Source organism: Pseudomonas sp. SO81 (assembly GCF_030374125.1).
Taxonomy (GTDB): Bacteria; Pseudomonadota; Gammaproteobacteria; order Pseudomonadales; family Pseudomonadaceae; genus Aquipseudomonas.
The window spans coordinates 1,508,724-1,732,016 of sequence record NZ_CP126126.1 but is presented as its reverse complement, the minus strand read 5'-3'; the positions used below and the strand labels follow the sequence as shown (position 1 = coordinate 1,732,016).

The 223,293-nt window shown below is 65.7% G+C and carries 209 protein-coding genes, 5 tRNA genes, 3 rRNA genes, 1 other RNA gene and 2 pseudogenes (2 of these 220 running past the window's edge); 112 read left to right on the top strand and 108 right to left on the bottom strand.

The features are described 5' to 3' along the window. Window positions 1–83, bottom strand: partial view of a KpsF/GutQ family sugar-phosphate isomerase gene (locus OH686_RS08370; protein WP_289537684.1) — the 5' end (the start) only. The gene continues 892 nt to the left of window position 1, outside the view; only the first 83 of its 975 coding nucleotides appear in the window; its start codon is at window positions 81–83; its stop codon lies off the left edge, out of view. 245 nt (window positions 84–328) lie between these two features. On the opposite strand from OH686_RS08370, the gene OH686_RS08365 reads away from it, so the two are divergent. From OH686_RS08365 to hisC, 10 genes are all read left to right on the top strand, one after another. Further along, complete coding sequence (locus OH686_RS08365; RefSeq protein ID WP_137974941.1) at window positions 329–1,138, top strand: ATP-binding cassette domain-containing protein; 810 nt, start codon at window positions 329–331, stop codon at window positions 1,136–1,138. Then, a complete protein-coding gene (mlaE, locus tag OH686_RS08360) occupies window positions 1,138–1,935 on the top strand; it encodes a lipid asymmetry maintenance ABC transporter permease subunit MlaE (protein ID WP_137974940.1) in 798 nt (265 codons plus the stop codon). The genes OH686_RS08365 and mlaE overlap by 1 nt, the downstream gene beginning before the upstream one ends. Then, complete coding sequence (gene mlaD / locus OH686_RS08355; protein ID WP_137974939.1) at window positions 1,935–2,402, top strand: outer membrane lipid asymmetry maintenance protein MlaD; 468 nt, start codon at window positions 1,935–1,937, stop codon at window positions 2,400–2,402. Before mlaE ends, mlaD begins: the two co-directional genes overlap by 1 nt. Window positions 2,403–2,404: 2 nt before the next feature. Continuing rightward, window positions 2,405–3,052 carry an MlaC/ttg2D family ABC transporter substrate-binding protein gene (locus OH686_RS08350; protein ID WP_137975011.1) on the top strand — a complete coding sequence of 216 codons (648 nt, stop codon included), beginning with the start codon at window positions 2,405–2,407 and terminating at the stop codon, window positions 3,050–3,052. Further along, entirely contained in the window at window positions 3,049–3,357 is a 309-nt protein-coding gene (locus OH686_RS08345; protein ID WP_289537681.1) for an STAS domain-containing protein, read from the top strand. Before OH686_RS08350 ends, OH686_RS08345 begins: the two co-directional genes overlap by 4 nt. Before the next feature lie 145 nt (window positions 3,358–3,502). After that, entirely contained in the window at window positions 3,503–3,742 is a 240-nt protein-coding gene (locus OH686_RS08340; protein WP_137974937.1) for a BolA family protein, read from the top strand. A gap of 28 nt (window positions 3,743–3,770) precedes the next feature. Continuing rightward, window positions 3,771–5,036 carry a UDP-N-acetylglucosamine 1-carboxyvinyltransferase gene (gene murA, locus OH686_RS08335; protein ID WP_137974936.1) on the top strand — a complete coding sequence of 422 codons (1,266 nt, stop codon included), beginning with the start codon at window positions 3,771–3,773 and terminating at the stop codon, window positions 5,034–5,036. A 12-nt stretch (window positions 5,037–5,048) separates the two neighbouring features. After that, the gene (hisG, locus tag OH686_RS08330; RefSeq protein ID WP_289537678.1) at window positions 5,049–5,684 is read left to right on the top strand and encodes an ATP phosphoribosyltransferase; all 636 of its coding nucleotides are present in this window, start codon (window positions 5,049–5,051) and stop codon (window positions 5,682–5,684) included. A 123-nt stretch (window positions 5,685–5,807) separates the two neighbouring features. Beyond that, on the top strand, window positions 5,808–7,118 hold the full coding sequence (gene hisD / locus OH686_RS08325; protein ID WP_289537677.1) for a histidinol dehydrogenase: 1,311 nt from the start codon (window positions 5,808–5,810) through the stop codon (window positions 7,116–7,118). Between the two features lie 56 nt (window positions 7,119–7,174). Next, window positions 7,175–8,230 (top strand): histidinol-phosphate transaminase, encoded by a 1,056-nt coding sequence (hisC, locus tag OH686_RS08320; RefSeq protein ID WP_289537675.1) that lies wholly within the window; start codon window positions 7,175–7,177, stop codon window positions 8,228–8,230. A 56-nt stretch (window positions 8,231–8,286) separates the two neighbouring features. Here hisC and algW read toward each other — a convergent pair whose 3' ends face one another. Continuing rightward, on the bottom strand, window positions 8,287–9,447 hold the full coding sequence (gene algW, locus OH686_RS08315; protein WP_289537674.1) for a Do family serine endopeptidase AlgW: 1,161 nt from the start codon (window positions 9,445–9,447) through the stop codon (window positions 8,287–8,289). 114 nt (window positions 9,448–9,561) lie between these two features. On the opposite strand from algW, the gene OH686_RS08310 reads away from it, so the two are divergent. From OH686_RS08310 to cysN, 3 genes are all read left to right on the top strand, one after another. Beyond that, window positions 9,562–10,320 carry a Nif3-like dinuclear metal center hexameric protein gene (locus OH686_RS08310; RefSeq protein WP_289537672.1) on the top strand — a complete coding sequence of 253 codons (759 nt, stop codon included), beginning with the start codon at window positions 9,562–9,564 and terminating at the stop codon, window positions 10,318–10,320. Window positions 10,321–10,443: 123 nt separating this feature from the next. Next, on the top strand, window positions 10,444–11,361 hold the full coding sequence (gene cysD, locus OH686_RS08305; RefSeq protein ID WP_289537670.1) for a sulfate adenylyltransferase subunit CysD: 918 nt from the start codon (window positions 10,444–10,446) through the stop codon (window positions 11,359–11,361). 12 nt (window positions 11,362–11,373) lie between these two features. Next, a complete protein-coding gene (gene cysN / locus OH686_RS08300; protein WP_289537668.1) occupies window positions 11,374–13,272 on the top strand; it encodes a sulfate adenylyltransferase subunit CysN in 1,899 nt (632 codons plus the stop codon). A 196-nt stretch (window positions 13,273–13,468) separates the two neighbouring features. Here the strand turns inward: cysN and OH686_RS08295 are convergent, their stop codons facing one another. After that, window positions 13,469–13,903, bottom strand: a complete 435-nt coding sequence (locus tag OH686_RS08295) for a Z-ring associated ZapG family protein (RefSeq protein WP_289537666.1) — start codon at window positions 13,901–13,903, stop codon at window positions 13,469–13,471. Between the two features lie 132 nt (window positions 13,904–14,035). Here OH686_RS08295 and OH686_RS08290 point away from each other — a divergent pair, with 132 nt between their 5' ends. From OH686_RS08290 to zapE, 3 genes are all read left to right on the top strand, one after another. Beyond that, the gene (locus OH686_RS08290) at window positions 14,036–14,668 is read left to right on the top strand and encodes an alpha/beta hydrolase (RefSeq protein ID WP_289538878.1); all 633 of its coding nucleotides are present in this window, start codon (window positions 14,036–14,038) and stop codon (window positions 14,666–14,668) included. 11 nt (window positions 14,669–14,679) lie between these two features. Continuing rightward, the gene (locus OH686_RS08285) at window positions 14,680–16,026 is read left to right on the top strand and encodes a tryptophan--tRNA ligase (protein WP_289537664.1); all 1,347 of its coding nucleotides are present in this window, start codon (window positions 14,680–14,682) and stop codon (window positions 16,024–16,026) included. Between the two features lie 74 nt (window positions 16,027–16,100). After that, on the top strand, window positions 16,101–17,195 hold the full coding sequence (zapE, locus tag OH686_RS08280) for a cell division protein ZapE (protein WP_289537662.1): 1,095 nt from the start codon (window positions 16,101–16,103) through the stop codon (window positions 17,193–17,195). Window positions 17,196–17,274: 79 nt separating this feature from the next. On the opposite strand, the gene OH686_RS08275 is transcribed toward zapE, so the two are convergent. Beyond that, window positions 17,275–18,177: a GlxA family transcriptional regulator gene (locus tag OH686_RS08275; RefSeq protein ID WP_171016389.1), complete on the bottom strand. Its 903-nt coding sequence runs from the start codon at window positions 18,175–18,177 to the stop codon at window positions 17,275–17,277. A 221-nt stretch (window positions 18,178–18,398) separates the two neighbouring features. Here OH686_RS08275 and OH686_RS08270 point away from each other — a divergent pair, with 221 nt between their 5' ends. Further along, window positions 18,399–19,535, top strand: a complete 1,137-nt coding sequence (locus tag OH686_RS08270; RefSeq protein WP_289537660.1) for an acyl-CoA dehydrogenase family protein — start codon at window positions 18,399–18,401, stop codon at window positions 19,533–19,535. Window positions 19,536–19,623: 88 nt separating this feature from the next. Then, window positions 19,624–20,331: a deoxyribonuclease V gene (gene nfi / locus OH686_RS08265; protein WP_289537658.1), complete on the top strand. Its 708-nt coding sequence runs from the start codon at window positions 19,624–19,626 to the stop codon at window positions 20,329–20,331. A gap of 3 nt (window positions 20,332–20,334) precedes the next feature. Here the strand turns inward: nfi and OH686_RS08260 are convergent, their stop codons facing one another. Continuing rightward, on the bottom strand, window positions 20,335–21,372 hold the full coding sequence (locus OH686_RS08260; protein ID WP_289537656.1) for an NADP(H)-dependent aldo-keto reductase: 1,038 nt from the start codon (window positions 21,370–21,372) through the stop codon (window positions 20,335–20,337). Window positions 21,373–21,648: 276 nt separating this feature from the next. Between OH686_RS08260 and rplM the strand changes: the two genes are divergently transcribed. From rplM to OH686_RS08225, 7 genes are all read left to right on the top strand, one after another. Continuing rightward, window positions 21,649–22,077, top strand: a complete 429-nt coding sequence (gene rplM, locus OH686_RS08255; RefSeq protein ID WP_137974922.1) for a 50S ribosomal protein L13 — start codon at window positions 21,649–21,651, stop codon at window positions 22,075–22,077. Between the two features lie 14 nt (window positions 22,078–22,091). Next, window positions 22,092–22,484 (top strand): 30S ribosomal protein S9, encoded by a 393-nt coding sequence (gene rpsI, locus OH686_RS08250; RefSeq protein ID WP_137974921.1) that lies wholly within the window; start codon window positions 22,092–22,094, stop codon window positions 22,482–22,484. A 251-nt stretch (window positions 22,485–22,735) separates the two neighbouring features. Then, window positions 22,736–23,329, top strand: coding sequence for a ubiquinol-cytochrome c reductase iron-sulfur subunit (gene petA, locus OH686_RS08245; protein WP_137974920.1), 594 nt, complete (start codon window positions 22,736–22,738; stop codon window positions 23,327–23,329). Next, the gene (locus tag OH686_RS08240; RefSeq protein ID WP_137975009.1) at window positions 23,329–24,540 is read left to right on the top strand and encodes a cytochrome b; all 1,212 of its coding nucleotides are present in this window, start codon (window positions 23,329–23,331) and stop codon (window positions 24,538–24,540) included. The genes petA and OH686_RS08240 overlap by 1 nt, the downstream gene beginning before the upstream one ends. Then, window positions 24,540–25,322 carry a cytochrome c1 gene (locus tag OH686_RS08235; protein WP_137974919.1) on the top strand — a complete coding sequence of 261 codons (783 nt, stop codon included), beginning with the start codon at window positions 24,540–24,542 and terminating at the stop codon, window positions 25,320–25,322. The genes OH686_RS08240 and OH686_RS08235 overlap by 1 nt, the downstream gene beginning before the upstream one ends. Window positions 25,323–25,409: 87 nt before the next feature. Then, a complete protein-coding gene (locus OH686_RS08230; protein WP_192400273.1) occupies window positions 25,410–26,027 on the top strand; it encodes a glutathione S-transferase N-terminal domain-containing protein in 618 nt (205 codons plus the stop codon). Window positions 26,028–26,042: 15 nt separating this feature from the next. Continuing rightward, a complete protein-coding gene (locus OH686_RS08225; protein ID WP_137974917.1) occupies window positions 26,043–26,456 on the top strand; it encodes a ClpXP protease specificity-enhancing factor in 414 nt (137 codons plus the stop codon). Window positions 26,457–26,522: 66 nt separating this feature from the next. On the opposite strand, the gene OH686_RS08220 is transcribed toward OH686_RS08225, so the two are convergent. The 4 genes from OH686_RS08220 to OH686_RS08205 form a co-directional block, all read right to left on the bottom strand. Then, window positions 26,523–27,056 (bottom strand): BON domain-containing protein, encoded by a 534-nt coding sequence (locus tag OH686_RS08220; protein WP_289537649.1) that lies wholly within the window; start codon window positions 27,054–27,056, stop codon window positions 26,523–26,525. Further along, complete coding sequence (locus tag OH686_RS08215) at window positions 27,053–27,646, bottom strand: phosphoheptose isomerase (RefSeq protein ID WP_137974915.1); 594 nt, start codon at window positions 27,644–27,646, stop codon at window positions 27,053–27,055. The genes OH686_RS08220 and OH686_RS08215 overlap by 4 nt, the downstream gene beginning before the upstream one ends. A gap of 127 nt (window positions 27,647–27,773) precedes the next feature. After that, window positions 27,774–28,130, bottom strand: a complete 357-nt coding sequence (locus tag OH686_RS08210) for a YraN family protein (protein ID WP_289538875.1) — start codon at window positions 28,128–28,130, stop codon at window positions 27,774–27,776. Next, window positions 28,126–29,937 (bottom strand): penicillin-binding protein activator, encoded by a 1,812-nt coding sequence (locus tag OH686_RS08205; protein ID WP_289537647.1) that lies wholly within the window; start codon window positions 29,935–29,937, stop codon window positions 28,126–28,128. Before OH686_RS08205 ends, OH686_RS08210 begins: the two co-directional genes overlap by 5 nt. Before the next feature lie 91 nt (window positions 29,938–30,028). On the opposite strand from OH686_RS08205, the gene rsmI reads away from it, so the two are divergent. From rsmI to lpxC, 18 genes are all read left to right on the top strand, one after another. Continuing rightward, entirely contained in the window at window positions 30,029–30,928 is a 900-nt protein-coding gene (gene rsmI / locus OH686_RS08200) for a 16S rRNA (cytidine(1402)-2'-O)-methyltransferase (RefSeq protein WP_289537645.1), read from the top strand. 40 nt (window positions 30,929–30,968) lie between these two features. After that, window positions 30,969–31,318: RNase P RNA component class A (rnpB, locus tag OH686_RS08195), an RNA gene on the top strand. A gap of 297 nt (window positions 31,319–31,615) precedes the next feature. Beyond that, entirely contained in the window at window positions 31,616–32,071 is a 456-nt protein-coding gene (gene mraZ / locus OH686_RS08190; RefSeq protein WP_137974911.1) for a division/cell wall cluster transcriptional repressor MraZ, read from the top strand. Window positions 32,072–32,073: 2 nt separating this feature from the next. Further along, a complete protein-coding gene (gene rsmH / locus OH686_RS08185) occupies window positions 32,074–33,015 on the top strand; it encodes a 16S rRNA (cytosine(1402)-N(4))-methyltransferase RsmH (RefSeq protein ID WP_289537642.1) in 942 nt (313 codons plus the stop codon). Next, on the top strand, window positions 33,012–33,305 hold the full coding sequence (ftsL, locus tag OH686_RS08180; RefSeq protein ID WP_289537640.1) for a cell division protein FtsL: 294 nt from the start codon (window positions 33,012–33,014) through the stop codon (window positions 33,303–33,305). Before rsmH ends, ftsL begins: the two co-directional genes overlap by 4 nt. After that, complete coding sequence (locus tag OH686_RS08175) at window positions 33,302–35,056, top strand: peptidoglycan D,D-transpeptidase FtsI family protein (RefSeq protein WP_289537639.1); 1,755 nt, start codon at window positions 33,302–33,304, stop codon at window positions 35,054–35,056. The genes ftsL and OH686_RS08175 overlap by 4 nt, the downstream gene beginning before the upstream one ends. Next, on the top strand, window positions 35,056–36,519 hold the full coding sequence (locus OH686_RS08170) for a UDP-N-acetylmuramoyl-L-alanyl-D-glutamate--2,6-diaminopimelate ligase (RefSeq protein WP_289537637.1): 1,464 nt from the start codon (window positions 35,056–35,058) through the stop codon (window positions 36,517–36,519). The genes OH686_RS08175 and OH686_RS08170 overlap by 1 nt, the downstream gene beginning before the upstream one ends. Next, the gene (locus OH686_RS08165) at window positions 36,512–37,885 is read left to right on the top strand and encodes a UDP-N-acetylmuramoyl-tripeptide--D-alanyl-D-alanine ligase (RefSeq protein ID WP_289537635.1); all 1,374 of its coding nucleotides are present in this window, start codon (window positions 36,512–36,514) and stop codon (window positions 37,883–37,885) included. Before OH686_RS08170 ends, OH686_RS08165 begins: the two co-directional genes overlap by 8 nt. Window positions 37,886–37,887: 2 nt before the next feature. Next, the gene (gene mraY, locus OH686_RS08160) at window positions 37,888–38,970 is read left to right on the top strand and encodes a phospho-N-acetylmuramoyl-pentapeptide-transferase (protein ID WP_137974905.1); all 1,083 of its coding nucleotides are present in this window, start codon (window positions 37,888–37,890) and stop codon (window positions 38,968–38,970) included. A 6-nt stretch (window positions 38,971–38,976) separates the two neighbouring features. Further along, window positions 38,977–40,323, top strand: coding sequence for a UDP-N-acetylmuramoyl-L-alanine--D-glutamate ligase (gene murD / locus OH686_RS08155; protein ID WP_289537632.1), 1,347 nt, complete (start codon window positions 38,977–38,979; stop codon window positions 40,321–40,323). Window positions 40,324–40,325: 2 nt separating this feature from the next. Beyond that, entirely contained in the window at window positions 40,326–41,543 is a 1,218-nt protein-coding gene (gene ftsW, locus OH686_RS08150; protein ID WP_289538872.1) for a putative lipid II flippase FtsW, read from the top strand. Then, window positions 41,533–42,603, top strand: coding sequence for an undecaprenyldiphospho-muramoylpentapeptide beta-N-acetylglucosaminyltransferase (gene murG / locus OH686_RS08145; RefSeq protein WP_289537631.1), 1,071 nt, complete (start codon window positions 41,533–41,535; stop codon window positions 42,601–42,603). The genes ftsW and murG overlap by 11 nt, the downstream gene beginning before the upstream one ends. A gap of 34 nt (window positions 42,604–42,637) precedes the next feature. Beyond that, a complete protein-coding gene (gene murC, locus OH686_RS08140) occupies window positions 42,638–44,044 on the top strand; it encodes a UDP-N-acetylmuramate--L-alanine ligase (protein ID WP_289538870.1) in 1,407 nt (468 codons plus the stop codon). Next, window positions 44,041–44,982 (top strand): D-alanine--D-alanine ligase, encoded by a 942-nt coding sequence (locus tag OH686_RS08135; RefSeq protein ID WP_289537629.1) that lies wholly within the window; start codon window positions 44,041–44,043, stop codon window positions 44,980–44,982. Before murC ends, OH686_RS08135 begins: the two co-directional genes overlap by 4 nt. Window positions 44,983–44,985: 3 nt before the next feature. Beyond that, window positions 44,986–45,861, top strand: a complete 876-nt coding sequence (locus OH686_RS08130) for a cell division protein FtsQ/DivIB (RefSeq protein WP_289537627.1) — start codon at window positions 44,986–44,988, stop codon at window positions 45,859–45,861. A gap of 22 nt (window positions 45,862–45,883) precedes the next feature. Continuing rightward, on the top strand, window positions 45,884–47,128 hold the full coding sequence (ftsA, locus tag OH686_RS08125; RefSeq protein ID WP_137974899.1) for a cell division protein FtsA: 1,245 nt from the start codon (window positions 45,884–45,886) through the stop codon (window positions 47,126–47,128). Window positions 47,129–47,179: 51 nt separating this feature from the next. Then, on the top strand, window positions 47,180–48,379 hold the full coding sequence (gene ftsZ / locus OH686_RS08120) for a cell division protein FtsZ (RefSeq protein ID WP_137974898.1): 1,200 nt from the start codon (window positions 47,180–47,182) through the stop codon (window positions 48,377–48,379). A gap of 106 nt (window positions 48,380–48,485) precedes the next feature. Continuing rightward, window positions 48,486–49,397, top strand: a complete 912-nt coding sequence (lpxC, locus tag OH686_RS08115) for a UDP-3-O-acyl-N-acetylglucosamine deacetylase (RefSeq protein ID WP_137974897.1) — start codon at window positions 48,486–48,488, stop codon at window positions 49,395–49,397. Between the two features lie 82 nt (window positions 49,398–49,479). Here the strand turns inward: lpxC and OH686_RS08110 are convergent, their stop codons facing one another. Then, window positions 49,480–49,932 (bottom strand): DUF721 domain-containing protein, encoded by a 453-nt coding sequence (locus OH686_RS08110; protein WP_289537623.1) that lies wholly within the window; start codon window positions 49,930–49,932, stop codon window positions 49,480–49,482. 246 nt (window positions 49,933–50,178) lie between these two features. Here OH686_RS08110 and secA point away from each other — a divergent pair, with 246 nt between their 5' ends. From secA to OH686_RS08090, 4 genes are all read left to right on the top strand, one after another. Beyond that, window positions 50,179–52,911: a preprotein translocase subunit SecA gene (gene secA / locus OH686_RS08105; RefSeq protein WP_289537621.1), complete on the top strand. Its 2,733-nt coding sequence runs from the start codon at window positions 50,179–50,181 to the stop codon at window positions 52,909–52,911. A gap of 240 nt (window positions 52,912–53,151) precedes the next feature. After that, window positions 53,152–54,384: a bifunctional glutamate N-acetyltransferase/amino-acid acetyltransferase ArgJ gene (gene argJ, locus OH686_RS08100; protein WP_289537619.1), complete on the top strand. Its 1,233-nt coding sequence runs from the start codon at window positions 53,152–53,154 to the stop codon at window positions 54,382–54,384. A 136-nt stretch (window positions 54,385–54,520) separates the two neighbouring features. Beyond that, window positions 54,521–55,153 carry a glutathione S-transferase family protein gene (locus OH686_RS08095; protein WP_289537617.1) on the top strand — a complete coding sequence of 211 codons (633 nt, stop codon included), beginning with the start codon at window positions 54,521–54,523 and terminating at the stop codon, window positions 55,151–55,153. Next, a complete protein-coding gene (locus OH686_RS08090) occupies window positions 55,150–56,091 on the top strand; it encodes a Nudix family hydrolase (RefSeq protein ID WP_289537615.1) in 942 nt (313 codons plus the stop codon). The genes OH686_RS08095 and OH686_RS08090 overlap by 4 nt, the downstream gene beginning before the upstream one ends. 31 nt (window positions 56,092–56,122) lie before the next feature. Here the strand turns inward: OH686_RS08090 and OH686_RS08085 are convergent, their stop codons facing one another. From OH686_RS08085 to OH686_RS08070, 4 genes are read right to left on the bottom strand one after another with little or no spacing between them, the layout of a single operon-like run. Further along, complete coding sequence (locus OH686_RS08085) at window positions 56,123–56,707, bottom strand: cob(I)yrinic acid a,c-diamide adenosyltransferase (protein WP_289537613.1); 585 nt, start codon at window positions 56,705–56,707, stop codon at window positions 56,123–56,125. Then, window positions 56,707–58,728: a sensor histidine kinase gene (locus OH686_RS08080; RefSeq protein ID WP_502942781.1), complete on the bottom strand. Its 2,022-nt coding sequence runs from the start codon at window positions 58,726–58,728 to the stop codon at window positions 56,707–56,709. Before OH686_RS08080 ends, OH686_RS08085 begins: the two co-directional genes overlap by 1 nt. Before the next feature lie 44 nt (window positions 58,729–58,772). Then, complete coding sequence (locus tag OH686_RS08075) at window positions 58,773–59,684, bottom strand: putative 2-dehydropantoate 2-reductase (RefSeq protein WP_289537611.1); 912 nt, start codon at window positions 59,682–59,684, stop codon at window positions 58,773–58,775. Beyond that, a complete protein-coding gene (locus OH686_RS08070; RefSeq protein ID WP_137974888.1) occupies window positions 59,681–60,646 on the bottom strand; it encodes a GGDEF domain-containing response regulator in 966 nt (321 codons plus the stop codon). Before OH686_RS08070 ends, OH686_RS08075 begins: the two co-directional genes overlap by 4 nt. Before the next feature lie 149 nt (window positions 60,647–60,795). Here OH686_RS08070 and OH686_RS08065 point away from each other — a divergent pair, with 149 nt between their 5' ends. Together OH686_RS08065 and OH686_RS08060 are read left to right on the top strand one after the other, a co-directional pair. Beyond that, window positions 60,796–61,275, top strand: coding sequence for a YajQ family cyclic di-GMP-binding protein (locus OH686_RS08065; RefSeq protein ID WP_289537609.1), 480 nt, complete (start codon window positions 60,796–60,798; stop codon window positions 61,273–61,275). Between the two features lie 107 nt (window positions 61,276–61,382). Continuing rightward, window positions 61,383–62,219 carry a mechanosensitive ion channel family protein gene (locus OH686_RS08060; protein WP_289537607.1) on the top strand — a complete coding sequence of 279 codons (837 nt, stop codon included), beginning with the start codon at window positions 61,383–61,385 and terminating at the stop codon, window positions 62,217–62,219. On the opposite strand, the gene OH686_RS08055 is transcribed toward OH686_RS08060, so the two are convergent. After that, window positions 62,220–63,830 (bottom strand): AmpG family muropeptide MFS transporter, encoded by a 1,611-nt coding sequence (locus OH686_RS08055; RefSeq protein ID WP_289537605.1) that lies wholly within the window; start codon window positions 63,828–63,830, stop codon window positions 62,220–62,222. It lies immediately after the preceding gene. A gap of 38 nt (window positions 63,831–63,868) precedes the next feature. Continuing rightward, the gene (locus OH686_RS08050) at window positions 63,869–64,261 is read right to left on the bottom strand and encodes an MGMT family protein (RefSeq protein ID WP_289537603.1); all 393 of its coding nucleotides are present in this window, start codon (window positions 64,259–64,261) and stop codon (window positions 63,869–63,871) included. Between OH686_RS08050 and OH686_RS08045 the strand changes: the two genes are divergently transcribed. Continuing rightward, complete coding sequence (locus tag OH686_RS08045) at window positions 64,260–65,255, top strand: DUF481 domain-containing protein (RefSeq protein ID WP_289537601.1); 996 nt, start codon at window positions 64,260–64,262, stop codon at window positions 65,253–65,255. The two genes, OH686_RS08050 and OH686_RS08045, sit on opposite strands and share 2 nt — an antisense overlap. Before the next feature lie 107 nt (window positions 65,256–65,362). Next, window positions 65,363–66,370, top strand: coding sequence for a DUF481 domain-containing protein (locus tag OH686_RS08040; protein ID WP_289537599.1), 1,008 nt, complete (start codon window positions 65,363–65,365; stop codon window positions 66,368–66,370). Window positions 66,371–66,375: 5 nt separating this feature from the next. Here OH686_RS08040 and OH686_RS08035 read toward each other — a convergent pair whose 3' ends face one another. From OH686_RS08035 to OH686_RS08010, 6 genes are all read right to left on the bottom strand, one after another. After that, the gene (locus tag OH686_RS08035; RefSeq protein WP_289537597.1) at window positions 66,376–67,128 is read right to left on the bottom strand and encodes a phytanoyl-CoA dioxygenase family protein; all 753 of its coding nucleotides are present in this window, start codon (window positions 67,126–67,128) and stop codon (window positions 66,376–66,378) included. Window positions 67,129–67,428: 300 nt separating this feature from the next. Next, window positions 67,429–68,229, bottom strand: a complete 801-nt coding sequence (locus OH686_RS08030) for a cyclic nucleotide-binding domain-containing protein (RefSeq protein ID WP_137974880.1) — start codon at window positions 68,227–68,229, stop codon at window positions 67,429–67,431. A 106-nt stretch (window positions 68,230–68,335) separates the two neighbouring features. Continuing rightward, window positions 68,336–68,608 (bottom strand): TfoX/Sxy family protein, encoded by a 273-nt coding sequence (locus OH686_RS08025; RefSeq protein ID WP_137974879.1) that lies wholly within the window; start codon window positions 68,606–68,608, stop codon window positions 68,336–68,338. Between the two features lie 26 nt (window positions 68,609–68,634). Beyond that, window positions 68,635–69,396 (bottom strand): class I SAM-dependent methyltransferase, encoded by a 762-nt coding sequence (locus OH686_RS08020; protein WP_289537594.1) that lies wholly within the window; start codon window positions 69,394–69,396, stop codon window positions 68,635–68,637. A gap of 12 nt (window positions 69,397–69,408) precedes the next feature. Continuing rightward, window positions 69,409–69,753: a pentapeptide repeat-containing protein gene (locus OH686_RS08015; RefSeq protein ID WP_137974877.1), complete on the bottom strand. Its 345-nt coding sequence runs from the start codon at window positions 69,751–69,753 to the stop codon at window positions 69,409–69,411. Between the two features lie 56 nt (window positions 69,754–69,809). Then, complete coding sequence (locus OH686_RS08010; RefSeq protein ID WP_289537591.1) at window positions 69,810–71,372, bottom strand: bifunctional aminoglycoside phosphotransferase/ATP-binding protein; 1,563 nt, start codon at window positions 71,370–71,372, stop codon at window positions 69,810–69,812. 118 nt (window positions 71,373–71,490) lie between these two features. Here OH686_RS08010 and mrcB point away from each other — a divergent pair, with 118 nt between their 5' ends. Genes mrcB through OH686_RS07995 form a run of 3 tightly spaced genes read left to right on the top strand, consistent with a single transcriptional unit; the run spans window position 71,491 to window position 74,883 of the window. Next, entirely contained in the window at window positions 71,491–73,809 is a 2,319-nt protein-coding gene (gene mrcB, locus OH686_RS08005; protein WP_289537589.1) for a penicillin-binding protein 1B, read from the top strand. Window positions 73,810–73,831: 22 nt separating this feature from the next. Beyond that, window positions 73,832–74,554: a tetratricopeptide repeat protein gene (locus tag OH686_RS08000; RefSeq protein ID WP_289537587.1), complete on the top strand. Its 723-nt coding sequence runs from the start codon at window positions 73,832–73,834 to the stop codon at window positions 74,552–74,554. Next, window positions 74,554–74,883, top strand: coding sequence for a YqcC family protein (locus tag OH686_RS07995; RefSeq protein WP_289537585.1), 330 nt, complete (start codon window positions 74,554–74,556; stop codon window positions 74,881–74,883). The genes OH686_RS08000 and OH686_RS07995 overlap by 1 nt, the downstream gene beginning before the upstream one ends. A gap of 22 nt (window positions 74,884–74,905) precedes the next feature. Here the strand turns inward: OH686_RS07995 and OH686_RS07990 are convergent, their stop codons facing one another. Continuing rightward, a complete protein-coding gene (locus tag OH686_RS07990; protein WP_289538866.1) occupies window positions 74,906–75,340 on the bottom strand; it encodes a DUF4124 domain-containing protein in 435 nt (144 codons plus the stop codon). 409 nt (window positions 75,341–75,749) lie between these two features. On the opposite strand from OH686_RS07990, the gene OH686_RS07985 reads away from it, so the two are divergent. Then, complete coding sequence (locus OH686_RS07985; RefSeq protein ID WP_289537583.1) at window positions 75,750–77,480, top strand: acetolactate synthase 3 large subunit; 1,731 nt, start codon at window positions 75,750–75,752, stop codon at window positions 77,478–77,480. A gap of 2 nt (window positions 77,481–77,482) precedes the next feature. Then, window positions 77,483–77,974 carry an acetolactate synthase small subunit gene (gene ilvN / locus OH686_RS07980; protein WP_137974870.1) on the top strand — a complete coding sequence of 164 codons (492 nt, stop codon included), beginning with the start codon at window positions 77,483–77,485 and terminating at the stop codon, window positions 77,972–77,974. A gap of 40 nt (window positions 77,975–78,014) precedes the next feature. Here the strand turns inward: ilvN and ilvY are convergent, their stop codons facing one another. After that, window positions 78,015–78,896, bottom strand: coding sequence for an HTH-type transcriptional activator IlvY (gene ilvY / locus OH686_RS07975; protein ID WP_289537579.1), 882 nt, complete (start codon window positions 78,894–78,896; stop codon window positions 78,015–78,017). A 125-nt stretch (window positions 78,897–79,021) separates the two neighbouring features. Between ilvY and ilvC the strand changes: the two genes are divergently transcribed. From ilvC to msrQ, 4 genes are all read left to right on the top strand, one after another. Beyond that, a complete protein-coding gene (gene ilvC / locus OH686_RS07970) occupies window positions 79,022–80,038 on the top strand; it encodes a ketol-acid reductoisomerase (protein ID WP_137974868.1) in 1,017 nt (338 codons plus the stop codon). A gap of 157 nt (window positions 80,039–80,195) precedes the next feature. Further along, window positions 80,196–81,011 (top strand): CDP-diacylglycerol--serine O-phosphatidyltransferase, encoded by an 816-nt coding sequence (gene pssA / locus OH686_RS07965; RefSeq protein WP_137974867.1) that lies wholly within the window; start codon window positions 80,196–80,198, stop codon window positions 81,009–81,011. A 63-nt stretch (window positions 81,012–81,074) separates the two neighbouring features. After that, complete coding sequence (gene msrP, locus OH686_RS07960) at window positions 81,075–82,076, top strand: protein-methionine-sulfoxide reductase catalytic subunit MsrP (RefSeq protein ID WP_289537573.1); 1,002 nt, start codon at window positions 81,075–81,077, stop codon at window positions 82,074–82,076. Continuing rightward, entirely contained in the window at window positions 82,076–82,705 is a 630-nt protein-coding gene (gene msrQ / locus OH686_RS07955; RefSeq protein WP_289537571.1) for a protein-methionine-sulfoxide reductase heme-binding subunit MsrQ, read from the top strand. The genes msrP and msrQ overlap by 1 nt, the downstream gene beginning before the upstream one ends. Window positions 82,706–82,766: 61 nt before the next feature. Here the strand turns inward: msrQ and OH686_RS07950 are convergent, their stop codons facing one another. Next, entirely contained in the window at window positions 82,767–83,093 is a 327-nt protein-coding gene (locus OH686_RS07950; protein ID WP_289533598.1) for a hypothetical protein, read from the bottom strand. Between the two features lie 149 nt (window positions 83,094–83,242). Here OH686_RS07950 and OH686_RS07945 point away from each other — a divergent pair. From OH686_RS07945 to OH686_RS07915, 7 genes are all read left to right on the top strand, one after another. Further along, window positions 83,243–84,779 (top strand): 16S ribosomal RNA (locus OH686_RS07945). A 93-nt stretch (window positions 84,780–84,872) separates the two neighbouring features. Beyond that, window positions 84,873–84,949, top strand: a tRNA-Ile gene (locus OH686_RS07940). 31 nt (window positions 84,950–84,980) lie between these two features. After that, window positions 84,981–85,056, top strand: a tRNA-Ala gene (locus OH686_RS07935). A 231-nt stretch (window positions 85,057–85,287) separates the two neighbouring features. After that, a 23S ribosomal RNA gene (locus tag OH686_RS07930) occupies window positions 85,288–88,179 on the top strand. A 139-nt stretch (window positions 88,180–88,318) separates the two neighbouring features. Then, window positions 88,319–88,434: ribosomal RNA gene (rrf, locus tag OH686_RS07925) — 5S ribosomal RNA — on the top strand. Together the 16S, 23S and 5S rRNA genes with 2 tRNA genes alongside form the textbook arrangement of a ribosomal RNA operon. Window positions 88,435–88,657: 223 nt before the next feature. Continuing rightward, complete coding sequence (locus OH686_RS07920; RefSeq protein ID WP_289537568.1) at window positions 88,658–90,961, top strand: PqiB family protein; 2,304 nt, start codon at window positions 88,658–88,660, stop codon at window positions 90,959–90,961. 77 nt (window positions 90,962–91,038) lie between these two features. Then, on the top strand, window positions 91,039–91,347 hold the full coding sequence (locus OH686_RS07915; protein WP_192396529.1) for a PepSY domain-containing protein: 309 nt from the start codon (window positions 91,039–91,041) through the stop codon (window positions 91,345–91,347). A gap of 171 nt (window positions 91,348–91,518) precedes the next feature. Here OH686_RS07915 and mksF read toward each other — a convergent pair whose 3' ends face one another. From mksF to mksB, 3 genes are read right to left on the bottom strand one after another with little or no spacing between them, the layout of a single operon-like run. Next, window positions 91,519–94,338, bottom strand: coding sequence for an Mks condensin complex protein MksF (gene mksF / locus OH686_RS07910; protein WP_289537565.1), 2,820 nt, complete (start codon window positions 94,336–94,338; stop codon window positions 91,519–91,521). Further along, the gene (gene mksE, locus OH686_RS07905; protein WP_289537562.1) at window positions 94,335–95,039 is read right to left on the bottom strand and encodes an Mks condensin complex protein MksE; all 705 of its coding nucleotides are present in this window, start codon (window positions 95,037–95,039) and stop codon (window positions 94,335–94,337) included. The genes mksF and mksE overlap by 4 nt, the downstream gene beginning before the upstream one ends. Continuing rightward, window positions 95,036–96,286 carry an Mks condensin complex protein MksB gene (mksB, locus tag OH686_RS07900; RefSeq protein ID WP_137974026.1) on the bottom strand — a complete coding sequence of 417 codons (1,251 nt, stop codon included), beginning with the start codon at window positions 96,284–96,286 and terminating at the stop codon, window positions 95,036–95,038. Before mksB ends, mksE begins: the two co-directional genes overlap by 4 nt. A gap of 148 nt (window positions 96,287–96,434) precedes the next feature. On the opposite strand from mksB, the gene OH686_RS07895 reads away from it, so the two are divergent. Genes OH686_RS07895 through OH686_RS07880 form a run of 4 tightly spaced genes read left to right on the top strand, consistent with a single transcriptional unit; the run spans window position 96,435 to window position 99,259 of the window. After that, entirely contained in the window at window positions 96,435–97,232 is a 798-nt protein-coding gene (locus tag OH686_RS07895) for an energy transducer TonB (protein ID WP_289537558.1), read from the top strand. Beyond that, entirely contained in the window at window positions 97,229–97,681 is a 453-nt protein-coding gene (rimI, locus tag OH686_RS07890) for a ribosomal protein S18-alanine N-acetyltransferase (RefSeq protein WP_289537556.1), read from the top strand. Before OH686_RS07895 ends, rimI begins: the two co-directional genes overlap by 4 nt. A gap of 32 nt (window positions 97,682–97,713) precedes the next feature. Then, the gene (can, locus tag OH686_RS07885; RefSeq protein WP_192396535.1) at window positions 97,714–98,358 is read left to right on the top strand and encodes a carbonate dehydratase; all 645 of its coding nucleotides are present in this window, start codon (window positions 97,714–97,716) and stop codon (window positions 98,356–98,358) included. Continuing rightward, complete coding sequence (locus tag OH686_RS07880; protein ID WP_289537553.1) at window positions 98,291–99,259, top strand: DMT family transporter; 969 nt, start codon at window positions 98,291–98,293, stop codon at window positions 99,257–99,259. Before can ends, OH686_RS07880 begins: the two co-directional genes overlap by 68 nt. 4 nt (window positions 99,260–99,263) lie before the next feature. Here OH686_RS07880 and OH686_RS07875 read toward each other — a convergent pair whose 3' ends face one another. The 3 genes from OH686_RS07875 to OH686_RS07865 form a co-directional block, all read right to left on the bottom strand. Further along, window positions 99,264–99,467, bottom strand: coding sequence for a hypothetical protein (locus OH686_RS07875; RefSeq protein WP_289537551.1), 204 nt, complete (start codon window positions 99,465–99,467; stop codon window positions 99,264–99,266). A gap of 263 nt (window positions 99,468–99,730) precedes the next feature. Then, a complete protein-coding gene (locus tag OH686_RS07870) occupies window positions 99,731–100,297 on the bottom strand; it encodes a hypothetical protein (RefSeq protein WP_289537548.1) in 567 nt (188 codons plus the stop codon). Between the two features lie 27 nt (window positions 100,298–100,324). Further along, window positions 100,325–100,903 (bottom strand): hypothetical protein, encoded by a 579-nt coding sequence (locus OH686_RS07865; protein WP_289537546.1) that lies wholly within the window; start codon window positions 100,901–100,903, stop codon window positions 100,325–100,327. Here OH686_RS07865 and OH686_RS07860 point away from each other — a divergent pair. The 7 genes from OH686_RS07860 to OH686_RS07830 all read left to right on the top strand — a co-directional run bounded on the left by OH686_RS07860 (window position 100,896) and on the right by OH686_RS07830 (window position 106,002). Beyond that, window positions 100,896–101,195 carry a hypothetical protein gene (locus tag OH686_RS07860; RefSeq protein WP_289537544.1) on the top strand — a complete coding sequence of 100 codons (300 nt, stop codon included), beginning with the start codon at window positions 100,896–100,898 and terminating at the stop codon, window positions 101,193–101,195. The genes OH686_RS07865 and OH686_RS07860 overlap by 8 nt on opposite strands. Before the next feature lie 380 nt (window positions 101,196–101,575). Further along, a complete protein-coding gene (locus tag OH686_RS07855) occupies window positions 101,576–102,115 on the top strand; it encodes a hypothetical protein (protein ID WP_289537543.1) in 540 nt (179 codons plus the stop codon). Next, window positions 102,108–102,497: a hypothetical protein gene (locus tag OH686_RS07850; protein WP_289537541.1), complete on the top strand. Its 390-nt coding sequence runs from the start codon at window positions 102,108–102,110 to the stop codon at window positions 102,495–102,497. Before OH686_RS07855 ends, OH686_RS07850 begins: the two co-directional genes overlap by 8 nt. A 387-nt stretch (window positions 102,498–102,884) precedes the next feature. Continuing rightward, the gene (locus OH686_RS07845) at window positions 102,885–104,165 is read left to right on the top strand and encodes a phage replication initiation factor (RefSeq protein ID WP_289537538.1); all 1,281 of its coding nucleotides are present in this window, start codon (window positions 102,885–102,887) and stop codon (window positions 104,163–104,165) included. Beyond that, window positions 104,162–105,142, top strand: a complete 981-nt coding sequence (locus tag OH686_RS07840; protein ID WP_289537535.1) for a phage integrase — start codon at window positions 104,162–104,164, stop codon at window positions 105,140–105,142. The genes OH686_RS07845 and OH686_RS07840 overlap by 4 nt, the downstream gene beginning before the upstream one ends. A gap of 94 nt (window positions 105,143–105,236) precedes the next feature. Continuing rightward, window positions 105,237–105,407: a YhfG family protein gene (locus tag OH686_RS23225; protein WP_354005281.1), complete on the top strand. Its 171-nt coding sequence runs from the start codon at window positions 105,237–105,239 to the stop codon at window positions 105,405–105,407. Continuing rightward, window positions 105,400–106,002 (top strand): Fic/DOC family protein, encoded by a 603-nt coding sequence (locus OH686_RS07830; RefSeq protein ID WP_289537532.1) that lies wholly within the window; start codon window positions 105,400–105,402, stop codon window positions 106,000–106,002. The genes OH686_RS23225 and OH686_RS07830 overlap by 8 nt, the downstream gene beginning before the upstream one ends. Window positions 106,003–106,076: 74 nt before the next feature. Here OH686_RS07830 and OH686_RS07825 read toward each other — a convergent pair. From OH686_RS07825 to OH686_RS07780, 10 genes are all read right to left on the bottom strand, one after another. Continuing rightward, a tRNA-Met gene (locus tag OH686_RS07825) sits at window positions 106,077–106,153 on the bottom strand. Window positions 106,154–106,299: 146 nt separating this feature from the next. Next, window positions 106,300–107,400, bottom strand: coding sequence for a redox-regulated ATPase YchF (gene ychF / locus OH686_RS07820; RefSeq protein ID WP_289537529.1), 1,101 nt, complete (start codon window positions 107,398–107,400; stop codon window positions 106,300–106,302). Between the two features lie 37 nt (window positions 107,401–107,437). Next, entirely contained in the window at window positions 107,438–108,022 is a 585-nt protein-coding gene (pth, locus tag OH686_RS07815; RefSeq protein WP_289537526.1) for an aminoacyl-tRNA hydrolase, read from the bottom strand. Between the two features lie 37 nt (window positions 108,023–108,059). Further along, window positions 108,060–108,656: a 50S ribosomal protein L25/general stress protein Ctc gene (locus OH686_RS07810; protein ID WP_137974061.1), complete on the bottom strand. Its 597-nt coding sequence runs from the start codon at window positions 108,654–108,656 to the stop codon at window positions 108,060–108,062. 110 nt (window positions 108,657–108,766) lie between these two features. Next, window positions 108,767–109,708, bottom strand: a complete 942-nt coding sequence (locus OH686_RS07805; RefSeq protein ID WP_289537523.1) for a ribose-phosphate pyrophosphokinase — start codon at window positions 109,706–109,708, stop codon at window positions 108,767–108,769. A 75-nt stretch (window positions 109,709–109,783) separates the two neighbouring features. Continuing rightward, a tRNA-Gln gene (locus OH686_RS07800) sits at window positions 109,784–109,858 on the bottom strand. A 28-nt stretch (window positions 109,859–109,886) separates the two neighbouring features. Continuing rightward, window positions 109,887–109,961 (bottom strand) — tRNA-Gln (locus tag OH686_RS07795). A 26-nt stretch (window positions 109,962–109,987) separates the two neighbouring features. Continuing rightward, window positions 109,988–110,863: a 4-(cytidine 5'-diphospho)-2-C-methyl-D-erythritol kinase gene (gene ispE / locus OH686_RS07790; RefSeq protein WP_289537521.1), complete on the bottom strand. Its 876-nt coding sequence runs from the start codon at window positions 110,861–110,863 to the stop codon at window positions 109,988–109,990. 84 nt (window positions 110,864–110,947) lie between these two features. Then, entirely contained in the window at window positions 110,948–111,562 is a 615-nt protein-coding gene (lolB, locus tag OH686_RS07785; protein WP_289537519.1) for a lipoprotein insertase outer membrane protein LolB, read from the bottom strand. 3 nt (window positions 111,563–111,565) lie between these two features. Beyond that, the gene (locus OH686_RS07780) at window positions 111,566–113,293 is read right to left on the bottom strand and encodes a tetratricopeptide repeat protein (protein WP_289537516.1); all 1,728 of its coding nucleotides are present in this window, start codon (window positions 113,291–113,293) and stop codon (window positions 111,566–111,568) included. A 167-nt stretch (window positions 113,294–113,460) separates the two neighbouring features. Here OH686_RS07780 and hemA point away from each other — a divergent pair, with 167 nt between their 5' ends. From hemA to OH686_RS07750, 6 genes are all read left to right on the top strand, one after another. Further along, window positions 113,461–114,729 carry a glutamyl-tRNA reductase gene (hemA, locus tag OH686_RS07775; RefSeq protein ID WP_289537513.1) on the top strand — a complete coding sequence of 423 codons (1,269 nt, stop codon included), beginning with the start codon at window positions 113,461–113,463 and terminating at the stop codon, window positions 114,727–114,729. Further along, window positions 114,726–115,808 carry a peptide chain release factor 1 gene (gene prfA / locus OH686_RS07770; RefSeq protein WP_137974066.1) on the top strand — a complete coding sequence of 361 codons (1,083 nt, stop codon included), beginning with the start codon at window positions 114,726–114,728 and terminating at the stop codon, window positions 115,806–115,808. Before hemA ends, prfA begins: the two co-directional genes overlap by 4 nt. Before the next feature lie 128 nt (window positions 115,809–115,936). Then, window positions 115,937–116,767: a peptide chain release factor N(5)-glutamine methyltransferase gene (gene prmC / locus OH686_RS07765; RefSeq protein WP_289537508.1), complete on the top strand. Its 831-nt coding sequence runs from the start codon at window positions 115,937–115,939 to the stop codon at window positions 116,765–116,767. After that, entirely contained in the window at window positions 116,764–117,525 is a 762-nt protein-coding gene (locus OH686_RS07760; RefSeq protein WP_289537505.1) for a molybdopterin-synthase adenylyltransferase MoeB, read from the top strand. The genes prmC and OH686_RS07760 overlap by 4 nt, the downstream gene beginning before the upstream one ends. Then, entirely contained in the window at window positions 117,522–118,313 is a 792-nt protein-coding gene (gene murI, locus OH686_RS07755) for a glutamate racemase (protein ID WP_289537502.1), read from the top strand. The genes OH686_RS07760 and murI overlap by 4 nt, the downstream gene beginning before the upstream one ends. A 108-nt stretch (window positions 118,314–118,421) precedes the next feature. Then, complete coding sequence (locus OH686_RS07750; RefSeq protein WP_289537499.1) at window positions 118,422–118,934, top strand: acyloxyacyl hydrolase; 513 nt, start codon at window positions 118,422–118,424, stop codon at window positions 118,932–118,934. Window positions 118,935–119,142: 208 nt separating this feature from the next. Here the strand turns inward: OH686_RS07750 and OH686_RS07745 are convergent, their stop codons facing one another. From OH686_RS07745 to OH686_RS07670, 16 genes are all read right to left on the bottom strand, one after another. After that, a complete protein-coding gene (locus OH686_RS07745; RefSeq protein ID WP_289537496.1) occupies window positions 119,143–119,448 on the bottom strand; it encodes a YkgJ family cysteine cluster protein in 306 nt (101 codons plus the stop codon). 56 nt (window positions 119,449–119,504) lie between these two features. After that, window positions 119,505–120,008 carry a DUF2878 domain-containing protein gene (locus OH686_RS07740; RefSeq protein ID WP_289537493.1) on the bottom strand — a complete coding sequence of 168 codons (504 nt, stop codon included), beginning with the start codon at window positions 120,006–120,008 and terminating at the stop codon, window positions 119,505–119,507. 72 nt (window positions 120,009–120,080) lie between these two features. Next, window positions 120,081–121,358 (bottom strand): SAM-dependent methyltransferase, encoded by a 1,278-nt coding sequence (locus OH686_RS07735; protein WP_289537491.1) that lies wholly within the window; start codon window positions 121,356–121,358, stop codon window positions 120,081–120,083. Beyond that, window positions 121,345–122,136, bottom strand: a complete 792-nt coding sequence (locus OH686_RS07730) for a DUF1365 domain-containing protein (protein WP_137974074.1) — start codon at window positions 122,134–122,136, stop codon at window positions 121,345–121,347. Before OH686_RS07730 ends, OH686_RS07735 begins: the two co-directional genes overlap by 14 nt. Next, entirely contained in the window at window positions 122,133–123,380 is a 1,248-nt protein-coding gene (locus OH686_RS07725) for an NAD(P)/FAD-dependent oxidoreductase (RefSeq protein ID WP_289537487.1), read from the bottom strand. The genes OH686_RS07730 and OH686_RS07725 overlap by 4 nt, the downstream gene beginning before the upstream one ends. Further along, window positions 123,377–124,126, bottom strand: a complete 750-nt coding sequence (locus OH686_RS07720; RefSeq protein ID WP_289537484.1) for an SDR family NAD(P)-dependent oxidoreductase — start codon at window positions 124,124–124,126, stop codon at window positions 123,377–123,379. Before OH686_RS07720 ends, OH686_RS07725 begins: the two co-directional genes overlap by 4 nt. After that, window positions 124,123–124,545: a nuclear transport factor 2 family protein gene (locus tag OH686_RS07715; protein ID WP_289537481.1), complete on the bottom strand. Its 423-nt coding sequence runs from the start codon at window positions 124,543–124,545 to the stop codon at window positions 124,123–124,125. The genes OH686_RS07720 and OH686_RS07715 overlap by 4 nt, the downstream gene beginning before the upstream one ends. After that, entirely contained in the window at window positions 124,538–125,974 is a 1,437-nt protein-coding gene (gene phrB / locus OH686_RS07710) for a deoxyribodipyrimidine photo-lyase (RefSeq protein ID WP_289537478.1), read from the bottom strand. The genes OH686_RS07715 and phrB overlap by 8 nt, the downstream gene beginning before the upstream one ends. Continuing rightward, window positions 125,962–126,888 (bottom strand): MerR family transcriptional regulator, encoded by a 927-nt coding sequence (locus OH686_RS07705; RefSeq protein WP_289537476.1) that lies wholly within the window; start codon window positions 126,886–126,888, stop codon window positions 125,962–125,964. Before OH686_RS07705 ends, phrB begins: the two co-directional genes overlap by 13 nt. After that, window positions 126,885–127,835 (bottom strand): YbgA family protein, encoded by a 951-nt coding sequence (locus OH686_RS07700; protein ID WP_289537473.1) that lies wholly within the window; start codon window positions 127,833–127,835, stop codon window positions 126,885–126,887. Before OH686_RS07700 ends, OH686_RS07705 begins: the two co-directional genes overlap by 4 nt. A gap of 234 nt (window positions 127,836–128,069) precedes the next feature. Next, on the bottom strand, window positions 128,070–128,366 hold the full coding sequence (locus OH686_RS07695) for a winged helix-turn-helix domain-containing protein (RefSeq protein ID WP_289537471.1): 297 nt from the start codon (window positions 128,364–128,366) through the stop codon (window positions 128,070–128,072). 16 nt (window positions 128,367–128,382) lie between these two features. After that, window positions 128,383–128,841 carry an Rv1443c family protein gene (locus OH686_RS07690; RefSeq protein WP_289537469.1) on the bottom strand — a complete coding sequence of 153 codons (459 nt, stop codon included), beginning with the start codon at window positions 128,839–128,841 and terminating at the stop codon, window positions 128,383–128,385. Window positions 128,842–128,890: 49 nt separating this feature from the next. Continuing rightward, window positions 128,891–131,722: a valine--tRNA ligase gene (locus tag OH686_RS07685; RefSeq protein WP_289537466.1), complete on the bottom strand. Its 2,832-nt coding sequence runs from the start codon at window positions 131,720–131,722 to the stop codon at window positions 128,891–128,893. Window positions 131,723–132,022: 300 nt separating this feature from the next. Next, entirely contained in the window at window positions 132,023–132,505 is a 483-nt protein-coding gene (locus tag OH686_RS07680) for a DNA polymerase III subunit chi (protein WP_289537464.1), read from the bottom strand. Window positions 132,506–132,583: 78 nt separating this feature from the next. Next, window positions 132,584–133,000 (bottom strand): DNA polymerase III subunit chi, encoded by a 417-nt coding sequence (locus OH686_RS07675; protein WP_289537462.1) that lies wholly within the window; start codon window positions 132,998–133,000, stop codon window positions 132,584–132,586. Further along, on the bottom strand, window positions 132,997–134,481 hold the full coding sequence (locus OH686_RS07670) for a leucyl aminopeptidase (RefSeq protein WP_289537460.1): 1,485 nt from the start codon (window positions 134,479–134,481) through the stop codon (window positions 132,997–132,999). Before OH686_RS07670 ends, OH686_RS07675 begins: the two co-directional genes overlap by 4 nt. A 139-nt stretch (window positions 134,482–134,620) precedes the next feature. Here OH686_RS07670 and lptF point away from each other — a divergent pair, with 139 nt between their 5' ends. Both lptF and lptG read left to right on the top strand, forming a co-directional pair. Beyond that, window positions 134,621–135,751 (top strand): LPS export ABC transporter permease LptF, encoded by a 1,131-nt coding sequence (lptF, locus tag OH686_RS07665; protein ID WP_289537457.1) that lies wholly within the window; start codon window positions 134,621–134,623, stop codon window positions 135,749–135,751. Beyond that, the gene (gene lptG / locus OH686_RS07660; RefSeq protein ID WP_289537453.1) at window positions 135,744–136,805 is read left to right on the top strand and encodes an LPS export ABC transporter permease LptG; all 1,062 of its coding nucleotides are present in this window, start codon (window positions 135,744–135,746) and stop codon (window positions 136,803–136,805) included. Before lptF ends, lptG begins: the two co-directional genes overlap by 8 nt. Before the next feature lie 51 nt (window positions 136,806–136,856). Here the strand turns inward: lptG and OH686_RS07655 are convergent, their stop codons facing one another. Together OH686_RS07655 and OH686_RS07650 are read right to left on the bottom strand one after the other, a co-directional pair. Further along, on the bottom strand, window positions 136,857–137,060 hold the full coding sequence (locus tag OH686_RS07655; protein WP_289537450.1) for a hypothetical protein: 204 nt from the start codon (window positions 137,058–137,060) through the stop codon (window positions 136,857–136,859). A gap of 235 nt (window positions 137,061–137,295) precedes the next feature. Beyond that, entirely contained in the window at window positions 137,296–138,561 is a 1,266-nt protein-coding gene (locus OH686_RS07650; RefSeq protein ID WP_289537447.1) for an Hsp70 family protein, read from the bottom strand. 150 nt (window positions 138,562–138,711) lie between these two features. On the opposite strand from OH686_RS07650, the gene OH686_RS07645 reads away from it, so the two are divergent. Both OH686_RS07645 and OH686_RS07640 read left to right on the top strand, forming a co-directional pair. Next, the gene (locus tag OH686_RS07645) at window positions 138,712–139,632 is read left to right on the top strand and encodes a substrate-binding domain-containing protein (RefSeq protein ID WP_289537444.1); all 921 of its coding nucleotides are present in this window, start codon (window positions 138,712–138,714) and stop codon (window positions 139,630–139,632) included. Between the two features lie 50 nt (window positions 139,633–139,682). Beyond that, the gene (locus OH686_RS07640; protein WP_289537441.1) at window positions 139,683–140,420 is read left to right on the top strand and encodes a substrate-binding periplasmic protein; all 738 of its coding nucleotides are present in this window, start codon (window positions 139,683–139,685) and stop codon (window positions 140,418–140,420) included. A gap of 6 nt (window positions 140,421–140,426) precedes the next feature. Here the strand turns inward: OH686_RS07640 and OH686_RS07635 are convergent, their stop codons facing one another. Next, complete coding sequence (locus tag OH686_RS07635; protein ID WP_289537439.1) at window positions 140,427–141,146, bottom strand: DUF4198 domain-containing protein; 720 nt, start codon at window positions 141,144–141,146, stop codon at window positions 140,427–140,429. 17 nt (window positions 141,147–141,163) lie between these two features. Then, the gene (locus tag OH686_RS07630; protein ID WP_289537437.1) at window positions 141,164–143,254 is read right to left on the bottom strand and encodes a TonB-dependent siderophore receptor; all 2,091 of its coding nucleotides are present in this window, start codon (window positions 143,252–143,254) and stop codon (window positions 141,164–141,166) included. Between the two features lie 218 nt (window positions 143,255–143,472). On the opposite strand from OH686_RS07630, the gene OH686_RS07625 reads away from it, so the two are divergent. Further along, window positions 143,473–144,336: an oxaloacetate decarboxylase gene (locus OH686_RS07625; RefSeq protein ID WP_280053692.1), complete on the top strand. Its 864-nt coding sequence runs from the start codon at window positions 143,473–143,475 to the stop codon at window positions 144,334–144,336. Here the strand turns inward: OH686_RS07625 and OH686_RS07620 are convergent. Then, window positions 144,326–145,063 carry a substrate-binding periplasmic protein gene (locus OH686_RS07620; protein ID WP_289537432.1) on the bottom strand — a complete coding sequence of 246 codons (738 nt, stop codon included), beginning with the start codon at window positions 145,061–145,063 and terminating at the stop codon, window positions 144,326–144,328. The two genes, OH686_RS07625 and OH686_RS07620, sit on opposite strands and share 11 nt — an antisense overlap. Window positions 145,064–145,181: 118 nt before the next feature. On the opposite strand from OH686_RS07620, the gene OH686_RS07615 reads away from it, so the two are divergent. After that, entirely contained in the window at window positions 145,182–145,448 is a 267-nt protein-coding gene (locus OH686_RS07615) for a DksA/TraR family C4-type zinc finger protein (RefSeq protein ID WP_137974096.1), read from the top strand. Here the strand turns inward: OH686_RS07615 and OH686_RS07610 are convergent. Next, window positions 145,445–146,065 (bottom strand): hypothetical protein, encoded by a 621-nt coding sequence (locus OH686_RS07610; protein ID WP_289537429.1) that lies wholly within the window; start codon window positions 146,063–146,065, stop codon window positions 145,445–145,447. The two genes, OH686_RS07615 and OH686_RS07610, sit on opposite strands and share 4 nt — an antisense overlap. Window positions 146,066–146,231: 166 nt before the next feature. Further along, the gene (locus OH686_RS07605) at window positions 146,232–146,693 is read right to left on the bottom strand and encodes a YMGG-like glycine zipper-containing protein (RefSeq protein WP_289537427.1); all 462 of its coding nucleotides are present in this window, start codon (window positions 146,691–146,693) and stop codon (window positions 146,232–146,234) included. A 140-nt stretch (window positions 146,694–146,833) separates the two neighbouring features. Here OH686_RS07605 and OH686_RS07600 point away from each other — a divergent pair, with 140 nt between their 5' ends. Continuing rightward, on the top strand, window positions 146,834–147,694 hold the full coding sequence (locus OH686_RS07600; RefSeq protein ID WP_289537425.1) for a DMT family transporter: 861 nt from the start codon (window positions 146,834–146,836) through the stop codon (window positions 147,692–147,694). A 10-nt stretch (window positions 147,695–147,704) separates the two neighbouring features. Here the strand turns inward: OH686_RS07600 and ureC are convergent, their stop codons facing one another. The 7 genes from ureC to qhpR all read right to left on the bottom strand — a co-directional run bounded on the left by ureC (window position 147,705) and on the right by qhpR (window position 153,168). After that, a complete protein-coding gene (ureC, locus tag OH686_RS07595) occupies window positions 147,705–149,405 on the bottom strand; it encodes an urease subunit alpha (RefSeq protein WP_289537423.1) in 1,701 nt (566 codons plus the stop codon). Continuing rightward, a complete protein-coding gene (locus OH686_RS07590; protein ID WP_289537421.1) occupies window positions 149,405–149,710 on the bottom strand; it encodes an urease subunit beta in 306 nt (101 codons plus the stop codon). Before OH686_RS07590 ends, ureC begins: the two co-directional genes overlap by 1 nt. Then, entirely contained in the window at window positions 149,707–150,240 is a 534-nt protein-coding gene (locus tag OH686_RS07585; RefSeq protein WP_289537419.1) for a GNAT family N-acetyltransferase, read from the bottom strand. The genes OH686_RS07590 and OH686_RS07585 overlap by 4 nt, the downstream gene beginning before the upstream one ends. Next, window positions 150,237–150,749, bottom strand: a complete 513-nt coding sequence (locus OH686_RS07580; RefSeq protein WP_289537416.1) for a GNAT family N-acetyltransferase — start codon at window positions 150,747–150,749, stop codon at window positions 150,237–150,239. Before OH686_RS07580 ends, OH686_RS07585 begins: the two co-directional genes overlap by 4 nt. Window positions 150,750–150,906: 157 nt before the next feature. Beyond that, a complete protein-coding gene (gene ureA / locus OH686_RS07575) occupies window positions 150,907–151,209 on the bottom strand; it encodes an urease subunit gamma (protein ID WP_137974103.1) in 303 nt (100 codons plus the stop codon). Further along, entirely contained in the window at window positions 151,209–152,048 is an 840-nt protein-coding gene (locus OH686_RS07570) for an urease accessory protein UreD (protein ID WP_289537412.1), read from the bottom strand. The genes ureA and OH686_RS07570 overlap by 1 nt, the downstream gene beginning before the upstream one ends. A gap of 70 nt (window positions 152,049–152,118) precedes the next feature. Next, window positions 152,119–153,168: an AraC-like transcriptional regulator QhpR gene (gene qhpR / locus OH686_RS07565; RefSeq protein WP_289537410.1), complete on the bottom strand. Its 1,050-nt coding sequence runs from the start codon at window positions 153,166–153,168 to the stop codon at window positions 152,119–152,121. Between the two features lie 298 nt (window positions 153,169–153,466). Here qhpR and eat point away from each other — a divergent pair, with 298 nt between their 5' ends. The 5 genes and pseudogenes from eat (at window position 153,467) to OH686_RS23355 (ending at window position 159,148) form a co-directional block, all read left to right on the top strand. Beyond that, complete coding sequence (gene eat, locus OH686_RS07560; protein WP_289537408.1) at window positions 153,467–154,831, top strand: ethanolamine permease; 1,365 nt, start codon at window positions 153,467–153,469, stop codon at window positions 154,829–154,831. 46 nt (window positions 154,832–154,877) lie between these two features. Further along, window positions 154,878–156,272, top strand: a complete 1,395-nt coding sequence (locus OH686_RS07555) for an ethanolamine ammonia-lyase subunit EutB (RefSeq protein WP_289537406.1) — start codon at window positions 154,878–154,880, stop codon at window positions 156,270–156,272. Between the two features lie 5 nt (window positions 156,273–156,277). Next, window positions 156,278–157,093, top strand: coding sequence for an ethanolamine ammonia-lyase subunit EutC (eutC, locus tag OH686_RS07550; RefSeq protein ID WP_289537404.1), 816 nt, complete (start codon window positions 156,278–156,280; stop codon window positions 157,091–157,093). Between the two features lie 63 nt (window positions 157,094–157,156). After that, window positions 157,157–157,762, top strand: a pseudogene (locus OH686_RS23360) (cache domain-containing protein); the annotation flags it as partial. A 258-nt stretch (window positions 157,763–158,020) separates the two neighbouring features. Further along, a complete protein-coding gene (locus OH686_RS23355; protein WP_502942803.1) occupies window positions 158,021–159,148 on the top strand; it encodes a methyl-accepting chemotaxis protein in 1,128 nt (375 codons plus the stop codon). A 9-nt stretch (window positions 159,149–159,157) separates the two neighbouring features. Here OH686_RS23355 and urtE read toward each other — a convergent pair whose 3' ends face one another. From urtE to OH686_RS07495, 10 genes are all read right to left on the bottom strand, one after another. Next, the gene (urtE, locus tag OH686_RS07540; RefSeq protein ID WP_043307117.1) at window positions 159,158–159,856 is read right to left on the bottom strand and encodes an urea ABC transporter ATP-binding subunit UrtE; all 699 of its coding nucleotides are present in this window, start codon (window positions 159,854–159,856) and stop codon (window positions 159,158–159,160) included. A gap of 3 nt (window positions 159,857–159,859) precedes the next feature. Continuing rightward, entirely contained in the window at window positions 159,860–160,711 is an 852-nt protein-coding gene (gene urtD, locus OH686_RS07535) for an urea ABC transporter ATP-binding protein UrtD (protein WP_289537395.1), read from the bottom strand. Further along, window positions 160,708–160,860 (bottom strand): hypothetical protein, encoded by a 153-nt coding sequence (locus OH686_RS07530; RefSeq protein ID WP_289537392.1) that lies wholly within the window; start codon window positions 160,858–160,860, stop codon window positions 160,708–160,710. The genes urtD and OH686_RS07530 overlap by 4 nt, the downstream gene beginning before the upstream one ends. Further along, window positions 160,857–161,960 (bottom strand): urea ABC transporter permease subunit UrtC, encoded by a 1,104-nt coding sequence (gene urtC, locus OH686_RS07525; protein WP_502942778.1) that lies wholly within the window; start codon window positions 161,958–161,960, stop codon window positions 160,857–160,859. Before urtC ends, OH686_RS07530 begins: the two co-directional genes overlap by 4 nt. After that, complete coding sequence (gene urtB / locus OH686_RS07520) at window positions 161,960–163,534, bottom strand: urea ABC transporter permease subunit UrtB (protein ID WP_289537389.1); 1,575 nt, start codon at window positions 163,532–163,534, stop codon at window positions 161,960–161,962. Before urtB ends, urtC begins: the two co-directional genes overlap by 1 nt. Window positions 163,535–163,711: 177 nt before the next feature. Continuing rightward, on the bottom strand, window positions 163,712–164,977 hold the full coding sequence (gene urtA, locus OH686_RS07515) for an urea ABC transporter substrate-binding protein (protein ID WP_289537386.1): 1,266 nt from the start codon (window positions 164,975–164,977) through the stop codon (window positions 163,712–163,714). A 14-nt stretch (window positions 164,978–164,991) separates the two neighbouring features. After that, entirely contained in the window at window positions 164,992–165,762 is a 771-nt protein-coding gene (locus OH686_RS07510) for a GntR family transcriptional regulator (RefSeq protein ID WP_289537383.1), read from the bottom strand. Window positions 165,763–165,766: 4 nt separating this feature from the next. Then, the gene (gene atzF / locus OH686_RS07505; protein ID WP_289537380.1) at window positions 165,767–167,563 is read right to left on the bottom strand and encodes an allophanate hydrolase; all 1,797 of its coding nucleotides are present in this window, start codon (window positions 167,561–167,563) and stop codon (window positions 165,767–165,769) included. A 172-nt stretch (window positions 167,564–167,735) separates the two neighbouring features. Further along, complete coding sequence (gene tspR / locus OH686_RS07500) at window positions 167,736–168,329, bottom strand: type III secretion system genes modulator TspR (RefSeq protein ID WP_371920159.1); 594 nt, start codon at window positions 168,327–168,329, stop codon at window positions 167,736–167,738. 68 nt (window positions 168,330–168,397) lie between these two features. Beyond that, on the bottom strand, window positions 168,398–171,166 hold the full coding sequence (locus tag OH686_RS07495; protein ID WP_289537377.1) for a hybrid sensor histidine kinase/response regulator: 2,769 nt from the start codon (window positions 171,164–171,166) through the stop codon (window positions 168,398–168,400). A gap of 319 nt (window positions 171,167–171,485) precedes the next feature. Between OH686_RS07495 and OH686_RS07490 the strand changes: the two genes are divergently transcribed. After that, window positions 171,486–173,162 (top strand): MFS transporter, encoded by a 1,677-nt coding sequence (locus tag OH686_RS07490; protein WP_289537374.1) that lies wholly within the window; start codon window positions 171,486–171,488, stop codon window positions 173,160–173,162. A gap of 59 nt (window positions 173,163–173,221) precedes the next feature. Here OH686_RS07490 and purD read toward each other — a convergent pair whose 3' ends face one another. From purD to OH686_RS07430, 12 genes and pseudogenes are all read right to left on the bottom strand, one after another. Continuing rightward, on the bottom strand, window positions 173,222–174,514 hold the full coding sequence (gene purD, locus OH686_RS07485; protein ID WP_289537372.1) for a phosphoribosylamine--glycine ligase: 1,293 nt from the start codon (window positions 174,512–174,514) through the stop codon (window positions 173,222–173,224). A 217-nt stretch (window positions 174,515–174,731) separates the two neighbouring features. Next, window positions 174,732–176,339: a bifunctional phosphoribosylaminoimidazolecarboxamide formyltransferase/IMP cyclohydrolase gene (gene purH / locus OH686_RS07480; RefSeq protein ID WP_289537370.1), complete on the bottom strand. Its 1,608-nt coding sequence runs from the start codon at window positions 176,337–176,339 to the stop codon at window positions 174,732–174,734. An 87-nt stretch (window positions 176,340–176,426) separates the two neighbouring features. Further along, window positions 176,427–176,762 carry a DNA-binding transcriptional regulator Fis gene (fis, locus tag OH686_RS07475; RefSeq protein ID WP_043307105.1) on the bottom strand — a complete coding sequence of 112 codons (336 nt, stop codon included), beginning with the start codon at window positions 176,760–176,762 and terminating at the stop codon, window positions 176,427–176,429. Further along, complete coding sequence (gene dusB, locus OH686_RS07470) at window positions 176,759–177,757, bottom strand: tRNA dihydrouridine synthase DusB (RefSeq protein ID WP_289537367.1); 999 nt, start codon at window positions 177,755–177,757, stop codon at window positions 176,759–176,761. The genes fis and dusB overlap by 4 nt, the downstream gene beginning before the upstream one ends. Before the next feature lie 212 nt (window positions 177,758–177,969). Continuing rightward, entirely contained in the window at window positions 177,970–179,403 is a 1,434-nt protein-coding gene (locus OH686_RS07465) for a DUF3426 domain-containing protein (RefSeq protein WP_289537365.1), read from the bottom strand. Between the two features lie 64 nt (window positions 179,404–179,467). Then, window positions 179,468–180,346, bottom strand: a complete 879-nt coding sequence (gene prmA / locus OH686_RS07460) for a 50S ribosomal protein L11 methyltransferase (protein ID WP_289537362.1) — start codon at window positions 180,344–180,346, stop codon at window positions 179,468–179,470. A 131-nt stretch (window positions 180,347–180,477) separates the two neighbouring features. After that, the gene (accC, locus tag OH686_RS07455) at window positions 180,478–181,830 is read right to left on the bottom strand and encodes an acetyl-CoA carboxylase biotin carboxylase subunit (RefSeq protein WP_289537360.1); all 1,353 of its coding nucleotides are present in this window, start codon (window positions 181,828–181,830) and stop codon (window positions 180,478–180,480) included. A gap of 17 nt (window positions 181,831–181,847) precedes the next feature. Then, window positions 181,848–182,309, bottom strand: coding sequence for an acetyl-CoA carboxylase biotin carboxyl carrier protein (accB, locus tag OH686_RS07450; protein ID WP_289537357.1), 462 nt, complete (start codon window positions 182,307–182,309; stop codon window positions 181,848–181,850). Window positions 182,310–182,334: 25 nt separating this feature from the next. Beyond that, complete coding sequence (aroQ, locus tag OH686_RS07445) at window positions 182,335–182,778, bottom strand: type II 3-dehydroquinate dehydratase (protein ID WP_192396604.1); 444 nt, start codon at window positions 182,776–182,778, stop codon at window positions 182,335–182,337. A gap of 122 nt (window positions 182,779–182,900) precedes the next feature. Beyond that, on the bottom strand, window positions 182,901–184,700 hold the full coding sequence (gene dsbD, locus OH686_RS07440; RefSeq protein WP_289537354.1) for a protein-disulfide reductase DsbD: 1,800 nt from the start codon (window positions 184,698–184,700) through the stop codon (window positions 182,901–182,903). Window positions 184,701–184,820: 120 nt separating this feature from the next. Next, window positions 184,821–185,330 (bottom strand): annotated as a pseudogene (locus OH686_RS23350) (methyl-accepting chemotaxis protein); the annotation flags it as partial. 1,532 nt (window positions 185,331–186,862) lie between these two features. Further along, window positions 186,863–188,497, bottom strand: coding sequence for a diguanylate cyclase (locus OH686_RS07430; RefSeq protein WP_289537351.1), 1,635 nt, complete (start codon window positions 188,495–188,497; stop codon window positions 186,863–186,865). 230 nt (window positions 188,498–188,727) lie between these two features. Here OH686_RS07430 and OH686_RS07425 point away from each other — a divergent pair, with 230 nt between their 5' ends. The 4 genes from OH686_RS07425 to speA all read left to right on the top strand — a co-directional run bounded on the left by OH686_RS07425 (window position 188,728) and on the right by speA (window position 193,125). Further along, entirely contained in the window at window positions 188,728–189,798 is a 1,071-nt protein-coding gene (locus OH686_RS07425; protein WP_289537349.1) for a DUF2333 family protein, read from the top strand. After that, on the top strand, window positions 189,798–190,331 hold the full coding sequence (locus tag OH686_RS07420; protein ID WP_289537347.1) for an NUDIX hydrolase: 534 nt from the start codon (window positions 189,798–189,800) through the stop codon (window positions 190,329–190,331). The genes OH686_RS07425 and OH686_RS07420 overlap by 1 nt, the downstream gene beginning before the upstream one ends. 389 nt (window positions 190,332–190,720) lie before the next feature. Then, window positions 190,721–191,092 (top strand): translation initiation factor Sui1, encoded by a 372-nt coding sequence (locus OH686_RS07415; RefSeq protein ID WP_137974131.1) that lies wholly within the window; start codon window positions 190,721–190,723, stop codon window positions 191,090–191,092. A 119-nt stretch (window positions 191,093–191,211) separates the two neighbouring features. Next, window positions 191,212–193,125: an arginine decarboxylase gene (speA, locus tag OH686_RS07410; RefSeq protein ID WP_289537346.1), complete on the top strand. Its 1,914-nt coding sequence runs from the start codon at window positions 191,212–191,214 to the stop codon at window positions 193,123–193,125. 183 nt (window positions 193,126–193,308) lie between these two features. Here speA and OH686_RS07405 read toward each other — a convergent pair whose 3' ends face one another. From OH686_RS07405 to OH686_RS07395, 3 genes are read right to left on the bottom strand one after another with little or no spacing between them, the layout of a single operon-like run. Next, complete coding sequence (locus OH686_RS07405) at window positions 193,309–193,764, bottom strand: DUF2214 family protein (RefSeq protein WP_289537345.1); 456 nt, start codon at window positions 193,762–193,764, stop codon at window positions 193,309–193,311. 9 nt (window positions 193,765–193,773) lie between these two features. After that, on the bottom strand, window positions 193,774–194,811 hold the full coding sequence (locus OH686_RS07400; protein ID WP_289537343.1) for a sensor domain-containing diguanylate cyclase: 1,038 nt from the start codon (window positions 194,809–194,811) through the stop codon (window positions 193,774–193,776). 12 nt (window positions 194,812–194,823) lie between these two features. Then, window positions 194,824–196,170 carry an MATE family efflux transporter gene (locus OH686_RS07395; protein WP_289537341.1) on the bottom strand — a complete coding sequence of 449 codons (1,347 nt, stop codon included), beginning with the start codon at window positions 196,168–196,170 and terminating at the stop codon, window positions 194,824–194,826. A 161-nt stretch (window positions 196,171–196,331) separates the two neighbouring features. Between OH686_RS07395 and OH686_RS07390 the strand changes: the two genes are divergently transcribed. The 3 genes from OH686_RS07390 (at window position 196,332) to OH686_RS07380 (ending at window position 203,926) form a co-directional block, all read left to right on the top strand. Continuing rightward, window positions 196,332–196,796, top strand: a complete 465-nt coding sequence (locus tag OH686_RS07390; protein ID WP_289537339.1) for an aminoacyl-tRNA deacylase — start codon at window positions 196,332–196,334, stop codon at window positions 196,794–196,796. A 237-nt stretch (window positions 196,797–197,033) separates the two neighbouring features. Next, entirely contained in the window at window positions 197,034–198,962 is a 1,929-nt protein-coding gene (locus tag OH686_RS07385; protein ID WP_289537337.1) for a methyl-accepting chemotaxis protein, read from the top strand. 56 nt (window positions 198,963–199,018) lie between these two features. After that, complete coding sequence (locus tag OH686_RS07380; protein WP_289537335.1) at window positions 199,019–203,926, top strand: alpha-2-macroglobulin family protein; 4,908 nt, start codon at window positions 199,019–199,021, stop codon at window positions 203,924–203,926. Window positions 203,927–203,974: 48 nt separating this feature from the next. On the opposite strand, the gene OH686_RS07375 is transcribed toward OH686_RS07380, so the two are convergent. Next, window positions 203,975–204,268, bottom strand: a complete 294-nt coding sequence (locus OH686_RS07375) for a hypothetical protein (protein ID WP_289537333.1) — start codon at window positions 204,266–204,268, stop codon at window positions 203,975–203,977. Between the two features lie 108 nt (window positions 204,269–204,376). Here OH686_RS07375 and pbpC point away from each other — a divergent pair, with 108 nt between their 5' ends. Next, entirely contained in the window at window positions 204,377–206,728 is a 2,352-nt protein-coding gene (pbpC, locus tag OH686_RS07370; protein ID WP_289537331.1) for a peptidoglycan glycosyltransferase PbpC, read from the top strand. 2 nt (window positions 206,729–206,730) lie between these two features. On the opposite strand, the gene OH686_RS07365 is transcribed toward pbpC, so the two are convergent. From OH686_RS07365 to ada, 8 genes are all read right to left on the bottom strand, one after another. Further along, window positions 206,731–207,858, bottom strand: a complete 1,128-nt coding sequence (locus OH686_RS07365; RefSeq protein ID WP_289537328.1) for a GGDEF domain-containing protein — start codon at window positions 207,856–207,858, stop codon at window positions 206,731–206,733. An 84-nt stretch (window positions 207,859–207,942) separates the two neighbouring features. Further along, window positions 207,943–208,386, bottom strand: a complete 444-nt coding sequence (locus OH686_RS07360) for a DMT family transporter (RefSeq protein WP_289537325.1) — start codon at window positions 208,384–208,386, stop codon at window positions 207,943–207,945. A gap of 54 nt (window positions 208,387–208,440) precedes the next feature. Next, the gene (locus tag OH686_RS07355) at window positions 208,441–208,929 is read right to left on the bottom strand and encodes a GNAT family N-acetyltransferase (protein WP_289537323.1); all 489 of its coding nucleotides are present in this window, start codon (window positions 208,927–208,929) and stop codon (window positions 208,441–208,443) included. Next, complete coding sequence (locus OH686_RS07350) at window positions 208,926–209,486, bottom strand: DUF4136 domain-containing protein (RefSeq protein ID WP_289537321.1); 561 nt, start codon at window positions 209,484–209,486, stop codon at window positions 208,926–208,928. Before OH686_RS07350 ends, OH686_RS07355 begins: the two co-directional genes overlap by 4 nt. Window positions 209,487–209,550: 64 nt before the next feature. Continuing rightward, window positions 209,551–210,144: a DUF4136 domain-containing protein gene (locus tag OH686_RS07345; RefSeq protein ID WP_289537319.1), complete on the bottom strand. Its 594-nt coding sequence runs from the start codon at window positions 210,142–210,144 to the stop codon at window positions 209,551–209,553. Window positions 210,145–210,232: 88 nt separating this feature from the next. After that, a complete protein-coding gene (locus OH686_RS07340; protein ID WP_289537316.1) occupies window positions 210,233–210,982 on the bottom strand; it encodes a methyltransferase domain-containing protein in 750 nt (249 codons plus the stop codon). Beyond that, complete coding sequence (locus tag OH686_RS07335; RefSeq protein WP_192396625.1) at window positions 210,979–211,281, bottom strand: nucleotide pyrophosphohydrolase; 303 nt, start codon at window positions 211,279–211,281, stop codon at window positions 210,979–210,981. The genes OH686_RS07340 and OH686_RS07335 overlap by 4 nt, the downstream gene beginning before the upstream one ends. Before the next feature lie 55 nt (window positions 211,282–211,336). After that, the gene (gene ada / locus OH686_RS07330) at window positions 211,337–212,371 is read right to left on the bottom strand and encodes a bifunctional DNA-binding transcriptional regulator/O6-methylguanine-DNA methyltransferase Ada (protein ID WP_289537313.1); all 1,035 of its coding nucleotides are present in this window, start codon (window positions 212,369–212,371) and stop codon (window positions 211,337–211,339) included. Window positions 212,372–212,498: 127 nt separating this feature from the next. Between ada and OH686_RS07325 the strand changes: the two genes are divergently transcribed. Together OH686_RS07325 and OH686_RS07320 are read left to right on the top strand one after the other, a co-directional pair. Then, complete coding sequence (locus tag OH686_RS07325; protein WP_289537311.1) at window positions 212,499–215,999, top strand: response regulator; 3,501 nt, start codon at window positions 212,499–212,501, stop codon at window positions 215,997–215,999. Continuing rightward, a complete protein-coding gene (locus OH686_RS07320) occupies window positions 215,999–217,183 on the top strand; it encodes a response regulator (RefSeq protein ID WP_289537309.1) in 1,185 nt (394 codons plus the stop codon). Before OH686_RS07325 ends, OH686_RS07320 begins: the two co-directional genes overlap by 1 nt. A gap of 75 nt (window positions 217,184–217,258) precedes the next feature. Here the strand turns inward: OH686_RS07320 and OH686_RS07315 are convergent, their stop codons facing one another. Beyond that, complete coding sequence (locus OH686_RS07315; protein WP_289537306.1) at window positions 217,259–217,552, bottom strand: DUF2218 domain-containing protein; 294 nt, start codon at window positions 217,550–217,552, stop codon at window positions 217,259–217,261. A 56-nt stretch (window positions 217,553–217,608) separates the two neighbouring features. Continuing rightward, window positions 217,609–218,250, bottom strand: coding sequence for an NAD(P)-dependent oxidoreductase (locus OH686_RS07310; RefSeq protein WP_289537304.1), 642 nt, complete (start codon window positions 218,248–218,250; stop codon window positions 217,609–217,611). A gap of 101 nt (window positions 218,251–218,351) precedes the next feature. Here OH686_RS07310 and OH686_RS07305 point away from each other — a divergent pair, with 101 nt between their 5' ends. The 3 genes from OH686_RS07305 (at window position 218,352) to OH686_RS07295 (ending at window position 221,179) form a co-directional block, all read left to right on the top strand. Continuing rightward, complete coding sequence (locus tag OH686_RS07305; protein WP_289537302.1) at window positions 218,352–219,242, top strand: LysR family transcriptional regulator; 891 nt, start codon at window positions 218,352–218,354, stop codon at window positions 219,240–219,242. Window positions 219,243–219,308: 66 nt separating this feature from the next. Then, window positions 219,309–220,196 carry a PA4780 family RIO1-like protein kinase gene (locus OH686_RS07300; protein WP_289537299.1) on the top strand — a complete coding sequence of 296 codons (888 nt, stop codon included), beginning with the start codon at window positions 219,309–219,311 and terminating at the stop codon, window positions 220,194–220,196. A 95-nt stretch (window positions 220,197–220,291) separates the two neighbouring features. Beyond that, a complete protein-coding gene (locus tag OH686_RS07295; RefSeq protein ID WP_289537296.1) occupies window positions 220,292–221,179 on the top strand; it encodes an EamA family transporter in 888 nt (295 codons plus the stop codon). On the opposite strand, the gene OH686_RS07290 is transcribed toward OH686_RS07295, so the two are convergent. Then, window positions 221,124–222,047, bottom strand: a complete 924-nt coding sequence (locus OH686_RS07290; protein ID WP_289537294.1) for a LysR family transcriptional regulator — start codon at window positions 222,045–222,047, stop codon at window positions 221,124–221,126. The genes OH686_RS07295 and OH686_RS07290 overlap by 56 nt on opposite strands. A gap of 116 nt (window positions 222,048–222,163) precedes the next feature. Between OH686_RS07290 and OH686_RS07285 the strand changes: the two genes are divergently transcribed. Continuing rightward, entirely contained in the window at window positions 222,164–222,919 is a 756-nt protein-coding gene (locus tag OH686_RS07285; protein ID WP_289537292.1) for an SDR family NAD(P)-dependent oxidoreductase, read from the top strand. Window positions 222,920–223,159: 240 nt separating this feature from the next. Next, window positions 223,160–223,293, top strand: partial view of a bacterioferritin gene (bfr, locus tag OH686_RS07280; protein WP_289537290.1) — the 5' portion only. Its footprint extends 331 nt past the window's final position; only the first 134 of its 465 coding nucleotides appear in the window; the start codon lies at window positions 223,160–223,162; its stop codon lies off the right edge, out of view.

Below are 223,293 nucleotides of genomic sequence, written 5' to 3'. Positions count from 1 at the left end.
CGGCTCAGCAGGCTTTCCACGGCCTCGGCTTCGAGGCGGATGGTGCGCTGTGCGGACTGGATCAGGTCGCTGGTCTGGCTCATGAGATCTTCGCGGTGCTCGGCATAAAAGGCAGGGAGTATACCGACAAAGGCGGTCGGCCTCACCTGGCACTCGGCACGCTCGGTGCATCTTGTGACCAATTGTTGTGAAAAAGTTGCAGCGGCTTGGGCTGCAATAGCCGCCAATGCTATATTCCGCGCCCTGTTCGGCCTGACCGCGGCGCGAGGTGTCCCTGCCGTGGGAACTTGCGTCTGTCCATGGAAGGGCCGCATCACAAGGAGTTTGGATGAGCGCCGAGAATGCCTATGCCGTCGAGTTGAAGGGTCTGACCTTCAAGCGTGGCGCGCGCAACATCTTCGATAATGTCGATATCCGCATCCCGCGTGGCAAGGTCACAGGGATCATGGGGCCGTCCGGCTGCGGCAAGACCACCCTGCTGCGCCTGATCGCCGCCCAGCTCAAGCCGGCCAGTGGCGAAGTCTGGGTCAATGGACAGAACCTGCCGACCCTGTCGCGCAGCGACCTGTTCGACATGCGCAAGCAGTTTGGTGTCCTGTTCCAGAGTGGTGCGCTGTTCACCGACCTGGACGTGTTCGAGAACGTCGCCTTCCCGCTGCGCGTGCATACCCAGCTGTCCGACGAGATGATCCGCGACATCGTGCTGATGAAGCTGCAGGCCGTTGGCCTGCGTGGTGCCGTCGAGCTGATGCCGGACGAGCTGTCGGGTGGCATGAAGCGCCGTGTGGCGCTGGCCCGGGCCATCGCCCTGGATCCGCAGATTCTCATGTACGACGAGCCGTTCGTCGGCCAGGATCCGATCGCCATGGGCGTGCTGGTGCGCCTGATCCGTCTGCTCAACGACGCCCTCGGCATCACCAGCATCGTGGTGTCCCACGACCTGGCCGAGACCGCCAGTATCGCCGACTACATCTATGTGGTGGGCGACGGCCAGGTGCTGGGGCAGGGCACGCCGGCCGAACTGATGAATTCCGATAACCCGCGCATCCAGCAGTTCATGAAGGGCATTCCGGACGGTCCGGTGCCTTTCCACTATCCGGCGCCGGATTATCTCGATGATTTGCTGGGAGCGCGCTGATGCGTAGGAAGTCCCCTCTCGAACGCATCGCCCTACTGGGGCGCGCCGGCATCGACGTGGTCGAGGCCATGGGCCGTTCGACCCTGTTCCTGCTCAGCTCGCTGTTCGGCCGCAGCGGCCTGCGCAATGGCGGCCAGCTGCTGATTCGCCAGCTCTACTCGGTCGGCGTGCTGTCGCTACCGATCATCGTGGTCGCCGGCCTGTTCATCGGCATGGTGCTGGCCCTGCAGGGCTATAACATCCTGACCAGCTACGGCTCCGAGCAGGCGGTGGGGCAGATGGTCGCCCTGACCCTGCTGCGCGAGCTGGGTCCGGTGGTCACCGGCTTGCTGTTCGCCGGTCGTGCCGGCTCGGCGCTGACCGCCGAGATCGGCAACATGAAATCCACCGAGCAGCTGTCCAGCCTGGAAATGATCGGCGTCGACCCGCTCAAGTACATCATCGCCCCGCGCCTTTGGGCCGGTTTCATCTCCATGCCGCTGCTGGCCGCCATCTTCAGCGTGGTCGGTATCTGGGGCGGAGCCATGGTCGCCGTCGACTGGCTCGGTGTGTATGAAGGCTCGTTCTGGTCGAACATGCAGAACAGCGTGGAATTCACCGAAGACGTGCTCAACGGCGTGATCAAGAGCATGGTGTTCGCCTTCGTCGTGACCTGGATCGCCGTGTTCCAGGGCTACGACTGCGAGCCGACCTCGGAAGGCATCAGTCGCGCCACCACCAAGACCGTGGTGTATGCCTCCCTCGCCGTGCTCGGCCTCGACTTTATTCTGACCGCCCTGATGTTTGGAGATCTCTGATGCAAAGCCGCTCCCTGGAAATCGGCGTCGGCCTGTTCCTGCTGGCTGGACTGCTGGCGCTGCTGCTGCTCGCCCTGCGGGTCAGTGGCCTGTCCGCCGCCAGCTCGGGTGATACCTACAAGCTGTATGCGAACTTCGACAACATTGCCGGTCTTACCGTTAGGGCCAAGGTAACCATGGCCGGCGTGACCATCGGCAAGGTCACCGCCATCGACCTGGATCGCGACAGCTACACCGGCCGCGTGACCATGGAGCTGGAGAAACGGGTCGACAACCTGCCGCTGGACTCCACCGCCTCCATCCTCACCGCCGGTCTGCTGGGCGAGAAGTACATTGGCATCAGCGTCGGCGGCGAGGAGGATCTGCTCAAGGATGGCAGCACCATCCACGACACCCAGTCGGCGCTGGTGCTGGAAGACCTGATCGGCAAGTTCCTGATGAACTCGGTGAATAAGGAAAGCAAATGAACATGTTGAAGATCCTGCGCCGCGGCCTGCTGGTCCTGCTGGCGAGTCTGCCGCTGGCGGCCATGGCTGCGCCCAGCGCCCATGATGTGGTGAAGGGCACCACCGACGAGCTGCTCGGTGATCTCGAGGCCAACAAGGCCGCCTACAAACAGAATCCGCAGTCCTTTTACGACACCCTGGATCGTATTCTCGGCCCGGTGGTGGATAGCGAAGGCATCTCGCGCAGCATCATGACCGTGAAGTACTCGCGCGGCGCCAGCGATGCACAGCTGCAGCGTTTCGAGGACAACTTCAAACGCAGCCTGATGCAGTTCTACGGCAATGCCCTGCTGGAATATGACAACCAAGGCATCCGCGTGCTGCCGGCCAAGGCCGAAGGCGCCGACCGCGCCAGCGTTGGCATGGAAGTCACCGACAAGAAGGGCACCGTCTATCCGGTTTCCTACACCATGGTGCTGATCGACGGGCAGTGGAAGCTGCGCAACGTGATCATCAACGGCATCAACGTCGGCAAGCTGTTCCGCGACCAGTTCGCCGACAGTATGCAGCGCAATGGCAATGACCTGGACAAGACCATCGACGGCTGGGCCGAAGTGGTGGCCAAGGCCAAGGACAGCGCCGAAGGCCAGCAGGCGAGCGGCCAGCAATGAGCGAAGCCGCCATCCGTCAGGGTGCCGGCGGCGAGCTGCTGCTCTCCGGCGTGCTCGACTATCGCAGCGGCCCGGCCTTGCGCGAGAGCGGGCGCCAGCTGATCGCCGCCAGTCCGGCCCGCGAGCTGGTGCTGGACTGCGCGGCGGTGGCGAAATCCAGCAGCGTCGGCCTGTCCCTGCTGCTGGCCTTTATGCGCGACGCCGCCAAAGCGGGAAAAAGCCTGAAAGTACGCGGCCTGCCGCAGGACATGCAGGGCATCGCCCGGGTATCCGGCCTGCAGCAGCTGCTCGGCCTGCCGGTCTAAGAATCTACTCACGATTTGTAGATTCTGAGCTGCCGCCAGAGCCCTCCGTCTGCCGGGCTTCGCAGGCGGAGGGCTTTTTTGTATCATTGCCGACCCCGCGAGCCTTGGGCCCGCCAGAATCCTTTTGCGCCGATCGAGGTTGAGCATGCAGGCCGTAGAAGTTAAGAACCTCCTGGAGGCCAAGCTGCCCAACACCCGCGTCGAGGTGGAGGGCGAAGGCTGTAACTTCCAGCTGAACCTGATCAGCGACGAGCTGGCCGCGCTCAGCCCGGTCAAGCGCCAGCAGCAGATCTACGCCCATCTCAACGAGTGGATCGCCAGTGGCGCCATCCATGCCGTGACCATGAAATTCTTCAGCCAGGCCGCCTGGGCCGAGCGTTCCTGAGCCTGCGGGCAACGAGATCGAGATCCGAATGGACAAACTGATTATTACCGGCGGTATCCGCCTCGATGGCGAAATCCGTATCTCCGGTGCGAAGAACTCCGCCCTGCCGATCCTGGCTGCCACCCTGCTGGCCGACACCCCGGTCACCGTGTGCAACCTGCCGCACCTGCACGACATCACCACCATGATCGAGCTGTTCGGTCGCATGGGCGTGCAGCCGATCATCGACGAGAAGCTCAGCGTCGAAGTCGATGCCAGCAGCATCAAGACCCTGGTCGCGCCGTACGAGCTGGTGAAGACCATGCGCGCCTCGATCCTGGTCCTCGGTCCGATGGTCGCTCGCTTCGGTGAAGCCGAAGTCGCCCTGCCCGGCGGTTGCGCCATCGGTTCGCGTCCGGTCGACCTGCACATCCGTGGCCTGGAAGCCATGGGCGCGAAGATCGACGTCGAAGGCGGCTACATCAAGGCCAAGGCCCCGGAAGGCGGCCTGCGTGGCGCGCACTTCTTCTTCGATATCGTCAGCGTGACCGGTACCGAGAACATCATGATGGCCGCGGCCCTGGCCAAGGGCCGTACCGTGCTGGAAAACGCCGCGCGTGAGCCGGAAGTGGTCGACCTGGCCAACTTCATCAACGCCATGGGCGGCAAGGTCAGCGGTGCCGGCACCGACACCATCGTCATCGACGGCGTCGAGCGCCTCGGCGGCGGTCGCTACAGCGTGATGCCCGACCGTATCGAAACCGGCACCTACCTGGTGGCTGCGGCCGCCACCGGTGGCCGGGTCAAGCTCAAGGACACCGATCCGACCATCCTCGAGGCCGTACTGGCCAAGCTGCAGGAAGCGGGCGCCGAGATCACCACCGGCAAGGACTGGATCGAGCTGGACATGAAGGGCAAGCGGCCGAAGGCCGTCAACGTGCGCACCGCGCCGTACCCGGCCTTCCCGACCGACATGCAGGCCCAGTTCATCTCCCTCAACGCCATCGCCGAGGGTACCGGTACCGTCATCGAGACCGTGTTCGAGAACCGCTTCATGCACGTCTACGAGATGAACCGCATGGGCGCGCAGATTCTGGTCGAGGGCAACACAGCCATCGTCACCGGCGTGCCTGCGCTGAAAGGCGCACCGGTCATGGCCACCGACCTGCGTGCCTCCGCCAGCCTGGTGATCGCCGCGCTGGTCGCCGAGGGCGAAACCCTGATCGACCGCATCTACCACATCGACCGTGGTTACGAGTGCATCGAGGAAAAACTGCAGTTGCTCGGCGCCAAGATCCGCCGCGTGCCGGGCTAGTAAGGGCATTTCATGCTGACCATAGCGCTGTCCAAGGGCCGCATCCTCGACGATACCCTGCCGCTGCTCGCCGCGGCAGGCATCGAGCCGACCGAGAATCCGGAAAAGAGCCGCAAGCTGATCATCCCGACCACTCAGGATGACGTGCAGCTGCTGATCGTGCGCGCCACCGACGTGCCGACCTATGTCGAGCATGGCGCCGCCGACCTCGGCGTGGCCGGCAAGGACGTGCTGATGGAGTACGGCGGCCAGGGCCTGTACGAGCCGCTCGACCTGCAGATCGCCAACTGCAAGCTGATGACCGCCGGCAAGGTCGGCGCGCCGGAGCCGAAAGGTCGCCTGCGCGTGGCCACCAAGTTCGTCAACGTGGCCAAGCGTTACTACGCCGAGCAGGGCCGTCAGGTCGACGTGATCAAGCTGTACGGTTCCATGGAGCTGGCGCCGCTGGTCGGCCTGGCCGACAAGATCATCGACGTGGTCGACACCGGTAACACCCTGCGTGCCAACGGTCTGGAGCCCCAGGAGCTGATCGCCCACGTCAGCTCCCGCCTGATCGTCAACAAGGCCTCGATGAAGATGCAGCATGGCCGCATCCAGGCGCTGATCGAGACCCTGCGCAACGCCGTCGAATCCCGACACCAACGCTGATACCTACAGTGCGGCTCTGCGCCGCACGCGCCTATCCGTGTCATAGCCAGAATTCTCAGGTGCCCGCACGGGGCGGCTGGTACTCTACGGGCGCCTGAGCAATAGCCAATCAAGAGGCCCGCTATGACCGCTCCTACCGCCATCCGCCGACTCAATGCCGCTGACCAGGACTTCGCGCGACACCTGGATCATCTGCTGAGCTGGGAAAGCGTGTCGGACGACGCGGTCAACCAGCGCGTGCTCGATATCATCGCCGCCGTGCGCAGTCGCGGCGATGCCGCCTTGGTCGAGTTCACCGAGAAGTTCGACGGCTTGCAGGTCGCTTCCATGGCCGACCTGATCCTGCCGCGCGAGCGTCTGGAGCTGGCCCTGACCCGCATCAGCCCCGAGCAGCGCGCGGCGCTGGAGAAGGCTGCCGAGCGCGTGCGCCTCTACCACGAGCGGCAGAAGCAGGACTCCTGGACCTACACCGAGGCCGACGGCACCGTGCTGGGGCAGAAGGTCACCCCGCTGGATCGCGCCGGTCTGTACGTGCCGGGCGGCAAGGCCTCGTACCCCTCGTCGGTGCTGATGAACGCCATCCCCGCCAAGGTCGCCGGCGTGCCGGAAGTGGTCATGGTGGTGCCGACCCCGCGCGGCGAGATCAACGAGATCGTCCTGGCTGCCGCCGCCATCGCCGGCGTCGATCGCGTGTTTACCATCGGTGGTGCCCAGGCCGTGGCCGCGCTGGCTTACGGTACCGAGAGCGTGCCGCCGGTCGATAAAATTGTGGGGCCCGGCAATATCTATGTGGCCACTGCCAAGCGCCACGTGTTCGGCAAGGTCGGCATCGACATGATCGCCGGTCCGTCGGAGATCCTGGTCGTCTGCGACGGCCAGACCGATCCGGACTGGATCGCCATGGACCTGTTCTCCCAGGCCGAGCACGACGAGGACGCCCAGGCCATCCTGGTCAGCCCGGATGCCGGCTTCCTCGATCGCGTGGCCGAGAGCATCGCCAGGCTGCTGCCGACCTTGGAGCGCGAGGCCATCGCCCGCACTTCCATGGAAGGCCGAGGTGCGCTGATCCAGGTCGCCGACATGGCCCAGGCCATCGAGGTGGCCAATCGCATCGCGCCGGAGCACCTGGAATTGTCGGTGGAGAATCCCGAGCAGTACCTGCCGCAGATCCGCCATGCCGGCGCGATCTTTATGGGCCGCTACACCGCCGAGGCCCTGGGCGACTACTGCGCCGGGCCGAACCACGTGTTGCCGACCTCCGGTACCGCGCGCTTCTCCTCGCCGCTAGGCGTGTACGACTTCCAGAAGCGCTCGTCGATCATCCATTGCTCGGCCGAGGGGGCGTCCGAGTTGGGCAAGGTCGCCTCCGTGCTGGCCCGCGGCGAGTCGCTGACCGCTCATGCGCGCAGCGCCGAGTACCGCATCAAGAACTGAATCGCGCAGGCGCGCGGTGCGCGCCTCACTGAAATCCGAATCGAGGAGAGAAGGGCATGAGCAAATTCTGGAGCCCCTTCGTCAAGGACCTGGTGCCCTACGTGCCGGGTGAGCAGCCGAAACTGGCCAAGCTGGTCAAGCTCAATACCAACGAGAACCCATATGGCCCGTCGCCCAAGGCGATCGCGGCCATGCAGGCCGAGCTGGGCGACAGCCTGCGCCTGTATCCGGACCCGAACAGCGACCGCCTGAAGCAGGCGGTGGCCGATTACTACGACGTGAGCACCGCCCAGGTCTTCGTCGGCAACGGCTCCGACGAGGTACTGGCGCATGCCTTCCACGGCCTGTTCCAGAACGGCAAGCCGCTGCTGTTCCCCGACGTGACCTACAGCTTCTACCCTGTGTACTGCGGCCTGTACGGCATTCCCTACGAGGCGCTGGCGCTGGACGAGCAGTTCCAGATTCGCGTCGAAGACTACGCCCGCTCCAACGGCGGCATCATCTTCCCCAACCCCAACGCACCGACCGGCTGCCTGCTGCCGCTCGAAGCCGTCGAGCGCCTGCTGCAGGGCAGCCCGGACAGCGTGGTGGTGGTCGACGAGGCGTACATCGATTTCGGTGGTGAGACAGCGATCAAGCTGGTGGACAAGTATCCGAACCTGCTGGTGACCCAGACCCTGTCCAAGTCGCGCTCGCTGGCCGGCCTGCGGGTCGGCATCGCGGTCGGCCATCCGGACCTGATCGAGGCGCTGGAGCGGATCAAGAACAGCTTCAACTCCTATCCGCTGGATCGCATGGCCATCGTCGGCGCCGCTGCGGCGTTCGAGGACGAGGCCTATTTCCGCGAGACCTGCCAGCTGGTGATCGACAGCCGCGAGCAGGTGGTTGCCGCGCTTGCCGGTCTGGGCTTCGAGGTGCTGCCCTCGGCGGCCAACTTCATCTTCGCCCGCCATCCGCAGAAGGATGCCGGCGAGCTGGCTGCGGCGCTGCGCGAGCACGGCGTGATCGTGCGGCACTTCAAGCAGCAGCGCATCGCTCAGTTCCTGCGCATCACCATCGGCAATCCTGAGCAGAACCAGGCGTTGCTGGATGCCCTGGGGCAAGTGCTCTAGCTAGACGCCGTAACGAAAAAGGCGCCCCGCGGGGCGCCTTTTTTCATGGCCGCTGCTTAGGGTTGCTGCGGCTGTTGTACTTCGGCCGGGGGGCGCACGCCGATCTCGGCGGTCAGCTCCAGGGTCTCGCCACCGCGCAGCACCTCGATCACCACCTTTTCGCCCGGCTGGGTGCGCGCCACCTGGTTCATCGAGCGGCGGCCGTCGACGGCGGCTTCGTCGGCGATCTTCAGGATCAGGTCGCCCGGCTGCAGGCCGGCCTTCTGCGCCGGGCCGTCGCGGTAGATGCCGGCGACCAGGATGCCGGCGCGCCCCTGCAAACCGAAGGACTCGGCCAGTTCTGGCGTCAGCGGCTGTACTTCGATACCCAGCCAGCCGCGGATCACCTGGCCGCGCTCGATGATCGCCTTCATCACGTCGCGGGCCAGTTTGACCGGGATGGCGAAGCCGATGCCCTGCGAGCCACCGGACTTGGAGAAGATCGCGGTGTTGATACCGATCAGGTTGCCGTGGGCGTCCACCAGGGCGCCGCCGGAGTTGCCGGGGTTGATCGCCGCATCGGTCTGGATGAAGTCTTCGTAGGTGTTGAGGCCCAGCTGGTTACGGCCGGTGGCGCTGATGATGCCCATGGTCACGGTCTGGCCGACGCCGAACGGGTTGCCGATGGCCAGGGTGACGTCACCGATCTGGATCTGGTCGGAGCGCCCCAGGGTCATGGCCGGCAGGTTCTTCAGGTCGATCTTGAGTACCGCGAGGTCGGTCTCCGGGTCGCTGCCGATCAGGCGGGCCACGGTCTCGCGGCCGTCCTTGAGCGCCACGACTATCTGGTCGGCGTCGCTGACCACATGGTTGTTGGTCAGCAGGTAGCCTTCCGCGCTCATGATCACCGCCGACCCCAGGCTCGACTCCATGCGCCGCTGCTTGGGCAGGTTGTCGCCGAAGAAGCGGCGGAACACCGGGTCTTCCAGCAGCGGATGGCTGGAGGTCTTGTTGACCATCTTGGTGGTGTATAGGTTGGCCACCGCCGGCGCCGCGCGGCTCACCGCGTCGGCATAGGACACCGGGCCTTCCTGGGCGATGCCGTAGCGCGGCGCCTGCTGCAGGTGCACCTCGTTGCCGGGCAGGCCGACCCATTGCGGGTAGCGCTGGATCAGCAACAGTGCCAGCAACAGGCCGACCAGCAGGGGCCAGCCAAGGAAGCGCAGGGCCTTGAGCATCTAAGTGAAATCCTGAGGGTTGCGAGGGCCTGGAGCGGCCCTTAAGGTGGCGGCATTATAGAGGTGCCGCCGGCCGGAAGGGCAGCGTCCGCAACAGTTTGATGAGGAAAAACCATGGCCATCGCCCTTACCACCCTGGTCGAGGAAGCCGACCGCTTTCTCGGCGCCGCGCGCATCAGCGACTACTGCCCCAACGGCCTGCAGGTCGAGGGCCGGCCGCAGGTGCGCCGCATCGTTAGTGGGGTGACCGCCAGCCAGGCGCTGCTGGACGCCGCGGTGGAAGCCGAGGCCGACGTGGTGCTGGTCCATCACGGCTACTTCTGGAAGGGCGAGGACGCCTGCATCACCGGCATCAAGCGCCGCCGCCTGCAGACCCTGCTGGGCAACGACATCAGCCTGCTGGCCTACCACCTGCCGCTGGATGTGCATGCCGAGGTGGGTAACAACGTGCAGCTGGCCCGCCAGCTCGACATCACCGTGGAAGGCCCGCTCGACCCGAACAATCCGAAGGTGGTCGGTCTGCTCGGCTCGCTGGCCGAGCCCATGAGCGCCCGTGACTTCGCCCGGCGCGTGCAGGAAGTGCTGGGCCGTGAACCGCTGCTGGTGGAAGGGCAGGGCATGGTCCGGCGCATCGGCTGGTGCACCGGCGGCGGCCAGGGTTACATCGACAACGCCATCGCCGCCGGTGTCGATCTGTACCTGACCGGCGAGGCCTCCGAGCAGACCTTCCACAGCGCGCGGGAGAACGGCGTGGGCTTTATCGCCGCCGGCCATCACGCCACCGAGCGCTACGGCGTGCAGGCCCTGGGCGACTATCTGGCGCGGCGTTTCGCTATCGAACACCTGTTCATCGACTGTCCCAACCCGGTCTGAAAACCGGGCATATGCCTAGATCGTTTCGATCTAACAGGCTGCCTGAATAGAATAGGGTGCTGTGCTAGAGTGCGCGCTCGTCCACGGCCCGCCGGCCGTCCATTCTCAGATCTGTGATAAGCCATGCTCGACAAACTGACGCACCTGAAACAGCTCGAGGCGGAAAGTATCCACATCATTCGTGAAGTGGCCGCCGAATTCGACAACCCGGTGATGCTGTATTCCATCGGTAAAGATTCCGCCGTGATGCTGCACCTGGCGCGCAAGGCGTTCTTCCCCGGCAAGCTGCCGTTCCCGGTCATGCACGTGGACACTCGCTGGAAGTTCCAGGAGATGTACCGCTTCCGCGAGAAGATGGTCAAAGAGTACGGGCTGGACCTGATCACCCACATCAATCCGGATGGTGTGGCCCAGGACATGAACCCCTTCACCTACGGCAGTGCCAAGCACACCGACGTGATGAAGACCGAGGGCCTCAAGCAGGCGCTGGACAAGTACGGTTTCGACGCCGCTTTCGGTGGCGCGCGCCGTGACGAGGAGAAGTCCCGCGCCAAGGAGCGCGTGTATTCCTTCCGCGACAGCAAGCATCGCTGGGACCCGAAGAACCAGCGCCCCGAGCTGTGGAACCTGTACAACGGCAAGGTCAAGAAGGGCGAGTCGATCCGCGTCTTCCCGCTGTCCAACTGGACCGAGCTGGACATCTGGCAATACATCTATCTGGAACAAATCCCGATCGTGCCGCTGTACTTCGCCGCCGAGCGCGAAGTGATCGAGAAGAACGGCACGCTGATCATGATCGACGACGAGCGCATCCTCGAGCATCTGTCGGACGAGGAGAAAGCCCGTATCCAGAAGAAGATGGTGCGTTTCCGCACCCTCGGCTGCTACCCGCTGACCGGTGCGGTGGAGTCTACGGCGACCACGCTGACCGACATCATCCAGGAAATGCTTCTGACCCGTACTTCCGAGCGTCAGGGCCGCGTGATCGACCACGATCAGGCCGGTTCGATGGAAGAAAAGAAACGTCAGGGCTACTTCTAAGGATTCCGCACCATGAGCCACCAATCCGATCTGATCAGCCAGGACATTGTTGCGTACCTGGCCCAGCACGAGCGCAAGGAACTGCTGCGCTTCCTCACCTGCGGCAACGTCGACGACGGCAAGAGCACCCTGATCGGGCGCCTGCTGCACGACACCAAGATGATCTACGAAGACCATCTGGAGGCCATCACCAAGGACTCCAAGAAGGTCGGCACCACCGGCGATGACGTCGACCTGGCGCTGCTGGTCGACGGCCTGCAGGCCGAGCGCGAGCAGGGCATCACCATCGACGTGGCGTACCGCTATTTCAGTACCGCCAAGCGCAAGTTCATCATCGCCGACACCCCCGGCCATGAGCAGTACACCCGCAATATGGCCACGGGAGCTTCGACGTGTGACCTGGCGATCATCCTGATCGACGCGCGCTACGGTGTGCAGACCCAGACCAAGCGCCACAGCTTTATCGCCAGCCTGCTGGGCATCAAGCATATCGTCGTCGCCATCAACAAGATGGACCTCAAGGGCTTCGATCAGGGCGTATTCGAGCAGATCAAGGCCGACTACCTGAAGTTCGCCGAAGGCATCTCGCTCAAGCCGACCTCGCTGTTCTTCGTGCCGATGTCGGCGCTGAAGGGCGACAACGTGGTGAACAAGAGCGAGCAGTCGCCCTGGTACACCGGCCAGTCGCTGATGGAAATCCTCGAGACCGTGGAAGTCGCCGGCGACCGCAACTTCAACGACCTGCGTTTCCCGGTGCAGTACGTCAACCGGCCGAACCTGAACTTCCGCGGTTTCGCCGGCACCCTGGCCAGCGGCATCGTGCGCAAGGGCGACGAAGTCATCGCCCTGCCGTCGGGCAAGGGCAGCAAGGTCAAGTCCATCGTCACCTTCGAAGGCGAGTTGGAACAGGCCGGCCCGGGCCAGGCGATTACCCTGACCCTGGAAGACGAGATCGACGTGTCCCGCGGCGACATGCTGGTGCATGCCGACAACCGCCCGCAGGTGGTCGACAGCTTCGACGCCATGCTGGTGTGGATGGCCGAAGAGCCGATGCTGCCGGGCAAGAAATACGACATCAAGCGCGCCACCAGCTATGTGCCGGGCTCGATTGCCAGCATCGCCCACCGGGTCGATGTGAACACCCTGGAAGAGGGCGCCGCGAGCAGCCTGCAGCTCAACGAGATCGGTAAGGTCAAGGTCGCCCTGGATGCGCCGATCGCCCTCGACGGCTACGCGCACAACCGCACCACCGGCTCCTTCATCGTCATCGATCGCCTGACCAACGGCACCGTCGGTGCCGGCATGATCATCGCCGACCCGGTTGGCGCTGGCGGTGGCAGCCATCATGGCGAACTGGCCCATGTATCCACCGAAGAGCGCGCCGCGCGTTTCGGCCAGCAGCCGGCCACCGTGCTGTTCAGCGGCCTGTCCGGCGCCGGCAAGAGCACCCTGGCCTATGCCGTGGAGCGCAAGCTGTTCGACATGGGCCGTGCCGTGTACGTGCTGGATGGCCAGAACCTGCGCCACGACCTGAACAAGGGCCTGCCGCAGGACCGCGCCGGGCGTACCGAGAACTGGCGTCGTGCCGCCCACGTGGCTCGTCAGTTCAACGAGGCCGGCCTGCTGACCCTGGCCGCGTTCGTCGCCCCGGATGCCGAAGGCCGCGAGCAGGCCAAGGCGCTGATCGGCAATGATCGCCTGATCACCGTCTACGTCCAGGCCTCGCCGCAGGTCTGCGCGGAGCGCGATCCGCAGGGCCTGTATGCCGCCGGTGGCGACAATATCCCCGGCGAGTCCTTCGCCTACGACGTGCCGTTGAATGCCGATCTGGTGATCGACACCCAGAGCGTGTCGGTGGAAGAGGGTGTCAAGCTGGTGCTGGATGTGCTGCGTAGCCGCGGCGCGATCTGATCGCGACGTCGGTAAGCAAAGCCCCGCCTAGTGCGGGGCTTTTTGTTTCACTGCTCGCCGTAGGGTGCCCTGTGCGCACCAAGACAGGCCACGGCAGGTGCGCATGGCGCACCCTACGGATAACTGGCGGGCTTAACCTGCCCCGCGGACGCATAAAAAAGCCCCGCATTGGCGGGGCCTTTGGGTTGAGCCGGCTTCAGCGCTTGAGGCCGAAGGTTTCGTCCAGGGTGCCGGGGCTGTCCGGCTCCTTCGGTGCGTAGTCCTTGGGTGCCTCGTTGCTCTTCGGCGGGGTCAGACGCTCGCGCGGGGCCTTGCTCTCTTCGGTGCTGAGGGCGGCCAGCAGACGCTGGCGGGTCAGCTCGTCGGCGGCCAGGCGGTTGGCGCCCTGGGACAGGTGCTCCTGCACGTCCTGGTAGCTCTGGGTGAGCTTCTTCACCAGGCTGGCGGTGGTGTTGAAATGGGTCACCACTTCGCTCTGGTAGCTGTCGAAGCGCTGCTGCATTTCGTCCAGCTGGCGCTGGGTGCGGCTGGGCGCGGCATTGGGCAGCAGGCGGGCCGCCAGGAAGCCGATGGCGACGCCAACCAGCAGGGCGATGGCGGGCAGCAGCCAGGGGGTGAGCGATTGTTCCACGAGTCCTTCCTCTGAAAGCGGCTTTGTTTTACGGTAGCGGCTCTCGCCGGCGCTGTATACCGCGGCAAAGCCCTGTTGTGCGATGTGCCTAACCAAGACGTGTCGACCCTGTCCGGGGTCACGGAGTTCCTGCTGTTGATCCGCGAAACCCCTCTGCTGCTCGACGGCCCCTGCGGCCAGCTCGAAGCCCTGTTCTGTGAAGTGCCGGACGCCCGCGGCGTCGCCCTGATCTGCCACCCTAACCCGGTGCAGGGCGGCACCATGCTCAACAAGGTGGTTTCCACCCTGCAGCGCGCGGTGCGCGACATGGGCTATCACACCTTGCGCTTCAACTACCGCGGCGTCGGTGCCAGCGCCGGCAGCCACGACATGGGCAGCGGCGAGGTGGATGACGCCGAGGCGGTCGCCCACTGGCTGCGTGGCCAATACCCCGAACTGCCGCTGACGCTGTTCGGCTTTTCCTTCGGCGGCTTCGTCGCCGGCGCTTTGGCCGGGCGTCTGGAAGACCGGGGCGTGGCGACCGAGAAACTGTTCATGGTCGCGCCCGCCGTGCATCGCCTGCAGGCGCCCGAGCACCTGCCGCAAGGCGGCGAGCTGGTGGTGGTACAGCCGGAGCAGGACGAGGTGGTCGAGCCCGCGGCGGTCTACGCCTGGTCGGCAGCGCTTCCCCGTGCCCATGAGCTGCTGAAGGTGGCAGAATGCGGCCACTTTTTTCACGGCAAGTTGCCTGAGCTGAAAGACCTGGTTCAGCCGCGTATCCAATAAGCGAAACCACTATGACCACCCGTATCCTCACCGGCATCACCACCACCGGCACCCCGCACCTGGGCAACTATGCCGGCGCGATCCGTCCGGCCATCGTCGCCAGCCGCGCCGCCGACGCCGACTCCTTCTACTTCCTTGCCGATTACCACGCGCTGATCAAGTGCGACGAGCCGGCACGTATCCAGCGCTCGCGCCTGGAGATCGCCGCCACCTGGCTGGCTCTTGGCCTGGACGTGAACAAGGCGACCTTCTATCGCCAGTCCGACATTCCCGAGATTCCCGAGCTGTGCTGGCTGCTCACCTGCGTCGCCGGCAAGGGCCTGCTCAACCGCGCCCACGCCTACAAGGCCGCGGTGGACAAGAACGTCGAGCAGGGCGAAGACCCGGACGCCGGCATCACCATGGGCCTGTTCAGCTACCCGGTGCTGATGGCGGCGGACATCCTGATGTTCAACGCGCACAAGGTGCCGGTGGGACGCGACCAGATCCAGCACGTGGAGATGGCCCGCGACATCGGCCAGCGCTTCAACCACCTGTTCGGCAATGGCAAGGAGCTGTTCACCCTGCCCGAGGCGGTGGTCGAGGAGGAAGTGGCGACCCTGCCCGGCCTCGACGGCCGCAAGATGAGCAAGAGCTACGACAACACGATTCCGTTGTTCGGCAGCGCCAAGCAGCTGAAGGACGCCATCGCGCGCATCGTCACCGACTCCAGGCTGCCGGGCGAACCCAAGGATGCCGACGGCTCGCATCTGTTCACCCTGTATCAGGCCTTCGCCACCGCCGCGCAGCAGGCCGAGTTCCGCGCCGAGCTGGAAGGCGGCCTGGCCTGGGGCGAGGCGAAGAACCGTCTGTTCCAGCTGCTCGACGCCGAGCTGGGCGAGGCCCGCGAGCGCTATAACGCGCTGATCACCAAGCCGGCCGACCTGGAAGACATCCTCCTGGCCGGTGCCGCCAAGGCGCGCAAGATCGCCACCCCGTTCCTCGGCGAGCTGCGCGAGGCAGTCGGCCTGCGTTCCTTCCGCGAGCAGGTGCAGACCGCCGGTGGCGGGAAGAAGAAGGCGGCCAAGAGCGCGCGCTTCGTCAGTTTCCGTGACGAGGACGGCAGCTTCCGCTTCCGCCTGCTGGACGCCGCCGGCGAGCAGTTGCTACTGTCCAAGTCCTTCGCCGACGGCAAGGCTGCCGGCCAGGCCAGCAAGCGCCTGCAGTCCGGCGAGGCGCTGGATGTGCGTGCCGAGGGCCAGGCCTTCTCCGTGTGGCTGGATGGCGAGTCGGTCGGCAACAGTCCGGCCTTTGCCGATGTCGCCGCCGTGGATGTTGCCATCGCCCGCCTGCGCGAGGCGCTTGCCCCGCAGGAGTGAGACACGGCGTGATTGCCAAGCAACGGGGCCGTCGCTAAAGTGACCGCCCCGTTTTTGTTACCGAAGTTCCCAGCATGACTCCTCTTGAGCGTTATCAGGCCGATCTGAAGCGGCCGGACTTCTTCCACGACGCCGCGCAGGAAAACGCCGTGCGCCACCTGCAGCGTCTGTACGACGATCTGGTGGCGGACTCCCAGGCTTCCTCTGGGCTGTTCGGCAAGTTGTTCGGCAAGAAGCGCCAGGAGCCGGTCAAGGGCATCTACTTCTGGGGCGGCGTTGGTCGCGGCAAGACCTACCTGGTCGATACCTTCTTCGATGCGCTGCCGTTCGAGCAGAAGATGCGCACCCACTTCCACCGCTTCATGAAGCGCGTGCACGAAGAGATGCGCACCCTCAAGGGTGAGAAGAACCCGCTGACCATCATCGGCAAGCGCTTCGCCGAAGAGGCGCGGGTGATCTGTTTCGACGAATTCTTCGTCAGCGACATCACCGACGCCATGATCCTCGCCACCCTGCTGGAGGAGCTGTTCAAGAACGGCGTAAGCCTGGTGGCTACCTCCAACATCGTGCCGGACGGCCTGTACAAGGACGGCCTGCAGCGCGCGCGCTTCCTGCCGGCCATCGCCCTGGTCAAGCAGTACACCGAGGTGGTCAACGTCGACAGCGGCGTGGACTATCGCCTGCGCGCTCTCGAGCAGGCCGAGCTGTTCCACTGGCCGCTGGATGCCGAGGCTGAGATCAGCCTGGAGAAGAGCTTCAACAGCCTGCTGCCCGAGCACTGCAAGGTGGAAGAGAACAAGGCGCTGATGATCGAGAACCGTCCGATCGTGGCGCGCAAGGAAGGCGACGACGTGGCTTGGTTCGAGTTCCGCGAGCTGTGCGACGGCCCGCGCAGCCAGAACGACTACATCGAACTGGGCAAGATCTTCCACGCGGTGATCCTGGCCAACGTGGAGCAGATGGGCGTGGCCAAGGACGACATGGCGCGGCGCTTCATCAACCTGGTGGACGAGTTCTACGACCGCAACGTCAAGCTGATCATCTCGGCCGAGGTGGAGCTGAAGGACCTGTATACCGGCGGCCGCCTGAGCTTCGAGTTCCAGCGCACCCTCAGTCGTCTGCTGGAGATGCAGTCCCACGAGTTCCTGTCGCGGCCGCACAAGCCGTAACGGCAATACGCTTCAACGAGAAGGGCTGCCCATGGGTGGCCCTTCTGCGTTTCTGCGGCCTGCGTAAGGCGGCCTGCGCTCAGGCGCTGTCCTTGTGCTGGAACTGCCGGCGGTACTGATTGGGTGACAGCTCGGCATGCTGGCGGAACAGGCGGGCGAAGAAGCTGGCGTCGTCGTAGCCCACTTCGTAGCTGATGGTCTTGATGCTCTTGCGAGTGGCGCTGAGCAGGCCCTTGGCCGTTTCGATGCGCAGGCGCTGCAGGTAGTGCAGGGGTTTGTCGCCGGTCGCCGCCTGGAAGCGCCGCATGAAGTTGCGAATGCTCATGCCGTGCTGGCGCGCCACGTCCTCGATGCGGAATTTCTCGGCGAAGTGCTCTTCCAGCCACTGCTGTACCTGCAGGATGGCCACGTCCTGGTGCAGCTTCTGTCCGCCGAAGCCGATGCGCCCCGGGCTGTAGCTGCGCTGGGTCTCGTAGAGGATGTCGCGCGATACGCCCTGGGCGATGCCGGCGCCGCAGTAGCGCTCGATCAGGTAGATGTAGAGGTCGCAGGCCGAGGTGACGCCGCCGGCGCAGTACAGGTTGTCGGCGTCCGACAGGTGCTTGTCCTGGTTCAGCAATACCTTGGGGAAGCGCTCGGCGAACTCGCGGAAGAAACGCCAGTAGGTGGTCGCCTCCTTGCCGTCGAGTAGGCCGGCCTGGGCCATCCAGAACACGCCGGTGGCCTCGCCGCAGATGGCGCTGCCGGCGGCGTGCCGTTCGCGCAGCCAGGGGAGGACCTCGGGGCAGCGCTGGCAGAGGGCGTCGAAGTCGCCCCAGAACGCCGGCAGGATCACCACCTCGGCCTCGCCCAGGCTGCCATCCACCGGGATCACCGCCTCGCTGAAGCTGGTCACGGCCTGGCCGTCCGGGCTGACCACACGGATCTGGAACGCCGAGGTGGGGCCCAGGCCCTGCTGCTTGCCGTGGCGCAGTCCGGCCATGTGGAAGAAGTCCCGGGCCTGCATCAGGGTGGCCGCGAAGACGCCGTCGGTGGCGAGTATGGCGATGCGTGTAGGCGACATGTTTGTTGTTCTTGTTGGTGATTAAACGGTCATCAGGTGGCTGGATCGTCTTATTTTTTGTCGCATGTGTCCAGTGCCCCCGATAACGGTGCTGGCCTAGAGTGTGGGCACCCAACGATCACTCAGAAGCAGGTGTAACAATGATTCCAAGAACCCTGTTCAGCTCCGAGCACGAGCTGTTCCGCGAGTCCGTGCGCAAGTTCTTCGAGCAGGAGGCGGCGCCTTTCCACGCCCAGTGGGAAAAGGACGGTCACATCGACCGCGCCCTGTGGAACAGGGCCGGTGATGCCGGCATGCTCTGCTCGCACATTCCCGAGGAATACGGTGGCATGAGCGCCGACTTCCTCTACAGCGCCGTGGTGATCGAGGAGCAGTCGCGCCTCGGCCTGTCCGGCGTCGGCTTCTCGCTGCACTCGGACATCGTCGCGCCCTACATTCTTCACTACGGCAGTGAAGCGCAGAAGCAGCATTACCTGCCGAAGATGGTGACCGGCGAAGTGGTCACCGCCATCGCCATGACCGAGCCGGGCACCGGTTCCGACCTGCAGGGCGTGAAGACCACCGCCGTGCTGGATGGCGATCACTATGTGATCAACGGCTCCAAGACCTTCATCACCAATGGCTGGCTGGCCGACATGGTGATAGTCGTCGCCAAGACCGATCCCAAGGGCGGCGCCAAGGGCATCAGCCTGTTCCTGGTGGATGCCAACACCCCGGGCTTCTCCAAGGGCAAGCGCCTGGAGAAGGTCGGCATGAAAGCCCAGGACACCTCCGAGCTGTTCTTCCAGGACGTGCGCATTCCCAAAGACAACCTGCTCGGCAAGGAGGGCATGGGCTTCGTCTACCTGATGCAGGAACTGCCCCAGGAGCGCCTGACCGTGGGCGTGGGCGCCATCGCTTCGGCCGAGGCGGCGATCAAGTGGACCCTGGACTACACCCGTGAGCGCAAGGCCTTCGGCAAGTCCGTGTCGGACTTCCAGAACACTCGCTTCAAGCTGGCCGAGATGACCACCGAGGCGCAGATCGGCCGGGTGTTCGTCGACCGCTGCCTGGAGCTGCACCTGCAGGGCAAGCTGGATGTGCCGACCGCGGCGATGCTCAAGTACTGGGGCACCGACCTGCAGTGCAAGGTGATCGACGAGTGCGTGCAGCTGCATGGCGGCTACGGCTACATGTGGGAATACCCGATCGCCCGCGCCTGGGCCGACTCGCGGGTGCAGCGCATCTACGCCGGCACCAACGAGATCATGAAAGAGATCATCTCCCGCTCGCTGTAAGCCTCCCCTGGTTTGCCTGCGGTCGTCGCAGGCGAACCAGCCTCTGCCCATGTCGGTCTACCGATCCATTGCGGGATTGGAGTTGCCGATGCATACATCACCCTTCGCCGATTGGGACGGGACCGCGCAACAGGCGCGCGTGCTGCAGAGTACGCTGGCCGAGCGAGTGGTGCTGGAGGATGACTTCGTGCCGCCGCGGATGATCGCGGGAGTCGATGTCGGCTTCGAGGAGCAGGGCAGCATCACTCTGGCGGCCGCCGTGCTGCTCGATGCCGATACCTTGCAGCTGATGGCTCATAGCGTGGCGCGCATTCCCACCAGCATGCCGTATGTGCCGGGCCTGTTGTCCTTCCGCGAGCTGCCGGCCTTGCTGCAGGCATTGCGCGATCTGCCGCAGATACCGGATCTGATCTATTGCGACGGCCTGGGCATCGCCCATCCGCGCCGACTCGGCATCGCCTCGCACCTGGGTGTGGTGACTGGCTTGCCGACCATTGGCGTGGCCAAGAGCATTCTTGTCGGCACTCATGCGGAGTTGCCGCAGGAGAAGGGCGCGCGCGTGCCGCTCAGGCGTGCGGGTGAGCAGGTCGGCTGGATGCTGCGCAGCAAGGATAAGGTCAAGCCGCTGATCGTCTCGCCCGGGCATCGCGTGAGCATGGCCACTGCAGTGGAGCTGGTGCTGGCCTGCTGCCGTGGCTATCGCCTGCCCGAGCCGACCCGTCTGGCGGATCGGCTGGCTTCGCGCCGCGGCGAGATGCCGGCGCCCCAGGCGGGCACGCCGGATCTGTTCGGCTGAGCCTCAGGGCGCCGGGTTGGGCTGCTCGCGATGAATGGCCTCGATGCCCTCCAGAACTCCTGCCGAGAGCTGAAGATCGATGCTGCCCAGGTTCCTCTCCAGCTGCTCCAGGCTGGTGGCGCCGATGATATTGCTGGTAACGAAGGGCTGGCGGGTGACGAAGGCCAGTGCCATCTGCGCCGGATCCAGGCCGTGCTCGCGGGCCAGCTGCACGTAACGGTCGCAGGCGGCCTGCGCCTGTGGGTTGGTGTAGCGCGAGAAGCGGCTGAACAGGGTGATCCGCGCATTGGCCGGCCGGGCGCCGTTGGCGTACTTGCCGGACAGCATGCCGAACGCCAGCGGCGAGTAAGCCAGCAGACCGCATTGTTCGCGGATCGCCACTTCTGCCAGACCCACCTCGAAGCTGCGGTTGAGCAGATTGTAGGGGTTCTGGATCGACACCGCGCGGGCCAGGCCCTGGCTGTCGGCCAGCTGCAGGAACTTCATGGTGCCCCAGGGCGTTTCGTTGGACAGGCCGATATGGCGGATCTTGCCGGCCTTGACCTGCTCGCCGAGCACTTCCAGGGTTTCCTGTAGCGGGGTGGAGTCCTGTTCCTGATGGCGATAGCCGAGCTGGCCGAAGAAGTTGGTGCTGCGCTCGGGCCAGTGCAGCTGGTAGAGGTCGATCCAGTCGGTCTGCAGGCGCTTCAGGCTCTCGTCCAGGGCGGCGACTATATGCTGGCGGTTGTGCTTGAGCTGGCCGCCGCGAATGTAGTCGATGCCATTGCCGGGGCCGGCCACCTTGCTGGCCAGGATCCACTCGGCGCGGTTGCCGCGGGCCTTGAAGTAGTTGCCGATGATGCGCTCCGTGGCGCCGTAGGTATCGCCGCGCGGCGGCACCGGGTACATCTCGGCGGTGTCGAGGAAGTTGATCCCCGCGGCGCGGGCGCGATCGATCTGGGCGAAGCCTTCGGCCTCGCTGTTCTGCTCACCCCAGGTCATGCTGCCCAGGCACAGGGCGCTGACGCTCAGGTCGCTGCGGCCCAGTTGACGGTATTCCATGTGCATTTCCTTGATTCAAGCGGGAGCGCCAAGCATAAAGCAGGTTGCTATTTTCGCAGCAATCGGCATAATTCCGCGGCTTTCTCGGCGGGGATGCCTAGCCCGTACGAGGAGGAAGGTGGGGATGCCTAGCCCACCGAAACCCCGCCGTAGCGGACGCGCTGACCCGAGCCCCCGACAGCGTCTGTTTCCGGCTGTCTTTGACCTTGTCAAAGCAAGCACTATTCAGTAAGATCCGCCGTCTTATTTTCAGGGCGGCCCCTGAGGCTATAGCGAATGAAGACTTTTACTGCAAAACCGGAAACTGTTAAGCGCGACTGGTACGTCGTCGACGCTGCAGGTCAGACCCTGGGTCGTCTGGCCACCGAAATCGCGAGCCGTCTGCGCGGCAAGCACAAGCCGGAATACACCCCGCACGTTGATACCGGCGACTACATCGTCGTGATCAATGCCGAGCAGGTGCGTGTAACTGGTGCCAAGACCTCCGACAAGATGTACTACTCGCACTCCGGTTTCCCGGGCGGCATCAAGGAAATCAGCTTCGAGAAGCTGATCGCCAAGGCCCCCGAGCGCGTGATCGAGACCGCGGTCAAGGGCATGTTGCCGAAGAATCCGCTGGGTCGCGACATGTATCGCAAGCTGAAGGTGTACAAGGGTGCCGTTCACCCGCACACCGCTCAGCAGCCCCAAGAACTGAAGATTTAACGGAATAGTTCATTATGTCGGCGACTCAAAATTACGGCACTGGCCGTCGCAAGACCGCTACCGCACGCGTATTCCTGCGTCCGGGCACTGGCAAGATCTCCATCAACAACCGCAGCCTGGATAATTTCTTCGGCCGCGAGACCGCTCGCATGGTCGTGCGTCAGCCGCTTGAGCTGACCGAGACCACCGAGAAGTTCGACATCTATGTCACCGTTCTCGGTGGTGGTGTCAGCGGTCAAGCCGGTGCGATCCGTCACGGCATCACTCGTGCCCTGATGGATTACGACGAAGGCCTGCGTCCTGCCCTGCGCAAAGCTGGCTTCGTGACTCGCGATGCCCGTGAAGTAGAGCGTAAGAAAGTCGGTCTGCGTAAAGCGCGTAAGCGTCCGCAGTACTCGAAGCGTTAATTCGCTGCTACGTTCAAAGACGCCCAGCCTCTTCGGAGCTGGGCGTTTTTTATTGCTGCCTGTTTTTACTCTGCGACAACCTGTCGCATTGGTGGAAAGCCCGGTCTGCAAGGCCTGCGACCAATTTGTATCCGGTAATTACCTTGTCAGAAAAGGGGCTTTTCTTTACCATTCGGCAAATTTTGTGCGGCCCGATTTATTACTTAGTAGAGGCCTGACCACAGGCCACAAAGCTGATGGGAGACGACTGAATGAGCAATGACGGCGTGAATGCAGGCCGGCGTCGCTTCCTGGTGGCGGCCACTTCGGTGGTAGGTGCTGCCGGAGCGGTGGGTGCTGCGACTCCGTTCGTGGGGTCATGGTTCCCCAGTGCCAAGGCCAAAGCGGCCGGTGCACCGGTGAAAGTGAATATCGCCAAGGTCGAACCCGGCCAGCAGATGATCGCCGAATGGCGCGGTCAGCCGGTATTCATCGTGCGTCGTACCGAGGAGATCCTGGCCAACCTGACCAAGATCGACGGCAACGTTGCCGACCCGGAATCCGCCGCCTCCGTGCAGCCGGAATACGTCGACAAGAAGACTCGCGCGATCAAGCCGGAAATCCTGGTGCTGGTTGGTCTGTGCACCCACTTGGGCTGCTCGCCATCCTTCCGCCCGGAAGTGGCCCCGGCCGACCTCGGTCCGGAGTGGGTCGGCGGTTACTTCTGCCCCTGCCACGGTTCGCGCTACGACCTCGCCGGTCGCGTCTACAAGGCCCAGCCCGCGCCGCTGAACCTGCCGGTTCCGCCGCATTCCTACGAGTCCGATGAAGTCATCGTCATCGGCGTGGACCAGGAGAAAGCATGATGGAAAAATTCATGGCCTGGGTCGATGCGCGCTTCCCCGCGACCAAGATGTGGGAAGACCATCTGAGCAAGTATTACGCTCCCAAGAACTTCAACTTCTTCTATTTCTTTGGCTCGCTGGCACTGCTGGTGCTGGTCAACCAGATCCTCACCGGCATCTGGCTGACCATGAGCTTCACTCCGTCCGCCGAGGAAGCCTTCGCTTCCGTCGAATACATCATGCGCGACGTGGAGTTCGGCTGGATCATCCGCTACCTGCACTCCACCGGTGCTTCCGCGTTCTTCGTGGTGGTCTACCTACACATGTTCCGCGGTCTGCTCTACGGCTCCTACCAGAAGCCGCGCGAGCTGGTGTGGATCTTCGGCATGCTGATCTACCTGTGCCTGATGGCCGAGGCCTTCATGGGCTATCTGCTGCCGTGGGGCCAGATGTCCTACTGGGGCGCCCAGGTGATCATCTCGCTGTTCGGTGCCATTCCGGTGATCGGCGATGACCTGACCCAGTGGATCCGTGGTGACTACCTGATCTCCGGCATCACCCTGAACCGCTTCTTCGCCCTGCACGTGATCGCCCTGCCGATCGTCCTGCTCGGCCTGGTCGTGCTGCACATCCTGGCGCTGCACGAAGTGGGTTCGAACAACCCGGACGGCGTCGACATCAAGAAGAACAAGGACGAGAACGGTGTGCCGATCGACGGCATCGCGTTCCATCCCTACTACACCGTGAAAGACATCGTCGGCGTGGTGGTCTTCCTGTTCGTGTTCTGCGCCATCGTGTTCTTCTTCCCGGAGATGGGTGGTTACTTCCTCGAGAAGCCGAACTTCGAACAGGCCAACCCGTTCAAGACCCCCGAGCACATCGCTCCGGTGTGGTACTTCACTCCCTTCTACGCCATCCTGCGCGCCGTGCCGGACAAGCTGCTGGGCGTGATCGCCATGGGCGCCGCCATTGCCGTGCTGTTCGTCCTGCCGTGGCTCGACCGTAGCCCGGTCAAGTCGATGCGCTACAAGGGGTGGCTGAGCAAGGTCTGGCTGCTGGTGTTCTGCGTGTCCTTCGTGATCCTCGGCGTGCTGGGCGTACTGGCACCGACTCCGGGCCGTACCCTGCTGTCGCAGATCTGCACCGCGCTGTATTTCGCCTACTTCATCCTGATGCCGTTCTACACCCGGATGGAGAAGACTAAACCGGTTCCGGAAAGGGTGACTGGCTGATGAAAAAGCTATTTGCTGCATTTGTTATCGCTGCACTGCCGGCCTTCTCCTTTGCCGCTGGCGGCCATGGCGTCGAGCTGGACAAGGTCGACCTCGACCTGACCGACAAGGCCGCTCTGCAGGACGGCGCGCGTACCTTCGCCAACTACTGCATGGGCTGCCACAGCGCCAAGTTCCAGCGCTACGAGCGTGTTGCCGATGACATCGGCATCCCGCACGAACTGATGCTGGAGAACCTGGTATTCACCGGTGCCAAGATCGGCGACCACATGAAGATCGGCATGAAGCCGGAAGATGCCAAGGCCTGGTTCGGCGCTGCGCCGCCCGACCTGACCCTGGTTGCCCGCGTACGCGGTGCCGACTGGCTGTACACCTACCTGCGCACCTTCTACGAGGATCCGACTCGTCCGCTGGGTGCCAACAACAAGGTGTTCCCGAACGTCGGCATGCCCAACGTACTGGTCGGCCTGCAGGGTCGCCAGGTTGTCGGCTGCAAGCAGGTCCAAGTGGTCGAGGAAGGCAAGAAGCAGTACGACCCGCTGACCGGCGCGCCGATCACCCACGAGGCCTGCGACCAGCTGACCATCGTGCCGAAGACCGGCACCCTGACCGAGGCTGAATTCGACGAGAAGGTGCACAACCTGGTGACCTTCCTCGCCTACTCGGCCAACCCGGTCAAGCTGGAAAGCCAGCGCATCGGTACCTATGTCCTGCTGTACCTGGCCTTCTTCTTCGTGTTCGCCTATCTGCTGAAGCGCGAATACTGGAAGGACGTACACTGATACACTGCGTCACCGTTGTAAACGCACGCGCCCCTCAAGGGCGCGTGCGTTTTTCTGTTTCTGCCATTTCGAAAAGTGAGGGGCGCCATGGCCGCGACCAATAAGCTGGCCTGTTATTCCGACCCTGCCGACCACTATTCCCATCGCGTGCGACTGGTGCTGGCCGAGAAGGGCGTCAGTGCCGAGATCATCGATGTCCAGGCCGGGCGCTGCCCGCCCAAGCTGGCCGAGGCCAACCCCTATGGCGGCGTACCGACCCTGGTCGATCGTGACCTGGCCCTGTACGAATCCACCGTGGTGATGGAGTATCTCGACGAGCGCTACCCGCATCCGCCGCTGCTGCCGGTGTATCCGGTGGACCGGGCCAAGAGCCGCCTGCTGATGCACCGCATCCAGCGCGACTGGTGCAAGCTGGTCGACCAGATTCTCGACTCGCGTACCAAGGAGGCGGATCGTGCCGTGGCGCGCAAGGAGCTGCGTGAGAGCCTGACCGGCGTCTCGCCGCTGTTCGCCGACAAGCCGTTCTTCCTTAGTGACGAGCTGAGCCTGGTGGACTGCTGCCTGCTGCCGATCCTGTGGCGTCTGCCGAAGCTGGGTATCGAGCTGCCGCGCCCGGCCAAGCCGCTGCTGGACTACATGGAGCGGGTGTTCGCCAGCGAGGCCTTCCAGGCCAGTCTATCCACCGTCGAGCGCGACATGCGCTGAGCCGAGGAGGCCGAGATGAACTCCAGTCGCCCCTACCTGGTACGTGCCCTGTACGAGTGGATCGTCGACAACGACTGCACGCCGCACCTGCTGGTGAATGCCGAGTTCCCCGGCGTGCGTGTGCCGGCCGGCTACGCCAACGACGGGCAGATCGTCCTCAACGTGTCGCCCAGCGCTGTGCGCAACCTGCACATGGATAACGAGGCGGTCAGCTTCGAGGGGCGTTTCGGTGGCGTGGCGCATTCGCTGTTCGTGCCGTCCGGCGCCATGCTGGCGATCTATGCGCGGGAGAACGGCCAGGGCATGGTCTTCGAGCTGGAGCCGCCGGTCGACGATGACGAGGAAGGACCGGAGCCCGATGATGACGGACCGTCCGGCGGCGAGCCGCCACGACCCAGCGGGCGGCCCAGCCTGAAGGTGGTCAAGTAGCAATAAAAAAGGCGATCCGAGGATCGCCTTTTTCATGTCCGCCGCAGGGTCCCCCCTGCCGTGGGCTCAGTTGGTGTACTGGTACAGGGTGACGATCTTCTGCACGCCGGACACGCCCGACACCACATTGGTGGCGGCGGCGCCCTCGGCGCGGGTGACCAGGCCGAGCAGGTAGACAATGCCGTTCTCGGTCACCACCTTGACCTTGGCGCTCGGCACCTTGCTGTCGGCCAGCATCATCGTCTTGATCTTGCTGGTGATCAGCGCGTCGTTGCTGCGGGCCAGGGCGCTGGTGGGTTGCAGTACCTGGATCTCGTTGTGCAGCTTCTTCACGCCCTGCACGCCGTTGGCGATCTGTCCGGCCTTCTGCTTCAGGTCGTCACGCGGAGTCTGGCCGGCCAGCAGGATCACGCCGTTGTAACTGGTGACCACGATGTGCGAAGTCGGGCCGGTCAGGTCCGGGTGCGAGCGCGACACGGCGCTGGCCACGTTCGGCTCAAGGAACTGGTCGTCGATCTTGTTGCCGATGCTGCGGTTGCTGCAGCCGCCGAGGGCTAGGCCCAGGGCGAGGGTGGCGAGGATCAGGGTATTGCGGGTCATTCTTCACTCCCGAACAGTTGACGATCAATCAGGTCGCACAGGCAGTGGATGGCGAGCAGGTGCACTTCCTGGATGCGTGCGGTGACCTTGGAAGGCACGCGGATTTCCACATCCTCCGGCAGCAGCAACGAGGCCATGCCGCCACCGTCGCGGCCGGTCAGGGCGACCACCACCATTTCGCGGTCATGCGCGGCCTGGATGGCCTGGATCACGTTGGCCGAGTTGCCGCTAGTGGAGATCGCCAGAAGCACGTCGCCCGGCTGGCCGAGGGCGCGGATCTGCTTGGAGAACACCTCGTTGTAGCTGTAGTCGTTGGCGATCGAGGTGATGGTCGAGCTGTCGGTGGTCAGCGCGATGGCCGGCAGGCTCGGGCGCTCGCGCTCGAAGCGGTTGAGCAGCTCGGAAGAGAAGTGCTGGGCATCGCCGGCCGAGCCGCCGTTGCCGCAGGTGAGGATCTTGCCCTCGTTGAGCAGCGAATGAACCATGACCTGGCTGCCGTGCTCGATGAAGGGTACCAGCACTTCCATGGCCTGCTGTTTGGTGTCGATGCTGGCCTGGAACATCTGGCGAATGCGGTTTTGCATATCCATGGAATGGAACCTTAGGTGTGCTGGCTGAGACAGCCGGAAATGACGAAAGTCGCCGTGGCGCGCGATGAGCGGGGTTGTACCCGAAGACGGCGCCGCGGGTCGACTTGAAATTCTTGATCGGGCCTATTCACGTTTCGAAAGCGTTGCGTAGCCAGTTCAGTCCGGAATCGCCTGGCCCTATTGCCACCACGTCGAAGCGGCAGGGCTGCTTGCCCCAGCGATTCTCGCGCTGCAGGAAAAGCTCGGCGGCGAGAATCAGGCGCTGGCGCTTGCGGGCGTCGACGCTTTCCAGCGCGCCACCCCAGGCGGCGTGCTTGCGGTAGCGAACCTCGACGAATACTACTGTATCGCCGTCGAGCATGACCAGATCGAGCTCGCCGCCGCGGCAGCTCCAGTTCTGCGCCAGCAGGCGCAGGCCCTGTCGCTGCAGGTGGTCGCGCGCCAGGCTCTCGGCGGCGCGACCGCTGTCCTGGCGCGAATTAATTGAGGCTATCCGGCAGGCGCTGGACCTGGCCGTTGCGGAACTCGGCCCAGGGCAGCTGGCGCTCGACGCGCTGGGCCTGGTTCAGGCTGAGGTTGCCGGAGAGGCCCTCGACCTGGCTGTCCGGCAGGGCCTTGAGCTGGCTCAGGCGCGGGGCCAGGCGGAAGGCATCGACGCCCATGGCGTACAGGCGGCCCAGGCTGCCGGCGGCCTGTGGCCATTGCTGGTCGACCTGCTGGCGCAGGGCGTCGTTGCTGTCCAGCAGCCAGGGCGTCTCGCAGAAGCGGATGCCTTCCAGGTCCTGGTACTGCGCCGGGTTCTGCCCGCCGGTGTAGAGATGCGAGGTGGCGTATACCGGCAGGTCGCCGGCGTACTGGAAGGCCAGGGTCGGTTTGATCTGCTGGGCCTGCTGCGGGGTGGCGGCGAGGAAGATGAAGTCGATGTCCTGGCGACGTGCCGGCAGGGCGGCCAGCTGGGTGCCCAGGGTGGTCTGCAGGCGCTTGGCACGTGCCTCGCTCTGACGCAGCTGGAGTAGGTCGGCGATCTGCTGGGCCAGTTCCACCGGCTGGTCGACATGCTCGGCGGCGATCAGGTTGCCACCGGCGGCCTGCCAGCTCTGCTGGAAGGCGGCCAGTACGCGATTACCCCATTCGCCTTGCGGTACCAGGGCTACGGCGCTGCGCATGCCATCGGCCCAGGCGCGGCGGGCCACTTCGCGGGCCTCGTCTTCGGCGGCCAGGCCGAACTGGAACAGCTGGGCCGGCGCCTCGCGACCGGCGTCGCTGTAGTTCAGGGCCAGGGTGGTCAGCGGTAGCTGCGGGCGTTCGCTGAGCTGCTTGACCAGCGGCTTCTCAAGCGGGCCGATCACCAATTGCGCGCCGTCGGCCTGTGCCTGGCGGTAGAAGTCGTCCAGCGAGGACAGGCGCGAGCTGTCATACAGCAGGATTTCCGGCGGATTCTGCCCGGCCTGCTGGGCCTGGTAGTGGGCGGCCAGGAAGCCGTCGCGCAGGGCGCGGGCCACCGAGGCCAGTTGGCCTTCCTGCGGCAGCAGCAGGGCGATCTTCTGCAGGGGCTGACCGGCCAGCTCCTTCAGCTTGTCCAGGGCCAGCGGCAGTTGCTCGGCGGCCGGGTGCTGCGGGTGCTGATTCTTCCAGCCATCGATGGCGGCCAGCTGCTGGTCCGGGGTGCCGGCGCTCTTGGTAGCCAGGGCCAGGCTCAGCCAGCCGTCCAGGTCGCTGTCGCCGGAGCTGATCAGCTGGCTCTGCGGCAGGCTGGAGACCAGGCTCCAGATCGCCTCGTGGTTGGCGTTGGCGGCTTCGCCGGACAGCAGCGGGGCAATGAACACGCGCTCGCGGGCGGCTGCCAGGGTCTGGCCGTCGGCCTCGAGGGCGCGTGCCCGGACCAGCTGGGTGCGGATCTGCTGCTCCACCGGCAGCTCGCCCAGGCGCTCCAGGCTCGGGTGCTGCAGGGCCTTGAGCGCGCTCTTCGGCTTGTTGCGGGCCATGGCCAGTTCGGCATCGAGGGTGGCGGCGAACACCTGCTGGGCCGGCTTCAGGCCATCCAGCGAAATTTCGTCGAGGATGCGCGTGGCGCGGCCGATGTCCTGCTGGCGATAGGCCTGGTCGGCAGCCGACAGGCGCAGCAGGGCGGCTTGCTCCGGCTCGCTGGTGCTGGCTTGCTGCAGCAACTGGTCGATGCTGGCCTGAGGGGTGCGCGGCAGTTCGCCCAGGCTGGACGAGGGCGAACCGGCACAGGCGGCCAGGAGGCCGGCAAGGCAGAGGGCGGAGAGCGGGCGCAGGCAGGCGATCATCTAATACGTTCCTGGTACTGATCAGAAAGAAGGCGGGATTGTACCCAAGCCCCGCGGCGGGCGCGATGTCGGTGCCTGGAAACGGGCTACAATGCGCGCTTTCCGCAATCGAGGTGCGCCCGTGAGTGCTTCCGCTGTTCCCGCCGCCGTCGGCACGCTGTATGTGGTCGCTACGCCTATCGGCAATCTGGACGACATCAGCGCGCGGGCGCTGCGCATCCTCGGCCAGGTGGCACTGATCGCCGCCGAGGACACCCGGCATTCGGTGCGCCTGCTGCAGCACTTCGGCATCGCAACGCCGCTGGCGGCCTGCCACGAGCACAATGAACGCGACCAGGGTGGGCGTTTCCTCGCTCGCCTGCAGGCGGGTGAGGATGTGGCGCTGATCTCCGACGCGGGTACGCCGCTGATCTCCGATCCGGGCTTTCATCTGGTGCGCGCCGCGCGTGCGGCCGGCATTCGCGTGGTGCCGGTGCCGGGCGCCTGTGCACTGATCGCCGCGTTGTCGGCGGCGGGGCTGCCGTCCGATCGTTTCAGTTTCGAAGGTTTCCTGCCGGCCAAGACGGTCGGTCGCCGTGGGCGACTCGAGCAGGTCAGGGAAGATGCTCGCACCCTCATCTATTACGAGGCGCCGCATCGCCTGCTCGAATCCCTCGCCGACATGCGCGACATCTTCGGTGCGGACCGGCTGGCCGTGCTGGGGCGCGAGCTGACCAAGACCTTCGAGACCCTCAAGGGGCTGCCGCTGGGCGAGCTGCACGATTGGGTATCTGCCGACAGCAACCAGCAGCGCGGCGAGTGCGTGATCCTGGTCGCTGGCTGGCATGCGCCGGAGGGCGACGAGGCGGTGAGTGGCGAGGCCCTGCGTGTGCTCGATCTGCTGCTGGCCGAGTTGCCGCTCAAGCGCGCTGCGGCGCTGGCGGCGGAGATCACCGGAGTGCGCAAGAACCTGCTGTACCAGGTGGCCCTCGATCGGCAGAAGGGCGCTTGAGCTTGTCCTGAGTCGCCTGGATCGCTACCCTTGGCGGCGGAGAGTCGATCGGACAGTCGCCGCCTTCCTTATGGGAGGGGGAGGAAAGTCCGGGCTCCATAGGGCGGAGTGCCAGGTAACGCCTGGGAGGCGCGAGCCTACGGAAAGTGCCACAGAAAATAACCGCCTAAGCGTTTCGGCGCCGGTAAGGGTGAAAAGGTGCGGTAAGAGCGCACCGCACGGCTGGTAACAGTCCGTGGCTAGGCAAACCCCACTCGGAGCAAGACCAAATAGGGTTCCATCGGCGTGGCCCGCGCTGGAACCGGGTAGGTTGCTAGAGGCGTGCAGTGATGTACGTCGTAGAGGAATGACTGTCCTCGACAGAACCCGGCTTACAGATCGACTCTCCTCCTTTCTCTTCTATCCGCTTCACCTTCCAATACCGAAAAATTCTTACTCTTAAGAAATTACTTTAAGTTCGAAGATTAGCTTCATGAACTTGAAGAAATTCGCCTCTAAAAAACCTCTGTTTTGCTGCTGCAAAAGCCCCGCTTAGTTCGCTAAATCACCGTCCCATAAGGATTTTTCCTAGTTTTCGCGCCTTGACGCTAGGGTGCGCGCATTCCTATAGTGTGCCGAAGTGGCACAAAGTGGAAAAAAGTGGGTCATAAGGGCATGGAAAGCTAATAACAGTGGGGAAGCGCAGCCTTGTTTCGTGGAGCTAACGCCATCAGTCTCGACGCCAAAGGGCGACTCGCGATGCCGAGCCGGTATCGCGACGAGCTCGTTTCGCGTTGTGCTGGCCAGCTCATCGTCACCATCGATGCCGTAGACCCCTGCCTGTGCGTTTATCCCCTGCCGGAGTGGGAGCTGATCGAAGCCAAGCTCCGCGACCTGCCTTCCCTGCGTGAAGAAACCCGCCGCCTGCAACGCCTGCTGATCGGCAATGCCGTGGATATCGAGCTGGACGGCAGTGGTCGCTTCCTCGTGCCGCCGCGTCTGCGCGCGCACGCGGGGCTGGACAAGCACGCGATGCTGGTCGGCCAACTGAACAAATTCCAACTGTGGAACGAGGATGCCTGGAACGCGCTTGCCGACGCCGACCTAGCCGCCATCAAACAACCCGGCGCTCTGCCGGACGACCTGCGCGACCTGATCCTGTGACCATGACCAGCAGCTTCCGCCACATCACCGTGCTGCTCGACGAGGCCGTCGAGGCTCTCGCCGTGCGCGCGGATGGCTGCTACCTGGACGGCACTTTCGGGAGGGGCGGGCACAGCCGGCTGATCCTCGAAAGGCTCGGGCCAGAGGGCCGGTTGCTCGGGTTCGACAAGGACCCACTGGCAATCGCAAGCGGAAATGCACTGGCGGCCGAAGACGGCCGCTTCGTCGTTGTACAGCGCAGCTTCGCCGACCTCGGCGAAGAGGCGGCCGCGCGCGGCCTGGTCGGCAAGGTCGACGGCCTGCTGCTCGACCTCGGCGTGTCCTCGCCGCAGCTGGACGACGCCGAGCGTGGCTTCAGCTTCCTCAACGACGGTCCGCTGGACATGCGCATGAATCCGGATGCCGGCGTCAGCGCCGCCCAGTTCATCGCCAGCGCCAGCGCCGACGAGATCGCCCGGGTGTTCAAGGAATACGGCGAGGAGCGTTTCGCCAAACGCATGGCCCGCGCCGTGGTCGAGCGCCGCGAACAGAAGCCGTTCGAGCGCACCGCCGACCTGGCTGCCGTGCTGACCGAGGCCAATCCGGCCTGGGAAAAGGGCAAGAGTCCGGCGACCCGCGCCTTCCAGGGGCTGCGTATTCACGTCAACAACGAGTTGGGCGATCTCGAGCGTGGTCTCGATGCCGCGCTGGAGACCCTGGCCGTGGGTGGGCGTCTGGTGGTGATCAGCTTCCACTCGCTGGAAGACCGCATCGTTAAACAGTTCATGAAACGCCAGGCCAAGGGCGAAGCGGACAACCTGCCGCGCGACCTGCCGATCATTCCCAAGGCCTTCGAGCCGCGCCTGAAGCTGCTGGGCAAGCCGATCTACGCCGGCGAGGCGGAACTGAAGGCCAACCCGCGCTCGCGCAGCGCGGTGATGCGCGTGGCGGAGAAACTGCGTTGAGCCGCCTGTACGCCAAGCCCCTGCCGCCCGGCAGCCTTCTGCTGGCCCTGCTGTTCGGCGCCGTGCTGCTGTCGGCTATCGCCGTGTCCTATAGCGCGCACTGGAATCGCCAGCTGCTCAATGCCCTCTATACCGAGCTCAGCGTACGCGACAAGGTGCAGGCCGAGTGGGGGCGCCTGGTGCTGGAACAGAGCACCTGGACCGCGCACAGCCGCATCGAGACCCTGGCCGCCGGCCAGCTGAAGATGCGCATTCCCGAGCCGGCCGAAGTACAGATGGTGGCGCCATGATCGGCCTCGAAGGCGCTCTCTATCCCTGGCGCTTCCGCCTGGTGCTGGCGCTGCTGGCGCTGATGGTCGGTGCCATCGTCTGGCGCATCGTCGACCTACACGTGATCGACCACGACTTCCTGCAGGCCCATGGCGACGCGCGCAGCGTGCGGCATATCCCGATTCCGGCGCACCGCGGCCTGATCACCGACCGCAATGGCGAGCCGCTGGCCGTTAGCACCCCGGTGACCACCCTGTGGGCCAACGGCAAGGAACTGGCCAAGGCGCCGCAGCGCTGGAGCGACCTGGCCGCCGCCCTGGGCCAGGAGCCGAAGGCCTTCGCCCAGCGTCTGGAGCAGGCGAAGGAGCGCGAGTTCATGTACCTGGTGCGCGGCCTGACCCCCGAGCAGGGCCAGCGCATCCTCGACCTCAAGGTGCCGGGTGTTTACGGCCTGGAAGAGTTCCGCCGCTTCTACCCGGCCGGCGAAGTCACCGCCCATGTGGTCGGCTTCACCGACGTCGATGACCGTGGTCGCGAGGGCGTGGAGCTGGCCTTCGAGGACTGGCTGGCCGGCGTGCCGGGCAAGCGTCAGGTGCTCAAGGACCGCCGTGGTCGCCTGATCAAGGACGTGCAGGTCGCCCAGAACGCCAAGGCCGGCAAGGCCCTGGCGCTGTCCATCGACCTGCGCCTGCAGTACCTGGCCCACCGCGAGCTGCGCAATGCGCTGGTCGAACAGGGCGCCAAGGCGGGCAGCCTGGTGATGATCGACGTGAAGACCGGCGAAGTGCTCGCCATGGTCAACCAGCCGTCCTACAACCCGAACAATCGTCGCAACCTGCAGCCGGCCGCCATGCGCAACCGCGCCATGATCGACGTGTTCGAGCCGGGTTCGACGGTCAAGCCCATTTCCATGGCTGCCGCCCTGCAGACCGGGCGCTGGAAGCCGGAAGACAAGGTCGAGGTCTACCCGGGCTCGCTGCAGATTGGTCGCTACACCATCAAGGACGTGTCCAAGACCCAGGGCCCGGTGCTCGACCTGACCGGCATCCTGATCAACTCGTCCAACGTCGGCATGAGCAAGGTCGCCTTTGATATCGGCGGCGAGACCATTCACGACATGATGAGCAAGGTCGGCTTCGGCCAGGACACCGGCCTGGGCTTCCCGGGCGAGCGTGTCGGCGAGCTGCCCAGCCATCGTGAGTGGCGCAAGGCCGAGACCGCGACGCTGTCCTACGGCTACGGCGTGTCGGTGACCGCCATCCAGATGGCCCATGCCTATGCCACCCTGGCCAACAACGGCCAGGTGCTGCCGCTGTCGATGACCCGCGTGGACCACAAGCCGATCGGCGCCCAGGTGGTGCCGGAAGACGTGGCCAAGACCCTGCAGGGCATGCTGCAACAGGTGGTCGAGGCGCCGCGCGGCGTGTTCCGCGCCCAGGTGCCGGGCTATCACGTGTCCGGCAAGAGCGGTACCGCGCGCAAGGCCAGCGTCGGCACCAAGGGCTATACCGCCAACGCCTACCGCTCGATGTTCGCCGGCTTCGCGCCCAGCTCCAATCCGCGTATCGCCATGATGGTGGTGATCGATGAGCCGAGCAAAGCCGGCTACTTCGGCGGCCTGGTCTCAGCCCCCGTCTTCAGCAAGGTGATGGCCGGCTCCCTGCGCCTGATGAACATCACCCCCGACAACCTGCCGCCGCCCGTCGATCCGGCTGCGGCGCCGCAGCCGCAGACTGCCGACGCGGCCGCCAACCCGGGAGGGCGAATCTGATGCCCATGCCCCTCAATCAACTGCTGCCGCAGGCAAGCGGCGCCACCCTGATCCGTGAACTGACCCTGGACAGCCGCAAGGTGCGCCCGGGCGACCTGTTCCTCGCCGTGCCCGGCCTGGCTCAGGACGGTCGCGCGCACATCGCCGATGCCATCGCCCGCGGCGCCACCGCCGTGGCCTATGAGGCCGAAGGCGCTTCCCCCATGAGCGCAAGCAGCGCCGAGCTGGTGCCGATCAAGGGCCTGGCTGGCCAGCTGTCGGCCATCGCCGGACGCTTCTATGGCGAGCCGAGCCGTGGCGTGCGCCTGATCGGCGTCACCGGCACCAACGGCAAGACCAGCGTCAGCCAGCTGCTGGCCCAGGCCCTCGATCTGCTGGGCGAGCGCTGCGGCATCGTCGGCACCCTCGGCACCGGCTTCTTCGATGCGCTGCAGAGCGGTCGCCACACCACGCCAGACCCGATCGCCGTGCAGGCCACCCTGGCCGACCTGAAACAGGCCGGCGCCCGCGCCGTTGCGATGGAAGTGTCGTCCCACGGCCTGGATCAGGGCCGCGTGGCTGCCCTGGACTTCGATGTGGCGGTGTACACCAACCTGTCCCGCGATCATCTGGACTACCACGGCTCGATGGAGGCCTACGGCGCGGCCAAGGCCAAGCTGTTTGCCTGGCCGGAACTGAAGTGCCGGGTGATCAACCTAGACGACGAGTTCGGCCGCCAGCTGGCGAGCGAAGAGCATGAGTCGCGCCTGATCGGTTACAGCCTGAGCGATGCCTCCGCCTACCTGTTCTGTCGCGAGGCCCGCTTCGACGATCACGGTGTGCAGGCCAGCCTGATCACCCCGCAAGGCGAAGGCCATCTGCGCAGCCCGCTGCTCGGTCGCTTCAACCTGAGCAACCTGCTGGCCGTGGTCGGCGCGTTGCTGGGCCTGAACTACGGCCTGGACGAAATCCTCCATGTGCTGCCGCAGCTGCAGGGCCCGATCGGGCGCATGCAGCGCTTCGGTGGTCAGCAGCTGCCGCTGGTGGTGGTCGACTACGCCCACACCCCGGATGCCCTGGAAAAAGTGCTGGAGGCCCTGCGTCCCCACGTGAGCGGCCGCCTGCTGTGCCTGTTCGGCTGTGGCGGCGACCGCGATCGCGGCAAGCGCCCGCTGATGGCCGCCGTGGCCGAGCGCCTGGCCGATGCGGTGCTGGTGACCGACGACAACCCGCGTACGGAAGATCCGGCGCAGATCCTGGCCGACATTCGCGCCGGCTTCGCCAGGCCCGAGGCCGCCGAGTTCGTCCATGGCCGTGGCGATGCCATTGCTCGTCTGATCGCCGCCGCGCAAGTCGGCGATGTGGTGGTGCTGGCCGGCAAGGGCCACGAGGATTACCAGGAGATCGCCGGCGTGCGCCATGCCTTCTCCGACCTGGATGAAACCACCAAGGCCCTGCAGGCCTGGGAGGCCGCCCATGCTTAAGCCGCTGCTGCTGAGCGAAGTGGCCCGGGCGCTGGATGGCTACGCGGTGGGCGCCGACCTGGCGTTCTCCGCAGTCTCCACCGACAGCCGCAAGATCGAGGCCGGCCAGCTGTTCATCGCCCTGGTCGGGCCGAATTTCGACGGCCACAACTACCTGGCCGAGGTTGCCGCCAAGGGCGCCGTCGCCGCCCTGGTGCAGCGCGAAGTGGCCGATGCGCCGCTGCCGCAGCTGGTGGTCAATGACACCCGCATCGCTTTGGGCCAGCTCGGCGCGCTGAATCGCGCCGCCTTCGCCAAGCCGCTGGCCGCCGTCACCGGCTCCAGCGGCAAGACCACGGTCAAGGAAATGCTCGCCAGCATCCTGCGCGCCGGCCTGAACGGCCCGGTGCTGGCCACCCGTGGCAACCTGAACAACGACCTCGGCGCGCCGCTGACCCTGCTGGAGCTCGCTCCCGAGCACGTCGGCGCGGTGATCGAGCTGGGCGCCAACCATGTCGGCGAGATCGCCTACACCGTCGGCCTGACCAAGCCACAGGTGGCCATCATCACCAACGCCGGTCTGGCCCATGTCGGCGAGTTCGGCGGGCCGGAGAAGATAGTCGAGGCCAAGGGCGAGATTCTCGAAGGCCTGGCTGCCGACGGTGTGGCCGTGCTCAACCGTGACGACAAGGCCTTCGCCACCTGGCAGGCCCGCGCCAAGGGTCGCCAGGTGCTGAGCTTCGCCCTGCGCGAGCAGGCGGCCGATGTGCATGCCGCCGAGCTGTGGCGCGACGCCCGCGGCTGCGCCGGTTTCGCCCTGGCAGGCATCGCCGGTGAAGCGCGCATCCAGCTCAACCTGCTGGGCGAGCACAGCGTGGCCAATGCCCTGGCTGCTGCCGCCGCCGCGCATGCCGTCGGCGTGCCGCTGGTCGGGATCAAGGCCGGGCTGGAAAGCCTGCAGCCGGTCAAGGGCCGCGCCGTAGCTGCGCTGGCGCCGAACGGCGTGCGGGTGATCGACGACAGCTACAACGCCAACCCGCTGTCCATGTGTGCGGCAGTGGATATACTCGCCGCCTTCTCCGGCCGCACCGTCCTGGTGCTGGGAGATATGGGCGAGTTGGGCGAATGGGCCGAGCGGGGCCATCGCGACGTCGGCGCCCATGCCGCCGGCAAGGTCGATGCGCTCTATGCCGTGGGTCCGCTGATGGCGCATGCCGTCGCAGCCTTCGGTGCCAATGGCCGCCATTTCGCCGATCAAGCCAGCCTGATCGAAGCGCTTCGCGCCGAGTCCGGCGACACCACCATTCTAATTAAAGGCTCGCGCAGCGCGGCGATGGAACGAATCGTCGACGCGTTGCTGCAACGGGCATCGGGGGAGGCTCACTAATCATGCTGCTGCTGCTGGCCGAGTACCTGCAACAGTTCTACACCGGCTTCGGGGTGGTCCAGTACCTGACCCTGCGCGGGATCCTTGGCGTGCTCACCGCGCTGGCCATGTCGCTGTGGCTGGGTCCGTGGATGATCCGCACCCTGCAGATCCGCCAGATCGGCCAGGCCGTGCGCAACGATGGCCCGCAGTCGCACCTGTCGAAGAAGGGCACGCCGACCATGGGTGGCGCGCTGATCCTCACCGCCATCGCCGTCAGCACCCTGCTCTGGGCAGACCTGACCAACCGCTACGTGTGGACCGTGCTGGCTGTGACCCTGTTGTTCGGCGCCATCGGCTGGGTCGACGACTACCGCAAGGTGATCGAGAAGAACTCGCGCGGCCTGCCGAGCCGCTGGAAGTATTTCTGGCAGTCGGTGTTCGGCCTGGCCGCCGCCGTCTTCCTCTATATGACCGCACAGAGCCCGGTGGAAACCACCCTGATAGTGCCGGTGCTCAAGGACGTGGCGATTCCCCTGGGCGTCGGTTTCGTGGTGCTGACCTATTTCGTCATCGTCGGCACCAGCAACGCGGTCAACCTGACCGACGGCCTCGACGGTCTGGCCATCCTGCCGACCGTGATGGTGGCCGGTGCGCTGGCGATCTTCTGCTACCTGTCGGGCAACATCAAATTCGCCGAATACCTGCTGATTCCCTATGTGCCGGGCGCCGGTGAGCTGATCGTGTTCTGCGCCGCGCTGGTCGGTGCCGGCCTCGGCTTCCTGTGGTTCAACACCTATCCGGCCCAGGTCTTTATGGGCGACGTGGGAGCCCTCGCATTGGGCGCCGCACTGGGCACCATCGCCGTGATCGTCCGCCAGGAAATCGTGCTGTTCATCATGGGTGGCGTGTTCGTCATGGAAACCCTGTCGGTGATGATCCAGGTCGCCAGCTTCAAGCTGACCGGCAAGCGCGTGTTCCGTATGGCGCCGATCCATCACCACTTCGAACTCAAAGGCTGGCCGGAGCCGCGCGTGATCGTGCGTTTCTGGATCATCACCGTGATCCTGGTGCTGATCGGCCTGGCCACGTTGAAACTGAGGTAATAGAGAGTGTCGCTGATCGCTTCCGACCAGTTCCGCATCGTTGTCGGCCTCGGCAAGAGCGGCATGTCCCTGGTGCGCTTCCTCGCGCAGCAGGGCGTGCGCTTCGCCGTGGCCGATACGCGCGCGAACCCGCCGGAGCTGGCGACCCTGCAGCGTGACTACCCGCAGGTGGAAGTGCGCTGCGGCGAGCTGGACGTAGACTTCCTGTGCCGCGCCTCGGAGCTGTACGTGAGCCCCGGCCTGGCCCTGGCCACCCCGGCGCTGCGCGAGGCGGCCGCCCGTGGCGTGAAGATGTCCGGCGATATCGATCTGTTCACCCGCCATGCCAAGGCGCCCATCGTCGCCATCACCGGCTCCAACGCCAAGAGCACCGTCACCACCCTGGTCGGTGAGATGGCGGCAGCGGCCGGGCGCAAGGTCGCGGTCGGCGGCAATATCGGCACCCCGGCGCTGGACCTGCTCAACGATGACGTCGAGCTGTACGTACTGGAGCTGTCCAGCTTCCAGCTGGAGACCACCGAGCGCCTCAATGCCGAAGTGGCCACCTGCCTGAACGTCAGCGAAGACCACATGGACCGCTACGACGGCATGCAGCACTACCACCTGGCCAAGCACCGGATCTTCCGTGGAGCGCGCCAAGTGGTGGTGAATCGCGACGACGCCCTGTCCCGTCCGCTGATCGCCGACCAGGTGCCGTGCTGGAACTTCGGCCTGGGCAAACCCGACTTCAAGCGCTTCGGCCTGGTTGAAGAGAACGGCGAGAAGCAGCTGGCCTTCCAGTTCGAGACGCTGATGCCGACCGCCGAATTGAAGATCCGCGGCGCCCACAACCAATCCAACGCCCTCGCGGCCCTGGCCCTCGGCCATGCCGTCGGCCTGCCGTTCGAGGCCATGCTGCAGACCCTGCGCAACTTCGCCGGCCTGCCGCACCGCTGCCAGTGGGTGCGTGAGTTGCGCGGCGTGGGTTACTACGACGACTCCAAGGCCACCAACGTCGGTGCCGCCCTGGCCGCCATCGAAGGCCTGGGCGCCGATATCGCCGGCAAGCTGGTGCTGATCGCCGGTGGCGATGGCAAGGGCGCCGATTTCTCCGCCTTGAAGGCGCCGGTTGCCAAGTTCTGTCGCGCCGTGGTGCTGCTCGGTCGCGATGCCGAACTGCTCGCCACGGCCCTGGGCGATGCCGCGCCGCTGGTGCGAGTGAAGACCCTGGACGAGGCCGTGCAGCGCGCTGCCGAACTGGCCCAGTCGGGCGACGCCGTGCTGCTGTCGCCGGCCTGCGCCAGCCTGGACATGTTCAAGAACTTCGAAGAGCGTGGGCGCCTGTTCGCCCTGGCGGCGGAGGGCCTGCAATGACCCTGCTGGCTCGCCTGCTCGCCGCTCCGTCGCCGCTGCGCACCCGTCGCGGCATCGACCTCGACTTCCCGCTGCTGGCCGGTTGCCTGGCGCTGCTCGGCCTGGGCCTGGTGATGATCACCTCGGCCAGCTCGGAAGTGGCCGCGGCCATGTCCGGCAATCCGCTGTACCACATGATCCGCCACTTGATTTACCTCGGCTTGGGCATCTCCGCCGCGCTGCTCACCCTGCTGATCCCGATGTCGATGTGGCAGCGCTTCGGCGGCAGCCTGCTGATCGTTGCCTTCGTCCTGCTGGTGCTGGTGCTGCTGCCGGGCATCGGTCGCGAAGTGAACGGCGCCAAGCGCTGGATCGGCTTCGGCCTGTTCAACCTGCAGCCGTCCGAGCTGGCCAAGCTGTTCACCGTGGTGTTCATCGCCGGCTACCTGGTACGTCGCCAGGAAGAAGTACGCGAGAAGCTCTCCGGCTTCCTCAAGCCGATGCTGGTGCTTGGGCCGATGGCCGTGCTGCTGCTGGCCGAGCCGGACTTCGGCGCCACCGTGGTGTTGTTCGGTTCTTGCATCGCCATGCTGTTCCTCGGCGGCATCAACCTGGTGCGCTTCATCCCGCTGGCCGGCGTGGTGCTTGGCCTCGGCGTGCTGGTGATGACCAGCCAGGCCTATCGCCTGGAACGCCTGACCAACTTCGTCGACCCCTGGGCCGACCAGTACGGTGCCGGCTATCAGCTGAGCCAGGCGCTGATCGCCTTCGGTCGTGGCGAATGGCTCGGCGTCGGTCTGGGCAACAGCATCCAGAAGCAGTTCTATCTGCCGGAAGCGCACACCGACTTCGTCTTCGCCGTGCTGGCTGAGGAGCTGGGCATGGTCGGCGCCCTGGCCACCGTCGGCCTGTTCGTCTTCGTCGCCGTGCGCGCCCTGTACATCGGCCTGTGGGCGGAGAAGGCCAAGCAGCTGTTCTCCGCCTACGTGGCCTACGGTATCGCCATGCAGTGGATCGGTCAGGTGCTGATCAACATCGGCGTGAACGTCGGCCTGCTGCCGACCAAGGGCCTGACCCTGCCATTCCTCAGCTACGGCGGCAGCTCGCTGATCATCTGCTGCGTCTGTCTGGCCATGCTCCTGCGCATCGAGTGGGAACGTCGCACCCAGCTGGGCAGCGAGGAAGTGGAATTCACCGAGTCGGACTTCTTCGACAGCGAGGAGGCCGGCCATGCGCGGTAACGTCCTGATCATGGCCGGCGGTACCGGCGGCCACGTGTTCCCGGCCCTGGCCTGCGCCCGCGAGTTCAAGGCGCGCGGTTACGCCGTGCACTGGCTGGGCACCCCGCGCGGCATCGAGAACGAGCTGGTGCCGGCGGCCGAGCTGCCGCTGCACCTGATCCAGGTTTCCGGCCTGCGTGGCAAGGGCAAGCTATCCCTGCTCAAGGCGCCGTTCCAGCTGATCCGCGCGCTGCTGCAGGCGCGCAAGGTGATGCGCGAGCTGCAGCCGGTATGCGTGCTGGGCATGGGCGGCTATGTCACCGGTCCGGGCGGCCTGGCCGCGCGGCTGAACGGCGCGCCGCTGGTGATCCACGAACAGAACGCCGTGGCCGGCACCGCCAACCGCAGCCTGGCGCCGTTCGCCAGCCGCGTGTGCGAGGCCTTCCCGAACACCTTCGGCAAGGGCGACAAGCTGCGCACCACCGGCAACCCGGTGCGCGAGGAGCTGTTCCTCGAGACACCGCGCGATGCCCTGGGCAAACGCCGGCCGCGCCTGCTGGTGCTGGGCGGCAGCCTGGGCGCCGAGCCACTGAACAAGCTGCTGCCCGCGGCCCTGGCCAAGGTGGCCGTCGAGCTGCGCCCGCAAGTGTTCCATCAGGCCGGCAAGCAACATGATCAAGTTACCGCGGAGCGTTATCGCGAAGCCGCGGTCGAAGCCGAGGTCGCGCCCTTCATCAAGGACATGGCCGGTGCCTATGCCTGGGCCGACCTGGTGATCTGCCGCGCCGGCGCGCTGACCGTCAGCGAACTGGCCGCCGCCGGCCTGCCGTCTTTCCTCGTGCCGCTGCCGCACGCGATCGACGACCACCAGACCCGCAATGCCGAATATCTGGCCAAGGAGGGCGCCGCCTTCCTTCTGCCGCAACATGCCACTGACGCGGACAAGCTCGCCGCGCAGTTGACCGAGGTTCTGATGCATCCCGAAAAACTCAAGGCCATGGGCCGCACCGCGCGCAGCCTGGCCAAACCGGACGCCACCCGTACGGTGGTCGAAATCTGCCTGGAGGTGGCCCGTGGCTAAGTCTCCCGCCGCTGCCCGTTCGGAAATCCGCCGCATGCGCCGCATCCGCCGCATCCACTTCGTCGGCATCGGCGGCGCCGGCATGTGCGGCATCGCCGAGGTGCTGCTCAACCTGGGCTACGAAGTGTCCGGCTCCGACCTCAAGGCCTCGGCCGTGACCGAGCGCCTGGAAAGCTTCGGCGCGATCATCTTTATCGGCCACCGCGCCGAGAACGCCGAGCAGGCCGACGTGCTGGTGGTGTCCAGCGCGGTGAACACCAGCAACCCGGAAGTCGCCACCGCCCTGGAGCGCCGCATTCCGGTGGTGCCGCGCGCCGAGATGCTCGCCGAGCTGATGCGCTACCGCCACGGCATCGCCGTCGCCGGTACCCACGGCAAGACCACCACCACCAGCCTGCTGGCCTCGGTGTTCGCCGCCGGCGGCCTGGACCCGACCTTCGTCATCGGCGGCCGCCTGAACGCCGCCGGCACCAACGCCCAGCTCGGCAGCAGCCGCTATCTGATCGCCGAGGCCGACGAGAGCGACGCCAGCTTCCTGCACCTGCAGCCGATGGTCTCGGTGGTCACCAATATCGACGCCGACCACATGAGCACCTATGGCGGCGACTTCAATGTCCTGAAGAAGACCTTTATCGAATTCCTGCACAACCTGCCGTTCTACGGCCTGGCCGTGCTCTGCGTGGACGACCCGGTGGTGCGCGAGCTGCTGCCGCAGGTGGCCCGTCCGACCGTGACCTACGGCTTCGCCGAGGACGCCGACGTGCGCGCCATCAACGTGCGCCAGGAAGGCATGCGTACCTTCTTCACCGTGCTGCGCCGCGACCGCGAGCCACTCGATGTGTCGGTGAATATGCCGGGCAACCACAACGTGCTGAATTCCCTGGCCACCATCGCCATCGCCACCGACGAGGGCATCGACGATGCGGCCATCGTCGCCGGTCTGTCCGGCTTCCAGGGTGTCGGCCGGCGCTTCCAGGTCTACGGCGAACTGCCGGTGGACGGTGGCAGCGTGATGCTGGTGGACGACTACGGTCATCACCCGCGCGAAGTGGCCGCGGTGATCAAGGCCGTGCGCGGCGGCTGGCCGGAGCGCCGCCTGGTGATGGTCTACCAGCCGCACCGCTACAGCCGCACCCGCGACCTGTACGACGACTTTGTCCAGGTGCTCGGCGACGCCAAGGTCCTGCTGCTGCTGGAGGTCTACCCGGCCGGCGAGGAACCGATTCCCGGTGCCGACAGCCGCCACCTGTGCCACAGCATTCGCCAACGCGGCCAGCTCGATCCGATCTACGTCGAGCGTGGCACCGAGCTGGCGCCGATCATCAAGCCGCTGCTGCGCGCCGGCGACATCCTGCTGTGCCAGGGCGCCGGCGATATCGGCGGCGTGGCCCCACAACTGATCAAGCACCCGCTGTTCGCTGTTCAAGGTGAGTCGAAATGAGCCTGCATTCCACCCTCGATCCCAAGGCCTTCGGCCGCGTCGCCGTGCTGTTTGGTGGCAAGAGCGCCGAGCGGGCGGTGTCGCTGAAGTCCGGCGCTGCCGTACTGGAAGCCCTGCAGAGCGCAGGCGTGGACGCCTTCGGCATCGACGTCGGTGACGACTTCCTGCAGCGCCTGAGCAGCGAGAAGATCAATCGCGCCTTCATCGTGCTGCACGGCCGTGGCGGCGAAGACGGCTCCATGCAGGGCCTGCTGGAGTGCGCCGGCATCCCCTACACCGGCAGCGGCATCCTCGCCTCTGCCCTGGCCATGGACAAGCTGCGCACCAAGCGCGTGTGGCTAAGCCTGGGCCTGCCGACGCCGAACCACGCTGCCCTGGCCAGCGAAGAGGACTGCCGTGCTGCGGCTGCTAAGCTGGGCTTCCCGCTGTTCGTCAAACCGGCCCACGAAGGCTCCAGCATCGGCATGGCCAAGGTCGCCGATGTCGAGGCGCTGATCGCCGCCTGGAAAGACGCCAGTCGCTACGACTCGCAGGTGCTGGTCGAGCAGATGATCGATGGTCCGGAATACACCGTCGCCATGCTGCGCGGCCAAGTATTGCCGCCCATCGGGCTGGGTACTCCACACACCTTCTACGACTACGACGCCAAGTACCTGGCCAATGACACCCAGTACCGCATTCCCTGCGGCCTGTCGGCGGACAAGGAAGCCGAGCTCAAGGAACTGACTGCGCGTGCCTGCGAGGCCGTGGGCACCCAGGGTTGGGCGCGCGCCGACGTGATGCAGGACGCCAGCGGCAAGTTCTGGCTGCTGGAAGTGAACACCGTGCCGGGCATGACCGATCACAGCCTGGTACCGATGGCCGCACGCGCCGCCGGTCTGGACTTCCAGCAGCTGGTGCTGGCGATCCTGGCCGACAGCGTAGAGGCGAGGGGCTAAGTCATGGTCGCCACTATCCGTCACCCCGCACAGCCGATGGGAGGCGCCAGCCGGCGTCAGCCTATCGCTGCGCGCGGCGCGAGCCGGATGGTGGCCAAGGAACCGCTGTCCGCACGGCTGCCGAAGGCGGATTTCAGTGGCGTCGGCCGTGGCCTCAAGCGCCTGGGCTGGCCGCTGTTGCTGGTGGCCCTGGGCCTGGGTACCTACGAGGGCGCCCAGCGTCTGCTGCCGTACGCCGACCGGCCGATTGCCCGGGTCAGCGTGCAGGGCGAGTTGAGCTACATCAGCCAGCAGGCCGTGCAGGAGCGCATCGCGCCGTACGTCTCGGCCAGCTTCTTCACCATCAACCTGGCCGGCATGCGTGCCGAGCTGGAGCAGATGCCGTGGATCGCCCACGCCGAAGTGCGTCGGGTGTGGCCGGACCAGGTGTCGATCACCTTGGAAGAGCAACTGCCGGTGGCCCGCTGGGGCAACGAGGCGCTGCTCAACAACCAGGGCCGCGCCTTCGCCCCGCGCGAGGCGGCTAATTACGAACACCTGCCGATGTTGTCAGGGCCACAACGCGCCCAGCAGCAGGTGATGCAGCAATACCAGGTGCTCAGCCAGTTGCTGCGGCCGATGGGTTTCACCATCAGCAGCCTGGAACTGCGCGAGCACGGCAGCTGGTTCATCAGTACCGCCCAGGGCGTGGAAATCCTCCTGGGTCGGGATCACCTAGTCGACAAGATGCGCCGGTTCGCCGGCATCCACGACAAGGTGCTCAAGCAGCAGATCGCGAATATCGCGCGCATCGACCTGCGCTATGCCAACGGCCTGGCCGTGGCTTGGCGCGAGCCGGTGCCGCCGGCGGCAACCGAAGCGACGGTCGCCGTCCAGTGAATCGAGGAGAACAGTAGAGACCATGGCAAGCGTGCAGAGCGGCAAGATGATCGTCGGCCTGGACATCGGCACCTCCAAGGTGGTGGCGCTGGTGGGCGAGGTGACGGCCGATGGCGAGCTGGATATCGTCGGTATTGGCACCAGCCCGTCGCGCGGCCTGAAGAAGGGCGTGGTGGTGAACATTGAATCCACCGTGCAGTCGATCCAGCGCGCCATCGAAGAGGCGCAGCTGATGGCGGGCTGCCGTATCCACTCGGCCTTCGTCGGCATCGCCGGCAACCATATCCGCAGCCTGAACAGCCACGGCATCGTCGCCATCCGCGACCGCGAAGTGAGCCCGGCCGACTTGGAGCGCGTGCTCGACGCTGCCCAGGCCGTGGCCATTCCGGCGGACCAGCGCGTGCTGCACACCCTGCCGCAGGACTACGTGATCGATAACCAGGAGGGCGTGCGCGAGCCGCTCGGCATGTCCGGCGTGCGTCTGGAGGCCAAGGTGCACGTGGTCACCTGCGCCACCAACGCCGCGCAGAACGTCGAGAAGTGCGTGCGCCGCTGTGGTCTGGAAGTGGACGACATCATTCTGGAGCAGCTGGCTTCCGCCTACTCGGTGCTGACCGAGGACGAGAAGGAGCTGGGCGTGTGCCTGGTCGACATCGGTGGCGGTACCACCGACATTGCTATCTTCGCTGATGGTGCGATACGTCACACGGCGGTGATTCCGATCGCCGGCGACCAGGTCACCAATGATATTGCAATGGCATTACGCACCCCGACCCAGTATGCCGAGGAAATCAAGATTCGGTATGCTTGCGCCCTAGCCAAACTGGCGGGTCCAGGGGAAACCATCAAGGTTCCCAGTGTGGGAGACCGGCCACCGCGGGAGCTGTCCCGTCAAGCTCTGGCCGAGGTTGTCGAGCCCCGTTACGACGAGCTCTTCACCCTCATCCAGGCCGAGCTGCGGCGCAGCGGCTACGAGGACATGATCCCGGCCGGGATCGTCCTCACCGGCGGCACCGCCAAGATGGAAGGCGCCGTCGAACTGGCCGAAGAGATCTTTCACATGCCGGTGCGTTTGGGCGTACCCCACAGCGTCAAGGGACTGACCGACGTCGTGCGTAATCCAATTTATTCCACAGGCGTGGGCCTGCTGATGTACGGGCTGCGGAAACAGTCCGACGGCTTCCACGCGCCTGGGATTCAGTATGGCGATGAGCCCAAAACACCGGTACTGGAACGGCTGAAACGCTGGGTCCAGGGCAATTTCTGATGTGAAACCCGCGGTAGCTGTAGGCGATAACTAAAAAGAAGGAGAGGGGAAATGTTCGAACTAGTAGATAACGCTCCACAAAGCGCAGTTATCAAAGTCATCGGCGTGGGTGGCGGCGGCGGTAACGCTGTCAACCACATGATCAAGAACAACATCGAAGGCGTGGAATTCATCTGCGCCAACACCGATGCCCAGGCGTTGAAGAATGTCGGCGCGCGCACCGTGCTGCAACTCGGCCCGGGCGTGACCAAGGGCCTGGGTGCCGGTACCAACCCGGAAATCGGCCGTCAGGCCGCCATGGAAGATCGTGAGCGCATCGCCGAAGTGCTGAGCGGCGCCGACATGGTCTTCATCACCACAGGCATGGGTGGCGGTACCGGTACCGGTGCGGCGCCGATCATCGCCGAAGTGGCCAAGGAAATGGGCATCCTCACCGTCGCGGTGGTGACCCGTCCGTTTCCGTTCGAAGGCCGCAAGCGCATGCAGGTCGCCGACGAGGGCATCCGTGCCCTGTCCGACGTGGTCGACTCGCTGATCACCATCCCCAACGAGAAGCTGCTGACCATCCTCGGCAAGGACGCCAGCCTGCTGTCCGCCTTCGCCAAGGCTGACGACGTGCTGTCCGGCGCCGTGCGCGGCATCTCCGACATCATGCAGCGTCCGGGCCTGATGAACGTCGACTTCGCCGACGTGAAGACCGTGATGGGCGAAATGGGCATGGCCATGATGGGTACCGGCTGCGCCAGCGGTCCGAACCGTGCTCGCGAGGCCACCGAGGCCGCCATCCGCAACCCGCTGCTGGAAGACGTCAACCTGCAGGGCGCGCGCGGCATCCTAGTCAACATCACCGCCGGTCTGGATCTGTCCCTGGGCGAGTACGCCGCGGTCGGCGAGATCATCGAGGCCTTCGCCTCCGAGCACGCCACCGTCAAGGTCGGCGCGGTGATCGATCCTGACATGCGCGACGAGCTGCACGTGACCGTGGTCGCCACCGGCCTGGGCGCGCGCATCGAGAAGCCGGTCAAGGTGGTCGACAACACCATCGCGGCTGCCGCTGTTGCCGTTCCGGCTGCCACCATCAGCGCCGCTCCTCGCGCTGCCGAGCAACCGGCCGTCAACTACAAGGACTACGAGCGCCCGACCGTTCAGCGCCAAAGCCTCGCCGGCAGTGCCGCCGCGGCCAAGCTGAACACTCAGGATGACCTGGACTATCTCGATATCCCGGCCTTCCTGCGTCGTCAGGCTGATTGATGCTGTCTATCAGGAGTATATCGGTGATTGGTGTTCAGCAAAGGGCGGTTCTGCTATCATCGCCGCCCATTGTTGAAAACAGTTCGCAACAAGCGCAGCCAAAACCATGATCAGACAACGCACCCTGAAGAACATCATCCGAGCCACCGGCGTTGGCCTGCACTCGGGGGAGAAGGTTTACCTGACCCTCAAGCCGGCCCCGGTGGATACCGGTATCGTGTTCCGTCGCACCGATCTGGATCCGGTCGTGGAAATCCCCGCCCGCGCCGAGAATGTCGGTGAGACCACCATGTCGACCACTCTGGTCAATGGTGAGGTCAAGGTGGACACCGTCGAGCACTTGCTTTCGGCCATGGCAGGCCTGGGCATCGACAACGCCTACGTCGAGCTGTCGGCGTCAGAAGTCCCGATCATGGACGGCAGTGCCGGTCCCTTTGTATTCCTGATTCAGTCTGCTGGCCTGGAAGAGCAGGAAGCACCGAAAAAGTTCATCCGCGTGCTGCGCGAAGTGACAGTGGAGGAGGGCGACAAGCGCGCCACCTTCCTGCCCTTCGACGGTTTCAAGGTGAGCTTCGAGATCGATTTCGATCATCCGGTGTTCCGTGGTCGCACCCAGACCGCCAGCGTCGACTTCTCCAGCACTTCCTTCGTCAAGGAAGTGAGCCGCGCCCGGACCTTCGGGTTCATGCGCGACATCGAGTTCCTGCGTTCGCAGAACCTGGCACTCGGCGGCAGTGTGGAAAACGCCATCGTGGTCGATGAGTTCCGCGTGCTCAACGAGGACGGCCTCCGTTACGAGGACGAATTCGTCAAGCACAAGATCCTCGACGCCATCGGCGACCTCTACCTGCTGGGCAACAGCCTGATCGGCGAGTTCAAGGGCTTCAAGTCCGGACACGCGCTGAACAATCGTCTGCTGCGCACCCTGATCGAGCAGAAAGATGCGTGGGAAGTGGTGATCTTCGACGACGCCAGCACCGCGCCGATCTCCTACATGCGCCCGGTTGCGGCCGTGTAAGCAATACCCCTCCCTTCTGTTGTATTCAGGCCACCCTCGGGTGGCCTGTTTTTTTTGGCGATTACCTGAGGAAAGCGAACGCTCAGTCGCGCTTGGCGTTGCGCGCCAGGCGCTCAAGGGCGGCGCGCAGCTTGGGGTCGTCGATGCCTTCGGCGGCGCCGCACAGGCTATCGGCCGCGGCCTCGGACAGCTCGGTCTTGTTCGCCTGATAGGTGGCGTGGGTGTTTGGCGGGCGCACCTTGACCTGGATCTTCTGCAGCCCGGCGAACTCCGGCAGTACCTGCAGCAGGCGCTGCAGGCGACGCTGCTGGTAATGCAAGCGAGTGGCCCAGTGACCGTTGCTGGTCAGCAGCAACAGGCAGCCGTCGTGCCAGCTGGCTACCTGGCAGTGCTCGCGCGCTGCCGGCTCCAGCTGTGCCTCGACCAGGGCCTGCAGCTTGCCCAGCCGCTGCGCGGCGCTGAACAGCGCACGCAGCGGCTTGTGATCGCGCAGCAGGGCGTCGGCAGTCTTGGCGGGTGGTGGGCGAAGGCTCATGGCGGGCGGATTCGTGGGCTGGTGCGCCCATGTTAGCAAAGGCCCTTGCAGCTGTCGGTCATCGTCCCATATAAGGTGCACGGCGTGCCTGCGGGCATGCTTGGCGTATCCGGCAGACTCGCAGGAGTTCACCCTTTTCTCGCCAACGTTTCCGAGTAGAATGCCCCCTTTGCACGCAGCCGAGCTGGCTGCCGGGCTGGCCTTCTGCGCCGCCCCCCATCCCCCAGAGTGGAAGAATCTGCCGATATGTTTGCGCCACTGTTGAAGAAACTCTTTGGAAGCAAGAACGAGCGTGAAGTCAAACGCATGCTCAAGACAGTGACCGCGATCAACGCCCTGGAAGAGCAGATGCTGGCGCTCTCCGACGAGCAGCTCAAGGCCAAGACCGAAGAGTTCAAGGCGCGTGTGGCCAAGGGCGAGAGCCTCGACCAGATTCTTCCCGAAGCCTTCGCCGTGGCCCGTGAGGCCGGCAAGCGGGTAATGGGCATGCGTCACTTCGACGTGCAGCTGATCGGCGGCATGACCCTGCACGAGGGCAAGATCGCCGAGATGCGCACCGGCGAGGGCAAGACCCTGGTGGGCACCCTGGCGGTGTACCTCAACGCCCTGTCCGGCAAGGGCGTGCACGTGGTCACGGTGAACGACTACCTGGCCCGCCGCGACGCCAACTGGATGCGCCCGCTGTACGAATTCCTCGGCCTGTCCGTCGGCGTGGTGATTCCCTTCATGCCGCCGGAAGAGAAGCGCGCCGCCTACGCCGCCGACATCACCTACGGCACCAACAACGAGTTCGGTTTCGACTACCTGCGCGACAACATGGCCTTCGCCCTGGAAGAGAAGTTCCAGCGCGAACTCAACTTCGCCGTGATCGACGAAGTCGACTCCATCCTCATCGACGAAGCCCGTACCCCGCTGATCATCTCCGGCCAGGCCGAAGACAGCTCCAAGCTGTACATGCAGATCAACCAGCTGATCCCGCGCCTCAAGCAGCACATCGAGGAAGAGGAAGGCGTGGTCACCCAGGAAGGCCACTACAAGGTCGATGAGAAGACTCGCCAGGTCGAGCTCAACGAGGCCGGCCACCAGTACGTCGAAGAGATGCTCAGTGCCGCCGGTCTGCTGGCCGAGAACGAGAGCCTCTATGCCGCACACAACCTCGGCCTGCTGACCCACGTCTACGCCGGTCTGCGCGCGCACAAGCTGTTCCACCGCAACGTCGAATACATAGTGCAGAACGGCCAGGTCATCCTGATCGACGAGCACACCGGCCGTACCATGCAGGGCCGCCGTCTCTCCGAGGGCTTGCACCAGGCCATCGAGGCCAAGGAGGGCGTGAACATCCAGGCCGAGAGCCAGACCCTGGCCTCGACCACCTTCCAGAACTACTTCCGCCTGTACAAGAAGCTCTCCGGCATGACCGGCACCGCCGACACCGAGGCCTTCGAGTTTCGCCAGATCTACGGCCTCGACGTGGTGGTCATCCCCACCCATCGCCCGGTGGCGCGCAAGGACTACAACGACCTGGTCTATCTGACCCAGGAAGAGAAGTACCAGGCGATCATCACCGACATCCGCGAGTGCCAGGCCCAGGGCCGGCCGATCCTGGTCGGTACCGCCTCGATCGAGACCTCCGAGTACGTCTCCAAGCTGCTCGAGCAGGCCGGCATCGAGCACAAGGTGCTCAACGCCAAGTACCACGAGAAGGAAGCCGAGATCATCGCCCAGGCCGGTCGTCCGGGCGCCGTGACCCTGGCCACCAACATGGCCGGTCGTGGTACCGACATTCTCCTCGGTGGCAACTGGGAGGCCGAAGTGGCCGCCCTGGAAGCGCCGAGTGACGAGCAGGTCGCGCAGATCAAGGCCGACTGGCAGAAGCGTCACCAGCAGGTGATCGAGGCCGGTGGCCTGCACGTGATCGCCTCCGAGCGCCACGAATCGCGCCGTATCGACAACCAGCTGCGCGGCCGTGCCGGTCGCCAGGGTGACCCGGGCTCCAGCCGCTTCTACCTGTCGCTGGAAGACAGCCTGATGCGCATCTTCGCCTCCGATCGGGTGAAGAACTTCATGAAGGCCCTGGGCATGCAGTCCGGCGAGGCCATCGAGCACAGCATGGTCACCAACGCCATCGAGAAGGCCCAGCGCAAGGTCGAAGGCCGCAACTTCGACATGCGTAAACAGCTGCTCGAATACGACGACGTGGCCAACGAGCAGCGCAAGGTGATCTACCACATGCGCAACAGCCTGCTGGCCGCCGACAACATCGGCGAGACCATCATTGAGTTCCGCGAGGAAGTGCTGGCCAACACCATCAACAACCACATTCCGCCGCAGTCGCTGCCCGAGCAGTGGGATATCACCGGCCTGGAAATGGCGCTGTACGGCGACTTCGGTGTGCGTCTGCCGATCCAGCAGTGGCTGGATGACGATGAGAAACTGTACGAGGAAACCCTGCGCGAGAAGATCCTCGCCGAGCTGCTGGCCGCCTACGCCGAGAAGGAGGAGCTGGCCGGCGCCGAGGCCCTGCGCACCTTCGAGAAGCAGATGCTGCTGCGCGTGCTGGACGACCTGTGGAAGGACCACCTGGCCACCATGGACCACCTGCGCCACGGCATCCATCTGCGCGGCTACGCGCAGAAGAACCCCAAGCAGGAGTACAAGCGCGAGTCCTTCACCCTGTTCCAGGACCTGCTCGATTCGATCAAGCGCGACACTATCCGCGTGCTGTCCCACGTCCAGGTGCGCCGCGAGGACCCGGTCGAGGAAGAGGCACGCCTGCGCCGCGAGGCCGAGGCCATGGCCGAGCGCATGCAGTTCCAGCATGCCGAGGCATCGGCGATGCCGGCTGCCGAGGGCGAAGAAGCCGAAGGCGAGCTGGCGGTAGCCACGCCGGTACGCAGTGATCCGAAGATCGGTCGCAACGAGCCGTGCCCCTGCGGTTCCGGCAAGAAGTACAAGCACTGCCACGGCCAGGTCGGCTAAGAGCCTGCCCACGACCCGCTGCGCTTCGGAAAAATTGCGTTGAAAATGACTTCGGAATGCTCATTTACTACACGTAAACTCCGCTTCCTCAGCCATTTTCGCCTGGTTTTTCTCTAGCTCGCGTAGCCGTGAACAGACTCTTGGCGGCTTAGCCTGCTATACCAGAAACGCCGCGACCGGCTCTGCCGCTCGCGGCGTTTTTCCAATTTCTGTGTCACTGTCCAAGTAAGGAGCGCTGCTATGGCCGTCGGTCTCGGTCCCCTGCCCACACTGCACCCGGTTCCCGGTTTCGAACTCGGCATTTCCTCCGCCGGCATCAAGCGCCCGGGGCGCAAGGACGTGGTGGTGATGCGTTGCGCCGAAGGCTCGCGAGTGGCCGGTGTGACCACCACCAACGCCTTCTGCGCCGCCCCGGTGATCGTCACCCGTGAGCGCGTGGCCGGCGATGTGCGCTACCTGCTGACCAACACCGGCAACGCCAACGCCGGCACCGGTCCGGACGGCCTGACCAACGCGCGCCGCACCTGCGCCGCGCTGGCCGCGCTGACCGGCGTTGCCGAGGAGGCGGTGCTGCCGTTTTCCACCGGGGTGATCGGCGAGCCGCTGCCTGTGGCGAAGATCGAGGGCGCCCTGCAGGCCGCCCTGGACGATCTCGACGAAAACCACTGGGCCGAGGCCGCCACCGGCATCATGACCACCGACACCCTGCCCAAGGGCGCCAGCCGCCAGTTCCAGCACGATGGCGTGACCGTCACCGTGACCGGCATCAGCAAGGGCGCCGGCATGATCCGCCCGAACATGGCCACCATGCTCGGCTACATCGCCACCGACGCCAAGGTCGCCCGCGGCGTGCTGCAGGACCTGGTGCGCGACGCGGCGAACAAGTCGTTCAACCGCATCACCATCGACGGCGACACCTCGACCAACGACTGCTGCATGCTGATCGCCACCGGTCAGGCCGCTCTGCCGGAAATCACTTCCGCCAGCGGCGAGCTGTTCGCCAAGCTCAAGCAGGCGGTGCTGGAAGTGTTTATGGAAGTGGCCCAGGCCATCGTCCGTGACGGCGAAGGCGCCACCAAGTTCGTGACCGTGCAGGTCAACGGCGGCGGCAATCACCAGGAGTGCCTGGACGTGGCCTACGCCGTGGCCCACTCGCCGCTGATCAAGACCGCGCTGTTCGCCTCCGACCCCAACTGGGGCCGCATCCTCGCCGCCGTCGGTTATGCCGGCGTGCCGAATTTGGACGTGAGCAAGATCGACGTGTTCCTCGGCGACGCGCGCCAGGGTGAAGTGCGCATCGCCAGCCAGGGTGGCCGCGACGCCGCCTACACCGAGGACCAGGGCGCCGCGGTGATGGCCCGCGCGGAGATCGGCATCCGCATCGAGCTGGGCCGCGGTGCCTGCAGCGAAACCATCTGGACCACCGATCTGTCCCACGAGTACGTGAAGATCAACGCCGAATACCGCACCTGATACGCCTCCGGACCGGGGCGTTCTGCCCCGGCCCGCTCTGCCATTCCCCGCACTCATAGGGGCATGCGCAAGCGGAATTGTCCGCGGCCGCCCGAGCCGCGTACGCTCCGTGTACAACCTTTCTAGGAGAGCGAACATGTCCCTCAAGCTGGTGATCGGCGACAAGAACTATTCCTCCTGGTCGCTGCGCGCGGCCCTAGCCATGGACCTGACCGGCGTGCCCTACGAGGAGATCCTCGTGCATCTGTACCGGCCGGACAGCCGCACTCAGCTGCTGGCCCATGCGCCGACCGGCAAGGTGCCGGTGCTGCACACCGAGGACGGCCCGGTGTGGGATTCGCTGGCCATCGCCGAATACCTGGCCGAGCGTTTCCCCGAGGCGCACCTGTGGCCGCGCGGCCAATATGCCCGAGCCCTGGCGCGCAGCGTGTGCGCCGAGATGCACAGCGGCTTCATGGCCTTGCGCAGCCACATGTCCATGGACCTGGCGCGCGACCAGGCCCTGGCCGAGATTCCCGCCGAGGCCCAGGCCGACATCGACCGCGTGTGCAAGCTGTGGGCGGACTGCCGCCAGCGCTTCGGTCAGGACGGTCCGTTCCTGTTCGGCCACGTCAGCATCGCCGATGCCTTCTTCGCCCCGGTGGCGGCGCGCCTGCGCAGTTACCGCGTGGCGCTGCCGGCCGAGGCCGCCGCCTACGTCGACACCGTCTATCAATGGCCGGCGTTCCAGCGCTGGTACCAGGCCGCGCTGCAGGAGACCAGGGTTTGAAGCGAGTTCATGTGGCCGCCGCGGTGATCCGTGGCGCCGATGGTCGAGTGCTGCTTGCCAAGCGTCCGCAGGACAAGCACCAGGGCGGCCTGTGGGAGTTTCCCGGCGGCAAGGTGGAGGAGGGCGAGGCGGTGGAGCTGGCCCTGGCCCGCGAGCTGGAAGAGGAGCTGGGCATCCGCGTCGGCGCCGCCCGGCCGCTGATCCAGGTGCATCACGACTACCCGGACAAGCAGGTGCTGCTGGATGTCTGGGAAGTCTCCGCCTTCACCGGCGAGCCCCATGGCGCCGAGGGCCAGGCGCTGGCCTGGGCCACCGAGCGCGAGCTGCTCGACTACGAATTCCCCGCCGCCAACCAGCCCATAGTTGCGGCGGCGCGCCTGCCCGACACCTACCTGATCACCCCGGAGGGTCTGGAACCGGCCGAGCTGCTGCGTGGCGTGCGCGCCGCCCTGGCCGCCGGCGCCAGGCTGATCCAGCTGCGTGCACCGAACATGTTCGATCCGCAGTACCGCGATCTGGCGGTGGATATTCAGGGTCTGTGCGCCGGCAAGGCGCAGCTGATGCTCAAGGGGCCGCTGGAGTGGCTGGGCGATTTCCCCGCCGCCGGCTGGCACCTGACCGCCGAGCAGCTGCGCAAGTACGCCCCCAATGGCCGGCCGTTTCCCGGTCAGCGCTGGCTGGCCGCTTCCTGCCACAGTGCCGAGGAGCTGGCCCTGGCCGCGCGCATGGGCGTGGACTTCGTCACCCTGTCACCGGTGCAGGCCACCCAGACTCACCCCGAGGCCACGCCGCTAGGCTGGGATGTCGCCGCCGAGCTGCTGCGCGGCAGCAATCTGCCGGCCTTCCTGCTCGGTGGCATCGGCCCGCAGGATCGCCAGCGCGCCTGGCAGGCCGGGGCCCAGGGCGTGGCCGGTATCCGCGCGTTCTGGCCACAATGAAATCGGCGATGCCCCCGGGCATCGCCACCCTTCAGCCTTGTTGCGGTTTCTCCGCCGCCTGCCACAGCACCTCGTCGATGCCCTGGCGGCGGGCGATCAGCCGGGCGGCGACGAACAGCAGGTCGGACAGTCGGTTGACGTAGGCCATGCCTACCGGGCGTAGCGGCTCTTCGGCGTTGAGCTGCTGGCAGCGCCGCTCGGCACCGCGCGCCAGGCTGCGGCAGACATGGGCCTGGGCCACCAGGCGCGAGCCGCCCGGCAGGATGAAGTTCTGCAGCGGGCCGAGCTCCTCGTTCCAGCGATCGATGGCGGCTTCCAGGCGCGCCACCTCGTTTTCCTGCAGGGCCTGATAGTCCGGCATCGCCAGCTCGCCGCCGAGATCGAACAGACGGTGCTGGCAGGGCGCCAGGACCGCGATGATCTCCTCCAGCCCGGCGCATCCGGCTCGCTGTTCGGCCAGGTCCGCCAGCAGCAGGCCGAGCTGGCTGTTCAGCGTATCCAGCTCGCCCATGGCCTCCACCCGCGGGTGATCCTTGGCCACGCGGCGGCCATCGGCCAGGCCGGTCTCGCCCTTGTCGCCGGTCTTCGTGTAAATCTTGCTCAGTCGATGGCCCATCAGACGCTCGTGCTTTCGGTGGGGGCGGCCAGCGGCAGGCGCAGGGTGAAGCAGGTGCCCTGGCCCTGGGTGGATTGCACTTCCAGCTGCCCCTTGTGGTTGTTGGTGACGATGAAATAGGACACGGACAGGCCCAAGCCGGTGCCCTGGCCAACTTCCTTGGTGGTGAAGAACGGCTCGAAGATGCGCTTGCGCACCAGCTCGGGCATGCCGATGCCGTTGTCTTCCACCTGAATCTCCGCCCACGGCGGATTGAGGCGGGTGCGCAGGACGATGCGTCCCGGCTCGTCCTCGTCGTCGCGCAGGTGGATGGCCTGGGCGGCGTTCTTCAGCAGGTTGAGCAGTACCTGTTCCATCTCGTTGGCGGTGGCCGGCACCGGGCCCAGGTTGGGGTCGAAGTCGCGGTCGATGGCGATGCCGCGGAAGTCGAAGCTCTCGGTCAGGTCGAAGTCGTTGCCGGCGATCTCCAGCGCCTGATCGATCAGCACCGGCAGCTGGCAGGGCGCCAGCTGGCGGTTGCTGCGGCGGCTGAAGGCGAGCATGTGGCTGACGATCTTGGCCGCCCGCGAGCCGGCCTGGGCGATGCCGTCGAGCAGCTGGGGAATCTCGCGGCTGTGCAGGTAGGCGTTGACGTCATCCAGGGCGATGCCCGCTTCCACGGCCAGATCCTGGTTCTTCGCCAGTTCCGGCGACAGGCGTCGGCGGATGTTCTGCACGTTGTGCAGGATGGCGCCCAGCGGGTTGTTGATCTCGTGGGCCATGCCGGCGGCCAGGCCACCCACCGAGAGCATCTTCTCCGACTGCACCATCATCTCCTCCAGCGACAGGCGCTGGGTGATGTCGTCGATACGGATCACCACGCCACGGCCGCCGGCTCCCATCAACGGATAGAAGGTCAGCGCGTAGTGGTGGGCGTCCTCGTCCTTGCGCCAGGTGACCCGTTCGATCTTCTCCACCTTGTGCTGTTCGGCGGTGCGCTTGAGCTGGGCGAGGAACGGCTTGAGCGGCGGGAAGGCGAGGAACACCGGCTGGTTCAGCGCCTCGTCCAGCGGCGTGCCGGAGAGAGCGCTGGCCTCCTGGTTCCACTGGGTGACGTAGAGCTGGTCGTCGAGGGCGATCAACGCCGAGGGCATGGAGTCGATGATGTTGTTCAGGTAGTTCTGGAAGCCGGTGAGCTTCTTCTCGATCTTGCTGCGCACCTGCACTTCCAGCTCCAGCTTGCGGTTGGAGTGGCGGGTCTCCTCGGCCAGGCTCTGGGCCTGGCTGAAGGCGCTCTCGGCGTCGTCGCGGGCGCGCTTGAGCTGCTGCTCGCGGGCCTCGATGCGGCCGAGCATGGTGTTAAAGGCATCGGCCAGGCTGCCGATCTCGTCGCGGTTGCCGCGGGCGGCGCGCAGCGAGTAGTTCTCCTCGCGGGTGACCTGGCGCGACAGCTCCTCCAGGCGGCGGATCGGCCGGGTGATCAGCCTGCGCACCTGGCGGGCGATCAGCGCCCAGAGCACCACGCTGATGGCGAGGATCGCCAGGCTGGCGGTCAGGGTGCCGGTGTAGAAGGCCCCGGGCAGCTCACTGGACGCCACCAGCAGCAGGTAGCCGGGCGGCTGGCCCGCTTGCGGCAGGGGAATCACCTGGGTGGAGCGGAATTCGCGTAGGCGCCAGTGCTCCAGTTCGTCGCTGCGCGACGGCAGCTGCAGCGCATCGCCTAACTGCAGTTCGGCCAGGCGCACGCCGGTGCCGTTGTACAGGGCGGCGGCGCGCAGCGGGGTGTAGTTCTCCAGGCGCTCCAGCAGCTTCTGCGCGGCCTCGGGCGTCGCCAGGGCGTGCCGGCTCAGCTCGGGAGTGGCGATCAGTTTGCCGATGGTCTGCAAGGCCTGGGGCGCGACGCTCTCCTGGGAGATCCAGTAGGCCGCGCTGATGAACGCCAGGTTGGCCACCAGCATGACCGCGGCCAGCAGGATCAGCAGCGCGAAGAGCAGCTTGCGGCCGACCGGCAGGTTGTCGAGGCGCTGGCGCAGACGGGTCAAGGGCGCGGCTTCCATTGAGGCTGGAGGGGCAGGGTAACGCTCGTTCAGGTCACGGGCAATCCGCGGGCGGTGAGGTGCTCGCGCAGGCGCTGCAGCAGATCGTCCAGGTGCGGCAGCTTCAGTTGCAGGCGCTCGGCCTGGGTGCAGGCATGGCCCAGCAGGTAGGCAATCTCGGTGCGCCGGCCCTGGGCCACGTCCTGGTACATCGAGGAATAGTTGGCCGCGGTGCCGTCGATGACCCGCAAGACCTCGGCGTGCAGGTCCTCGGCGGCGTCTGGCTGGCCGGCCTGGCGCAGCAGCTCGGCCAGCTCGGTGCACAGCCCGGCCACTTCCTGCGGCCAGTCACGCAGGCCGCCGTTGCGGCAGTCGTGCAGCACGGTCAGCGGATTGATCGCGCAGTTCAGCGCCAGCTTGCGCCACAGCTTGGCGAGGATGTCGTGGGTCCACTGGTGGGGGATGGCGGCGGTGTGCAGGTCGTCCAGCCACTCCGGGGTCCGCCGCTCGCCCTGCACGCCCAGCCAGGTATGGCCGCGGCCGGCATAGACCACGCGAAAATCGCCCTCGCGGAAGGCGCCCTCGGTGCTGGAGGCGAACACGCAGCGCGCTCGTGGCAGGCGCGCGGCTACCGCCTCCTGGCTGCCCAGGCCGTTCTGCAGCAGGATGATTTCGGCGCCCGGCGCCAGGCGTGGCGCCAGGGCGGCGGTGGCCTCCTCGGCGTCATAGGCCTTACAGGCCACCAGCAGGCGGCGGATCGGCGCGCCGTGGTTCGGCGTTTCGGCGGCGATGGGGTGCAGGTTGGCCTGGCCATCTTCCACCAGGGTCAGGCCGCCGGCGGCGCGGTAGCGGGTCAGGCTGGCCTGGTCGCGCAGGATCAGTTTTACCGGCACCCCGGCACGGGCCAGGCGAGCGGCCCACAGGCCACCCAGGCTGCCGGCGCCGAGTACGTGCCAGCTCACTGCGGCAGCGGCAGGCGCAGTGCGCTGACCCGGCCGCTGGCGTAGGACTCCGGCAGCACGCGGCTGGCCTCGGCGAACAGGTAGTGCGGTTCGACGGGCAGCGACTTGGCGTCCAGGCCGACCAGGGAGATGCCGGCCTTGAGACTGATGAAGCCTTCGCTGGTCTTGAACGCCTTGAGGTTGAGGCCTTCGTGCAGGCGCTTGAAGCTGCTCGGCGAGCATTCGTGCAGGTCGTCGAGCATGGCGATCATGCCGAAGTGGGTGTCATCCACCCGGGTCAGCACGTCCAGCGGGCGCACCAGCTGCTGCAGGCGCCGCGCCACACCGTGCAGCACTTCGTTCCAGAAGCCGTTGCCGTACTGACGGCGCAGGGCTTCGCCTTCCTGCAGGCCGATCAGCAGGTAGCACAGGGCGCCGCCGCGGGACTCGACCTGACGCAGGCAGTCGTTGAGCTTCTGCTGCAGGTAGCGCGGATTGCCCAGGCCGGTCAGCGAGTCGACCAGGTTGCGCTGCTCCAGGCTGGAGATGTTCTGGGTCAGCATGCGGTTTTCATTGAGCAGGCGCTGCAGGGTGTTGCACAGGCGGTCGGCGGCATACACGCGCGGCACCAGCTGTTCGTTCATCGCCGCCTTGCTGATGAAGTCGTCGACGCCGCGGTCGAAGGCTTCCACCAGCACGTTCTCGCCTTCCTTCCCGGTGAGCAGGATGACGTAGGTGTAGTGCTCGGCGGTCTCGTCCAGCTGGCGCACCCGTCCGGTCAGCTCGAGGCCGTCCATCTCCGGCATCAGCCAGTCGGCCAGCAGCACACTGGCGGGACGTTTTTCCAGCAGGCGCAGGGCTTCCGCGGCACTGTTGGCGAAGCGCACATCCTGGTAACCGGCCTGGCTCAGGGCACGGCCGATCATGGCGCTGGAAAACTTGGCGTCGTCCACCACCAGGATGCTGAGATGGGGGTTGGGCATTGAGGGGCTCACTGGAAGGAAAGGGTGGCCGCCGCAGGTTGGCTGAGCGGCGTGGATCAGACTGGTTATAATGGGCGCGCCAATTTTATCGTCAAGTCAGGCGCGCTCAGTCCGTGAGGGGGATCGCGCCGTCCATCAGGAGCAAGCCCATGCCTTCGTTCGACGTGGTGTCGGAACTGGACAAGCACGAACTCACCAACGCGATCGACAACGCCGTCAAGGAACTCGACCGCCGCTTCGATCTGCGCGGCAAGTGCAGCATCGAGAGCAAGGACAAGACCATCACACTGACCGCCGAGGCCGAGTTCATGCTCGAGCAGGTCCTCGATATCGTGCGCGCCAGCCTGATCAAGCGCAAGATCGACTGCCAGTGCATGGAGGCCAAGGATGCCTATGCATCGGGCAAGGTGATGAAGCAGGAGGTGACCTTCCGCGAAGGCATCGACAAGGAGCTGGCGAAGAAGATCGTCGCCCATATCAAGGACAGCAAGCTCAAGGTCCAGGCCGCCATCCAGGGCGAGCAGGTGCGCATCACCGGCAAGAAGCGCGACGACCTGCAGGAGGCGATTGCTGCCCTGCGCGCCAAGGAATTCGGCATGCCGCTGCAGTACAACAACTTCCGCGACTGATCTGCCGGGAACCTCCGGCGCCGCGCGCACGTCCCAAGCAGTACACCCCTCACCGCCATGGCCAGCCATGGCGGTGTCGTTTCTGCCGTCCGAACAGGAGTGCGCTGATGCAATTCTCATACGACGAACTGGTACGGCTGTCCCAGGCCTGGCTGCCGGTGGTGCTGGAGTACAGCGGCAAGCTGACCCTGGCACTGGTCACCCTGGTGCTCGGCTGGTGGCTGATCAACCGTGTGACCGGGCGCCTGCAGCTGCTGATGGAGGGGCGCAAGGTGGACCGGGCACTGACCGGCTTCATCGGCAGCCTGGCCAATATCCTGCTCAAGGTGCTGCTGATGGTCAGCGTGGCCACCATGATCGGCATCTCCACCGCCTCCTTCATCGCCGCCATCGGTGCCGCCGGTCTGGCCATCGGCCTGGCCCTGCAGGGCAGCCTGGCCAACTTCGCCGGCGGCGTGCTGATCCTGTTGTTCCGCCCATTCCGCATCGGCGATTGGATCGAGGCCCAGGGCCAGTCCGGCACCGTGGACAGCATCCAGATCTTCCACACCGTGCTGCGCACCGGCGACAACCGCACGGTGATCCTGCCCAACGGCGCGCTGTCCAACGGCGCCATCGTCAACACCTCGCGCCAGGCCACCCGGCAGATAGTGTTCGACGTCAAGGTCGACTACGACAGCGACCTGCAGCAGGCCCAGCAGGTGCTGCGCGAGATGGCGCAAGACCCGCGTGTGCTCAAGGACCCGGCGCCAGCAGTGGTAGTCGCGGGCCTCGGCGAGACCGCCATCACCCTGTCGCTGCGGGTGTGGACGGCCAACTCGGACTACTGGCCGGTGACCTTCAGGTTCAACGAGGAAATCCGCGACCGCCTGCGCCAGGTCGGCGTGGATATCGCCGTGCCGGGACTGCTGGCGCGGACCATCAAGGCCGCTACGCCGGCCTGATCAGGGTTCGCTGCGCGGCGCCGGCGTGCTCGGCGCGGGCAGCGGCTGGCTGCCCTGCTGGCGCCACTGCAGGATGATCAGCAGCAGGGTGGGAATGCCCAGTAGCGCGGTGGCGAGGAAGAACTGGGCGTAGCCGGCCTTCTCCACCATCACTCCCGAGTAGCCGCCGACCAGGCGCGGCAGCAGCAGCATGATCGAGCTGAGCAGGGCGTACTGGGTGGCGGAGAACTTCAGGTTGGTCAGGCTCGACAGGTAGGCGACGAAGGCCGCCGTGGCCAGGCCCGAGCTGAGGTTGTCGAGGGCGATGGTGAGCACCAGCATCAGCATGTGCGGGTCCAATACCTGCAACAGGTGCCCGACCGTCTGCTGGCCATAGCTGGTCGGGTCCGTTATCACACCGAGGCCGGAAAGCGTGGCGAACAGCAGGTTGGTGCCGGCCGAGGCCGCGCCGCCCAGCAGCAGGATCGGCAGGATGCCGAAGCGCACGATCAGCAGGCCGCCGAGGGCCGCGCCGAGCAGGGTCATGATCAGGCCGAACAGCTTGCTGACACTGGCGATCTGGCTCTTGGCGAAGCCCATGTCGATGTAGAAGACGTTGGCCATCACGCCCATCACCGTATCGGACATGCGATAGGTGGCGATCAGGCCGAGCAGCAGCAGGGCCTGCCAGCGGTAGCGCAGGATGAAGTCGTTGACCGGCGTCAGCACCGGCGCCAGGCCGCGGCGGCCCATGCGCGACAGGCACACGGCGGTGAGAATGGTGTAGAGCAGGAAGCGCAGGGTGGCGCGGTCCTCGCGCAGCAGTTCGCCGAGGCCGATCTCGTCGCTGAACAGCAGGAGGATGTCGCTGCGGAAGAACTGGGTGAACATGGCCGGCACCGACACCAGCAGCACGATCAGCACCAGCACCGAGGCCAGTTGGCGATACAGGCCGTAGCGCGCCGCTGCCATCTGCGTCTGCAGCGGCACCGGCGGTTCGCGCATCCACAGGGTGGTGATCACCCCCGGCAGCATCAGCATGGCGAACAGCAGGTAGGTACTGGCCCAGGCTCCGTGCTGGTAGCCGGCGCCCGGGTTGCCGAACCAGCCGGCGAAGTACAGGGCGCCGGCGGTGGCCAGCAGGGCGGCGACCCGGTAGCCGGCCATGTAGCTGGCGGCCAGGGCGGCCTGGCGGGTGTCGTCGACGATCTCCAGGCGGTAGGCGTCTACCGCGATGTCCTGGGTGGCGGAGGCGAAGGCCACCACCACGGCCACGCCGATCAGCCAGGACAGGTGCTGCTGCGGATCGCACAGGGCCATGCCGATCAGGCCGAAGGCCACCAGGCCCTGGGACAGCACCAGCCAGGAGCGGCGCCGGCCGAGGCGGCTGAGCAGCGGCAGGCGCCACTGGTCGAGCATCGGTGCCCACACCCACTTGAAGGCGTAGGCCAGGCCGATCAGGCTGGCGTAGCCGATGGTCTGGTGGGTCACCCCTGCCTCGCGCAGCCACACCGAGAGGGTGGAGAACACCAGCATGTACGGCAGGCCGGCGGCGAAGCCCAGCAGCAGCAGGGCCAGGGTGGCCGGATGGGCATAGGTGGCGAGGGCGGCGCGCCAGGTTCTACGGGGCATGGGCGTGTTCGGACGAGGGCTCGGGCAAAGGGCGCACTCTAACCGTTCGCCTCCATCGGGCGCCAGCCGTGGCGGCGCATGTCGACGCGATCGTTGCGAAGGGTCAGACCCTCGGCGCGCAGGCGTGCGCGCTGTTCCTCGCCGGAAGGTGTGCCGGCCGCCAGGCTGAGACGGCCGCCGGCGCCGAGCACGCGATGCCAGGGCAGGCGGGTGTCCTGGGGCAACTGGCTGAGGGTGCGGCCGACCCAGCGCGCGGCGCGGCCGAGGCCGGCAATGGCGGCCAGCTCGCCATAGCTGATCACCTTGCCCTCGGGAATCTGCGCCATCACCAGATACAGCGCCGCGCGGCGTCCTTCGGCACTTGCCGTGGGCTCCAGGGCTGGGGCATGTTCTGCCTTGTCGCCTCGTTCCTTCTTCGGTGGTCTGGCCATGTCGCGCGTCCTGCTGTCCTGTCTGTTGCTGAGCCTGGCTTGGCCTGTCGCCGCGGATACCGTGTGGTTGAACAACGGCGACCGCCTGAGTGGCGAAATCCTGTTGCTCGATGGCGGCAAGCTGGTGCTGAAGACCAAGTATGCCGGCCGCGTGCTGATCGACTGGAAGGATATCGACACCCTGGCCTCGGACAAACCCCTGATGCTGCGCCGCGAGGGCCTGGACAGCGAGATCGGGCATCAGCTCAAGGCGGCCGACAAGGGCAAGGTGCAGGTGGTCAATGGCCGTAGCGAAACGGTGGCGCTGGCCAGCATCACTCGGTTGGTGCCGCCGCGTCCGCTGCTCAAGGATCGGGTCTGGGAGGGCAACCTGGACGCCAAGCTGGACATGGAGCGCAACGAGGATCGCACCGACGAGTGGAAGCTCAAGGGCGATACCCGCGTCGAGCACGGGCGCTGGCGCCACGTGTTGCGTGGTGAGCTGGAGAACGAGACGGAGAACGGCGAGAAGACCGAGGACAACTGGGAGCTGGAGTACGACCTCGACCGCTTCTTCACCGATCACTGGTTCTGGCGCAGCGGCTACGAGCAGCAGGAGGACCAGTTCGAAGGTATCACCCGCCAGCGCATCCTCGGCACCGGGCCGGGTTATCGCTTCTGGGACAACGAGCTGGGCCGTCTCGACCTGGTCGGTCAGGTCAATCGGGTGCGCCTGGACTCGCCCTATGGCGATTTGTCTTTCGACACCTGGTCCATGGAGTGGGACTACAAGCGCCTGCTGTGGGGCTCGCGCCTGGAGTTCTACAGCACGGCCGAGTTGCAGGTGCCGCAGATCGACGAGATCGACTATGTGTTCGATGGCGAGGCGGGGCTGCGCTATCGCCTCAACGACTGGGCGCGGCTGTCGCTGCTGTACGAGCTGAACCAGCTGCGCGGGCTGGGCACCACGGTGTCCGACCGGCATTACCTGATCGGTCTCGGGGTCGGTTGGTAAGCGAATCGGCTGAACTTAGGCTGTCATTCGCCGGTCTGTGCTTGCTCACGCGGTGTGCATCCGGATAATGCGCGCCTTTTTCCAGGACCAGCCTGTTGTCGATGCCCATGAAGCCGTCCCGCTCCCTGCTCTGCCTGGCGCTCGCCGCCGTTCCCACCTCGCTGCTCGCCGACACCGTCTGGCTGAAGAACGGCGACAAACTCACCGGTACCATCCGGCTGTTCGATAGCGGCAAGCTGCTGCTGCAGACGGAGTACGCCGGCAGCATCACCCTGGATGTGAAGAAGATCGCCACTCTGGAAAGCGACCACGCGCTGCTGGTGAAGCAGAACGATTTCGTCGGCGAGCATGCCAAGTCGCTCAAGCCGGCCGGGCAGGGCCAGGTCGAGCTGGTCAACGGCACGGCGCCGCGCGTGGTGGAGCTGGCGTCGATCAGCCAGATGCTGCCGCCCAAGCCGCTGGTGCAGGACCTGACCTGGGATGGCACGCTGGATTTCTCCGCCGACTACAAGCAGGCCGAGAACGACATCAAGGACTATGACATCGACCTCGATACCAAGGCGCGCCACGGCGCCTGGCGTCACGGCATCGCCGCCGAGTACGACCACGAGACCAAGGACGACGAGCGCAAGACCGACCGGGTCGAGCTGGAGTACGACCTCGATCGCTTCCTCACCCAGAAGTTCTTCTGGCAGGGCCAGCTGAAGTACAGCCACGACCGCATCGAGGACCTGGAGACCCAGCGCACCATCGGTACCGGCCCCGGCTACCAGTTCTGGGACAACGAACTGGGCGCCTTCTCCATTGCTGGCCTATTCAATCGCAACGACTACGTGTTCGCCGACGGCAGCAGCGAGCACTTCAACTCCGCCGCCATGGAGTGGGACTACAAGCGCTACCTGCACGGCAAGAATCTCGAGCTGTACACCCAGGGCGAACTGGGCGCGCCCTTCACCGACGAGATCGACTACGTCATCGATACCGAGGCCGGTGTGCGCTACAAGCTCAACAGCTGGGCGGCGCTGAGCCTCAAGGCCGAATGGGACAAGGTCGCCAGCGAGCATGGCGACACCAACGAGCGCCGCTACATGATCGGCCTGGGCGTGGGCTGGTAAGCCGCTCAGTCATACTCCGCCTCTGCATGGTCGCCCAGCAGCCTGAGCTGGCGCGGCGTACAGGCGGCCAGCACCTGCGGATTGAAGCGCCACTGCAGATAGGGCGAGAACTTCTGCGCCACCATGCGCCGGCCGTAATGCACCTGCAGCAGGTAGCGGCTGCGTTCGGCGGTGCGGTTGCGGCTGCCGGCGTGCCACAGCTCGCTGCGCAGGAACAGCACGTCGCCGGCGCGACACAGCACCGGTTGTGGTTCGTGACCGCGCCAATCCTGCTCGCCCTCTGCCGGCGGCCGACCGGCGCGGTGGCTGCCGGGAATCACCAGGGTCGGGCACAGGTCCTCGTCGATATCGCTCAGGTACAGCTGCGCTGTGCAGATCTGCATCGGCAGCTCGAAGGTCGGATCGTCCAGCAGGCTGCTCGGCAGCTGCATCGCCAGGTAGTCGAGATGCAGCTCGGCGCCGATGAAGCCGGGATGACAGCGCCATGCGGTCTGGCCGATCACATGGCAGTCGGCACCGAGCGCGGCCTCCGCCAGCTCGATCACGCCCGGCAGGTCCAGATAGGGCAGCCACAGCGGGTCGCGGTTGAACACGCATTTGTAGTGATCGACCAGGCCGGTGTAGTCCCAGTGCTGCGGCTGCAAGGCGTCGGTGGCGGCACGCAGTTCGGCGATCTGGCCGCTATCCAGCACGCCGCGCAGCAGCGCGAAGCCCTGCTGGTGCAGTGACTGCAGGTGGTGCGCGGTGGCCTGGTCCATGTGTATGTTCCGCTGGCGGAAGTCCTCTCCATGCTGGCACGCGCGCAAATCGCAGGCAAAAAAAAGACCCGGCAAAGTGCCGGGTCAATAACCGTGATTAGCCTGATGAGGAGATAATCTGAAGAGTCCGACTGCGTGGTCTCTTGAGCTTATCGGCTGATCTCGCGACCAGTTGCGGTAATAATAACAATTCTCATTTTGCAGTCAACGCTCGGATGAGAATTATTTTCGACTGGTTGGCAAAAGCTCGGAAAAACAAACCCCGGCCTGGGCCGGGGTTCTGGTGCGTCAGTGCAGGATTCAGGTGGGCTGCAGTTGGGTACGCAGCTGGGTGACTTCCTTGTTCAGCAGGTCGATGCGTCGCGCCATGCTCTCGATCAGGCTGTGGGCGATGCGCGGGTTGCTCTGCATCAGGCTGAGGAACTGATCCTTGGGGATCACCATCACGGTGCAGGGCTCGCTGGCGATTACCGTGGCGCTGCGCTTCTCGCGGGTGAATACGGCCATGGCGCCGAAGATCTCGTCCTTCTGCACGTCGCCGACCTTCTGCCCGTCGACATGGGCCTCGGCGTGGCCTTCGATGATCACAAACACGTGGTCGGCGTCATCGCCTTGGTGGATAAGCTCCTCGCCGGCGGCGAAGTGCTGGAAGCCGGTGGCCGGGCGGATTTCCGGCTGCTTGAGGCGCGCCAGGGCGTCGGAGAGCAGGGCGGTGTGGCCGATCAGGTACTGGATGAACAGCTCCTGGCGCTGCTCACTACCGTAGATGTGCTTGAACACCTCGTTGCGCGCATAGGGCACCAGGCTCAGCTGCTCTTCGCTGCTGTAACGGCAGCTGGGCAGGTCGATGCCCTGACGCAGGCCGACCAGATCGCCTTCCTGCAGATAGAACAGCGGGCGCTCATCGACCTGGGCGTGCAGCAGGCCGTTCTCGATGATGTACAGCTGGTTGCCGGGCAGGATCTTGGCCAGGTCATCGACCTGTTCCAGGCGCAGGGAGGCACCGCTGGGCTGCAGCCCGTCGAGCAACTGCGTGGGAATGCTCTGCAGGCGTTGGATCAGCTGGTCGGCGTAGGCCGGTTGCTCCCCGAGTAGGTACATAAAGGTAATTCCTTGAACTGGCTGCGCTGACGATAAGGCACGCGGGTGTCCGCAACAATAGGTGGCGACGTGGTACAGGTAAATCCCGCCGCTCGGAGGTTGTGAGCTAGCTCTTGTTGCTTGCCCCAGGTTCGTCCAGCTGGCCATTGAGTCTGGCCTTGAGCCCGGGGGGCAAGTCGTTCCAGTGGACGTCGAGCAAGGCGCCTTCGATCGCATAGAGCAGGACCTTGGAGGCGCGGAAACCACGGGCGCGTACCGCCCGGTAGGCGTCCACGGCGCCCAGGCGGCGCAGGTCGTTGGCGCTGTGAATGCCTACCGCGTGCAGCCACTGTGCCGAGGTCTTGCCCAGGTTCTTCAGGTGTTGCAATTCATCGTTCATAGCGCCTCCTTGCCTCTCTTGCGCAGTCACGAATGAGGCCGGGTCGGGAGGCCTGCGAGAAAGTGTAGCGGCCAACGCACAAAACGCTTTTGCTGCCCGTCGCCCCAGGCCTGGCGCAGCCTGGGCAACAGTTCCGGCAGGGGATCGCGGCCGCTGGCCTGCTCCAGCTTCTGCACGGCTGACCAGGTGCCGAGGTAGCCCAGCAGCTGCTGCAGATCCCACTCCAGCTCGATGGCGAAGGCCGGCACCTGGATGCGCGTGAAGGGCGGCTGGATATCGCGGTAGCCGGCATCGACGCTGGCGCGGCCGCTGGGCCAGTAGCCGCCCAGGGTGTTCCAGTAGAAGTCGTCGAGCACCGCGTCCAGCGCAGCGTCGATGCGCAGCAGGCTATAGCACCAGGCGCAGAACAGCCCGTCCGGCCTGAGCAGGCGGCGGGTCTCGGCGAAGAATGCCGGCGTGGCGAACCAGTGCAGGGCTTGGGCCACTACGATCAGATCGAGGCTGGCATCGGCCAGCGGCTGGGCGCTGGCGTCCGCGGCGAAGCAGTCGACGCCTTGCAGGTCGGGGGCGGCGCGTAGTTGCTCGGGGCTGCCGTCGCAGGCCAGCACCTGGTTGAAGTGTTGCAGCAGCGGGCGGCTGGCCTGGCCGTTGCCGCAGGCGATGTCCAGCGCGCGCTCCTGGCCGGGGCTGTTGGCGGCCAGCCAGGTGAACAGGCTGTCGGGATATTGCGGGCGGAAGCTGGCATAAGCGTCGGCACGATTGCCGAACAGGCGGGTGATCTCGCTCATGGAGCCTCGGCGTCAGAGGGGGCGATAGCGCATGCGGGTGCCGAACTGCATGGACAGGAGAATCTCGTCGGCGCACAGCTGGGCCGGGAAGTAGGCGCCGGAGATCTGCGCGTGAGCGATGCTGGCGCCTTCCAGGTTGGCCTCGCGCAGGTCCAGGCCGCGCAGGTCGGCGCCACGGAAATAGGCGTCGGTGAAATCGATGCGGCTGGCTTCCAGCAGACGCAGGTCGAGACCGCGCAGATCGGCGCCGCGCAGGTCGACGGGGCCGTCCTTGGGTTTCTGCTTGTTGAAGTCGGCAACCTTCTCGTCGCGCAGCAGGCGGTAGAGCGGGTTGTCCAGTTGGCGGGGCTGGCTCATGGGATGCCTCCATTCAGGGCCTGTCGGCAGTATAGACAGGCCCCGAAGGGTGCGACTCAGAGCCCGGGCAGACGCTGGCGAATGCTGTCGATCAGGCCGTCCAGGCTGGCCGCCTGGTGGGTGTCGACGCGGCGGCTGTGGGCCTGCTCGTCCGCATTCAGTTCGTCGCGGCTGGCTTGCTGGGCCTGGATCACTTCGAGGGTGGCGTCGGACGGGTCGTTGCCCTCGGCCTGGCGTTGCAGCAGCCAGGCGGCGATTACGTCCTGCGGGGCCTGGCAGTCGAGGATCAGGAACGGCGCGCCGTTCTGCTCGGCGACCTGCCAGGCGGCGGCGCGCTGGTCGTGCTTGAGGTAGGCGGCGTCCAGCACCACCGGGAAACCGGCGTGCAGGGCGCTTTCTGCCAGCTGATGCAGCCGGGCATAGGTCGCGGTGCTGGCTTCGGCGCTGTAGATGCCGTCGTTCAGGCTGCCCTTGGCGGCGTCCGGCTGCTCGCCGAACAGGCGCTTGCGCTCCACGTCCGAACGCAGGCGAATCGCGCCCAAGGCTTCGACCAGGCGCAGTGCCACCTGGCTCTTGCCGACGGCGGAGACGCCGCTGGTGATGGCCAGGAACGGCGTGGGAATGGCGCTGTAGCTTTCCGCCAGGTTGGCGTAGTTGCGGTACTGGCGCAGGGTGGCGGCCTTCTGCACCGCGTCGCTCTGGTGGGCCAGGCTGAACAGCGCGACCTTGGCCCGCACCAGGGCGCGGTGGGCCTTGTAGAGGTTGAACAGCTCCAGGGCGTCGTAGTCGCCGCTGCGCTCCAGCCAGGCGCTGACGAAACGGCGCGACAGGGCCTTGAGGCCGCGGTCTTCCAGGTCCATGGCGAGGAAGGCGGCGTCCAGGGCGATGTCGATCAGGCGGAACTCTTCATTGAATTCGATGCAGTCGAACAGCACGACCTTGCCATCGAGCAGGGTGGCGTTGCCCAGGTGGATATCGCCATGGCACTCGCGGATCGCGCCGGTCTCGGCGCGCCGGGCCAGCAGCGGCTCCAGGCGGGCGATGCTGGTTTCCACCCAGCCTTCCAGGGCCTCGAGCTGGCGCAGGTCGGCGGCGTCGGACAGCAGCGGGCGGATCTGCACGAAGTTCTGCCGCATCGGCGCGACGATGGCTTGCGGCTCGCACAGCGGGTGGTCGACAGCCACTGCCGGGGTGCGGCCGTGGAAGTCGGCGATCTGCTGGGCCAAGGCGTCGATATGCGCCGGGGTCAGCTCGCCGCGCGACTGCACGGCGCTGAGCAGTTGGGTCTGCGGGAACTGGCGCATCTTCAGCACGTATTCGATGGCCGCGCCTTCACCTCCCAGCTGCGGGGCGCTCTCGCTGCCGGTGATCGGCAGCACGTCCAGGTACAGGCCTTCGGTTAGGCGCTGGTTGAGGCGCAGCTCTTCGCCGCAGAAGTGCTGGCGCTTGCCCAGGTCGGTGAAGTCGAGGAAGCCGAAGTTGACCGGCTTCTTGATCTTGTAGGCGTAGGGACCAGTGAGCAGCACCCAGGAGATGTGCGTCTCGATGACCTGGAATCCTTCCACCGGATGGGGGTAGAGGGCCGGGTTCTGCAGGGCGGCGATCAGGGCTTGGCTCACGGTCTTTCCTTGTGCTTCTGGCATCGATAAGAGGCGGCATTATGGCCGCTGTGAGGCGCTCTGCAAACCGCCGGGGCGCGCCTGTCGGCCCCTGGCAAAGTGCGTATAATGCCGCGCCATGACTCGTTCCCGTACCCCCCGCAAAGGCGCCAAGCGCCGCGCCAGCAGCCGTTCCTGGCTGGGCTGGCTGTTCAAGCTGTCGCTGGTCGGCCTGGTGCTGCTGGCCGGTTTCGCCGTTTACCTGGACGCCGTGGTGCAGGAGAAATTCTCCGGCAAGCGCTGGACGGTGCCGGCCAAGGTCTACGCGCGGCCGCTGGAGCTGTTCGTCGGCCAGAAGCTGAGCAAGGAGGACTTCCTCACCGAGCTGGATGCCCTCGGCTATCGCCGCGAAGGCGCCGCCAACGGCCCGGGTGCGGCGGCGGTGAACGGCAATCTGGTCGACCTGCATACCCGCGGCTTCCAGTTCTACGAGGGCAACGAACCGGCCCAGCGGGTGCGGGTGAAGTTCTCCGGCGACTACGTGGCCGGCCTCAATCAGGGCAGTGGTGCCAAGCTGGCGGTGGCGCGCATGGAGCCGCTGCTGATCGGCGGCCTGTACCCGGCGCATCACGAGGACCGCATCCTGATCAAGCTGGATCAGGTGCCGCCGTACCTGGTCGAGACTCTGGTGGCGGTGGAGGATCGCGAGTTCTTCAATCACTTCGGTGTGTCGCCCAAGGGCATCGCCCGCGCCGTGTGGATCAACGCGACGGCCGGCCAGCTGCGCCAGGGCGGCAGTACCCTGACCCAGCAGTTGGTGAAGAACTTCTACCTCACCAGCGAGCGCAGCCTGACCCGCAAGCTGACCGAAGCCATGATGGCGGTGTTGCTGGAGCTGCACTACGACAAGAAGGAAATCCTCGAGGCCTACCTCAACGAGGTGTTCCTCGGTCAGGACGGCCAGCGCGCGGTGCATGGTTTCGGTCTTGCCAGCCAGTACTTCTTCAGTCAACCACTGGGCGAGCTGAAGCTCGAGCAGGTAGCCCTGCTGGTCGGCATGGTCAAGGGGCCGACCGTATACAATCCGCGGCGCAATCCGGAGCTGGCGCTCAAGCGCCGCAATCTGGTGCTCGATCTGCTGGCGGAGCAGGGCGTGGTCACCGCCGAAGTGGCAGAGGCGGCCAAGCAGAAGCCGCTGGGCGTGACCAAGCGCGGCAGCCTGGCCGACAGCTCGTTCCCCGGCTTCCTCGACCTGGTCAAGCGCCAGCTGCGCGAGGACTACCGCGAGGAAGACCTGACCGAAGAAGGCCTGCGCATCTTCACCAGCTTCGATCCGATCCTGCAGCTCAAGGCCGAGTCGGCGCTGGGCGAGACCCTCAAGCGCCTATCGGGGCGCAAGGGTGTGGACGAAGTGGAAGCGGCCATGGTGGTTACCAATCCGGAGACCGGCGAGATACAGGCGCTGATCGGCAGTCGCCAGCCGCGCTTCGCCGGTTTCAACCGGGTGCTGGACGCCAATCGGCCGATCGGCTCGCTGATCAAGCCGGCCGTGTATCTCACCGCCCTTGAGCGTCCGAGTCAGTACACCCTGACCAGCTGGCTGGAGGACACGCCGTTCTCCGTCAAGGGTCAGGATGGCCAGGTCTGGCGGCCGAAGAACTACGACGGCAAGGCCCACGGCTCCATCTATCTCTATCAGGGCCTGGCCAACTCCTACAACCTGTCGACTGCCAAGCTGGGCCTGGAACTGGGCGTGCCGAATGTGCTCAAAACCCTCGAGCGCCTGGGCGTCCAGCGTGAGTGGCCGGCCTATCCTTCGATGCTGCTGGGCGCCGGCGCGCTGAGTCCGATGGAAGTGGCCACCATGTACCAGACCCTGGCCAACGGCGGCTTCAATACGCCGTTGCGCGGTATTCGCAGCGTGCTGGCCGCCGAGGGTGAGCCGCTCAAGCGCTACCCCTTCCAGATCCAGCAGCGTTTCGATCCGGGCGCCATCTACCTGGTGCAGAACGCCATGCAGCGGGTCATGCGCGAAGGCACCGGGCGCTCGGTGTACAGTCAGCTACCGGCGTCGCTGAATCTGGCTGGCAAGACCGGTACCAGCAACGACTCGCGTGACAGCTGGTTCGCCGGCTTCAGTCAGGATCTGCTGGCAGTGGTATGGATGGGGCGCGACGACAACGGCACGACACCGCTGACCGGCGCCACCGGCGCTCTACAGGTCTGGACCGGTTTCATGAAAAAGGCCGATCCGCTGCCGCTGGATATGCCGATGCCGGACAATGTCACGCCGGCCTGGGTGGACGCTTATAGCGGCCAGGGCTCCGCCGCTGGCTGCCCGAATGCTGTGGAAATACCCTATATCCGCGGCAGCGAGCCGGCTCCCGGTCAGCCCTGCGGCCTGCTGGAGGCTCCGGCGGACAACGTGATGGACTGGGTGCGTGGCTGGCTCAACTGAATTCGCTGAAGTGAGAAAATGCATGGCTAAGTGGTGGGTTTGCGTATTGCTGGCGTCGGCGGTTCTGTCCGGTTGCGCCAGTGTGCCCAGGGGGGCGATTCCGGTGCAGGACTCCTCGGGTCGCCTGATGGAAGACGAGCAGGGCGCCTTCGCCGGCCGCGGTGCAACGAGTGCCCAGCCGCAACAGGCGCAGCCCCAGAGCCTGCCGGAGGATTCCGGCGTGGTGGTTATGGTGCCGGGCGGCGTGACTTCCGCGCCGCTGGAAACCTATCCTGACGGCAGCAGCGCGACGCCGGCTACATACGGCTCGGCGCCGCTGAGCAGCGGCCCGATTTCCAGCGCGGGTGCCTATCAGCAGCCGAGCTCACCCAGCATGCCCAGCGGTATTCCCGCCGGCGGTAGCCTGGCCGGCGATGAACAGCTGGATGGTCCGGTGCTGGCGCTGCTCACCAGCGCCCAGCAGCAACAGGGCAGCGGTGATCTGGAAGGCGCCTCGTCCAGCCTGGAGCGTGCCCAGCGCATAGCCCCGCGGGAGCCGCAGGTGCTCTATCGCCTGGCCGAGGTGCGTCTGGCCCAAGGGGATGCGGCCCAGGCCGAACAGCTGGCGCGCCGTGGTCTGAGCTTCGCCAGTGGTCGCCCGGCCCTGCAGGCCGGCCTGTGGGGGCTGATCGGTCAGGCTCGTGAGCGTCAGGGCGACCCCGCCGGCGCCGCTCAGGCCCGTGAACGGGCGCGGGTCAATCTCTGATGGATTCGCGCGTCTCGGCGTTGGCCGATCAACTTCTGCTGATCGAGCGGGAGTTGCGTGTGCTGGGTATGTGGTCGGCCGAGTCGCCGTCTGCCGAGGCGCTGGCCAGCCAACAGCCATTCTGCGTCGACACCTTGGACTTCGAGGCTTGGCTGCAGTGGCTGTTCTTGCCACGGATGAAACAGTTGCTGGAGGCTGCGGGCCCTCTGCCGACGGCATCCGGCATCCGGCCGATGGCCGAAGAGCGCTACAAGGGGCGTGAGGCTGAGGTGGGGGCGCTGTTGGCGGCGCTGGGAGAGTTCGATCGTCTCATCGGGAGTGCTCGCTGAGCGCTCCCTTACGAGTTGCTCGTTACTGGCAGTTTTCCTTGATCGATGCCTCGCTCTTGGCGATGCGGTCCTGGCGCTCTTCTTCAGTAAGGCGACGCAGTTCGCCGCCGTCATCGATGCGTACGCGAGGACTTGCCTTCATCTGCGCCAGATCCTTGCGAATGCGTTCGCAATAGACCTTCATTTCCTCCTCGCGCTCGGCCGCCTGGCTGCGGGCCTGCTGATCGAGCTTCTCCTGTTCCTCATCCTTCGCCTCGGTCTTCAGCGTCGGTGCAGCCGGCGCGGTTACCTTGGGCTGGGAGATATTCGGATTGACCGCTGCGGCATCCTGGCCTTCCGGCGGCTGCGAGCCAAAGTGAACATTGCCTTGGCCATCCACCCACTTGTAAATCTGGCCGGCAGTGGCACCAGTGCTCAGGGCGAGCAGCACACTGCACGCGAGAATCATGCGACGCATGTCGTTTCCTTTATATCGGCAGCAAAACCTGCCCGTTACTATAACCAAAACCCGCGAATCTTCATCCTGCGCCATGTCACAAGCCGGTAGCGCAAGAAACTGTGACGTATAACTTGACTTGGCGTTCGCTAATCCGAACAATCGGCCCTTCGTGCTGTTGTGAGGTCCGCCGCAAGCGTCCCTCAGCTCAGTGGAAAAAGGCGCTATCCGTGCCGACCCCCGTTACACCCGCAACGCGTTACCTCGCGCTGGGAAGGAAAGGCTCCGCAAGATTGGGCCGTTCCGCTACTCGTCAGGCAGACCCCTGCATTATCAGCGACCACAGTCGCGCCCGTCCGCTGACCAGTAAGACCTACTCAAAGGACCACTCGTTGTCGGGTGGTGATCTGGCGTTCTAGAGGTGAACAACGTGGAGCTTTTATCCGGCGCTGAAATGGTCGTCCGCTCGCTGCGTGACGAAGGCGTTAAGTACATCTATGGGTACCCGGGCGGTGCCCTCCTGCACATCTACGATGCCCTGTTCAAGGAACCGGAAGTTACCCACATCCTGGTTCGTCACGAGCAGGCCGCCACTCACATGGCCGACGGCTACGCCCGCGCCACCGGCAAGGCTGGTGTGGTGCTGGTGACTTCCGGCCCGGGGGCGACCAATGCCATTACCGGCATTGCCACCGCCTACATGGACTCGATCCCGATGGTGATCATCTCCGGTCAGGTGCCCAGCACCGTGGTCGGTACCGACGCCTTCCAGGAAACCGACATGGTCGGTATCTCGCGTCCGATCGTGAAGCACAGCTTCATCATCAAGCATCCTTCGGAAATCCCCGAAGTGATCAAGAAGGCTTTCTACCTCGCCCAGTCCGGTCGTCCCGGCCCGGTGGTCGTGGATATCCCCAAGGACATGGGCGATCCGTCGCAGAAGTTCGAGTACAGCTACCCGAAGAAGGTCAAGCTGCGCTCCTACAGCCCGGCTGCCCGTGGCCATTCGGGACAGATCCGCAAGGCCGCCGAGATGATTCTGGCCGCCAAGCGTCCGGTCATGTACTCCGGTGGCGGCGTGGTAATGGGCGGCGCTTCCGAGCCGCTGACCGAGCTGGCGCGCATGCTCAATATTCCGGTGACCAACACCCTGATGGGTCTTGGCGCATTCCCCGGCACCGATCGCCAGTTCGTTGGTATGCTCGGCATGCACGGCAGCTACACCGCCAACCTGGCCATGCACCACGCCGACGTGATTCTGGCCGTTGGCGCGCGTTTCGATGACCGTGTAATCAACGGTGAGACCGCGGCCAAGTTCTGCCCGAACGCCAAGATCATCCATATCGACATCGACCCGGCCTCGATCTCCAAGACGGTCAAGGCCGACATCCCGATCGTTGGCCCGGTGGACAGCGTGCTGACCGAGATGGTCGCCATCCTCAAGGAAATCGGCGAGACCCCGAACAAGGAAACCGTCGCCAACTGGTGGAAGCAGATCGACGAGTGGCGCGGTAGCGGCCGCCTGTTCCCCTACAACGAGGGCGACGGCAGCATCATCAAGCCGCAGGCGGTGATCGAGACCCTCAGCGAAGTGACCCGTGGCGACGCCTACATCACCTCCGACGTGGGCCAGCACCAGATGTTCGCGGCGCAGTACTACAAGTTCAACAAGCCCAATCGCTGGATCAACTCCGGTGGCCTGGGCACCATGGGCTTCGGCTTCCCAGCGGCCATGGGCGTCAAGCTGAACTTCCCGGAGGCCGACGTGGCCTGCGTCACCGGCGAGGGCAGCATCCAGATGAACATCCAGGAGCTGTCGACCTGCCTGCAGTACGACCTGCCGGTGAAGATCATCAACCTGAACAACGGTGCCCTGGGCATGGTTCGCCAGTGGCAGGACATGCAGTACAGCAGCCGTTATTCGCACTCCTACATGGAATCGCTGCCTGACTTCGTCAAGCTGGCCGAGGCCTATGGTCACGTGGGCATGCGCATCACCGACCTGAAAGACCTCAAGCCGAAGATGGAAGAAGCCTTCGCCATGAAGAACCGCCTGGTGTTCCTCGACATCGCCGTGGATACCAGCGAGCACGTGTACCCGATGCAGATTCGCGGCGGTGCCATGCGTGACATGTGGCTGAGCAAGACGGAGCGGACCTGAACATGCGCCATATTATCTCCCTGTTGCTGGAAAACGAACCCGGCGCCCTGTCCCGCGTGGTCGGCCTGTTCTCCCAGCGCAACTACAACATCGAAAGCCTTACCGTGGCGCCGACCGAGGACCCGACCCTGTCGCGTCTGACGCTGACCACCGTGGGGCATGACGATGTGATCGAGCAGATCACCAAGAACCTCAACAAGCTGATCGAAGTGGTCAAGCTGGTGAATCTGTCGGAAAGCGCCCACATCGAGCGCGAACTGATGCTGGTGAAAGTGAAGGCCACGGGTGCCCAGCGCGCCGAGGTCAAGCGCACCACCGACATCTTCCGCGGGCAGATCGTCGACGTGACCAGCAGCGTCTATACCATCCAGTTGACCGGTACCAGCGACAAGCTGGACAGCTTCATCCAGGCCATCGGCACCGCGTCGATCCTGGAGACCGTACGCAGCGGTGTCACCGGTATTGCGCGTGGCGACAAGGTCCTGAGTATCTGATCGTCATGTTGCGAAAGAGCCCCGCCCAGTGCGGGGCTTTTTATTTCTGGCGGTTCCAGAAGGCGGCGATCAGCGGATCTTTGAGGCGCTTCTGCAGGGCGAACAGGCCGATGTCGTAAGCGGTCAGCGGCGGCTGGATATCGTAGATGCGGATTCGTGCGGCCAGCGGGCTGTTGTCCAGCACGATCTGTGGCACCACGCCGATGCCGAACCCCAGGCTCACCATGCTGACGATGGCTTCGTTGCCGCTCACCTGGGCATAGATGCGCGGCTTGATGTTGTGGCTCTTCAGCCAGCGGTCGGTGCGCGTTCGCGCCAGCCCCTCTTCCGAGAGGATCATCGGTACGTCTTTCCAGCTTTCCGCACTGGGGTGTTTCAGTTGTTCGTCGCTGAGTAGCTGCGATGACTGGGGGCCGATGAAGCGCAGCTCGGAGCGGGCGATGGGCTGAAACGCGATGTCGGTCGGCAGGTTGTCCGGGCGAGCGCCGATGGCCAGGTCTTCCAGTTCCTGCTGCACGCGCTCGACGGCCTTGGCAGGGTCGCCGGTGTGCAGCTTCATCTCGATGCGCGGGTAGTTCTGCCGGAAGCTGCTGAGGATGTCGTACAGAAAGCTGTAGCTGGCCGTGACCGAGCAATACAGGGAGAGCTCGCCGTGCAGGATCAACTGGTCCTGCTTGAATGTCTGGCGGATGGCCTGCCAGCCGTTCATGACTTCCTGGGCGTACTCGCGAAACTGCTGGCCCTCGCGGGTCAGGCGCACCGAGCGGTTGTCGCGCAGAAATAGCGGGGCGCCAAGTTCATCTTCGAGTTGCTTGATGCTGCGGCTGAGGGCGGAAGGACTGACGTGCTGTTCACGGCTGGTTTTACCGAAGTGCAGGTTGTCTGCCAAAGAAAGAAAAAGCCTGAGTGCGTGGCTGTCCATATCCGTTTCATATATCGGCATGTTGTATTGCAAATATATCATTTTACGCAATGGAGAGGATGGCTTAAGGTGCCTCCGTAGCGGTGCTGAGCACCCCCTTCATTCGATCCAGAAGAGCCAAGAACATGAAAGTTTTCTACGACAAAGACTGCGACCTCTCCATCATCCAGGGCAAGAAAGTCGCCGTTATCGGCTACGGCTCTCAGGGCCACGCTCAGGCGTGCAACCTGAAGGACTCCGGTGTTGATGTCACCATTGGTCTGCGCAAGGGCTCCGCTACCGTCGCCAAGGCCGAGGCCCATGGCCTGAAAGTGACCGACGTGGCCACCGCCGTTGCCAATGCCGACCTGGTCATGATCCTGACCCCGGATGAGTTCCAGGGCCGTCTGTACAAGGACGAGATTGAGCCGAACATCAAGAAGGGCGCCACCCTGGCCTTCTCCCACGGCTTCTCCATCCACTACAACCAGGTCGTACCGCGTGCCGACCTCGACGTGATCATGATCGCGCCGAAGGCTCCGGGCCACACCGTGCGTTCCGAGTTCGTCAAAGGCGGCGGCATCCCTGACCTGATCGCCATCTACCAGGACGCTTCCGGCAATGCCAAGAACGTTGCCCTGTCCTACGCCGCTGGCGTGGGTGGCGGCCGTACCGGCATCATCGAAACCACCTTCAAGGACGAGACCGAAACCGACCTGTTCGGCGAGCAGGCCGTTCTCTGCGGCGGTTGCGTCGAGCTGGTCAAGGCCGGTTTCGATACCCTGGTCGAAGCCGGCTATGCGCCGGAAATGGCCTACTTCGAGTGCCTGCACGAGCTGAAGCTGATCGTCGACCTGATGTTCGAAGGCGGCATCGCCAACATGAACTACTCGATCTCCAACAACGCCGAGTACGGCGAGTACGTGACCGGACCGGAAGTCATCAACGCCGAATCCCGTCAGGCCATGCGCAACGCCCTGAAGCGCATCCAGGACGGCGAATACGCCAAGATGTTCATCAGCGAAGGCGCGGCCAACTACCCGTCCATGACCGCCTACCGCCGCAACAATGCCGCTCACGGCATCGAAGTGGTCGGCGAGAAGCTGCGTGCAATGATGCCGTGGATCTCCGCCAACAAGATCGTCGACAAGACCAAGAACTGAGTCTTTCGATGTTCGAAAAAGAACGCGGCTTCGGCCGCGTTTTTTTATGCGCGTAGCGGGCTTCTGGTATAAAGCCCACTCGTTTAGCCGTGCCGCCGGCGAACCTGCGTCGGTGGTATCGGTCGAAGTCTCATCCAATCGCTGCAAGGTATTGTTCATGAACGAACGTCCCGAGGACTCCGGCAAGGCTCCCGAACCGGAGAGCCTGCTGCCCATCGATGAACACGTGGAAGAAGGCCAGGATGCCGAGGGCCGCAAGGTCCGCCACCGTGGCATCTATCTGTTGCCCAACCTGTTCACCACGGCGGCGCTGTTTTCCGGCTTCTACGCCATCGTCAATGGCATGAACGGCCAGTTCGATCACGCCGCCATCGCCATCTTCGTTGCCATGGTGCTCGACGGCCTCGACGGCCGCGTCGCTCGCCTGACCAACACCCAAAGCGCCTTCGGGGCCGAATACGACTCGCTGTCCGACATGGTTGCCTTCGGCGTCGCGCCGGCACTGGTCGCCTTCGAGTGGGCTCTCGGTAGCCTGGGCAAAGTCGGCTGGATGGTCGCCTTCATCTATGTGGCCGGTGCCGCGCTGCGTCTGGCGCGCTTCAATACCATGGTCGGCAAGGCCGACAAGCGCTACTTCATCGGCCTGGCCAGCCCAGCTGCTGCGGCATTGGTGGCCGGTACCGTGTGGGCCTTCAGCGACTTCGGCATCAAGGGCTCGAACATGGCCTTCGTGGTCGCCCTGCTGGTGGCTGCCGCCGGTACGCTGATGGTCAGCAACATCAAATACCACAGCTTCAAGGACCTGGACCTCAAGGGGCGTGTGCCTTTCGTGGCAATCCTGATCGTGGTGCTGGTGTTCGCCGTGGTGTTCAGCGACCCGCCCCGCATCCTGCTGCTGATCTTCCTCGCCTACGCGGCATCCGGTCCTGTGCAATATTTGTTGCAACTGCGTCGGCGCAAAGCGGCCGAGTGATGTAATTTTCTCGCGGCTCCGCAGTCTACTGGCGCATTCGATGTCCAGGCTGTGGAGCCCGCCATGCTGATCAAGACCCCCCTCGCGTCCGCAGAGCGCGAATGCGATATCACTCCCGAAGCCGTTTATCTCTCCCGGCGCCATTTCATGGCCGCTGCTGGCGGAGCCATGGCGTTGGGTGTGTTGCCGGCGCAAGCGGATGCCACTCGATATGCGCATGTCGAGCCCGGTTCCATGCCCGGCTGGTTTGCCGAGAAGCTGACCGCTGTGCGCTGGCAAGCGGTAACGGCGGGTGAAGAGGCGCTGACGCCTTATCCGGATGTCACGCACTACAACAACTTCTACGAGTTCGGCACCAATAAGGGCGATCCGGCGCGCCACGCCGGCAAGCTCGAGGTCGAGCCCTGGTCGGTGATGATCGATGGCGAGGTGGCCAAGCCTGGCCCGGTATCGCTCGAACAGCTGGTCCAGCCGCATCGGCTGGAGGAGCGCATCTATCGCCTGCGCTGCGTCGAAGCCTGGTCCATGGTCATCCCATGGCTGGGCTTCCCACTGGCCGAACTGCTCAAGCGCGCCGAGCCGACCGGCAATGCCAGGTTCGTCCGTTTCGAAACCAAGGTGGCGCCTGAGCAGATGGCGGGTGTGCGCTCCGGATTCTCGCTGATCGACTGGCCCTATGTGGAGGGGCTGCGCATGGATGAGGCCATGCATCCCTTGGCGATCATGGCGGTGGGTCTCTACGGGCGCGTTCTGCCCAATCAAAATGGTGCGCCCCTGCGTCTGGTGGTGCCGTGGAAGTACGGCTTCAAGAGCATCAAGTCCATCGTGCGCATCAGTCTGGTGGCGGAGCAGCCGAAAACTACTTGGGAAAGTCTGGCGCCCGACGAATATGGCTTCTACGCCAATGTGAACCCGGGCGTCGACCATCCGCGTTGGAGCCAGGCGACCGAGCGCCGTCTGCCCAATAGCCTGTTCAGTCCCAATGTCATCGATACCAGGCTGTTCAACGGCTATGACGAAGTGGCTAGCCTTTATGCCGGTCTCGATCTGCGGAAGCATTACTGATGCGTTTCCCGATCTGGCGAGGGTTGGTGTTTCTCGTGGCCTTGTCGTTTCCCGTGTATTGGCTGTACGAGGGACTGCAGCGGCTGACTGGCCCCGATCCCGGCAAGGTGCTGGTGGATAGCCTGGGGCAGGGTGGGCTGATCCTGTTGCTGCTGACGCTGAGCATGACCCCGCTACGCCGGTTGACCGCCTGGGGTGGCTGGTTGGCGGTACGCCGTCAGCTGGGGCTGTGGTGCTTCCTCTATATAGTGCTGCACCTCTGCGGCTATCTACTGTTTATTCTCGGTCTGCGCTTTGATCGTCTGTTGGCGGATATCAGTGAGCGGCCCTACATCATCGTCGGTACGCTGGCGCTACTTGGCCTGCTGCCGCTCGCGCTGACTTCCAATCGGTACAGTCAGCGCCGCCTGGGCGCGCGTTGGCGGCAGCTGCATAAATTGGTGTACCCGATTCTCGGTCTGGCGTTGCTACACATGCTGTGGGTTGTGCGCTCCGATATAGGCGAGTGGGCGGTCTATGCGGCCTGTGGCGGGGCTTTGATGCTCTTGCGTCTGCCGGGTGTGGCGAGCGCTTTGCCGGCCCTTCGCGGGAAGATGACAAAAACTTTACATAAAGGAGTTGACGGTTAGATTTGGTCCCCTATAATGCGCACCACTTCCGGCGCAGTTCTCTCGGAAAACTCCTTGAAATTCAAAGAGTTGGATGAAAAAGAGATTGACCGGATGGCGAATTTGAGTAGAATGCGCCGGGCTGACAAGGTGGTGGTTTGATCTTGTTGGTTGCTTCGATCGGGTAGATCGGAAGCGGTTGAAAGAGGTGGTTGACAGCGGTTTTGAACGCTGTAGAATGCGCCTCCCGCTGACGAGAAGAAGTTCTAATCTGAAGCGCAAGCGGTTGAGAAGAAACGAAAAATTCTTCAAAAACAGCTTGACAGATTGAAAGGCTGCTGTAGAATGCGCGGCCTCGGTTGAGACGAAAGACTTCGCCGAAACGCTCTTTAACAACTGAATCAAGCAATTCGTGTGGGTGCTTGTGATGTAAGACTGATGGTCAACTGATTATCAGCAACGCAAGTAACACTCGTGAATTCGAGAGTTTTAGCTCTTTAAATAGAGCATGCGATTGCTGAGCCAAGTTTAGGGTTTTCTCAAAACCCAAGCAGTATTGAACTGAAGAGTTTGATCATGGCTCAGATTGAACGCTGGCGGCAGGCCTAACACATGCAAGTCGAGCGGATGAGTGGAGCTTGCTCCATGATTCAGCGGCGGACGGGTGAGTAATGCCTAGGAATCTGCCTGGTAGTGGGGGACAACGTTTCGAAAGGAACGCTAATACCGCATACGTCCTACGGGAGAAAGCAGGGGACCTTCGGGCCTTGCGCTATCAGATGAGCCTAGGTCGGATTAGCTAGTAGGTGAGGTAAAGGCTCACCTAGGCGACGATCCGTAACTGGTCTGAGAGGATGATCAGTCACACTGGAACTGAGACACGGTCCAGACTCCTACGGGAGGCAGCAGTGGGGAATATTGGACAATGGGCGAAAGCCTGATCCAGCCATGCCGCGTGTGTGAAGAAGGTCTTCGGATTGTAAAGCACTTTAAGTTGGGAGGAAGGGCAGTAAGTTAATACCTTGCTGTTTTGACGTTACCAACAGAATAAGCACCGGCTAACTTCGTGCCAGCAGCCGCGGTAATACGAAGGGTGCAAGCGTTAATCGGAATTACTGGGCGTAAAGCGCGCGTAGGTGGTTCAGCAAGTTGGAGGTGAAATCCCCGGGCTCAACCTGGGAACTGCCTCCAAAACTACTGAGCTAGAGTACGGTAGAGGGTAGTGGAATTTCCTGTGTAGCGGTGAAATGCGTAGATATAGGAAGGAACACCAGTGGCGAAGGCGACTACCTGGACTGATACTGACACTGAGGTGCGAAAGCGTGGGGAGCAAACAGGATTAGATACCCTGGTAGTCCACGCCGTAAACGATGTCGACTAGCCGTTGGGATCCTTGAGATCTTAGTGGCGCAGCTAACGCATTAAGTCGACCGCCTGGGGAGTACGGCCGCAAGGTTAAAACTCAAATGAATTGACGGGGGCCCGCACAAGCGGTGGAGCATGTGGTTTAATTCGAAGCAACGCGAAGAACCTTACCTGGCCTTGACATGCTGAGAACTTTCCAGAGATGGATTGGTGCCTTCGGGAACTCAGACACAGGTGCTGCATGGCTGTCGTCAGCTCGTGTCGTGAGATGTTGGGTTAAGTCCCGTAACGAGCGCAACCCTTGTCCTTAGTTACCAGCACGTTATGGTGGGCACTCTAAGGAGACTGCCGGTGACAAACCGGAGGAAGGTGGGGATGACGTCAAGTCATCATGGCCCTTACGGCCAGGGCTACACACGTGCTACAATGGTCGGTACAAAGGGTTGCCAAGCCGCGAGGTGGAGCTAATCCCATAAAACCGATCGTAGTCCGGATCGCAGTCTGCAACTCGACTGCGTGAAGTCGGAATCGCTAGTAATCGTGAATCAGAATGTCACGGTGAATACGTTCCCGGGCCTTGTACACACCGCCCGTCACACCATGGGAGTGGGTTGCTCCAGAAGTAGCTAGTCTAACCGCAAGGGGGACGGTTACCACGGAGTGATTCATGACTGGGGTGAAGTCGTAACAAGGTAGCCGTAGGGGAACCTGCGGCTGGATCACCTCCTTAATCGAAGACTTCAGCTTCTTCATAAGCTCCCACACGAATTGCTTGATTCACTTGCGAAAAGCGATTGGGTTTAGACCCGAGAGTTAGACGATTGGGTCTGTAGCTCAGTTGGTTAGAGCGCACCCCTGATAAGGGTGAGGTCGGCAGTTCGAATCTGCCCAGACCCACCAATTGTCAAGGGATGTGGCCAAGTCCGTAGATGGGGCCATAGCTCAGCTGGGAGAGCGCCTGCTTTGCACGCAGGAGGTCAGGAGTTCGATCCTCCTTGGCTCCACCATTAACTCGATAATCGCTGAAAGCTCAGAAATGAACATTGGTAGTTCAATGTTGATTTCTGGTCTTTGCGCCAGAACTGTTCTTTAAAAATTTGGGTATGTGATAGAAGTGACTTGTTGAATGTTTCACTGCATTCAGCAAATCAAGGCAAAATTTGCGAGTTCAAGCGCGAATTTTCGGCGAATGTCGTCTTCACGTTACGAATCTATAACCAGATTGCTTGGGGTTATATGGTCAAGTGAAGAAGCGCATACGGTGGATGCCTTGGCAGTCAGAGGCGATGAAAGACGTGGTAGCCTGCGATAAGCTTCGGGGAGTCGGCAAACAGACTTTGATCCGGAGATCTCTGAATGGGGGAACCCACCTAGGATAACCTAGGTATCTTGTACTGAATTCATAGGTGCAAGAGGCGAACCAGGGGAACTGAAACATCTAAGTACCCTGAGGAAAAGAAATCAACCGAGATTCCCTTAGTAGTGGCGAGCGAACGGGGATTAGCCCTTAAGCTTCTTTGATTTTAGCGGAACGCTCTGGAAAGTGCGGCCATAGTGGGTGATAGCCCTGTACGCGAAAAGGTCTTAGAAGTGAAATCGAGTAGGACGGCGCACGTGAAACGTTGTCTGAATATGGGGGGACCATCCTCCAAGGCTAAATACTACTGACTGACCGATAGTGAACTAGTACCGTGAGGGAAAGGCGAAAAGAACCCCGGAGAGGGGAGTGAAATAGAACCTGAAACCGTATGCGTACAAGCAGTGGGAGCCCACTTTGTTGGGTGACTGCGTACCTTTTGTATAATGGGTCAGCGACTTATATTCAGTGGCGAGCTTAACCGAATAGGGGAGGCGTAGCGAAAGCGAGTCTTAATAGGGCGCTTTAGTCGCTGGGTATAGACCCGAAACCGGGCGATCTATCCATGGGCAGGTTGAAGGTTAGGTAACACTGACTGGAGGACCGAACCGACTACCGTTGAAAAGTTAGCGGATGACCTGTGGATCGGAGTGAAAGGCTAATCAAGCCCGGAGATAGCTGGTTCTCCTCGAAAGCTATTTAGGTAGCGCCTCATGTATCACTCTGGGGGGTAGAGCACTGTTTCGGCTAGGGGGTCATCCCGACTTACCAAACCGATGCAAACTCCGAATACCCAGAAGTGCCGAGCATGGGAGACACACGGCGGGTGCTAACGTCCGTCGTGAAAAGGGAAACAACCCAGACCGTCAGCTAAGGTCCCAAAGTTATGGTTAAGTGGGAAACGATGTGGGAAGGCTTAGACAGCTAGGAGGTTGGCTTAGAAGCAGCCACCCTTTAAAGAAAGCGTAATAGCTCACTAGTCGAGTCGGCCTGCGCGGAAGATGTAACGGGGCTCAAACCATACACCGAAGCTACGGGTATCACGTAAGTGATGCGGTAGAGGAGCGTTCTGTAAGCCTGTGAAGGTGAGTTGAGAAGCTTGCTGGAGGTATCAGAAGTGCGAATGCTGACATGAGTAACGACAATGCGAGTGAAAAACTCGCACGCCGAAAGACCAAGGTTTCCTGCGCAACGTTAATCGACGCAGGGTTAGTCGGCCCCTAAGGCGAGGCAGAAATGCGTAGTCGATGGGAAGCAGGTTAATATTCCTGCACTTCTAGTTACTGCGATGGGGGGACGGAGAAGGCTAGGCCAGCACGGCGTTGGTTGTCCGTGTTTAAGGTGGTAGGCAGAGATCTTAGGCAAATCCGGGATCTTAATGCCGAGAACTGATGACGAACGTCCTTTTGGACGTGAAGTGGTTGATGCCATGCTTCCAGGAAAAGCCTCTAAGCTTCAGGTAACTAGGAACCGTACCCCAAACCGACACAGGTGGTTGGGTAGAGAATACCAAGGCGCTTGAGAGAACTCGGGTGAAGGAACTAGGCAAAATGGCACCGTAACTTCGGGAGAAGGTGCGCCGGTGAGGGTGAAGGACTTGCTCCGTAAGCTCATGCCGGTCGAAGATACCAGGCCGCTGCGACTGTTTATTAAAAACACAGCACTCTGCAAACACGAAAGTGGACGTATAGGGTGTGACGCCTGCCCGGTGCCGGAAGGTTAATTGATGGGGTTAGCGCAAGCGAAGCTCTTGATCGAAGCCCCGGTAAACGGCGGCCGTAACTATAACGGTCCTAAGGTAGCGAAATTCCTTGTCGGGTAAGTTCCGACCTGCACGAATGGCGTAACGATGGCGGCGCTGTCTCCACCCGAGACTCAGTGAAATTGAAATCGCTGTGAAGATGCAGTGTATCCGCGGCTAGACGGAAAGACCCCGTGAACCTTTACTGTAGCTTTGCACTGGACTTTGAGCCTGCTTGTGTAGGATAGGTGGGAGGCTTTGAAGCGTGGACGCCAGTTCGCGTGGAGCCATCCTTGAAATACCACCCTGGCATGCTTGAGGTTCTAACTCTGGTCCGTCATCCGGATCGAGGACAGTGTATGGTGGGCAGTTTGACTGGGGCGGTCTCCTCCCAAAGAGTAACGGAGGAGTACGAAGGTGCGCTCAGACCGGTCGGAAATCGGTCGTAGAGTATAAAGGCAAAAGCGCGCTTGACTGCGAGACAGACACGTCGAGCAGGTACGAAAGTAGGTCTTAGTGATCCGGTGGTTCTGTATGGAAGGGCCATCGCTCAACGGATAAAAGGTACTCCGGGGATAACAGGCTGATACCGCCCAAGAGTTCATATCGACGGCGGTGTTTGGCACCTCGATGTCGGCTCATCACATCCTGGGGCTGAAGCCGGTCCCAAGGGTATGGCTGTTCGCCATTTAAAGTGGTACGCGAGCTGGGTTTAGAACGTCGTGAGACAGTTCGGTCCCTATCTGCCGTGGACGTTTGAGATTTGAGAGGGGCTGACCTTAGTACGAGAGGACCGGGTTGGACGAACCTCTGGTGTTCCGGTTGTCACGCCAGTGGCATTGCCGGGTAGCTATGTTCGGAAAAGATAACCGCTGAAAGCATCTAAGCGGGAAACTTGCCTCAAGATGAGATCTCACTGGAGCCTTGAGCTCCCTAAAGGGCCGTCGAAGACTACGACGTTGATAGGTTGGGTGTGTAAGCGCTGTGAGGCGTTGAGCTAACCAATACTAATTGCCCGTGAGGCTTGACCATATAACACCCAAACAATCTGATGATTGTGGGTTGTATGGTGAAGTCGACAAACGAACCGAAAGTTCGCTAAGAACCGCAACGCCACATATCACATACCCATTAGGGGAAACGACTAAACACCGAGTCCCCAACCGAATTGCTTGACGACCATAGAGCGTTGGAACCACCTGATCCCTTCCCGAACTCAGTAGTGAAACGACGCATCGCCGATGGTAGTGTGGGGTTTCCCCATGTGAGAGTAGGTCATCGTCAAGCTCCTATCCCCAAACCCCCATCCGAGAAATCGGGTGGGGGTTTGGCTTTTGCGCCCAAGAAAAATATTCGGCAACCCGGTCCGAGGCATGCGGTTGACCGCCGCTTGCGTTAGGCTTGCGCCTGCTGTTCGCCCTGTTGTTGAACTAGCGTGATAGCGGGCGCTGACCTTGCTGCTGCCGCAAGGAAGCCTTCGGACCCGCTCTAAGGAATGGAGTTTTCCTGCATGACCGAGCTGAACACCGCGAAGACCCGGCGTACCACCAACTGGTCCGCCATCTGGGTGCTGCCCCTGATCGCTCTGCTGATTGGCGGCTGGCTGGCCTATCGAGCCTACAGCCAGGCTGGTATCGAGATTCAGATCTTCTTCCCCTCGGGCGATGGCATTCAGGTCAACAAGACCGAGGTCATTTACAAGGGCATGTCGATCGGCAAGGTCATCGGCATGGAACTGGACGATCACGGCAAAGAGCGCGGCGTACGCGTCACCGTCGAGATGGACAAGCGCGTAGAGCCGCATCTGCGCAGCAATACGCGCTTCTGGCTGGTCAAGCCCAGCGTCTCGCTGGCTGGTATCACCGGTCTGGAGACACTGGTGTCGGGTAACTACATCACCGCCAGCCCCGGCGATGGCGAGCCGACCCGCAAGTTCGTCGCGCTCGGTGAGCAGCCGCCATTGGCCGACACGGTGCCTGGCCTGCACCTGACCCTCAAGGCCGACCGCCTGGCCTCGATCAATCGCGACAGCCCGGTGTTCTACAAGCAGATCCAGGTCGGCCGGGTGAAGAGCTACAAACTCGCCGAAGATCAGACCACCGTCGAGATTCAGATATTCATCCAGCCCGAATTCAGCAGCCTGGTGCGCAAGCACACGCGTTTCTGGAACGCCAGCGGCGTGACCATCGACGCCGGGTTGTCCGGGGTCAAGGTACGCACCGAGTCGCTGTCGAGCATAGTCGCTGGCGGCATCGCCTTTGCCACCCCGGAACATCGCAAGGACAGCCCACCCACCGACCCGACGATTCCCTTCCGCCTCTACGAGGACTTCGATGCGGCACAGGCCGGCATCAAGGCCACGCTCAAGCTGCAGGACTTCGAGGGCATCGAGTCTGGTCGCACGCCGATCATGTACAAGGGCATCCAGGTCGGTACCGTGAAGGCCATCAAGATCGACGAGGACCTGAGAACCGCCTCCCTCGACATGATGCTGGACCCGCGCGCCGAGGATTACCTGACCGAGGGCGCCGAATTCTGGACGGTCAAGCCTTCAATCTCCCTGGCTGGTATCACCGGCCTGGAAGCACTGGTAAAGGGCAACTACATCGCCATCAAACCGGGCGAGAAGGGCAATCCGCCGCTGCGTGACTTCGTGGCCCGGGCCAAGGCGCCACCATTAGATATCGATGCCCCCGGTCTTCACCTGGTGCTGTTCGCCGACACTCTGGGTTCGCTGGAAGTCGGCAGCCCGATCCTCTTCCGCCAGGTCAAGGTCGGCAGCATCCAGAGCTTCCAGTTCTCCCGTGATCGCAAGCGGGTGGTCCTCGGTGCGCACATCGAGCCGGCTTACGCCAACCTGGTGAACAGCTCCACGCGCTTCTGGAATGCCAGCGGTGTGACGCTCAAGGGCGGTATCTCCTCGGGCATCGAGGTCAAGAGTGAGTCGCTGCAGAGCCTGCTGGCCGGGGGCGTGACCTTCGAGACCCCGGATATGAAGGCGCCGGTCAACCGCAAGATCCAGCGCTTCACGCTGCACGGCGATCGTGACGCCGCGTTGCAGGAAGGCGTGGCGATTCAGATCAAGGTGCCCACTGGTGACGGCCTGAATCCAGGCACCTCGGTGCGCTTCAAGGGCATCGAGGTCGGCAAGGTGGAAAGCGTCGAGTTGACCGATGATCTGCAGGCCGTGCTGCTCAATGCACGCATCACCAAGGCCGTCGGGCGCGTGGCTTCCGTCGGTAGCGAGTTCTGGGTGGTCAAGCCCGAGCTGGGCCTGGTGCGTACCGCCAACCTGGAGACGCTGGTCAGCGGTCAGTACCTCGAAGTGCTGCCGGCGGCCAAGGCCGGCAAGCCGCAGCACTACTTCGAGGTGCGCAAGCAGGCGCCTACCGCCGAGACTCGCGAGGAAGGGCTGCGCCTGATCCTCAGCACGGCGCGCCGGGGCTCGATCAAGCCCGGTGTGGTGGTCAGCTACCGCGAGATACCGGTGGGCAAGGTCACCCATTTCGAACTAGGCCCGACTTCCGATCGTGTGCTTATCCATGTGCTGATCGAGCCTCGCTACGCACCCCTGGTGCGCACCGGCAGTCGCTTCTGGAATGCTAGCGGCATCGGTGTGGATGCCGGCCTGTTCAAGGGCGTGAAGGTGCGTACCGAGTCGCTGGAGGCGCTGCTGGAAGGCGGTATCGCCTTCGCCACACCGGACAACGCGGTGATGGGCGGCCCGGCCAAACCCGGCCAGACCTTCGCCCTCAACGACGAGGTCAACGAGGAGTGGCTGAAGTGGGCGCCGAAGATCGCCCTGGAGAAATAGGCGGATTCAGCTTGGGTTAAGTCGGCCTGGTTATCTTTACTCCCGTCGAAACCAAGCACTCCCGACGGAGACACGAGATGAACAAGCTGACTGCCCTTTTCGCCATCACTGCCCTCGCCACCACCGCCGGCATCGCCCAGGCCCGCGACCTGGGCCCGGACGAAGCGCTCAAGTTGCGTGACGCCGGTACCATCCAGAGCTTCGACAAGCTCAACGCCGCCGCTCTCACCAAGCACCAGGGTGGCCAGGTCACCGAGACCGAGCTGGAGGAGGAATACGGCCGCTACATCTACCAGGTGGAAGTACGCGACGCCCAGGGCGTGAAGTGGGACATGGAGCTGGATGCCACCAACGGCCAGATACTCCAGGACCACCAGGACGACTAAGAAATGGCTGCGCTCGGCCAGCCGTTGTTGGCGCCAGTCTCGAAATACTCACTTACCCTTTGTAAGCTGCGCTTTCTCGACTGGCTCCGCCTAGCCTGACCTTCGCTCGCAAGTTTCTTCCTCCCAAGAAAAAGGGCCGCATGAGCGGCCCTTTTCGTTTGCGCGTAAGGATCAGGCCAGCTCGGCCTGTTCCTCCTGCACCTTGGCCGTCTCGCGGCGCTTGATGTACTTCCAATCCGCCTCGTCGATGTAGATGCCGTTCGGGCCGCTGCCACCTTCCAGGTCGATGGCCACGGTGGCCGACACCTGCGGCTTAACCGACGCCAGGATCGGCACGAAGCCCAGCTGCAGGCTGGTCTCGATCAGTGCCTGCTGGTTGCGCTCGTCGATGTCCGCCGCCTCGTCGAGGTAGTAGGGCAGGCGCACCTTGCCGGCCTGCTCGCGGTCCATCAGGTGCAGCAACAGGTACATGTTGGTCAGCGCCTTGATGGTCATGGTGGTGCCGTTGGACGCCGCGCCGTCGATGTCGGTGTGCATCACCGGCTGACCGCCGACCTTGGTGATCTCGAAGGCCAGTTCGAACAGGTCCTTGAGGCCCAGCTGGTTGTGGTTGGCCGCCACCAGGCGCGCCAGGTACTCCTTGGCCTCCTCGTTCTTGGCGTCCTGATCGCCGCTCTGCTGCAGATCGAACACCGACAGGGTCTCGCCTTCCTCGTACTGGCCGGCGCTGTGGATGATCTGGTCGATATGCTTGAGCGCGTCCTTGTTCGGCGCCAGGACGATGCGGAAGCTCTCCAGGTTGGACACCTGGCGCTTGTTGATCTCGCGGTTGAACAGCGCCAGCTGGTGTTCCAGATTGTCGTAGTCGCTGCGGATATTGCGCAGGGTACGGGCGATATCGGTGACCGCGGCGCGGCGTGCCTTGGCCAGAGTGAGGGCTTCGTCCTGGCGGTGCGCGTAGGCGTTGACCAGCAGGTGCAGGCGACGCTCGACGTCGTCCTCGCTGTCGAACTTGGCCACGCCCTTCAGGCGCACCTGGGCATACAGCGCCTCTATCTGCCCGTCGATGCGCTGCAGCGCCTGCCAGCTGTCCTGGTAGTCGTTGAGCAGCGGCTGCAGGTTGTCCAGCGAGTCGTCGACCGGGTCCATGAACGGCGTGCCGAACGGCAGGTCGGCTGGCAGCAGCTGGCGGCGACGCAGGGCGTCTTCCAGGGTGCGTTGCTTGGCTTCCAGATCGGCCAGTTGGCGGCCGACCAGCTGCAGCTTGGCGGAGAGCTGCTGCACACGCTCGGTGAAGGCATCGGCGGCGCGCTTGAGCTCGTCCTGGGCGGCTTCCAGCTGCTCCAGCTGTTCCAGCTTGCTGGCGTCCTCGGCGGACAGGGTCTGGCAGCGGCGGAAGTCTTCCAGCGCCTTCTGTGCATCCAGCACGGCCTGGTACAGCTGCTCGGCCTGGGCCTTGCTCGCCGCGCGGTCGTTGGCCACCGCCTGCTGGGTCTTCAGTTGCTTGAGCTCGCGCTCCAGGCGGTCGCGCTGGTCGCGCAGGGCGGCGCGGTCGGCCAGGGCCTGCAGGGCCGGCGGCTCGATGTGCGAGAGGTCGATGGACAGGCCGGGCACCTCGAAGTGATCGCCCTTGAAGCGATCCAGCACGGCCTCGACCGCCTTGACCCAGTCATCGCCCTCGGCCTGGATGCCTTTCTCGCCCAGCGGCAGGCTGAACAGCTGGCCGTTGAACAGGCGCATCAGGCGATCCACATCGGCCTGGCTGAACTCCTCGCGCAGGCGCGAGTAGCTGTTGTTGTCGGCGTGGTCGAGCTGCTGCTTGACCGACTTCAGGCGTTTCTCCAGATCGCGCAGACGCTCGTCCAGATCCTCGGCGGAGAACTGCCGCGACTGCGCTAGGGCGCCGGCCAGTTCGTCGTGGGCGTCCTTGGCGGCGAGCAGCTGGGCCTCCAGCACCTTCACATCGTCGACCAGGGCGAAGCGGTTCTTCAGCACCGCCAGCTCGCCCATCCAGCGCTGGATCTCGCTGATCTCGCGCTCCAGGCGCATCAGCTCCTGGGTGCCGCCGCGCTGTTCGTGCTGCAGGCCGTCCTGCTCGGCGCGGTAGTGTTCGTGCTGGGTCAGCAGCTCGTCACGGCGGGCGCCGGCGTAGTCCTGCCAGGTGCCGAGCAGGCTATCCAGCAGCGGCGACAGGCGATGCAGCTTGCCGCGCAGTATTTCGCGCTGGGCCACGCCGGCGGACAGCGCCTCGATCAGCGGGCCGGCGGTGACCAGCGCCTGGTAGTCCTGCTCCATGCGGCGCACGTCGCGGAAGGCCTCTTCGGTGGCGGCGATGTAGTCGACGCTGCCGGAGCGCAGGCTGTGCTCGAAAGCGTCGAGGAACAGCTGCTTGAGCTTGGCCGCGGTGATCTCGCGCATGTGCAGCAGGTTGATGAACAGCGCGCGGAAGGTCTTCAGGCTCTGCTCGCTGGTGGAGCGCAGCGGGATCAGGGTCAGGTCCAGCGGGATCGAGGTGTGCCCGCCGACCAGCAGGCGGCGCAGCTCTTCCGGCTTCAGCTCGTAGGCGACGATGCCGGCCTGGCCGAGGTTGTTGAACAGCTCGCGCTGGCGCAGGCAGGTGCCGTTGCTCTGGTAGTGCTGCAGGTCCAGCTCGCCCTGGTAGGCGAAGAACTGGTGGCCGAAGCCGCCGCCCGGGCCGCGACCGGCCACGCCGATCACGTGGGGGCCGTGGGGCAGGGACACTTCGACGAGGATGTAGCTGGTGTCGCTGGCGAAGTAGAACTTGCGCGACGCTTCCAGGCTGTACTTGCCGAAGCTCATGTCCGACATGCGCGCCAGGATCGGGAACTGCAGGGCGTTGATCGACGCCGATTTACCCAGGTTGTTGGCACCATACACCGACAGCGGGTTTTCCAGCGGGAACAGGCCGAGGCTGTAGCCGGCGGTGTTCAGCAGGGCGAAGCGGCGGATGCCGTAGCGTTCCTGGCTCATGCGTCGATCTCCTGGGCTTCACGTTCTTCGGCCATGGCGCGGGCCAGGGCGTCTTCTTCGCTTTCCTCGATGGCCACGTCGGCGACGGGCTCGATCAGCACGATGTCGTCCTCGCCGTCATCGGCGACCAGTACCGGCGTCGGCAGCGGCAGGGCGCTGTGCAGGCTGGCGGCCAGGTCGCGGTCCTGCTGCACGGCCAGACACACGTCGAGGAAGCGGTGCATCGGCGCGAGGAAGCGGTACACGCCGTTGTCCTCGCTGGCGAAGCCGAGCTGGGTCAGGCGGCGCATGACCTTTTCTTCCAGCTCGTCCTGGGTGGTGACTTCGGCCTGCAGGAACAGGTCCTTGTACTTCTCCAGCAGCGGCGGCAGCTCGTCGCGGCCGAGGCTGCCGCCATCGAGCACTGCCAGCGGGTCGCGGCCTTGGTCCGCTAAATGCTCGACGAGGATGAAGGTGAACAACGCCAGGCGTTGGGCGGTCTTGTTGACCTGGGCGCCCATCTGCTCGGGAACGAAGTAGTAGAAGCCGCGGGTGTCGCAGGTCAGCTCGTAGCCGAGCGATTTGAACAGCGCGCGGTACTGGTCCTGCAGGTTGGACAGCTGGGTGTACAGCTCCGGGTCGCGGCGGCTGATGTGGTAGCCCTTGAACAGCTCGCGGAAAATCGGCGCCAGCTGGGTCAGTTCTTTCAGGTCGATATTCATGCGGTGGTGGTCCCGGCCGGCTTGATCAGGGCGTAGGAGCTCAGGCTGACCTGATGCTCGCGGGTGAGGTAGTCGCGGCGCTCGAGGCGCTCACGCTGGAAGCGGCTGTCGCGGGACAGGCGCGAGAACCAGTAGAGCAATTCGTCGGTGGCGCCGTTGGGCTCCTGGTCCAGCAGCCAGCCCATCAGGTCCGGCAGCGGCAGGGCCTGTTCGCAGCGCTCGATCATCTCGCGGGCGGTGCGTGGCGCGCGTTGCGGTTCGCCCTTGCGCGTGCCGCTGGCCTTGGGGAATTGCGACGGCTTGGGCTCGAAGCGGGCGAGGGCGTAGACGTACGCCTCGACCTGCGAGGCGGTACCGAGGAAGGTGCTCTGTGGCCGGCTGTGCAGCGGCAGCGAGGCCTGCGGCACGGCGTCCAGGCCCTTCTTGCGGATCGCCGCCAGGGCCAGCGCCGCACCACGAGTCACGGCGTTGTGCCGACGCGCTTCCTCGCGCAGCGGCAGCAGCAGCTCGCGGGCTTTGCGCAGGGTCAGCTGGGCGGTGGTCTGCATCTCCAGGATGCGCGCGTGGGTGCGCAGCAGCAGGTCGTCGTCGACCAGCTGGCCGAGGCGCTGCTGTTCGCCGAGCAGCTTGAGCAGCACCTGCTCGACGCGGCGTACGCCCTGCTCGAAGGCACCGTCGGCCGCGACCAGCTGGATCATCGGCTCGACGTATTCGTCCCAGGTCGCCAGTACTTCGGCGTAGCGCTGGCGCAGCGGGATCTGCCGGTCGCTGGTCTTGGCCCGCTCGGCCACGCCGATCAGTGCCTGTTCGTCATTGCCGAGCTTCTTCAGCACATCGCGCACGCGCATATCGAGCAGGCGCAACTGGCGCGCCAGGTCGTTGCCGTCGCGGACTTCGAAGGCGTCCTGGATATAGCCCGCCAGGCGCTCCAGATGGCGCAGGTAGGCTTCGATCTCCAGGCACAGGCCGAGGCGGTGTTCACGCCGCAGGTAGGCGAGGAAGTCGTGGATCTGTGCGTTCAGCTCGAAGCGGTTGGGGCTCTTGGCCACCGGCACCAGGATATCCAGGCGGATCCATTGGTCGAGCAGGGCGGTGATGTCGGCAGGGCTGCCCTCGGGCAGTTGCGCACCGAGCTGGTTGCGCAGCTCGATCAGGCTCAGGGTGCCGGCATCGAAGCGCTCGCACAGCGGTTCGAGCAGCGTCCAGTGCTCGGCGAGGGCGCGCAAGACGCGCTTGGGATCAATCATCGGGGCATCCGTTCGGCAGGCTGCTTCTTATAAAGCGCGGAATTGTACTGCAAAGGTGCCAAGCTGGCCGTCACGCCCATCGGCCTTTTCCCGGGACCCGATTCAGGCCACAATTCGCGCCTGATTCCGCCTTGTCTGGAAGCCCCTCTTGATCGAAGAAGTCCGCCGCCGTGCCTATCTGACCGCCATGCAGGTGGCCAGCTGGCTGCCGCGCGTGGAGCTGCCGTTCGCCGCGCCGTCGCGCGCCGAGCTGCTGCAGCCGCTGCCCGAGCCGGAAGTCGCGCCCGCCGCGCCCGTGGTGCCCGTGGCGGCGCCGGTGGTCGAGGCCAAGGCGCCGGTCGAGCCGCAGCGCCCGGTCATCGAGGTGCCGCGTCCGTCGGCCGCGTCCAAGGTATTCGCCAAGCCGGAGGCCAAGGCCGAGCCGGAAGAGGCGCCGGTGGCCGAGGCCAAGCCAGTGGTGCCGCCGCCACGCTTCGCCCTGCAGCTGCTGCGCGCCGGCGACTGCGCCTTGCTGGTCGAACTGGCCACGGGCGAGCCCTTCCAGAGCCGCGACCCTTCCTATCTGTTGCTCAAGGACCTGTTGCGCGCCGCTGGGCTGCCGGACGCCCCGCAGCAGGTCGGCGACGGCTCGCCGATCCGCTGGCCGCTGCTGTCGCGCGGCAACCTCGACCAGGGCCCCGAGGCCGCTCGCGATTACGTCCAGGGCGTGCTCGCCGGCCAGCTGGAAAGCCAGCCCTGCAGCTGCCTGTGGCTGATCGGCCTACCGGCCGTGCGCTTCGCCGGCGAGGCGGACGAGCAGGCCTATAACCGCGAGCTGCAGGTCGAGGGCCTGGGCGCGGCCTGGGCGCTGCCGAGCCTGGAGCTGCTGATGGACGAGCCGCAGCGCAAGGCCGAGCTGTGGCGCGCCATGCGCCGGCTGATGCCGCGCTGGAAAGCCTCGGCATGAGCGGCGCCATCAGCTTCCGCCCGATGACCGAGGCGGACCTGGACCGCGTGCTGCAGATCGAGAACGCCGCCTTCAGCCACCCGTGGAACCGCAACCTGTTCGCCGACGGCCTGAAGTCCTACGACTGCTGGGTGATGTTCGACGGCGACGAACAGGTCGGCCACGGCATCATCCAGGTGATCATCGACGAGGCGCATCTGCTCAACATCACCGTGCGCCCGCAGAGCCAGGGCCGCGGCCTCGGCCTGCTGCTGCTGGAGCACCTGATGCGCCGGGCGATGGAGCTCAACGCCGGCGAATGCTTCCTCGAAGTGCGCGCCAGCAACCAGGACGCCTATCGTCTGTACGAGCGCTACGGCTTCAACGAGGTCGGCCGGCGCCGCGACTACTACCCGGCCGCCGGCGGCCGCGAAGACGCGCTGGTAATGGCCTGCACCCTGATCGACTAGTGCTTGCTGCGGCGGGCGACAAGGACCACGACATGAGCGACCTGCAGCACCTGTTTGACAACAACGCGCGCTGGGCCGAAGCGGTCAACGAGAAGGATCCGGAGTTCTTCGCCAAGCTGGCCAAGCAGCAGACCCCCGAATTCCTCTGGATCGGCTGCTCGGACGCGCGGGTGCCGGCCAACGAGATCGTCGGCCTGCTGCCGGGCGATATCTTCGTCCACCGCAACGTCGCCAACGTGGTGCTGCACACCGACCTCAATTGCCTCTCGGTGATCCAGTACGCGGTCGACGTGCTGCGGGTCAAACACATCCTGGTCACCGGCCACTACGGCTGCGGCGGTGTGCGCGCGGCCATGCAGGACCGCCAGTTCGGCCTGATCGACGGCTGGCTGCGCTCGATCCGCGACCTCTACTACGAGCAGCGCGAACACTTCGCCACGATCGAGAACGAGGAAGACAAGGTCGACCGCCTCTGCGAGCTCAACGTCATCCACCAGGTGGCCAACGTCAGCCACACCACCATCGTGCAGAACGCCTGGCATCGCGGCCAGGAGCTGTCCGTGCACGGCTGCATCTACGGCATCAAGGATGGCCGCTGGAAGAACCTCAATGTCACCGTCAGCGGCCTGGAACAACTGCCGCCGCAGTACCGCCTGCGCCCGTTCGGCCAGTCCTGAGGTGCCGCGCGCGCAACTGCTGGCCTGGCTCGGACTGGCCCTGGCCAGCCTGTTCTGGGCTGGCAACTCGCTGGTAGCGAGGGCCTTCACCGGCGCCATCCCGCCGTTCTCCCTGGCGTTCTGGCGCTGGGCCGTGGCCCTGATGATCCTCCTGCCGCTGGTCGGCCCCTCGCTCTGGCAGCATCGCTACACGCTGCGCAGCGCCGGCTGGCGCCTGTGGTTCGCCGCGCTGCTGGCCATCACCCTGTACAACGTCCTGCTCTACACGGCGGCGCTGAGCACCGCGGCGATCAACCTGAGCCTGGTCAGCACCTGCCTGCCGCTGGCCACCTTTATCGGCGCGGGCCTGCTGCTGGGGGAATGGCCGGCGCGGCGCGCCTGGGTCGGCCTGGGATTGGCGCTGGTGGGCCTGTTGTGGCTGATCGCCCAGGGCAACTGGCAGGTGCTGGGCAGCCTGTCCTTCGCCAAGGGCGACCTGCTGATGGTGCTGGCCACCCTCGACTGGGCGCTGTACTCGCTGCTGCTACGGCGCTGGAGCGCGCATTTTCAGCTGCCTCCCTTCACCGTGCTCGGCGCCCTGGTGCTGATCGGCCTGCTGATGCTGGCGCCGCTCTATGCCTGGGAGCTCTGGCAGGGCGCGCGCTTCGAGCCCAGCCTGCCCAACCTCGCCGCGATCGGCTACACCGCGCTGTTCGCCTCGGTGCTGGCCTACCAGCTATGGAACATTGGCCTACGCGAGCTGGGCGCCGCGCGCACGGCCATGAGCAACTACCTGATGCCTGTATTCACCGCCATCCTCGGTTGGGTGTTGCTGGGCGAAAGCCTGCAGACCTATCACTGGGTTGGCGGCGCGCTGATCGTCAGCGGCCTGCTGCTGGCCGGGCGCGGGCAGAAGAGCTAGCCGCTCAAGGCGTGGTGATCTGCAGCCCGCTCAGGGCCAGCTTGACGAACCACCAGCCAGCGGCGCTTAGCACGCCCAGTACCGAATAGCCGACCACGATGCCGAGGGCGATCTGCTTCCACAGCCCGGCGTAGTTCTGGCTGGGCGCACTGGCACGGTGCAGCGGCACGTCGCGCTCGGCGCGGATGTTTTCGAAGTTGTCTCTCATGGTGGTGTCCGGAATGTGTGGGCGAATGCGGGAGTGGTGGCTTAAATCAATAGAGCAGCCATGCGGCGCAGATGCCCAGCCGAAATGCAGGGGGGCTATTGTCGGTGAGGACTCAGGTGCCTGCATTATGAAAAAGCGGCACCTACTCTCGTAAGAGCTGAACACCAGCAAAACCGCCGCTTACAGCATGCCTTTAGCCTCATCTATCCTTGCTCGGGCTAGATTCAGCCCTTCATTGGGACACTGCTTCGTCTCGCGTCCCTCTAGCCCTCATCATCCTGAAGGCTCTTCACCGGAACGATCTCTCCTTCACTATTGAAGGCTGCGACATACTCGCACGGCAGAGTGCGGCTCAGCATGGCTATGTATTCGTCCTTGCTTGTGTAAAAAATGATGTGACCATTCTTCTCAGAACCTTCCCTCTTTAGCAGGGCGAATGCGCCCTGTTGATTCTCTATCCAGCTCAGACTCTCGGCATCCATGCCAAGGTGATAGCAAGCCTTTCTGAAGCCCTCTCCCTGCTCCTTGTTGGCGATGTGGATTACATCCAGGTGAAAAGCGTCGTCGGCTTGCAGGGTGCTGATTTGGGTTGCTGATGATGCTGGGAATCCCGGCAGGTCTGAGTTCCCATAGCAAGGCGTTTCTTGAAGTTGGTAATAGGGGGTGAACGTGCCGGTGAAGTAGGGGGTATCACCATCCATTTCGCCGTCAGGTATCAGCACCTTGTAGATAACGGGAGACGTGACGTTTGTTTTCGGGCAGGTGTATCGAGCTGATTTCTTCTGGCCTCGAAGGTGCTCGAAGCTAGCCATGTCGATGATGTTTCCCAATACACCCTCCTGCCCGTGAAGAGCTGATCAGTAAGTCACAAGCCGCTGAGCCAGGCTTTGCCCGGCCTGCTTGATTTTGAACCATCTTTTAATGTCTTTATGATCAATGCCAATTGAGGCGCGTCGACCAACAGCATCAAAGAACATTTTGCACCCTGTGGTCATACAGATAATTGCAGCAGCCTCATCATTGGGAGTATTCCAAGGACTAACCAGAATGGTCCACTTGCGGTTGATGATGCAGCCAGGGGGAGATGGATCATCGGCACCTTTGAGCGCTACAGCTTTGGCAAGAGCCTCATTCTTGAAGCGGTGATCAATACACACCGTTGTAGAGTAACGATCCAAACCGGCTATAGACCCATCTCTGTAATACCCAGAGCCGGCTCCTGTTTGGCGTCTCCATCCCTCGGTCACTGCCCCATTGTCATTGCCAGTACTTGATTGATGAACGTCCATCGCAAAGCGCCCCTGCCAGCGCTTCATGAACGCCTCATATTGTGGGGTGCCCTTCTTTTCTTTCAGCCAAGACCGGTCTTGGAGTGGCTTGAGACCACGCAGCTCAAAAAGCACCGCGAACGACTCAACGGTGCCGTCTTTGTTCAAGAAAGTGGTGCTTCTGTGGAGATACTCTTCAGGGATTGTGAAGGTCACTGCATCCGCACTCGGTGTAGCGGGCCAAGACACGACCAAGGCGGTTTCATTAGGAGTTGATGCTATGGCAGAGCTGCCGGGAGACAGCCAGGCGGCTGTGGTAAGGAGAAAGGCCGTTAGCCGCTTGGTTTGTATGCGCGCTATCCCTGCCGACCTGCATATCAAGAATCCTTTCTTCTGGCGAACCATCGCCGGGCCACTTCCGCTGTTACCTGCTGCCCGCTTCGTGTCCTTCCAATTTTAGGTCTGCCTCAGCATAGGCTGGACTGATCTGCCCCTTCCCTGGATCAACTTCCCCCTTCCAAAGCCATAGCTCGTACTCGGGGAACGCCTCAATTAATGCGTCGAGGTCTTCGAGGCGTACTTTTACCTTCTGGTTGTGGGCGACAGTCCCCCAGCGAGCCTTTTCGATGCCGGTGTTTTTGGCCACCAGTGAAGGGCTGAGATGGCGGACAAGCGCTCTAACCCTTTCGTCTCTTATTCCCAATTGATCTACACCACAAGCACCTAAACTATTTACGCCTAAATAGTTTATCCATAGACTTGCGTCCACAGCCTAAATTATTTAGGCGTGAAACACCCTTGAACGACAGTTTATGAGCATTTCAGGAGCAGGGATAGGCGATGAGTACGCAGCATCTGAACGAACCACCCTTCGATGTGAGCTTCGATATTGACGGTAAACGAGTGATCTACCTCGACTGCCGTAACGCACTCACCTGCAGCAAGGAAATCTTCGCTGCTATGAACGGCGTTTCCGTGGATACGGTGATCGCCTGGATTCATACCTACACCATCCCGAGCATCAAGATGGGCCGCCCCCGCCTGGTAAACCTCGCCCAAATCCGCACCGATCTACCAACGGAAAGACCATCTTCGCCCAGGGGGACTACGCCGATGAGTGATCACAACGCAGATAAGAGCCGGCCTCAAATCGGTGGCAATGTCGTCCCCCTCGGCACCGGTATCGGCGACCTGTGCAGCATCGTCACCTTCGCTACCTCCAGCGGCCTCCCTGTTAGCGAAGTGGTGGAGCTTGTCGAGAGCGGCACCCTGCCAAGCGTGCGGGTCAGTGACTGCCTCATGGTCAACGTCCGCAAGCTCCGCGAAGACTTGCTGAGCGGCAAGGACGAGTTCAAAGAGGGGGACTACAGCCATGACTAGCACCCCTGTTGCTCTGGATGCCGCCTCCGCTCTGCCATACCTGGGGCAGTTCGTTCTGATAGAGCTGCGATGGGACGATGAGCCTGAATCACACTGGATATGCGCTCACATTGTCGGTCTCGTTCTGCCGGTGACCGGCATCTATGAGCAATCCTACTTTTTGGCATTCAACGCAGCCGAAGACAGCCGTTTCCCTAACGAAGTGTTCTTCTCCGACATTCATACCATTCGGGCGATACGGCACCGCGACCGGCACAGTTCCGGCAACGTACTGGGCCGTATGACCCGAACCTATTCTGAGAGGTCAGGGGCCGCGCTCCCGGCTCGTCGGAACAGCTCCACCGTTCCGAAGAACGGAAGCACGGGCGCAGCGCACCCTTGACCCTGCACGAACATGAACAGCCTCTGCCGGGGAGTGTGGGGTAGCTTCACCACCCCACGCTCCCGAGCCCTCGGCGGCAAGAGCGGGATAACAAGGGCGGCGCCCTTGGTCTTGCTCTCCTACCTGTCGCCCTCACGCCCGCTGTCCCTGGCGGTCGTCCTGCTTCTGCTCTGCCTCGCCTTCCCCACATCCAGGGTGGCCAGTCAGGTGCCGCCCGAACCCTTCTTGATCAGCGCAGCAACAGACGACGCGGCGGCCTGCACTCGCAAAGGCGCGGCTCGGTTCAGAGCGCCCCTGCGTGTGCAGGCCGCCGCGAGACGTCCCTGTAACACGTCAGACAAACCAAATTCGAAAGCCCCATAAAGACTGGAAACAAGGAAATATCCCATGAAACCCAGAGACTTCCTCCGCCTTGATCTCGAAACAGGTGCCGAGAGCAAAACGGGCCGCCTGTTCGTTGAGCTGGGCAAGATTGGCTTCGTCAATCTGAGCCGCGTCCGCCTGCTGCGTTGCGGCGTGGATACTGTCCGCCAGCTGTATCGCGGGCTGATCCAGCCCCAGGTCCTGGCGCTGTTCGACAAGCCGGGCACCATCGTCGACTTCGCTGGGGAACGCTGGCACACCGGCCGCGTCGGCAAGGACTCGGGCTACCAGTACAAGCTCCAGAATGCCGACCTGGGCTTCGTGCTGCTGGTGAAGAACTTCAACTGCAAATCGGACGTGATCGGTCCGCACCTCAAGGTCGAAGTGTCACCCCATGCCATCGACGCGATGAGTCCTGAGCGCCTGCAAGAGCGTATGGATTACTACGCCAGCCATGCCCTGACCCTGGTGGAGCGCAACCAGTGTGCCGTTCACCTGGCCCTAGACCTGCAGGGCTGGCAACCGCCGACCGATCTGGTCGCCCGCATGCACTGCCGAGCGCGCACCCATCGGGATATCTCGGGCATCAATGAGATTTCCTGGGCGACGAAGGCCAGCGTCTACGGCCGCGGCGAAACCTCCATGTTCGGCTCTGCTGGAGGCATGCAGCTGTGCATCTACAACAAGACCGAACAGGCCAGGGCCACCGACAAACTCGACTATTGGGAAGGTGTCTGGAAGCGCCGTGACAGCTTCGACGAGGGCGACCCGGACAACTACGACCCGGCCCAGGATGTGTGGCGTATTGAGCTCCGCTACCACCATTCCATCATTCAGCAGTTCGCCAGTGGCTCGGTCGATCTGGCCAGCGGCAACATTATCGAAACCGACTCCTATGCGACCTTTGCGGGACATCTGGATGGGCTGTGGCGATACGGTCTGAGCCAGTTCAAGCTGCTGGCTCGCCCTGGTTATTTCGATCCTCTCTGGACGCTGATCCGCGACGATGTGCGTGTCGATCTGCCAGTCGATTCCCTGATCGATGCCACCGAATACAAGCGGCAGCACAAGACCGCCCGAGGCTTCTCCGGCAAGAACGTCGAGCTGTTCCTGGGAAACTTCGTCAGCCTGCTGGCTAGGGAGCGAGTGGGCGCAAAAAAGGCGTTTGAACGGCTGCAAACCTGGGAATGCTGGCCGGTTATCCGCGAACACTACGCGGCCAAGGATATGACCACCATCGACCTCTACCGTCACATCCGCGACCTATTGGAGGAACGGCATATCCGGTGGGGTAGGGCGATATGATCTCGAAGGGTGCCAATGGCTGGGATGCCGACTTCTGGCTTGATCGCCAGCTAGGTATTCGCAAGCGCAAGAAGGGGTTCCGCACCAAGAGCGAGGCCGAGCGCTGGATATCCGATATGCGCCGCCAGTACGCGCAGCGCGGTCGTGATCCTGGAGAGCGATTGTCTGATCTGGTCGAGGTCTGGCAAGAGCTGCACGGCTCCACTCTGAAGGATCGATATCGCTACCCCCGGACCATGGCCATAGCCCAGGCACTCGGCAACCCTATTGCCTCTAGCTTCACCGCCCTGGATTTCGGCCGTTACCGGATGCAGCGTTTGAAGGACTGCACCCCGGCCACAGTGAACCATGAGCATCGTTATCTGAAGGCCGTTTTCAATGAGCTGATCCGCCTTGGCGTATGGCATGAGGCCAACCCCTTGGCCAATCTCCGACAGCTCAAGGTCGATGAAACAGAGCGGGCGTTTCTCACCTTGGATGAGTGTCGATTGGTGCTTCGTGAGTGTGAGGCTTCAACCAACAGCCACACGTTGCCGGTCGCGAAACTCTGCCTTGCTACAGGGGCTCGATGGGATGAAGCGGAGAGCATCACCCGGCAGCAGGTGCTTAACGGACAGGTGCGATTCGCTCGGACCAAGAACGGCAAGAGTCGGTCGGTACCGATTCCGCCTGATCTGGAGAATTTGCTATTGGCGCGGGGCTATCCAGGGAGTGGCAAGCTGTTCAGCTCTTGCCGATCGGCGTTCCGTAAAGCCTATGAGCGCACCGGCCTGCATACTCCAGGGCAGATGACCCACATCCTGCGGCATACGTTCGCCAGCCACTACATGATGCAGGGTGGGAACATCCTGACGCTGCAGCGCATTTTGGGGCATGGGGATATCAAAATGACAATGCGCTATGCACATCTGGCTCCTGACCATTTCGCTTCCGCTTTGACACTTTCTCCCCTTGCATTGCTCCACCAAAGTGTCTAATACGTTGAGATAGTACGGATGTGACATAGCAACGATCTGTCATAGCAATGATCGGAGATAGTGAGATAATGAAATCTCTCAAAAGGTGACCAGCATGTCGAAACCGTCATTGGAGGCCAAAAAGGCCTATTTTGCTGCTACCCGCAAAGCGAACTATGCGGCCAGTCTGCGTCTAGAGGGCTTTGAGGTGTGCAAGTCTGAGCGTGGTAATCGCTCCTCGTCTTCTGACTCGCCTGCTCCTCGCGCGCGCAAGCTGAATGCGTGACAAATACGGTACAGGTCCAGACCCGTACTGCTATCCAGGGACTACAGTCCTCCGGAATCTCCTGAATCTGACTGACGAGGATGCTCTCAGCAACGCTGAGCGTGACCTTTCTGCGGCTGCTCTAGATGAAATTGAGTTTGAGCTGCCGCCCTACGATCTTTCCTATATGTCTCGTATCCATCTCAAGCTTTTTGGTGAGGTTTACCAATGGGCTGGTGAGCTACGAACCGTCGACATTTCCAAGCAAGATACTCGCTTCTGCACTGTTGGTCGTATTGAGCCGGAGGCCGCGCGGTTGTTTCGTGGGCTGGCTGCTAGGAATTGGTTTGAGGGTATGGCTAGGGCTCAGTTGGTACCTGCTGTCGCTGATTTCTATGGTGAGGTGAACATGATTCACCCCTTCCGCGAAGGGAATGGACGAGCGCAGCGTGTTCTGTTTGAGCACATCATCATTAACGCCGGCTTCCAGATCGACTGGTGGGAGGTCGATACCCCTGATTGGATTCCGGCTAACATTGCCGCTGCTTTTGGTGACCCGTTGCCGCTCACTGAGATATTTGAGCATTGCATCGGCGGGCAGCTGCTTGGGATGTGAGACAAGAAAGGGACAGCTGTGGGACAGCTTCAGAAATGACAAAGGGCTAGCTTTCGCTAACCCTTTGTTTTGTATGGTGGCTACACCGGGACTTGAACCTGGGACATCAGCATTATGAATGCTGCGCTCTAACCGACTGAGCTATGTAGCCGAGTGGCGCGCATTATTCTCTTGTCGGCTTGGGCTGTCAACCCCGTTTGGCGGACAAATTGATTCGTTATCAAGCGCTTAGGCTCGACGGGGGAGAGCGCTGGGTGGATATGAAAAGCCCCGCGATTGCGGGGCTTTTGCAGGGGCTTAGACGTTGAAGCGGAAGTGCATCACGTCGCCGTCCTTGACGATGTATTCCTTGCCTTCCAGGCGCCATTTGCCGGCTTCCTTGGCGCCGCCCTCACCCTTGAACTGGATGAAGTCGTCGTACGCCACTACTTCGGCGCGGATGAAGCCTTTCTCGAAGTCGGTGTGGATCACGGCGGCGGCCTGAGGGGCGGTGGCGCCGATGCGTACGGTCCAGGCGCGGACTTCCTTCACGCCTGCGGTGAAGTAGGTCTGCAGGTTGAGCAGGTCGTAGCCGGCTCGGATCACGCGGTTCAGGCCCGGCTCTTCCATGCCCATGGACTCGAGGAACATCTGCTTCTCCTCGTCTTCGTCCAGCTCGGCGATCTCGGCCTCAATCTTGTTGCACACCGGTACCACGACGGCGCCTTCTTCCTCGGCGATGGCGCGGACCACGTCGAGGTGCGGGTTGTTGTCGAAGCCGTCTTCGGCGACGTTGGCGATGTACATCACCGGCTTGCTGGTGAGCAGGTGGAAGCCGCGGATGACCAGCTTCTCGTCGGCGCTCATGTTCTTCATCAGGCTGCGCGCGGGCTTGCCTTCGGTGAAGTGGGGGATGAGCTTCTCGAGGATGGCCTTCTGCGCCAGGGCTTCCTTGTCGCCGCCCTTGGCGTTGCGAGTGACCTTCTGCAGTTGTTTCTCGCAGCTGTCGAGGTCGGCGAAGATCAGTTCGAGGTCGATGATCTCGATGTCGCGCTTGGGATCGACGCTGTTGGCGACGTGGATGACGTTTTCATCCTCGAAGCAGCGCACCACATGCGCAATCGCATCAGTCTCGCGGATATTGGCGAGGAACTTGTTGCCCAGGCCTTCGCCCTTGGAGGCGCCCGCCACCAGGCCGGCGATGTCGACGAACTCCATGGTGGTGGGGATCACGCGTTCGGGCTTGACGATGGCGGCCAGGGCGTCCAGGCGGCTGTCAGGCATGGGCACGATGCCGCTGTTCGGCTCGATGGTGCAGAAGGGGAAGTTCTCCGCGGCAATACCGGATTTGGTGAGGGCGTTGAACAGGGTGGACTTGCCGACGTTGGGCAGGCCGACGATGCCGCAGTTGAATCCCATGGTGTATCCCTCGCGGAGATGAAGTCGTGAAAAAGGGTCAGGCTTTCTGGCTGTGCAGCTTTTGCATGGCGCGGGTCCAGTCGCCGGCGAGCATCTCGGGCAGCACGTCGAGGGCGAATTCGACGCTCTTGTCCAGCAGCTCCTGCTCGCTACGCGGCGCGCGGCCGAGGACGAAGCCGGAGACCAGGCTGGCGTGGCCGGGATGGCCGATGCCGAGGCGCAGGCGGTAGAAGCCGTTCTGATTGCCGAGCTGGGCGATGATGTCGCGCAGGCCGTTGTGCCCGCCGTGGCCGCCACCGAGTTTGAGTTTGGCGACGCCGGGAGGCATGTCGAGTTCGTCGTGGGCCACCAGGATGGCGTCCGGGCTGATCCGGAAGAAATTCGCCAGCGCCGCCACGGACTGGCCGCTGCGGTTCATGAAGGTGGTGGGGATGAGCAGACGAACGTCGCGACCCTGATGGCTGAATTTGCCCACCAGGCCGAAATACTTCTTGTCGAGGCTGAGGCTGACGCGTTGCTTGTCGGCCAGGCGCTCAACGAAAAGGGCCCCTGCGTTATGCCGGGTCTGGTCGTATTCGGGGCCTGGATTACCCAGGCCGACGATCAGTTGAATGGCAGTCACGTCAGGGGCCCTTTTACAGGAGGAGCAGCGTGAGTGATTACTCGGCGCTGTCGTCCTTCACGCGGGAAGCGTGGATGTTGGCAACTGCCAGGTCGTTGCCGTGGGCCAGGGCCACCAGCTCGACGCCCTTCGGCAGTTTGATGTCGGACAGGTGAACGATCTGACCGACTTCCACTTTAGCCAGGTCGACTTCGATGAATTCCGGCAGGTCTTGCGGCTGGCAGGAAACTTCGACTTCGGAGATGGTGTGGGACACTTCGCCGCCTTGCTGCTTCACGCCAACCGAGCTGGCTTCGTTGATGAAGTGCAGGGGAACGTGGGCGCTCAGCTTCTGGCCGGCAACGACGCGAACGAAGTCGGCGTGCATTACGTAGCCTTTGGCCGGGTGACGCTGCAGGGCCTTGATCACGACGTTTTCGGCGGTGCCGTCAACGGACAGGGCCAGCACGTGGCTGAAGGCAGCTTCGTTTTCCAGCAGCTTGGCCAGTTCTTTGGCGAGGATGCTGATGGATTGGGCCGGCTTCTCGCCACCGTAGATTACGGCAGGAACCAGGCTTTCGTTACGACGCAGGCGGCGGCTCGCACCTTTCCCCAGGTCGGAACGCACGTTGGCATTCAGGGCAAATTCAGTCATTACAGTTCTCCAAATAAACCAAACCGTCCGAAGCGCTTGCGACCAGCGTGCGGACGGTTGGGCAAAAAGCCCCGCACGCGGCGGGGCACTTGTCGCCAGGGAGGTTCCGCTTAGCGGAACATCGCGCTGATCGATTCTTCGTTGCTGATGCGGCGAACCGCTTCGGCGATAACCGGGGCCATGTCCAGCTGACGGATGCGCGGGCAGGCCTGAGCCGCGGCGGACAGCGGGATGGTGTTGGTCACCACCAGTGCGTCCAGCACGGAATTTTCCAGGTTCTCGATGGCGCGGCCCGACAGCACTGGGTGGGTGGCGTAGGCGTAGACCTTCGAGGCGCCGTGCTCTTTCAGCGCCTTGGCGGCGTGGCAGAGGGTGCCGGCGGTGTCGACCATGTCGTCGACCAGCACGCAGGTGCGGCCGTCGACATCGCCGATGATGTGCATGACTTCGGACTGGTTGGCCTTTTCACGACGCTTGTCGATGATGGCCAGGTCGACGCCCAGGCTCTTGGCCACGGCGCGAGCGCGGACGACGCCGCCGATGTCCGGGGAGACGATCATCAGGTTCTCGAAGCGCTGATCCTGGATGTCGTCGGTCAGCACTGGCGAGCCGTAGATGTTGTCCACGGGGATGTCGAAGAAGCCCTGGATCTGGTCGGCGTGCAGGTCGACGGTGAGAACGCGGTCGATGCCGACCACGGTCAGCATGTCGGCCACGACCTTGGCGCTGATGGCCACGCGGGCGGAGCGCGGACGGCGGTCCTGGCGGGCATAGCCGAAGTAGGGGATCACGGCAGTGATACGAGTCGCCGAGGAACGGCGGAAGGCGTCAGCCATCACTACCAGTTCCATCAGGTTGTCGTTGGTCGGCGCGCAAGTCGGCTGGATGATGAAGACATCCTTGCCGCGCACGTTCTCGTTGATCTCGGCGCTGATTTCGCCGTCGGAGAACTTGCCTACGGATGCATCGCCCAGGGGGATATGCAGCTGACGCACGATGCGACGAGCCAGATCGGGGTTGGAGTTCCCCGTGAAGACCATCATCTTGGACACGCGCAGTACCTGCCTGTGGTTCCGATGAAAAAAGCTGCTCAAAAAGACCGGCTTTCTGAACAGCTTTCGAGAGTATGGCAGGGGCGGCTGGATTCGAACCAACGCATGGCAGGATCAAAACCTGCTGCCTTACCGCTTGGCGACGCCCCTAAAGTGTTTATCGAATGCTGGGTGGTTATGGCAGGGGCGGCTGGATTCGAACCAACGCATGGCAGGATCAAAACCTGCTGCCTTACCGCTTGGCGACGCCCCTGTATCGGATAACCGACTGTCCCGCATTCACTTCCGAGTTGCCGTTTCGAGCTTGCGATGCAACGGAGACCGATTGCAGCCGCGAGCAACAAAGCTCGGCAGGGTGGCCGGAAGTTGGCGCGAGACTTTATCAGCATCGGCCTGGTTTGGGAAGCTCCCAAACACGCAAGCTCCGGTTCCGGTCATCTTCGCAGCAACAAATTTGTTGAGCGTTTTCAGGGCGTTACGCACTTCGGGGTAACGCTTCTCGACAACCGGTTGGCAGTCGTTACGACCGCCCCCCTCGGGAAGGCTGCGAACTGTAATGGCGGGGGTATCACGTGTCAACTCGGAGTCGGCAAAAACCTCGGCCGTGCTGATGCTCACCTGGGGGATGGCGACCAGGAACCACGGCTCTTCCAGTTCCACCGGTTGCAGCTGCTCGCCAACCCCTTCGGCGAAGGCCGCGCGACCGCGCACGAACACCGGTACGTCGGCGCCCAGGCTCAGGCCCAGGGCGGCCAGGCGATCCTCGTCCCAGCCCAGCTGCCACAGGTGATCGAGGCCGAGCAGGGTGGTGGCGGCATCCGAGCTGCCGCCACCGATGCCGCCGCCCATGGGCAGGCGCTTGTCCAGCCAGATATCGGCGCCGAGGGTGGTGCCGGATTCCTGTTGCAGGCGGCGCGCGGCGCGCACGATCAGGTTGGCGTTATGCGGTACGCCAGCCACCTCGGTATGCAGGCGGATCTCGCCGTCCTGGCGCAGGGCGAAGCCCAGCTCGTCACCGTGGTCGAGAAACTGGAACAGGGTCTGCAGCAGGTGATAGCCATCGGCGCGGCGGCCGAGGATGTGCAGCATCAGGTTGAGCTTGGCCGGGGCGGGCAGGATCAGTTCGGCGTGGTCGGGGATGGCTGGATTCGTCATGGCGGTCGTAGCCCGGATGCAATCCGGGGCTTTTCGGTGGGGCCGTCCCCGGATTGCATCCGGGCTACGGCGTCGGGCAGAGGATTACTGGCCGAGCTGGCGCGGCTGCCAGTCCTTGATCACCAGGGTGATGTCGAGGTCGGTGCCGTGCAGCTTGATGCGCTCGGGCAGGCGGTAGCCGTTCTGCTCGACATAGCTCAGGTACTGCAGCTGCCAGCCGTCCTGCTCCAGGCGTGCCAGGTGGCTGTCGCTATCCAGGGTGACACGGCTCTTGCTGTCGGGAGCGGGCAGGCCGCGCACCCACCAGAACAGGTGTGAGACCGGCAGGCGCCAGCCCAGTTGCTCTTCGAGCAGGGCCTCGGGCGACTCGGCCTGGTAGCGGCCCTGGTTGGCCACTTCCAGCAGCACGTCGCCCTCGCGCCCGGTCAGGCGCGCAGCGCCGCGGCCGAGCGGGCCGGACAGGCGAATGTCGTAGTAGCCCTGGCGCTGCAGCCAGAACAGCGTGCCGCTGCCGGAGTCCTTGGGCGCGCGGATGCCGACCTTGCCGCTGATCTGCCAGCCATCCAGGGCGGCGACCTTGGCCTTGTGCGCCTGCCACTGCTGCGGGTCGCCCTGGCCTTCGACGGACTCGCGGTTGGTGAGACCGGCGCAGCCGGCGAGCAGGGTGATCAGGCTGAAAACGAGGGCGTGGCGAAACATGGGTCAGAGCTTCTCGGAACCGGTCAGGCGCTGGATGGTGGAGCGCAGGATGGGGCTGTCGGGCTGGGCTTCGAGGGCGCCGGCCCAGACCTTGCGGGCCTCGCGCTGCTTGCCCTGGGCCCACAGCACTTCGCCCAGGTGGGCGGCGACTTCGTGGTCGGGGAACTTGGCTAGGGCTGCGCGCAGGTGGCGCTCGGCTTCTTCCAGGTTGCCCATGCGGTAGTTGACCCAGCCCAGGCTATCCAGGGTGGCGGGGTCTTCCGGGTTGAGCTTGTGCGCCTGCTCGATCAGGGCGCGGGCCTCGTCGTAACGGGTGGTGCGGTCGGCCAGGGTGTAGCCGAGGGCGTTGAGCGCAGTGGCGTTATCCGGCTCGCGCTCGATGATGTTGCGCAGGTCGCGCTCCAGGCCGGGCAGGTCGCCGCGTTTCTCGGCGAGCATGGCGCGGGTGTAGAGCAGGTTGGTGTCGCCGGGGAACTGCTCCAGGGCCTGGCCGATCACCTTCCACGACTCTTCCAGGCGCTGGCGGTTTGCCAGGGCTTCGGATTCGATCAGGTACAGCTGGATCGCGTAGTCCGGCTGGGATTCGCGGCTGCGCGCCAGGCGGCTGCTGGCTTCGGCGGCGCGCTGGCTATCGAAGAGGATCTCAGTCTGGCGCACCTGGGCCGGCAGGAAGTCGTCGCCGGGGCCTACCAGGGCGTATTCGATCAGTGCGCTCTCGGCGTCGCCGCGCTGCTCGTAGATGCGGCCCAGGTTGAAGTGGGCGGCATCGACATGGGCGTTGCGCGCCACCAGTTCTTCCAGGTAGACCGCAGCCTCGTCCCAGGCTTCCGCTTCCAGGCAGACCAAGGCCAGCGAGTAGCGCAGGTCATCGTCATCGGGGAAGCGCTGGACCAGGCCGGAGAATTCGCTCTTGGCCTCGTCCAGGCGCTGCAGTTCGACCAGCTGGCGGGCATAGGCCAGGCGCAGGCGCTTGTCTTCCGGGTGGCGCTCGATGCCGTTCTCCAGCAGCGGCAGCGCTTCCTCGCCACGGTCCAGGCCCTGCAGCAGGCGGGCGCGCAGCAGCAGTGGGGGAATCTCTTCCTCGCTGGCGGCATGGCCTTCGAGCAGCTCCAGGGCTTCCTCGGCGCGGCCGTCCTGGTGCAGCAGCAGGGCCTTGCCGAACAGCAGTTGGCCGTTCTCCGGGTATTTCTGCAGCAGGCGGTCGAAGCTTTGCAGCAGGCCGGCGCGGGTGTCCGGGTCGGTCTCGGCGGCGGACAGGGCGAGGAAGTCGAAGTGGGTGTCGCCCTGGCCCTGCAGGACCTTCTCCATATATTGCATGGCGTCGTCGTAGCGACCGGCGCGGGCCAGCTGCACGGCGGCGGCGCGCTGGGCATCGAGGCTGTCCGGCGCGGACTTCGACCAGATCAGCGCGCTGTCCAGCGCGGCCTGCTCGGCGCCCAGGTATTCGGCGATGCGGAACGAGCGTTCGGCCACACCCGGGTCCTGGGTGGCATTGGCCTGCTGCACGTAGTTGCCGAGGGCGATGTCGAAGCGATTGCGCTGGCCGGCCAGTTCGGCGGAGAGCAGCGCGTACAGCGTCTCCTCGCTGAACGAGGCGTACTGCTTGGGTTCGGCTGGGGCCTTGCTGGCCGCTGCGTCCTCGACCGGCGGGGTGCCGTCCGGCGTGGGTGCCAGGGTCTGGCAGCCAGCGAGCAGGAGGGAGGCGGTGAGCAACGCGAGGGATTTGTTCATAGATAAAGCTGCGGTCCGTGGCGTGGCTGCATCATGACACAAGCAGCGGTGGCAAGCCCACCGCGCCGCGCGGGTTTGCCGAGAGGGTCAATTTGTCGCGCCAGTTGTTCTCCCATGGGCGACGTAGGACAATCGCCCGCTATCCAGAATTCCCTTAGCGACCCTGCATGGCCTTCCTCGCCCTCGGCATCAACCACAAGACCGCCTCGGTGGACGTCCGCGAACGCGTGGCCTTTACCCCCGAGCAGCTGGTCGAGGCGTTGCAGCAGCTGTGTCGCGTCACGCCCAGTCGCGAGGCGGCGATTCTCTCCACCTGCAACCGCAGCGAGCTGTACCTGGAGCAGGACCAGCTGTCCGCCGACGAGGTGCTGCGCTGGCTGGCCGACTACCACCGCCTGAGCCTCGACGAGCTGCGTGCCTGCGCCTACGTGCACCAGGACAACGACGCCGTGCGCCACATGATGCGCGTGGCCTCGGGGCTGGACTCCATGGTCCTCGGCGAGCCGCAGATCCTCGGTCAGATGAAATCCGCCTACGCCGTGGCGCGCGAGGCCGGCACTGTCGGCCCGCTGCTCGGCCGCCTGTTCCAGGCCACCTTCAGCACCGCCAAGACCGTCCGCACCGACACCGCCATCGGCGAGAACCCGGTTTCCGTGGCCTTCGCCGCGGTCAGCCTGGCCAGGCAGATCTTCGCCGACCTGCATCGCAGCCAGGCCCTGCTGATCGGCGCTGGCGAGACCATCAGCCTGGTCGCCCGCCACCTGCATGACCAGGGCGTGAAGCGCATCGTGGTCGCCAACCGTACCCTGGAGCGCGCCAGCCAGCTGGCCGAGCAGTTCGGCGCGCATGCCGTGCTGCTGGCCGACATTCCCCAGGAGCTGGCCAATAGCGACATCGTTATCAGCTCCACCGCCAGTCAGCTGCCGATCCTCGGCAAGGGCGCGGTGGAGCGCGCGCTCAAGCAGCGCAAGCACAAGCCCATGTTCATGGTCGACATCGCCGTGCCGCGCGATATCGAACCGGAAGTCGGCGAGCTGGACGACGTCTACCTCTATACGGTGGACGACCTGCACGAGGTCATCGAGGAGAACCTCAAGAGTCGCCAGGATGCTGCCCAGGCCGCCGAGCATCTGGTGACCGCCGGGGCCGACGACTTCATGCAGCGCCTGCGTGAGCTGGCCGCCGTGGACGTGCTCAAGGCCTACCGCCAGCAGGCCGAGCGCCTGCGCGACGAGGAGCTGGCCAAGGCCCAGCGCCTGCTGGCCAACGGCGGCAGCGTCGACGAGGCCCTGGCCCAGCTGGCCCGCGGCCTGACCAACAAGCTGCTGCACGCGCCCAGCGTGCAGCTGAAGAAAATCTCCGCCGACGGCCGCTTCGAAGCGCTGGCCGTGGCCCAGGAACTGTTTGCCCTCGACGAGGGCCCGAGCAAGACATGAAAGCCTCCCTGCTGAAGAAACTCGACATCCTCCACGACCGCTTCGAGGAGCTCACCGCGCTGCTCGGTGACGCCGAGGTGATCAGCGACCAGACCCGCTTCCGCGCCTACTCCAAGGAGTACGCCGAAGTAGAGCCGGTGACCGCCGCCTACCGCGAGCTGCGCAAGACCCAGGACGACCTTGAGGGCGCCCAGGCGCTGCTCAAGGACGGCGATGCGGAAATGCGCGAGATGGCCGAGGAGGAAGTGGCCCAGGCCAAGGAGGCACTGGTCGAGCTGGAAGACCGCCTGCAGCGCATGCTGTTGCCCAAGGACCCCAACGACGGGCGCAACGTATTCCTCGAGATCCGCGCCGGCACCGGTGGCGACGAGGCGGCGATCTTCTCCGGCGACCTGTTCCGCATGTACTCGCGCTATGCCGAGCGCCAGGGCTGGCGGGTCGAGATCCTCTCCGAGAGCATCGGCGAGCACGGTGGCTATAAAGAGGTCATCAGCCGCGTCGAGGGCGACAACGTCTACGCCAAGCTCAAGTTCGAATCCGGCGCCCACCGCGTGCAGCGCGTGCCGGAGACCGAGTCCCAGGGCCGCATCCACACCTCGGCCTGCACCGTCGCCGTGTTGCCGGAGCCGGACGAGCAGATGGCCATCGAGATCAACCCGGCCGACCTGCGCGTGGACACCTACCGTGCCTCCGGTGCCGGCGGCCAGCACGTGAACAAGACCGACTCGGCGATCCGCATCACCCACCTGCCCACCGGCATGGTGGTCGAGTGCCAGGAAGAGCGCTCGCAGCACAAGAACCGCGCCAAGGCCATGGCTTGGCTGGCGGCCAAGCTGCAGGACCAGCAGGACGCCGCCGCGCACAAGGAAATCTCCGACACGCGCAAGCTGCTGGTCGGCTCCGGCGACCGTTCCGAGCGCATCCGTACCTACAACTTCCCGCAGGGCCGGGTCACCGACCACCGCATCAACCTGACCCTGTACTCGCTGAACGAAGTGATGGGTGGCGCGGTGGAACAGGTGATCGAGCCGTTGCTGCAGGAATACCAGGCCGACCAGCTGGCCGCCCTGGGCGATTGATCGACACCCCTCTCCCGCCGGGAGAGGGGCCGGGGGAGAGGGGCTTCAGGCTACTGCGAGTCGCCTGCAACGCCCTCACCCCAGCCCTCTCCCAGGGGAGAGGGAGCCACAGGCATAGGACCTTGTGCATGGCCTCCATCCAATCCCTGCTCGATAGCGCGACACTGCCGGACTCGCCGACGGCGCGGCTGGATGCCGAGCTGCTGCTGGCCGCCGCTTTGGGCAAGCCGCGCAGCTACCTGCGCACCTGGCCCGAGCATGAGCCGGGCGCCGAGCAGTTGGCCGCCTTCGCCGCCATGCTCGAACGCCGTCGTAACGGCGAGCCGGTGGCCTATATCCTCGGCCACCAGGGCTTCTGGAGCCTGGACCTGGAAGTGGCGCCACACACCCTGATTCCCCGGCCCGACACCGAGCTGCTGGTGGAGAGCGCCCTGCAGCTGGCGCCGGCCACGCCGCGGCGGGTACTCGACCTGGGCACCGGCACCGGCGCCATTGCCCTGGCCTTGGCCAGCGAACGCGGCGGCTGGAAGGTGACCGGTGTCGATCGCATCGCCGAGGCGGTCGAACTGGCCGAGCGCAATCGCCAGCGCCTCCAATTGAGCAATGCCGAGTTCCGCCTGAGCAGTTGGTTCGATGCGCTGGCCGGCGAGCGCTTCGACCTGATCGTCAGCAATCCACCTTACATTGCGGCTGCGGATCGCCATCTGGGCGAGGGCGATGTGCGCTTCGAGCCGATGAGCGCCCTGGTGGCCGGTGCCGATGGCCTGGACGATATTCGCCAGATAGTCGCGCAGGCGCCGCAGCATCTCGAAGCCGGTGGCTGGCTGCTGCTGGAGCACGGCTATGATCAGGCCGAGGCGGTGCGCGGGCTGCTGAGTGCGGCAGGCTTCGCTGCCGTGGAAAGCCGCCGCGACCTCGGCGGCCACGAACGTATTTCCCTGGGGCAATGGTCGGCATGAGCCTGGAACTGAACGACGACGAGCTGCTGCGCTACAGCCGGCAGATCCTGCTGCCGCAGATCGACGTGGCCGGGCAGCTCAGGCTGAAGCAGAGCCGTGTGCTGATCGCCGGCCTCGGTGGTCTGGGTTCGCCGGTGGCCCTGTACCTGGCGGCCGCCGGCGTCGGCGAGCTGCACCTGGCCGACTTCGACAGGGTCGAGCTGACCAATCTGCAGCGGCAGATCATCCACGACAGTGAGCAGATCGGTGTGGCCAAGGTCGACTCGGCCATCGTCCGCCTCATGGCCATCAACCCGCAGATCAGGCTCGTGCCGCACCGTGCTGCGCTGGACGAGGACTCCCTGGCCGCTGCCGTGGCGGCGGTGGATCTGGTGCTGGACTGCAGCGACAACTTCACCACCCGCGAGGCGGTCAATGCCGCCTGCGTGGCCGCCGGTCGGCCGCTGGTGTCCGGCGCGGCGATTCGCCTGGAGGGCCAGCTCGCGGTGTTCGACTCGCGCGATGCGGCCAGCCCTTGCTACCACTGCCTGTACGGCCATGGCAGCGAGGCCGAGCTGACCTGCAGCGAGGCCGGCGTGGTCGGTCCGCTGGTGGGCCTAGTTGGCAGCCTGCAGGCGCTGGAGGCGCTCAAGCTGCTGGTCGGTTTCGGCGAGCCGCTGGTGGGCCGCCTGTTGCTGATCGACGCCCTCGGCTCGCGCTTCCGTGAGCTGCGGGTCAAGCGCGATCCCGAATGTTCGGTGTGTGGAGCACGCGTATGAGCCAGGCGCCCATCGGCGTGTTCGACTCCGGCGTCGGCGGCCTCTCGGTGCTGCGCGAGATCCGCGCGCGGCTGCCGGACGAGTCGCTGCTGTATGTGGCCGACAGCGGTCACGTGCCCTACGGCGAGAAAACCCCGGAATTTATCCGCGAGAGGAGCCAGCGTATCGCCGAGTTTCTTCTCGGGGAGGGCGCCAAGGCGCTGGTGCTGGCCTGCAACACGGCGACTGCCGCGGCGGTGGCCGACCTGCGCGAGCGCTATCCCGAGTTGCCCATCGTCGGCATGGAGCCGGCGGTGAAGCCGGCGGCCGCTGCCACCCGCAGCGGCGTGGTCGGCGTGCTGGCCACTACCGGCACCCTGAAGAGCGCCAAGTTCGCCGCGCTGCTCGATCGCTTCGCCAGCGACGTGCGGGTGATCACTCAGCCCTGCCCGGGGCTGGTCGAGCAGATCGAGGCCGGTGAACTGGAGGCGCCGCGCACCCGCGAGTTGTTGCGTGGTTGGGTCGAACCCTTGCTGGAGGAGGGCTGCGACACGCTGATTCTCGGCTGCACCCACTATCCCTTCATCAAGCCGCTGCTGCGTGAGCTGGTGCCGGAATCGATCAGCCTGGTGGACACCGGTGCGGCGGTGGCGCGCCACCTGCAATCGCTGCTCGACCAGCGCGGCCTGCGCGCCTCGGGGCCGGCCCAGGGCATTCGCCTGTGGAGCAGTGGCGACGTGGTGGCGATGCAGGCGGTACTGCCGAAATTATTGTTGGAACTCGCAGCGGTGGAGGCGCTCCCTGTGTGATAGGGATCAATACTTTTTGAGCGGGGTTGTACCTTTCTCTAATAAGAATTTTTCCTATACTGCGAGACAGTAAAATTTCCCACCTCCATCGCTAACAGGATGTTGTGTATGAAGCAGATACTTTCCCTGGCCGCGGCAGCAGCCCTCGGTTTGAGCAGCCTGTCCGCGCAGGCCGTCGACTTCACCGCCGCCGTCGGCCAGAGCGGCGATTCCACCATGGTCTATCGCCTGGGTGCCCAGTGGGACTGGGACAAGAGCTGGTGGCAGAGCGACGTCGGTCGCCTGACCGGCTACTGGGACGCCGGCTACACCTACTGGGAGGGTGACGAAACCTCCAGCAACCACAGCCTGTCCTTCACTCCGGTATTCGTCTACGAATTCGCCGGCGAGACGGTCAAGCCTTACGTCGAGGCCGGCATCGGCGTCGCGGCCTTCGCCAATACCGAGCTGGAAGACAACGACCTGGGCTCCTCCTTCCAGTTCGAAGACCGCATCGGCCTCGGCCTGCGCTTCTCCGGCCAGGAAGTCGGTATCCGTGCGATCCACTACTCCAACGCCGGTATCAAGCAGCCAAACGATGGGGTGGAGGCCTATACCCTGCATTACCGCACCAGCTTCTAAGAGCCTGCCTACGATCTCTTGATCGTCGGCCATGCTGCGTTGAAATTGGGATCGGGCTGCTCATTTACACCTCGTAAAGTCGCCCGCGACTCCGACCGGCCCTCACCCAATTTCGCCTTGCCTGGCTCTAGCTCAAAAGTTCGTAAGCAGACTCTGAAATGGATGCAAAAAAGCCGGGCCTGGTGCCCGGCTTTTTCATGCCCGTTCGCTAGCGGTAGATGCCGTTCATGCCGCCGCGCTCGTCACGGCATTCCGGCGAGCCCATCTCGAACTCGCGGCAGATCAGCGGGCGCACCTCGTAGATGGTGCAGCGCATGCTGTCGCGGTCCAGCGCCGCGCACCAACCATCGTCCAGGCGACGCATCACTTCGCCGCCCCAGTCGTCGGTGTCGATGAAGCGCTGCGGCACGCCGGTATCGGTGATCAGCATCACTTCCAGCTGGCAGCAGCAGGCGGCGCAGTTGCTGCAGCTGATGTCGGCGGTGGGAAGCTGGAGGTGGGGGATGGTGCTCATGGCGCGCAGTGTACGGCAGGTCGCCGCGGGTGGCTCGCCTGACCGACCGGCGTGCCTCAGGCAGGTCTCGGTCTGCCCATCATCCAGTGTGCCAGCGGCATGACTGCGGCCCAGATCGCGCCGAGCAGGAGCAGGGTCGGCCACAGCCCCAGCGGCAGCTCGACGCCCGCCAGCCGTGCGCCGCCGAGATAGGACAGCGGAGCGCCCACGGCGCCGAGCAGGCTGCCCAGCCACCAGGGGCGCGCGGTCCAGGCCAGGCTGTGCCTGAGGGTGCTGGCGAATAGCGCCCAGAGCAGGGCAAGCCAGGCCGGCAGCAGGAGGCTTGCGCCAGCGAAGTCGAACACGCCGAGGTTGAGCAGGGCGCTGTCCAGGGCGCAGCCGAACAGCGTCACGGCGAGCAGTCCGCGCCACTCGCCGGGGTGGGCCAGCAGGCGCAGATGCACGGCCAGACAGAGCGCGGCGAGCGACAGCAGCCAGGGCTGCTGGGCGCCGAACACGCAGACCAGCCAGCCGAGCTGGAACAGCAGTGCGTTGAGCAGCAGCGAGTGGGTTGGGCGCATGCAAGTAGGCCGGAAAAGTTCGAGTGACTGCCCTCACCCCAGCCCCTCTCCCAGAGGGAGAGGGGAGGAGACTCAGGCGCTGAAGCGGCCGAGCAGCGGCGCCGGGCGCGCGGCCTCCTTGGCCAGCAGCAGCTGGGCGGTGCCGATGCTGCGTTCGAGGAAGCCGCCCTCGCAGTAGCACAGGTAGAACTCCCACAGCCGGTAGAAGTACTGGTCGTAGCCCAGCTGCTCCAGCTGGTGGCGGGCGCGGCGCAGGTTGTCGTGCCACAGGCGCAGGGTGCGCGCGTAGTGCAGGCCGAAGTCCTCCATGTGGTGCAGGTTCATGTCCGTCTCGGCGGTCACCACCTGCAGCAGCTTGTGCACCGAGGGCAGGGCGCCGCCGGGGAAGATGTAGCGCTGGATAAAGTCCACCGAGCGGCACGCCTGCTCGTAGCGCTGGTCGCGGATGGTGATGCTCTGCAGCAGCATCAGCCCGTCGGCCTTGAGCAGGCGGCTGCACTGGCGGAAATAATCGGGCAGGTAGCGATGGCCGACGGCCTCGACCATCTCGATGGACACCAGCTTGTCGTACTGGCCTTGGAGGTCACGGTAGTCCTGCAGCAGCAGGGTGACGCGCTGCTGCAGCCCTTGTTCCTCGATGCGCTGGCGGGTGTAGTCGTACTGCTCGCGCGACAGGGTGGTGGTGGTCACTCGGCAGCCATAGTGGGTGGCGGCGTAGATGGCCATGCTGCCCCAGCCTGTGCCGATTTCCAGCAGGTGGTCCTCGGGGCGCAGGGCGAGCTTCTGGCAGATGCGCTCGAGCTTGTTCAGCTGGGCCTGTTCCAGGCTATCGTCGGCGCCTTCGAACATGGCCGCCGAGTACATCATGGTCGGGTCGAGCATCTGCTCGAACAACTGGTTGCCGAGGTCGTAGTGGGCGGCGATGTTGCGTCGCGAGCCCGCGCGGGTGTTGCGGTTGAGCCAGTGCAGACCCTGCATCAGCGGGCGGCCGAAGAGCAAGGCCAGGCCACGCTCCATGCCGTCCAGCACATCGAGGTTGGCGACGAACAGGCGGATCACCGCGGTCAGGTCCGGGCTGCTCCAGTAGCCATGGATATAGGCCTCGCCCGAGCCGATCGAGCCGTTGCCCGCCACCAATGCCCACAGCGCCGGATCGAGCACCTCGATCTCGGCGTGCAGGCTGGCGCCGTCCCGGCCGAACTCCAGGCGTTCGCCGTTCTCCAGCACGCTGAGGCGGCCGTGGCGCAACTGGCCGAGCTGGCGCAGTACCAGGCGGCGCAGCAGCCCGGCGCCCAGGCCGTTGCTGCTGCGTACGGTGCTCTTGGCGGATATCAGGTCAGGACTCTTCATGGCGGGGCTCCAGTAAGGCGGTGGGGCGCTCGTCATCCGCGGCGCGGTGGTCGAACAGCGGCATGCGCTTGAGCAGCAGGCGCAGGGCCTGCCAATAGATGGCCAGCAGGGTCTTGGCCGTCATCCAGGGGAAACTCAGCAGGTGGCGGTGCAGGCTAGTGCGGCTCAGCTCGACGCGGCCCAGGCCGAGGCCGGCCTCGAACAGCCGGTCCGCGCCCTGCCAGTCCTCCATGTGGATACGCAGGTGCTCGCCGGGCGGGGCGAAGCGCATGCGGTACTCCACGTCGCGGGGCAGGAAGGGCGAGACGTGGAAGGCCTTGGCCACCCGTTGCCGCGACTCGCCCTCGGCATGCGCCGGCAGCACGTAGTGATAGCGCTGGCGCCAGGGCGTATTGCTCACCTCGCAGAGGATCGCCGCCAGGCGCCCGTCTGCCTCGAAGCAGTAGAAGAAGCTGGCCGGGTTGAAGGCCAGGCCCCAGCTGCGCGGCTGGGTCAGCAGGCAGATGCGACCTTGCGGTGCATGGCCGAGGGCCTGTTCGACGCACTGGCGAACCGCCTGCTGCAGCGCCAGACCGGTGCCGGTGAGGTGCGGCAGGTAATCGCTCTCGCGAAAGGCGAAGGGCGCCCAGCGCGAGCGACCGGCCAGGGGCGAGAGCGCCAGCACGGCGTCCTGTTCGGCCAGGTCCAGATAGAGCAGGCCGATACGATAGCGGAAGCCATGGCCGCGCGGCAGGTGCCGGCGGTGGCTGACCCAGCCCTGGTAGAGCGCGCTGTTCACAGGCGCTCACCGAAGGCTTCGGCCACGCGCAACGCGCTGACCACGCCGTCTTCATGGAAGCCATTGGCCCAGTAGGCACCACAGAAGTAGGTGTGGTGCATGCCGTGCAGCTCGCGCCAGCGCTCCTGGGCGCGCAGGCCGGCCAGGCTGTATTGCGGATGGGCGTAGCGGTAGCGCCCGAGGATCTGCGCCGGGTCGATGGCGGCGGTCTGGTTGAGGCTGACGCAGAAGGTCCGTGGCGCCTTGATGCCCTGCAGGATGTTCATGTTGTAGGTCACCGCCGCCGGCTGTTCGGCGGGGCCGCCGAGGCGGTAGTTCCAGCTGGCCCAGGCCAGCTTGCGGCGTGGCAGCAGGCGGGTGTCGGTGTGCAGCACCACCTCGTTGTCGGCATAGCGCAGGTCGCCGAGGATGGCGCGCTCGGCCAGGGTCGGCGAGGCCAGCAGCTTCAGGGCCTGATCGCTGTGGCAGGCGAAGACGATGCGGTCGAAGCGTTCGATGCCTGCCGGGCTGTGCACGGTGATGCCCTCGGCGTCGCGCTGCACGCGCTGCACCGGGCAGTTCAGGCGGATGCGCTCGGCGAAGCCGCGGGTCAGCGGTTCCACGTAGCTGCGCGAGCCGCCCTGGATGACCCGCCACTGCGGCCGATGGTTGACCGACAGCAGGCCGTGGTTCTTGCAGAAGCGCACGAAGAACTGCAGGGGGAAACCGAGCATGTCCTGCAGCGACATGGACCAGATGGCCGCGCCCATCGGCACGATGTAGTGCTGGATGAAGCGCTGGCCGTAACCGTTCTGCCGGAGGTACTCGCCCAGGGTGGTGTCGCCGGCGATGCGGCTCGCCGCCAAGTCGGCCAGCGCTTCGCGATTGAAGCGCAGGATGTCGCTCAGCATGCCCCAGAACGCTGGGCTGAGCAGGTTGCGGCGGCGGGCGAACAGGCTGTTGAGGTTGTTGCCGTTGTATTCGTCGCCGCTCACCGGGTCGTGCACCGAGAAGCTCATCTCGGTAGGTTTCGAGGCAACCCCCAACTGGTCCAGAAGGCGGATGAAGTTGGGGTAGGTCCAATCGTTGAACACGATGAAGCCGGTGTCGATGGCGTAGCCACGCCCCTCCAGCTGCACGTCGACCGTGTGGGTGTGGCCGCCGATCCAGTCGCCCGCCTCGAACACCGTGACCTCGTGCTGGCGCTGCAGCAGGTAGGCGCAGGTGAGGCCGGAAATACCACTGCCGACGATGGCGATTTTCATACGGATTCCTTGCGGGCGAGGTAGCGGCCGAGGGCCAGGCGCAGGCGGGCGGGTAGGTGGGCGAGCAGGCGCAGGGCGCCGATGAACAGGCCGGGGAAGGCGAGCTCCAGCGGGCGCCGCTCGAGGCGCGTGGCGATGTGTCGGGCGGCGCGTTCGACCGGCCACAGCATCGGCATGGGGAAGTCGTTGCGGCGGGTCAGCGGGGTGTCGACGAAGCCGGGGCTGACCAGGGTGATGTCGATCTCCGGGAGGTCCAGGCGCAGGGACTCGGCCAGGTAGCGCAGCGCGGCCTTGGATGCGCCATAGGCACCGGCACGCGGCAGGGCCAGGTGCGTCACGGAGCTGCCCATCAGCACAAGGTGCGGGGTCTGGCCCAGGCGCAGCAGCGGCAGGGCGGCCTCGATGCAGTAGGCGGCGGACAGCAGGTTGCCGCGCATCACCCGTTCCACCAGGGCGGCGTCGAAATGCGCGGCGTCGATGTATTCGCAGGTGCCGGCGTTGAGTATCACCTGGTCCAGGGCGCCCCAGCGTTGGGCGATGCGTTCGCCGATCAGGCGCACCTGGTCGGCGTCACCTAGGTCGCCGGGCACCAGCAGCACCTGTTGCGGGTAGCGCTGGGCGATGGCCGCCAGCGCCTCGGCGTTGCGCGCGCTCAGGGCCAGGCGTTCGCCGCGCTGCAGCAGCAGTTCGGCCAGCGCCGCGCCGATGCCGCTGCTGGCGCCGGTGAGCCAGATGCGCCGGCTCATGCCAGCCTCCGCTTGAGCCAGGCGATGACCCGGCCCATGAGTGGCAGATGCTCGTAGAGCATCGCGCCGGCGTCGAAGTAGTCGCGGTGCTGGTAGACCTTATCCCACCACAGCAGGTGCGAGCAGCCATCCACGGCGATAGGCGCGCCGCCGCGCAGGCGCGGGTGGCGGAAGGTCATGGTCCAGCGCAGGTAGCCCTCGCCGTCGGCGACCTGATCGAAGCCGTGGAACTCGAAGTGCAGTTCCCGCACGTTGGCATACAGCTCGGCGAAGTAGGTGCGCAGCGCGGGCAGGCCGCGCACCTCGTGCAGCGGGTCGCGGAACAGGATGTCGTCGCTGTACAGCTCGCCGAGCCGCCGCAGGTTGTCGGCGTCCAGGGCGGCGAAGCGCTGGGCGAAGTCGCGCAGGAAGTCACTCATCGCCGCTCACCTTGGGCAGGTCGCGGAACGCGGCCAGGGCGCGTTCGCGGGAGGCACCGAGGTCGACCAGCGGCGCCGGATAGCCGGGCAGCGCAAACAGGCCGCCACGGGCGGATGGATCGTGGATGTCGCGGCTGTCCAGCTGCGCCAGTTCCGGCACCCAGCGGCGGATGAAGCGGCCGTCCGGGTCGAACTTCTGCGACTGGCTGACCGGGTTGAAGATGCGGAAGTAGGGCGCCGCGTCGGTGCCGGTGGAGGCGCTCCACTGCCAGCCGCCGTTGTTGGCGGCCAGGTCGCCGTCGATCAGGTGGCGCATGAACCAGCGCTCGCCCTCGCGCCAGTCGATCAGCAGGTTTTTGGTCAGGAACATCGCCACCACCATGCGCAGGCGGTTGTGCATCCAGCCGGTGGCCAGCAGCTGGCGCATGGCGGCGTCGACCAGCGGGATGCCGGTGCGGCCCTGCTGCCAGGCGGCCAGCTCGGCCGGGGCGTGGCGCCAGCGCAGCGCCTCGGTCTCCTGGCGGAAGGCGCGGTGGCGCGACACCCGCGGATAGCCGACCAGGATGTGCTTGTAGAACTCGCGCCAGAGCAGCTCGTTGATCCAGGTGACGGCGCCGGGGTTGCCGGTCTCGAACTCGCCCTGGTTGCGCCGCAGTGCGGCGTGCAGGCACTGGCGTGGCGAGATCGCGCCGCAGGCCAGGTACGGCGACAGCTGGCTGGTGCCGTCCACGGCGGGAATATCGCGGCGCTGCTGGTACCAGCTCAGCAGCTCGTCGGCGAACAGGGCCAGGCGCTCGCGCGCCGCTTCCTCGCCGGCCGGCCAGTATTCGCGCAGGCTGGCGTCCGGTGTGGCGAAGCCTGCGATCGCGCCGGGAATGGCATCGCTGGCGATCTCCAGCGGCTGCTGGCGCGCCGGCCGCGGCACCAGTGCCGGCAGGGCGCTGTGCAGGCGCTGGTAGCAGACCTTGCGGAACTGGCTGAACACCTGGAAATAGCCGCCGGACTTGGCCAGCACGCTGCCGGGGCGGAAGAACAGCTGGTCCAGAAGAGGGTGGAAGGCCACGCCATGACGGCTCAGCTCGCGCTCCACCGCCTGGTCGCGGTCCTGCTCGTGGATGCCGTATTCCTCGTTGACCCACACCCCGCTGATGGCGTGCTCGCGGCACAGCTCGGCCAGTACTGCGGGAGCGTCGCGCCAGTGCGCTGCCACGCGGACCAGCAGCGGCACGTTGAGCTCGGCCAGGCGTGGCTGCAACTCGGCTAGGTTGCGCAGCCAGAAGTCGACCTTGCAGGGCGCGTCGTCGTGCTCGCGCCACTGTTCGGGGCTGATCAGGTACACCGCCAGGGTCGGGCCGGCCGCCATGGCGGCGGCCAACGCGGTGTTGTCCGCTACGCGCAGGTCGCTGCGCAGCCAGATCAGCTGGCGCACGGCGCGTCCTCCAGCAGGCCCAGCTGGCGCAGGCATTGCTCGGCCAGCAGCGGGTCGGCGGCCAGGTGCAGACCGTGCAGCTCCTCGGCATGGATGGTGGCGGCCGGGCCGGTCAGCAGCACGGGGATGGCGCAGGCCTCGAGCAGGCGCGGCAGCTGATGGCGCAGCGGCGCGGCCAGGGCCTGGCTGGAATACAGCAGCAGGGCGCGCGGGGCGATATGGTCCACCGCCTGCACCAGTTCGCTGGTCGGCACCGCCCAGTCCAGCACCTGCACCGGGCAGCCTGCACTGTTGATCAGCCAGGCGCACAGCCACAGGCCGGGCTCCAGGTACAGGCCGGACTGGCTGGCCAGCAGCAGCGGTGCGCCGTTGTACTGGCGATTGTCGTGGTACAGGCGCGCGCCGAGCTTGCTGCGCAGCCAGGAGTGGAAGAACACCTGCTCCAGCTGGGCGCCGAACGGCAGGTCGCGCCAGCGCCGGTCCAGCTCGGCCAGCAGCGGCAGGAGCAGCTGGCTGCAGAGGATCTGCGGCGGGTACAGCGACTGGGCGCGGTTGAAGGCCTCGTCCAGGCTGCGTTCGGCCTGGCGCGCCACGCTATTCAGCATGGCCTGGCGCAGTTCGTCCCACACGCCGTTGCCGAGGGTTTCCGGCGGTGTGCTCTGCTCCAGCAGCTCCTTGACCTGGCCGACGGCGACGCCGCGGTTGAGCCAGGTCAGCACCTGCTGGATGCGTTGCACCTGCTCCGGCGCATACAGGCGATGGCCCTTGGGCGTGCGGAAGGGCACCACCAGGCCGTAGCGCCGCTCCCAGGCGCGCAGGGTCACCGGGTTGACGCCGGTGGCACGGGCCACGTCGCGGATCGGCAGGTAGCCCAGGGCCAGGGCACTGGGGTAGTCGACGGGGGTGTCGCTCAAATCGCATTCCTCAGGCTGAGATCGTCCGGGTACGGCTGCAGGTAGTCCTGATTGGCCACGTAGGCATCCGGATGACGATTGAAGTGGTGGCGCAGCAGGGTCAGCGGTACCACCAGGGGGATGACCCCGGTGCGGTACTGCTCGATCAGCTTCTGCAGCTCGCTGCGCTCGGCATCGCCGAGGTGCTGCTTGAGATGACCGCTGAGGTGCTGCAGCACATTGCTGTGGGTGCCGCGGGTGGCCGGGCGGCTGAGCGCGGCCATCAGCTGGCGGAAGTAGCGCGGCGCCAGGTCGGCCAGATCCTGGTTGGCGAGGTTGCTGAGCAGTCGGCCGAGGGCCTTCTGCTGCTGCGGGTGGGTCGCCATCAGCAGGTACTTGTGGCGGGCGTGGAAGTCGAGCAGGCCCTGCTGGCTCAGACCGGCGGCGAGCAGGCGCTGCCAGCGGCCGTAGACGAACACCCGGTTGAGGAAGTTCTCGCGCAGCACCGGGTCGTGCAGGCGGCCTTCGTCTTCCAGCGGCAGTTCCGGGCGCAGCTGGTGCAGGCGGGCGGCAAACACGCCGCGGGTAGACGCCTCGGCCAAGTGGCCGTTGTCGCGGTACAGCTTGACCCGGTGCAGGCCGCAGGACGGCGACTTGTGCATCAGCACGAAGCCGCTGATGTCATCCCGCTCGCGGGCGACGCGGTCGCCTTGCGCGCGCAGCTCGGCGGTCAGGTCGCGGTTCTGTTCCTGGGGAACCACCGCGCGCGGTGCATCGGCATCGCCGATCAGGCGGATCGTCGGGCGCGGAGTGCTCAGGCCGATGGCCGTTTCCGGGCAGACCGGCACCAGTTCGAAGTGTTCGGCCAGGACCTCGGTGCACAAGGCGGAGCGCTTGTGGCCGCCGTTGTAGCGCACCCGCTCGCCGAGCAGGCAGGCGCTGATGCCGAGCTTGAGACGATCACCCATGCGCACCTCCCATTGAAAACTTGTACAAGGCTTATCGGTTGTACAAGTAAACACCGGAATGCGGAGTTGTACAATAAAATTGATTTGTACAAGTTTTTGCGAGGGCGCGAGAAATACCTGAAGGCGGCGTAGCGCCGGCTATCTGGAGTTGGATGCGAGTACGCGTTGAGTCAGGCAGCGCGACCGAGTGGCTGAAGTGGGTGGCGCCGCTCGCCGGTAGCGGCGCGGGATGCCTCAGGGGTAGCCGAGCAGCGCCTTGATCTGCGCCAGATTGGCCTCGACCCAGCTGCGGTCGATCGGCCCCCACTCGCGTATCAGGTAATGACCGGCATTGTTGCGTTCGCCGTCGTGCTGGACGAAGTCGCAGAGGATATCCAGCTCGGCCAGCGCCGCCAGGGTGTCCTGGGCGGTGCGCCGGGGCATGCCGGTGGCGCTCATCAGGGCTGGCACGCTGGTGGCGCCGCCGCTGTCGATCAGCCAGGCCACGTACAGGCGGCGGTAGAAACTGGTCTTGGTCTTGCTCACGTCCACGGGGTCGCTCCTTGGCTCAGCGCGCCTGGCGAGCGGCGCGGCGGCGCAGCACGCGGTGGCGGCTGGAGAAGAACAGCTGCAGAAAGGCACGCACGATGAAGTCCGGCAGCAGCGGATCGACCGTCAGCTGGTCGACCACGCGGGTGCCGCCTTGCAGCGGCTGCAGGCTGCGTTCGTGGCGCCACAGGCGCATGCCGGTCATCGGTGATTGCTCGACGAAGCCCTTGCCGGGCTCGAGCGCCAGCAGGGTCAGCTTCGAAGTGCCCAGCGGCAGCACGCCGAACAGCCACAGCTGGCTGGTGAACAGCGGGGTGCCGGGCGGCACCTGCACGTCCTGCAGGTTGCGCAGGCCGAGGGGGATGCTCATCCACAGCCAGGGCCGCATCTCCTGGCGCAGGCTGTGCACCTCGGTGATCCAGCCCCAGGCGATCTCCGGCGGAACTGGCAGGGTCGATTCGAAACGCAACTGGATCATCGGCTTTCCTTGGCCAGAAAAAAGGCCCGCATGTGCGGGCCTCTTCGTCTTACAGGTTGGCGATCTTCTCGCGCTGCCCGACCAGCTTGGCCAGCGCCTGTTCGGCTTCGGCCAGCTTGGCGCGCTCCTTGTCGAGCACCTCGGCCGGCGCCTTGGCGACGAAGCCTTCGTTGCTCAGCTTGCCGCCGACGCGCTGGACTTCGCCTTGCAGGCGCTGGATTTCCTTGTCCAGGCGCGCCAGTTCGGCGTCCTTGTCGATCAGCCCGGCCATCGGCACCAGCACCTGCATCTCGCCGACCAGGGCAGTGGCGGACATCGGCGCTTCTTCGCCGGCAGCCAGTACGCGGACCGATTCCAGCTTGGCAAGCTTGCTGAGCAGCGGCTCGAAGTCGGCCAGGCGGCGCAGGTCGTCGCCGTTGGCGTTCTGCACGATGATATCGATGCGCTTGGCCATGGAGATTTTCATCTCGCCACGGATCTGCCGTACGCCGAGCATCAGTTGCTTGACCCACTCGATGTCGCCTTCGGCGGCGGCGTCGATGCGGCTCTCGTTCGCCACCGGCCAGGCCTGCAGCATGATGGTCTCGCCAGTGATGCCAGCCTGACCCTTGATGCGCTGCCAGATTTCTTCGGTGATGAAGGGCATGAACGGGTGGGCCAGGCGCAGGATCACTTCCAGCACGCGCACCAGGGTGCGGCGGGTGCCGCGCTGGCGCTCTACTGGAGCGTTTTCGTCCCAGAGAACGGGTTTAACCAGCTCCAGATACCAGGCGCAGTACTCGTCCCAGATGAACTCGTACAGGGCCTGGGCGGCCATGTCGAAGCGGAAGGCGTCGAGGTGGCGGGTTACGTCCTGCTCGCAGCGCTGCAGGGCGGAGATGATCCAGCGGTCCACCGGCGACAGGTCGACCGGCTCGCCATTGATGCCAGTGTCCTGGTTATCGGTGTTCTCGATGACGAAGTTGGCGGCGTTCCACAGCTTGTTGCAGAAGTTGCGGTAACCCTCGACGCGGCCCATGTCGAACTTGATGTCACGGCCGGTAGAAGCCAGCGCCAGGTTGGTGAAGCGCAGGGCGTCGGTGCCGTAGGCGGCGATGCCTTCGGGGAACTCGGCGCGGGTCTGCTTGGCGATCTTCTCGGCCAGCTTGGGCTGCATCATGCCGCTGGTGCGTTTCTCCAGCAGCTCTTCGAGGCCAATACCGTCGACGATATCCAGCGGGTCGAGCACGTTGCCCTTGGACTTGGACATCTTCTGGCCCTGGCCATCGCGTACCAGGCCGTGCACGTACACGGTCTTGAACGGGATCTGCCCGGTCAGGTGGGTGGACAGCATGATCATCCGGGCGACCCAGAAGAAGATGATGTCGAAGCCCGTTACCAGGACATCTGTGGGGTGGAAGGTCTTGAGGAAGTCGGTCTGCTGCGGCCAGCCGAGGGTGGAGAAGGTCCACAGGCCGGAGCTGAACCAGGTGTCGAGCACGTCTTCGTCCTGGCGCAGGTTGGCATCGCCGAGGTTGTGCTTGGCGCGTACTTCCGCCTCGTCGCGGCCGACATAGACGTTGCCGGCGTCGTCGTACCAGGCCGGGATACGGTGGCCCCACCAGAGCTGACGGCTGATGCACCAGTCCTGGATGTCGCGCATCCAGCTGAAGTACATGTTCTCGTACTGCTTGGGCACGAACTGGATCTCGCCGCTCTCGACCACGGCGATGGCTTTCTCGGCCAGCGGCTTGGTGGAGACGTACCACTGGTCGGTCAGCCACGGCTCGATGACGGTGCCGGAGCGGTCGCCCTTCGGCACTTTCAGGGCGTGGTCGTCGATGCTCTGCAGTAGGCCGGCGGCTTCGAAAGCGGCAACGATCTGCTTACGGGCGACGAAGCGCTCGAGGCCGGCGTACTCGGCCGGCAGGCTGCCGTCGATCTCGGTGTTGACGCTGCCGTCGATGTTGAACACCTGGGCCTTGGCCAGCACGGCGGCGTTCTTGTCGAAGATGTTGAGCAGCGGCAGGTTGTGGCGCTTGCCGACTTCGTAATCGTTGAAGTCGTGGGCCGGGGTGATCTTCACGCAGCCGGTGCCGAACTCTGGGTCGCAGTAGTCGTCGCCAATAATCGGGATACGCCGGCCCACCAGCGGCAGCTCGACAAAGGTGCCGATCAGGGCTTTATAGCGCTCGTCTTCCGGGTGCACGGCCACGGCGCTGTCGCCGAGCATGGTTTCCGGGCGGGTGGTGGCGACGATCAGGTAGTCCTTGCCGTCGGCGGTCTTGTTGCCGTCGGCCAGCGGGTAGCGCAGGTTCCACAGGTGGCCCTTCTCGTCGTGGTTTTCCACTTCGAGGTCGGAGATGGCCGTGTGGAACTTGGTGTCCCAGTTGACCAGGCGCTTGCCGCGGTAGATCAGGCCGTCCTGGTGCAGGCGCACGAAGGCCTCTTTAACGGCTTCGGATAGGCCCTCGTCCATGGTGAAGCGCTCGCGCGACCAGTCCACCGAGGAGCCCAGGCGACGAATCTGCCGGGTGATGGTGCCGCCGGACTGTTCCTTCCACTCCCAGACCTTCTCCAGAAACTTCTCGCGGCCCAGGTCGTGGCGACCGACGCCGTCGGCGGCCAGCTGGCGCTCGACCACCATCTGCGTGGCGATGCCCGCGTGGTCGGTGCCCGGCTGCCACAAGGTGTTGCGGCCCTGCATGCGGCGGAAGCGGATCAGGCAGTCCATGATCGAGTTGTTGAAGCCATGGCCCATGTGCAGGCTGCCGGTGACGTTCGGCGGCGGGATCATGATGGTGTAGGGCTCGCCGGAACCTTGCGGGGCGAAGTAGTTGTTCTTCTCCCAGGTCTGGTACCAGGAAGTTTCGATGGCGTGGGGCTGGTAGGTCTTGTCCATGGGTGCGGCGGGACCGTATTGGCAACTGGGCGGGGAAAGCCGCGAAGTATAACGGCTGGCACCCGCCCTGGGCCACTGGCCGCCGGCTGGCGTCTATTAGTGGGGCCTCTACGATCTTTTGAGCTAGAGCCAGGCAAGGCGCGACGACCAGCGGGAGTAACAGCCGCAGGCTGGCCCGAAGGGTGAGCGCCAGCAAATCAAATGGGCGAGGGTGCGGAGTTTACAAGTCGTAAATGAGCAGCCCGAGGCTACGCGTCCCGGCCCGATTTCAACGCAGCATGGCCGACGATCAAGAGATCGTTAGGGCTTGGGCTGCTTGATCAGGCGGTCGAGGCGTGCATCCAGGCGGCGCTTGAGCTCGGCCTCGATCTGCGGCACGAAGTCGTCGATCACGTCCTGCAGGATCAGCTGGGCGGCGGCGCGCAGCTCGGCGTCCAGGCGGCTCTGGATCAGGCCGCTCTGCGCCACGCTGGCGCTGACCTGGGGCTGTGTCGCTCTGGGTGTCGCGGCGGCGGGAGCTGCGGGCGCCGGGGCGACGGCCGGCTGTACCGGGTAGGACAGCGGCACGCTGGCAATCGGCGTGGGGGGTAGCGCTGGTGCTGGGGTTGGGGCTGGAGTTATCGGGCTGGGCTCGATGATTTCCGACAGCAGCGGAATCTGCAGGTCGTCGTCCAGGGTCTCGGTCAGCAGCGGCGGCTCCAGCTGCTCCTTCTCCAGCAACTGGCGGATGGCTTCCAGATCGTCCAGCAGGAGATCGGGCTTGGGCGGTTTGGAGCTGTCCATGGGCGTTGCGAGCAAGGAGAGATGGGCGGGGCGGCAGATTCTACGCCGAGTCTAGGCCTATTTCGACCTCGGCGGCCTTCAGAGTTCCACGCGCTGCGGGTCGTGGCCCAGCTGGCGGTACTGGCGGAAGCTGTCGCGGCACTGGGCGAGCAGGGCCGGTTCCTGGTTGACGATCTCGATCACCCGGCTGAACTGGGCCAGGTGCGGCGACAGCTGCGGATGCAGGTTGAGCAGCACGCCGCCGGCCTGGCTCGGCGCCTGGTCGAGACCGATCACCACCGGCGCCTGCGGGTCTTCCTCGTGCAGGCCGTGGGGGATGAACGACTCCGGGCGGAAGCTCCACAGCAGCTGGTCCAGGGCGGCGCACTGAGCTTCGTCGGCGCCGCGCAGAAATACCGGCAGACCGGCCTTCCAGGCCTTGCTCGCCAGCTGGCAGGCCGCGCGCAGGCGGCCTTCCGGCGTGGCGGAGGAGAGAACGTAGAACTCGACCTTCACTTGACCCTATCCAGCAGGTACTGGGTCAGCAGGGGCACCGGGCGGCCGGTGGCACCCTTGTCCTTGCCGCCGCTGATCCAGGCGGTGCCGGCGATGTCCAGGTGCGCCCAGTGGTAGCTCTTGGCGAAGCGCGACAGGAAGCAGCCTGCGGTGATGGTGCCGGCCTTCGGCCCGCCGATGTTGGCGATGTCGGCGAACGGGCTGTCCAGCTGTTCCTGGTACTCGTCGTACAGCGGCAGCTGCCAGGCGCGGTCGTCGGCGCTCTCGCCGGCCTTGAGAATCTGCTTCACCAGCGCGTCGTTGTTGCCCATCAGGCCGGAGACATTGGCGCCAAGGGCGACCACGCAGGCGCCGGTTAGGGTGGCGATGTCGATCACCGCTTGCGGCTTGAAGCGCTCGGCGTAGGTTAGGGTATCGCACAGCACCAGGCGGCCTTCGGCGTCGGTGTTGAGTATCTCGACGGTCTGCCCGCTCATGGTGGTGACGATATCGCCCGGTCGAGTCGCTCTACCGCTGGGCATGTTCTCGGCGCAGGCCAGCAGGCACACCAGGTTGATCGGCAGCTGCAGTTCGAGCACGGCGCGCAGTGTGCCGAGCACGCTGGCGGCGCCGCACATGTCGTACTTCATCTCGTCCATGCCGGCGGCCGGCTTGATGCTGATGCCGCCGGTGTCGAAGGTGATGCCCTTGCCGACCAGGGCGAAGGGTTGTTCGTCCTTCTTGCCGCCCTGGTAGTTGAGTACGATCATCCGCGGCGGCTGCTCGCTGCCCTGGGCCACGGCGAGGAAGGCGCCGGCGCCGAGCTCCTTGAGCTTCTTCTCGTCGAGGATGTCGACCTTGAGGTTCTTGTGCGCCTTGGCCAGGGCCTTGGCCTCTTCGGCCAGGTGGCTGGGGTGGCACAGGTTCGGCGGCAGGTTGCCGAGGTTCTTGGTGAAGGTCATGCCGCTGGCGATGGCCTGGGCATGCAGGCTGCCGCGCTCGGCGTCGGCCAGGCCGGCCTTGTCGACCAGCAGGGTGATCTTCTTCAGCGCCCGGGCTTCGGCCTTCTTGCTCTTGAACTGGTCGAACACGTAGCTGCCATCGGCCAGGGTCTCCACCAGCAGGCGGGCCTTGCCATAGGCATCGCGGCCCTTGACCTTGAGCTCGTCGAGGGCCAGTACCGCGTCCGTGCCGCCGAGGTTCTTCAGCGCACCATGGGCGGCTGCAACCAACTTGCGGAACTGGCGGTCGGATAGCTCACCCTTGCCGCTGCCCACCAGCAGCACACGCTCGGCCTTGAGGCCCGGCAGGCTGTGCAGGAGCAGGGTCTGGCCCTGCTTGCCGGCGATGTCACCACGCTTGAGCAGGGTGGAGATGGCGCCGCCGCTGGCATCGTCCACGGCCTTGGCCGCGACGCCGAGCTTGCGGCCTTCACCGAGGGCGATCACCAGGGTGGCGGTCTTCAGGGTTTCCGGGCGGGTGCTTTTGACGAGGAATTCCATGTGCTGTCCCCAAGACAAAGAAGCGGGTTTGGCAGATAATGCCGGCTATTTTTTCGAGGCCTGCTGCTGCGGGCCGTGTAACCGAGAGCGGCTAGTGTGAGCGTTGCCGCCTGAGCCTGACAACCCTGGAGCGTCCGGTTTGATCGTCTTCCGTTATCTGTCCCGCGAAGTGCTGATGACCCTCAGTGCGGTGAGTGCCGTGCTGCTGGTGATCATCATGAGCGGGCGCTTCATCAAGTACCTCGCCCAGGCCGCACAGGGAGTGCTGGACCCGGGTGTACTGTTCCTGATCATGGGCTATCGCATGCCCGGCTTCCTCCAGCTGATTCTGCCGCTGGGCTTGTTCCTCGGCATCCTGCTGGCCTACGGGCGCCTGTACCTGGACAGCGAGATGACCGTGCTGTCCGCCACCGGCATGAGCAACCGCCGCCTGCTCGGCTACAGCATGGCGCCGGCCGCCATCGTCGCGGTGCTGGTGGCCTGGTTGAGCCTGGGCCTGGCGCCGCAGGGCGTAGCCGAAGTGGCGAAGATCTTCAACCAGCAGGACGCCATGACCGAGTTCGACACCCTGGTGCCGGGGCGCTTCCAGGCCATGAAGGACGGCTCGCGGGTGACCTACACCGAAGGCCTGTCCGAGGACCGCGGCCAGCTGGCCGGCGTGTTCACCACCGAGAAGCGGGCGCGCAGCAAATCCGAAGGCGAGAAGAAGGACAGCGCCATCACCCTGCTGGTGGCGGAGAAGGGCCGCCAGGTGATCCAGGCAGACGGCAGCCGCTACCTGATCCTGGAAAACGGCTACCGCTACGACGGCAATCCCGGCCAGGCCGATTATCGCGCCACCAAATACGAGACCCACGGTGTGCTGCTGGCCAAGCCCAGCGTCAGCGCCGAGATCGGCGAGCGCGAGGCGATTCCGACCCGCGAGCTGATCGGCAGCGACGAACCGCGTCACCAGGCCGAACTGCAGTGGCGCCTGTCGATTCCGCTGCTGGTGTTCATCGTCACCCTGCTGGCGGTGCCGCTGGCCCGGGTCAACCCGCGCCAGGGCCGCTTCCTCAAGCTGCTGCCGGCGATCCTCCTGTACATGGCCTACCTGGCGCTGCTGATCGGCGCCCGCGGCCAGCTGGACAAGGGCAAGATTCCCATGGAGCTGGGCCTGTGGTGGGTGCACGCGCTATTCCTGCTGATCGGCGCCGCGCTGTTCCTCTGGCAACCGCTGAAACTCAAGCTGGCCAGTCGCCGTGCAGTGAAGGAGATGGCCCATGCATAAGCTCGACCGCTATATCGGCACCAGCGTCTTCCTCGCCATCCTCTCGGTACTCGGCATCATCGTCGGCCTGGCCCTGCTGTTCGCCTTCGTCGACGAGCTGGGCGACCTCAGCGACAGCTACGGCACCCTCGAGGCGCTGATCTACGTGCTGCTGACCCTGCCGCGGCGGGCTTACGAGATGCTGCCGATGGCGGCGCTGATCGGCTGCCTGATCGGCCTCGGCAGCCTGGCCAGCAACAGCGAACTGACCATCATGCGCGCCGCCGGGGTATCGGTCGGGCGCATCGTCTGGGCGGTGATGAAACCCATGCTGGTGCTGATGCTGGCCGGCGTGCTGGTCGGCGAGTACCTGGCGCCCTGGAGCGAGAACCTGGCCCAGGCCCACCGTTCCCTGGCCCAGGGCGGCGGCGAGGCGCAGAGCTCCAAGCACGGCCTGTGGCACCGCCAGGGCCAGGAGTATGTGCACATCAACGCCGTGCAGCCCAATGGCAAGCTGGTCGGCGTGACCCGCTACCAGTTCGACGAGCAGCGCAAGCTGCAGTCCGCCAGCTTCGCCCGTCGCGCCCAGTACCAGGGCGACCACTGGATGCTGGAGGATGTGAAGACCACCGTCTTCCACGACAAGAGCACCGAGGTGCAGAAGGCCGAAAGCCTGCGCTGGGACATCGAGCTCAACCCGCAGCTGCTCGGTACTGTGGTGCTGGAGCCCGAGGCCCTGTCGGTCAGCGGCCTGTGGCGCTACATCCATTACCTGGCCGAGCAGGGCCTGAACAATGGCAGCTACTGGCTGGCGTTCTGGACCAAGGTGCTGCAGCCGCTGGTGACCGCCGCGCTGGTGCTGATGGCGATCTCCTTCATCTTCGGCCCGCTGCGCTCGGTGACCCTCGGCCAGCGCGTGTTTACCGGCGTGCTGGTGGGCTTCGTGTTCCGCATCGGCCAGGACCTGCTCGGCCCGTCCAGCCTGGTGTTCGGCTTCTCGCCGCTGCTGGCGGTGGCGGTGCCGGCGGCCATCTGCGCGGTGGCCGGCTTCTTCCTGCTGCGCCGCGCCGCCTGATTCTGCGGCGGCAATGAAAAAAGGCCGGGCATTTGCCCGGCCTTTTTCGTTCTACTGATCGAGTTGCTCGTTCATGTCCTGCAGTTTCTTCTCGTTCTGCGCGTTGACCTGATCGATCTGCTGCTTGAGCTGTTCCATCTGTTGCTGGGCCTGTTGCGCCTTGTCCGCCTGCAGCTTGGCGGAGGTGGTGGTGGCCACGCCGCCGTCGCAGGCGGCGAGGGTGAACAGGCTGAGCAGAAGCAGGGCGTGGCGCATGGCGGTCTCCGACGGATAGATGGCTCCACCTTAGCGTTTTGCCGGTCGCCCTGCAGCGACCGCCATCACCCAGCAGTGCTAGAGCCTGTTCACGGCCTTCTGGATTAGGGCCAGACAAGGCCTCGGCGGCCCCGCAAAAACGCCCGAGGAAGCGCAGTTTACGAGTGGTAAATGAGCATTCCGAGGGCGTTTTTAACGCAGTATGGCCGCGAGCCAGGAGGTTGTGGGCAGGCTCTTAGCCGTAGCGACGCGCGGCCTCGATGGCCAGACCGCTGCCAATGCTGCCGAAGCTGTTGCCCTCGGTGCCGCGGGCATTCGGCAGCAGGGCGGCGACGCTCTGGCGCAGGGCCGGCACCGAACTGGAGCCGCCGGTGAAGAAGATCGTATCGACCGCCGCGTGGTCGACGCCGGCGCGCTGCAGCAGCTCGTCGACACCCTCGCGGATGCGTACCAGCAGGCCGTCGATGGCCTGGTCGAACAGCGGGCGGTCGAGCAGCACCTGCAGGTCGGCCTCGATGCGTGCCAGGTCGATGCGGTACTCGGGCTGTTCGGTCAGGGTGATCTTCGCCTCCTCCACCTGCATGGCCAGCCAGTGGCCGGCGCGCTGCTCGGTGAGGCGCAGCAGGCGGTCGATGCCGGTCGGGTCGACGATGTCGTAGCGCATGCTCTTCAGCGCCAGCTGGGCCTTCTGCGCGTACGCCGCGTTGATGGTGTGCCAGGTGGCCAGGTTGAGGTGGTGGCTGGTGGGCATCAGCGCGTCGCTCTTCATCCGGCTGCCGTAGCCGAACAGCGGCATCACCCCGTCCAGGCTCAGCTGCTTGTCGAAGTCGGTACCGCCGATATGCGCGCCGCCGGTGGCCAGGATGTCGTCCTGGCGCTGGTCGAGGTGGCGGCGCTCGGGGGCCAGGCGCACCAGGGAGAAGTCCGAGGTACCGCCGCCGATGTCGACGATCAGCACCAGTTCCTCGCGCTGGATACTGCGCTCGTAGTCGAAGGCCGCGGCGATCGGCTCGAACTGGAACGACACGTCCTTGAAGCCCAGCTTGTGCGCCACCGCCAGCAGGGTATTGGCGGCCTCGGCGTCGGCCTGCGGGTCGTCGTCGACGAAGAACACCGGGCGGCCCAGCACCACCTGTTCGAACTCGCGGCCGGCCTGGGCCTCGGCGCGGCGCTTGAGTTCGCCGATAAAGAAGCCGAGCAGATCGCGGAACGGCAGGGCGCTACCCAGCACGGTGGTCTCGCTCTTCAGCAGCTTGGAGCCGAGCAGACTCTTCAGCGCGCGCATCAGGCGGCCTTCGTAGCCTTCCAGGTACTCGTTCAGAGCCTGGCGGCCATAGACCGGGCGGCGCTCTTCGGTATTGAAGAAGATCACCGAGGGCAGGGTGATCTTGCCGTCCTCCAGCTCCAGCAAGGGCTCCATGCCGGGACGCCACCAGCCGACGGTGGAGTTGGAGGTGCCGAAGTCGATGCCTAGGGCATTGGCGGGGGAGGCGTGGTTCATGGCGCGGTGTTCCGGAAAAACGGCCGCGCATTCTATGCGAGCGCGTCGCCTCGTGCATGCCGCAGGTCGGCTGCCGGCCCGGCGGCGGGATGCTAAATTGCAAGGAGCGGCCCTTGGTCGTTGCCCCCAACTGCCGTGGAAGCGCCATCGATGTCCGTTGTTCCCCGTTGTAGCCTGCTGGCGTGTCTGTTGCTGCTGTCGTCGCCGCTGGCGCTGGCGGACTGCATCGGCATGGTCACCAGTGCCGGCGGCCAGTCTTTCTGGCAGCAGGTGCGCGAAGGCGCGGCGCAGGCGGCCGACGAGCAGGGCGTGCACCTGCATTTCCGCGGGCCCGCACGCGATGCCGACGCCGGGGTGCAGCTGCGCCTGATCGACAAGGTGCTGAGCAACCGCTGCCGGGTGCTGATCGTCGCGCCCAGCGGGCCGGAGATCGCCGAGCACCTGCAGGCCCTCAAGCGCAAGGGCATCGCCAGCTTGTACATCGACCGCGACCTGGGCGACGACGCGGTGGTCGCCGCCATCGCCACCGACAACTTCAGTGCCGGCATGCAGGCCGGCCGACAGATGGCGCGTCTGCTCGGCGGCAAGGGCCGGGTCGCGCTGCTGCGCTTCAATGCCCAGGTGCAGTCCACCAGCGAGCGTGAGCGCGGTTTCCTGCAGGGCGCGCGCGAGGGTGGCCTGGAGATTGCGCTGGAGCGTTACCTGCCGCTGGGCGACGAACAGGCGCTGGCCCGTCTGGCGCGTGAGCTGCGCGAACTGGACGGGCTGTTCACGCCCAGCGAGGGCACCACCCAGGAAGTACTCGGCGCCCTGCGCCGACTCAAGTCGGCGGGCAAGCTGGTGCATATCGGTTTCGATGCCAGCCCGTTGCTGGTGGCGGCGCTGCGCCAGGGCGAGGTCAGCGCGCTGATGGTCCAGCAGCCGCGGCAGATCGGCTACCAGAGCGTGCTGCGTGCCCAGCGCCTGCTGCAGGGCGAGCGCGATGGCCCGCGCGAGGTGAAGCTGGCGGCCGTGTATGTCGATCGCCACAACCTCAGCGAAAGCACCATCCAGAGTCTGCTTAAACCCTGATCCCGCGCGCGCCTTGGGCTAGGCTGAAGCGGTGGGGAGGGAGTTCTTCGATGCGTGCTTGGCTGTTCGCCTGGCTGGCTTTCGGCCTGCTGCCCGGATGGGCGGCGGGCGAGTTGCGTCTGCTGACCGAAGAAGCCCCGCCGACCAGCTTTATGCGCGATGGCCAGCCCGACGGCTATGCGGTTGAGGTGGTGCACGAGCTGATCCGCCGCACCGGCAGCAGCGCCAGTGTCGAGCTGCTGCCCTGGACCCGCGCCTATCACCTGGCCAAGAGCGAGGCCGACACCGGCCTGTTCTCGGTGGTGCGCACGGTGGAGCGGGAGTCGTCGTTCCAATGGGTCGGTCCGATCCTGCGCGGCTCCACCCGCTTCTATTCGCTGAAGACCAGCGGGCTGCAGATCGACAGCCTGGAGCAGGCGGCCCATGCCGGCACCCTGGCCCTGCCCAAGCAGTGGTACACCTACGAGAGCCTGGAGCGCATGGGCTTCACCAACCTCTACGGCGTGCCCAGCTCCAAGCAGATGGTGACCATGCTCAAGCACGGCCGGGTCAAGCTGATCGCCACCGAGGACCTGACCCTGCGCGAGGAACTGGCCAGCGGCGGCCTGACCCCAGAGGAGGTGCAGGGCCATCTGGTGTTCATGAAGTCCGACTACTACATCGCCTTCTCGCCGCGTACCTCGCCGAATCTGGTGGGTCAGTGGCAGCGCCAGCTCGACGGCATGCGCCATGATGGCAGCCTGGATGCCATTCGCCGGCGCTGGCTGCCCCAGGCCGCCGCGCCCTGAGGCGCGCTACTCGCGATGCTCGCTGCCGAGGAAGGTCAGCGAGCTGAAGAGGCCGAGTTCGTCGATGTCCGCGTCGCCCTTGACCGGCAGGTATAGCGCCGCGGCGATCACGTTCAGCCCCTCGTTACGCACCTTCACCTCGGCATAGCCATCGGCATCGGTGGTGGCGCTGATGTCGTGGGGCATGCCGCGGTAATCGCCGATCAGCTTCACGTCCCTGGCCGGCTGGCCGTCGACCAGCACCCGCACGCGCAGTGGGTTGCCCGGGCCGACGCCGAGCGGGTCGACCTGCGGCACGATGGCCAGGCGCAGTTGTTTCAGGTCCGGCAGGCTGGCCCCGGCGTGGTGGATGGCCAGGCTGTACTTGTAGGTGTGCAGCGAGTGGATCGAGTTCGGCACCTGGCGGCGGCCCTGGTTGACCCACTGCTTGTCCGGGGTCTGCGACCAGGTGCCGTTGTCCAGGGCCACGGCCAGCACCGCCGGGGCGCGCAGCGGCTGCAGGCGGGCGTGGTCGTCCAGGCGCTGAATGCCGACCGGAACCATGCGGCCCCTGCCGTCATAGGCCCAGGCGCCGCTGACCTTCTGCGCCTTGAAGGCATCGTCCTCGGCGCCGTGGCCGTAGATCACTTCGACATTGCCACGGCGCTGCTCGGTCCACAGACCGTGGGCGGTGGCCTGGCCGCAGACGAGCAGGCCGGCGAGCAGGAGGGAGTAAGAAGTACGCATCGGTGAAGTCCTTGTGATCAGAGGTTGAGGCTCAGGCTGAAGCTGAGGTTGCGGGGCTCGCCGGGCAGTACCCAGACGCTGTTGTAGGAGCGCTCGTAGTACTTGCGGTCGAATAGGTTGTTGAGTTTCACGCCCAGGGTCAGGTCCTCGCTGGCCTTGTAGTGGGCCAGCAGGTCCAGGGTCTGGTAGTCCGGCAGGCGGAAGTCGCTGCCGGACTGGCCGGAGCGTTCGCCGACATGGTTGAAGGCCGCGCCGATATCCGAACCGCGCAGGGCGCCGTCCTGGAATTCGTACACGGCCATCAGGCTGCCGGCGTGGCGCGGGATGCCGAGCAGGTCGCTGCCGGCCGGGATGGCGGCGTCGCCCTTGGTCACCTCGGCATCGATATAGGCGTAGGCGCCGATCACTCGTACGGCATCGCTGAGCTGGCCGCTGAGCTGTAGGTCCAGGCCGCGGCTGCGCGCCTCGCCGGCGGCCACGCTGTCACCGAGGGCATCGGTGGTGACCACGTTTTCCTTGTCGATGTGGAACAGCGCGATGGTGCCGCCCAGGCGGCCGTCGAGCAGGTCGAGCTTGAAGCCGGTCTCGTAGCCCAGGCCCTTCTCCGGCTTGTACACCTGGCCCTGGCTGCCGATGGCGTTGGGCTTGAACGAGGTGCCGGCGTTGGCGAATACGCCGACTTCCGGGGTGAGCTGGTAGAGCAGGCCGACGCGCGGAGTGGCGACATCCTTCTCCTGCTGGTTGCTGACGCCCGTGGCGCGGTTCAGCGAGGTCTGCTCCACGCGCTCCAGGCGCACACCGACCAGGCCGCGCAGGCGCTCGGTGAAGGCGATCTGATCCTGCAGGTTGAGGGCGTAGCTCTCGGTGTGTTCGTGGAAGTCGTTGGGCCTGGTGATCGGCGGCTTGGGCGCGCCATACACCGGCTTGTAGATATCCAGGCCGTAGCTGGCCAGAGTGTCGCTCTGCGGGTATTTCTGGCTGTTGCGGTAGTTCTCGTACTCCAGGCCGATCAGGCTCTGGTGCTGCCAGCCACCCAGTTCAAAGCTGCCGTGCAGCTCGGCCTGGGTGATGCTGTCGTTCCACTCGAAGTCGCGCTGGCGGTAGAAGCGGGTGATGGTGTCGCCGACCAGTCTTTGCGGCTCGGAGCTGTCGCCATTCAGATGGCCCTGGGTGTAGTGGTTGGCCAGGCGCAGCTTCCAGTCCTCGTTGAGATAGCGTTCCAGCGCCAGATCAAGAGTCTGGTTGTCGTTGCGGATATCGCCATCGTTGGGCTCGCCGAGGAAGGTGGAGCGCTGCACCGAGCCCAGCTCACCATTCACCGCCGGGATGCCGCGATCGAACACCGACTCGGTGCGGGAGAACTCGGCGTCGAGCTGCAGCGTGGTGTCCGGGTCGAGCTGCCAGCTCAGCGAAGGCGTGACCACCTGGCGGCGGTTGCCGACGTGATCGCGGAAGCTGCCGTTGTCTTCCACCGCCAGGTTGATGCGTGACAGCAGGCTGCCGTCCTCGCTCAGCGGCGTGTTGGCATCCAGGCTGCTGCGGTAACGGTCCCAGCTGCCGGCACTGAGGTTGAGCTTACTGAATGCTTCCGCTTGCGGACGCTTGCTGACGATATTGACCAGGCCGCCCGGGTCGCCACGGCCATACAGGCTGGCCGAGGGGCCTTTCAGTACCTCGACGCGCTCGATGGCGGAGGCGTCCGGCGAGCTGTAGCTGCCGCGGTTGATGGCGAAGCCGTTGCGATACAGCTCGCCGGTGGTGAAGCCGCGCACGCTGTAGTTGAGGAAGGTCAGGCCGCCGAAGTTGTTCTGCCGCGACACGCCGCCGGCAAAATCCAGGGCGCGGTCGATGCGCGTGGTGTTGAGGTCTTCCAGTACCTGTGCCGGTACCACGTCGATACTCTGCGGCGTGTCGCGAATGTCCACATCGCTGCGCGTGGCCGTGGCGGAGCGGGTGGCGCGGTAGCCGTCGACCGGGCTGGTAGCGCTCTCGTAGTGGCTGTCGGTGATGGTCAGGCTTTCCAGCTGAACGGGTTCTTTCGCCCAGACCGCGCTACCGAGCAGGGTGGTTGATATTCCTATCAATCCGATTTTATGCAGATTTTCCATGTCATTTCCTTATATAGATGAAATAACATAACAAAATAGATTTGAAGGAATCCACCCCTTGTCGGAAGGTTCGGTCTATCGGAAGGCGGCGATTGCGCCGCTGAAAGGCGAGCGCAAGACTGATCTGGCAACTTCGCTTGGCGGGACTTGGCTGGTTTTGTAGTTTTACTACATAATTGGTCGATCCAAATGACAACGAATCGGCAGTAGCGGCTCCCATGCACAGAACCTCGCACCACGACCTTCGCGCGCAGTTCCGCGCATTACTCGCCTCCAATGCCTGCTATCACACGGCTTCGGTGTTCGATCCCATGTCCGCGCGGATCGCCGCCGACCTCGGTTTCGAGGTGGGCATCTTGGGTGGCTCTGTAGCTTCACTACAAGTTCTGGCCGCGCCGGACTTCGCCCTGATCACGCTCAGCGAATTCGTCGAGCAGGCCTCACGTATCGGCCGCGTGGCGCGTCTGCCGGTCATCGCCGACGCCGACCACGGCTACGGCAACGCGCTCAACGTGATGCGCACTGTGGTGGAACTGGAACGCGCCGGCATCGCCGCGTTGACCATCGAGGACACCCTGCTGCCGGCCCAGTTCGGTCGCAAATCCACCGACCTCATCGGCGTCGACGAGGGCGTCGGCAAGATCCGCGCGGCGCTGGAAGCGCGGGTCGATCCGGACCTGGCGATCATCGCCCGCACCAACGCCGGCGTACTCGAGGTGGACGAGGTAATCCGCCGCACCCAGGCCTACCAGCAGGCTGGCGCCGACGGCATCTGCATGGTCGGCATCCGCGACTTCGAACACCTGGAGCAGATCGCCGAGAACCTCAGCGTGCCGCTGATGCTGGTCAGCTATGGCAACCCCTCGCTGCGCGACGACGCCCGCCTGGCCAGCCTCGGCGTGCGCATCGTGGTCGACGGCCACGCCGCCTACTTCGCCGCGATCAAGGCCACCTACGACTGCCTGCGCGAGCAGCGCGGCATCGCCGCCAGCGACCTCAACGCCACCGAGCTGACGCACAAGTACACCCAGCCCGAGGACTACATCGTCTGGGCGCGCGAGTATATGAACGTCAAGGAGTAGCGGTGGCCTGCTGCACCAGACGCTGCAGCGAGCCGTCCTGACGCATCTCCCGCAGTATCTGGTTGAAGCGCTGCAGCAGCTCGCGCTGATCGGCCTGCTTGGCGAACACCAGGAAGGTAGGGTTGATGCTCAGCGGCTGGGGCAGGGCGGTCAGGTGCTCCATGCCAGGTAGCTGCAGCAGTCGCTGCCCGGCCAGTTCGATCACCACCACCGCATCCAGCCGGCCGGATGCCAGTTTGCGCAGGTTGGCCTCGTCCGAGCTGCCTTCTTGGGCGAGGATTCGTCCTTCGCGTACCGCCTGGTCGAAGTCCTCGGTATAGCTCCAGCCGCGAATCACACCGATGCGTTTGCCATGCAGGTCGCCGATCTGGTCGAAGGCCAACGGCTTGTCCTGCTGCACATAGAGCAGCAGGCGTTCCTCGAAGATCGGCTCGGAGTAGTCGAACAGCTTGATGCGCTCGGCGTTGCGATAGATGCCGGCGATGCCCACTTCTCCGGCGGCGCCTCTGAGCAGCGCACGTTTCCACGGCATGGGCTGGATCAGCAGCGGTTCGCCGAGACGGGCAAATATCGCCTGCAGCATCTGCGGGTAGAGCCCCTGCGGCTGCTCCTCATGCTGGTACATGAACGGCGGATTGGCGTTGTCGATGGCGACCAGCGTCTCCGCTCGCGCCAGCAGGGCGCTGCAACTCAACAGCAGAATCGCCAGTGGGCGTAGGCAGGACATCGGCGGAATTCCCTCGCGGTTACTGCAAGCATAGCCAGCCGGCGGGCTGGCGCTGCGCTTGCAATCTGCCGGTGGCGGGCGCATATCTGCTAGTGAGACAGATGCCCGGAGGTGCTTCATGGCCGGCGGATGGACCAACGATAGCGCAGTGCAGGAACAGATCGACAGCAGCATCGAGGACGCCGTCGCCCGGGCGCGCAGCCAGCTGCCCAGGGGCGAGAGCCTGCATCATTGCGAAGAATGCGATGCCCCGATCCCCGAGGCCCGCCGCCAGGCGGTGCCCGGCGTGCGCCTGTGCGTGAAGTGTCAGGCGGAGCACGACAGAGAGCAGGCGGCGTTCAGCGGCTACAACAGGCGTGGCAGCAAGGACAGCCAGTTGCGCTAGGGCAGCCGAACCACCGTGCTGTAGTTTTTCCCGATGCGTTGATCGGGCATGTCAGCGGGCCACGGCATGGCAATGCTCTGCTGTGCCAGTTGTGGGTATCTTCGCTTGAATAGGGCAAGATCTTGAGCGCTTTGCTGGCGGTGATAAACGTTTGCCCCGGTAACGGGCAGGCCCGGACTTCTGGTGGGAAGAAAGTGGAAGTTTCCGAGATAGACAGGCTTCCCGGCAGTGACCACGAACTCGATGCTGAATGGCTCGGTTGCCTGTATCTCGGCGACGCCAGTGGCGACGTTCCAGGTGAAGAACTCATAGCGACCGGCTGGCAATTTCGCGCTGAACAGCTCACCCACCGCACCGGTCCCGGTGCCACTGAAATCGTTACGGGGAAACGGTGGTATCTGGGTTCCCCCTGCCTTGAAAAAACCTGACTCGCCTGTAGGGAGCTGGCGGTAGAAGATCTTGTATGACGATACGCTGCCGTTGTAGGTGACGGAGCCGATCACCAAGCCCTCTCCACTTGCTTCGTTCAATCGGTAGTTGCTGCCGATATTGGGCGTCGCGCAACCGCTAAACAGCAGGGCGACCAAAACCAGCAGGCCAATTCTTGCGTGGAGCATGCTTCTTCATCCTTGATGCAATCGAGCGGCCGATTCTATGGGGTTGTGGTTCAGGGGCCAATAACCCTTGCCATTGCAACGGTGTTGGCAGGCAATGATCCTCCACCACAGGAGCTCCCTGGTCCGATGGTTATCCTGGAATCACCGCTTTGCCCCAGGCAGAGGTTCAGGGGCTGACCGAGTAGCCGCGGGCGCTCATGCAGTTCATATAGGCCTGGCTGGAGCCGCTTTGTGCGGCCTGGTCGTTGCGCCGCTCTTCACGCCGATCTCGGCGCTGCCGGGAACCGCCGACCACCACGCCGGCGGCTGCCGCCTCCCGAGCCTGGTTCTGCCGGTACTCCTGCTTCACATCATCGTCGATGCGGTCGTAGGCCTCGTCGTGCTGGCGCCCGCGTACTTCGGCGGCCGCCGCACCGGCTGCAGCGCCCACGGCGGCGCCGCGCAGGCGCCCGCCACCACTGCTGGTAGAACTGCTGGAAGTGCCGGATGCCTGGCTTTGGCAGGAGGCGATATCACTCTGGATCTGCTGCTGACTCTGGCCGTTGAGCGGAACCAGGGTCTCTGCGCCGGCCGTTGCGCTCAACAACAGCGAGCAGGTGAGGAGGGTGGTGCGAAGTGGCGTGGACATGGCGACCTCGATCAGCGGAGCGGTGCATTCACTCTAGTCCCATACCCAATCGGCGGCGGGTCAGTGGACGGTCGGCGCTGGTTGGCGGAAGTGGTTTTTGGCAAAATTGTTAGCCGGCTCATTATTAGGTTGTTCTGATTTTGCACCAGCATTCCCGCCCCGGTCTGGGCATTGCGCTGATCCTCGCCGCCGGCCTGCTGCTGTCCAGCCAGGATGCCCTGGCCAAGACCCTCACCGCCTCCTATCCGCTGCTAATGGTGGTGTGCCTGCGCTACCTGGCGCAGAACCTGCTGATGCTGGTGGTGTTCGCCCCGCGCATGGGGCTGGACCTGGTGCGCACCCGCCGGCCGCTGCTGCAGCTGGCGCGTGGCCTGAGCCTGGTCGGGGTGACGCTGCTGTTCTACTCCGGTTTGCGCTACATCCCGCTGGGCGAGGCGACGGCGGTGATCTTCCTGGCGCCGCTGGTGGTCGTGGTGCTGTCGGTGCTGTGGCTGAAGGAGGCGGTCAGTCGCGGGCTGTGGCTGGCGGTGGGCGGCGGCCTGCTCGGCGTGCTGCTGATCGTGCGACCCGGTGGCGAGCTGTTCACTCCGGCGAGCCTGTTGCCCCTGGCCGCCGCGTTCTGCTTCGGTCTGTACCAGCTGCTCACCCGCCGGCTCAGCGCTACCGATGCCCCTGCCACCAGCAACTTCCTCACCGCGCTGGTGGGCACCCTGGGAACCGGCCTGCTGCTGCCCTGGACCTGGCAGATGCCGGCGCCGATGGATGTGCTGCTGATGGCGGCCCTGGGTTGCCTGGCGATGACCGGGCACATGCTGCTGACCCATGCCTACCGCTTCGCCAGCGCCGCTAGCCTGGCGCCCTTCACCTATGGGCAGATCCTGATCGCCGCGCTGATCGGCGTCGTGGTGTTTGGTCACCTGCCCGATGCCTGGGCCGTACTCGGCATGGCCGTGATCATCCTCAGTGGCGCGGCGCTGGCCTGGAGCCAGCGGCGCTCCTGAGGCGCACGGCTCAGAACAGGAAGTAGCGCTGCGCCATTGGCAGCACCTCGGCCGGCTCGCACCACAACAGCTGGCCGTCGGCCTTCACCTGATAGTTCTGCGGGTCGACCTCGATGCTCGGCAGGTAGTCGTTGTGGATCAGGTCGGCCTTGGTCACCGAGCGGCAACCTTTGACCACGCCGATCTGCTTCTGCAAACCGAGCTGCCGCGGTACACCGGCTTCCATGGCCGCCTGGCTGATAAAGGTCAGGCTGGTGGCGTGCAGCATGCCTGCGTAGCTGCCGAACATCGGGCGGTAGTGCACCGGTTGCGGCGTCGGGATCGAGGCGTTGGCGTCGCCCATCAGGCTGGCGGCGATGGCGCCACCCTTGAGGATCAGCGTCGGCTTCACCCCGAAGAAGGCCGGGCGCCACAGCACCAGGTCGGCGAACTTGCCCACCTCGATGGAGCCGACTTCGTGGCTGATACCGTGGGTGATCGCCGGGTTGATGGTGTACTTGGCGATGTAGCGCTTGACTCGGAAGTTGTCGTTGCCCGGACCGTCGCCCGGCAGTGCGCCGCGCTGCTGCTTCATCTTGTCGGCGGTTTGCCAGCAGCGGGTGATCACTTCGCCGACGCGGCCCATGGCCTGGCTGTCGGAGCTGATCATGGAGAAGGCGCCGAGGTCGTGCAGGATGTCTTCGGCGGCGATGGTCTCGCGGCGAATGCGTGATTCGGCGAAGGCCACGTCCTCAGCGATGCTCGGGTCGAGGTGGTGGCAGACCATCAGCATGTCCAGGTGTTCGTCGATGGTGTTGCGGGTGAACGGCCGGGTCGGGTTGGTCGAGCTGGGCAGCACGTTGGGGAAGCCGCAGGCCTTGATGATGTCCGGCGCGTGGCCGCCACCGGCACCTTCGGTGTGGTAGGTGTGGATGGTGCGGTTCTTGAACGCGCCGAGGGTGGTTTCGACGAAGCCGGATTCGTTGAGGGTGTCGGTGTGGATCGCCACCTGAATGTCGTACTGGTCGGCCACGCTCAGGCAGTTGTCGATCGCCGCCGGGGTGGTGCCCCAGTCCTCGTGCAGCTTCAGGCCAATCGCGCCGGCCTTGATCTGCTCGATCAGCGGCTCGGGCAGCGAGACGTTGCCCTTGCCGGTGAAGCCGATGTTCATTGGGAAGGCGTCGGCGGCCTTGAGCATCATCGCCATATGCCACGGCCCCGGCGTGACAGTGGTGGCGAAGGTGCCGGTGGCCGGGCCGGTGCCGCCACCGATCATGGTGGTGGTGCCGCTCATCAAGGCCTCTTCGATCTGCTGCGGGCAGATGAAGTGGATGTGGGTGTCGATGCCGCCGGCGGTGAGGATCATGCCTTCGCCGGCGATGACCTCGGTGGCGCCGCCGATGGCGATGGTCACGTCGGGCTGAATGTCCGGATTGCCGGCCTTGCCGATGGCGGCGATGCGCCCGCCCTTCAAACCGACATCCGCCTTGACGATGCCCCAGTGGTCGATGATCAGCGCGTTGGTGATCACCGTGTCGACCACGTCCTTGGCGCACAGCTGGCTCTGGCCCATGCCGTCGCGGATCACCTTGCCGCCGCCGAACTTCACCTCGTCGCCGTAGGTGGTGAAGTCTTTCTCCACCTCGACCCACAGGTTGGTATCGGCCAGGCGCACCTTGTCGCCGACGGTGGGGCCGAACATGTCGGCGTAGGCTTGGCGGGAAATCTTCATCACAGCGCTCCCATGATGCGACCGGCGAAGCCGAAGACGCGGCGCTCACCGGCCAGCTCGACCAGTTCCACTTCGCGCGACTGCCCCGGCTCGAAGCGCACGGCGGTGCCAGCGGCGATATTCAGGCGCATGCCCCGCGTGGGCTCACGCTCGAAGGCCAGTGCGTCGTTGGTCTCGAAGAAGTGGAAGTGCGAGCCGACCTGGATCGGTCGGTCGCCACTGTTGGCCACGGTCACGCGCAGGGTGCGGCGGCCGACGTTGAGTTCGATCTCGCCGTCCTGGATCTGGTATTCGCCGGGAATCATGGCTGGGGCCTCGACAGGGTCTTGTAGTAGATGGCGTTGGCCCGGTAGGTACCGTCCGGGCCGCAGGCGTAGTCGGGCAGGCCGCCGATGCTGGTGTAGCCCAGCGCCTGGTAGAAGGGTTCGGCGTCGCTGCCCGCCTCGGTATCCAGATAGAGCAGGCCGCGTTTCAGTTCGGCCGCCTCGCCCTCTAGGCGCAGCATCAGCGCGCGGGCGATACCGCGGCGGCGGGCATCGCTATGCACCAGCAGCTTCTGCACCTCGGCGCGATTGAGGCCATTGCGTTTCTGGCACAGGCCCAGCTGCACGCTGCCCAGCACCTGGCCATCTTCCACGGCGACCCACAGCAGCAGCGAGCCATCGCGCAGGCCGTGCAGCACCTGGTTGAAATAGGCGCTGGCCTCGGCTTGGTCGAGGTCGGCGAGAAAGCCCACCGAGGCGCCCTGCGCGACGGCGTCGAGCAACAGCCGGATCAGCTGCGGGCGGTACTGCTCGAAGTCAGCGGCAGCGAGACGCTCGATGAGCGGTGTCATGGTGCGCTGCGCTCCGGGGTGAGGATCAGCTGCATGAAGGTCAGGTCCAGCCAGCGCCCAAACTTGCGGCCCACCTGGGGCATCTGCCCGGTGGTGATGAAACCGAGGCGTTCGTGCAGGCGGATCGAGGCGGCGTTGCCGCTCTCGATGGCGGCGACCATCACATGCTTGCCGCAGGCCTTGGCGCGCTCGATCAGGGCCGCCATCAGCAGTGGGCCGAGGCCATTGCCGCGCTGGTCGGCGCGGATATACACCGAGTGTTCGACGGTGTGGCAGAAGCCATCGAAGGGCCGCCAGTCGCCGAAAGAGGCGTAGCCGACCACTTCACCGGCGGCGTTCTCGGCCACCAGGATCGGGTAGCCCTGCTGGGCGCGGGCGTTGAACCAGGCCTGACGATTGGCCAGGTCGACCACGTCGTCCATCCAGATCGCGGTGGTGTTAAGCACCGCGTCGTTGAAGATGTCGCGCAGGGCGGGCAGGTCGGCCTCGGCTGCGTCGCGAATGATCATTCTTCTTCAGTCTCCAGGAAGTCGTTCAAGGTCGTAGCGAGCGCAGCTCAGGCAAGGCGCAAGTCGGCGAGGATGCGCAGTTGACGTCTGTCAATGAGCAATCCGAGCCGGCTTGCAACGCAGCGTGGGCAAGCGCAGTAGACATTGGACGATTTCCTCAGGCGATCGGTTGGTGGACGGTTACAAGCTTGGTGCCGTCGGGGAAGGTGGCTTCGATCTGGATCTCCGGAATCATCTCCGGCACGCCCTCCATCACCTGCTCGCGGGTCAGCAGGGTGGTGCCGTAATGCATCAGCTCGGCCACCGTGCGGCCGTCGCGGGCGCCTTCGAGCAGGGCGGCGGAGATCAGCGCCATGGCTTCCGGATAGTTGAGCTTCACGCCACGGGCCAGGCGCCGTTCGGCCACCAGGCCGGCGGTGAAGATCAGCAGCTTGTCCTTTTCGCGGGGCGAAAGATCCATCAGGTACTCCAGATTCTCGGGGGCACGGCCTCACGGCCGAGCAGGGCAGGGCGCAACAGGCGCCAGAGTTCGATCAGCCAGGCGCGGGCATGCAGCGCCTCGCCGGCCAGGCAGCGGGCCACGACCAGGCCGGGCAATTGAGTCAGGTCGCCACGACCGCTGCAGGGCAATTCGCGGCAGCGCTCCAGCAGCTCGGCGTCGACTTCGCCGGTGATCAGCAGGGTGGCGAATACCGGTTGGCCATCGAGGCCGATGGGCGAGTCGAGCAGGCCATCGCCGCCGACCACGCGTTGGCGTTCGTGCCACAGCGGCTGGCCGTCGCGGCGGATATCCAGGGCGGACTGGAAGTGGCCGTTGGCGAAGCGCTCGCCGGCCGCCGGGCGGCCGAGGGCGACCATGTCCCAGTAGCACAGGCGCGCATCGCCTGCGAGTTCGATGCGGGTGCTCAGCTCGGCCTGGGCACCGGAGTAGACGATGGTTTCCTGCGGCAGCCATTCCAGAGTCGCACCAGGCGCCACGCGCAGCTCCACCTGCTGCCGCGCCGGGCAGTTGGCCCGGTACCACTTGGCGGCGCCGGGGCTGGTCAGCTGGGCCCAGGCCTGTTCGCCAATGCTGGCGCTGATATTCAGGCTGTCGCCACCGGCGATGCCGGCCGGCGGATGCACGATGATGTGCTGGCACACCTGCGGGCCTTCGGCATGCAGGTGCTTCTGCACCCGCAGCGGACCGAGGTGGCGGCGCAGGGTCGGGCGCGTCCACTCCTGCTGGCGGGCGTAGGCCAGCTCCAGCTCGGCGTGCCAGGCGGGGGTGAACAGGGTCGGGTTAACGGGGGCGTTCATCGTGGGCATCCGGCCGGGGCGAACGGTGCGCCAGTGTATAGCGCGATGACGAATGACTGCATAGATGGGCTCAGGCCGTGGGTGCCTGCAGCCATTGCCGCGGGCTGGTATCGAACCAGCGGCGGAAGGCGCGGGAGAAGGCGCTGGTTTCCGAGTAGCCGAGCAGTGGCGCCAGCTCGGTGATCGGCAGGCGCCGGCGCAGGTAGTGCAGGGCCAGCTCGCGGCGTACCTGGTCGATCAGCGCGGAATAACTGAGGTTCTGCTCGCGCAGACGGCGCTGCAGACCGGCGCCGCTCAGGCCGAGGCCGGCGGCGATCTGCTCCAGGCCCGGCTCGCCCAGCGGCAGGGCATCACGCACCAGGCCGCGGGCCTGGTCTACCAGGCACTGCTGGTGCTGCTGGCCGCCGAGGCGGGCGATGGCGTCCTGTACCAGCATCAGTAGTACCGGATCGCGTTCGGGCATTAGCCGGCCGACGATGTCGCGCTTGGGGATCAGCAGGGCGTTGCACGGCTGGTCGAACAGTATCGGCGCATCGAACACCGCCTGATGCTCGCGCCAGCCTTCCGGCTTGCCGTGCTCGAACAGCACGGCGCGCGGTGCCCAGGTCGGGCCCAGCACATGGCGCACCAGGTTCAGCGCCATGCCCATGGTCAGCTCGGCGTCCTGGCGCTTGTCGAGGATCGCCGGGTGGCGCACCTGGTAGTCGAAGCGGTAGCACTCGCCGATATCCACCAGGCGGATCAGCGTGTCGTGCTGGTGATAGGGGAAGGCCAGGGCGAAGTTGCGCAGCGCCTGTTCCAGCGTGTCCGAGCACAGCCCGACGTAGCCGAGCAGGCCGAGGGCGCGTGGCTGGAATTGCTGGCCGTAGCGCAGGCCGAAGTTGTCGCAGCCGGACTGGCTCGCAGCTTCCTCCAGCACCTTGCAGTAGTTGCTCAGGCTCAGGCTGAGGGTCGGGTGCAGCAGCAGATCGGGGTCGATGCCGGCCACGCCGAAGACCCGTTCGGCGTCGCCACCCTGCAGGCCGATGAAACGATCCAGCCCGCTGGCGGCGGCCGACAGCACGCCGAGATTGCTCGGGGCGTCGGTCATGGCCAGCGGATGAGGAATGTTCAGGGACATGGACTGCGCGCCAGGGTGATGGGCAGGGATTAGCAATAGTCGTGCCCCGCTGCGCAGAGGCTCTGGACTGGCCGGCGGATTTTCATCTCGGCCGGTGTCTGCATCGCCTTGGGGCGTGCTCGCGGCGAAATGCACTCATGTGGCGCAAAAGCCCGCCGCAGAGCGGTCTGCAGGCCTGTGGCGACTTGACTCTGCAGCTGCGCGCGGACTTTGCAAGGTCAAGTCTCGGCCGGGGTTGGCTGGATATCCTCGCCAAGCGATCGACGTCTGACGTGGCTCTCACATCGAGGAATTGGCAATGACAACAACGACACTGAAACCGACGCTCGGCACCCTGCACCTGTGGGGCATCGCTGTGGGTCTGGTGATTTCCGGGGAATATTTTGGCTGGAGCTATGGCTGGGGCGCGGCGGGCACGCTGGGCTTCCTGGTCACCACACTGATGGTGGCGGCGATGTACAGCTGCTTCATCTTCAGCTTCACCGAGCTGACCACCGCAATACCCCACGCCGGCGGGCCCTTCGCCTACAGCCGTCGTGCCTTCGGCCCCACCGGCGGGATGATCGCCGGCATGGCCACCCTGATCGAATTCGTCTTCGCTCCGCCGGCCATCGCCATGGCCATCGGCGCCTACCTCAACGTACAGTTCCCCGGGCTCGACCCGAAACTGGCGGCGGTCGGTGCCTACCTCATCTTCATGACCCTCAACATCCTCGGCGTCAGCATCGCCGCCACCTTCGAGCTGGTGGTCACCGTGCTGGCGGTCGCCGAGCTGCTGGTGTTCATGGGCGTGGTCGCACCGGGCTTCAGCTTCAGCAACTTCGTGCTCAATGGCTGGGCCGGTAGCGACGTGTTCGGCATGCCGGCCATTGCCGGCATCTTCGCCGCGATTCCGTTCGCCATCTGGTTCTTCCTCGCCATCGAGGGCGCGGCCATGGCCGCCGAAGAAGCCAAGGATCCGAAACGCACCATCCCGCGGGCCTATATCGCCGGCATCCTGACCCTGGTGTTCCTGGCGCTGGGCGTGATGGTGATGGCTGGTGGCGTGGGTGACTGGAAGGCCCTGTCCGGCATCAACGACCCGCTACCGCAGGCGATGAAAACCGTGGTCGGTGAGAACTCCGGCTGGCTGCACATGCTGGTGTGGATCGGCCTGTTCGGCCTGGTCGCCAGCTTCCACGGCATCATCCTCGGCTACTCCCGCCAGTTCTTCGCCCTGGCCCGCGCAGGCTACCTGCCGCCGGCCCTGGCCAAGCTGTCGCGCTTCCACACCCCGCACCGCGCCATCATCGCCGGTGGCCTGGTCGGCATCGCGGCGATCTACAGCGACGGCCTGATCGCCCTGCAGGGCATGAGCCTGACCGCGGCGATGATCACCATGAGCGTGTTCGGCGCCATCGTCATGTACATCATGAGCATGCTCAGCCTGTTCAAGCTGCGTAAGAGCGAGCCGCACCTGGAGCGCACCTTCAAGGCGCCGGGCTACCCGCTGGTACCGGGCATCGCCCTGGTTCTGGCCCTGGTGTGCCTGGCCGCGATGATCTGGTTCAACGGCACCATCGCCTTGCTGTTCCTCGGCCTGATGAGCATCGGCATGGTGTACTTCCTGCTGACCGGCGCCCAGCGCGACGCCGTGCCGGCCGACGCGCTGCTGCAACCGTAATGGATACGCCCGCCGGTGACGGCGGGCGCTTGTTTCAGGAGTATTCATGGCCACATTCGCCCACACCGTCGGCCAGCACACCTGGCGCTTCGACAGCCTGCGCGAGGTGATGGCCAAGGCCAGCCCGGCGCGCTCCGGCGACTACCTGGCCGGCGTGGCCGCCAGCAGCGATGCCGAGCGTGTCGCCGCACAGATGGCGTTGGCCAATATCCCGCTCAAGAACTTCCTGAGCGAGGCACTGATTCCCTACGAAGACGACGAGATCACCCGGCTGATCATCGACACGCATGACGCGGCGGCTTTCGCCCCGGTCGCCCACCTAACCGTCGGCGGCTTCCGCGACTGGCTGCTCGGCGAGCGCGCCGACGAGGCCAGCCTGCGTGCCCTGGCGCCGGGGCTGACGCCGGAGATGGTGGCGGCGGTGTCGAAGATCATGCGCGTGCAGGACCTGATCCTGGTGGCGCAGAAGATTCGCGTGGTCACCCGTTTTCGCAACACCATGGGCCTGCGCGGACGCATGTCGACGCGCCTGCAGCCCAACCACCCGACCGACGATCCGTCCGGCATCGCCGCCAGCATTCTCGACGGCCTGCTGTACGGCAACGGCGACGCCATGTTCGGCATCAACCCGGCCACCGACAGCCTGGGCGCGCTGACCGATCTGCTGAAGATGCTCGACGCGATCATCCAGCGCTACGAGATCCCCACCCAGGCCTGCGTGCTGACCCACGTCACCAGCTCCATCGCCGCCATCGAGCGTGGCGCGCCGGTGGACCTGGTGTTCCAGTCCATCGCCGGCACCGAGGCGGCCAACGCCGGCTTCGGCATCACCCTGCAGGTGCTGCAGGAGGGCTACGAGGCGGGCCTGTCGCAGAAGCGCGGGACGCTGGGCGACAACCTGATGTATTTCGAGACCGGCCAGGGCAGCGCGCTGTCGGCCAACGCCCACCATGGCGTCGACCAGCAGACCTGCGAGGTGCGCGCCTACGCGGTGGCGCGCCACTACAAGCCGTTCCTGGTGAACACCGTGGTCGGCTTTATCGGCCCCGAGTACCTGTACAACGGCAAGCAGATCATCCGCGCCGGCCTGGAAGATCACTTCTGCGGCAAGCTGCTGGGCGTGCCGATGGGCTGCGACATCTGCTACACCAACCACGCCGAGGCCGACCAGGACGACATGGACACCCTGCTGACCCTGCTCGGTGCGGCCGGCATCAACTTCATCATGGGCATCCCCGGTTCCGACGACGTGATGCTCAACTACCAGACCACCTCGTTCCACGATGCACTGTACGCCCGCCAGCTGCTCGGCCTGCGCCCGGCGCCGGAGTTCGAGGCCTGGCTGGAGCGCATGGAAATTCTTCACCAGCGCGACGGCCGGGTACGCCTCGGCGGCAGCCTGCCGCCGGCCTTCCGCCAGGCGCTGGCACAACTCGGGTGACCCGCATGCACGACGACAAGGCGCCGAGCGGCGCCATCGACAATCCCTGGAAGAAACTGCGCCGCCTGACCCCGGCGCGCATCGCCCTGGGCCGCGCCGGCACCAGCCTGCCGACCGGTGCGCAGCTGGACTTCCAGTTCGCCCACGCCCAGGCGCGTGATGCCGTGCACCTGCCATTGGAGACCGAGGCACTGCGCGGCGGCCTGGCCGAGCGCGGGCTGCGGCCGCTGTTGCTGCACAGCGCGGCGGCGGACCGGCACACCTATCTGCAGCGCCCGGACCTGGGCCGGCGCCTGGATGCGCCATCGGTGGAGTTCTTGCGTCGCCATCGAGCAGAACACGCGCAAGGCTACGATCTGGCCATCGTGATCGCCGACGGCCTGTCGGCCCTGGCCATCCAGCGCCACGCACTGGCCTTCGTCGACCGCCTGCGCGAGCAGATGGTGGAGGACGGCTGGTCGCTGGCACCGGTCTGCGTGGTGCGCCAGGGGCGGGTGGCGGTGGCCGACGAAGTGGCCGAGCTGCTCGGCGCGAAGATGGTGGTGATCCTGATCGGCGAGCGCCCGGGGCTGAGTTCACCGGACAGCCTCGGCCTGTACTTCACCTACGCGCCGAAGGTCGGCCTCACCGACGCCTTCCGCAACTGCATTTCCAACGTGCGCCTGGAGGGCCTGAGCTACGGCATGGCGGCATTCAGGCTGCTATACCTGATGCGAGAGGCCTGTCGACGCAAGCTGTCCGGGGTCAGCCTCAAGGATGAGACCGAGGTTGCCACGCTGGATGGCACTGCACCCAGCGGCAACTTCCTGATCACCGGCTGAACCAGCACGGCATGGGAAGTGCCGCCCGCTTTCCACCTACGCGTATTTGTGGAGCCTTGGCCCATGTCTCTGATCCCTACCCGAATCGTTCAGCGCATGACGCTGGGCATCCTGTTGCTGCTGGTGCTGACCGCGCTGGCGATCTTCTCGGTGATGACCTTGCGCGGCAAGCCGCAGCTGGTCGAGGCCGGTACCAAATCCGCCGAGCAGTCGGCCATGGCCATTACCCGCCAGTGGGCGCTGCAGCTGGGCCTGATCGAGGGGACCACGGCGGCCATGGCGCACCTGGCCGAGACCCTGCCGAAGGACGAGGCGCTGGTGAAGGCGCAGCTGCCCAATGTGGTCGACAGCCAGGGCGATGCCTCCATCGCCGGGGGCGGCTTGTGGCCTGAGCCGCAGGCCTTTGCCGCCGGTGTCGAGCGGCGCAGTTTCTTCTGGGCGCGCAATGCCCAGGGTGGTCTGGATTATTCGGACGACTACAACGCCGACGGCGTGGCGGCCTACCACGCGGAGGCCTGGTACAGCAGCGCGCGCTCGGCGCCTGGCGGCCGCTGTGTCTGGTCCGATGCCTATCAGGACCCGGTGACCTGGGTGGCCATGACCACCTGCAGCGTGCCCTACCATGAGGACGGCCGATTCGCCGGGGTGGCCACCATCGACCTCAAGCTCGACGGTCTGGCGAGCTTCCTGGAGCGCGAAGGGGGCGTAACCGGCGGCTATGCCTTCGCTGTCGATCGTGCCGGCAACCTGCTGTTTTTCCCCGGGGCCAAGGCCGCCGAAGGTCTGCCGACGCTGGACAAGCTGCGGGACGAGTTGCCCTGGTTCGCGCCGGTTGTCGACGCCCTGGCGCATGGCGAGCAGGCGCAGACGCTGTTCATCGAGCATGACGATCGGCTGGGTGGCGCGGCCTATGTCAGCCTGGAGCCGATGGACGCTACCGGCTGGCGGGTAGGGCTGGTGACGCCGGAGGCAGAGGTGACCGATCTGGCGGATCGGCTGACCGGCGAGATCCTGCTGTTCCTGCTGCCGCTGCTGGCGTTGTTGCTGGGCTTCGCCTGGCTGGCGGGGAAGCGGCTGCTGGCCCAGATCGAGGAAACCACTGGCCAGATCCGCACGCTGGGACAGGGCGGCCGGGCCAGTGAGCTGGATATCCGCCGTGCCGACGAAATCGGCGAGCTGCGTGAGGCGGTGAATCGCTATGCGGGCTCCCTGCGCAACATGCTCGGTGCCATTGCCCAGGAGTCGGCCGCCCTCGAGCAGCAGGCCGCCCAACTGGCGCAGCTGTCGACGGGCATCGCCGAGCGTGCCGAAGTACAGCGCGAGGACAATACCCTGCTGGCCACGGCCATCACGCAGATGTCGGCCAGTGCCCAGGAGGTGGCGAACAACACCACCGATTGCTCGACGACCGCCAGTCAATCGCTGGACCTGGCCCGTCAGGGGCAGCAGGAGGTGCAGAGCAACAGTGCCTCGACTCAGGCGCTGGCCAGCGAAATCGAAGGCGCGGCGGCGGCTATCACGCAGCTGGGACAGGACATCGAGAAGGTCAGTACGGTGCTGGAGGTGATCAAGTCGATCTCCGAGCAGACCAATCTGCTGGCCCTCAATGCCGCCATCGAGGCCGCGCGTGCGGGGGAGCAGGGGCGTGGTTTTGCCGTGGTGGCGGACGAGGTCCGGACGCTGGCGGGGCGCACCCAGGCCTCGGCCAACGAGATCCAGGAGATGATCGGCGGGCTGCGCCAAGCCTCGGCCAAGGCAGTGGCGACGATGCAGGGCGGCGTCGAAAGAACCCACGCTTCGGTGCAGCAGGCCGGCAGCGTGTCGGCCACCCTGGGCGGTACCGTCTCCAGCTTCGATGACATCGTCCGTCGTGCGCAGCAGATTGCGGTGGCCGCGCAGGAGCAGAGTCACGTGGCGCACGAGATCAACGAGCTGGCGGTGCGCATCCATGCCGCGAGTGAGCAGGGCGCTCGCGATGCCGGCACGCTGCGTGAACTGGGCAGGGCCATGCAGGCGCTGTCCGAGCGCCTGGCGCGCATGAGTCGCGGGGGCTGAGGGCGATCCTCAGATCGCCACCAGCCCGCGCACGCCGTCGGCCTCCATGGTTTCGCCACGGCCCTGCTGGACGATCTCGCCGCGGCTCATCACCAGGTACTGGTCCGCCAGCTCGGCGGCGAAGTCGTAGAACTGCTCGACCAGCAGGATGGCCATATCGCCGCGCTCGGCGAGCTTGCGGATGACCACGCCGATCTCCTTGATCACCGAGGGCTGGATGCCTTCGGTGGGCTCGTCGAGGATCAGCAGGCGCGGCTTGCTGGCCAGGGCGCGGCCTATGGCCAGCTGTTGCTGCTGGCCACCGGAGAGGTCACCGCCACGGCGCTGCTTCATCTCGCGCAGCACCGGGAACAGCTCGTAGATGAACTCGGGCACGGTCTTGGCCTCGCTGGCGCCAAAACGGGACAGGCCCATCAGTAGGTTCTCCTCGACCGTGAGCCTGGGGAAAATTTCCCTGCCCTGCGGTACATAGGCGATGCCAGCGTGCACGCGCTGGTGCGGCTTGTGGCCGTTGATGGTCTGGCCTTCCCAGTTGATGCTGCCCTCCTTGGCCGGGATCAGGCCCATCAGGCATTTCAGCAGGGTGGTCTTGCCCACACCGTTACGCCCGAGCAGGCAGGTGACTTCGCCGATCTTCGCCTCGAAGCTCAGGCCGCGCAGGATATGGCTGCCGCCGTAGTACTGGTGGAGTTTGTCGACTTGCAGCATGGTTCAGCGCCCCAGATAAACTTCGATAACGCGTTCGTTGGCCTGCACTTCTTCCAGCGAGCCCTCGGCCAGCACGCTGCCCTGGTGCAGCACGGTGACGTGGTCGGCGATCGAGCCGACGAAGCCCATATCGTGCTCAACGACCATGAGGGAATGCTTGCCGGCGAGGCTCTTGAACAGCTCCGCGGTGAACTCGGTCTCGGCGTCGGTCATGCCGGCCACCGGCTCGTCGAGCAGCAGCAGTTGCGGGTCCTGGACCAGCAGCATGCCGATCTCGAGGAACTGCTTCTGGCCGTGCGACAGCAGCCCGGCTGGGCGATGCCGCGAGCCGTCCAGGCGGATGGTGCCGAGCACTTCCTCGATGCGGTCTTTCTGCGCGCCGGAGAGGCGAGCGCGCAGGCTGGCCCACACCGACTTGTCGGTCTTCAGCGCCAGTTCGAGATTTTCAAAGACGCTCAGCGCCTCGAATACCGTGGGCTTCTGGAACTTGCGGCCGATGCCGGCCTGGGCGATCTCGACCTCGCTCATCTGGGTCAGATCCAGGGTTTCGCCGAAGTAGGCGTGGCCATTGTCCGGGCGAGTCTTGCCGGTGATCACGTCCATCATGGTGGTCTTGCCGGCGCCGTTGGGGCCGATGATGCAGCGCAGCTCGCCGACGCCGATGTACAGGTTGAGGTCGGTGATGGCGCGGAAGCCATCGAAGCTGACGTTGATGCCTTCCAGGGTGAGGATGGTGCCGTGGCGTACATCCAGGCCCTTGGCCGCGGCGCTGCCGAGGCCGAGCGCATCGCGGCCGGTGCCGGCTGGGTCGAAGGCGGGTTCGAGCATGAACTCGGGTAGCGGAGTGGCTCTCATTGATCCTTCTCCGTGGAAGTCGTCAGGAGCGCGTCGCGAGCAATTTCAGCTGCAAGGCGCGCGGCGCACAGCGACGAGACAGTACGAGCGGGTACGGCGAGGAGCGAGCACCGCGCAACGCCGCAGATGAAATGCGCAGTAGCGATCATGATGACTTCCTCTTGATCAGACCGATCACGCCGTTGGGTAGGAACAGGGTGATGACGATGAACAGGGCGCCCAGGGCGAACAGCCAGTATTCGGGGAAGGCCACGGTGAACCAGCTCTTCATGCCGTTGACGATGCCGGCGCCAAGCAGCGGGCCGATCAGCGTGCCGCGGCCGCCGAGAGCGACCCAGATGGCTGCTTCGATGGAGTTGGTCGGCGACATCTCGCTGGGGTTGATGATGCCCACCTGCGGCACATACAGCGCGCCGGCCAGGCCGCACAGAACGGCGGAGAGCACCCAGATAAACAGCTTGTAGCCGCGCGGGTCGTAGCCGCAGAACATCAGGCGGTTCTCCGCGTCACGCAGCGCCGTCAGCACCCGGCCGAACTTGCTGCGCGCCAGGGCGAAGCCCAGGGCCAGGCTGCCGACCAGCAGCAACACGGTGCAGAAGAACAGGAAGGCGCGGGTGCCCGGCGCGGTGATATCGAAGCCCAGAATCGTCCTGAAATTGGTGAAGCCGTTATTGCCGCCGAAACCGGTTTCGTTGCGGAAGAACAGCAGCATGCCGGCGAAGGTCAGCGCCTGGGTCATGATCGAGAAATACACGCCCTTGATCCGCGAGCGGAAGGCGAAGAAGCCGAACACCAGGGCCAGCAGGCCGGGCGCCAGCACCACCAGGCACAGGGCCCAGAGGAAGCTGCTGGTGCCGTACCAGTACCAGGGCAGTTCGCTCCAGGCGAGGAAGCTCATAAAGGCAGGCAGGCCATCCCCCGCGCTTTGACGCATGAGATACATGCCCATGGCATAGCCGCCGAGGGCGAAGAACAGGCCGTGGCCGAGCGACAGCAGGCCGGCGTAGCCCCACACCAGATCCAGCGCCAGGGCGACGATGGCGTAGCAGAGGATCTTGCCGACCAGGGTCAGGCCGTAGGCCGAGACGTGCAGGGCGTGGTCCGCTGGCAGCAGGTGCAGCAGCGGCATGGCCAGCAGCACAGCCAGTACCAGCAGGCCGACGGCGAGGGACGCCTGCGGTCCCAGTTTCGCCGTGGCGCGGGCCAGCAGGCTCCTGTTAACAGGCATGGGGTTGAGTGCTTGAGTCATCAGTCGATCACCCGTCCCTTGAGAGCGAAGAGGCCTTGCGGACGTTTCTGGATAAACAGAATGATCAACGCGAGGATCAGGATCTTGCCGAGCACGGCGCCAATCTGCGGCTCCAGCAGCTTGTTGGCTATCCCTAAGCCGAAGGCCGCCAGCACGCTGCCGGCCAGCTGGCCGACGCCGCCGAGCACCACCACCAGGAAGGAGTCGATGATGTAGCTCTGGCCCAGGTCCGGGCCGACGTTGCCGATCTGGCTCAGGGCCACGCCGCCGAGGCCGGCGATGCCGGAGCCGAGGCCGAAGGCGAGCATGTCCACCTGGCCGGTGGGTACGCCACAGCAGGCCGCCATATTGCGGTTCTGGGTGACGGCACGGACGTTGAGACCCAGGCGGGTCTTGTTCAGCAGCAGCCAGGTCAGCGCCACCACGAACAGGGCGAAGCCGATGATCACCATGCGGCTGTAGGGCAGCACCAGGTTGGGCAGCACCTGCACGCCGCCGGACAGCCACTGCGGGTTGGCCACTTCGACGTTCTGCGCGCCGAAGATCACCCGCACCGCCTGGATCAGCATCAGGCTGATGCCCCAGGTGGCCAGCAGGGTCTCCAGCGGGCGGCCGTACAGATGGCGGATCACCGTGCGCTCCAGCGCCATGCCGATGGCGGCGGTGACGAAGAAGGCCACCGGCAACGCGGCCAGCGGGTAGAGCGCGAGGTATTCCGGGGCGAGGCGCTGGAAGCCCAGCTGCACCATATAGGTGGTGTAGGCCCCGAGCATCAGCATCTCGCCGTGGGCCATATTGATCACGCCCAAGAGCCCAAATGTGATGGCCAGGCCGAGGGCGGCGAGCAGCAGGATGCTTCCGAGGCTCAAGCCGCTAAAGGCCTGGCCGAGCAGCTCGCCGACCAGCAGGCGGCGCTTGACCTGGGCCAGGCTGGTTTCGGCGGCGGTGCGTACCGCGGCATCGGCTTCCACGCCTTCGGCCAGCAGGCCTTCCAGGCGGGTGCGGGCCAGTGGATCGCCGCTTTCGCCGAGCAGGCGCACGGCGCTCAGGCGGATTGCCGGATCGGGGTCGACCAGCTGCAGGTTGGCCAGGGCCAGGGCCAGCGCGGCGCGTACGCCGTCGTCCTGTTCGCTGGCGACGCGGGCGTTGAGCAGTTCCAGCTGCGCCGGCTTGGCGCTCTTCTGCAACTGCTGGGCGGCGGCCAGGCGCGTAGCCGGCTCTGCGGCGAGCAGTTGCTGGCTGGCCTGCGCGTTGGCCAGCAGGCCGCGCAGGCGGTTGTTCAGGCGCAGCTTCTTCGGCGTGCCGTCGGCAGTGGCAGCTTCTTCGGCGGCTTGCCAGCTGCCATCGACTTCATAGAAGGCGGCCTTGCTCGCATCGACACCGACGCGGCCCTGTTGCAGGGCATCGAGCAGCGGCTGGCGAGCGGCATCGGGGTGGGCGGCCCAGCTCTCGAGGAGCTTGGCCTGCTTGGCCGGATTGGCGGCGACGAAATCATTGGCGTCGCCCGCCTGGGTGGTCAGCGGCACGATCAGCAGTGCCAGTGACAGCAGAAAGGGAATCAGGGCAGTGGGCATGTTGGAACGGTCCTTCGAGTGGAGCCGTGGCCCGGAATGCTTCCGGGCTACGAACACCCTCTCCCCCGGCCCCTCTCCCGTGAACGGGAGAGGGGGGAAATGCCCGGCGTTGCTGACAAGCAGCACCGGGCCGTTCCTCTCCCACGGGTGGGAGAGGGCCAGGGAGAGGGGCTTTGCTTAGTTGGACTTCACCGCGTAGTCCGGCTTCTTGTCGTTGCCGGGGATGAAGGGGCTCCAGGGCTGGGCGCGCAGCGGGCCTTCGGTCTGCCAGACGATGGAGAACTGACCGTCTTCCTGGACTTCGCCGATCATCACCGGCTTGTGCAGGTGGTGGTTGGTCTTGTCCATGGTCAGGGTGTAGCCGCTCGGTGCGGCGAAGGTCTGGCCGGCCAGGGCTTCGCGGACCTTGTCGACATCGGTGGTGCCGGCTTTTTCTACCGCTTGCGCCCACATGTTGATGCCGACGTAGGTGGCTTCCATCGGGTCGTTGGTCACCGCGGTCTGGTAGTTCGGCAGGTTCTTGGCCTTGGCGTAGGCCTTCCACTTGTCGACGAAGGCCGTGTTGACCGAGTTGTCCACCGACTGGAAGTAGTTCCAGGCGGCCAGCTGGCCCACCAGCGGCTTGGTGTCGATGCCGCGCAGTTCTTCCTCGCCGACCGAGAAGGCCACCACCGGGATGTCGGTGGCTTCGATGCCCTGGTTGGCCAGTTCCTTGTAGAACGGCACGTTGGAGTCGCCGTTGACGGTGGAGATCACCGCGGTCTTGCCGCCGGCGGAGAACTTCTTGATGTTGGCGACGATGGTTTGATAGTCGCTATGACCGAAAGGGGTGTAGACCTCTTCGATATCCTTGTCCTGCACGCCTTTGGAGTGCAGGAAGCTGCGCAGGATCTTGTTGGTGGTACGCGGGTAGACGTAGTCGGTGCCTAGCAGGAAGTAGCGCTTGGCGGCGCCGCCGTCTTCGCTCATCAGGTATTCCACGGCCGGGATGGCCTGCTGGTTCGGCGCGGCGCCGGTGTAGAACACGTTCGGCGACATCTCTTCGCCTTCGTACTGCACCGGGTAGAACAGCAGGCCGTTGAGCTCTTCGAACACCGGCAGCACGGATTTGCGCGATACCGAGGTCCAGCAGCCGAAGACCACGTCGACCTTGTCCTGGGTCAGCAGCTGGCGCGCCTTCTCGGCGAACAGCGGCCAGTTGGAGGCCGGGTCGACCACCACCGGCTCGAGCTTCTTGCCGTTGACGCCGCCCTTGGCGTTGATTTCGTCGATGGTCATCAGCGCCATGTCTTTCAGCGAGGTCTCGGAGATCGCCATGGTGCCGGACAGCGAGTGCAGGATGCCGACCTTGATGGTCTCGGCGGCCTGTACGGTCCAGGTCATGCCCATGGCGGCGATGGAAGCGGAAAGGGTGAAGGCCTTGATCAGGCTGCGACGTTGCATAGTGCGGTCTCCATTCACGAGCTTGAGTGTTGAACTGCTGGGTTGTTGTTATCCGTTGTGGCAGTGGAACCAAGGTCATCGCCTTCACCCCGCGTCACCGGCACCTTCTGTCGAGCGCTGTGCAACATGTGCAGGGTGATCTTGCGCACTTCCGCCTTGCTCTCCTCGATATGGGTCCTGAGCAATAGCTGTGCCTCTTCGCAACGGCGCGCGAGGATCGCGCCAAGAATCCGTCCGTGTTCGTCGTAAGTGGCGGCAATCCGTGGCGTCTGGGTGAAGTCCAGGCGCCTTAGAATGCGGATCTTCTCGGTGACCTCCAGGTGCACGCGGGCCATCTCGCGATTGCCGCCGGCCTCCACCAGCTGGCAATGGAACTGTTCGTCGAGCAGGGAAACCGCCCTGCCATCCCGCAGGCGCTGCTCGGGTTGCACCAACCAGGTGCGACTGAGTTGTTGCAGTGCGGGGCTCGGCTCGACTTCGGGGCGCTGGCACAGGCGGCGTACCGCTTCCAGTTCCAGCAGGATGCGCAGGTCGTAGAGTTCCTCGAACTGCTCGAAGTCCAGCGGGCTGACCTGCCAGCCGCTGCGAAAGTGCACCTGCACCTGACCCTCGCGCTGCAGGCGATACAGCGCCTGGCGCACCGGCGTGCGGCTGACCGCCATGCGCTCGGCCACCTCGCCCTCGGAGAAGCGATCGCCCGGCAGCAGGCGGAACTCGAAGATGTCCTCCTTGAGCTGCCGGTAGATGGCGTCGGCCAGGCTGGGTGGTGCCGCGCGCTTGGACATGGGCTCAGCCCTTGAGGCTGGCGATGAAGGCGCGCCAGCCGCCGAAGCTGGTGATATCCCTTGCTCCCTCAAGCGCGTACGGCTCGCAGATAAAGCCCTTGACCCAGCGTCCGTCCGCCAGCTGCAGATTGCCGATGCCCAGCGGCGGCGGGATCTCGGCGACGAACTCGCCGAAGCGCGCCTGCGGCACGTCCCACAGCTCGACGATGATCTCGGCGCCGTCCTCACTGACCCGCGCCAGGCCCGGCTTGGGCGGCACGGTGCCGGGCAGGGCGTAGAGGCGATAGCTGGCGGCGCTGGTGGTCTGCTCGACCAGCACGGCGTCGCGGGTGAGCAGCTGGAAGTTCAGCGGCATACCGGTGAGGTGCGCACCGACCACGGCGACCCGCACGCTGCCTGGGGCCTGGCCGATGCTCGGCTGGGCGGGCAGGGCGCGTTGGGTGGCGCCCAGCGGCAGGGCGAGGAATTCCTGCCAGCGCCGGCCGAACGCGGCCAGGGCCTGGTCGTGCCAGGCCGGGGCGAGCAGGGTGATGCCGGCGGGCAGACCGTCGGCACGGAACCCGGCGGGCACGGCCAGGGCGGCGAGATCGGCGAGGTTGGTGAAGTTGGTGTAGGTGCCGAACTGGCTGTTGAATAGCACCGGCTCGACGGCCATCTCGGCCAGGGTGCGGATGGTCGGCGAGGTCGGCACCACCAGGGCGTCGAAGCGGGCCAGGGCGTCGTTGATCCTGCGCGCCAGCTCGGCGCGAATGTACTCGGCCTTGTAGGCGTCGCAGGCGCTGTATTTTTCGCCACCCGCGACGATGCCGCGCACCACCGGGTTGATATGGGCGGGCTCGACAGCTTCCAGCGCCACCGTGCGCTCAGCGACCCAGGAGCCGTAATAGAGCTGCTCGGCCAGTTCGCGGAAGGGGGTGAAGTCGATGGCCTCGACCTCGGCGCCCAGCTCGCGCAGCTTGCCCAGCGCCTGTTCGAACACGGCCTGGTTCTGCGCATCGCCGAAGAATTCCGGCGCGGCCGGCACGGCCAGGCGCGGCCTGGCCGGCATGCCGACCTTGGCGCTGTTGGGATTCTTGCGGCTGTAGGCATCGCTGGCGTCATAGCCGCCGGCGATGTTTGCCACGGCCTGAGCATCGGCCACGGTCAGGGCGAACACCGAGATGCAGTCCAGGGTGCGGCAGGCCGGCACCAGGCCGCTGGTGGACAGCCAGCCCTTGGTCGGCTTGAGCCCGACGATATTGTTGAAGCCGGCCGGCACGCGGCCGGAGCCGGCGGTGTCGGTACCGAGGGCGAAGGGCACCAGGCCGCGCGCCACCACGCTGGCGGAACCGGAGCTGGAGCCGCCGCTGACGTAATCCGCATCGAAACTGTTGGGCACCGCGCCATAGGGTGAGCGGGTGCCAACCAGGCCGGTGGCGAACTGGTCGAGGTTGGTCTTGCCGATGACGATGGCGCCGGCGGCGCGCAGTTTGGCGACCACTGTGGCATCCGCCTCAGCCGTGTAGGCGAACTCGGGGCAGGCGGCGGTGGTGGGCCAGCCGGCGGCGTCGATGTTGTCCTTGATGGCGAAGGGCACGCCGTACAGCGGCAGTTTGCCCAGATCACCTTCGACGGCTGCCAGGCGCTCGGCTAGGGCGTCGAGCTGGGCCTGCAACTGGGCCTGAGTAGCCAGGGCGATCCAGGCCGGATCGTCGGCGCTCAGCTCGGCGAGCAGCTCGGCCAGCACGCTCGGTTGCAGGTTCTCGCTGCGATAGGCCTGCTGCCATTCGCTCAGGGTCCAGCCGAATCCGGGATGGGACATCTTTCTAGATTCCTTCTTGTATCCAAGTTGGAATTTCCAGAGCAGATGTTGTGCCAGTTCGTTAACTTATTGTTTTGTAAGTTATTTATCTCTTCTGTGCGCGCGCAAAGAGACGCCGTCGCCCCGTTTGGGGGCCGGCGGGCCGGGGTGGTGCGCCAGGAGGGGGCGGGAATCAGGGGGCGAGGTAACCGCGCACGCCGGTGAAGATGATCTGCGCGGCCAGGGCGCAGACGAACAGGCCCATCAGGCGGCTGAGGATCTGCAGGCCCTGCTGGCCGAGCAGGCGCTCGACCTTATCGGAGAGATACAGCACCAGGCCGACGGTGGCGCTGGCAATGGCGATGGCGATGATGGCGGCCAGCTTGTCGTCCCACTGCGGCTGGCTGATGCCCATCACCAGCAGCGCACCGATGGTGCCGGGGCCGACGGTGAGCGGAATGGTCAGCGGTACGATGGTGACGTCCTGCTGCACGTTGTCCGCCTGCACCGCCGACTTGCCCTGGGCCATGCCCAGGGCGGAGATGAACAGAACCGAGCCCGCACCGATGCGGAAGGCGTCGGCGGTGATGCCGAAGATCTCGAAGATGGTCTGGCCGAACAGGTAGAGCAGTACGCTGGACACCAGGGTGCCGAGTGCCACCTTCCAGGCCAGCCTCTTGCGCTCCTTGGCGCTATAGCCCGGGGTCAGGCTGATGAAGCAGGACAGCACGAAGAACGGGCTGTAGAGGACCAGCATCTTCAGATAGACGGTGAACAGCAGCGACAGCATGGACAGGGCTCTTCAGGGGCGGACGGGCACAGCATAGAAGGCGATGGTCGACCACCGCCAGCGTCTCAGGAGGGCAGGGCGTCGCGCTGGCGGCGCTCGCGTTCACCCACCCAGTGGGCGATCAGGTCGCGCAGTTGCGACATCTCCACCGGCTTGGACATGTGACCGTCCATGCCGACCTGGCGCGCGCGCTCCTTGTGCTCGGCGAGGATATGCGCGGTCAGCGCCACCACCGGGGTGCGCCCACGCTGTTCGCGCTGTTCCCAGGCGCGCAGCTGCTCGGTGGCGGAGAAGCCGTCGAGCACCGGCATCTCGCAGTCCATCAGCACCAGGTCGTACTGCTGCTCCTGCATGGCGCGCAGGGCCTCCTCGCCGTTGCTGGCGGTGTCCGGGCGCAGGTTGAGCTTGTTGAGCATGCCGCGGATGACCTTGGTGGAAATGCTGTTGTCCTCGGCCACCAGGATGCGGAAGTCTTCCGGCACCTGCAGCGGGCCGCTGTCGACCTGCAGCTGTTGCGGCGCGCCGGCCTGGCGCTGGGCCAGCTCGTCGGCCAGGGTGGTCTTCAGCGTGTAGCCTGCCACCGGCTTGGCCAGAATGCGCTTGATCCCGGCGTTGCGCGCGATGATCTTGCTCGGCGCATTGCTGATGCCGGTGAGCATGATCAGCAGGATGTCGTGGTTGAGGTTGGGGTCTTCCTTGATCTTGGCCGCCAGCTGCATGCCGGTCATGCCGGGCATTTCCTGGTCCAGCAGCACCGCATCGAAGAACTCGCGCAGGTGCGCCTTGGTGCGCAGCAGGGCCAGGGCTTCCTTGCCGGACGCCACGGCGCTGACCTGCAGGCCCCAGGCCGCGCACTGCTGCTGCAGCACCTTGCGGCAGGTCTCGTTGTCGTCCACCACCAGCAGACGGGCACCCTGCAGCGGGCCGTCGAGGTCGGCGGTGGGCTGCTCCAGGCGTTGCGGGTCGAGCGGCAGGGTCAGCCACAGGGTGCTGCCGGCGCTGCCGCCGCTCTGCACGCCGAACTCGCCTTCCATCAGGCGCACCAGCTGGCGCGCGATGATCAGGCCGAGGCGGCCGCCGAGCTTGCTGGCGCTAAGGAAGTCACTGCTGTGCAGCTGGGTGTTGAGCAGCGCGTCGCGCTCGCTCGGCTCCAGCGGGCGGCCGCTGTCCTGCACGGCGATGCGTAGGCGCGGGGCCTTGCCCTCGGTATCCAGTGCCACCACCAGCAGGATCTCGCCCTCGTCGGTCTGGCGGAAGGCGTTGTCCAGCAGGCTCATGAGGATCTGCCGCAGGCGCGTCGGATCGCCGCTGATCACCCGCGGCACCTGCGGCTGGGTGAAGCTGATCAGCTCGACCTTCTGCTGCTCGGCCTTGGCGCGGAAGATGTCCAGGCAGTCGTCGATCAGCGCGTTGAGGTCGAACTGCACGTCGTCCAGCTCGATCTGCCCGGACTCCAGCTTGGAGATGTCGAGAATCTCGTTGATCAGAGTCAGCAGCTCGTTGCCGGAGCTGTGAATGGTCTGCACGTAGTCGCGCTGCTTGGCCGACAACGGTGTGCCGAGCAGCAGCTCGGTCATGCCCAGCACGCCGTTCATGGGCGTGCGGATCTCGTGGCTCATCTTGGCCAGGAACTCGGCCTTGGCCTTCAGCTCGGCGCTGGTGGCGGCCTCGCTGGTGCGGCGGAACAGGGTGTCGCTCTGGATCTGCCGCTGACGCTCGGACAGCGCGATGCTCAGCACCAGGCCGGCGATCATGGCCACGCTGAACAGGCAGAGTACCAGCCAGCCGGGGTTGAGCTGGTCGAAGCCGAACAGTACCGGGCCGAGGGTGGCGAAGCCGATATCGAAGATCAGCAAGCCGGCGAAGATCAGGCGTGCCGGGCGGTAGCCGCCGCGCCAGTGGACGAAGGCCACGGCCGGCACGGTCAGCGCGACCAGCACCACCAGGCCGTAGACCAGCCAGCTGTGCCAGAACAGGCCGGTGAAGCCGATCATGGCCGCGGCCGCGGCGAGCACGGCGAATTCCAGGTGCAGCACGTGGCGCAGTGGGCTGCGCTCGGCCGGGCTGCCGCTGAAGAAGAAGCGGGTGTAGCCGAGGATGCACAGGGCGGCGCTGAGCGCCGCCAGGTCGGCGATCAGCGACTGGTTGTAGCTCTGCTCCGGCAGCAGCACCGCCAGCAGGCCGATGTTGGCGGTGGCGCACAGGGCCAGGGCGACATGCATGCCGGCCAGCCACAGGTTGCTGGCGGTCGGCGAGTAGGCCATGCGCAGCAGGTTGAACAGCGCCAGCAACAGCAGGCCGCCGAGCAGGGCGCCGAACAGGTAGGCCGGCTTCTCCTGGGCGACCAGCTGGGTCTCGTCGATCACCTTGAACCACATCATCAGCGCGTGGTTGGAGGTCATGCGCAGGTAGGCGACCCGCGGCAGGTTGTCGTTGGGCAGGCTGAACAGGTAGGCCCGCGACGGCAGCGGTCGCGAGCTCAGGGTCAGGGCCTCGCCGGTGCGCAGCTGCTGCTCCAGCACGCCGTCCCTGACCAGGTAGAAGTCCAGGTGCTGCACGCGTGGGGCGAACAGCCACAGCCAGTGCGGGGCGGAGAGGGCGGCGGTATCGACTTTCAGCCAGATGGCCTGGGGCGAAGCGGGGAGGGTGAAGGCGAGACGGTCGAGCGGTTGGAAGCGAGAGCTCTGGGCTTGGACCTCGTCGAAGGTCAGCTGGGCCGACTTGTCGAGCAGGATCGACCAGCTCTCCTCGGCCGTCGGCGCAGCCGTGGCCAGAGCCGGCAGACCCAGGAGCAGGCTGACGATGAGTCCTGTGGCGATCCAGAGCCGGCGCACGGCGGAGTCCCTTCTTCGATAGATTTCCGGATTATAGCTATGGGTAATACACAAAAGGCAGTCGTGGCGGCGGCCTTAGTGGGAGCTTTACCGCATCTTTACCCTGTAACCCGTCCCGAATCGGCCATCGAGACGGTTTTGCCCAGGCCACTCAGGACGGGCGTGCTTCTACCACAAATTTGCCGGGCATTAGACTAAGGTCTAATGCCGCTCGCGCAACGCCCGACTAGCCTTCCAAGTCAGAACAACAATCACAAGAAAAGACGTCCGGGTAAAGGGCGATCCTCGCTCTCTGCCGACTGGCGTCGGGAGGCACCCCATGAGCGTAGCAACGGCAGATGCCGGCCAGGCACAGGCCGGACCCATGACCGCCGAGGAGCGGAAAGTCATTTTCGCCTCATCCCTCGGCACGGTCTTCGAGTGGTACGACTTCTACCTGTACGGTTCTCTCTCGGCGATCATCGCGGCGCAGTTCTTCTCCGGGGTCAACCCGACCGCGGCCTTCATCTTCGCCCTCATGGCCTTCGCCGCCGGCTTCGCGGTACGACCGTTCGGCGCGATCTTCTTCGGTCGCCTGGGCGACCTGGTCGGACGTAAGTACACCTTCCTCATCACCATCATGATCATGGGCCTGTCGACCTTTATCGTCGGCATCCTGCCCTCGTATGCCAGTTGGGGCATCGCGGCGCCGATCATCCTCATCGTCCTGCGGCTGTTCCAGGGCCTGGCCCTCGGCGGTGAATACGGTGGTGCGGCGACCTACGTGGCCGAGCATGCGCCGCACGGCCGGCGCGGCTTCTACACCTCGTGGATCCAGACCACCGCCACGCTGGGCCTGTTCCTCTCGCTGCTGGTGATCCTCGGTACCCGCACCTGGCTGGGCGAAGAAGCGTTCGCCGCCTGGGGCTGGCGCATCCCGTTCCTGCTGTCGATCCTGTTGCTGGCCATCTCGGTGTGGATTCGCCTGACCCTCAGCGAGAGCCCGGCCTTCAAGAAGATGAAGGAGGAGGGCAAAACCTCCAAGGCGCCGCTGACCGAGGCCTTCGGTCGCTGGGAGAACGCCAAGGTGGCGCTGGTCGCCCTGTTCGGCGGCACCGCCGGCCAGGCGGTGGTCTGGTACACCGGGCAGTTCTACGCGCTGTTCTTCCTGACCCAGACGCTCAAGGTGGAGGCCGCCACGGCCAATATCCTGATCGCGCTGTCATTGTTGATCGGCACGCCGTTCTTCATCGTGTTCGGCTGGCTGTCGGACAAGATCGGGCGCAAGCCGATCATCCTCGGCGGTTGCCTGATCGCGGCGCTGACCTACTTCCCGCTGTTCGGCCTGATCACCCACTACGCCAACCCGGCGCTGGAGCAGGCCCAGGTCTCGGCGCCGGTGACGGTGGTGGCCGACCCCAACGAGTGCTCGTTCCAGTTCAACCCGGTGGGCACCGCGAAGTTCGTCACCTCCTGCGACATCGCCAAGGGCTTCCTCGCCCGCAACTCGGTGAACTACGCCAACGAGGAGGCGCCGGCCGGCACCCCGGCGAGCATCCGTATCGGCGAGCAGACCATCGCCTCGTTCTCCGGCGTCGGCATGCCGGCCGAGCTGTTCAAGGCCGAGTCCGACGCCTTCAACGCCAGGATGACCGAGGTGATCCGCGGTGCCGGCTACCCGGCCAAGGCCGACCCGGCGCAGATCAACACGCCGATGCTGGTGCTGCTGCTGACCGTGCTGGTGCTGTTCGTGACCATGGTTTACGGGCCCATCGCGGCGCTGCTGGTGGAGTTGTTCCCGACCCGCATCCGCTATACCGCGATGTCGTTGCCGTACCACATCGGCAACGGCTGGTTCGGCGGCTTCCTGCCGACCACCGCCTTCGCGATGGTCGCCGCCACCGGCGATATCTACTACGGGCTGTGGTACCCGATCGTGGTGGCAGTGATGACCTTCATCATCGGCCTGTTCCTGATGCCGGAGACCAAGGATCGCGATCTGCGCAACTGGCACTGATCGCCCTCCGCAAATGAAAAGGCCCCGCACTGCGGGGCCTTTTTTCTATCGGCTGAAACTCAGCTCTCGCCTTGCTCGCGGGCGATGGCGCGGTAGCCGATGTCCTTGCGGTAGAAGCTGCCGTTCCAGCGGATCTGCTCGGCCAGGCGATAGGCCTGCTGCTGGGCGTCGGACACGCTCTTGCCGATGGCGGTGGCGCACAGCACGCGGCCGCCGGCGGTGACCACTTGGCCAGCTGCATTCAGCGCGGTACCGGCGTGGAACACCTTGCCGTCGATCTTGGCGGCGGCGTCCAGGCCTTCGATCACGTCGCCCTTGGCGTAGTCGGCCGGGTAACCGCCGGCGGCGATCACCACACCCACGGTCGGACGCGGGTCCCAGGTCGCTTCGACCTTGTCCAGCGCCTTGGCCAGGGCGGCCTCGACCAGCAGCACCAGGGAGCTTTCCAGGCGCACCATGATCGGCTGGGTTTCCGGGTCGCCGAAGCGGCAGTTGAACTCGATGACCTTGGGCTTGCCGGCCTTGTCGATCATCAGGCCTGCGTAGAGGAAGCCGGTGTAGACGTTGCCTTCGGCAGCCATGCCGCGCACGGTCGGGTAGATCACTTCGTCCATCACGCGCTGGTGCACGTTGGCGGTGACCACCGGGGCCGGCGAGTAGGCGCCCATGCCGCCGGTGTTCGGGCCGGTGTCGCCGTCGCCGACACGTTTGTGGTCCTGGCTGGTGGCCATCGGCAGCACGTTCTTGCCGTCGACCATGACGATGAAGGAAGCTTCTTCGCCGTCGAGGAACTCCTCGATCACCACGCGCGCACCGGCGTCGCCGAAGGCGTTGCCCGACAGCATGTCGCGCACGGCCTCTTCGGCCTCTTCCAGGGTCATGGCGACGATCACGCCTTTACCGGCAGCCAGGCCGTCGGCCTTGACCACGATCGGCGCACCTTTCGCACGCAGGTAGGCCAGCGCCGGCTCGACTTCGGTGAAGTTCTGGTAGTCGGCGGTGGGGATGTTGTGGCGGGCCAGGAAGTCCTTGGTGAAGGCCTTGGAACCTTCCAGCTGGGCGGCGGCGGCGGTGGGGCCGAAGATGTCCAGCTTGCGCGAGCGGAACAGGTCGACCACGCCCTTCACCAGCGGCGCTTCCGGGCCGACGATGGTCAGCTGCACGTTCTTCTCGGCGAAGTCCGCCAGCTGCTCGATGGCCAGCACGTCGATGCTCACGTTCTCGCACTTGGCTTCGGTGGCGGTGCCGGCGTTGCCCGGGGCGACGAAGACTTTCTCGACGCGCTTGTCCTGCGCCACTTTCCAGGCCAGGGCGTGCTCGCGGCCGCCGCTGCCGATGATCAATACGTTCATGGGGTATCTCCTGACCGTAGCCCGGATGCAATCCGGGGCTTTTGAGTGGGGTGTCCCCGGATTTCATCCGGGCTACGACGCAAATCTTTCGGGCCGCGATGGAGCTGGTGGATGCTAGGCGCGGATGGCTTCGATAAGCGCAGTTGCCGGCTGGCAATGAGCATTAGCGAAGTCATCCGCAACAACGCAGACGCCTGCTTCAGCGCGGCCGCGCCACTTAGTGGCGGAAGTGGCGCATACCGGTGAACACCATGGCGATGCCGGCTTCGTCGGCCGCGGCGATGACTTCCGCATCGCGCATCGAGCCACCCGGCTGGATCACCGCGGTGATGCCGACCTTGGCCGCATTGTCCAGGCCGTCGCGGAACGGGAAGAAGGCGTCGGAGGCCATCACCGAGCCGGCGACCTGCAGGCCGGCGTGCTCGGCCTTGATCGCGGCGATGCGCGCGGAGTTGACGCGGCTCATCTGGCCGGCGCCGACACCGATGGTCTGGCGGCCCTTGGCGTAGACGATGGCGTTGGATTTGACGAACTTGGCCACTTTCCAGGCGAAGATCAGGTCATGGATTTCCTGCTCGCTCGGCGCGCGCTTGGTGACGATCTTCAGGTCTTCGGCCTTGATCATGCCGATGTCGCGGCTCTGTACCAGCAGGCCACCGTTGACGCGCTTGAAGTCCCAACCGGCGCTGCGTTCGGCCGGCCACTCGCCGCACTCGAGTAGCCGCACGTTGGCCTTGGCGGCGACCACGTCGCGGGCGGCCTGGGAGATTTTCGGGGCGATGATCACTTCGACGAACTGGCGCTCGACGATGGCCTTGGCGGTCTCGCCGTCCAGCTCGCGGTTGAAGGCGATGATGCCGCCGAAGGCCGACTCGGTGTCGGTGGCGTAGGCCAGGTCATAGGCCTTGCGGATGCCGCCTTCGGCGTCGGTGGCCACGGCCACGCCGCACGGGTTGGCGTGTTTGACGATGACGCAGGCCGGCTTGACGAAGCTCTTCACGCATTCCAGCGCGGCGTCAGTGTCGGCCACGTTGTTGAACGACAGTTCCTTGCCCTGCAGCTGGATGGCGGTGGCGACGCTGGCCTCGCCCTTCTGCGCTTCCACGTAGAACGCCGCGCTCTGGTGCGGGTTCTCGCCGTAGCGCATTTCCTGGGCCTTGATGAACTGGCTGTTGAAGGTACGCGGGAAGGAGCCGCGCGCTTCGGTCGACAGGGTGTCGCGGCTCTGGTCGATGGTGCCCAGGTAGTTGGCGATCATGCCGTCGTAGGCGGCGGTGTGCTCGAAGGCCTTCAGCGCCAGGTCGAAGCGCTGGGCGTAGGTCAGGCCACCGGCCTTCAGCGACTCGACGATGCCGGCGTAGTCGCTGGCGTTGACCACGATGGCCACGTCTTTGTGGTTCTTCGCGGCGGAGCGGACCATGGTCGGGCCGCCGATATCGATGTTCTCGATGGCGTCGGCCAGGTCACAGCCCGGCTTGGCCACGGTGGCGGCGAAGGGGTAGAGGTTGACCGCGACCAGGTCGATCGGCTTGATGCCGTGCTGCTCCATCACGTCGCCGTCGAGGGCGCGACGGCCGAGGATGCCGCCGTGGATCTTCGGGTGCAGGGTCTTGACGCGACCGTCCATCATTTCCGGGAAGCCGGTGTAGTCGGCCACTTCCACGGCCGCGACGCCGTTGTCCTTGAGCAGCTTGTAGGTGCCGCCGGTGGAGAGGATTTCCACGCCCAGGCTGACGAGCTCGCGGGCGAACTCGAGGATGCCGGTCTTGTCGGAGACGCTGATCAGGGCGCGGCGAACGGGGAGGCGGGTGGTCTGGTCGGTCATTGCAAAGTCCATCGGAGCTGGAGATTCAGTAAAAAAGGCGACCCCTTTTTTTGTATTGGGGGCCGCCCTTTTCCATGTATTCGAGGCTTACAGCAGATCGTATTGCTTGAGCTTCTTGCGCAGGGTGCCGCGGTTCAGGCCGAGCAGCTCGGAGGCCTTGGTCTGGTTGCCCTTGACGTAGTTCATCACGGTTTCCAGCAGCGGCGCTTCGACCTCGGTCAGGACCAGGTTGTAGACGTCGGTGACGTCGGCCCCTTCGAGATGGGCGAAGTAGTTGTGCAGAGCCTTCTCCACGCTGTCGCGCAGGGTCTGGCCCTGCTCGAACGGAGTGTTCAGGTGCTGCTTCAGGTTGGCGTTGTCGCTCACGGGTACTGCCCCATCAAAAACTGATTGCTCAAAAAAAGGCTCGGTCATCCTCGTCATGCGGCCACCCCTTCTCCTTTATTGTTCTGCTCGGCGAAGAACTGCCGAGCGGCGGTGTACTGCGCGTCCGTACTTTCCAGACGATTGAACTCGGCGCGGAACTCGCGGGCGCCGGGTAGCGTTGCCAGGTACCAGCCGACATGCTTGCGGGCGATGCGTACGCCCATCAGGTCGCCATAGAAGGCATGCAGCGCGGCCAGGTGCTCCAGCAGGATTCGTTCTACTTCGTACAGCGTTGGCGCCGGCAGCTCCTTGCCGGTCGCCAGGTAGTGGGCGATCTCGCGGAAGATCCACGGTCGCCCCTGCGCCGCACGACCGATCAGCAGGGCGTCGGCGCCAGTGGCGTCGAGCACTGCCTTGGCCTTGTGCGGCGAATCGATGTCGCCATTGGCGAACACCGGAATCGAGATCGCCTGCTTGATGGCGGCGATGGTGTCGTATTCGGCCTCGCCGGTGTACAGGTCGGCGCGGGTGCGGCCGTGCACGGCGAGGGCGGCGATGCCGGCCTGTTCGGCGATCTTGGCCACGGTGATGCCGTTCTTGTTGGCGCGATCCCAGCCGGTGCGGATCTTCAGGGTCACCGGCACGTGGACGGCGCTGACCACGGCGTTGAGGATCGCCGTCACCAATTCTTCATCTTTCATCAGTGCAGAACCGGCGGCCTTGTTGCAGACCTTCTTGGCCGGGCAGCCCATGTTGATGTCGATGATCTGCGCGCCCATCTCCACATTGCGACGAGCGGCCTCGGCCAGCATCTCGGGATCGCCACCGGCGATCTGCACCGAGCGCGGCTCGGGATCACCGGTGTGGATCATGCGCAGGCTGGACTTGCGGCTGTTCCACAGGCGCACGTCGCTGGTGACCATCTCCGAGACCACCAGCCCGGCGCCGAGGCGCCGGCACAGCTGCCGGAACGGCTGATCGGTGACGCCCGCCATGGGGGCGAGGATCAGCTGATTGGGCAGTGTGTAAGGGCCGATGCGTACCACCGACATGGTCATCCCTGTTGTCTCGAGGGTCGTTTCGGGCAATGGCGTAGCCTGCCAAAGTGCGGAACGGCGATCGGGGGAGTGCGAAAAAGGGAGGGCATGATACCCGCTCTCGGTGACCGGATAAAGGCTGTTTTGAACAAATTATGAGCAGCCATCGGGTTATCGCCGTTGGCTAGGTGAAGTGGCGCAAACGCCGGAAATCCGGCGTTTTCGGCCTATTCCGGGGAGTGGAAGCTGAGGCTGTAGTTGACCGCCTTGGCGCCCGGGTCCTTGATCTCCAGGGAGATGTGGATCGGCGTCTGCGGCGGCATCTCGTCCTGGCCGGCCAGCTCGCCGCTGAGGTACTCGCTGGGGCGGAAGCGGCTGCTGGCGATCAGTTGGCCGTTGAGGTCGGCGAAGCGCAACTCCAGCAGTGGGAACGGCTGAGCGAACTGGGCGCGGTTGTAGAGGATGGCGTCGACCATCAGCGCATCCATGTACTGCGGGTGGCTGCGCACCACCAGGTTGGTGCTGCGCACCTGGGAGATATCGACCTTGGACGGCAGGGAGCAGCCGATTTCCGGACAGATGGTCTCGAACCAGGGGCGGTACTGGTCCTGGCGGGCCAGTTCCTCGAAGTGGTAGATCACGTACTGGGTGACCAGGGCGCCGGCGGCGATCAGGTTCAGCAGGCCCCAGCCGATCCAGCGGCCCCAGGGCTTCTTCGGCTGTTGCCAGTCGAGGTGCAGCGGGTCGTCATTCAGGTCCAGCAGGCCGTTGTCGCGCAGTGCCGGCTCGCTGCGCGCGGGCTTGGCAGGCTGCTCGGCGGCGATGCCGTAGTCGCCGTCGCCGATTTCCTCGGCGTCCTCATCGGCGCTGAGATCGCCCAGGGACGGCTCGTCACGGTCGCTCTCCAGTTCCTCGAGCGGCTTCGCCTTGCGGGGCGCTTCGACCCTGGCGGCTGGTGCGGGGGGCGGAGTTGGGATCGGCTCCGGGCGCGTCTCTGGTCTGGGCTCCGGCTGGTATTGCGGTTCGGGCAGCGGCTCCACGCGTGGGCGCGCCATCTGCATGGCTTCCGGCTTGCGCGGCGGCTCGTCCTTGATCAGCGATTCGGCCCAGCTCTCGTCGTGGCGGTTGTCTTCTTCCTCGCCGTGCAGCAGGTGCTCGTTGTTCTGCGCGGCGTTGCCCATCGCCAGGAACTCGCGGGACAGCTGCATCTCCTGCTCTTCCAGCTTGGCCAGTTCCTCGTCCAGGTCGAGGCTGTCCAGGTCCAAATCGTCGTGGATCCACAGGGTGTCGACGGATTTCTTTTCCGCCGCGGGTGCCGGGCTCGGTTTGGCCGGCGCTGGTGCGGGTGCCGGCGGTACGGCGGCAGGCTGGCTGGGAGTGATTGGTGCGGCAACCGGCGCTGGGCGCGGCTGCTGCATGGCACTGGGTTGTTCTGCGGCGGCTGCCGGCCTGACGGGTGCGGGCGGTGGCGTCGTCGCAGCGGGCGCCGGCGTAGTCGGCTTGCTGACTCGATTCTGGTCGACCAGCAGTTGCTGGGCGGCATTGAACACGCGCATGCAGGCCCCGCAGCGCACGGCGCCATGGGCTGCGCCCAGCTGCGCACGGCTGATGCGGAAGCTGGTACGGCAGTGGGGGCATTGAGTGACGAAACTGTCGGTCATGCGGCGGTCCGTGCGAAACAGGGCGCTAGTTTACCCAAGCAGGGGCCTGGGAATACAAGCGCTGCTAGCGCTTCACCCCGCTGATGCGTACCCAGCCGTCCTTGATCGCGGTCGGGTCGAGCTCGAAGGCGCCCTCGTAGGCGGCGCGCACTTCCTCGGCCTGTTCGGCGAGGATGCCGGACAGCGCCAGGCGGCCGCCGGCCTTGACCAGAGCGGTGATCTGCGGCGCCAGCGAGACCAGCGGGCCGGCCAGGATGTTGGCGACCACCACCTCGGCCGGCTGTTGCGGCATGTCGGCGGGCAGGTAGACCGGGAAGCGCGCCGGGTCGATGCCGTTGCGTCCGGCGTTGTCGCGCGAGGCCTCCAGTGCCTGCGGGTCGATATCGGTGCCGATGGCCTGTGGCGCGCCGAGCAGCAGGGCGGCGATGGCCAGGATGCCCGAGCCGCAGCCGAAGTCGATCACGTTGCAGCCCGCCAGGTCCTGGCCGTCCAGCCATTCCAGGCACAGTGCGGTGGTCGGGTGGGTGCCGGTGCCGAAGGCCAGGCCCGGATCGAGCAGCAGGTTGACCGCCTCCGGCTCCGGCGCGGCATGCCAGCTCGGCACGATCCACAGGCGGCGGCCGAAGCGCATGGGCTGGAAGTTGTCCATCCAGCTGCGTTCCCAGTCCTGGTCGGCGATGTGCTCGATCTCGTGGGCTGGCAGCTCGCCGCCGGTGAGCAGCTGCAGGTGCGCGACCAGGTTGGCCGGGTCGGTGTCGGCCTCGAACAGGGCCAGCAGATGGGTGTTGGACCACAGCGGGGTGGTGCCCAGGTCCGGCTCGAAGATCGGCTGGTCCTCGGCATCCATGAAGGTTACCGACACGGCGCCGACGCCGAGCAGGGCGTCCTCGTAGGTCTCCGCCTGTTCCGGGGTGATGGCGAGACGGACTTGTAACCAGGGCATGGCGAACCTCGTGTGCGGTGTTGCGTGGGCGCGCAGCTTACTTGAGGGGCACGGTCGCCGCCACCGCGGGCGCCGACCGGAAAGCACACGGGCCGCCCGCAGGCAGCCCGTGTGGTGAAGCGAGAATGGACTCAGTGCTTGTCCATGCCCAGCTTCTTCTCCAGGTAGTGGATGTTCACGCCACCCTTGGCGAAGCCCTTGTCGCGGGTCAGGTCGCGGTGCAGCGGGATGTTGGTCTTGATGCCGTCCACCACCAGCTCGTCCAGGGCATTGCGCATGCGCGCCATGGCTTCGCTGCGGTCCTTGCCGTAGGTGATCAGCTTGCCGATCAGCGAGTCGTAGTTCGGCGGTACCGAGTAGCCGCTGTACAGGTGCGAGTCGACCCGCACTCCGTTGCCGCCCGGGGCGTGGTAGTGCTTGACCTTGCCGGGGCAGGGCATGAAGTTGTCCGGGTCCTCGGCGTTGATCCGGCACTCCAGGGCGTGACCGCGGATGACCACGTCGCTCTGCTTGATCGACAGCTTGTTGCCGGCGGCGATGCTGAGCATCTCCTTGACGATGTCGATGCCGGTGACCATCTCGGTGACCGGATGCTCGACCTGCACACGGGTGTTCATCTCGATGAAGTAGAAGCGACCGTCTTCGTAGAGGAACTCGAAGGTGCCGGCACCGCGGTAGCCGATTTCGACGCAGGCATCGACGCAGCGTTGCAGTACTTCGGCGCGAGCCTTCTCGTCGATCCCCGGGGCTGGCGCTTCTTCGAGGACCTTCTGGTGGCGGCGCTGCAGCGAGCAGTCGCGGTCACCCAGGTGGATGGCGTTGCCCTGGCCGTCGGACAGCACCTGGACTTCCACGTGACGCGGATTGCCGAGGAACTTCTCCAGATAGACCATCGGGTTGCCGAACGCGGCGCCGGCCTCGGTGCGGGTCAGCTTGGCCGACTTGATCAGGTCTTCTTCCTTGTGCACCACGCGCATGCCGCGGCCACCGCCGCCGCCGGCGGCCTTGATGATCACCGGGTAACCGACCTCGCGGGCGATCTTCAGCGCGGTCTCTTCGTCTTCCGGCAGCGGGCCTTCGGAGCCGGGCACCACGGGCACACCGGACTTGATCATGGCGTTCTTGGCCGAGACCTTGTCGCCCATCAGGCGGATCACGTCACCGGTCGGGCCGATGAAGGCGAAGCCGGATTTCTCCACCTGCTCGGCGAAGTCGGCGTTCTCGGCGAGGAAGCCGTAGCCGGGGTGGATCGCGGTGGCGCCGGTGACTTCGGCGGCGGCGATGATCGCCGGGATGTTCAGGTAGGACTTGGCGCCGGGCGCCGGGCCGATGCACACGGTCTCGTCGGCCAGGCCCAGGTGCATCAGCTCACGGTCGGCGGTGGAGTAGACGGCCACCGTCTTGATGCCCAGCTCCTTGCAGGCGCGCAGGATGCGCAGGGCGATTTCGCCACGGTTGGCGATCAGGACTTTTTCCAGCTGCATCGCAGGCTCCCCGCGCATCAAACGATGGTGAACAGGGGCTGGTCGTATTCCACCGGCTGGCCGTTATCCACCAGGATGGACTCGATCACGCCGCTGGCTTCGGCCTCGATGTGGTTCATCATCTTCATCGCTTCGACGATGCACAGGATGTCGCCCTTCTTCACGCTCTGGCCCACTTCGGCGAAGTTGGCCGAGGTCGGCGAGGCGGCGCGGTAGAAGGTGCCGACCATGGGCGAACGCACCACGTGGCCGTTCAGTTTGGCGGTGGCCGGGGCGGCGTCAGCGGCGGCCGGAACGGCAGCGGCTACCGGAGCGGCGGTCGGAGCCGGGGCGGCGGCGTATACCGGCTGCGGGGCGTAGGCCGGCTGCTTGCTGTGACGGCTGATGCGCACGGACTCTTCGCCCTCGCGGATCTCCAGCTCGTCGATACCGGACTCTTCCAGCAGCTCGATCAGTTTTTTGACTTTACGGATATCCATAGTTTTGCAACTCCCAAGGGTGAGGTCAGGGGCGTTCTAATTGTTCCAGGGCAGCCTCCAGGGCCAGTCGGTAACCGCTGGCGCCAAGGCCGCAGATCACTCCCACCGCTACGTCGGAAAAGTAGGAGTGATGGCGGAAGGGTTCGCGCTTGTGCACGTTGGACAGGTGCACTTCGATGAATGGGATGCTCACCGCCAGCAGCGCGTCACGTAATGCGACGCTGGTATGCGTGAAAGCCGCCGGATTGATGAGGATGAAGTCGACTCCTTCACCTTTCGCCGCATGTACGCGGTCGATCAATTCGTACTCGGCGTTGCTCTGCAGGTACATCAGGTGATGGCCGGCGGCGCGGGCGCGCTGCTCCAGGTCCTGGTTGATCTGCGCGAGGGTAGTAGCGCCGTAGACGCCAGGCTCGCGGGTGCCCAGCAGATTGAGATTGGGGCCGTGCAGCACCAGGAGAGTGGCCATGGGCGCTTCCTTGTTGTTCTGACCGTGGATTGGCCGGGACTATGCCGAAAGCGCTGCGGGCTGTCCAGTTGCCGGGAGTAGTCGGCAAGATGGACGAAATTTACGGCAGAAATATGACGTCGTCAGTTCTGGCGGGCGGCGGCGCGGGTCAGGCGATCGGCGAAGTCGGCGGCGCTGATTTCACCTACGACACGCAGATCCGACCATTCGTCACCCTTTTGCCCGAAGAACAGGATCGCCGGCGGGCCGAACAGCTGGTAGCGGTCGAGCAGGGCGCGCTGGTCCTCACGGCTCTCGGTGATGTCGAAGCGGATCAATCGGTAACCGCCCAGTTGCGCGGTCACCGCCGGTGCTGTCAGCACCTCGCGCTCGATCACCTTGCAGCTGATGCACCAGTCGGCGTACCAGTCCAGCAGCAGCGGCTGGCCGGCGCTCTTCGCCGCGGCCAGGGCGGCATCCAGCTCGGCCGGGGTGGTGATGGTCTGCCATTCGCTGTGGGCAGCGCTGGTTGGCGCGCTGGCGACGGCGGCCTCGGCGCGGCCCAGTGGGCGCAGGGGATCGCTCGCACCCTGCAGGGCGCCGATCCAGGCGACTACCGCATAGACCAGCAGTGGCAGGCCGAGCAGTTGGGCGAGTTTCTGGTGGTGAGTCTTGGGCGTCAGTTCCAGTACGCCGAGCCACAGGGCGATGCCGGCGGCCAGCAAACCCCACAGCGCCAGGGCGATCGGGCCGGGCACCACGCGCTCCAGCAGCCATACGGCGACCGCCATCAGCAGGGCGCCGAAGGCATTGCGCACGCTGACCATCCACGGTCCGGACTTCGGCAGCAGGGCGCCGCCGCCGACGGCGAACAGCACCAGTGGCGCGCCCATGCCCAAACCCAGGGCGAGCAGCTTGAGGCCGCCGCCGAGGGCGTCGCCGCTGGCGCTGATGTAGAGCAGGGCGCCAGCCAGCGGTGCCGATACGCAGGGCGAGACCAGCAGGCTGGAGAGCACGCCGAGGGCCGCTGCGCTCAGCACGGTGCCGCCGTTCAGGCGTTGGCTCAGGCGCTGCAGCGGGGCGTCGATGGCAGCCGGCAGGCGCAGTTCGAGGAACCCCAGGCTGGCGGCGCCGAACAGGGCGAAGAAGATGGCGAAGGGCGCCAGCACCCAAGGCGACTGCAGGCGCGCCTGCAGGTTGAGCTCGGCGCCGAACAGGCCCATCAGTGCGCCAAGGATGGCGAAGCTGATCGCCATCGGCAGCACGTAGGCCAGCGACAGCACCAGGCTGCGCGCACCGCCCGGCTGGCCGCGCAGGACCACGCCGGTGAGGATCGGCAGCATCGGCAGCACGCAGGGGGTGAAGGTCAGGGCAAGGCCGCCGAGGAAGAACAGCGCCAGTTCCTTCCAGGTCCAGCCGGTTTGCGCCGGGGCGTTCGCGGATGTCTCTGTGGGTTTGGCGGTTGGTGCGGCGCCCTTGCCATCCACCTCGATGCGTTCGTTCTCCGGCGGGTAGCACAGGCCCTTGTCGGCGCAGCCCTGGTAGCCGACGTGCACGGTGAAGGGCAGGTCGATGGGGTTGTCGATCGGCAGGGTTACGTCGGTGATGCCGTAGTACACCTCGACATCGCCGAAGTATTCGTCGTGCTTGGGCTGGCCGGCCGGCAGAACGGCCTCGCCCTTGGCCAGGTCTCTGGGCTCGATGCGGAACTGGAAGCGGTGGCGGTAGAGGTAGTAGCCCTCGGCGTTGACGAAGCGCAGCTTCACCGACTTGGCCGTGCTCTCCACCAGGCTCAGGCGGAAGGCCTCGCGCACCGGCAGGAAGTCGCCGCTGTTGTTCAGCGGCGCATCATCGATGATGCCGCGCGGGGCGGGATCGTCGAACAGGCCGGCCAGGGCGGGCAGGGTGAACAGCAGCAGGAACAGGGGCAGCAGACGGCGCATGGCGGGCTCGCACGAGAGACGTGGCGGCATCATACCCAAGTCGGCCGAGCGACCCTAGGCGACGCAACGGCGCAGTGCGTGAGCGGATATTGCCAATGACGGACGGCCGCGCCGTGGGGCCTACACGCGGAACGCCTGTACCGCCGTGTGCAGGCGCCCGCCCAGCTGCAGCAGCTGTTCGCCCTGGGCACGGCCCTCGCCGATGCGGGTCAGGTTGTCGCCGCCCAGGTGATGGATGCGTTCGCTGCGGTCTCGGATCTCGCTGGCGGCGCCGCCCTGCTGGGCGGTGGACTCGGCGATGCGTTCGGCCATGCTGGCGATGGTGCGGATCGCCGCCACCACCTCGTCCAGCGCGCCGTCGGCCTGCTCGGCCTGGCCGGCGGTGGCCTCGGCGTGCTCGACCTGGGCGCGCATGGCGGTCACCGACTGCTGGGCGGCCTGCTGCAGGCGCGCGATCAGTTGCTGGATCTCCTCGGTGGCGCCGCTGGTGCGCTGGGCCAGCGAGCGCACCTCCTCGGCCACCACGGCGAAGCCGCGGCCCATCTCGCCGGCCCGCGCCGCCTCGATAGCGGCATTCAGCGCTAGCAGGTTGGTCTGCTCGGCGACGCTGCGGATCACCGTGAGTACCGAGCCGATAGTGGCGGTTTCGGCGGCCAGCTGTTCGATGGACTGGGCGTTGCCCTGCACCTCGCCGACCAGCCCGTGCAGGCCGTTGAGGCTCTGTTCGATCACGCGCTGGCCCTGCTCGACGGCGCGACTGGCGGCGCGGCTGGCTTCGGCGGCCTGGCTGGCGTCGTCGGCGACGCGGGCGATGGTGCCTTCCAGTTCGCCGAGGGCATCGCGGATCTGCGCGGTGTCGGCCAGCTGGCGCTCGGCGCCGCCGTGCAGGCCCTGGCTCAGCTCGGCCAGGGTGCGGCTGCTGCCGGCCACTTCGCCGGCGTGCTGGTGGATGGTGCCGACCAGCTCCACCAGGTAGCGGCGCAGGTGATTCAGCGAATCCTCGATGTCGCGCATCTCGCGGGTACGTGCCTGCAGCTGGATATTCGCGGCGAAGTCGCCGGCGGCCCAGGTCGACAGGGCCGGCGCCAGGCGGCTGAGCACATTGCCCAGGCGCCGCTGGATCTGGTCCAGGCCCAGGGCGATCAGCAGGATCAGGCCGATCACCAGGCCCTGGATCAGGCGCGCCTCGCCCTGGATGCGGCCGTGCTCGGCCTTCACCAGCGATTCGAGGCCGGCCAGGGCCTGCTGCAGTTGCTCGATGCGCGTGGCGCTGGCGCTGACCAGTTCGCTGCGCTGCTGGATCAGTGCGCGGGTGCGCGCCAGCTCGGCCGGGTAGCGTTTGACCAGGCTGGCGAAGTCGCGCTTGAGGGCGATGCCCTTGTCCTGGGTCTGCTGCTGGTCGGCGTCGCCGGTCAGGCCGAGCAGGTCGGCGAAGCTGTTGCCGGTCTCGGCGCTGTCGGCCACGCCGAGCAGCGGCAGGGCGTCCAGCGCACTGGCCTGCTGCGTGAGGGCGCCCAGTTCGCGTTCCACGTCGCCGGCCAGCTCACTGCGGCCACTGCTCACCAGTTTGCCGCGGGCATGGCTCAGCCTTGCCAGGTGTTGCGCCGCCGCGAACAGCGGCTGGGCATAGCTGGCAGCCTGCGGATTGCCGCTGTCGGCGGCATAGCGGGCCAGCTGGTCCAGGGCGCCGCCCATCTCCCGCTCCGCCTGCAGCAGCAGGCCCTGCGGGTCACCCGCCAGCTTGCCGGCGGCTAGCAGGTCGCTGGAGGTGAAACGGCTCAACTCTTCCAGGCTGGGGCGCAGGGTATCGGCCAGTTCGCTCGGCAGCCCGCTCAACTGCGCCTCCAGCTCGGCGATGGCCTGGGTCGCCTGGCTGTGGCGCACGGCATCCCCGCTGGCCAGGTAGGCCTGCACGTTGGCGGCGATCTGCTGCTGGAACTGCTGGGACAGGTTGAGGTAGCGCTGCATCAGCAGGTAGGGCTGCTCCAGCGCCCGCTCCGACCACCAGAGCGTGCCGCCCAGGGCCAGGCAGGCGGTGATCAGGAGGGTGGTGGAGAGGTTGGTGAGCTGCTTGAGACGCATGTTCGGACACCGGAAACTACTGAGGCGGTGTCCGCAGGTTATTGCGGTTTGGTTGCGGTTTTATGACGCTGTGACGTGGTTCACGTCGGCTCGCCGAGGTAGATCTCGACCCGGTTGCGGCCGCCGCGTTTGGCCACGTAGAGCGCCTCGTCGGCCTGCTTGGACAGGCTGTTGCTGTCCATGCCCTCGGTCATCTCGGCGATGCCGCAGCTGAAGGTGCAGGTCAGGTCGTGGGGCTGGGCCGGGTAGTGGATCTCGGCGAAGCGCCGGCGGATCTCATCCAGCACCTTGGCCGCGGTGACGGCATCGGTATCGGTCAGCACCACGGCGAACTCTTCGCCGCCGTATCGGCCGATATGGTCGGTCTTGCGCAGGCGTTGCTTGAGGAACAGCGCCAGGCTCTTGATCACCCGGTCGCCCATGGGGTGGCCGAAGGTGTCGTTGACCTTCTTGAAATGATCGATGTCGAGCATGGCGAAGGTCAGCGGCTGGCCGTCGCGACGGGCGCGGAAGCGCGCATCCTCCAGCAACTGCAGGGTGTGGGTGTGGTTGTACAGCCCAGTGAGGCTGTCGCGCACCATCCGTGCCTTAAGGTTGCGCGCCCGCGCCGCACGGTTGCGCACGGTGGCGATCAGGTGGCGCGGCTTGATCGGCTTGGTCAGGAAGTCGTCGCCGCCCTCGCTCATGGCGTCGAGCTGCTTGTCCAGGTCGTCCTCGGCGGACAAGTAGATGATCGGCACGCTGACATAGCGGTCGTTGTGGCGAATCACCTTAGCCAGCTCGGTGCCGCTGCAGTCTGGCATGTACATGTCGAGGATGATCAGGTCCGGCTGGAACTCGGCCAGCTCGGCCATGGCCTGGATCGGCTCGGTCAGGGTACGGGTGACGATGCCGGCGCTGTTCAGCACGCGCTCGGTATGGGTGGCCTGGGCCCGCGAGTCGTCGACGATCAGCACCTTGTACGGGTCGTAGTGGACCACGTTGGTGAGGATCTCGATGCGCTCGATCAGGCTCGAGGCGTCCAGGCTGCCGGTGAAGAACTCCTGGCCGCCGGCGCGTACCGCCGCCAGGCGGGTCGGGGTATCGACGTCCTCATGGCTGAAGAACAGCAGCGGCAGCTTGTGCTCCAGGCCCTCCTGCGCCTCGCCGGCCAGGACCATGCCCTGGCCGGGGCCGGCGAAGTCCACTTCCATCAGGATGGCGGCCGGGTGACGCTCGGCCATGGCCGCTCGGAAGGCTTCCGCACTGACCAGCGGCTGGGCGTAGAGACCGAAGAATTCCAGTTGCTGGGCCAGGCGCTCGGCGCGGTCCTGATCCTGCAGGGCCAGGTACACCGGCTTGCGCAGCGGGGGCAGGAAGGTCTGCTCGTACTGGTCGCCATGGCGCAGGCCGGTGCGCGACAGGCGCTGCATCAGTTGATTGAGTTCGGTGATCAGCTGGCTGGTCAGGCGACCGCGGTTGGCTTCGACCGCTTCCAGGCACTGAGCGATGGCGCGGGCCAGTTGCACGTGCACGTCCTGCTCGAAGCGTTCGGCGTAGCGCAGCAGGCCGAGATTGGTCTCGGCCAGTTCGGACATCACGGCGGCGCCCCATTCTTCCTGCTGCAAGCGCTGCCATACCTCGAGTACCTGGCGCGCCTGGTGGATCACGCGTTTGGCGAAGTGCAGCTTGAGCCGGTCGCGGCTGGGGTCTTCTTGCTCGTTCATGACTCGCATCTGATCGTGATTCAGCCTTGTGGGCTGGATGATGGCTTGATGCTACCACTGGTGATATCCCTGGGAACAACCATCGGTCATTTGGCGTCAATTTTCCAACATTTGGCCGAATCAGCGGCATCGAGCCCATTCTGTCACTGCTCAGACCCTGAGCTTCACTTATAGTGCAGAACAACGATCGGCCGCGGACAGGGTCGGATCAAGCGAAGACGCAATCAAGGATCAAGATCATGCTGGACTGGAAGAATCGCGCAGGCGAGCTGCGTGGCAACGTCGATGACAAGGCCGATGGCGTGCGCAGCTATGCCGCCGGTGGCTGGCTGGGCAAGACCCTGGGCACCCTGCTGGGCCTGTACCTGCTGGGCGCCATGCTGGTGGGCTGGTACTGGAGCCAGGAGCCGGAGCTGTTCCCGGTGCAGCAGCACGCCCAGGCGGCGGCCGAACAGGCCCAGCGCAAGCTGGTCAGCGGCTACACCACGGTGGAGACCCTCAAGCAGGTGTCCGAGACCCTGCTGACCAAGCCCGGCGGCTACCTGTCCAACGACATCGCCCCGCCCGGGCTGTGGCTGGACAACATGCCGGCCTGGGAATACGGCGTTCTGGTGCAGGTGCGCGACCTGTCGCGGGCCATGCGCAAGGACTTCGCCCGCTCCCAGTCGCAGTCCACCGAGGACCCGAACCTGGCCAAGGCCGAGCCGCGCTTCAACTTCGACAACAAGAGCTGGGCGCTGCCGGCCTCCGAGGCCGAGTACACCGAGGGCATCAAATCGCTGGACCGCTACCTGGCGGCCCTGGCCGATCCGAGCCAGCCCAAGGCGCAGTTCTATGCCCGCGCCGACAACCTCAACAACTGGCTGGGCGACGTGGCGACCCGCCTGGGCTCGCTGTCCCAGCGCCTCTCGGCCAGTGTCGGCCGGGTGCGCCTGAATACCGATCTGGCGCCCAACCAGCCGATCCCCGAGGGGCAGATCGTGCCGGTGCGCGAGGAAGAGGTGAAGACGCCCTGGCTGCAGATCGACAACGTGTTCTACGAGGCCCGTGGCCAGGCCTGGGCGCTGTCGCACATGCTGCGCGCCATTGAGGTGGACTTCGCTGACGTGCTGGCGAAGAAGAACGCCACCGTCAGCGTGCGCCAGATCATCCGTGAGCTGGAGGCGGCCCAGGAGCCGCTGTGGAGCCCGATGATCCTCAACGGCAGCGGCTACGGCGTGCTGGCCAATCACTCGCTGGTGATGGCCAACTACATCTCCCGTGCCAACGCCGCGATCATCGACCTGCGGACCCTGCTGAGCCAGGGCTAATGACCAGTGCCGAACGCGAGGCGGCCCATCGCGCCGCATCCGACGCCGAACGAGTCGCCTGGGTCGACGAGCAGGACCGACTGCTCGGCGGCCTGCCCCGCGCCGAGCTGCGCGAGCGCGGCCTGATCGGCCGCGGCACCTTCATCCTGCTGTTCAACTCCCGTGGCGAGCTGTGCGTGCACCGGCGCACCCTGAGCAAGGCCATCTATCCCGGCTACTGGGATGTGGCGGCCGGCGGCATGGTCGGCGAGGGCGAGAGCTACGCCGAGTCCGCCGCCCGCGAGCTGGCCGAGGAGCTGGGCATAGCCGAGGTGACGCTGCGCGAGCACGGGCGTTTCTACTTCGCCGAGCCGGGCAACCGCCTGTGGGGCGCCGTGTTCTCCGCAGTATCCGACGCGCCGCTGGTGCTGCAGCCGGAGGAGGTGCTGGAGGCGCACTTCATCGCGCCGAGCCAGGCCCTGAGCGATGCGCTGGAAAAGCCCTACTGCCCGGATTCGCTGCGCGCGCTGCGGCTGTACCTGGCCAATCCATGACGCAGCGTAGGGTGGTCTCGCCGCGCAGCGGCAGCCCACCTTCGATGGTGTACTGCCTTCGGCGAGTACCCCCTACGTTGTACCTGACCTGATTCTCAAGCGTCGCTTGCCAAATGCCGGGTTGTGGCTCGAGCGAACCTTGCTGCAACCCGCGCCGGGCGCGGATTTGTGCAGTATTTCCGTACGTGGCGTGCGCTATGCCGCACGAGGTCGCCAATCCGTCGATCAATGGCGCAATTTCGCACTTAGCACGCAGGGCTTTTGCCCTTACACTGCGCCACCTTCAAAGCCAGGCGCCATGCCTGGTTGCGCTGCCCCTGCCTGAGTGGGGCCCCGCGGCTGACCCCCGTTCAGCCAGTCGCTATCCTGACCCCTACGAGGAAAAGCCGGTGGTCAAGAAAGCTTCGTCGTTCTCCGCCCTGAGCGGTCTCGTCTATTCCACCGATGGCGGTCGGCATTGCCCCGATTGCGGCCAGCCGGTGGATGCCTGCATCTGCAAGAAGAGCGTCATCCCCGAAGGCGATGGCATCGCCCGCGTGCGCCGCGAGACCAAGGGCCGCGGCGGCAAGACCGTGACCACGGTGACCGGCGTGCCGCTGGCCGAGGCCGAGCTCAAGGAGCTGGCCAGCGCGCTGAAGAAGCGTTGCGGTTGCGGCGGTGGGCTGAAGGACGGCGTCATCGAAATCCAGGGCGACATGGTCGAGCTGCTGCTCGAAGAGCTGACCAAGCGCGGATTCAAGGCCAAGAAGTCCGGCGGCTGACGCGCCACTTCCTAAACTTCCTGGCAGGAGGGGCAGTCCACTCTCCTGCAATCGTCACATCCATGCTCTTATATCTGCTGCCGGGCGGCAGCTCTTTATCTGCCTCACAGGAGACCTCGATGGCCGCAAGACGCACACGCAAAGACGACGGTAGCCAATGGACAGTTGCGGACAGCCGCAGCGTCTACGGTATTCGCCACTGGGGCGCCGGCTTCTTCTCGATCAACGATGCCGGCCGCGTCGAAGTGCGTCCCAACGGCCCGGACAGCGCGCCGATCGATCTCTACGCCCAGCTCGACGGCCTGCGTGAGAGCGGCCTGTCGCTGCCGCTGCTGGTGCGCTTCCCGGACATCCTGCAGTCGCGCGTGCGCCAGCTGACCAGCGCCTTCGACGCCGCCATCGAGCGCCTCGAGTACGGCAGCCGCTACACCGCGCTGTACCCGATCAAGGTCAACCAGCAGGAAGCGGTGGTGGAGAACATCATCGCCACCCAGGACGTCTCCATCGGCCTGGAAGCCGGCTCCAAGCCCGAGCTGATGGCCGTCCTGGCGCTGGCGCCGAAGGGCGGCACCATCGTCTGCAACGGCTACAAGGACCGCGAGTTCATCCGCCTGGCGCTGATGGGCCAGAAGCTCGGCCACAACGTGTTCATCGTGATCGAGAAGGAATCCGAGGTGCAGTTCGTCATCGAGGAGGCGGCCAAGATCAAGGTCACTCCGCAGGTGGGCCTGCGCGTGCGCCTGTCCTCCCTGGCGTCTTCGAAGTGGGCCGACACCGGTGGCGAGAAGTCCAAGTTCGGCCTGTCCGCCGCGCAGATCCTCTCGGTGGTCGAGCGCCTCAAGCAGGCCAAGCTGGACCAGGGCATCCGTCTACTGCACTTCCACATGGGCTCGCAGATCGCCAACCTGGCCGACTACCGCAAGGGCTTCCGCGAGGCCATCCGCTACTACGGCGAACTGCGTGCCCTCGGCCTGCCGGTGGACCACATCGACGTCGGCGGCGGCCTGGGCGTGGACTACGACGGCACCCACTCGCGCAACGCCAGCTCGATCAACTACGACATGGAGGACTACGCCGCCACCGTGGTCGACATGCTCAAGGAGTTCTGCGACCGTCAGGACATCCCGCATCCGCACATCTTCTCCGAGAGTGGCCGGGCCATGACCGCGCACCATGCCGTGCTGGTGGTGCAGGTGACCGACGTGGAGCGCCACAACGACGAGGTGCCGCAGATCGATGCGAGCGTCGAGCAGCCGGAAGTGCTGCAGGTGCTGATCGAACTGCTCGAGGACAGCGATCCGGAAATGGTCGCCGAGACCTACTGGCGAGCCACCCACTACATCGAGGAAGTGGCCGCGCAGTACTCCGCCGGCAAGCTGAGCCTGTCGCAGAAGGCCCTGGCCGAGCAGAGCTACTTCGCCATCTGCCGCCGCCTGCACAACCAGCTGAAGGCGCGTCAGCGCTCGCACCGCGCCGTGCTCGACGAACTCAACGACAAGCTGGCCGACAAGTACATCTGCAACTTCTCGGTGTTCCAGAGCCTGCCGGACACCTGGGCCATCGGCCAGATCCTGCCGATCCTGCCGCTCACCCGCCTGGAGGAGGAGCCGCTGCGCCGCGCGGTGCTGCAGGACCTGACCTGCGACTCGGATGGCAAGATCAAGCAGTACGTCGACGAGCAGTCGATCGAGACCAGTCTGCCGGTGCACGAAGTGCGCGAGGGCGAGGACTACGTGCTCGGCGTGTTCCTGGTCGGTGCGTACCAGGAGATCCTCGGCGACATGCACAACCTGTTCGGTGACACCGACTCGGTGAACATCTACCAGCACCCGGACGGCAGCGTGTACCACACCGGTATCGAGACCCATGACACCATCGAGGACATGCTGCGCTACGTGCACCTGTCGCCCGAGGAGCTGATGACCTACTACCGCGACAAGGTGGCCAGCGCCAAGCTCACCGCCAACGAGCGCGCGCAGTACCTCGATGCGCTGCGGCTGGGGCTGACCCGCTCTTCCTATCTGGCGACCTGAGGCGCTCCCTCTCCCTCCGGGGGAGGGCCGGGGTGAGGGGCTTGTCGGTAGTGCGCGGCAGCTTCTCCACCTGGTCCAAGCAACAAAAAAAGCCCGGCAATCGCCGGGCTTTTTCATGTGCGCTCGTAGCCCGGATGCAATTCGGGAGCGACCTCCCCGGATTGCATCCGGGCTACCTGCTACTCAGCTGAAGAAGCCGACCCCGCGCGCCATCAGGCTGGCCAGGAACGGCAGGCAGACCAGGATCAGCAGCTCCAGGCGGATCACCATGATGGTGCGTTTGGCCTGGGCCGGGGTGATGGTCGGCGCCTTGCCGGCCAGCAGGTCGTTGCGCCAGTTGAAGAAGGTCAGGGTGGGCAGGATCGACAGCAGGCCGACCAGGATGAACAGGCTGACCTTGGCGTGGAACACCCAGTTGTGCAGGTAGTAGTCCAGGCCCTTGCCGAACCAGATCACCCGCGCCAGCCCGGTGAGCAGGACCAGGCCGGCGCTGGCGCCGTAGATCATGTCGATGCGCAGCAGTTTGCGCGCCGTGGCCACATCCAGCTCGGCCTTGAACAGCACGTGCTCGCAGGTGAGCAGGGCGAACAGCACGAAGATCGACAGGTAGTGCAGGCTGGCGGCGATGGCGTCGGCCATGGGAACTCCTCAGATGGCTGGTTCGGCGTGGACCGTTCTGTTGCGGCCCTGTTTCTTGGCAAGGTACAGGGCCTGGTCGGCGCGTTCCAGCAGGTCGCCCTGGTTTTCCCCCGATAGCAGCAGCGCGGTGCCCAGGCTGATGGTGACCGGCAGCGGCTTGGAAGCGACCGTCATCGGCGTATCGCCGATCGCCTTGCGCATGCGTTCGGCGATATGGCTCAGCTCGCCGGCGTCGTGCACCGAGACCAGGGCGATGAACTCCTCGCCACCCAGGCGCACCAGCAGGTCGTCCGGGCGTAGCGCCGCGCCCATGCGCCGCGAGCTTTCCCACAGCACCTGGTCGCCACCGGCGTGGCCGAACTGGTCGTTGACCTGCTTAAAGTGGTCGAGGTCGCCGTAGATCAGGCCCAGGCGCAAGCCGGCGCTGGTGGCGCTGGCCAGTTCGCGGGAGAAGAACTGATTGAGGGCGGCGCGGTTCCACAACTGGGTCAGCGGGTCGATCAGCGCCTTGCGCTGTTCGCGGTCCACCGCCTCGCGCAGTTTGTGCGCCTGCAGGCTGACGCTGCGCAGCTGCAGATAGCCTTCCACCAGGATGGCCAGGTCGCGCAGGCGCAAGCGCTCCTGCTGGTTCAGGCCGCGTGGCTGCGGGTGCAGCATGCACAGGGTGCCGATCGGCTGGTTGTCGCTGCTGTACAGCGGCTGGCCGGCATAGAAGCGGATGAAGGGCGGCCCGGTGACCACCGGGTTGTCGACGAAGCGCGGGTCGAGGTGGGCGTCTTCCACCACCAGCGGGCTGCGCGCCGCCACGGCGTGGCCGCAGAAGGAAATGTCGCGCGGAGTCTCCGCCACGTCCAGGCCGATGCGCGCCTTGAACCACTGGCGGTCGCGGTCGATCAGGCTGATCAGCACCGTCTCCACCTCGAACAGCTCGCGGGTCAGGCGCACCAGGGTGTCCAGGTACAGCTCGGCCGGTGTATCGACCACGTTCAGATTGTCCAGCGCCTGCTGGCGCAGGTCTTCGTCGGCAGGGCAGGGGGCAGGCAACATATCCGTCTCCGCTCAGTAATTCGCGCCGAACCAGGCGTCTCGTCGGCGCAGCTGCCAGGCCTGGATGGCCAGAGTCAGACCGCGCATCAGCATGAAGCATAGAAAAGCCAGCCACAGTCCGTGGTTGCCCAGGCCCTGCAGCAGCCAGCCGAGCAGAAGGCCGAGGGCCACGCTGAGCAGCATCGCATTGCGCATCTCGCGGGCGCGGGTGGCGCCGATAAACAGGCCGTCGAGCAGGTAGCTCCACACGGCGATCAGCGGCAGCAGCGCCAGGTACGGCAGATAAGGGTAGGCGGCGCCGCGCACTTCGGCGATGTCGCTCTGCAGGTCGATGAACAGTCGCCCGCCGAGCAGGAACAGCGCGGCGAACAGCAGGCTGCCCAGCAGCGACCAGCCGCCGGCCACCACCAGCGAGCGGCGCAGGGTGAGGCGATCCTTGGCGCCGATGGCATGTCCGCACAGGGCCTCCACCGCGTGGGCCAGGCCATCCAGGGCGAAGGCGGCGACCAGCAGGCCGTTGAGCAGCAGGGCATTGGCTGCCACCGTGGCGTCGCCCAGGCGGGTGCCCTGCACGGTGATGAGGAAGAACACCAGGTGCAGGGCCAGGGTGCGGATCAGGATGTCGCGGTTCACCGCCAGCAGCGCCTGCCAGCCGCGCCACTGGCGCAGGGCATCCAGCGAGATCCGCCCCGGATGGCGACCGAGGGTGCGCCAGGCCAAGGCCAGGCCGAGCAGGGCGCCGCACCACTCGGCCACCACCGAGGCCCGCGCCGAGCCGAGCACGCCCCAGTCCAGGCCAAGGACGAACCACAGGTTCAGCGCGACGTTGAGCAGGTTGGTGGTCAGCATCACCGCCAGCGCGCCGCGGGCGTTCTGCGTGCCGAGCAGCCAGCCGACCAGGGCCGAGCAGGCCAGTGTCGCCGGCAGGCCGAACAGGCGGGCGTGGAAGAAGTCTCGGGTCAGGGCATCCAGCTCGGCCGAGGGGCGCATCAGTTGCAGCGCGAGGTCGCTCAGCGGAATCGCCAGCACGCCGATCAGCAGGGCGATGGCCGCGGCTAGGGCCAGGCTCTGCAGCAGCACCAGGCGCAGCGCGCCGCCATCGCCACGCCCGACCGCCTGGGCGGCGAAACCGGTGGCACTCATGCGCAGAATGCCGAACACGCCGACCAGCATGGCGTACAGGCTGCCACCCACCACCACCGCGCCGAGCTGCTGGGTATGCGGCAGGTGGCCGATCACCGCCGCATCCACCAGCGCCACCAGCGGCACCGAGAGGTTGGACAGAATCATCGGCGCGGCCATCGCCCACACCCGGCGGTGGGTCGGCGCGTGACGCCAGGCGTCGAGCAGTGCGGACATGGGCATCCCCGGCAAAAGGCCGAATTATAGGCGCGCCGGCATAGCGCCAGAGCGACTATGCGCGGGCCTCGATAGCAGCAAGCGTTGCATGCGCTGCCATGGGTGACGGCAGCGGCACGGCTAGACTGATACTACCGGTGCCACAGCAGTCGAGGTGGATCATGCACATGGCCGAAACCCTGGCCCGCAGCCTGAAGCGGGCCGACTGTCATTTCGATCTGGTCGAGCACGAGCATTCCGCGACCAGCCTGGAGTCGGCGCGCAAGGCCGGCATTCCCGCCACGCGCATGGCCAAGCCGGTGATCCTCGACGACCGTCGCGGCCACTACCTGATGGCCGTGCTGCCGGCCAACCGCCAGCTCGATCTGGGCAAGGTGCGCAGCGGTCCCTGGCGCTGGCAGCTGACCAGCGAACAGAGCCTCGGCGGCCTGTTCAAGGACTGCGAACGCGGCGCCATTCCCGCCCTGGGTGAGGCCTACGGCATGGGCATGCTGATCGACCCGGTGCTGGCGCGCCAGGCCGACATCTACCTGGAGGCCGGCGACCACCAGAACCTGGTGCGCCTGCCGATCGAGGAGTTCTTCCGGCTGGCGCCCAATGCCCGGCTGTGTGAACTGAGCGCCTGATCCAGCGCACCCGCTCCACTCTTTGGCCGCGTCGGGCAGGCGAGGCTCCGCGTTGTGCTGCAGGCGGCGCCGGCCGTGTGTTGCGGGGGCTTTCTCCAGGTCCTGCGGTTTGGTCTATCGTGCAGATTGCGACCCCCACTCCGGTTCTACTCAAGCACAACCGCAAGTCGGTCGATATAGCCAGCTACACGGGCTGCGGTCGGGCCTCAGGCAGTGGTCGAAGTCGAGGAGCGGAAAATGGGGTTCTGGCGCAGCAGCATCCAGTGGCAATTGATCCTCAGCATGGGCGCGGCCCTGATGGTCAGCGTGCTGATCGTCATCGTCATCTACTCCGGGGTGGCCAACCGCCAGATCGAACGCTACCTGGTCAACGGCGAGCTGCCGGCACGGGTGGAGGCGGTGCGCAACGACCTGGAACGGGTGCTCGGCGAGCCGCTGACCGCCGCCCGCAGCATCGCCGGCAACAGCCTGCTGGCCGACTGGCTGCAGGAGGGCGAGGATCCGGCCCGGCAGGAAGCCATCGTGCGTTACCTGAAGCAGGAGCAGGACGCCAACAGCGCGCTGACCACCTTCGTGGTGGCGCTGGAGTCCGGCAACTACTTCACCGGCAAGGGTCTGGATCGCACCCTCACCCGCGAGCCGGGCAATGCCTGGTTCTACGACTTCATCGACAGCGGCGAGGCGCGCTCGCTGTCCATCGATATCGACAGGTCCACGGCGGTACCGACCCTGTTCATCAACCAGCGCATCCAGGCCGGCGGTCGCACCCTCGGTGTTGGCGGTTTGGGCCTGAGCCTGAGTGCCATGTCCGACCTGGTGCGCGGCTTCCACCTGGGCGAGGCCGGACGCGTCTATCTGGTGGATGCCAGCGGCCGGGTCAAGGTGCACCCGGATGCGCAGATCAGTGACAAGCGCAGTCTCAGTGAGCTGGTCGGCACCGAGGCGGCACAGGCGCTGGTCGGCAAGGCCGGCCAGGCCCAGCGTTTCGAGCGCGATGGCGAGGCCTTCCTGGCCATGGCCATGCCGCTGCAGTCTCTGGACTGGCAGCTGGTGGCGGAGCTGCCGGAACAGCAGGTATACGGCGAGGCGCGTCAGGCGCTGCTGGTGACCGCGCTGATCGGCGCCGGCGTGGCGCTGCTCTGCCTGGGCCTGGTGGTATTGCTAGCCCGTGGCCTGGTGCGGCCGATCCGCCGGGTGACTCAGGCGCTGGTGGAAATCGGCGGTGGAGGCGGCGACCTGACCCGCCGCCTGGACGAGTCACGCGCCGACGAACTGGGCGATCTGGCCCGCGGCTTCAACCGCTTCCTCGAGGGCCAGCGGCAGTTGATCGGCGAGGTGCTGGCCACCAGCGACAAACTGCGCGACTCGGTTGCCCAGGTGGCGCGCGTGGTGGAAAACACCGCGCTGCGCTCCGGCCAGCAGCAGGACATGACCGACCTGGTGGCCACCGCGGTGCACGAGATGGGCCTGACCGTGCAGGAGATCGCGCGCAACGCCGGCTCCGCCGCGGAGGTCTCGCAGAAGGCGCGCGACGAGGCCGCCAGCGCCCGCAGCGAGGTGAGCGGCTCCATCGCGCATATCCAGCGCATGTCCGGGGAGATCGGCACGGCGGCTGGGGCGGTCGGCGAGCTGGCCACCCAGGTGGCCTCCATCGACCAGGTGCTGGCGGTGATCCGCGGCATCGCCGAGCAGACCAATCTGCTGGCGCTCAACGCCGCCATCGAGGCCGCCCGCGCCGGCGAGCAGGGTCGTGGTTTCGCCGTGGTGGCCGACGAGGTCCGCACCCTGGCCAGCCGCACGCAGAACTCCACCGACGAGATCCAGCAGATGATCCTGCGCCTCAAGCAGGGCGCCGAGGCGGCGGTCAGCTCCATGCAGGCCGGCCAGCAGGCCACCGGCACCGGTGTCGAGGCCAGCCAGAGCACCGGTCGCGCGCTGGAGTCGATTGCCGGCCAGGTGGAGCGTCTCAGCGACATGAACCATCAGGTGGCGACGGCGACCGAGGAACAGAGCTCGGTCACCGAGGAAATCAACCGCAACGTGCAGGGCATCGCCGACCTGGCCCACTCCACCGCCAGCGAAGTCGCCTCCTGCCGGGATAACTGCCAGGCGCTGCAGGATCTGGCCCAGGCCCTCAGCGCACAAGTGGGACGCTTTCGCCTGTAAGAGCGCCGGCGCTCGGCTATAGTGCTGGGCCTCAGATATCTGCGCGAGGCCCCGCCATGCGGTACAAAGGACTGTTTCTGGCATTCGCGCTCAGCTTGCTGAGCGCCTGCGATTCCTCCACCCCCGACACCCCTGCGGCGCCCCAACCGGGCAAGCCGGCAGCCCAGCAGGACGCCGCCCGCCCGGCGCTGGACAAGGCCGAGCTGGGCAAGCGCTATGCCGGCCGTGAGCTCACAGTGGCGGACGCCTCGGAAGTGCAGCTGGACGGCGCCAGCACCCTGTCGGTGAGCTTCAGCGTGCCGCTGGACCCGGAGCAGGACTTCGCCGCCAAGCTGCATCTGGTGGACAAGAAGACCGGCAAGGTCGACGGCGCCTGGGAGCTGTCCGACAACCTGATGGAGCTGCGCCTGCGCCACCTGGAGCCGCAGCGCAGCCTGGTGCTGTCGGTCGACCGCGGCCTGCGCGCGATCAACGGCAGCGAACTGGCCGCCGAATACAGCGCCACCATCGACACCCGTGACCTGCAACCCACCGTCGGCTTCGCCAGTCGCGGCTCGCTGCTGCCGACCCGCCTGGCCGAAGGCCTGCCGGTGATCGCGCTGAACGTCGACAAGGTCAACGTCGAGTTCTTCCGCATCAAGCAGGAGTCGCTGCCTAACTTCCTCGCCCAGTGGGGCCGCAGCTCCAACCTGGACACCTGGCAATCGCGCGAGCTGCTGCCGATGGCCGAGCTGGTCTACAGCGGGCGCTTCGACCTCAATCCGGCGCGCAACACCCGCGAGACCCTGCTGCTGCCGATCGCCGGCCTGGAGCCTTTCAAGCAGCCCGGCGTGTACCTGGCGGTGATGCGCCAGGCGGGCACCTACAACTATTCGCAACCGGCGAGCCTGTTCACCCTCAGCGACATCGGCCTGTCCGTGCACCGCTACCACGGTCGTCTGGACGCCTTCGCCCAGGCCCTGGAAGGCGGCAAGGCGTTGGAGGGCGTCGAGGTCCAACTGCTTGGCGGCAATGGCCAGGTGCTGGCCAGCGCCAAGACCGACGATGCCGGCCATGCCGAACTGCCGCTGCCGGACAAGGCCGCCGTGCTGATCGCCCGTCAGGGCGAGCAGACCAGCCTGCTCAACCTCGGCAGCCCGGCCCTGGACCTGGCCGAGTTCGACATCGCCGGTGCGGTGGCCAACCCGCTGCAGTTCTTCGTGTTTGGCCCGCGCGACCTGTATCGCCCGGGCGAGCTGGTCCTGCTCAACGCCCTGCTGCGCGATGCCGATGGCCGCGCGGTGAAGCCGCAACCGGTCAATGTGGAAGTGCGCCGGCCCGACGAGCAGGTCAGCCGCAAGTTCGTCTGGGAGCCGGGTGACAACGGCCTGTACCAGTACAAGTTGCAGCTGGCCGGCGAGGCGCCGACCGGGCGCTGGCAGCTGCTGTTCGACTTCGGCGGCGGTCGCCAGCAGATCTATGAATTCCTCGTCGAGGACTTCCTCCCCGAGCGCCTGGCCCTGGAACTGAAAGGTAGCGACAGCCCGATCAAACCGAGCGACGAGGCACGCTTCCAGGTCGAAGGCCGCTACCTCTATGGCGCGCCGGCTTCCGGCAATCGCCTCACCGGCCAGGTCTACGTGCGCCCGTTGCGCGAGGCGGTCAAGGCGCTGCCCGGCTACCAGTTCGGCTCGGTCACCGAGGAGGAACTGAGCCAGGACCTGGAGCTGGAAGAGACCACCCTGGACGCCCAGGGCAAGGCGACGGTTGGCGTGGAAAACCGCTGGGCCGAGGCCAAGTCGCCGCTGCAGCTGATCCTCCAGGCCAGCCTGCAGGAGTCCGGCGGTCGCCCGATCACCCGCCGCCTGGTGCAGCCGGTGTGGCCGGCCGAGCGCCTGCCGGGCCTGCGCGGCCTGTTCGACGGCGAGAACGTGGATGGCGACGGCCTGGCCGAATTCGAAGTGCTGCTGGCCGACCCGACCGGCAACAAACTGGCCAGCGACAACCTGCAGGTGCGCCTGATCCGCGAGCGCCGCGACTACTACTGGAGCTTCTCGGAGAGCGACGGCTGGAACTACCACTACAACGAGAAGTTCCTCAACCTAGGCGAGGAGAGCATCAAGGTCGCCGCCGGCGGCACCGCCAAGGTCAGCTTCCCGGTGGAGTGGGGCCCTTACCGCATCGAGGTCACCGACCCCGAGACCGACATCACCAGCAGCCTGCGCTTCTGGGCCGGCTACTCCTGGCAGGACAACACCGAAGGCGGCGCGGTGCGCCCGGACCAGGTCAAGCTGGCGCTGGACAAGCCCGCTTATGCTGCCGGCGACACGGCCAAGGTCACCGTCACGCCGCCGTCCGGCGGCAGCGGCTACCTGATGGTCGAGTCCAGCGACGGCCCGCTGTGGTGGGAAGAGATCGAGGTGCCCGCCGAGGGCAAGAGCTTCGATATCCCCCTGGCCAAGGACTGGGCGCGACATGACCTGTACGTCAGCGCACTGGTGATCCGCCCCGGCGAGCGCAAGGCCAATGCCACGCCCAAGCGCGCCGTGGGCCTGCTGCACCTGCCGTTCGACCGTGCGCCGCGCCAGCTGCAGGTCAGCCTGACCGCGCCGGAGAAGATGCGTCCGCAGCAGCCGCTGAAGGTCAAGGTGCAGGCGAAGAACGCCGACGGCAGCGCGGCGCAGAAGGTCAACGTGCTGGTGGCGGCGGTGGACGTCGGCATCCTCAACATCACCGAGTACAAGACGCCCGACCCGTTCGCCGAGCTGTTCGGCCGCAAGGCCTATGGCGTCGACCAGCTCGACGTCTACGGCCAGCTGATCGAGGCCGGCCAGGGTCGCCTGGCCAAATTGGCCTTCGGTGGCGACGCGGCGCTGGCCAAGGGCGGCAAGCGCCCGGACACCAGCGTCACCATCGTCGCGCTGCAGAGCGTACCGATCGAGCTGAACGCCCAGGGCGAAGGTGACGTCAGCCTGGACATCCCCGACTTCAACGGCGAACTGCGCCTGATGGCCCAGGCCTGGACCGACGAGCGCTATGGCATGGGCGAGGGCAAGACGGTGGTCGCCGCGCCGCTGGTGGCCGAGCTGTCGGCGCCGCGCTTCCTCGCCGGTGGCGACGAGACCAGCGTGGCCCTGGACCTGACCAACCTTTCCGGAGCCGCACAGCAGCTCGAGGTGCAGATCGAGGCCGAAGGCCAGCTCAGCCTGGCGAACCCCGCCGGCCACAGCGCACCACTGGCTCTCGACCAGGCCCAGCGCCACACCCTGCGCATTCCGGTGCGGGCCGTCGGCGGCTATGGCGCCGGTGTACTGCGGGTCAAGGTCAACGGCCTGAGCCTGCCGGGCGAGAACCTGCCGGCCTTCAGCCGCGAGTGGCGCATCGGCGTGCGCTCGGCCTGGCCGGCGCAGCAGAAGCACCTGCGCAGCGTGCTGCAGGGCGACAGCTGGCAACTGCCGGCCGGCACCCTGGCAGCCTTCGAACCGGCCGGGCGCGAGGCGCTGCTCAGCGTCTCCAGCCGTCCGCCGCTGAACCTGGCCGAGCAGATTCAGGCGCTGCGGGCCTATCCCTATGGCTGCTTGGAGCAGACCACCAGCGGGCTGTATCCGTCGCTCTATGCCGATGCCGCGACGCTGAAGAAACTCGGCCTGGAGGGCGAGCCGGAAGAAAAGCGGCGCAACTCCATCGAGATCGGCATCGAGCGCCTGCTCGGCATGCAGCGCTACAACGGCAGCTTCGGTCTGTGGGGTTCGGACAGCGACGAGGAGTTCTGGCTGACCGCCTACGTCACCGACTTCCTCCTGCGCGCCCGCGAGCAGGGCTTCGCCGTGCCGCCGGAGGCGCTGGAAAAGGCCAGCGAGCGCCTGCTGCGCTACCTGCAGGACCGCCAGCTGGTCGACGCCGGCTACAGCGACAACCTCGACCACACCCGCTTCGCCGTGCAGGCCTACGCCGGCCTGGTGCTGGCGCGCAGTCAACAGGCGCCGCTGGGCAGCCTGCGCGCGCTGTACGACCGCCGTGGCGACGCCAAGTCCGGCCTGCCGCTGGTGCAGCTGGCCGTGGCCCTGCAGAAGATGGGCGACAAGCCGCGCGCCGACGAAGCCCTGGCCCTCGGCCTGGGACTCGGCCGCCAGCGCCAGGAGTGGCTGGCCGACTACGGCAGCCCGCTGCGTGACCGGGCGCTGATCTACGCCCTGCTGGAGGAGAACGACCTGGCCGCCGGCAGCCGTGACCAGCTGCTGTTCAGCCTGGCCGAGGAGCGCGCGTTGCAGGACTACCTGTCGACCCAGGAGCGCAACGCCCTGTTCCTCGCCGGCCGTGGCCTGATCAAGACCCCGGAGAAGAGCTGGAACGCCGTGCTCGAAGCCGGCGGCCAGGTGCGCGAGCTGAGCAACGGCCAGCCGGCGCTGAAGCTGGAGGGCGCCAGCCTGAGCGAGCCGCTGAGCCTGAGCACCGGCTTCGCCGACAAGCTCTACCAGCAGCTGACCATCTCCGGTTACCCGACCTCGGCACCAGCGGCGCGCGGCAACAACCTCAGCATCGAGCGCGGCTTCTACGGTCTTGACGGTCGCCCACTGGACCTGGGCAACCTGGCCAGCGGCCAACTGGTGCTGGTGCACCTGGCCGTGCGCGCCGAGGAGCGGGTGCCCGACGCCCTGGTGGTGGACCTGCTGCCAGCCGGCCTGGAGCTGGAGAACCAGAACCTGGCGCAGAGCGCCGCCAGCCTGGATGACGCCAGCAGCGCGGTGAAGGAGTGGCAGAAGTCGATGCAGAACGCCGCGATCAAGCACCAGGAGTTCCGCGACGACCGCTTCGTCGCCGCTCTGGATGTGAACGGCTACGACACCACCCACCTGCTGTACCTGGCCCGCGCCGTCACCCCCGGCACCTACCGGGTGCCGCCGCCGCAGGTCGAGTCGATGTACCGGCCGGCGTGGAACGCGGTGGGCGCTGCACCGGCACAGCTAGTGGTGCGCGAACGCTGAGTGATGGCGGCCCCGGCACGCGCCGGGGCCGCCAATCCAGCAGCAGGCTCAGCCGATCAGCAGACTCAGCACCCAGAGCGCCAGCAGCAGGACGATCAGGCCCCAGATGATCGAGCCGCGCAGGAAGGCGCGTATAGCGCTGAATAGCAACAGCAGGCCGATGATCAGCACCAGGATGCTGATCCAGTTCGGGTCCATGCCCAGCGAGCGGGACAGCCCGTCGATGAAGTTGGCCCCGGCCTGACCGATCATGCGGAAGAAGCCGGTCAGGGCCTCGACCAGGACACGAATGAAGTTGCCCAGTATCTCGCCCAGTCGCTCGAAGAAGCTCTCGGTTCCCATTGATCCTTCCTTACACTCTGCCGGTGATCCTCAAGCTTGGGCTGCACGGGCCCGAGCCGAGTTCCCCCCGTTGCGTCCGAACCCAGCCATGGCGAAGTACCCGAGCCGATGAACATACCGCCCCTTCAGCGCCTCTGGCGGCTCCTGCGCCGGCCCTGGCTGGGGCTGCCGCTCGCCCTGCTGCTGGGGTTGTGGGCAGCCGACCGGCTGTTTCCCCTGCCGCTGCCGGAGGATGGCCTGGCCCGCGTGGTGCTGGCCGAGGACGGCACGCCGCTGTGGCGCTTCGCCGATGCCGACGGCGTGTGGCGCTACCCGGTGGCGCCGGCCGAGGTGTCGCCCTATTACCTGCAGGCGCTGCTGACCTACGAGGACCGCTGGTTCTACAAGCACCCCGGGGTCAACCCGCTGGCCCTGGGCCGCGCCGCCTGGCAGAACCTCAGTGGCGGGCGCGTGTTGTCCGGTGGCAGCACCTTGTCGATGCAGGTGGCGCGCCTGCTCGATCCGCACGAGCGGACCCTGGGCGGCAAATTCAAGCAGCTGTGGCGCACCCTGCAGCTGGAGTGGCACCTGTCCAAGGACGAGATACTCGCCCTGTACCTGAACCGCGCGCCGTTCGGCGGCACCCTGCAGGGCGTAGCGGCGGCCAGCTGGGCCTACCTGGGCAAGTCGCCGAGCCAGCTCACCCGCGCCGAGGCGGCGCTGCTCGCCGTGCTGCCGCAGGCGCCCAGCCGGCTGCGTCCGGACCGGCATCCCGAACGCGCCCAGGCCGCACGGGATAAGGTGTTGCGGCGCCTGGCGCAGTTCCAGCAATGGCCGCAGTCGGCGGTGGACGAGGCGCTGCAGGAGCCGGTGCTGCTGGCGCCGCGCCGCGAGCCCGACCTGGCACCCTTGCTGGCGCGGCGGCTCAACGTGGCGGGCAGCCCGCCGCTGATCCGTACCACGCTCGACGCCAATCTGCAGCGGCGCCTGGAGGACCTGCTGCTGGGCTGGCGTGCGCGCCTGCCGGAGCGCACCTCGGCGGCCATCCTGGTGGTGGACAGCGAGAGCATGGCGGTGCGCGCCTACCTGGGTTCGCTGGATGTCGGCGACGAGCGCCGCTTCGGGCATGTCGACATGATCCGCGCCCAGCGCTCGCCCGGCTCCACCCTAAAGCCGTTCCTTTACGGCCTGGCCATGGACGCCGGGCTGATCCACTCCGAATCGCTGCTGCAGGACGTACCGCGGCGCTATGGCGACTACCGGCCTGGCAACTTCGCCGCCGGCTTTATCGGCCCGGTGTCGGCCAGCGAGGCCCTGGCCACCTCGCTCAACCTGCCGGCCGTACAGCTGCTGGAGGCCTACGGGCCGAAGCGCTTCTCCGGCGAGCTACGCGGTGCCGGTGTGCCGCTGGCGCTGCCGGCCGGCGCCGAGCCGAACCTGGCGCTGATCCTCGGCGGCGCCGGCAGTCGCCTGGAAGAGCTGGTGGCCGGCTACAGCGCCTTCGCCCGCGGCGGCCTGGCTGCGCGGCCACGGCTGCAGCCGCAGGACGCGCTGCAGGAACGGCGCCTGTTGTCGCCCGGGTCGGCCTGGATAGTGCGGCGCATCCTCGCCGGCCAGGCACGCCCGGACCGCGATCCGCGGGCCGAGCTGGTGCAGCGTCCGGTGCTGGCCTGGAAGACCGGCACCAGCTACGGCTTCCGCGACGCCTGGGCCATCGGCGTCGGCCCGCGCCACCTGATCGGGGTGTGGATCGGCCGGCCAGACGGCACGCCGGTGCCGGGCCAGTTCGGCCTGGCCTCGGCCGCACCGCTGCTGCTGCAGGTGCACGATCTGCTGGTCAACCGCGACCGCCAGCGCGGCCTGGTGCCGCCGGTGCAGGAAGTGCCGGCGAGCCTCGGCGTGGCGGCGATCTGCTGGCCGCTGGGCCAGGAGCTGGCGCGCAACGATCCCAACTGCCGGCGCCAACGTTTCGCCTGGACCCTGGACGGCACCACGCCGCCGACCCTGCAGGCGTCCGACCAGCCGCTGGGGTTGGGCTTGAGTCAGCGGGTCTGGCTGGATGCGCATGGCCGTCAGGTGGCAGCCAGCTGCGAGGGCGCGCGGGAAACCCAGGTCGCCTTGTGGCCGGCGCCACTGGAGCCCTGGCTGCCACGCCGCGAGAGACGCGCGGCGCGGTTGCCGGCGGCTTCGGCCGAGTGCCCGCCGGCATTGCCGCTGCCGGCGGCGCCGCTGTCCATCGTCGGGGTGCGCGAGGGTGATCGCCTGCGCCGTCCGGCCAGCAGCGCCGGGCCGTTGCAGCTCAAGCTCTCGGCCCTGGGCGGTAGCGGCACGCGCTGGTGGTTCCTCAACGGCGCGCCGGTGGGCGAGAGCCAGCCGGGCGAGAGCATCGAGCAGAAGCTCTCGGCGGCCGGGCTCTACCAGCTCAGTCTGCTGGACCAGAGTGGGGCGACGGCGCGGGTGGAGTTCCAGGTCGGCGAGTAGGCTCAGGAGAGGGCCAGGGCCAGGCGGTCGCGGCCCTCGGCCTTGGCCCGGTAGAGGGCGTCGTCGACGCGCTTGAAGAAGGCCTCGGCGCTCTCGTTCCGCTTCGCGTCCAGGCAGCCCACGCCGAGGCTGGTGGTCAGTGGCAGGCGCTGGCCGTGCAGCTCGAAGCCGCGGGTAGCCAGTTCGACGCGGAAGCGCTCGGCCAACTGGCAGGCCTCGTCCAGCGGGGTGCCGGGCATCAGCACGCCGAATTCCTCGCCACCCAGGCGCAGCAGGGCGTCGCTGTCGCGGCGGAACACCTTGCGCATGCGTTCGGCGAAGTCGCTGAGGCAGGCGTCGCCGCTGCTGTGGCCGTACTCGTCGTTGATGCGCTTGAAGAAGTCGATATCCAGCAGCACCAGCGACAGCGGCGTGCCCTGGCGAAGAGCGTTGGCGACCATGGCCGGGAACAGGCTGTTGAACTGCAGGCGGTTGCCCAGTTGGGTCAGGCTGTCGGTGCGGCTGAGCTGTTCGTAGCGTTCGCGCTGGTCGACCAGCTGCTGCTCCATGGTCAGGGTGGCGTGGTATTCGCGATGGCTGCGGTTGAGCGCCAGCAGCAGGTAGCTGAGGTAGAACGCCAGGGTCACCGCCAGGGCTTCCTGGCTGGGCCATTGCCAGGCCAGCACCGCCAGGCCCGGTGCGTACAGCAGCAGGATGGCGACCACGCAGCGCCGCTTGCGCATGGAGAAGTTGAAGGCCATGGCGGTGCTGAAGGCCACGGTGCTGAGGGTGGCGATCAGCCGCGACGGCTCGAATTCGGGACGCAGCAGGGCCCAGGCATGGGCAAGGCCCCAGCCCAGGCTGGTGAGCAGGATCAGTGCCCAGTGGCGGTCGATCCACTGGCGCAGGCATTCGTTGTTCTCGTGGGCGGGCAGGCGATGCAGCCAGCGCATCACCATCATCAGGGCGAAGAACGCGGTGGCGGCGAGGCCGAGCACAAGCATGGAGCCGGGCGCGGCGCTGAAGCTCCAAGTCAGAATCCAGGCGAGCAGGTAGTAGATGCCGCCCAGGCGCGTACGGACGCGCGTGTCCTGGCTTTCCCGGAGAAGGGCGAAGGAGGTGTTGCGGGGAAACAGCGCGTCGGGGGCCATGTGCTGCTGTGATCACAAATTCGGCATATCAGCAGCATAGCGTTGCCGCGCGGGCAAGGAAAGCAATGTGCCAGCATTCCGTCGTCAACCGCGGCGAATGAGCCAGACGCCGCCGATGATCAGCGCCAGCCCGACCGCCTTGCCCGCGGTGATGGGCGCCTCGCGAAAGCCTACCCAGCCGTTGTGGTCGAGCACCAGGGCCATGCCCAGCTGGCCGGCTAGCACCAGCACCATGAACAGCAGGGCGCCGATGCGTGGCCCGGCGAAGGCCGCGGTGGCGATGAAGAAGGCGCCGAGCAGGCCGCCGCTCCAGTGCCACCAGGTCAGGCCCTTGAAGGCGGACAGGCCGGCGACCTCGCGCTGGGACAGCACGATGATCAGCAGCGCCAGGGTGCCGACCAGGAACGACACCAGGGCGGCGGCCATGACGCTGGACAGGTGTTTGGCCAGTTGGCCATTGATGCCGGCCTGCAGCGGCATCACGGCGCCGGCGAGTAGGGGCAGGGCGAGTAGCCACCAGTTGGGCATGGCGGTCTCCGAGAGGAAATGGGGCCGGTATTATGCGCTTTGCTGTCCTGCTGGTCAGCTTTTCAGGCTCTTCACGAACTGCAGCAGCGCCACCCGCTGCTCGCCGCGCTGGCGTTGTTCCAGGCCGCTCAGGCGATAGCCCAGGCGAGCATAAAGCAGCAGGCCGGCGGCATTGTCGTTGAAGCAGGAGACCTTGAGTTCGCAGGCGTTGAAGTCGCGTAGAGCGAGCTGCTCCATCGTGCCGACCAGGTAGCTGGCCACGCCCTGGCTGCGCGCCCAGGGCGCGATCATCAGGTTGCCCAGGGCGCAGTACTCGCCGGGCACGTTCTGGTAGAAGTTGGCGAAGCCGGCCGGCTGTCCGTCGAGCAACGCCAGGGTGCTGCCCTGGCGTTCGGCACAGGCTGCCGCCAGCTGCTCGCGGGTCAATGGCCAGTGGGCGCGGGGATAGGCGAAGAACAGCTCGTCGGCGTTGCGCACGAAACGCACCACCTGGTCGAGGTCGGCATCACTGGCCGGGCGATGGCTGAGCCGCGGATCGCTCATTGCGGCGGGTACTGTGCCAGTACCTGGGCCACCGTGGCACGAATGGCCGCCTCGCGCTCGCTCGGGTTCGGCGGCGACTGGCGCATGATCTGCTCGGCGCTGCCGCGCCAGACCAGCTTGCCGTCCTTGCCGTCGAACAGGTCGACCTGGATGGTGGCCACCTTGTAGTCCACGGTGCGGGTCTCGGTGTACGCTGGGCCGCCCCAGCCGCCTCCCCAGTAACCGCCCCAGTAGCCACCGTAGTTGGTGCTGACCTGGTCCTGGCGCTCGTCGACGATCAGCCAGGCCTGCACCTTGAGATCGCCGGCGCTGCCGGCCTGGGCCGGGCGCAGGCCGCGCTGGTCGAGCTGCTCGCCGACGGCGCTGCGGATGCGCTGCTCGGTGAGGTCGCTCTGGATCCGCGGATCGTCCGGGCGGTACTGCAGGGCCGGTTCCTGCCAGCTCCAACTGCGGTAGGCGGCGAAGTCGCGACTGGCATCGAAGTCGCGTTCGACGCGGGCGCTCTGGCAGGCTGCGAGAAGCAGCAGGGCCGGTATCAGCAACAGACGCGGGGACATGATCGAAACCTCCGAGGTAGAGCCTCTATCGAACTCCAAGTGAGGCCGTACGGCAAGCCCGACATCACTCCGGCGGGTAGGTGCCGAGGGCGTCTGCCACGGCGCGGCGCAGGGCGTCGGCGCGCTCGCTCTGGCTGCCCTCGCTGCGCGCCTCGGCGCTGCCGTTCCACACCGGCTCGCCGCTGGCGCCGTCGAACAGTTCGATCTGCACCACCGCCACTTCCACCTCGTAGGTGCGTACCAGCGGCACGCTGCCGTACATGCCGTAGTGGTCGCCGTAGGGCCCGTGGCCGTAATAGCTGCCGTAGTCGTCGCGCACCTGGTACTGGCGGCGCTCCAGGCTCAGGTAGGCGCTCACCTGCAGGTCGGCCGCCTTGCCGGCGCGCACCGGGCGTAGGCCGCGCTGGTCCAGGCCGCCGCCGATTGCCTCGGCCACCAGGGCTCCATCGGCCCAGGCGCTGCCGGCCGGCTGCTGGCGCCAGCTCCAGTCGCGGTAGCGGCCGTAGTCGCGCGGCGCCGCCGGGTAGGCGCTGTGATCGAAATGATTGGCTGCATTGGCCGGCGCCGGCGGCAGCGGGTTACCGCCGGCGACATAGGGGTTGTCGCTCTGGCAGGCGGTGAGCAACAGGAGCAGCGGCAGGACGACTAAGGCTTTCATGATGGCTCCGGGATCATGCGGAGGTTGGCTCAGCGTAGCCCGGATGGAATCCGGGGGGCGGGCAAATCCCTCCCGGATTGTATCCGGGCTACAAGGGCCGGCAGACCCAGTGCAGATAGCGACCGAGGCCGGCGAAGCTCGGGTGGCGGCGGTGCGCCAGCTCCATCTCCAGCAGGTCGGCCAGTTCTGCCTTGGCCTGGAACTCGCTCGGCATGTAGTCGTGGAACACGCGCACGCCGCTCTGGCTTTCGACCCGCCAGTGGCCGTCGAGTTGCGCCGCCAGCTCGCGCGGATCGAGCGGCTTCTGCGGCGTCAGGCTCTGCCCCACGCCGGCGAAGCGTTCCTTGCGCAGCTTGCGGAAGTGGCCCTTGAGCAGGTTGCGATAGACCAGCGCGTCCTTGTTGTAGAAGGCCAGCGACAGCCAGCCGCCGGGGGCGACCAACTGGTGCAGCACCGGCAGGATGGCATGGGGCTCGGCCAGCCACTCCAGCACCGCGTGGCACAGCACCAGGTCGTAGGGTTCGGTGAGCTGGCCGAGCAGATCCTGCCAGGGCGCCTGGATGAACCGCGCCTCCACCCCGGCCTCGGCAAAGCGCTGGCGCGCGCCCTCGAGCATCGGCTCGGCCGGTTCGGCCAGGGTCACGCTGTGGCCGCGCTGGGCCAGCCACAGGCTCATGTGGCCGAGGCCGGCGCCGACGTCGAGCACCCGCAGCGGGCGCTCCGGCAGCGCTTCCTTGAGGTCGGCCTGCAGCACGGCCAGGCGGATCGCACCCTTGGCGCCGCCGTAGATCTTCTCGGCGAAACGGGTCGCCAGCTCGTCGAAGTGGCGGTCGGTCACTGGAAGCGCCTCTCGCTGTCGGCCAGCTTGGCGCGCACCGCCTGTTCCATGTCGATGCCCAGCTCGGCGCATAGCAGCAGGAGGTAGAGGACGATGTCGCCGACCTCCTGGCCGGCGTGCTCCAGCTGCTCGGCGGAGAGCTGGCGGGCCTGGTCTTCGGAGAGCCACTGGAAGATTTCCACCAGCTCGGCCATCTCCACGCTGGCGGCCATCGCCAGGTTCTTCGGGCTGTGGAAACGGCGCCAGTCGTTGTGGTCACGAATGGCGTGCAGGCGGCGGGTGAGTTCGGCGATATCCATGGGCTCTCCTTCAGGCCGCATAGCTTCGGCCCGAAGCAGCCGCCTCGCAAGTCCGTTACTCGCTGGAGGCGCCTTCCTTGTCCAGCAGCGCCTGCTTGCGCGGCACGCCCCAGCGATAGCCGGTGAGGGCGCCGCTGGCACCGATCACCCGATGGCAGGGCACCAGCAGGCCCAGCGGATTGCTGGCGCAGGCCCGGGCCACGGCGCGGGCGTGGCTGCCGAGCTGCTCGGCCAGTTCGCCATAGCGCCGCGTTTGCCCCGCTGGAATGCCGCGCAGGGCTTGCCATACCTGTTGCTGGAAGGCGGTGCCGCGCATGTCCAGCGGCAGGCTGGCGGCGCGGCTCGGTTCCTCGACCTGGGCCACCACCTCGCGCAGCCAGTCGCGCAGGCCGCGCTGGTCGCGGCGCAGTTCGGCGGCGGCGAAGCGCTGCTGCAGCTCCGCCTCCAGCTCCAGCTCGTCGTCGCCGAACAGCAGGGCGCAGGCGCCCTTGTCACTGGCGGCGAGCAGCAACAGGCCCAGCGGGCAGAGGGTGATGGCGTAGCGCAGCACTTCGCCGGCGCCTTTCTGCCGGCGCTGCGCCGGGCTCAGGCCGGCGGATTGCTCGTACAGCGCACGGGTGCCGGAATAGCCGGCGTCCAGCGCCGCCTGCAGCACCGAGCCGGCCCGTGGCAGAGCTGCCTCCAGACGCTGGCGCCGGTGGGCATCGAACCAGGCCCGCGGGGTCAGCCCGGTGCGGGCCTTGAAGGCGCGCGCCAGGTGCGAGGCGGACAGGCCGATGCGCGTCGCCAGCCAGTCCAGGGTCGGTGGTGTGTCGCAGCTCTCCAGCAGGCGGCAGGCGGCGATCACCAGCTCGTCCAGCTGCTCGGCGCTGCTCTTGCCGGTCGGCGAGCAGCGCTTGCACGGGCGGAAGCCGGCGGCCTCGGCGCTGGCCGCATCGCTGTGGAAGCTGACGTTGTCGCGTCGTGGCCGGCGCGCCGGGCAACTGGGGCGACAGTAGATGCCGGTGCTCTTCACGGCGAAGAAGAAGCGCCCGTCGTGGCCGGCGTCGCGGTCGCACACGGCCTGCCAGCAGTGGTCTTGGTCGAGCATGGCGGTCTCCCAGTGGCGGTCCTCAATCTGTATGGGCCGATTGTCGATCCGCGCGCTGGCGCTGCCAATCCGCATCTGACTTTCAAAGCCTATGCTGAGAGCGCATTCGCCCGCCAAGGATCGCCCCATGCCGCGTCTCTGTTGCCTGCTCCTGCTCTGCCTGTTGCCGCTGGCCGCGCCTGCTGCGCTGCAGCTGGACGAGGCCGATCGCGCCTGGCTGCGCGAGCACCCGGTGCTGCGGGTGGGCATCGAGCGCAGTGGCTGGCCACCGTTCGACGTGATCGACGAGCAGGGCCGCCATCGCGGGCTCAGCGGTGATTACCTGGCCCTGCTCGCCGAGCGCCTCGGCGTGCGCCTGGAGCCGGTGCTGGTCGAGGACTGGGATGCGGCGCTGGCGGCCCTGCGCGACGACCGCGTCGACCTGCTGCCGTCGGTGGCGCGCACGCCGGAGCGCGAGATGAGCATGGCGTTCAGCGAGCCCTACCTGGTCAGCAGCAGCCTGATCTTCACCCGCGAGGAGGTGGATGTGCAGCGCATCGGCAGCCTGGCCGGCAAGCGGGTGGCCATCGAGCGCGGCTACGTGCTGCAGCAGGGCCTGCGCGAGGCGGTGCCGGAGGTGCGCATCATCGAGGTGCGTGACACCGAGGCGGCGTTACGCGCCGTGTCCTCCGGGCGCGCCGATGCCTATGTCGGCGACATGATCGTCGCCAGCTACCTGATTCGTGAGCTCAACCTGACCAACTTGGAGCTGCGTGGCGAGACCGGCCTGTCCACCAGTGAATTCCGCTTCGCCGCCCGCCGCACCAACCCGCAGCTGATCGCCCTGCTGGACAAGGCGCTGGCCAGCCTCAGCGACGAGGAACAGGAGGCGATCAAGGAGCGCTGGCTGCCGCCGCTGACCGCCTTCAACCTGCGCCGCCTGTTGCAGGTCGGCTGGCCCTACCTGGTCGGCCTGGTCGCGCTGATCGCCTTCGTGCTGGTGTGGAACCGCCGCCTGGCGGTGCAGATCACCGAGCGCCAGCGCGCCGAGGCCGAGGCCCAGCGCCAGCGCAGCACGCTGCTGGCGCTGATCAACGCGATTCCCGATCCGATCTGGTTCAAGGATGCCAAGGGCCGCTACATGGGCATCAACCAGGCCTGCGCCGAGCTGTTCGGCAAGAGCCACGACGAGGTGGTCGGCCGCCGCGACACCGAGTTCCTGGCACCGGCCTGGGCGGCGGCCCGCGCCGAGCACGACCGCACGGCGATGAACTGGCCGCACCCGTTCGAGAGCGAGGGCCAGGTCACCTATCCCGATGGGCGCCAGGTGGTGTTCGACACCCTGCGCACCACCTTCCGCGACGACCAGGGCAAGCTGCTCGGCCTGGTCGGCGTCAGCCGCGACATCACCGTGCGCAAGCAGACCGAGGCCGAGCTGGCCAAGGCCAAGGAGCTGGCCGAGGAGGCGGCGCGGCTGAAGTCGGACTTCCTGGCCAACATGAGCCACGAGATCCGCACGCCGATGAACGCCATCATCGGCATGTCGCACCTGGCCATGAAGACCGATCTCAACCCGCGCCAGCGCGACTACCTGAGCAAGATCCAGCAGGCCGGCCAGCACCTCTTGGGGATCATCAACGACATCCTCGACTTCTCCAAGATCGAGGCCGGCAAGCTGACCATCGAGCGCATCGACTTCGACCTGCAGCAGGTGCTGGAGAACCTCGCCGGGCTGATCGGCGACAAGGTCGGCGGCAAGGGCTTGGAGCTGGTGTTCAACCTCGATCCCGAGCTGCCCCAGCACCTGGTGGGCGACCCGCTGCGCCTGGGGCAGATCCTGATCAACTACGCCAACAACGCGGTGAAGTTCACCGAGCAGGGCGAGGTCGAGGTGATCCTGCGCGCCGAGCAGCGCAGCGCCGACTCCCTGCTGTTGTATATGGGCGTGCGCGACACCGGTATCGGCCTGACCGCCGAGCAGCGCGGCCGCCTGTTCGAGTCGTTCCAGCAGGCCGATACCTCGACCACCCGCAAGTACGGCGGCACCGGCCTCGGCCTGGCCATCTGCAAGAGCCTGGCCGAGGCCATGGGCGGGCATGTCGGGGTGGAGAGCGAGGTCGGCCGCGGCAGCCTGTTCTGGTGCCGGGTGCCCCTGGGCATCGCCGGCGAGCAGGGCCCGCGGCTGCTGGCCCAGGCCGACCTGCGTGGCCGCCGGGTGCTGGTGGTGGACGACAATCACAGCGCGCGCCAGGTGCTGAGCGGCATGCTCGAGAGCATGAGCTTCCGCGTCGATGCGGTGGACTCCGGCAAGCTGGCCCTGCAGCGGGTGCAGGAGGCCGTGCTGCGCCGCGAGCCCTTCGAGCTGCTGGTGCTGGACTGGCAGATGCCCGGCATGGATGGCCTGGAGCTGGCGCGCAAGGTCGCCGAGCTGGGCCTGCAACCGCCGCCGCACCTGCTGATGGCGACCGCCTTCGGCCGCGAGGAGGTGCTGCTGGGCGCCGAGCGCGCGGGCATCGAGGACGTGCTGCTCAAGCCGCTCAATCCTTCGCTGCTGTTCGATGCGGTGATCCGCAGCCTGGGCGGCGCGGGCATGGCCCAGGGCTTCGCGCGCCTGCCGGTGGGCGAGGTGGTGCCAGACTTCAGCGGCCAGCGCGTGCTGCTGGTGGAGGACAACGAGCTGAACCGCGAGGTGGCCTGCGGCCTGCTGCAGGAGAGCGGCCTGCAGATCGACCAGGCCGAGCATGGCCAGATCGCCCTCGACATGCTGCAGGCCGCCGCCGACGGTCACTACGCCCTGGTGCTGATGGACATGCAGATGCCGGTGCTGGACGGTATCGCCACCACCCAGGCGCTGCGCCGCGAGCCACGCTTCGCCGCGCTGCCGATCGTGGCGATGACCGCCAATGCCATGCCCGCCGACCGCGAGCGCTGCCTGGCGGCGGGGATGAACGATCACCTGGGCAAGCCGATCGAGCCCGGCGAGCTGTGGGTCACCCTGGGGCGTTGGTTGCGCGCCAGCGAAAAGCCGACGGCGGCCGTGGCCCAGGCGGGGCTGCCGGACTGGCAGCTGCCGGGCGTCGACCTGGCCAACGGCCTGCGAAGGGTGCTGGGCAAGCCGGAGCTGTACCGCCGCCTGCTGGACAAGTTCGCCGCCAGCCAGGCCGACTGCGCCACGCGCCTGCGCCAGGCCCTGGCCGCCGGCGAGCAGGAGAGCGCCGAGCGCGAGGCCCATAGCCTCAAGGGCCTGGCCGGTAACCTGGGCGCGCTGGACCTGGCGACCCAGGCGGCGGCCATCGAGAGTGCGATCAAGGATGCCCGCCACGACGAGCTGGAGGCCCAGCTCGGTGAACTGGAGCGCAGCCTGACGGCGCTGGTGGCGGCCATTCGGGCGCTGCAGCCAGCCGTGGTGAGTAGCGCCGATCCTCAGCAGCTGGCGCCGCTATGCCAGCAGCTGCAGCGTCTGTTCGAGGACGACGATCCGCGTGCCGGAAAACTCTTCGACGAACAGGCCGAACTGCTGCGCAACGCCTTTAATGATGAGTACGGTCCGCTGGCCGCGGCGGTGCATGGCTTCGATTTCGAGCGGGCCCTGGCTCTGCTGCGCCAGGTGGCGCAACAACGCGGTATCGCTCTCAAAGGGGAAGGATGATGGTGGACATGCTCGACCGGCCCGACCGGCCGCTGGTACTGCTGGTGGATGACACGCCGGAAAACCTGGAGCTGATGAGCGAACTGCTGGCCGACAGCTACCGCATCAAGGTGGCCAACAACGGCCTCAAGGCCCTGCGCATCGCCGCCGGCAGCCAGCAGCCGGACCTGATCCTGCTCGACATCATGATGCCGGAGATGGACGGCTACGAGGTCTGCCGCCTGCTCAAGATGAACCCGGCCACGGCGGACATCCCGGTGGTGTTCCTCACCGCCAAGACCGAGGTGGCCGACGAGCAGCAGGGCTTCGACCTGGGCGCGGTGGACTACATCACCAAGCCGATCAGCCCGCCGATCGTCCTCGCCCGCGTGCACGCCCAGCTGCAGCTCAAGGCCAGCGCGGACTTCCTGCGCGACAAGAGCGAGTACCTGGAACTGGAGGTGCGCCGGCGCACCCGCGACATGCAGCGCCTGCAGGAAGTGACCATCGAGGCCATGGCCAGCCTGGCGGCGATGCGCGACAACCCCAACGGCAAGCACCTGTCACGGGTCGAGCCGTACATGGTCGCCCTGGCCAAGGCGCTGGCCTACCAGCAGCCGGCGCTGGCCGCCGAGCTGAGCGCCGAGCGCATCGCCCAGCTGGGCAAGTCGGCGCTGCTGCATGGCATCGGCAAGCTGGTGCTGCCGGATCGCATCCTGCTCAGCCCGGTGCCGCTGCAGGGCGACGATCTGCAGCTGCTGCACCGGCATGCGGTGGCGGGGCGCGATGCGTTGCTGGCGGCGGAGGCCAAGCTGGGCAGCGTGCCGGACTTCCTGCGCGACGCCCGCGACATCGTCTACAGCCAGCACGAGAACTGGGATGGCAGCGGCTACCCGCAGGGCCTGCGCGGCGAGCAGATTCCCCTGGCCGCACGCCTGATGGCGCTGGTCGGCGACTACGAGGAGATGACCAGCCAGCACCCCTATCGCCAGTCGGTCAGTCATGCCGAGGCCCAACAGCGCATCGGCGCCGCCAGTGGCACGCGCTTCGATCCGTCGGTGGTGCTGGCCTTTATCGAGGCCGAGCAGGAGTTCGCCGCCATCGCCCAGCGCCTGGCCGACGATGCGGCGGCCATCCATGGCGAGCTGCAGCGCCTGGACGAGTCGTTGGGGGAAAGCATCGAGCTGACCCTGCCGCCGAGCTGAGTTCGCCCACTGTCACGGGGCGGGTGCAAGCCGCGCGGCGCAGGTCCGCGGGTTGCCCCGCTCCGTTCTTTTGCGTCAGGCGCCGGCCTGCCAGTTCAGGCTCAGCGCCTCCTGCCAGGCGAAGCGTTCGAAATGACTGGTCACCACGTCCTGCAGCTTGATCAGATCATCGCTGCTGGCGCTTTCCACGCGCAGGGTCAGGCCCTGGGCATCGGCCTGCAGCAGGCTCAGGCCGAAGGCGAATTCGATGCGTCCCTGCTGGTCGTCGAAGCTGACCGGCAGCTTGTGCGCGAAGTGCTTGCACAGGCGGCTGATATAGCGCGCCGGGGTGTCGGTGACGACGTGGGCCGAGGCGGTAAAGATGCTCATGCGATCTCCTCGATAGGGCCGCCCTGCACCTATGGCGAGCGCAGGGCGGGAATGGCTCAGTAGGCGACGGTGAAGCGCTGGCGGATGTGCTGCGGCTGCTCAGCCTCATCGAGCAGGGCCACGGCCAGGTCGGCCACCGAGATGTGCGCCGGCGCGTCGCCATCCATCAGCAGCTGCTCGCCGCCGATACGGAACTGGCCGGTGCGCGGGCCCGGCTGCAGCAGGGCGGCGGGGGAGAGGAAGGTCCACTGCAGCTCCTGCTCGTCGCGCAGCAGGTTCAGGGCCTGGCGCGCGCCTTCGGCGCCTTCCTTGTATTCGGCGGGGAAGTTCGGCGTGTCGATCAGTTGCTGCCCCGGCGCCACGTACAGGCTGCCGGCGCCGCCGACCACCAGCAGGCGCTCGACCCCGGCGGCCTTGGTCGCGCGGGTGATGGCGCGGCTGCCGGCGATGAACTGCTCGCGGATATCGGCCTGGTCCCAGCCGGGGTTGAAGGCGCTGAGCACCACGTCGTGGCCGCGCAGCTGCTCGGCCAGGGCGGCCACGTCATACACGTTGGCCTGCTGTGCGTCGAGGTTGACGTGCTGCGCCAGCTTCTCCGGGTGGCGGACCAGGGCGGTGACCCGGTGGCCGCGGTTCAGGGCTTCTTCCAGCAGGGCGGCGCCGACATAGCCGGTGGCGCCGATCAGGGCGATTTTCATGGAGGTGATCCTCGGTTGGTTGCGATGGGTGAATAATCGCAGCTGGATAAATCCGGGAAAAAGCGGCTTAAATGCCTTTGATAATTAAGCAGGGCTTAATAATGGAACAGTTGAAGCGCATGGCCCTGTTCGCCACGGTGGTGGAGAAGGGCTCCATGGTCGCCGCCGCCGAAACCCTGGGCATGAGCGCCTCGGCGGTCAGCCAGCAGATCGGCAAGCTGGAGCAGAGCACCCAGGTCAGCCTGCTGCACCGCACCACCCGCAAGCTGACCCTGACCGAGGCCGGCGCCCAGCTGTACCAGAGTTGCCGGCAGATCGTGGCGCTGGCCGAGCAGGCCGAGCAGCGCCTGGCCGAGCTGCGCGATGCGCCGGTGGGCGAGCTGCGCATCGCCGCGCCAGTGGGCTTCTCCGGCCGGCTGATCACCGACGCCCTGGCGCCGCTGCTCGGCGCCCATCCGGGCCTGAGCCTGCGGCTGTTCTTCCAGGACGAGCAGATCGACCTGATCGAGCAGCGCATCGACTTGGCCATCCGCGTCGGCGCCCAGGAGGACTCCAGCCTGGTGGCGCGCCATCTCGGCGACTGGCGCATGCTGCTGTGCGTGGCGCCGGCCTATCTGGCGCGCTGCGGCGCGGTGCTCGGGCCCGAGCAGCTGGTCGGCCTGGACTGGCTGAGCCTCAACCACGAGCGCGCCCAGCAGCTCACCCTGCACGGCCCCGGCGGGGCCCTGCAGCGCCTGCGCATCGAGAGCCGGGTGGCCTGCAACAACATCCTCTCGGTACGCCATTTCTGCCTGGCGGGCATGGGCGTGTCGCTGCAGCCGGAGCCGGAGATCCGCGCCGAGCTGGCCAGCGGTGCGCTGCTGGTGCTGCTGCCGGAGTGGCAGCCGGCGCCGGTCGGCATTCATATCGTCACCCCGCGCCGCGATGCCCAGCCGGCCAAGGTGCGCTACGCCATCGAGGCGCTGCGCCGGACCCTGTCGGTCGGTCACTAACTGGGCGGCGACGGCGGATTGCCGTATAAGGGCGGGATTGTTTCCCGTGGAGGCCCGATCAGTTCGATGAAAACCCCGAAACGCCTGGAGCCCTTGCTCGAAGATGGTCTGATCGACGAGGTGGTGCGCCCGCTGATGAGCGGTAAGGAAGCCTCGGTCTATGTAGTGCGTTGCGCCGGCGAGCTGCGCTGCGCCAAGGTCTACAAGGAGGCCAACAAGCGCGGCTTCCGCCAGGCCGCCGAGTACCAGGAGGGGCGCAAGACACGCAACAGCCGTGATGCCCGGGCCATGGCCAAGGGCAGCAAGTACGGGCGCAAGGAACAGGAGGAGGCCTGGCAGAACGCCGAGGTGTCCGCCCTGTTCCGCCTGGCCAACGCCGGCGTGCGGGTGCCCAAGCCTTACGACTACCAGGACGGCGTGCTACTGATGGAGATGGTCGACGACGGCTACGGCGATGCCGCGCCGCGCCTGAACGACGTCGACCTGCTGCCCGAGGACGCCCGCGAGTTCCACGCCTTCATGATCGGCGAGATCGTCAAGATGCTCTGCGCCGGTCTGGTCCATGGTGACCTCTCGGAATTCAACGTGCTGCTCGATCCGCTCGGCCCAGTGATCATCGACCTGCCCCAGGCGGTGGATGCGGCGGCCAACAACCACGCCTTCAGCATGCTCGAACGCGACGTGCGCAACATGGCCGAGTACTTCGGCCAGTTCGCTCCGGAACTGCTCGATACCCGCTACGCCAAGGAAATGTGGGCGCTCTACGAGGACGGCAAGCTGACCCCGGAGAGCCAGCTCACCGGCCAGTTCGTCGAGCCGGAGGAAGAGGCGGACGTCGGCGCGGTGATGCGCGAGATCAAGGCCGCCCTGGCCGAACAGGCGCGCCGCGAGGCCGCCCGCAACGCCGAGGACGCGCCGCGCGACGAGCCGCCACCGCCGCCCTGGATGCAGTGACGCGCGACCTGTCTGGTCGCGAAAGCAGGTAACTGTATCGGGCGGCTGCGCTGCCGCGCTGATAGGGTGGCGGCAGACATTCTGGAGCTTCGCTCATGCCGCTGCCGCACATCCTTCTGGCCCTGCTGGTCACCCTGATCTGGGGCGTCAACTTCGTCGTCATCAAGGTCGGCCTGCAGGACTTCCCGCCACTACTGTTCTGCGCCCTGCGCTTCGCCCTGGCGGCGCTGCCGCTACTGTTCCTACGCGGGCCGCTGCCGGCGCCCTGGTGGCGCATCGTGCAGATCGGCGTGCTGCTCGGGGTGATCAAGTTCGGCCTGCTGTTCGTCGGCATGCACCTGGGCATGCCGGCGGGACTGTCGTCGCTGGTGCTGCAGAGCCAGGTGTTCTTCACCGTGCTGATCGCCGCGCTGGTGCTGGGTGAGCGGCCCAGCATGCGCGCCCTGGCCGGTTTGGTTCTGGCGGCCGGCGGCCTGGTGCTGATCGGCCTGCAGCGGCCCCTGGGCGACAGCCTGCTGGGCTTCGTGCTGGTGGTCGTGGCGGCGCTGGCCTGGGCCTTCTCCAATATCGCCACCAAGCGCTCGGGCGCCAGCGACATGCTGCGCCTGATCTGCTGGGTCAGCCTGGTGCCGGTGCTGCCGCTGCTGGGGCTGTCCTGGCTGTTCGAGGGGCCGCAGGCGATGGGTGCGGCGTTGAGCGACCTGAGCTGGCGCGGCGTGGGCGCGCTGCTGTACATCGCCTTCCTGGCCACCACCCTGGGCTTCGCCATCTGGAGCTTCCTGCTGCGCCGCTACCCGGCCAGCCAGGTCACGCCCTTCGCCCTGGCCGTGCCGGTGTCGGGTCTGCTGGCCGGCTGGCTGTTGCTGGGCGAGGCGCTCACGCCGCTCGGTTGGTTGGCCTGCGCCCTGGTGTTCGGCGGCCTGGCGATCAATGTGCTGCCGGCCGATCTGTTCCGTCGAGGTAGTCGCGTACCAGCCGGCTGAGCCAGTCCATGAACACCTGCACGCGCTTCGACAGGTTGCGCCGGTGCGGGTACAGCAGCGACACCGGCATGGGCGCGGCGCAGTACTCGGGCAGTATCTCCACCAGCCGGCCGCTGGCCAGATGCCCGCGAATGCCGGCCAGCGGCACCTGGATGATGCCTAGCCCGGCCAGGCAGGCCTGGGTGTAGGCGTCGGTACTGTTCACCGTCAGCGCACCGGGCATCTCGAGAAATCGCGTTTCGCCCTGCTCGACGAACTCCCAGCCGATCGGCTTCATGCCCAGCGTCGGCACGTAATGCACCAGGCGATGCGCGGCCAGATCGGCGAGGCTGCGCGGCCTGCCGAAGCGTTGTAGGTAGTCCGGGCTGGCGCAGTTGATCTGCTCCATCAGGCCCAGCGGGCGGGCGATCAGCGCGGCGTCCACCAGGCTGCCGATGCGCACCACGCAGTCGAAGCCCTCGCGGATCAGGTCGACCTTGTGGTCGGTGCAGCTCAGTTCCAGCTCCAGGTTTGGGTGCTCGGCGAGAAAGGCGGGCAGGTGCGGCAGCACCAGATCGCGAGCCAGGGCCTGGCCCATGTCGACCCGCAGGCGACCGCGCAGCCGGCCGGCGTCGAGCTGGAACATCGCGGCGATCTCGTCGGCGTCGGCCAGCAGATCCTTGCAACGCTCGTAGCAGGCCTGGCCATCCTGGGTCAGTTGCACGCGTCGGGTCGTGCGGTGCAGCAGGCGGGCACCGAGCTGGTTCTCCAGCTGCTGCACTTGCAGCGAGATGCTGGCCTTGGGCTGGCCGAGGCTCTCGGCGGCGCGGGTAAAGCTGGCCAGCTCGGCAACCCGCACGAAGGCGAGCATGGCGTTGAGGCGATCCATGGCGGCTCACTGTTATCGATTTGTAGACAGTCTAATCATGGATAGCTGATTTATCCGCTTATCGTCGATCAATAGCCTGTGCCTCGTCCGCCACTTCCTTCGACGAGGTACACAGCATGAGCAAGATCACTCTCATCACAGGCGCCAGCCGCGGCCTGGGCAAGAACGCCGCCCTGCACCTGGCCCGCCATGGCCACGACCTGATCCTCACCTACCACAGCAACCAGACCGAAGCGGATGCCGTGGTGGCCGAGATTCGTTCCATGGGCCGCCAGGCCGTCGCCCTGCAACTGGACGTGGGTCGCAGCGCCAGCTTTGCCGACTTCGCCGAGCGGGTGCGCCTGGCGCTCAGCAGTACCTGGCAGCGCGACAGTTTCGATGCGCTGGTGAACAACGCCGGCATCGGCATCCATGTGCCCTTCGCCGAGACCAGCGAGGAGCAGTTCGATCAGTTGATGAACATCCACCTCAAGGGCACCTTTTTCCTTACGCAGCGGTTGCTGCCGCTGCTGGCCGACGGCGGGCGCATCCTCAACGTCTCCAGCGGGCTGGCGCGTTTCTCCCTGCCGGGCTATGCCGCTTACGCGGCCATGAAGGGCGGCATCGAGGTGCTGACCCGCTACCTGGCCAAGGAGCTGGGCGGCCGTGGCATTCGCGCCAACACCATCGCCCCCGGCGCCATCGAGACCGACTTCGGTGGCGGCGTGGTACGCGACAACCGCGAACTCAACGCCGCCATCGCCGGGCAGACCGCGCTGGGCCGGGTCGGCCTGCCGGACGATATCGGCAATGCCATCGGCATGCTGCTGGCGGAAGAGGCCGGCTGGGTCAATGCGCAGCGGGTGGAAGTGTCCGGCGGCATGTTCGTCTGACGCTTCGCAGGCAGGATTGTGTCCCGCTCCGCGGGCGCAATCCTGGCACCGGAGAAGCTTGTTCGAGGCCTTATCCACAGTGATTTTCGTTAATGCTTGAATTCACTGCAGCCCAGTAGCCACGCGGCTTTGCGCTAATGCGAATCGCTCCGGAGAGAGCCGCGTTTTGCTGCTTGACCATTAGCCGTCGAGGGTCGAAGCTGCCTACCTGAGCGATCTTTTTTAGCAAGGAAACGAGTCATGCAAGGCGCGACCGAAGTCGTCGATTATCTGAAGGATCTGCTGCGTGGCGAGCTGGCTGCGCGCGACCAGTATTTCCTCCATTCGCGGATGTATCAGGACTGGGGCTTCGAGAAGCTCTATGAGCGGATCAA

What these genes read in the sequence shown, in the direction of transcription:
- OH686_RS08365 (WP_137974941.1), top strand. Translation starts at nt 329, where the DNA reads ATGAGCGCCGAGAATGCCTATGCCGTCGAGTTGAAGGGTCTGACCTTC.
- mlaE (WP_137974940.1), top strand. Translation starts at nt 1,138, where the DNA reads ATGCGTAGGAAGTCCCCTCTCGAACGCATCGCCCTACTGGGGCGCGCC.
- mlaD (WP_137974939.1), top strand. Translation starts at nt 1,935, where the DNA reads ATGCAAAGCCGCTCCCTGGAAATCGGCGTCGGCCTGTTCCTGCTGGCT.
- OH686_RS08350 (WP_137975011.1), top strand. Translation starts at nt 2,405, where the DNA reads ATGTTGAAGATCCTGCGCCGCGGCCTGCTGGTCCTGCTGGCGAGTCTG.
- OH686_RS08345 (WP_289537681.1), top strand. Translation starts at nt 3,049, where the DNA reads ATGAGCGAAGCCGCCATCCGTCAGGGTGCCGGCGGCGAGCTGCTGCTC.
- OH686_RS08340 (WP_137974937.1), top strand. Translation starts at nt 3,503, where the DNA reads ATGCAGGCCGTAGAAGTTAAGAACCTCCTGGAGGCCAAGCTGCCCAAC.
- murA (WP_137974936.1), top strand. Translation starts at nt 3,771, where the DNA reads ATGGACAAACTGATTATTACCGGCGGTATCCGCCTCGATGGCGAAATC.
- hisG (WP_289537678.1), top strand. Translation starts at nt 5,049, where the DNA reads ATGCTGACCATAGCGCTGTCCAAGGGCCGCATCCTCGACGATACCCTG.
- hisD (WP_289537677.1), top strand. Translation starts at nt 5,808, where the DNA reads ATGACCGCTCCTACCGCCATCCGCCGACTCAATGCCGCTGACCAGGAC.
- hisC (WP_289537675.1), top strand. Translation starts at nt 7,175, where the DNA reads ATGAGCAAATTCTGGAGCCCCTTCGTCAAGGACCTGGTGCCCTACGTG.
- algW (WP_289537674.1), bottom strand. Translation starts at nt 9,447, where the DNA reads ATGCTCAAGGCCCTGCGCTTCCTTGGCTGGCCCCTGCTGGTCGGCCTG.
- OH686_RS08310 (WP_289537672.1), top strand. Translation starts at nt 9,562, where the DNA reads ATGGCCATCGCCCTTACCACCCTGGTCGAGGAAGCCGACCGCTTTCTC.
- cysD (WP_289537670.1), top strand. Translation starts at nt 10,444, where the DNA reads ATGCTCGACAAACTGACGCACCTGAAACAGCTCGAGGCGGAAAGTATC.
- cysN (WP_289537668.1), top strand. Translation starts at nt 11,374, where the DNA reads ATGAGCCACCAATCCGATCTGATCAGCCAGGACATTGTTGCGTACCTG.
- OH686_RS08285 (WP_289537664.1), top strand. Translation starts at nt 14,680, where the DNA reads ATGACCACCCGTATCCTCACCGGCATCACCACCACCGGCACCCCGCAC.
- zapE (WP_289537662.1), top strand. Translation starts at nt 16,101, where the DNA reads ATGACTCCTCTTGAGCGTTATCAGGCCGATCTGAAGCGGCCGGACTTC.
- OH686_RS08275 (WP_171016389.1), bottom strand. Translation starts at nt 18,177, where the DNA reads ATGGCCGGACTGCGCCACGGCAAGCAGCAGGGCCTGGGCCCCACCTCG.
- OH686_RS08270 (WP_289537660.1), top strand. Translation starts at nt 18,399, where the DNA reads ATGATTCCAAGAACCCTGTTCAGCTCCGAGCACGAGCTGTTCCGCGAG.
- nfi (WP_289537658.1), top strand. Translation starts at nt 19,624, where the DNA reads ATGCATACATCACCCTTCGCCGATTGGGACGGGACCGCGCAACAGGCG.
- OH686_RS08260 (WP_289537656.1), bottom strand. Translation starts at nt 21,372, where the DNA reads ATGGAATACCGTCAACTGGGCCGCAGCGACCTGAGCGTCAGCGCCCTG.
- rplM (WP_137974922.1), top strand. Translation starts at nt 21,649, where the DNA reads ATGAAGACTTTTACTGCAAAACCGGAAACTGTTAAGCGCGACTGGTAC.
- rpsI (WP_137974921.1), top strand. Translation starts at nt 22,092, where the DNA reads ATGTCGGCGACTCAAAATTACGGCACTGGCCGTCGCAAGACCGCTACC.
- petA (WP_137974920.1), top strand. Translation starts at nt 22,736, where the DNA reads ATGAGCAATGACGGCGTGAATGCAGGCCGGCGTCGCTTCCTGGTGGCG.
- OH686_RS08240 (WP_137975009.1), top strand. Translation starts at nt 23,329, where the DNA reads ATGGAAAAATTCATGGCCTGGGTCGATGCGCGCTTCCCCGCGACCAAG.
- OH686_RS08235 (WP_137974919.1), top strand. Translation starts at nt 24,540, where the DNA reads ATGAAAAAGCTATTTGCTGCATTTGTTATCGCTGCACTGCCGGCCTTC.
- OH686_RS08230 (WP_192400273.1), top strand. Translation starts at nt 25,410, where the DNA reads ATGGCCGCGACCAATAAGCTGGCCTGTTATTCCGACCCTGCCGACCAC.
- OH686_RS08225 (WP_137974917.1), top strand. Translation starts at nt 26,043, where the DNA reads ATGAACTCCAGTCGCCCCTACCTGGTACGTGCCCTGTACGAGTGGATC.
- OH686_RS08220 (WP_289537649.1), bottom strand. Translation starts at nt 27,056, where the DNA reads ATGACCCGCAATACCCTGATCCTCGCCACCCTCGCCCTGGGCCTAGCC.
- OH686_RS08215 (WP_137974915.1), bottom strand. Translation starts at nt 27,646, where the DNA reads ATGGATATGCAAAACCGCATTCGCCAGATGTTCCAGGCCAGCATCGAC.
- OH686_RS08205 (WP_289537647.1), bottom strand. Translation starts at nt 29,937, where the DNA reads ATGATCGCCTGCCTGCGCCCGCTCTCCGCCCTCTGCCTTGCCGGCCTC.
- rsmI (WP_289537645.1), top strand. Translation starts at nt 30,029, where the DNA reads ATGCGCGCTTTCCGCAATCGAGGTGCGCCCGTGAGTGCTTCCGCTGTT.
- rsmH (WP_289537642.1), top strand. Translation starts at nt 32,074, where the DNA reads ATGACCAGCAGCTTCCGCCACATCACCGTGCTGCTCGACGAGGCCGTC.
- OH686_RS08175 (WP_289537639.1), top strand. Translation starts at nt 33,302, where the DNA reads ATGATCGGCCTCGAAGGCGCTCTCTATCCCTGGCGCTTCCGCCTGGTG.
- OH686_RS08170 (WP_289537637.1), top strand. Translation starts at nt 35,056, where the DNA reads ATGCCCATGCCCCTCAATCAACTGCTGCCGCAGGCAAGCGGCGCCACC.
- OH686_RS08165 (WP_289537635.1), top strand. Translation starts at nt 36,512, where the DNA reads ATGCTTAAGCCGCTGCTGCTGAGCGAAGTGGCCCGGGCGCTGGATGGC.
- mraY (WP_137974905.1), top strand. Translation starts at nt 37,888, where the DNA reads ATGCTGCTGCTGCTGGCCGAGTACCTGCAACAGTTCTACACCGGCTTC.
- murG (WP_289537631.1), top strand. Translation starts at nt 41,533, where the DNA reads ATGCGCGGTAACGTCCTGATCATGGCCGGCGGTACCGGCGGCCACGTG.
- murC (WP_289538870.1), top strand. Translation starts at nt 42,638, where the DNA reads ATGCGCCGCATCCGCCGCATCCACTTCGTCGGCATCGGCGGCGCCGGC.
- OH686_RS08135 (WP_289537629.1), top strand. Translation starts at nt 44,041, where the DNA reads ATGAGCCTGCATTCCACCCTCGATCCCAAGGCCTTCGGCCGCGTCGCC.
- OH686_RS08130 (WP_289537627.1), top strand. Translation starts at nt 44,986, where the DNA reads ATGGTCGCCACTATCCGTCACCCCGCACAGCCGATGGGAGGCGCCAGC.
- ftsA (WP_137974899.1), top strand. Translation starts at nt 45,884, where the DNA reads ATGGCAAGCGTGCAGAGCGGCAAGATGATCGTCGGCCTGGACATCGGC.
- ftsZ (WP_137974898.1), top strand. Translation starts at nt 47,180, where the DNA reads ATGTTCGAACTAGTAGATAACGCTCCACAAAGCGCAGTTATCAAAGTC.
- lpxC (WP_137974897.1), top strand. Translation starts at nt 48,486, where the DNA reads ATGATCAGACAACGCACCCTGAAGAACATCATCCGAGCCACCGGCGTT.
- OH686_RS08110 (WP_289537623.1), bottom strand. Translation starts at nt 49,932, where the DNA reads ATGAGCCTTCGCCCACCACCCGCCAAGACTGCCGACGCCCTGCTGCGC.
- secA (WP_289537621.1), top strand. Translation starts at nt 50,179, where the DNA reads ATGTTTGCGCCACTGTTGAAGAAACTCTTTGGAAGCAAGAACGAGCGT.
- argJ (WP_289537619.1), top strand. Translation starts at nt 53,152, where the DNA reads ATGGCCGTCGGTCTCGGTCCCCTGCCCACACTGCACCCGGTTCCCGGT.
- OH686_RS08095 (WP_289537617.1), top strand. Translation starts at nt 54,521, where the DNA reads ATGTCCCTCAAGCTGGTGATCGGCGACAAGAACTATTCCTCCTGGTCG.
- OH686_RS08085 (WP_289537613.1), bottom strand. Translation starts at nt 56,707, where the DNA reads ATGGGCCATCGACTGAGCAAGATTTACACGAAGACCGGCGACAAGGGC.
- OH686_RS08070 (WP_137974888.1), bottom strand. Translation starts at nt 60,646, where the DNA reads ATGCCCAACCCCCATCTCAGCATCCTGGTGGTGGACGACGCCAAGTTT.
- OH686_RS08065 (WP_289537609.1), top strand. Translation starts at nt 60,796, where the DNA reads ATGCCTTCGTTCGACGTGGTGTCGGAACTGGACAAGCACGAACTCACC.
- OH686_RS08060 (WP_289537607.1), top strand. Translation starts at nt 61,383, where the DNA reads ATGCAATTCTCATACGACGAACTGGTACGGCTGTCCCAGGCCTGGCTG.
- OH686_RS08055 (WP_289537605.1), bottom strand. Translation starts at nt 63,830, where the DNA reads ATGCCCCGTAGAACCTGGCGCGCCGCCCTCGCCACCTATGCCCATCCG.
- OH686_RS08045 (WP_289537601.1), top strand. Translation starts at nt 64,260, where the DNA reads ATGTCGCGCGTCCTGCTGTCCTGTCTGTTGCTGAGCCTGGCTTGGCCT.
- OH686_RS08050 (WP_289537603.1), bottom strand. Translation starts at nt 64,261, where the DNA reads ATGGCCAGACCACCGAAGAAGGAACGAGGCGACAAGGCAGAACATGCC.
- OH686_RS08040 (WP_289537599.1), top strand. Translation starts at nt 65,363, where the DNA reads ATGAAGCCGTCCCGCTCCCTGCTCTGCCTGGCGCTCGCCGCCGTTCCC.
- OH686_RS08035 (WP_289537597.1), bottom strand. Translation starts at nt 67,128, where the DNA reads ATGGACCAGGCCACCGCGCACCACCTGCAGTCACTGCACCAGCAGGGC.
- OH686_RS08030 (WP_137974880.1), bottom strand. Translation starts at nt 68,229, where the DNA reads ATGTACCTACTCGGGGAGCAACCGGCCTACGCCGACCAGCTGATCCAA.
- OH686_RS08025 (WP_137974879.1), bottom strand. Translation starts at nt 68,608, where the DNA reads ATGAACGATGAATTGCAACACCTGAAGAACCTGGGCAAGACCTCGGCA.
- OH686_RS08020 (WP_289537594.1), bottom strand. Translation starts at nt 69,396, where the DNA reads ATGAGCGAGATCACCCGCCTGTTCGGCAATCGTGCCGACGCTTATGCC.
- OH686_RS08015 (WP_137974877.1), bottom strand. Translation starts at nt 69,753, where the DNA reads ATGAGCCAGCCCCGCCAACTGGACAACCCGCTCTACCGCCTGCTGCGC.
- mrcB (WP_289537589.1), top strand. Translation starts at nt 71,491, where the DNA reads ATGACTCGTTCCCGTACCCCCCGCAAAGGCGCCAAGCGCCGCGCCAGC.
- OH686_RS08000 (WP_289537587.1), top strand. Translation starts at nt 73,832, where the DNA reads ATGGCTAAGTGGTGGGTTTGCGTATTGCTGGCGTCGGCGGTTCTGTCC.
- OH686_RS07995 (WP_289537585.1), top strand. Translation starts at nt 74,554, where the DNA reads ATGGATTCGCGCGTCTCGGCGTTGGCCGATCAACTTCTGCTGATCGAG.
- OH686_RS07990 (WP_289538866.1), bottom strand. Translation starts at nt 75,340, where the DNA reads ATGCGTCGCATGATTCTCGCGTGCAGTGTGCTGCTCGCCCTGAGCACT.
- ilvN (WP_137974870.1), top strand. Translation starts at nt 77,483, where the DNA reads ATGCGCCATATTATCTCCCTGTTGCTGGAAAACGAACCCGGCGCCCTG.
- ilvY (WP_289537579.1), bottom strand. Translation starts at nt 78,896, where the DNA reads ATGGACAGCCACGCACTCAGGCTTTTTCTTTCTTTGGCAGACAACCTG.
- ilvC (WP_137974868.1), top strand. Translation starts at nt 79,022, where the DNA reads ATGAAAGTTTTCTACGACAAAGACTGCGACCTCTCCATCATCCAGGGC.
- pssA (WP_137974867.1), top strand. Translation starts at nt 80,196, where the DNA reads ATGAACGAACGTCCCGAGGACTCCGGCAAGGCTCCCGAACCGGAGAGC.
- msrP (WP_289537573.1), top strand. Translation starts at nt 81,075, where the DNA reads ATGCTGATCAAGACCCCCCTCGCGTCCGCAGAGCGCGAATGCGATATC.
- msrQ (WP_289537571.1), top strand. Translation starts at nt 82,076, where the DNA reads ATGCGTTTCCCGATCTGGCGAGGGTTGGTGTTTCTCGTGGCCTTGTCG.
- OH686_RS07920 (WP_289537568.1), top strand. Translation starts at nt 88,658, where the DNA reads ATGACCGAGCTGAACACCGCGAAGACCCGGCGTACCACCAACTGGTCC.
- OH686_RS07915 (WP_192396529.1), top strand. Translation starts at nt 91,039, where the DNA reads ATGAACAAGCTGACTGCCCTTTTCGCCATCACTGCCCTCGCCACCACC.
- mksF (WP_289537565.1), bottom strand. Translation starts at nt 94,338, where the DNA reads ATGAGCCAGGAACGCTACGGCATCCGCCGCTTCGCCCTGCTGAACACC.
- mksE (WP_289537562.1), bottom strand. Translation starts at nt 95,039, where the DNA reads ATGAATATCGACCTGAAAGAACTGACCCAGCTGGCGCCGATTTTCCGC.
- mksB (WP_137974026.1), bottom strand. Translation starts at nt 96,286, where the DNA reads ATGATTGATCCCAAGCGCGTCTTGCGCGCCCTCGCCGAGCACTGGACG.
- rimI (WP_289537556.1), top strand. Translation starts at nt 97,229, where the DNA reads ATGAGCGGCGCCATCAGCTTCCGCCCGATGACCGAGGCGGACCTGGAC.
- can (WP_192396535.1), top strand. Translation starts at nt 97,714, where the DNA reads ATGAGCGACCTGCAGCACCTGTTTGACAACAACGCGCGCTGGGCCGAA.
- OH686_RS07880 (WP_289537553.1), top strand. Translation starts at nt 98,291, where the DNA reads ATGTCACCGTCAGCGGCCTGGAACAACTGCCGCCGCAGTACCGCCTGC.
- OH686_RS07875 (WP_289537551.1), bottom strand. Translation starts at nt 99,467, where the DNA reads ATGAGAGACAACTTCGAAAACATCCGCGCCGAGCGCGACGTGCCGCTG.
- OH686_RS07855 (WP_289537543.1), top strand. Translation starts at nt 101,576, where the DNA reads ATGAGTACGCAGCATCTGAACGAACCACCCTTCGATGTGAGCTTCGAT.
- OH686_RS07850 (WP_289537541.1), top strand. Translation starts at nt 102,108, where the DNA reads ATGACTAGCACCCCTGTTGCTCTGGATGCCGCCTCCGCTCTGCCATAC.
- OH686_RS07845 (WP_289537538.1), top strand. Translation starts at nt 102,885, where the DNA reads ATGAAACCCAGAGACTTCCTCCGCCTTGATCTCGAAACAGGTGCCGAG.
- OH686_RS07840 (WP_289537535.1), top strand. Translation starts at nt 104,162, where the DNA reads ATGATCTCGAAGGGTGCCAATGGCTGGGATGCCGACTTCTGGCTTGAT.
- OH686_RS23225 (WP_354005281.1), top strand. Translation starts at nt 105,237, where the DNA reads ATGTCGAAACCGTCATTGGAGGCCAAAAAGGCCTATTTTGCTGCTACC.
- OH686_RS07830 (WP_289537532.1), top strand. Translation starts at nt 105,400, where the DNA reads ATGCGTGACAAATACGGTACAGGTCCAGACCCGTACTGCTATCCAGGG.
- ychF (WP_289537529.1), bottom strand. Translation starts at nt 107,400, where the DNA reads ATGGGATTCAACTGCGGCATCGTCGGCCTGCCCAACGTCGGCAAGTCC.
- OH686_RS07810 (WP_137974061.1), bottom strand. Translation starts at nt 108,656, where the DNA reads ATGACTGAATTTGCCCTGAATGCCAACGTGCGTTCCGACCTGGGGAAA.
- ispE (WP_289537521.1), bottom strand. Translation starts at nt 110,863, where the DNA reads ATGACGAATCCAGCCATCCCCGACCACGCCGAACTGATCCTGCCCGCC.
- lolB (WP_289537519.1), bottom strand. Translation starts at nt 111,562, where the DNA reads ATGTTTCGCCACGCCCTCGTTTTCAGCCTGATCACCCTGCTCGCCGGC.
- OH686_RS07780 (WP_289537516.1), bottom strand. Translation starts at nt 113,293, where the DNA reads ATGAACAAATCCCTCGCGTTGCTCACCGCCTCCCTCCTGCTCGCTGGC.
- hemA (WP_289537513.1), top strand. Translation starts at nt 113,461, where the DNA reads ATGGCCTTCCTCGCCCTCGGCATCAACCACAAGACCGCCTCGGTGGAC.
- prfA (WP_137974066.1), top strand. Translation starts at nt 114,726, where the DNA reads ATGAAAGCCTCCCTGCTGAAGAAACTCGACATCCTCCACGACCGCTTC.
- prmC (WP_289537508.1), top strand. Translation starts at nt 115,937, where the DNA reads ATGGCCTCCATCCAATCCCTGCTCGATAGCGCGACACTGCCGGACTCG.
- OH686_RS07760 (WP_289537505.1), top strand. Translation starts at nt 116,764, where the DNA reads ATGAGCCTGGAACTGAACGACGACGAGCTGCTGCGCTACAGCCGGCAG.
- murI (WP_289537502.1), top strand. Translation starts at nt 117,522, where the DNA reads ATGAGCCAGGCGCCCATCGGCGTGTTCGACTCCGGCGTCGGCGGCCTC.
- OH686_RS07750 (WP_289537499.1), top strand. Translation starts at nt 118,422, where the DNA reads ATGAAGCAGATACTTTCCCTGGCCGCGGCAGCAGCCCTCGGTTTGAGC.
- OH686_RS07745 (WP_289537496.1), bottom strand. Translation starts at nt 119,448, where the DNA reads ATGAGCACCATCCCCCACCTCCAGCTTCCCACCGCCGACATCAGCTGC.
- OH686_RS07740 (WP_289537493.1), bottom strand. Translation starts at nt 120,008, where the DNA reads ATGCGCCCAACCCACTCGCTGCTGCTCAACGCACTGCTGTTCCAGCTC.
- OH686_RS07735 (WP_289537491.1), bottom strand. Translation starts at nt 121,358, where the DNA reads ATGAAGAGTCCTGACCTGATATCCGCCAAGAGCACCGTACGCAGCAGC.
- OH686_RS07725 (WP_289537487.1), bottom strand. Translation starts at nt 123,380, where the DNA reads ATGAAAATCGCCATCGTCGGCAGTGGTATTTCCGGCCTCACCTGCGCC.
- OH686_RS07720 (WP_289537484.1), bottom strand. Translation starts at nt 124,126, where the DNA reads ATGAGCCGGCGCATCTGGCTCACCGGCGCCAGCAGCGGCATCGGCGCG.
- OH686_RS07715 (WP_289537481.1), bottom strand. Translation starts at nt 124,545, where the DNA reads ATGAGTGACTTCCTGCGCGACTTCGCCCAGCGCTTCGCCGCCCTGGAC.
- OH686_RS07700 (WP_289537473.1), bottom strand. Translation starts at nt 127,835, where the DNA reads ATGGGTGATCGTCTCAAGCTCGGCATCAGCGCCTGCCTGCTCGGCGAG.
- OH686_RS07690 (WP_289537469.1), bottom strand. Translation starts at nt 128,841, where the DNA reads ATGATCCAGTTGCGTTTCGAATCGACCCTGCCAGTTCCGCCGGAGATC.
- OH686_RS07685 (WP_289537466.1), bottom strand. Translation starts at nt 131,722, where the DNA reads ATGGACAAGACCTACCAGCCCCACGCCATCGAAACTTCCTGGTACCAG.
- OH686_RS07680 (WP_289537464.1), bottom strand. Translation starts at nt 132,505, where the DNA reads ATGGACAGCTCCAAACCGCCCAAGCCCGATCTCCTGCTGGACGATCTG.
- OH686_RS07670 (WP_289537460.1), bottom strand. Translation starts at nt 134,481, where the DNA reads ATGGAATTCCTCGTCAAAAGCACCCGCCCGGAAACCCTGAAGACCGCC.
- lptG (WP_289537453.1), top strand. Translation starts at nt 135,744, where the DNA reads ATGCATAAGCTCGACCGCTATATCGGCACCAGCGTCTTCCTCGCCATC.
- OH686_RS07655 (WP_289537450.1), bottom strand. Translation starts at nt 137,060, where the DNA reads ATGCGCCACGCCCTGCTTCTGCTCAGCCTGTTCACCCTCGCCGCCTGC.
- OH686_RS07650 (WP_289537447.1), bottom strand. Translation starts at nt 138,561, where the DNA reads ATGAACCACGCCTCCCCCGCCAATGCCCTAGGCATCGACTTCGGCACC.
- OH686_RS07645 (WP_289537444.1), top strand. Translation starts at nt 138,712, where the DNA reads ATGTCCGTTGTTCCCCGTTGTAGCCTGCTGGCGTGTCTGTTGCTGCTG.
- OH686_RS07640 (WP_289537441.1), top strand. Translation starts at nt 139,683, where the DNA reads ATGCGTGCTTGGCTGTTCGCCTGGCTGGCTTTCGGCCTGCTGCCCGGA.
- OH686_RS07635 (WP_289537439.1), bottom strand. Translation starts at nt 141,146, where the DNA reads ATGCGTACTTCTTACTCCCTCCTGCTCGCCGGCCTGCTCGTCTGCGGC.
- OH686_RS07630 (WP_289537437.1), bottom strand. Translation starts at nt 143,254, where the DNA reads ATGGAAAATCTGCATAAAATCGGATTGATAGGAATATCAACCACCCTG.
- OH686_RS07625 (WP_280053692.1), top strand. Translation starts at nt 143,473, where the DNA reads ATGCACAGAACCTCGCACCACGACCTTCGCGCGCAGTTCCGCGCATTA.
- OH686_RS07620 (WP_289537432.1), bottom strand. Translation starts at nt 145,063, where the DNA reads ATGTCCTGCCTACGCCCACTGGCGATTCTGCTGTTGAGTTGCAGCGCC.
- OH686_RS07615 (WP_137974096.1), top strand. Translation starts at nt 145,182, where the DNA reads ATGGCCGGCGGATGGACCAACGATAGCGCAGTGCAGGAACAGATCGAC.
- OH686_RS07610 (WP_289537429.1), bottom strand. Translation starts at nt 146,065, where the DNA reads ATGCTCCACGCAAGAATTGGCCTGCTGGTTTTGGTCGCCCTGCTGTTT.
- OH686_RS07605 (WP_289537427.1), bottom strand. Translation starts at nt 146,693, where the DNA reads ATGTCCACGCCACTTCGCACCACCCTCCTCACCTGCTCGCTGTTGTTG.
- ureC (WP_289537423.1), bottom strand. Translation starts at nt 149,405, where the DNA reads ATGAAGATTTCCCGCCAAGCCTACGCCGACATGTTCGGCCCCACCGTC.
- OH686_RS07590 (WP_289537421.1), bottom strand. Translation starts at nt 149,710, where the DNA reads ATGATTCCCGGCGAATACCAGATCCAGGACGGCGAGATCGAACTCAAC.
- OH686_RS07585 (WP_289537419.1), bottom strand. Translation starts at nt 150,240, where the DNA reads ATGACACCGCTCATCGAGCGTCTCGCTGCCGCTGACTTCGAGCAGTAC.
- OH686_RS07580 (WP_289537416.1), bottom strand. Translation starts at nt 150,749, where the DNA reads ATGATCATTCGCGACGCAGCCGAGGCCGACCTGCCCGCCCTGCGCGAC.
- ureA (WP_137974103.1), bottom strand. Translation starts at nt 151,209, where the DNA reads ATGGATCTTTCGCCCCGCGAAAAGGACAAGCTGCTGATCTTCACCGCC.
- OH686_RS07570 (WP_289537412.1), bottom strand. Translation starts at nt 152,048, where the DNA reads ATGAACGCCCCCGTTAACCCGACCCTGTTCACCCCCGCCTGGCACGCC.
- qhpR (WP_289537410.1), bottom strand. Translation starts at nt 153,168, where the DNA reads ATGTCCCTGAACATTCCTCATCCGCTGGCCATGACCGACGCCCCGAGC.
- eat (WP_289537408.1), top strand. Translation starts at nt 153,467, where the DNA reads ATGACAACAACGACACTGAAACCGACGCTCGGCACCCTGCACCTGTGG.
- OH686_RS07555 (WP_289537406.1), top strand. Translation starts at nt 154,878, where the DNA reads ATGGCCACATTCGCCCACACCGTCGGCCAGCACACCTGGCGCTTCGAC.
- eutC (WP_289537404.1), top strand. Translation starts at nt 156,278, where the DNA reads ATGCACGACGACAAGGCGCCGAGCGGCGCCATCGACAATCCCTGGAAG.
- OH686_RS23355 (WP_502942803.1), top strand. Translation starts at nt 158,021, where the DNA reads ATGGACGCTACCGGCTGGCGGGTAGGGCTGGTGACGCCGGAGGCAGAG.
- urtE (WP_043307117.1), bottom strand. Translation starts at nt 159,856, where the DNA reads ATGCTGCAAGTCGACAAACTCCACCAGTACTACGGCGGCAGCCATATC.
- urtD (WP_289537395.1), bottom strand. Translation starts at nt 160,711, where the DNA reads ATGAGAGCCACTCCGCTACCCGAGTTCATGCTCGAACCCGCCTTCGAC.
- OH686_RS07530 (WP_289537392.1), bottom strand. Translation starts at nt 160,860, where the DNA reads ATGATCGCTACTGCGCATTTCATCTGCGGCGTTGCGCGGTGCTCGCTC.
- urtC (WP_502942778.1), bottom strand. Translation starts at nt 161,960, where the DNA reads ATGACTCAAGCACTCAACCCCATGCCTGTTAACAGGAGCCTGCTGGCC.
- urtB (WP_289537389.1), bottom strand. Translation starts at nt 163,534, where the DNA reads ATGCCCACTGCCCTGATTCCCTTTCTGCTGTCACTGGCACTGCTGATC.
- urtA (WP_289537386.1), bottom strand. Translation starts at nt 164,977, where the DNA reads ATGCAACGTCGCAGCCTGATCAAGGCCTTCACCCTTTCCGCTTCCATC.
- OH686_RS07510 (WP_289537383.1), bottom strand. Translation starts at nt 165,762, where the DNA reads ATGTCCAAGCGCGCGGCACCACCCAGCCTGGCCGACGCCATCTACCGG.
- atzF (WP_289537380.1), bottom strand. Translation starts at nt 167,563, where the DNA reads ATGTCCCATCCCGGATTCGGCTGGACCCTGAGCGAATGGCAGCAGGCC.
- OH686_RS07490 (WP_289537374.1), top strand. Translation starts at nt 171,486, where the DNA reads ATGAGCGTAGCAACGGCAGATGCCGGCCAGGCACAGGCCGGACCCATG.
- purD (WP_289537372.1), bottom strand. Translation starts at nt 174,514, where the DNA reads ATGAACGTATTGATCATCGGCAGCGGCGGCCGCGAGCACGCCCTGGCC.
- purH (WP_289537370.1), bottom strand. Translation starts at nt 176,339, where the DNA reads ATGACCGACCAGACCACCCGCCTCCCCGTTCGCCGCGCCCTGATCAGC.
- fis (WP_043307105.1), bottom strand. Translation starts at nt 176,762, where the DNA reads ATGACGAGGATGACCGAGCCTTTTTTTGAGCAATCAGTTTTTGATGGG.
- dusB (WP_289537367.1), bottom strand. Translation starts at nt 177,757, where the DNA reads ATGTCGGTGGTACGCATCGGCCCTTACACACTGCCCAATCAGCTGATC.
- OH686_RS07465 (WP_289537365.1), bottom strand. Translation starts at nt 179,403, where the DNA reads ATGACCGACAGTTTCGTCACTCAATGCCCCCACTGCCGTACCAGCTTC.
- prmA (WP_289537362.1), bottom strand. Translation starts at nt 180,346, where the DNA reads ATGCCCTGGTTACAAGTCCGTCTCGCCATCACCCCGGAACAGGCGGAG.
- accC (WP_289537360.1), bottom strand. Translation starts at nt 181,830, where the DNA reads ATGCAGCTGGAAAAAGTCCTGATCGCCAACCGTGGCGAAATCGCCCTG.
- accB (WP_289537357.1), bottom strand. Translation starts at nt 182,309, where the DNA reads ATGGATATCCGTAAAGTCAAAAAACTGATCGAGCTGCTGGAAGAGTCC.
- aroQ (WP_192396604.1), bottom strand. Translation starts at nt 182,778, where the DNA reads ATGGCCACTCTCCTGGTGCTGCACGGCCCCAATCTCAATCTGCTGGGC.
- dsbD (WP_289537354.1), bottom strand. Translation starts at nt 184,700, where the DNA reads ATGCGCCGTCTGCTGCCCCTGTTCCTGCTGCTGTTCACCCTGCCCGCC.
- OH686_RS07430 (WP_289537351.1), bottom strand. Translation starts at nt 188,497, where the DNA reads ATGCGAGTCATGAACGAGCAAGAAGACCCCAGCCGCGACCGGCTCAAG.
- OH686_RS07425 (WP_289537349.1), top strand. Translation starts at nt 188,728, where the DNA reads ATGCTGGACTGGAAGAATCGCGCAGGCGAGCTGCGTGGCAACGTCGAT.
- OH686_RS07420 (WP_289537347.1), top strand. Translation starts at nt 189,798, where the DNA reads ATGACCAGTGCCGAACGCGAGGCGGCCCATCGCGCCGCATCCGACGCC.
- speA (WP_289537346.1), top strand. Translation starts at nt 191,212, where the DNA reads ATGGCCGCAAGACGCACACGCAAAGACGACGGTAGCCAATGGACAGTT.
- OH686_RS07405 (WP_289537345.1), bottom strand. Translation starts at nt 193,764, where the DNA reads ATGGCCGACGCCATCGCCGCCAGCCTGCACTACCTGTCGATCTTCGTG.
- OH686_RS07400 (WP_289537343.1), bottom strand. Translation starts at nt 194,811, where the DNA reads ATGTTGCCTGCCCCCTGCCCTGCCGACGAAGACCTGCGCCAGCAGGCG.
- OH686_RS07395 (WP_289537341.1), bottom strand. Translation starts at nt 196,170, where the DNA reads ATGTCCGCACTGCTCGACGCCTGGCGTCACGCGCCGACCCACCGCCGG.
- OH686_RS07390 (WP_289537339.1), top strand. Translation starts at nt 196,332, where the DNA reads ATGCACATGGCCGAAACCCTGGCCCGCAGCCTGAAGCGGGCCGACTGT.
- OH686_RS07385 (WP_289537337.1), top strand. Translation starts at nt 197,034, where the DNA reads ATGGGGTTCTGGCGCAGCAGCATCCAGTGGCAATTGATCCTCAGCATG.
- OH686_RS07380 (WP_289537335.1), top strand. Translation starts at nt 199,019, where the DNA reads ATGCGGTACAAAGGACTGTTTCTGGCATTCGCGCTCAGCTTGCTGAGC.
- OH686_RS07375 (WP_289537333.1), bottom strand. Translation starts at nt 204,268, where the DNA reads ATGGGAACCGAGAGCTTCTTCGAGCGACTGGGCGAGATACTGGGCAAC.
- pbpC (WP_289537331.1), top strand. Translation starts at nt 204,377, where the DNA reads ATGAACATACCGCCCCTTCAGCGCCTCTGGCGGCTCCTGCGCCGGCCC.
- OH686_RS07365 (WP_289537328.1), bottom strand. Translation starts at nt 207,858, where the DNA reads ATGGCCCCCGACGCGCTGTTTCCCCGCAACACCTCCTTCGCCCTTCTC.
- OH686_RS07360 (WP_289537325.1), bottom strand. Translation starts at nt 208,386, where the DNA reads ATGCCCAACTGGTGGCTACTCGCCCTGCCCCTACTCGCCGGCGCCGTG.
- OH686_RS07355 (WP_289537323.1), bottom strand. Translation starts at nt 208,929, where the DNA reads ATGAGCGATCCGCGGCTCAGCCATCGCCCGGCCAGTGATGCCGACCTC.
- OH686_RS07350 (WP_289537321.1), bottom strand. Translation starts at nt 209,486, where the DNA reads ATGTCCCCGCGTCTGTTGCTGATACCGGCCCTGCTGCTTCTCGCAGCC.
- OH686_RS07345 (WP_289537319.1), bottom strand. Translation starts at nt 210,144, where the DNA reads ATGAAAGCCTTAGTCGTCCTGCCGCTGCTCCTGTTGCTCACCGCCTGC.
- OH686_RS07335 (WP_192396625.1), bottom strand. Translation starts at nt 211,281, where the DNA reads ATGGATATCGCCGAACTCACCCGCCGCCTGCACGCCATTCGTGACCAC.
- ada (WP_289537313.1), bottom strand. Translation starts at nt 212,371, where the DNA reads ATGCTCGACCAAGACCACTGCTGGCAGGCCGTGTGCGACCGCGACGCC.
- OH686_RS07325 (WP_289537311.1), top strand. Translation starts at nt 212,499, where the DNA reads ATGCCGCGTCTCTGTTGCCTGCTCCTGCTCTGCCTGTTGCCGCTGGCC.
- OH686_RS07320 (WP_289537309.1), top strand. Translation starts at nt 215,999, where the DNA reads ATGGTGGACATGCTCGACCGGCCCGACCGGCCGCTGGTACTGCTGGTG.
- OH686_RS07315 (WP_289537306.1), bottom strand. Translation starts at nt 217,552, where the DNA reads ATGAGCATCTTTACCGCCTCGGCCCACGTCGTCACCGACACCCCGGCG.
- OH686_RS07310 (WP_289537304.1), bottom strand. Translation starts at nt 218,250, where the DNA reads ATGAAAATCGCCCTGATCGGCGCCACCGGCTATGTCGGCGCCGCCCTG.
- OH686_RS07305 (WP_289537302.1), top strand. Translation starts at nt 218,352, where the DNA reads ATGGAACAGTTGAAGCGCATGGCCCTGTTCGCCACGGTGGTGGAGAAG.
- OH686_RS07300 (WP_289537299.1), top strand. Translation starts at nt 219,309, where the DNA reads ATGAAAACCCCGAAACGCCTGGAGCCCTTGCTCGAAGATGGTCTGATC.
- OH686_RS07295 (WP_289537296.1), top strand. Translation starts at nt 220,292, where the DNA reads ATGCCGCTGCCGCACATCCTTCTGGCCCTGCTGGTCACCCTGATCTGG.
- OH686_RS07290 (WP_289537294.1), bottom strand. Translation starts at nt 222,047, where the DNA reads ATGGATCGCCTCAACGCCATGCTCGCCTTCGTGCGGGTTGCCGAGCTG.
- OH686_RS07285 (WP_289537292.1), top strand. Translation starts at nt 222,164, where the DNA reads ATGAGCAAGATCACTCTCATCACAGGCGCCAGCCGCGGCCTGGGCAAG.